The following is a 230,686-nucleotide window of genomic DNA, read 5'->3' as shown; positions in this document are numbered from 1 at the left end:
TAAAGCTGACTAATCGTCAACCATTGACTCATCAAGTGCTTTGTAAAAGCCAACCCCTTTGCCAGGAACTGCCATATCCCAAAATCCGGGTTCGGAACATCCGAGACAGCCATGACCGGCTTCCATGGGAAAGCCCGTGCGTTGATTCCACTTCAACTTTGAGCAAGCATTGTGCGTGACAGGGCCTTTACAACCCATTTTTAGTAAGCAATAGCCTTTGCGCGCGCCTTCATCGTCGAAACTGTTGACAAACAACCCATCTTCAAAAAACTCTTCCCGATAACATTCACCGTGTACTGTTTCGCTGTAAAACATTTTCGGCCGGAAATTCGAATCCAGTTCCGGCGCTTTTTTATTTAAAACCCAATACATCAGGGTGCCTGCAATCACCTCGGCAATCGGTGGGCATCCAGAGACATTGATCACTTTTTTGTTTGAGTAGGTGCTACCAAAGCTTTTTAGCGCCGCTTTGATAGATATTGCGCGAGTGGGACTAAGCCCGTTGATACCCTTGGCGGCAGGTAATCCTCCAAAACTGGCGCAAGTGCCTACCGAAACCACCAAGGCAGCATTTGTGGCGGCTTCTTTGAGCAACTGTAGGCCGGTTTTGCCTGACTGGATGAAGAAACCTGCGCCGGCTTTGTCATCGGGAATCGAGCCATCGACTACCAGGATGTAATTTTTCTTGGCAATGGCATCCGCTTTGGATTTTTCCGCCTGAGCACCGGATGGAGCCATCAGCGTTTCTGAATAATCCAGGGAAAGTGCGGTTAAAATGATGTTTTCGATGGAATCGGTTTTGTACTGGGTGTTTGGAAAAACATTTACCAGCGATTCAAGGCATCCGGTGCATTCCTGAAAAGACAAATACACCACAGACGTCACGGGAGCCAGCAGAGCGGCTTCGGCCAGTTTCGGCATCATCGATGCCGGTATCGCCATCATTGCTGACATGCCCATACAATACTTCATGAACGTTCGTCGGCTGACGCCATGGTTTGCCAATCGATCTCCCAGTGTTTCCAACACTGAACCCATATCAACAGGTGTGAGTTCCGATGACTCAGCCAACCGATTTTCTATTCGACTCCTGAGAGCCTTTTTAGATGCTTCTGACATGTTAATCCTCCTATCCGGGATTAATGTGCTGGAAAGGCCTACAACTTATTCAAGCCTTTCGCCGGTATATCATTTCAGTTGCACTTGAACCTGCCATGCCTCTGAAACATTGATTTTTGCTATTGTTCTGCCAATGTTTTTAAAAGATTGCCCAATGTGGATCGGCTTAATACAACATCGTCTTTATGACTTTTCAGGATTTCCGGGAAGAAACTGATTTCTATCTGTTCCGTATAAATGTCGTCGTCCTGATTGAAATGACTAACCCACCAGATCCCGCTAAAGGCTGTTTCCTGTATCTCAGAATGTCCAAAGCTTTGTATGCGGGCGCTGACTTCGCCGGTACCCAATTGGTTTTTGAGAAATTGATAACCCTCTTCACCCAGGCTTGGTAGCGCCCGCAGATCCAGCACGCCCGTTTCTCCTGTATCAAGCAAATTGCTCAGCATGTTGTGGATTTCATTGAGCAAGGTTTTGGCAAGTACCAAGTTGTCGACTGGCGTGCTATCAACAACCAAGATCGGGATGTTGGCGAAAGTGTTTACGCGTTCCATTTCTCAAGTAGCTCCACGGTAATACGGCAGGCTTTAGGGATAGCCATTTCGATAGCCGGTGTTGGCTCGGTACCCAACTCTAGCGATGCGGGTTGAATACCGATCAATGCCCGCTTGGCGGGTAATCGATCGGATAACAGAGCAATCGAGAGTAGATCGATAAGCGTCACATCATGCACGCTCGAATTTTTTTGTTGTCCCAAGAACTGATCCATCTCCTCATTGAGGAAGGTCCTGATAGCCCCTGGCTCGCCATCCAGTTGGGCGGCATCAATGACAATCAAATGATCCGCACTCTCGATTTCACCTATCAAAGAAAAACTGAGCGTGCCACCATCCAGAAAATCAACAAGGGGCAATTCGGGCTGGTCTGCTTTCAATCGTTGCACGACATAAACACCCACACCATCGTCCTGCATGATGGGATTACCTATGCCGAGCACCAGTGTTTTAGTGACCATTGTCCTATTTGCTCCCGTGGTTAAACTCATTATTGCAATCAAATATAAATTTAACCTTAAAAATAAATACCCAGTAATATACTAAGAATAAATATTTTTTCATCAACAATTTCTTTGGCTAAACATACTCGCCTTAAATTAATTTTTGATGAGGATATAATTAAATTTTATTAAATACCGAGTGGCGCTTCATATTTTTTCACATCATGAATTCCGCTAAAACCTTTAGACATAAACGCCTAAGCCATTGAATTAATATAATTTTTATTAGCAAGGATAATCCAGGAATTTAAACACGGAAAAAATATTCGTATTGAAATTGATCCAAATCAATAAAATGTAAATAATATATGTTGTGTATTTTTTTTATCCTACGGAAAGAGTTACTAAAATAGTCATTCCAAAATTCTGCAAGCATGACAGTCGTTAGAATTTTTGTCTCTATTGGTTTCGCAACTTACGCTAGAATCAGAGTTATAAATAATCCCCGAATTGACAACTCGGGAATGACTAAATCCATCTAATTAACAACATGAATTTATCTCGCCGCCTGACTGATACGCACATTGCTCTCGCCCACGGCAACGGTGGCCGTTTAATGCGTGAGTTGATCGAGTCCCTGTTTGCTCATCATCTTGGCAACGAGCTTTTAGACACCCATGTTGACGCAGCGCGCCTGCCGGTAAGGCTGGATGACGATGAGTTGATGGTTACCACCGATGGCTTTACTGTCGATCCCTTGGAATTTCCAGGAGGCAATATCGGTAGCCTGGCTGTGCATGGCACGGTGAACGATTTAGCCGTTTCCGGAGCCACTCCGCTCTACCTGACCTTAAGTGCGCTGATTGAGGAAGGCCTGGAGATTGCAGTATTGGATCGAGTCCTGGAGAGCATGGCCCAAGCTTGTAAAGACAGTCATGTCAGTGTTGTCGCCGGCGACACCAAGGTATTGAAACGCGGCCAGGGTGGCGGCATCTATTTTGCCGTCACCGGCATAGGACGACGTACATCGAGTCTCAAGCTAGGCATGGACATGATTTGTCCGGGTGACGCCATCTTGTTGAGCGGTTCGGTGGGCGATCATGGCACAGCCGTGTTGCTGGCAAGGGAACAATTTGGACTGTCCGGCGACCTGAAATCCGATTCTGCTAGTGTGCTGCCGATTACCCAAACATTAATGGACATACCCGGACTGCGATTCATGCGCGATCCTACTCGCGGCGGATTGGCGACAGTTGCCTATGAAATTGCCCATGCGACCGACACCACGGTGCGCTTAAAAGAAGCCCATATCCCTATTCTCGATCCAGTCCGGACGGTCTGCGACATGCTGGGTTACGACCCACTGTATCTGGCATCCGAAGGCAGAGTCGTCGCGGTGATAGATACGGCCAGCGCTGAATTGGCGCTAAGTAAACTTCACGCGCTCGGCTATGCTGATGCAAACATTGTTGGCACTATTGCTAGCGGTAGAAGCCAAGTTGTTCTTGAAACCGATATTGGCGGAGAGCGAATTCTGGAAGAATTGGAAGACGATCCTCTGCCTCGGATTTGTTAGTGACTTCGACTTAGGATGCTAAGCTGCCCATTTCCCACACCGTGGCAGCCTACAACTCATTTCACGGACTAAGGACCCTGGTTGAAGCCAATGGTGGTTACAAGCAATCGAACCAAATTGGATCACAGTCTTAAAGGCAGTGGCTTCTTGAATGCCTCATATGATCCTGCTAGTCTTTTACGAGTAACCATTGCGTCATTGCATGGCCCGGGTGAATCCGGCACGAACGATTCCTTGAAAAGGAGATTTACACGATGGCGTTACAGCGCAGGGAATCCAGCTTACGCAGTAAATTGCTCAAGGCGTATTTCTTTAGTGCAACTACTATCGTTGCCGTCGGCGCATTCAGCTTCCTAAGTCTAAATACCGCTCTCACAAGTTATCGACAGGATGTCGACGACATGCAGGTTAAGGCGATAGCAGTACTACATATTCAGAGCCAATTTAAGGTTCAAGTTCAAGAATGGAAAAATGTCCTGTTGCGGGGCAAGGACAGCCAAAAGCGGGATAAATATTGGCAAAGCTTTCAGGAAAAAGAAACCGCTGTCCGCCAAGATGCGGTTCAATTGGCATCAAGCCTTCCCGTTGGCAAAGCCAAAACTAAGCTGGATGAATTTATCACAGCACATCAAAAAATGGCTCAGGGCTATCGGCAAGGTCTGGCCGCATATTTGGAGGCAGGTGCCATCCTTATATCGGCGACAAAGCCGTGACGGGAATCGACAGAGCGGCCACCAATTTGCTGGATGAAGTCGAGAGTGAGGTTAATTTACTGGCTCAGCAAGTAAGTTTTAAAGCTGATAGGGAAGCTGATCTCGGCGCTCGGTACGGCATCATCGCGCTACTAATTACATTTGGTGTTGGCATTCTCTCGGCATACTGGATCGTTAGGATGCTGACGCGGCAACTCGGCGGGGAACCAGCCTACGCGGTAGAAGCGGTTGCTAGGATTGCTCATGGCGATTTAAATTTTCAGATTAAGCTGAAGGATGGCGATCAATCCAGTCTATTGCATGAACTCAATGTGATGCGTCTGCAATTGTGTGAAGTGGTCAATGACGTTCGTCATAATGCTCATTCCGTGGCCGACATAGCCAAACAAATCAGTGCCAGCGCCCAAACGCTGAGCCAAGCAGCCATTGAACAAGCATCGGGCATCGAAAAAACATCATCATCTGTTGAGCAGCTCAACGCATCGGTAAAACAAAACGTAGAAAATGCCAAAAACACCAACTTCGTCGCCAATACTGCCGCAACGGATGCGGGTAATAGTAGTGAGGCCGTTAAGCGCACAGCTAAGGCTATGAAAGACATCAATAGCAAAATCAGTTTGATTGAAGTGATTTCCTATAAAACCAACTTGTTGTCTCTCAATGCCAGTATTGAGGCGGCTCGCTCAGGCGAGCAAGGAAAAGGTTTCGCCGTGGTCGCTGCTGAAGTGCGTAAATTGGCAGATAGTAGCCATGCTGCTGCGCTTGATATTAGCGAACTCACACAGAACGGCTTAGAAATTGCCGAACGAGCCAGAAATCTGTTGACGCAAGCCGTTCCCAATATTCAAAAGACGGCCGATTTGATAGCCAAAATTAGCGACTCTTCCGCAGAGCAAGCCATAGGGATTAATCAAATTAATCAAGCAATGACACAGTTGGACAGAACCACTCAGCAAAACGCATCTCTATCAGAACAACTAGCTAGCACGGCTGACGAAATGAGTAGGCAAGCTGACCAATTGCAACGGGCCGTGGCATTTTTCAACTGAGCCTGATAGCCGTCCACCAGGAATGTTTTAGCGAACATAGTGGCGCCCCGCTCACCAAAATCAGCGACCAAGCAAGGGCAGACTTGCTCCGTTTCATAGTGGATCAAACCGGTCCAAACCACCCAAATACCTAGCCGGCTCCAGCATTCTCAGCTCAATCGGAATGGCTAAACGCAAAAATGTGTAAGCTCTATTGACTCTTGCCTTGAAATTTTACTGGACAAGGTTTACACCCCATGACCTGCCTGCAATGTTTCTATCCGACTTCACAAACGCAGAAAAACCAATCAATAGGTAGTAATCGACAGAGGTGAAGGGATTTCGCCCGTCACCCATGGGGCTTGGCATATGATATGTGGTTTTCCGCATTCGGCGCTTGAATCCAACTGCGTTCACCGTTCAGAGTTTCTCTCTGTCACAATTGGCCGGTTTTTAGCCTACATCTATGACTATTTCCACACAAAAATCACACCGGTTCCAACTCTATTTTTACCTTTTTACCGAGCGCGGTGGCCGCGCTCACTAAGGTGGTCAAAGTTAAACTGGTATCTTCTTCATCCAACAATCGATTAAGCGAAGCTCTGCTGGTGTGCATTTTTTTTGCCATCGCAGTTTTACTGAGTTTTAGCGCTGACATGCCTTCTGATATTTGCCAAGCAATGACCCGCTTGGTCGCTACCGCCGTGACTTCCTCAAGGATAGCTTCCTCGCTCAGGAAGTCATCGAAGTCACTGCCAATATGAGGATTTTCTTCGTGTTGACTATTCATTGCTTACCTCGTAATGCTTTTAATCTTTGTTTTGCCAAATCGATTTCTGGCTTCGGTGTTTTTTGGCTTTTCTTGATAAAGCCATGCAGCAATATCATCGTATGCTTGTCCATTACAAACAGGACGCGAGCGATCCGGTTATCCAGCTTAATCCTGACTTCCCAAATATCGCCTTCGAGATGAGCGACTAACGGCATACCCAAAGGCCAACCGAATTGCACCGTTTTAATATCTTCGCCAACCGTTTTTCTATCTTGGGCGGACAACCCTTTCAACCATTCTCTGACAGGCTCGCTACCAGCTTCAGTTGCAAAAAATCTAACAGAAAGGATTGGATTCATTTTTATAGCGTATCAAAATAGATACACAGCAACAAGCACTCATTATTTCGATAAAACGATCATTTTGTCTTACACCGGCAGCAATGTCATTTTCCGCAGTGTCTGGAGCCGATCAAGACCATGGCGTGACAATAAATCTCCCTAAACAACCGTTAGGAGTTTGTCATGAACCCAGAAAATCAAAACAATCAACACACACCCTGGAACAAAGGCAAGTTGATTGGACAAAAATCGCCGCTAAAATTGAAGGAAATCTGGGCCATACGCATGCGTTTGCAGATGGCCAAAAATACACGCGAACTAGCCTTATTCAATCTTGCCATTGATAGCAAGCTCCGAGGCTGTGATTTGGTCAAGCTTAAAGTCTGCGATGTGGCTCAAGGTTGCCGGGTGTTATCACGTGCAATGGTCATGCAGCAGAAAACGCATCGACCGGTTCAATTTGAGATAACGGAACAAACTAGAGAGTCTTTAGCAAACTGGATTAAACAAGCGCAATTAAAATCTGATGAGTATCTTTTTAACAGTCGAATTCATCGGTCACCTCACCTTTCCACACGACAATATGCGCGAATAGTTGAACATTGGGTAACATCCATTGGTCTTGATCCGGCTGCTTATGGGACTCATACCACGCGCCGCACAAAGGCGACCTTGATTTATCGTCGGACGAAAAATTTAAGGGCCGTTCAGTTATTGCTGGGCCATACTTAAGCTGGAAAGCACTGTTAGGTATCTCGGCATTGAGGTTGACGATGCGCTTGAGATTTCAGAACAGACTGAAATTTAGCGCTCATTAAGGCGTAGCAGTCATTAGTTTTTGGCTGCTACGAATCAACACATTTATTTGGCTTGGGTAAAGCGGGTGGATTTTGGCCTGGGTGGGGCAGTAATAATATCAATTTGCTCGCCTAGATCCGGACACTCAATTGGGTGTCGGAGGCTCTTAATAGTTGAAATTAGATCGTGACCTCGACCGGCAGGAATTGGCCGTTTTTTGCCTTACGTCTCTCAAATACACCTCCCATACTGGGGCGTTTGCTCAGATTGACTGAGGGTTATGAGTAATCAGGAAAACGTTAGAGGTTAATGCCAAACTTTAACTCTTTAATGACTTACCTGCACCTTCGCAGTAAGTTAAATTCACTGATTGCGACAAGGGCAAAGTGGTCGGATGTTAACGTTAAGGTAACAAACCGGGCCACGGCCCAGCCCGGCCGTTTCGTCACCCAGCTGATGACAAGCTCCCAAGATTTCGACATACTGACTCCGAATCAAACAATCCGCAGCACCAAATCGAATCACGATGAGCAAAAACCTCTATCAAAAGCCGTCCCAGCAAACGCAGGAAGAAGCCGGCAAAATCGCCAGAGCCCACCAGCGTCCGGCCCAAACCAAAGAGCAAACCAAGTCAATTGCCCAAGGCATTCAAGAAGGTATCGAGCGCTACAAAAAGCAGCAAAAAGCCAAGGCGCGGGAACTGGACAAAAAACGCAAAAAGTTTGCACGCGAAAAACAGCAAACGATTGAGCCCGATGGTCAGGAAATAGAGACAATCATTGTCTACCAGCAACATTGGCTGCCTTGGACATTATTAATATTGACGTGGTTAGTGGGCGGCCTTTATCTCTATATGGGAAGATAACCCGGGTAGACCAAGCTAGAAACACTCGGGCGCCGTCATCCCCGCGAATTCGGGCTTCCAGAGCGATTAACGGACGTCGCCGGCACGGCGACGACGTTAAATTTAGGCCCCGATTCGATAGGAAGGCATTCCGCTCACGCAAGCAAAGTGGCGCGCTTACACCGATTTAGCCAAGCAGCGGAATCGTAAAGTGGCTTATTCAGCCATCAAGCCCGCGATTGGGGCTTTCGCGTTACATTGACTGATGGCCTCGGCAATTTGCGACGCCGAGAGTTTGTGTTTGACGGCCAACGCGCCGTGCCAATTGAATGCTTGGTATTCTTTTTGCGCAAATGTGGCAATCTGGCATTTTTTAGCGGGCGAGTTTGCAAACGGCATTTGGCTATCGGCCGTTAATGGCTCCATGCCTTCGGAGCTAGGCGCGTAAATTAAAAAATCTCCGTTCATCGCCAAGACCGCACGGTATTGCTGGGCGGTGGTGAAGTACAAATCTCCCACCTCAATTTCAGCTTCTTTTAGCCACAGATTTTTGTTTTTCTTGCTCTTTTTCATGAGTGTTTCATTTTGAAAGGTGTTGATACGCCGATATTCAGGGATTGGGATTCGCGCGCAGTTTGGCCAGAATAAAATCGCTATGCGCGACGCCGAGAAGGTCGGCAATCTTCCGCACCATATACTCCTCTTGCGGATCGATGTTGCCGTCGGCATAGGCGATCTGCCAGAGGGATTTAACAAACTTTATCTTCTCCTCAGGGCTTAGGCATCGGTTGATTGTTGATGTAAATTCGTAATAATCAACCGCCTGCCGACGCTTGTGTTCCGCATTGGTCATCAAGGTCTCAGCCTGTTCGGTGGAGAGCGAAAAACACTTTTTCACCAATGACAGAATCTTGACCCGTCCGACATCCTGACAGACATCGTCCATGGTCATCATTTCTGTCATTAAGGCAGTCAGCGCCTCCTGAAGCCTTGCTTCCGCTACAACCTCGGGTGACGCTAAAGAGAGGTGTTTTTCAAAAAACAGTTTAATTTGTTCGAGCATGTCGGGTTTCAGGTATACGTTGCAGACAATTCAATAACGCGTTAATCCATTCTAATTTGTCATATTATACGGCGCATATTTTCCAAGATTGTCATTCCGCCAGGGATTGCCGGAATCCGAGTGCCATGGCGTGGTTAAGGCAGCAATAAGAAACCGGCAATAAAGTGAAGTCTCCCAACATTCACCAGCCTGACCGCAATGAACACCAAAACCGCCAAAATCGACAATCAGAGAGTCAAGTTACCGAAAAAACTCTATATCGCAACCGATGGTTCGTTGAAGTCATGCGTTACCGGGCCACTGCTCGAGCTACCTATCGATTTTCAGGCGTGGCCGCAAATGGACACCAGCAACATCGTTTTGTTTGTCAGCAAAGCCGCTTAGCAGGCTGGTGAAAAACTCACGAATATTTCCCCTTACCCACGGTAACCTTGATTCTTTTGCGCTGAAATTGACCGTGAAGTCGATTTTCAGCGGTTATGCCCCCTGTTTGGAGAGCTTTTTATTCGCCTGAAGCGGTCTTTGAACGGTTTTCAGACGTACTCCACGCCGGTTTCGGCGTGAACACCAAAATGAGTTTGCCGCGCCTCCGATAACCGGCAAAGCCGGCGCTAAGCTTGGGCGACGGCATGCGCCGATATTTCAAACGTCGCTTAACAGCGGCCGGCTTAATGTTTGGTACCACCAATTGGCCGCTTCACCTTTATTTGCAGTGCGCATTGCCAGCCACACCGGTTCCGACGGACGCGCTTCCTCAACCTGCAATTCCATCAGCGATCCGATTTCCAGGTCGTGGGCAACTAATCGTCGCGGTAAAAAGCCAAAGCCCAATCCGGCCCTTTGAAATTGGATTTTGGTGTCGATATTCGGCACCGTAATGCGTTTCTGCCCGGACAATAAACCTACTGTTTTTGCCGGCAGCGACCGGGCGCTATCGGCGACGGCGATAACCGTATGTCTATGCAGCATGTCGGCTTTAATTGGCTGATCTGCTGCGGCCAACGGGTGGACGGGCGCGACGCAAAATGCAAAATCCACGGTATCGATCTGCCTGACTTGATAGCCGCTCCAATTCGGACAATCGCCGACGGCTATGACGATATCCGCTCGTTCCTCACGTAATGCCTCCCATACCCCGCTCATCACTTCCGTGGTGAAGCGAATGCGGGTTCCGCATTCCAGAGTATTAAACTCATGCAAATCGTTAATAAACACCCTGCTGGGTATCAGCGAATCAAACACCACGGTCAGCTCGGCTTCATATCCGGAAGCGATTTTATATAGTCGAGATTCGAGGTCGCCAAAGGCGTGCAATAACAAACGCCCTTCGTTTAACAAGGCATTTCCGGCCGGAGTTAGCGAAAGCTTAGGGCCATTGCGTTCGAATAACTTCAGATCCAATTGTTCTTCCAATTTGGCGACGGCATAGGAAATGGTGGAGGGTACGCGATGCAGCAGTTCCGCCGCGCCCGACATCGATCCGGTGCGGTCGATCGCATCGATAATTTGAATAGCTTCCAGCGATAACTTCATTAGAACTCCAAAACCACTTTCGAAAAAATCGAATATTAAAAGCAAAATAACTCGTTTTAAATAATAAAAACTCAGGAGTATTCTAATTTCACTCGCTTAAAACCCCAATATTCCATACAAAAGCTGAGTTAATGTTAATTCGAAATTTTTGAAAGGAGCTAGATCATGCTGGAAATTCGTCCCGCCCACCGCCGAGGTAGCGCTCAGTTCGACTGGCTATTCTCAAGACACACTTTTTCCTTCGGCAATTACTACGATCCGCAGCAAAGCGGATTTTCCGATTTGTTGGTGATCAACGAAGATATTGTGCAGCCGGGTAAAGGCTTTGGTACGCATCCGCATCGGGACATGGAAATTTTTACCTATGTCATCGACGGTGCGTTGGCGCACAAAGACTCGATGGACAACGGCTCGGTGATCGAAGCCGGCGACGTTCAGTTAATGACTGCCGGAACAGGCGTGACTCATAGCGAGTTCAATCATTCGCAGAGCGAGTTAGTGCATTTTCTGCAAATTTGGCTAGTGCCGAATAGCAAAGGCGTCGAGCCGCGCTATCAGCAAAGTCATTTTAGCCCCGCGCAAAAACAAGGCCGGCTGGCGCTGATTATTTCGCCGGACGGTGCGGAAGGATCATTGTCGGTTTACCAGGATGTGCGGGTTTACGCCGGCTGTTTCGATGTCGGGGAACAGGCGCAGTTAACGCTCGCGGATAACCGTTATGCTTACGTGCATCTGTTAAGCGGCACCTTGTCCGTGAACGGCACCGTATTGCACGCGGGCGATGGCGCCCGCATCCGCGGCGAGCGCCTAATCGACATACAACAGGGTCACAATGCCGAAGTGTTGGTGTTTGATTTACGCCCGCATGAGAAACCCAGCCGGTAGTGCGCCATGAACGAAATCAGCCAAACGTCGCCCAACAACGAACAAGTTTTTTTCGCCATCCGCCATCGGCTGAAAAAAGGTAAGCGCAACCTTCAGCAATACGAGCGTTGGTTAAGCAAAATCATGCCGATCGCGGCGAGCTTTCCGGGGCATTTGGGCGTACAAGTCGTCCGGCCGCCGGACGGCCACAACGAGTATCTGATCGTGGTGCGCTTTGCCGGAATCCAGGCCTTGGAATTCTGGCAGCTGTCTGCGGAACGCCAGCAGTTGCTTCAGGAAATTACCGGGATTCTGGACAGCGAAGAAGCGATCGACATCAAAACCGGCATCGATTACTGGTTTACCCCGCCGGCGGTGGGTAAGCATCCGCGGCGTTGGAAACAATGGCTGGTGACAACGTCGGTGATCTGGCCGTTGACGATGTATGTGCCGCCGGCTATGGAACCCGTATTTGTTAAGTATCCGCAGCTGGGGGAGTTCGGCATTCGCCAGGGTGTATTGGCTTTGGTTATCGTCGGTTTGGTGGTGTATTTGATTATGCCGCTCTATGTCCGGCTAATCGCGAAATGGTTTTTTAAAAGTTAGTGTCCGGATTATGTCTTGGGCGCAAGTCAACGGCAGCGGACTGTGGCGATCGTTACCGCAGTCCTGGTGCAGCCTATTAAAACCACTTTAATAACGGGACAGACTGAATTATGGTACACACTACTTCCAGCAAAATACTGAACTGGCAGATTGAAGGATGCCATTTTTCTCGCTTCGATATAACGCCCGCGCAGTCGATTTCACTGGAAAAAATCTTTCACGATGAAATTGCCATTATCGGTTTTTCCGGTGCGGTTTGGAAAAGCCGGCAAAATGGTCAGAACTATCTTGAAACGCCAAATTGTCTAGTGATGCGCGATGCGGGGCAGATATTCTCCCTGAAATCGGCTTTTATAAATAAGGACGGTGCAATTTGTCGCGAAATCAAAATCAGCCCTCGGCAACTGATCAATTATTGCGAAAAACACGAGTTAAGCAAGTTTGTATTGGATTTCAAAAATCCGATCATTGATAACCTGTATTTACGGAATTACTTTGCCGATACGCATAGAGTTTTAGAAGCCAGCCAATGTGCCCTGGAACAATCGACTTGTCTGGCTCTATTCGTAAATCGGTTTTTGCAGCAAGTGACAGGCAATCATTACGGTTACCCGCAACTATTAAAGCCTTCGAAAGTGAAAATATCCATTGAATATTTGCGGACTTTTTATAATCGAAACATTTCGCTGAACGAGCTTTCGGAAGTCACTAAATCGAATCCGTTTGTGCTATTAAGAAATTTTAAAAAATGCTTGGGAATTACGCCCCACGAATATCTGCAAGCGTATCGAATTATCCAAGCCAAAAAGTATATTTCTACCGGAGTCGCATTAACCGATGTTGCGATATTGTGCGGTTTTGCCGATCAAAGCCATCTAAACCGCGTGTTTAAAAGAAAGGTCGGGGTAACGCCGGGCCAATTTCGAAACGCTTAATCGAGATTGTTTACCTGCCGAATTACTGTCATTTGTACGGTAAAACTGTCATAGGTTTTGTAGCGCTTTTCCTACAGGCACCGCCATTTTTCACTTTGCATTTTGTTTACAGGAGAGATATTAAACCATTTTATTTATACGTTAATTTTTAAGAAAAAAGTCAATATTGTTCAATACTCAAGTCTCAGAGCTTGGTCAAATACAAGTCCGTGAATTCTGACTTAATCAATTTAGTTTAAAGGAGCAATCAATGAGCGCAGCCACCGAAAAACTTATTACCCCCGATAATTGTGCGTTTATATTTATCGACCATCAACCGCAAATGGCTTTTGGCGTGACCAATATCGACCGTCAATTACTCAAGAACAACACCGTTGCGATGGCCAAGACGGCCAAGTTGTTTAATATTCCTACCGTTCTTACCGCCGTCGAAACCGAATCATTCAGCGGTTATATTTGGCCCGAGTTGATGGATGTGTTGCAGCAGGACCCAATCGAACGTTCCAGCATGAATAGCTGGGAAGACGAGGCCTTCGTCGCCGCCGTTAAAAAAACCGGACGTAAAAAATTGGTGATGGCCGCGTTATGGACGGAAGCTTGTCTGATCTTCCCGACCATCTGCGCGTTGGCGGAAGGCTATGAAGTCATCATGAATACCGATGCCTCGGGCGGTACTTCGGTAGAAGCGCACAATGCCGCCATCAGGCGCGCCGAACAACATGGCGCGGAGTCGATTACATCGCTGCAGGTGCTTTTGGAACTGCAACGCGATTGGAGTCGTAAAGAAACCTATGTCGGCACAACGGATATTGCCCGCGAACATTTTGGCGCGTACGGCATGGGTATCGACTACGCGGCCAGCCTGGTGCACGACTATGGGCAACGCGCCAAATATCCGCACAAAGTTAATCCATAAGCGGCGGCGGATTGAATGCGTTTTCCTTATAAATACAGTCGATGAGGTGCTTGGCTTATGAATCCTTCTAGCCCGGAGACCATTTTATTTAATGGCAAAATCACGACATTGGATCCTGCTCAGCCGGAGGTCAGCGCGATCGCCATCGCCGCCGGTAAAGTCCTTGCGCTGGGCTCGGATGCACAGATCCAGGCGCTGGCGACCCCCGATGCCGTCGCCATCGATTTGCACGGTAAACGGGTCCTGCCGGGCTTGAACGACTCGCACCTGCATTTGATTCGCGGCGGCCTGAATTACAACATGGAACTGCGCTGGGAAGGCGTCGGCAGCATCGCCGATGCCTTGGCGATGCTGCAGCTGCAAGCGGCCAGAACGCCGGCACCGCAATGGGTGCGGGTGGTTGGCGGCTGGAGCGAGTTTCAATTTAAGGAAAGGCGGATGCCGACCCTGGCGGAAATCAACGCGGTTTCGCCGGATACGCCGGTGTTTATCCTGCATCTCTATGATCGGGCGTTATTGAACGGCGCCGCGCTGCGCGCCGCTGGCATCGGTAAAGACACACTCGATCCGCCCGGCGGCAAAATTCAGCGCGACGCCAACGGCAATCCGACCGGGATGTTGATTGCCGAACCCAATGCGATGATTTTGTATTCGACCTTGGCCAAGGGTCCGAAATTGCCGCTAGACGATCAGATCAACTCCACCCGGCATTTCATGCGCGAGTTGAATCGTTTGGGCGTGACCAGTTGCATCGATGCCGGCGGCGGTTTTCAAAATTACCCGGAAGACTATCAGGTGATTGAAAAACTGCATGCAGACGGACAGATGACCGTGCGCATCGCCTACAACTTGTTTACCCAAAATAAAGGCGGCGAGTTGGCGGATTTTCAGAAATGGGCCGGCGTTGTCAAACCTTACAGCGGCGACAGTTACTTTCGCCAGAATGGCGCGGGCGAGATGCTGGTGTTTTCCGCCGCCGATTTCGAAGATTTTCTGCAACCCCGCCCGGACATGGCGGCCAGTATGGAAAAAGAGCTGGGCGACGTGGTTCGGTTTTTGGTCGAGAATCGCTGGCCGTTCCGGCTGCATGCTACTTACGATGAAACCATAGACCGGGCGCTGGACGTGTTCGAGGCGATTGATCGCGACACACGTTTCGACGATCTGCGCTGGTTTTTCGACCATGCGGAAACTGTTAGCGATAAAAATTTGGCGCGCATCAAGAAGTTGGGCGGCGGCATTGCGGTACAGCACCGCATGGCCTTTCAAGGCGAATATTTTGTAGACCGCTACGGTAAAAAGGCAGCCGAGCATACGCCGCCGCTGCGAAAAATGTTGGAAATGGGCATCCCGGTAGGCGGCGGCACCGATGCCACGCGGGTTGCCAGCTTTAATCCCTGGGTATCTTTGTATTGGCTAGTGACAGGCAGAACGGTCGGCGGGTTGCCGCTCTACGGCGAGAGTAATTGCCTGGAACGCGAAGAGGCCTTGCGTCTGTGGAGCGCCGGTAGCGCCTATAAATCGAACGAAGAGACGGTAAAAGGCGCGTTGTCGCCTGGCATGTATGCCGACCTGATCGTGACATCGCACGATTTTATGACCGTCGCCGACGAGGCCATCAAGGCCATTACCTCGCTGCTGACCATGGTAGGCGGGCGGATTGTTTACGCTGCGGATGATTTCAGCCGGTTCGATACGCCTTTGCCGCCAGCCAGTCCCGATTGGTCACCAGTGCGCTATTTTGGCGGCCATCAAACACCGCAAACGCATTATGCGTTATCGGCCGCTTCATGCGCAGCGCACACCTGTGCGATTCACGGTCATCATTCAGGTCACGACGGCAAGCTGTCGCGCTGGTTGGGGCTGGATAATGCTGGAAAACAAGCGCAGTTTGACAATCCGTGGGCACTGGGCTGCGGCTGTTTTGCCTACTGATAGCGGCTAGCCTTCATGCGATAACGCAAAAGAGGACATTGCCAATGAAATCCGGACTCATGCCATTGGCCTTTTCGCTGATTAGCACCGCAGGGATCGCGCAAGCGTCCGAGCCGGGTTTTAACAGCAACCGCTGGCAGGAAAATTACCAATACCTTGCCAAGCACACTCGGCGGAGCAGCTATGAATCGCTCAAATACCTGCCGCTGACCGCCGACCGCGAGGACGTGTATTTATCCTTGGGCGGAAATTTTCGGGAGCGTTTCAATAGCTACGACAACGATTTGTTCGGACTGAAAACACACGCCGACGGCCAGCAATTTTTACATCGCTTTTTGCTGCACGCCGATCTGCATGCCACCGAACATGTCAGGGCCTTTGTGCAATTGGCCAGCTATCTGTCTAATAACCTGGGGTTGCGGAAAGGGCCATTGGATAACGATAGCGCGGATTTACAGCAGGGTTTTATCGATTTGCAGTATCAAACTTTGACTGCGCGTGTCGGTCGGCAAGAGTTTGCGCTGGGTTCGTCCCGTTTGATCAGCGTACGTGAAGGCCAAAATGCGCGACGGGCATTTGATGGCGTGCGGCTTTCGCTAAAGAACGACTATCTGGACCTGGATGCGTTCGGTTTTGAAGAAGTGGCAATAACACCGAGGAGTTTCGACGACCGGGGAAATACGCAAGAAAAACTCTGGGGGCTGAACAGCAAATGGTCGTTCAAGCCAGCCGATGTCGAGATCTATTACATCGGCCTGCAGCGCAAAGATGCCCATTATCAAAACACCATCGCCGACGAATCTCGCCATTCGTTCGGCAGCCGCGTGTTTGGCAAGCGGTTCGGTTGGGATTGGAATTTTGAAGGCATTTATCAACTCGGCAGCTTTGGACCTTTGACTATCAATGCCTGGACCGCAGCATCCAACACCGGCTATACCTTTGCCACCCCAAGCTGGCGACCGCGCTTGGGCTTAAACGCCAATATTGCCAGTGGTGACGAGAATGCCAATGACGGACAGTTGAATACCTTTAATCCCTTATATCCCAATCTGTCGTATTTTGAGGAAGCGGCAATATTGGCGCCGCAGAATTTTTTTAATGTGATGCCGAATCTCTCCTTGCAGCCGCTGCCGGGCATCCGGCTATCTGTCGATTGGAATTTTTACTGGCGATTATCAAAAAACGATGCGGTATATACGCGAGGACTCAACCCATTGGAGCAGACGCTAGGGACTAACGGTCGATTTGTCACTCAAGCCCTTTCTACCAATATAGAGTGGGAAATCGATAAGCATTTTTCGCTTGGCCTGAGTTACAGCCATTTTTTTGCGGAACAGGTGATTACCGAAGCAGGAGGACGGGATACCGACTACGTTCGTACCCAATTCAACGCGGTATTCTAAAAACGGGTTCCGTTGCAGTTGATTGATGCAATTGCCGGCGAGTTTGCCCCATAATCGGAGAAATTTCTCCGGCTTTTACGACTACGTTAATTTATGGCTATCGATTCATCCGCCTTGCTGTCCCAACCTTTCCTATTCTTTGAAACGCCAATATTTACGCTGGGTACGCAATCGGTCAATGTCATTTGGTTGACTAAATTCACGCTGAGTTTGGGGCTGATGCTGTTGGTCGTCCGCTGGATACGCCATATCCTGAATACGCGCTTATTGGTCGGCCTGGTTGTCAACGAAGGCGATCGCAAACTGATCGCCAATCTCGCCGGCTTTACGCTGTTGGCGGTTGGTATCGTAGTGATCATGCAAGTCATGGGCATCAAATTCGAGACACTGGCGCTCATTTTCGGCGGCCTGGGAGTCGCGGTCGGCTTTGGCTTGCAAGACATCACCAAGAACATCGCCAGCGGCATTACCCTGATGAGCGAACGCAAACTAAAAGTGGGCGATCTTATTTATTTTGCCGGTGGCGAGGGACGCATCCGGGATATTTTTTTGCGCTCGACCGTGATTACGTCGTTCCAAGGTTCGGAACTGATCATTCCCAATGTTCAGCTCACCAACAATATCGTGGAAAAATGGGGGTATCAAGCCAAGCGTGGGCGGGTTGAAGTTCCGATTGTCGTCGAACAGCACAGCAATCTGGTATTGGTGACCGAGTTGTTATTGAAAGCCGCCGGCCAGGAACCCAACGTATTAAGCGATCCGGCACCCAAAGCCTTGCTTCAGGGGTTTGGCGATATCGGGTTGAATTTCGAACTTTGGGTTTGGACCGATCATATCGATCAACGTAGCCTGATCAGAAGCGCGTTAAACTTTCGGATTGAATACTTCTTTCGACTGCATGCTATTAAAATTCCCTATCATCCGACGAATAACCGGAACCTTTACCCGGCCACGGATGCGGCCGCCAACCTGATCGACGGTTCGCCGGAAGCGGCAAGCATGCCGTCCATACACAATGCTCTCATTGAGCTGCCTTATTTTCAGTATTTCGATGAACTGGAAATACGCGAACTGATAGAACAGGGCTCGCCGCGTTATTTCAATCCTGGCGACATTTTGGTTAAACAGGACGAATACTTTCCATTTTTCTGCGTCATGCTCAAAGGCGAGGTCGATGCGATATTCGAGAACGAGAAAGTCAGTCAACGCTTGTTTAGCCTGCAACATCGCGATTTTTTCGGCGAGCTGCCCTTGCTTTTGAAGATTCCCTATCCGACATCGATGCGCGCCGTCGGCGAAGTTGTTTTGTTTACAATACCTGAGGATTGCTTTGCGGACCTGTTAAGCCGTTATCCGCAAATCAAGGCTGCGGTTAGCGAAGAAATGCTGAAGCGGCAGGAATACATTCGACTCTGTCAATCGTCATTGAAAAAAATGGGTTTGCTCCCTGAAGAATTCGACATTAATCCGGTCACATGGCTAAAAAGCCGGCTCATGAAGCTGTGGGGGAATTGATTTTCTCTATTTTTTGCAGACAAGCCGTAATCTCGGTTGTTGCGGGGGCTCGGATCATGCAATATGCCTAATCCCCGCGCCGGATAGAAGAAGCGTTTTTTCAAGTCCGGGCCGATGCGGTTTTCGCCGAGCGCTTCGCGCGTAAAAATGAAGGCGATGCCGCGATTGCCTAATTGCTCCGCCACGTAGCCGAAAGTGTGCAGCGGATCGGCGTCACCCATGGTATGCGCGTCTCCTGGGGGCAAAATGCACGCCGACTCGACCGGCACCCCATACCGAAATCACGGCATCGGTCACTTCCAGTAGTCAGCGGGGGCAATTTTCTATTGGGTCACCATAGGCATCGTTTCTTTTATTGGTGTTGTCCGGTAAAAACGGGTCTAACAGATAGCCATTGGCACCGTGAGTTTCCACGCCGTCAAAACCGGCACGTTTGGCGTTTTCCGCGCCCTTACGGTAAGTCTGGACGATACCTGGAATTTGCCATTGAGATAATCCGGATGCGAAACCCGGCCTAGATGCCAAAGCTGTAGAAAAATTCGGCCGCCGGCGGCGTGAACGGCTTGGGTTTGGTCCAGCCGTCGATTTGTTCTTCCGACCAAATGCCGGGTGTGTCGGGATAGCCCAAGCCTTGCGCGGAGACGCTGGTGGCCTCGCTTATCATCAGTCCGGTTTTCACTAATTATGTCACCCGACACTTGGCAATAATCTTAGTCCCAATCGTCAATGGTTTATGGAAAACCAAACCGACCCGAGTATCGTTAAAAATAAGACGCCTCTATAATCCGCTCTGGCATCCATCGCCCATCCAGCGCCAGCAGCCCTTCACTGCCTTGATTCATCGCGGATGTCCAGCATCAGGTGGGCAAGACGATTGCCGGCTTCAATCAAAGGATGGATCACAAAATTGGCGCCCGCTTTTAATAATTGCTGCTCTTCCACGCCGTGATAACAAATACTGCTGATTTGCCCAGTGAAACCGCGTTTTCTAAGCTGAGCCACCGCGGTCAAACGCACATCGAATGCCGGTACCGTCAGGATGATGCCTTTAACTTTATGCAGGGGTAAACCGCTCCATAATTCGGTGTCCTCGGCGTCGCCGTAGACCACCCGCCGGCCGGCGGCAAGATGATATTCCAATACCGTGGGATCGGAATCCAAACCAACTACGCGCTGATCCTGTTTGCACAAGGTTTTGTAGACAACCCCGCCAGTCCGGCCCATACCGATCACCAGCCATCCGGCAGCACCGAACGAGTCGGGCAAGCGGTCGGGATGCTCGGATTTTCGTTCCAAACGTACCAGTACCGGCTCCATCCAAGAGAATAACCGATGAGAATAACGATTCAACGGCGCGGCAATAGCCAGTGAGCCGGCTACCGCCAAACTGATAATGGCGTTCCATTCAGCCGGCAACAGCTGGGCTTTTACAACCGCGCTGGTGGTAATCAGTGCAAACTCGCTGTAGGTCATCAGCGCTAAGGAGGAGACGAAGGCGGTGCGCGCCCTGAGTCCGGCCACCACAAATAAACCAAAGAACAGCGCACCTTGCAGCGGCAACAAAACCAGTAATTGCAAGGCGTCTATGATCTGCTCGCGGTTCGGTAAGTCGCTGACGCCAATCTGCAAGAAAAACGCGACCAAAAACAGCTCTTTCAAGCCCCACAGCCTATCGCTTAACTCCTTGATCATGGGATGATTCGCCAACATGATGCCGGTCAACAAGGCACCGATGTCGGCGGCTATACCCACGCTTTCCGCCGCCACGCCGCCGGCCAATGCCAACGTCACGCCCAGCAACAGCTTCAGTTCAGAGGAGCGGCTGACCGACAGTACGCGATGCGCAATGGGCCGCAACAGCGGTAATAACAATAAAGCCAGCGCCCAAGGCGTCGGCTGTTTGCCTTCGGCCAGCGCCAGCAGCCCTATCGCCACGATGTCTTGCAAGATCAGGATACTCATCACATCCCGGCCGTGCAGCGACGACAACTCGCCGTTATCTTCCAGCACCTTAAGAGCCAACACGGTGCTGGAGAACGCCAAACTGATACCCAGCACCAAGCCGCCGGTCATATGCTCGTCCAGCCAAAAAAATACCAAAGCGGAAGTCATCGCCATTAACAACAAATGCGAGCCGCCGACGCTAAGCACCTCGCGGCGAATCAGCGAACTGGGCTTGAGCTTCAAACCGACCGAAAACAACAGTAATTCGATACCGATATCGGCCAGATGATGAAGATCGGGCAACACCGCGATGCCTAAGGCATGCAACACATAACCGGCTACCAAGTAACCGACCAGCGGCGGAAAAGTCAGGCGGCTGGCTACCAAACCAGCCATATATGCCGTGCTAATCCAGATTAATTCCATCATATCCATCAACCAAAATAATAACGCCGTTTAAACTATTGGGATCGTAACCTGTTTTAAAAGCTTTCCGGTCATTTTTTCCGGCTGCGGCGGATAAACGATGCCCTTTGGGTATATTTCCCTAGCCGAATAGCTTAAACCAGCGCCGCGCTCTAAATTGAGATGCCAAATTGCAGGGGCTATAAAATACCCGGTAAATGTAACTTGCAGCCACAAACCAGCTATCGGAGCATCGGCTTGCGCCAAATAGTGGATAGCCTTGGTTAAATCATTCCCAGCAATGAACGGTAAAAACATGGAATCAGCAGCAATCTACCGACAACAAGGGCATCTGATCGTCAAAGCGCTTTTCAGCCCCTCGGAAGTCGATGCCTTGAGCAAAATCGTCGATCGAATTCATGGGCAATGGCTAAACGAAAACCGTAGCAGTTATATCGAACAACGGCTGGTCAACATGCATTCGCTGACCCATCCGCGTTATTTCGAACAACAGCCCGCGGAAAGGCTGCGATTCTTTCAACTCCTTAGTGCCAAGCAGCTGACGACACTGTTAACCGATCTATTTGGAGAGGACCTTTATTTTCACAATACCCAGCTTTTCTTCAATCCTTACCAAAACAGTCGCCTACCCTATTGGCACCGGGATATGCAATACAGCCCGATTGACGATGCCGATTTGCAAGCCGAGCAGCCCAATATGCTGGCTTTGCATATTCGGATACCGCTGTTGCCGGAAACCGGCATCGAGCTGATACCCGGCTCCCACCATCGCTGGGATACCGAACTGGAAAGAAATGTCAGACTGGAACTTAATGGCCACACAAACAGCGAGTCACTGCCAAACTCAGTGCTAATCGGCCTGGAACCCGGCGATATTTTGATTTTTGACGCGCAAATGTTGCACCGGGGAAATTACCAGCTAAATCCTTGCAGAAAAGCCCTGGATCTTTGCGTCGGCAGGCCGCATCGACTTACCTTGCCATACCTTGATGGCGACAATCTGCCGACTTCTGCCGAACTGGAAGCAATCGAGAACCGGCAATGGTACAAACTGGCTCGCACTATGCTGATAGAACCCCGACAAAAACAGGCAGATTGACTCCGATATGAACCTGGCAGCAAACAATTACGATTTTTTTGCCCGAGTCGGTTTGATATTCCAAGAACTGGGCATTCCAGACGACTTGCCCGCAACCAAAAACTTGGTCATCTGGCCGGAACCAAGCACCTTGGTCACAGCCGAGGTATCGGCCAACGGCCGGGTATTTCAGTTGACGCCCCAGGCTAGCGAAGTCTGGCGGGCGCTGAAAACCGCAGCAGCCAACGATGGTGTCGCGCTACAAATGGTATCGGCATTCCGCAGTGTGGAGTATCAAGCGACCATCATACGCCGCAAACTTGAACGAGGACTGACCTTGCAGCAGATTCTCACCGTCAACGCCCCGCCCGGTTACAGCGAGCATCACAGCGGTTGCGCAATCGACATCGGCAGCCCGGATTGTCCCGATCTCGGCGAAGCATTTGAAAACACCGAAGCCTACCGCTGGTTGTCAAGCAATGCAGAACGGTTCGACCTGTATTTGTCTTTTCCAAGGAATAACGAATACGGCTACGTTTACGAGCCCTGGCATTGGCGTTATCACGGTGATGACAAGGCCTAAAAAGGACCTGCCGGGGAACGACCTATAAATTATACTGCTTGCATTGCAAATTTCGGCGCCGCCAATAGACCCATGAAACATCCGGAATTCCCCCTAATCGACGACTTGATCTACCTCAATCACGCCGCCGTGGCCCCCTGGCCGAAACGCACCAGCGCGGCGGTGATTCAATTTGCCGAACAAAACAGCCGGTTCGGCTCGCACTACTATTTGGACTGGTTGAAAAAGGAAAACGAAATCCGCCGCCAATTGCAGGCCCTACTCAATGCGCCCTCAGCCAACGATATTGCGTTGGTGAAAAACACCTCGGAAGCCTTGTCCTTCGTAGCCTTTGGCTTACCCTGGCAGGCCGGCGACAACATCGTCTCCAGCAACCAGGAATTTCCCTCCAACCGCCTGCCTTGGCAAGCCTTGGCCGAACGTGGCGTGGCATTTCGAGAAGCCGATTTGCATAGCGCCCAAACACCGGAAGATGCCTTGTTTGCGCTGGTGGACGGTAATACCCGTTTGCTGACCATCAGCTCCATCCAGTTCGCCTCCGGTTTACGTATGGATTTGGAACGTATCGGCGAGTTTTGCCGGCAACGTGGCATCTTGTTTTGTATCGACGCGATTCAAAGCTTGGGCGCGGTGCAATTTGATGTGCAGGCCTATCACGCCGACTTCGTGATGGCCGATGGGCATAAATGGCTGTTCGGCCCGGAAGGCCTGGGGGTGTTTTATACCCACCCGGCGGCCCGGGACCGGCTCAAGCTCAGCCAATACGGCTGGCATATGATGAAAGACACGCATAACTACGAAAACCTTCCATGGGAGATACACCCCGGCGCGCGCCGTTTCGAATGCGGCAGTCCGAATATGTTGGGGATTCACGCCTTGTCAGCCAGCTTATCTTTATTGTTGGAAACCGGCATGCCAACCGTCGAGGCCCTGGTTCTGGAACGCAGTGACTACCTGCGCGAGGCCATTAGCGCCAACGCCGAGCTGATTTTACTCTCGGAACGGCACAGCCGTTTGCAGTCCGGCATCGTCAACTTCAAACACCGGCACATAGACAACGACGTGCTCTATAAACATTTGCAAAAAAATGGCGTAGTTTGCGCCTTACGCGGCGGCGGGATTCGCTTTTCAGCGCATTTTTATAATACGCTGGCGGAATTGGACCGGGCGCTGGAGCTGGCCACAGCCGTTTCCGAATAGGCATTTGCAGCAACGATCTTATTGATAGCCTTTGGGAATAAGACGGGCCGAAAGTCACAGCCCATCGCGTTGCAGAGACTTCCGCAGCATCGGTGCGCGCTACCAGCCACCGCGAGGGCATCCTAAATCGTTCCTGCTGTATATGAAAATCCCTGGAACGCTTATTGCCATATGGCGAGCGCACCTTAGCAAATCGGGAAGGCAAGGCCAGCAGGTTCTGCTGTGCAGCTAAAAGAATCGGCAGTACCGCCAGAGGCGCCGGGAATACCTTCCGGATAGTTATATACACCAACGGCTTCGGTGACTGCCCGGTCGCGGCCATTAGACCGGTAGTCGGCGTTATTTGATAGGCTAATATTCAGGAGTACAACCGCACAAAGCTATGGCGATACAAACGGCTTTTAGGCGCAAGGCTTTTTTAATTTAGCGGTAAGGCCGGGCCAATGGGCCTAGCCGTATTGCCCGCACGTTGGCTATCAAACATTCTACAAAACCGGTGGTCGGTAAATTGGGTACAGGAGTGAAAGGCATATGCAAAATCATGTGGTTACACTCATCATCTTGGTGATTGCTTTGGCGTTTTATTTTGCTGGATACTCCGGTATCGGCAATATCGCGTTCATTGTGGGTGGCCTCTTCGAATTGTGGTTTTGGATTCGCTTGCTCAGTGAAAAAACGCCGAAATCTGCGGAGCCGCCCGACAAGTACTGAGCCCTCCATTATCGTTGTATCCCACTTGATAATTATTGCGCCCGTTGCTCACATCAGGCGGCAAGTCGTGGGAATATCTAAAAATCAAAAAATCTCCTTCTCCCTACCCCTTTGTGCAGTGTCTACAAAAAATCGGTTTCGTTAGACTGAAGCCTTTATGAAGTCCTCACGTCAATTAATTAGGAGAGACGAGCGGATTTACATGAGTCAATTGCGGCAAAAGCTGGAAAGCGATCCGACTCAGCCCAAATACCTGCTGACCGAGTCGGGCGTGGGGTATCGATTTAAAGTGGGCTGAGCCTGATGATCGAGGTGCGGAGAACCGAATCAATATCCAACTTCTACCCGGTTTCTACCGTGCTGTTTAGCTTGATACATCGCGGCGTCGGCACGTTTGATTAAGGATTCGGGGCTATCGCTACCTTTTAAGGCAGCAATGCCCAAACTTGCCGTCAGATTCAACACGTCCATGCCATAGGCCAAGGTATGCGATTCAATGTCGGCACGGATGCGTTCAGCTATCACCATGGCCCCGTCGATGTCGGTATCGCTCAGCAAGATCACAAACTCTTCGCCGCCGTAACGAAACACCGCGTCACTGCCGCGCACGCTGTCTTTCAACCAGCCGGCCAATGAAGACAGCGCCAAATCGCCGCAACCGTGCCCGTAATCGTCGTTGATATGCTTGAAGTGATCGACATCCACAAAAATCACCGACAAATGCTGCGAATTACGATGTGCACGTTTGATCTCGCGCAGCAAACAGTCGTTAAACGCCGTGCGGTTATTGGTTTTGGTCAACGGATCGGTAAACGCCATTTTCAATGCTTGTTGAAACAAGGTGGCATTTCTCAATGGGTAAATCAGGCAACACAACAGACTTTCCAGCATTTTCAACTCGTCTTTGTTGAAACGATTGCTGCGGGTCAATTTCAACTCGCCCAACTGTTGCTCTTCGACTTTCAAGGCGTAGGAGCAGGAGTGACGGGCCATTACGCCGCGTTTGAACTCTAGATCGAACTCTTCGTTGATATATTCAACGCCGTTGTGCGGAATGGTATTTTGAATTTTATTGCAGAAAATGCTGATCAGCTCGCTGAATTCCAATGAAGTCTGCAAGGCACTACTGATATCGTAGTGATGCAAATTGACAGCGGTTGAGGCTTCAAAGGTTTTATTACTGACTATCGCTAAATCGGCTGCTTTATCTTTCATGACGGTTCCCCGAGTCTTGAATCAAACTTCAAGGGGAATAAAGCCAATAGCGTGCCAATTAATTTTTAACTTGTAAATACAAATACTTAACAATAAACAACCGCAAAATTTTTCAGCAAGCGGCAATTTTCCGCCGCTTACCTGCCACCGTCTGGCTTTGCCGGCTTTTAAAACAAACCCAACTGCACCTGCGCCACTTCCGACATCATTTCCCGCGACCAGGGCGGATCTAAAACCACCTCGACATCAACCGAACTGACGCCGGGCAAGGCGCGGATGCATTTCTCGACATCGCTTTGGATAACCGGCCCCATGCCGCACCCGGGCGCGGTCAAGGTCATTTGCACGTGCACATCGTTGCCGCCATCGGCATTGGGCTTGGCGCTGCAATGGTAAACCAGACCCAAATCGACGATATTGACCGGAATTTCCGGGTCATAGACGGTTTTCATCACTTCCCAGCAATTCTTTTCGACGGCTTTGCTGTCGGTATCCGAGACCAAGGTATGCAAATGCTGGGTTTCCTTACCCAAAGCGTCTGCATCGATACCGGCGATGCGCACCATGTGACCGTAATCGGTCACCACGGTGTAATTGCTGCCCAAAGCCTGATGTATCGTGACTTCCTGGCCTTTATTCAAAGTGCCGTGGTTGCCGTCCGGAATGGTGACGATGTTGACGTCGCGGGTTAAAAATACAACTTCTCTGTCTGCCATAAGTGTCTTAAGGTTTAAAAGTTTGGGCGTCAATAATTTGACCGGTCTTGCCAATACTGGCATCGCTAAATAGGTAAACATACAGCGGATCGAGGCTGCTCATGCTAGGCAGCGCGGTTTTATCTTCGGCCGGGTAAGCTCTCTTCCGCAGCGGCGAATTCACCGGCCCCGGCACCAGAGTATTAACACGGATTTTTTGTCCTGCTTCCAGTTCGGCAGCCAGAATGCCGGCGAAGCCTTCCAGCGCGATTTTCGCTACACCGTATGCACCGGAATAAGCCTGAACTTTGCGCGCGGACGAATCGGAGATGAACACGATGGAAGCGTGCTCGCTACGTTGCAGCAAAGGCAACAACACCCGGCATAACAAGAAAGGCGCGCTAAGATTGACGTTTAAGGCATGCCCCCAATCCTTGGTTTTGTAATTGGCGATAGGGCTGTAAGCACTAAATTCCACAGCCGCATGCAATACGCCATGCAAAGCGCCGTAACGCTGCGCTATCGCCTCGGCCATTTCTTCGTATTGCGCTTCGCTGGCGCCGGCTAAATCGAAGGGATACATCACCGGTTCCGGACCACCGGCAGCTGCAATCGCATCGTAGATTTTTTCCAGCTTGGGAATGCTTTTATCCAGCAGAATGATTTGCGCGCCCTGCCCGGCTAAAGCCAGCGCCGCAGTACCGCCCAGACCACCACCGGCACCGGTGATGAGTAAAACCTTATTGCTTAATGACATAAATTAGCGTGTATCCATTCCATCAATTGTGGCGGTTGTTCTATTAAGGCGTCTGCGCCCCAGGTATGGGGTTGGTCGTCGCTTTGCAAATAGCCGTACAAGGCCGCCAGGGTTTTCATATTCGCTCGCTTACCGGCCGTGATGTCATGTATGGCATCGCCGATATACACGCAATTTTCCGGCGCCACGCCGGCTTGGCGGCAGGCGGCCAGCATCGGTTCAGGATGCGGCTTGCTGTTGGCTGTGGTGTCGCCGCTAATAATGCAGGCGGCCCGCTCACTGAGTTGCATAGCATCCATCAAAGGCACAGTAAAACGGGATTTTTTATTGGTGACTACGCCCCACTTCAAACCCAGTTGTTCTATCGCTTCCAAACTATCGGCAATACCCTGAAAAAAGCGACTGTGTTCGGCAATATTCTGTTCGTAGCTGTCCAGCATAAAAGCCAGCATCCGTTGCGCCAAGCTGTCGTCCACGCTCACGCAGTGCTTGATCATTGGCATGGCGCCATGGGAAATGAAGGGGCGCACGGACTCTGTCGGCGCTTCCGAAAAGCCATGGGCAAGCAGCGTCTTGTTCAAGCAGGCAATCAAATCCGGTGCGGTATCGACCAAGGTACCGTCGAGATCAAACAATACGCAATCCAGTTTAAATCCGGTCATGCTTGTTTTACTCAGGACGCTGAAACGCAGCGATGTAATTGACGCCGATGTCGTTACCCAAACTAAAACGCTTGCTGAATGGGCTGTATTCGATACCGACCATCCCTTGTAACTCAAGCCCCACGCTTCTGGCCATCTGCCCCAACTCGGAAGGTTTGATAAAGGTTTTATAGTCGTGCGTGCCTTTGGGTACCATTTTCAGCACATGCTCGGCCGCGACGATTGCCAGCAACCAGGCTTTTGGCACCCGGTTCAATGTCGAGAAAAACACCATGCCACCAGGCTTAACCAGCGTCGCACAGGCAGCAATGATGGAAGCGGGATCGGGTACGTGCTCCAGCATTTCCATACAGGTGACATGGTCGAAACCGGCCGGCTGTTCCTCGGCAAGCTGTTCGGCGCTGATTTTCCGGTAACTGGCGTTGACGCCGGTTTCCAGGCCATGCAAATCGGCAATATCCAGCAAGTCTTCGCTTAAATCGACACCCAAGGCATCCGCGCCGGCCTTTGCCAAACCTTCAGTCAGAATCCCGCCGCCACAGCCCACATCCACTACCCGCTTGCCTTGCAAATCGGCGTATTGCTGAATGAACTGCAAGCGCAAAGGATTGACGTCGTGCAAGGTTTTAAACTCGCCGTTCGGGTCCCACCAACGCTCGGCCTGCGAGCCGAACTTATGAATTTCATGGGGATGTACGTTTTCTTTCGCTGTCATAATGCCAACCTGTTCATGAGGCTATAGTTTACTGTATTACTAGGTTATTCGTCATGCGCCAACTTCCAGCCCTGTTTTTGAACTCAGTGCAACGGCTTAAATGGCCTATAGCACGGCTTCTGGGCGGCAAATAAAATAGCGGCTAATTCGATGGACGTTCTTGTAAGCGTTCTTGCCAAAGCGTGACTTTTTGTCGTAGCGCCGGGACATCAAACGAGGTCAATTCGCGCTTGCGCAGTAATTGTTTACCGTTAACCCAGACATCGGTGACTTGGTGCCGACCGGCGGCATAGACGATCTGCGCCAGCGGATTGAACAAGGGTTGAGTTTCCAGTTCGCTTAAATCTATAGCCACCACGTCGGCAGCTTTGCCGATAACCAGTGAACCGATTTCAGCGTCTAATCCCAAGGCCTTGGCGCCGTTAATAGTCGCCATTTCCAACGCAGTCGTCGCCGATACCGCGCTGGCATCGCCTGCTACTCCCTTCGCCAGCAAAGCTGCGGTACGCATTTCCGACAGCATATCCAGATCATTATTGCTGGCGGCGCCGTCGGTGCCCAAGGCCACGTTGATCCCTGCCGCCAGACACTCTGCCACCGGACAAAAACCGCTGGCCAATTTCAAATTCGATTCTGGGCAATGCACAATGTGACCACCGGTTTCCGCGTAAAACCGGATGTCTTCGCTAGACAATTGCGTCATATGCACCGCGATAAAGGATGGCGTCAGCAAACCCAGCTCATGTAGACGCTGTAATGGCGATTGGCCGGTTTTAGCTTTTTGCTCGTCGACTTCATGCGCGGTTTCGTGCAGATGCATGTGCACGGTCAGATTCATCTCGTCGGCATAGGTAATCACGTTACGTAAAGGCCCGTCCGACACGGTATACGGCGCGTGCGGTGCGAACGAGGTGCTGATCAAGGTTTCATGCCGGAGTTGCTCGTGCAGCGCCAAGCCCTTGGTCAAGTACGCGTCCGCGTTTTCCGCCCATACGGTCGGAAAATCAAACACGATCAAACCGATATTGGCGCGTATGCCATGTTGTAAGGCTTGCTGCGCGACGATTTCCGGAAAAAAATACATGTCATTGAAACAGGTCGTGCCGCAGCGTAGCATTTCGGCAATCGCCAGATCGGTGCCATCTCTGACAAACGCTTCGCTGACCCATTTTTGCTCGGCCGGCCAGATATGATTTTGCAGCCAGTCCATCAGATGCAAATCATCGGCAATCCCACGCAGCAAGGACATCGCGGCGTGCGTATGGCAGTTAATCAAACCCGGAATCAGCGCATGCCGTTCCAGCACTTCGACCTGTCGCGCTTGGTACTTTGCAATTGCCTGCTCGGTCGGTAACAAATCGACAATTCTGCCGTCGTCTATCACAAGACTGGCATGCTCATGGATTGCGGACGCCGGCTCAACCGGTATAATCCAACGGGCTTGAATGAGAAGGTCGACCAGCATAGGTTCTCCCGATATGCAAAGCGGCGATTATACCTCGTTAGCGGGCTTGCTCGCCTGCGGAGAAACTTGTTGTGGCCCAGGCTATTTCACCTGCACCCTATGGACGGCCAGATCTTTATGAGCAGCAACCAAACTGTCGCGACTGCGACTATCCTGATTGTGGACGACACGCCGGAAAACATCGCGACCCTTGGCGATCTCCTTAAGCCCTACTACAACTTGCGTGTCGCTATCAACGGCCCGCGCGCGCTGGCCTCCGCCCACTCCGATCCTCGCCCCGATTTAATTTTGCTGGACGTCATGATGCCGGAAATGGACGGTTATACGGTGCTCAGTCGCCTACGCGAAAACCCGCATACCGCCGAAATACCGGTCATTTTTGTCACTGCTTTGGACGCCACGGACGATGAAACTCTGGGCCTGGCACTCGGTGCAGCCGACTACATCACCAAACCCCTGCGGCCCGCCATCGTGTTGGCACGCGTGCGCAGCCAACTGGAATTAAAGCAGGCCCGCGACCGGATGCGCGATCAAAACCTCTGGCTGGAAGCCGAAGTTGCCCGGCGTATGAAACAAAATCAACTGATTCAAGATGCCAGCATGCGAGCCCTGGCCAGCCTGGCGGAAACCCGCGACAACGAAACCGGCAATCACATTCTGCGGACGCAAGGCTACGTTGAGGTATTGTGCCAAGAATTGGCGCGCATGCATCACCCGGAAATTCGCGACGCACACTGCATCGAACTGATCACCAAAGCCGCGCCGTTGCACGATATAGGCAAAGTCGGCATCCCCGATCAGATTCTATTAAAGCCCGGTAAATTGACCGAAGACGAATGGACCATCATGCGCACCCACTCGGCTTTGGGTGCCGAAGCAATCAGCCGCGCCATTCAAGATGAGGCGGATCAATCGGTGTTCGATTTTCTGCACGTAGCGATGAAAATCGCCCACTATCATCACGAGAAATGGGACGGCAGCGGTTATCCGGACGGATTGGCCGGCGAGAACATCCCATTGCCGGCAAGACTGATGGCACTGGCGGATGTGTTCGATGCCCTGATCAATCGCCGTTGTTACAAGAAAGCCATGCCGCTGGAACTGGCGGTTTCCGTCATTCAAGAAGGCAAAGGCAAGCACTTCGATCCGATGATCGTGGATGCATTCAGCAACTGTCTGGAGCAATTCATTTCAATTGCGCTGCGCTACGCCGATACGGAATTTGAGAGTGCATATTGATGAAAGACGCACACTGAAAACCGCCTAAACCGATGACATGTCAAACACCTGCAACGCATCGAGAGCAAACGTTCTTTGCAAATTCAAACGGGTTTTATGCCTAAACTGTCCGCACTGACCTACCTAAAGCTCATCGCAGTTGCCAGTGTTTACGCGTTCACGGGCCAAATTTCTCTGCTTTACTTCACCCCGGACGGTAGTGCCAGCATTTTTTTCGTTGCCAGCGGCGTGGCGCTGGCCGCTACTTTACTGGGCGGTAAAAACTATCTCTGGGCCGTTTTGCTGGGCGCACTGACGCTCAACTTGTTGCAAGGTAAACCGCTGCCTACGGCAACGATCATGTCCTTGGGAAGCGTTGCCGGCGTAGGGTTTGGCGCTTGGTTAGTCCGGCGACATCAGCGGTTTGATGCCACGCTGCCAACTTTACGCGACTATTTAATACTGATTTGCCTCGGTGGTTTTATTGCCTGTGCGCTGCCCGCGCTGGTTGCTTCTCTGGCCTTGGTCAAAGCCGACCTTATCCAGCAAAGCGCTTTCACCAGTAGCCTTATGAACTGGTGGATGGGCGATAGTTTAGGAATCATTTTAATTACGCCGCTAATCCTGGTCTGGTGCGACACACCACACCGACTAAATGCCAAATGCATCGGCGAAGCGCTAGTGATGCTGGCCTTGAACGGTTTACTCGGGCAAATCGTGTTTCTCGACTGGTTACATGCCAGTATCGGCGGCTACGCCAAAAGCCATTTACTATTTTTATCGATCAGCTGGATAGCAGTAAGACTTGGCAAGCGCGCCACCACGCTAGCTCTAACCATCACCGCCGCGCAAGCGATGCTCGGTAGCAGCCAACATCGCTGGGGCTTTTTCGAGCATGATCTGGGCAATCAACACGAACTGAATTACTGGATATTCATATCGGTATTGTCGATAGTCGGTATGGCGTTGGCGAGCTATTTTTCCGAGCGGCAGCAGACCCTGGATACCCTCATTGAAAAGGAAGAACTGTTCCGCACCCTGATAAAAGCCATGCCCGACATGGTCTGGCTTAAAGATCCCAACGGGGTTTATTTGCTCTGCAACCCAAGTTTCGAGCCCTTATGCGGCACAACCGAGGAGCAGGTAGTTGGCAAGACCGATTACGACTTCGTCAACCAAGAGTTAGCCGATTTTTTCCGCGAACGCGATTTGGTGGCGGTTGCCGCCGGCAAGCCTTGTGTGAATAAAGAGTGGCTCACCTTTGCCGATGGCAAACGTACGGGCCTTTACGAAACCATCAAAACCCCGGTGACCACTACAGACGGCAAACTGCTCGGCATATTGGGCGTCGCGCGCGAAATCACCGAAACACACCACATCCAAAGGCAATTGCAGGAGCGAATCAAGGAACGCGAATGCCTTTTTACCATTTTTAAAAAAACCGAAGACAAGGACCAGGGTCCGGTTGCCATGCTCCAGTCGGTAGCCGACATTCTAGCAAGCGGCTGGCAATACCCGGAAATCACCGCGGCCCTTATCGAATGGGAAGGCCTTTTAGTCAGCAGCGCCAATTTCCGCGAAACCCCTTACCAACTCAGCGCTCGGCTCAACACTCAAACCGGCGCGCCCGGCCGTATCAGTATTTTTTACCTGGAATCACGGCCAACGGAACAGGAAGGTCCGTTTCTGCGGGAGGAGCGTGCGTTACTCGACACAGTAGCCGAACGGCTGGCCACGGTTCTGGATCAACACTTGGTGCATTTGCAATTTAAGGAACGCGAAGAAATTCATCGTACTATCGTTGCTCAGGCACTTGATTCCATCGCGCTGATTGCCGCCGGCAGTTTAGCTTTTGTCGAATTCAACGACACGGCCTGCAATAGCCTGGGCTATAGCCGTGAAGAATTTGCGCAACTATCGGTGCGAGACATTCTCGCTGACCAAAACCACACCAAGATTCGCCAACATTTGCGGGCTTTATTCAAACAAGGCAACGCCTGCTTCGATACCTTGCACCGCCACAAAGACGGTAGCTTGCGGGACGTTAACGTCCGTATCAAACGGGTCACATTCCGGGAACGCAATTATTTTGCCGCTATCTGGACCGATACCACGGAGCAAAAACAGCTGCTAAAAGAGTTATCGGAGAAAGCCGAACTGCATCGCGTGCTGGTGGATAACAGCTCGGACGGCATCGTCATCATCGACCAAAACCACCGGGTGATAGAGGCCAACAAACGCTTCTGCGACATGCTGGGTTACAAACTCGAAGAAGTCTTGCAACTTTATACCTGGGACTTCGAAGCTGACTTAACTGAACAACAAATCCGCGAAAAATTTGCCGATCTGCCGCATACCGACAAGGTCATCGAAACCCGCCATCGCCGGAAGGACGGCAATTGCTTCGACGTAGAAGTCAGCATGAGCGGCGTCACTTGGGGCAGTAACAATCTGGTATTTTGTGTGTGCCGCGACATTACCGCCCGCAAGCAAATCACCCATCAACTGGCTGACGAACGCCGCAGACTAGCCGATATCATCGAAGCCACCCACGCCGGCACCTGGGAGTGGAATATGCAAACCGGCCAAGCCGTTTTCAACGAACGCTGGGCTGAAATGTTCGGTTACCAACTCAGTGGACTTGAGCCTTTTACCTCGCATAGCTGGGAACAATTCGTGCATCCGGACGACCTGAAACTTGCTAACAAGTTACTGGAACAACACCTGGCCGGACTGAGCGATTACTACCAGTGCGATTTGCGCATGCGGCATAAGGATGGTCACTGGGTATGGATCGCTGATCGCGGCAGAATTACTCAGCGCACGGCAAATGGTGAGCCCTTAATCATCAGCGGCACGCATATGGACATCACCGAGCGCCGCGAAGCCGATCAACGGATACGCGAGAGCGAAGAGCAATTCCGTAGGCTATTCGAGGACACCAAGGAAGCGGTCAGCATTCTTGAGGACGGCCGCTTCGTTAACGCCAACCGCGCCTGTCTGGACATGCTGGGCCTGGATAACTTCGACGCGCTGAAAAACCTCAGACCCGAACAGCTATCGCCCCAATATCAGCCTGATGGGCAGTTATCCTCGGGCAAAGCAAACGAGATGATGCATATTGCGCTGAAAAACGGCAGCCATCAATTCGAATGGCTGCATGCGCGCGCCAACGGCGATTGCTTCCCTACGGAAGTGTTGCTTACCGCTATCCGTCGCAATGAGAGGGCTTTGTTGCACGCTGTCTGGCGAGACATCACCGAAAAGAAAAAGGCGGAAACAGAATTAGCCAATTATCGCCAGCATCTGGAAGTACTGGTCGCCGAGCGTACCGGCGAGTTGAAAACTGCGAACGAGCAATTGAAAATCAGCGAAGAGCGTTTGGGCTTTGCGCTCGCGGCCAGTAACGACGGTATCTGGGACTGGAATCTTCGGGACAACTCCACGTATTGCAATAATGCTTATTTTCAAATGCTCGGTTATGAACTAGGCGAACTCCCACAAGATGCAAACAGCCATTGGATACAACTGCTGCATCCGGAGCATAGGGCACACATTGTTAGACAAGCGCAGCAAGAGTTACAAAATAAAGGATTTTACGAGATGGAGTTTCAAATGCGCGCCAAGGACGGCAGCTACAAATGGATATTAAGCCGCGCCAAAGTAGTTGAGCGAGACGCGAGCGGTCAGCCTGTTCGCGCGGTGGGCACCCATACCGACCTAACGGCCCGCAAGGAATTGGAACTTGCCCTGTTGGCGGCCAAGGAACAAGCCGAAGCCGCTAATTTGTCAAAAAGTACCTTTCTAGCCAATATGAGCCATGAAATACGCACGCCGATGAATGCGATTTTGGGTATGTCTCATCTGTTGCAGCGCGAGCTGAATCAACCCGACCAACTGGATAAACTCGATAAAATCACCTACGCCAGCAAGCATTTATTGAGTCTGATCAACGATATTCTTGATCTGTCGAAAATCGAAGCCGAGCGCTTGCAGATAGAAGAAACGCCTATTAACGTGGCGGCCTTATTGGACCATGCCTACAGCATGATGGCGGAGCGGGCGCGCGGCAAGGGTCTTAGATTTTCAAAAGAACTCGATGATGCGCTAGCTGCTATGCCCTTGCTCGGCGACCCTTTGCGTATCGGCCAGATTTTGATCAATTATCTGGGCAACGCCATCAAATTCACCGATGCCGGCGAAATCTCGCTCAAAGCCTGCTTGCTGACACAATCGGCTGAACACATTGAAGTCCGTTTCGAAGTGCGAGACACCGGCATAGGTCTGGACGACGAACAACAAGCCCGCGTGTTCGAAGCCTTCGAACAAGGCCAAAGTTCGACCACCCGCAAATACGGCGGCACCGGTCTGGGCCTGACGATTAGCCGCCACCTTGCCAACATGATGGGCGGCACGGTGGGCGTCACTAGCATCAAGGGCTCGGGCAGCACCTTTTGGTTTACCGTCAAACTAAAATTCGACCGCAATCCGCGCAGCGTCTTGCTGGCTACCGATACCGCTGACTTTCGCCGCGAAGCAACCATCTTGCTGGTCGAAGACAACGAAATCAATCAAGAGGTCGCAAAAGAACTATTGGAAACCACCGGCTTGACGGTCGAACTCGCCAATCACGGTGCCGAAGCGTTAAACATGGTAAAAAACCGACGCTACGATCTAATCTTGATGGACATGCATATGCCAATTATGGACGGATTGGAAGCCACCCGGCTAGTTCGGCAATTGCCCAATTGTCAGACTTTACCGATTATTGCGATGACCGCCAATGCCTTTCAGGAAGATCGCCAGGAATGCCTGAATGCCGGTATGAACGATTTTCTGGCTAAGCCGGTCGATCCCGACATGTTATTCGCCATGTTGAGCCGCTGGCTGCCGGACAATCGCGACATTCCCAATCCTCCACCCCTAGAAAAAGTAAATCCGGACAAGTCATTGGTTCTGGATACTGCCATCGGGCTGCGCAGCTTTGCCGGCAAGCACCACAGCTATGAAAAGATGTTGCGGCGTTTTGTTGATTCACATCTCGACGATGCGCGGAAAATAGTCGAAGCAGTTGAAGCTGACGACATGGAGACCGCCCGGCGTCTAGCCCACACATTGAAGGGTGTGGCGGCGACGCTGGGACTGGAGCAAGTACGAGCCATGGCGGCGATTTTGGAGCAAAGTATAAAATCGGCCGGGGAGCGTTCGGCTATTGCCGCCAGCTGCGACCCACTACGCTTGGCCTTGGCGAGGGCTGCGACGGAAGTTCGTAAGTTATTGGTTAATCCGACTACTGGCGAGGAAATAGCTGCTACGCTCGACACCGACCAGCTCAAGGCGCTTATACCCAAGCTTCTGACCATGTTGGCGAGCGACAATATTGACGCTGTCGATAGTTGGCAGAAGATAGCACCCACATTGACCAGTCTGCTGGAGGACGCGCAACAGGTCGAGATAATTAGCAGGCAAATTGAAAATTACGATCTGCCGGGCGCTCTGGCAAGCTTGCGGCAGTTGCTCGAACAAAACACGGAATTCGCGGCATTTACCAAAGCTTAAACACTATTAACCCGACCAATATCGACAAGCACAGCAGTAAGCATAAAAACACCTTAAAATAATGCTTATATGCCTGACTATGGCCGCGACTAGCTAGTGTTTTCAACGCCAATTGACCGCTCTTGTGCCCTCTGAGAGCATCGGGGAAGTACCAGTTGCAGGGACTCAGAGCCACTTCAATCATTTATCCTTTAGATTCAAACGGAACCACCATGAATACAACCCAAAAACTTTCCGTACAAGCCTTGCAATGGAGCGGACACAGCCTGAAAGTGCTGGACCAGCGCTTGCTGCCGGAAACCATCACCTACGACGAATACAACGATGCCGCCGGCGTCACCGAAGCCATCGCCTCGATGCGGGTACGCGGCGCACCGGCGATAGGCATCGCCGCCGCCTACGGGGTGGTGCTATCGGCGATACAACATTATCCGAACGGCGATTGGCAACGCGCTGTAGCACAAGACATTCAACAGTTGGCCGCCTCCCGGCCGACGGCCGTAAACCTGTTCTGGGCGCTGGATAAGATGCGCGGTTTGTTAGAGCAAAATCCGGCGGAACCAATAGCAGCGCTAACCGAGTTAGCCGAGCAAATTCACGCGGAAGACATCGCCGCCAACCACACCATGGGCGAGCGCGGCGCCGATGTGATAGGCAACGCCAAAGCGGTGCTAACGCATTGCAATGCCGGCGCCTTAGCCACCGGCGGATACGGTACCGCGCTGGGCGTAATTCGTAGCTTGCACAAACGAGGTCAATTGCAAAACGTCTACGCCGACGAAACCCGGCCCTGGCTACAAGGCGCGCGCTTGACCGTCTGGGAACTGGCCCAGGACGGCATCCCCGCCACCTTGATCGCCGATTCGGCCGCCGCTTGGCTGATGAAATCCGGCAAGGTAGACTGGATCATCGTCGGCGCCGACCGCATCGCCGCCAACGGCGACGTGGCCAATAAAATCGGCACTTATTCGCTGGCGGTGTTGGCGAAACAACATGGCGTAAAAGTCATGGTCGCCGCGCCCTCTTCCACCTTTGACTTCAGTATGGAAAACGGCGACAGCATTGAAATTGAGGAGCGCAATCCCAAAGAACTGTTGGCGGATTGTTACTTAAACGCAGGCTCACTGGTAAACGCCTGGAACCCGGTGTTCGATGTCACCCCGGCCGCCTTAATTAGCACCATTGTCACCGAACGCGGCGTGGTTATCGATCCCGGTCTACACGGGGTAAGGAGCTTGGCATCATGTTAAATTTACCGCGCGGCAACAACCCATTGTTCGCACTTGGCTGTTTGTGGCAGGGCGTGAAAATGCTCACCCATCCCGAGTTGCGCAAATATCTGTTAATCCCCTTATTCATCAATATGGTGTTGTATACCGGCGCGTTCGTGCTGGGCTACCATTCGGTGTCGGCTTTGATTCATTCCTTTATCCCGGACTGGCTGTCCTGGTTGAACTGGATTTTATGGCCGCTGTTTTTTATCAGCTTTTTGATAATCGGCTTCTTCACCTTTACCCTGTTCGCCAATTTGATCGCCGCGCCCTATTACAGCCAGTTAGCCGCCAAAACTCTGCAACTAATCAGCGGCGGCAGCGTGGTCAAAGCCGATCTGCCCTGGGATAAGGTATTTTTTGGCGAACTGCGGCGAGTCGGTTATCTGTTGATACGAGTCTTGCCCTTGCTTCTACTGTTTCTAATTCCGGTGGTCAATCTGATCGCACCCTTGCTGTGGGCGGTATTTGCTGCGTGGGGTATCGCGATGGAGTTTTTGGCGTACCCGCTGGAAGAACGCGGAATGCCGTTTCCCGAGCAGAAACAATTCATGAAGCAGACACGTTGGGGGGTGATAAGCTTCGGCGGCCTGACCGGCCTGGGCCTGACCTTGCCGATCGTCAATTTATTGATGGGCCAAGCAGCAGTGATAGGCGCGACGATTTATGTGTACCGTTTAGCCGAAGCTCAATCTGCCGACCAACAGCAGCCCTAATCACCAGCAACAAAAACCCCGGCCTAAACCGGGGTAGTTGATAGGTTTGGTGGAATTAGAATTTGATCGTCAAACCCACAAACGCCGAACGTCCCATGCCGGCGATGTTTCTGCCCCATGGCACCGTGACGTTGGCCGGCGCGGTCGGATTCATCCCATAGCGATCGCCCAAATAAGCACCGGCCAAAGGATGGTAATACTGCTTGTCCAGCACGTTATCCAATCCCACATCAAAACGTACCTTGCCCCACTCGTAGCCCGTTCTGGCGTTTAACAGGATATAAGCCGCAGTCTCGGTTTCGTTGCGGATGGCTTGCACATCATCCTTGCCGTCGACAAACTGCATTTCGATGGCGCTTTGCCAGTCGTGCAAACGGTGGTCCAGGCTCAGTTTCATGTTGAACGGCATGATGTGATACAGATTGCCACCATCCATGCGCTCGCCGCGCACATAACTCATGGTGGTATGCGTCGCAAATTCACCAACGGTTGGGTCTTTATACAACCGTGCCCGACCTGACACATCCATACCCCACAGCCTGGCATCGTGATTGGCGTATTGCAAATAGACGAAGCTGTTAGTGGCGGTTTGCGGCGTCGCTTTGCAACCGCTGGCTGCCGCATTTGAGGCGCTGACGCAGCGGTCGGCATCGATAAAGTTATTCACGTAGGTGAAATACGGCGTGACGTTGAACTCCCACAGATTATTTTTCGGCTCGTGGAATGCGGCGGTTAAACTCACAGTGTGTGCAGTTTCCTCGGTCAAATCCACATTGCCGACGTAGCCGTTGCCGTCACCATGCCAGCCTATCATCGCCATATCCATATTGCGCGCGCCCCAGACATAGCGCTCATATAAATTGGGCGCTCGATTTTTCCGCGCGTAACCCAATTCGTATTGGCTCATGTCGTTGGGAGTAAATTGCACCAACGCCGTCACATCAAAGGTATCGGTGCTGCGCTCGCGGTCGCGGGCGTTGAAGGCATTCGCGGCATTTAACGCGGTAATCGCCCCGGCTCTATCCACCGTACGCGCCGCGCCGGTGTTGATTAAATCGGGATTGTAGGGTTGAACATCACCAGTGTTGGTGGTGGTGTGGTCGTAGCGTAGACCTAACAAACTACGCCATTTCGCATCCCAATTCGCTTCCCATTCGCCAAAAAATCCCACCCGGTCGCGTTCGCCATTGTTGATGTTCAGATACGCTTCCGGCGCCATCATCCAGTAAGCGCTACGGGCGTCGGTATTGTTGGCGGCGATGCTGGTATTGCTGTGTACCGCTGGCCAATAATCGTTGATTTTATTGCTGTGATATTCGTTGCCGACGCGGAAGGTGTCGCGCTTGTTGAACGGAATTTCTGCTTGGATTTTATAACCCAGGTTGCGGCCGCGGGTTTCCATCGGCATGCGATCGTTGGGCGGCGCGAATGTGCCGCCGCTAGCCGTGCCGTCGAGAAACTGACTGTGTTTGTCTTCACCAATATCCATACTGTGCTGCGTACTTTCGAAATAGAATTTGCTCTCCAGCGAACCCCACTCGAAACTACCCTTGTGCATGATATTGCCGAAGATGCTGTCGTTGTTGGTCAAGTCCATCCGTTGATTCGGAAAGCCCTGGAACGGAATATGCTGCTGACCGCCGCGGATCACCACCAAATGCTTATCCGTTTTGAACGACAAAGCCGCCGAGTGGTTTTGATTCTCGTAAGCGGTAGATTTGACGATCTGGCCGTTACCGTCGTTGTAGTTCATACTTTCGGTGTGCGAACCGGTATAGTCCAGCCGCACGTTTTGTGTCGCCACGCCGGCGGCGATACTGCCGCCGAAGGCGTCGCCGTTACTGCGGTAAAACGACGAGACGCTGCCGTCTAGCAAAATATCCTTGCCCGGCTCCGCAAAAACCGGTTCCGGCGTTTGTACCGAAATCGTGCCGCCGATACTGTCGCCGCCCAAGCTCACCGGCGTCACCCCGGTCAAAATGGTGATCTTACCGATATTGCTGCGGTCGATATAGGAAAGCGGCGGATTCATGTGGTTGGCGCAAGCCGAAGTCAACGTCATGCCATTGATGTCGATTTTCACCCGGTCATCGTTCAAGCCGTGGATCACCGGCAAACTGGACACGCCGCCAGCACCGTATAAACTTACCCCCGGCGTATCTTCCAGTAGTTTGGCGGTATCACTAATTGCCGCGCGTTTGCTAGTCAGAATATCCGCTTCCATGTCCGAAGCATTTAGGGCCTTTACCCCCGGAAACTTGTCGGTGACGATGACTTTTTCCAAAACCACGTCGTCACCCAAAGTATCAGGGATCTCTTCATCGGCGTTAACCACCGTCGTAAAGCCGAAAAGCACGCCAGTGCACAACAAGCAAAGCAGTGCAAGTTCTGTTTTTGCTGAAGTGAGAGCATGCCGGTCCGTTTGCTTATGGTCTGCGCAGATTGTTTTCATAATTCGCCTTTCGAAAGTCAAAAATATCTTTAATTTGCTATAGCTCCGAGCAACGATCATTAAGACTTTTCCGCCCTTGAAACGGTCAAAAAAGCTGGAATTCTCGGAAGTCATGAAACAGTTTTAAGATCGACCAGGCCGTAGGCCTCAGCTGGTCAATTGGCTATAACAAATTAAAGCGAACTATATTGTAATATTAGAATTATTTAATTCAAGTTATTGAACTATGTTATTTAACTGAATAGTTGATGAATTTCAATCTGTTACCTTGTAATGACGAAAATTATCAAAGCAGCGTCAGCAGCAATTTGCCAAACGTCAGAATCGAAAGACCCGAAGTAGGTGTTAAGTTTTGCGGTAACTCGCTGCCGCAACTTACAATAATCATCATTTAGCAATTAACCTTCGAGAACACTCTATGAAATATCAACCTTGTATCGACCAATGCACATCCGAAGGCACCCACTGCGAAGGTTGCGGCAGATCGCACCAGGAAATCACGGACACCAAAAAATTGGTGACATCGGTCGTGGAGTTTATCCGGGAGCATGACTACGAAAATCCCGAAGACTTTGTGGAGCGAATCAGCAAAAGCATTTTGAAAAAGCTGCAAAAACCCGCCTGACAGTTGCGAATTAATCGCGACCCACTTCGGCAAGAGCCGGTCAATAACTAAAAAAACGCCCTTAGCGGGCGTTTTTGCTATCCAGGCTTATCGCAACTTACAATCAAGCTTTACGCTTCTTCATACCGACAAACCCCGCCAGCACCGATCCAAACAACCAGACCGCACCAGGTACCGGCACGGCGGCCGGCGTGACCGACACCAATTCGTAGCTGTAAGAGGTCGCATTGGCAGCTTTATCGAATACCGCGCCGCCGAAACCACCAAAGCCCATACCACTGTAATAATCAAAACCGGTGGTACCGAAGTAATTCGTAGCGATCAGTTCCTGTTGAGCACCATAAATCTCGTCGCCGAGATACGGGCTGCCTAGGTTGTAGACCATCGCCGACAAATCGGCCAAGTTGTGAGTAAACGCTGCGACGATAGAGTTACCCGAGAACGACAAAGAAAACGCCGAGATTTCATTGAAATTCATACCGAAATTGGCGCTTCCTACGTTAATCTGCCCGGAGTTATTGACGTCATTAACAGTAAAACTACCGGAAATAGTCGCCCCATCGTCGAAACCGGTTTGCACAAAATTGTAAACCGCCGCGTTAGCGCCGGGCGCCAATAGAGCGGTAGTAACCGCCAAGGCCAGCTTTAAAGATTTAGTTATCATAATAAGCAGGCCTTATTGCGCTGGTGTGGAGGGAAGGAACGGCGAGAAACGGGTACCGGCGGAAGTGCCCAGTAAGCCGAAATTATTGGTCCATTGCCCGATAAACGATTGTTTGTCCGGGGTAAATTGCAAATCAAAGAATGATTGCACGGTGACATTCGGCGCAGGCGAAAAATCTAATTGCGCCACGGCCGAGCAATCGGTGTTCATGGTGGCGGTGCCGCTGACCGGGCCGGCGAAACCTGGCGTGATCACCCCGCTTTGCGTGGTAGTGAACGCGCAGGAACCGCCAACTACGCCGTTCAGAACAGTAATTTCACAACGTCCGGTATGCAGATTAGCCAGAGCCACGCTGTTTTGATATAGAACATAGCTGCCGTTCAAATTAGCGGCGCTACAACCTGGCGCGGCTTGAACTTGGCTAGACAGCCCCAGCGTGGCGGCGAGCAATAGATATTTAACGTTTTTCATCGTGTCCTCTCGAAGATCTTGATAGTTATTTTGTGATTGGCGAATTACCCCTAACTATTCCTGCTGATTGCGATTCCGCGCAATCTGAGGCTTAAGTAGTTAAGCAACCCAAAAACCAACTATCAATCCTTATGCCACCGATTTAATAAAACCTATAAAACAACAAGATAGGAAAAACACGCATCCAATTCGCCCGGTAAAGCAGACCGTTTCAAACTGATTTATGATAAAAGTTAGTGTTATGTCACAAATTATTGTAAAAGTAAGTCGTATGCCCAACCGAGGCGGGCAAATCCTCTAGGCAAGGAAACTTCAGGACATGACAGACGCAAAAAAGGCGGGATACAAAAGGCTGAACACCGACGAGTTGCCCATGCAGCGTGTTCCGCAACAGCATTGCTGGCATCAGTCCTTGCCCTCTCAGCTTGGCGAAGGTAAATCGCTGATTTTCCAGCTCGATCCCTCACTTAGCTACATAGAAACTACTTATAAACCACTGCACGATCTGGCTATCGCCAGCAAAATCGATTTCGGCGAACCACGCCTGGTAGTAACTCTTGGAATAACCGGCCACACCCGCTTCATCGACAGCAAGAAGCATGAGCTGACATTTAGCGAAGGCAATACCACGATCACCAGTTTCGACAGCAGTAGCGGCGAACGCCAGTACCAAGCGCATAAACCCATAAAGCAACTACGTTTTTCAATCGGCAAGCGCTGGATGGACCGCTATTTGGGCGAAGATGAATCGGCGTTTTTTTTCCAGAAAAATGCGCTGCAGTTGTTGAGCAGCCGGCCAACCTCGCATCAAAGCGTAATTGCTGCCCGGCAATTGCTCGGCTGCGACCTCAGCGCCCCTTTAGCACCGCTAACGTTAAACGGCCAGGTCATGACGATACTGGCTAACGAACTTAGCGGACTCTGCCAACCTGAAAAATACGGCTATTCCAGATTCGATCAAGCCAGCCGGCACATGGCCGAGCAAGCCCGCGAGATCCTCGAACTGCATTACCAAGATCCGCCCTCACTGGAAAACCTGGCAAAAACTCTGGGCATCACCCCATTCAAGTTAAAAAATCTGTTCCAGCATTACTTTAATAACACCCCGCATGGCATCGTGACCGAGATCAGAATGCAGCATGCTTATCGCGCACTGGCGTCAACTCTGCAACCTATCAGCCTAGTAGCGGAGCTGGTGGGTTACCGACATGCCAGCAACTTCAGCCTGGCTTTTAGTAAATATTTCGGCGTCTCACCCAAACAAATTTCCAAGAAACGTTGAAAAAGCACTGCCGTCCCAATTCGATAACCCACCAGTAATAATCGCTAGGTTATCAACTCTGCGTGCTCAAATCTTACTAAGCCGCGTCGTAACCGCCGGAATGACGGCTTTAACGGTAATCTGACAAACTGGAATCAAGCGGATTTGCCAAAACCGAGCAAATTTGCGCAAATGGCGGCTTTTCTATTGCGGCTTACGTTTTTAAAACCATGAACAATACCGACTTGCAATCTCTACCTCGCCACAGTGTCCCCACATTTCCCGGCTGGTGGGCTGCGCTTGGCCCTGGTGTGGTGTGGATGGCATTGGCGCAAGGTAGCGGCGAGTTAATCTGGTGGCCGTACATGATCGCCAAATACGGTCTGACTTTTTTGTGGTTGCTGGTGCCGGCCTGTTTACTGCAATATCCCCTGAACCTGGAAATCGGTCGCTACACGATGTTGACTGGCGAAAGCATCTTCCACGGTTTTATTCGCTTGCATCGCGGCTTCGGCATTTTTCTGTGGTTGCTGATGACGGTGTCGTTTTTATGGTTTGGCGCCTTTGCCTCCGCCGGCGGCACAGCGATGGCGGAACTGACGCATTGGCCGACCGGTTGGACGCAGCGCGGGCAAAGCCTGTTTTGGGGCTACGCCTCGATTGCGGTGTTCGTCACCGCGATCCTGGCCAGCGGCGTGGTTTACACGCTGATAGAACGCTTCATGAAGCTGGTCGCGGTCGTGACAGTGATCGGTTTGTTGTCGGCCTGCCTGCAAAGCGATGTGCTTAAGGCGCTGCCGGCGTTTAGCCTCGGCCTGCTCGGCCCGGTCGGCGAGATGCCGCGTCCCTGGGAAAGCGGCGATGCCAGCAAGTTATTGACTGCGATCACTTTCGCCGGTCTGGGCGGTTTCTGGATTTTGTTTTATTCCTACTGGCTACGCGACAAGGGCGCGGGGATGGCCGGCCTAGTCGGCCGCATCACCGGTTTGGGCGGCGCCGAAGAAGCGGTGCTCAGCGACGGTTTTCTACCGCAAGACGAAGCTGAAAGCGCGAAAAACTGGTCAACTTGGCGGCGATTTTTGAGCGCTGACATTCTCGTCGGCATTATCGGCAATCTACTCACCACATTGATGACCTGCTTGCTGGCTTATGCTTTGCTGTTTCCGAAAGGCTTGCTGCCGCAGGAGTACGAACTTGCGGTAGTGCAGAGCCAATTTTTCGCGGTGAGTTGGGGCGAGATCGGCCGTCTGCTGTTTTTAGTGGTGGCGGCGGCGTTTTTGACCGACACCTGGCTGGCCACGGCCGACGCGGTCAGCCGCATCCAGGCCGACATCGTGCTGACGCTGTTTCCGAAAAGCCGCCGCCTGCCGGCCCGCCGCTGGTATTACATCTTCCTGGGTTTGTTGACCGTCATCACTTCGCTGACCATGCAACTCGACGCCCCCGGCCCGCTGATCCTGACCAGCGCCATCATCGGCTTTGGCGGCACTATCATGTTTCCGGTGGCGTTGTATTTGATCAACCACAAAATGCTGCCGCCGCATCTGCCGGCGTGGGCTAGGCCTAAAGGCAAGCCCTGGCTGTTGGGTTTGAGCTTTGTGGTGTATTTGCTGTTGGCTGTGTTGTATTTAAAAGCCAGTCTTAAACTTTGATGGCAATTCGGTTAGGGTCTAACATCCGTAGCAGAGTAAATTCGTAAGAAGCCCAAAGGGAATTTGCTAAAACGCGATCTATTAAGGGCTTGGACTATTCGCACCATCCAAACTTGCGAGGAATCAGCGTATGGATCTAGCCAACAGAGCGTAGGTTGCCGACCGGAACCCAAAATCGGTAGGTGCTCAAGAATGATTTGCGGATAGTGTGAAACATTACTACCAACATCCCTAGAGGTAATAAACATGACCAACCTCGAAAAAACATCTATCGCTCTAACACCCGAAATGGCTGCTATTGTGCGGCAATGTGTTGAAAGTGGTGTATACGCCAGTTCCAGCGAACTCATCCGTGAAGCATTGCGTGACTGGAAAACTAATCGGTCATTGCAGCAAAGTGAACTTCAAGTTCTGAAAAGTCTTTGGCAGGCAGGTATTGATAGTGGCTCTGGAAAATTTACCGATATGGATGCCATTAAAATGGAAGCCAGAAAACGCCTTGCATCATCCGCTAAATAGTACGGCAAACTATCCATGGGTATCGTTCAGCGTACGGCTCAATCAGAAGAGGATTTAATTGAAATATGGCTCTACATTGCCCAAGACAATCCCCCTGCGGCTGATAGAGTATTGGATGACATGGAACATCGTTTCATCATGCTGGCGGACAATCCGCAGAAGGGTCGCTAACGCCCGGATATTGCACCAGAGCTACGGTATTTTATATCGGGCAAATACCTTATCCTTTACAGAACCCTAACCGATGGCGTGCAGAGGGAGTGTCCCAAATTTTGTGTAAACGGTAGTTTGGTTTAATGGCTAGGGAAGCGATCTTCGAACTGAATACTAAACCGATTCAAAGCGGCTTTCCAATCGTAGACGGGCATGGTCCAATTTTGGCTGATATTGCGCAACGCCAAATAGAGCAGTTTGGACAAGGCGTCATCACTGGGGAAGACCGCGCGGTTTTTCATGATTTTTCTCAGACTTCGATTCACCGATTCGATGGTATTGGTGGTGTAGATCACCTTGCGAATCTCGGGCGGATAGTCAAAAAAAGGGATGATGTGCCCCCAGTTTCGTCGCCAGATGGGGGCGATCGTGGGATAGGTCTCCAGCCAGTTGGCCTCGAATTCGGTCAGCTTTTGCTCGGCTTCCCTCGCCGTTGCGGCTCGATAAATCTGCTTGAGGTCGTCGGCAACCGACTGGCGCCTTTTGTAGCTGACATAGTTGAGGCTATGACGGACCAAGTGGACAATACACAGTTGAACGGCCGCTTTGGGAAACACGGTTTCGATAGCCTCCGGAAATCCCTTCAGACCATCGACACAGGCGATAAAGATGTCGTTGACGCCACGGTTCTTGAGCTCGGTGACCACTTGCAACCAAAATTTGGCGCCTTCGCTTTGGGCAATCCACAGCCCCAGCACTTCTTTGTGGCCGTCCAGATTGACACCGATGGCCAGATAGACGGCCTTGACCCGCACGCTGCCACTATCGCGCACTTTGGTATGCAGACAGTCGAGGTACACAATCGGGTAAATCGGATCCAGCGGGCGGCTTTGCCAGACGCCCACCTCTTCGAGTACCGCGTCGGTCACCGAGGAAATCAAGGTGGGGGATACCTCGGTGCCGTAAAGCTCGAATAAATGGGCTTGGATTTCCCGTACCGTCAGTCCTCGGGCATATAACGAAATGATCTTATCGTCGAAACCGGTCCAGCGCCGTTGATGCTTAGGAATGATCTGCGGTTCGAATTCGCCATGACGGTCGCGGGGAATCTCGATAGGCAAGTCGCCGAAGTCACCTTTCAGCGTTTTCCGGCTTTTGCCGTTTCGGGCATTGCTGCTGGCGTTGGTCACCGCCTCATGCTTACACTTGGCCCAAGTGCGCGGTCATTTCCGCTTCCAGGGCCCGTTCGACTATCGCTTTGGTCAACTGCTTCAGCAGACCATTGGCACCGATCAGGTCCTCGGGTTTTTGATAGTGCGACATCAAGGCGTCGAGTAGGTCATCCGGTATGGCTTTTGATGATACGGTCATGGTTTCCTCCTTGTCAGGATCGGTAGTTTCCTACCTCAGGGCCGTTTACACAAAAATTCTTACACCCTCGTTTCCTACCTCAGGGCCGTTTACACAAAAATTCTTACACCCTCGCATTTTAGCTTGGGAGCGAACCACCACAGCCTTGCGAATCAGGCTAAAAGCCTTGCAGCCAAGGCATTTTGGTATACACCCAAGCTAACGAAGCTTTCGTGAATCGCAAAACACCATTCACTCCAGGCTACAAGGCATGAAGTCCATGTCTTCCAGCGAAAATCAGGCCCGACACAGCCTAACGTCCCGAAATTGGACGCCATGGATTGCTATAAACAGGGTTGGGCTTGGGTGCATGGACAGACATTTGCTCCTGCAATATCTGCATTCCTCATATCCCTCTGAGTCATGCAGCAGGCAGGGCATGCAGGGAGCGATTGCCGAGACGACAGGAACCCCCAAAACGACAGCCATAAAACCACCAGCACACCATCGGCAACGAGAAAATAAAGCCATTGGTCATTTGAATGCCATCAATGTTGGGGTTCGTGCCTCACCCCAACCTACGCAAACCCAACTTACCGAGTTGATATTGTTGAATCTATGGTAAATATTAATATTCAATTTTAATAGAACCAACGAATGTTCTTGGCGCGCCGTAAACTGCTGTTCCAAAGGTGTAGAGCCCACCCAGATAGGTTTTATCGAGCAGGTTATCGGCATTTATTTGGGCTGTGACACGAGTATCGCAGACTTTCCAAAGTTTACTAGCCATCAGATTCAGTGTTGCATAGCCAGGTGCTTTGATGGATTCAGTGAAACCAATCTCGCGACGGCTGACAGCTTGCAAGCCAGCTCCTAGTTTTAACCCATGCAGGCTAGCATCTTGAAATTCATAGGTAGTCCATAAATTACCGTTATGTTCAGGAGCATTATGTAGGCGTTTTCCGATTGTGCCGGCTGTCTCGGAGTCCTTCAATGTCTTGGCAAACGGCATATAGGAATAAGCGCCTATCACCCGCCACCCAGGCAGAATTTCTCCGCTAAAATCTAGCTCGATACCGCGACTTTCTGCTTCGCCGACAGCTCGAAAAGAGTTGCCTGCTTGTGTTACCTGCATGGGTAAATTTTGTTTCTTCAAATCATAGTACGCTAGAGTCCCTGTGAAACGGCCATCGAATAATTCAGTTTTTACCCCGGTCTCCCATTGTTGTGCCGTTTGAGGCGATAAGCGTTCTCCATTTTGAGTAACATAAGCGGCGTTAGAGGCGCCAAAGTTTTCGGTATAGCTGCCGTAGAGCGATAGCTCAGGTAATGCTTGCCAAAGTATGCCGCCTCGGGGCGAAACGCGATCATCGGTAATAGTCGGATTAATGATTTTGGTGTTGTCTCCAAAAGCACCGAAAGCCGAATCGCCACCGGTTTCGGCATTGTCATAGCGCAACCCGGCCAATAAATGTAGATGATAGGGCAGTTCAATTTGGTCTTGGCCATATACTCCAAACCAAGGTTGTGTATAACCGAATGTATTAAACTGAGTGATGGCGGGTGCTTCTGTAAAATGAAAAGGGTTATTGATGTTGGTGCCTGAAGGCGAAAAGCCAAACACAGGCCCCATTGTTGCTCTGGAATCCGTACGCATGTAGTCTCCGCCGATTAATAGCGTATGCTTGAAATCTCCAGTAGTAAATTTACCGCTTAACTCCAGCGAGTTATAAAAATTATTAAAATAATCATCACCATTGGCATTTTGCTGAAAGAAAAACCTACTGACATCACCATTTGCGGCGACCGGCCCTGTCGCATTGATCTGGCGCAATGTTTGCTCACTGAAACTGGCGTTAAAACGGTGATGCAACGTCCAGTTTTCGTTAAATCGATGATCGGTATTCATGGCGAACATGATGTATTCCTCTTCACTAAAATCCCATGGGTCGCTGAGATTTTGGCGACGATTGCCTCCTCCAATCTGTGATCCATCCGAATTTAGCAGTAATAGATTTCGTCCGAATGTTTTGATGTTGCTGTATTCCAATTTAAACGTTGAAACAGTTTTATCGGAAATATTCCATCGCAACATTGGCGCGACAAATGTTCTCTCACCACCTGCAAATTCGGTGATGGAGTCATTAGCCTGATAAGCAAAGTTTATCCGATAGGCCAAGTCCTTATTCTCAGTCAATGGCCCTGTAGCATCAATATCTGTCCGATAATGATTATAAGAGCCGAATTGCTGACGAAGGCTGTAGTACGGCGTATCCAATGGCTGTTTGGTAACAAAATTAATTATCCCGCCAGGCTCGGCCCGTCCATAAAGAATTGAGCCAGGCCCTTTTAAAACTTCAACTCGATCAATATTGGCAAGCTCTTCGGTGTGGTGCCAATTATTGATAAAAGGAAAACCGTCTCGGTAGTAATTGAAAGTCTCGAATCCCCGAATGAAGAACTGTTTATTGATTTCCGCACCGTTTGTAACACTGCTAACATTACGTAGTGCCTGGTCGATAGAAACAACCTGTTGATCTTTTAATACCTGTTGGGGTATGACTTTTATTGACATCGGCGTTTCCATAATCGGCGTATCCGTCTTAGTCGCCGTCATTGCGTTGGGCAAACGGTAATCCGGATTATAAGGATCGGTGGCATCATAAACTGCCTTCCCCACCACTTGCACCGCCGGCATAGTCTGCGGCCCCAGATTGTTGTGCAGTTCCGCCGCTCGCGGCTGCAAGGTGATAGCCCCTTCGCCGGTCGTCACGGCTTGTAACGGCGCATCGCCCAATAAAATCCTGATCGCTTCGTCAGCGGTATAGTCGCCTTGCAAGTTACGGCTGCGCAGGTTGTCGGCGATGTCGGTGCCGTACATCAGTTGTTGCTGGCTTTGCCTGCCGAACATCAGCAAGGCCTGATTCAACGACTGGGCAGGGATGTCGAAATGCTGTTTGCCGGCGGTATCGCTGTGGGCGGTTTGGGACATTAGCGCCGCAAGCAACGCAGCTTTGGCGGCATGGTGCCGGCTTTTGTTGCCTGAGACGGTTTTGCAATACTTTGCGTTGAGCATGGATTCTCCTGGTTTCGGTCTGGTTACGCGGCAGCATTCGGGCTGGTGTTAGTTAAGACGGAAACTATTTAAAAACCCACATCAGGCGGTTAGGGAATTTTTTTATCGGGGAAATTGGCAATAGAAATTTGAGATGGCGTTGTTAATTCTGGACGGCATTTGCTTGACTAGTTTTGGATAAATCCCCCTGGCTCCCCTTTATGCTCCCATGGGTAGTTTTTCAATGGGGGAAGTAACAGCGCCTAACGCAGAACGACCAAATACGGCGTGACGCTGACAATCTGCAACTCCGGCACGGCGGCGTTTAAACTGGCGATGGCTTGATCCAGCGCGTCCAACCGAAACAAACCGCTGATCCGCTTGTCGGCCAGGGCCGGATTCAGCAACACCACTCGTCCGGGCCGGTATTGATTGATTTGCGCGACGGCTTGGTGCAGCGGCAAACCATCAAACTCTAGATAGCCGTCGCGCCACAGCGCCATATTCTCGGGCCGTTTTGCGGCTTGTAAGGCGATAGCGTGGCCGCTTATCAAAGCCGATTGTCCGGCTGTCAGCCGTTCGCGGTGCTGTTGGGCATCCTGGATTTCGACGATGCCCTCGACCAGTTCGACCTGGGTTTGCGCAGACTGGCGCTGGACGCTGAAAGCAGTGCCAACCGCCCGGACTTCGCTGCCGGCGCTGCTGACCACAAACGGCCGTTGCGGATTTTTAGCCACTTCGAAAAAAGCTTCGCCCGTCAACAGCTCCACCCGGCGCACGTTATCGTCGAAATGAATCGCCAGCGCCGTGGCCGTGTTGAGCATTACTCGCGAGCCGTCGGCCAAGGTTACGGTGCGTTGCTCGCCCTTGCCGGTAAGATAATCGGCCCGCCAGAATGCCGGTGGATACAGCGCGGTCAGCGTCACCGCCAGCAATGCACAGCAAGCTACCGCCAAAGTGAGAGAACGGCGGCTGCGGGTTCTGGTATTGACGCGACCTTTAAGACTCCTAAGGCCGTCATTCCCGCGCAGGCGGGAATCCAATTTGGCAACCGGGCGGCTTACCCGTACACCCTCATCGTGCGCTTGCCAACCACCCTCCCCCGATAAGGGTTGCGCACCGGGAATGACGCGGCGGCCACGCAGTTGTCCCAAGCCCGCCCACAGTTTTTCGGCGCGTTGCCAGGCTTGTTCGTGCGTGCTATCGGCGGCCCGCCAGGCATTCAGTTCTTGCTGCGCGGAGGTGGAAAACTCACCGGAATGCAGTTGGCTCAGCCAAGCGCAAGCCTGTTCCAGCAAGCGCTCGGCATCGTCCGGCATCGGTTCGGTGGACATCATCAAATCCTGAGTGAGCGAAAGGGGAGATATATCATAGACGAGGCCGGCAGCCTAAACCACAGTGGCTATGTGGATTGGCCCAACGTTTTAGCGCAATGCACCAAGGCTTTTTTGATGTTTTCTTCCACGGTGCGAAGAGAGATGTTCAGCATTTCGGCGATTTCGCGCTGCCTCAAGCCCTCGAAGCGGTTAAGGTAAAAAATCCGCTGACACAGCGGGGACAAGTTGCTCATGCCCTCGATCAGGCGATCTAAATCCTGCTCACCCAGCGCCACGGTTTCCGCGCAGCGCAGGTCTTCGACTTCCGGCGGCGTATCCTCCGGCCATTCCACAATCGCGGCACTGCGCACGGTCTGACTGCGATAGTAATCAATCAACAGGTTTTGCGCGGTACGGAACAGATAGGCTTTCAGATTGCCGACACCACTCAAGTCCTCGCTGCGGCATAAGCGCACGAAGGCTTCTTGGCAAATGTCGGCGGCGGTTTCCCGGCAGCGTAGTCGCGAATACAGCACAGTCTCCAACTCGCCGTGGCAACTGACGTATAGCTCTTGAAGGGATTGATGGGCTGGGAAAGACATTTGCCGGCTTAATGGTTTCGGTATCAGGGCGTAAACCGAAAGTTGTCAGCAAATTTAAAGCCGGACCAGGAATATTTTGCTCAATCAAACAGCTAGAAAATTGGCAAGACTCCAAATCCGATAGTTTTTTATTAATCTATGTTAAATAAAACTGGTGAAGTACCCGATTTCACACACATTGCTAACCCGGCCCTTTTATCACTGGTATGCTGTTCGGGCTGAGATTCTATGGTTTTCGTCAAGCTGCATTGTTGAGGCAAGCAATTTTCTGAGCGTCAAATCGGGCATCGGCTTGTTGCCAAAGCGAGAATGCGATGCGTAATAATTTTCTGGCGATAATCACTAGCGCCTGAGTTGCCGAGAACTCTCTGGCTCTTAACTCTTGGTAATAGGGTTTCCACACAGCCGTTTTGGCGGCTGCCTGGGCGCAGTTGTATAACAGCCGTCTCAGTTCACCCGGTCCCCGTTTGGATACGCGTCGGCGGCCCCGCTTTTGGCCTGAGTCACAGGCTCGGGGATCCAGCCCGACAAAGGCTACTACGGCATCGCTGCGGCTTAACGGGACCCGATCAAACAAGACAGCCAGCTGTGTTGAGGTTTGCCGGCCAATACCCGGTATGCTCTCAAGACGTCGGGCCTCGGCTTTCAGTGCAGGCTGCAAAGTTAATAAGTCATCCAGTTGCTGATCGATATGCTTGAGCAATCCGTCCAAGGCGACCACGGTATCAATGAGTGGCGCTTCAAGTTCCTTCACGCTTCGCAAGGCTTTTTGCAGAGCTTGACGATGCTTGACGACCGTCGCACGGCGCCGTTGCAGTAAAGTCACTTGGTGCTGCATCGCCGAAGCAGGTTGATAGGGACGTAAATGACCCCGTTCAGCGGTGATAAATCGCCGGATCATTTGGGCGTCCACTCGATCCGTCTTGCCCCGTCTGCCCAAACCCAGGGCATAATGGCGCATATCCCGTGGGTTCAGCACATAGACGACCATGCCCATCAATACCGCTTGCTCTGCCATGAGTTGATGATAATCGCTGGTGGCTTCCAGGCCAATATAACTCCCGGTCGGTAACGTCTTCAGCCAGGCATTGATGGCCTCTGCCGTATTGGCAAGCGTCAACAAACCCTGCTCTGAATCTATCACCAGTTCATCTTTTGCTACATCGATACCGATCAACATTTCGCTTGTCATACGTCCTCCACCTGTTGAAAAATAAGAGAGTCGGGGTGGTGCGTCTGCCGAGTAAGCTTGTGCACAAATCGGCGGTCTAACCGCTAGATTCTTCATCGACTCTGGAAGACGCGATGGGATGATTTCTCAGTGAGGTCTGTCTTAGCAGATGCTTGTCGATGTCCCTCCATCCCGACAACCAAAGTCTCCCCGATTCTCTTAACCTTTACCATACAAGCTCGTCGAAGCCCAGGCCGCTTGCGCCCTTCGATAGACCCAGTACCCTCAAGGGCATTAAGGCGAACGGTATGCAAGGACCGGGTAATAGCAAAACCCACCCGGCAGACACTTACTACCCGAATCCATTGTCCGACAGATTAACAATCGTCAAATCCCTCGCCCCTTTCCCGACTTTTCCGCGCGGCTTCCGCCAACAATTCATCGATAAAATAACGACAGTAGTTGGGCACATAAAGTTGTTTCAGATAAGCAATCTTAGTCGTGGAACTGGGTATTAAGCCGGACAGATCTATGGCAACCAAATCGGCATCCTTGCCTGCTTCGTATGCCGTACCGGCGATAATTCCCACTCCCATTCCCAGGCGCACATAGGTTTTAATCACGTCGGAATCGGCGGCCGCCAAGGTAATATCCAATGGTAAATGGGCGCTATAAAAGGATTTTTCTATGGTGGTACGACCGGTAAAGCCAGGGGTGTAGGTCAGAATCGGCTCGGCTGATAGCCGTTGCAGGCTTATTTTGCCTTCCGCCAGCGGATGACCGAGTGGCACCACGGCGACGTGATGCCAGTGATAACAGGGCTTAACCACTAATTTATCGTCTTCATCCAGTTTTTCGGTGCAGATGGCGATGTCGGCTTGATGCCGATGCAACAAATTAATCAGATTATCCGGCGACGATTGCACCATATAGATTTTAATGCCCGGATATTTGCGCCTAAACCGGCCTATCGGTTCCGGCAGTAAATATTTGGCCTGCGTATGAGTGGTCGCTATCCTCAACGTGCCGTTACTATTTTCCAGAAAATCGTCGGCAATCAGTTGGATATTTTTTTTAGCCTGATTGATTAAATCAACTTCTTCCATGATCTTTTCGCCCAAGGGCGTCAAGCCAGTCAGCTTTTTGCCCTGTCTGACGAACAGCGGCGAGCCCACTTCTATTTCAAACAACTGGAGTTGCCGGCTGACCGCCGATTGCACGACGTGCATTTTTTCCGCGGCTTTGCTCAAATTGCAATCGGTTTCCTGCAAAACTCGCAGCAATTCCAATTGATTAAGATTCATAGGCTTGCTCCTAAAAAAATTCCGGGATTCAAAGCAAAATTTTATTACTAACCTATACTGTAATTCGACGTTGCGATGAGAATCTATTCTTTCGATATAAAAATCACATTATATCGTTTTATTTTAGAGGTTCCGTTCATTAACATGACAAATCAACCAGGTGATTTCGTCGGCTTTTGTTAGTGAGAGGCAGACCTCCTCCTAGCGACAGGGATGTTTTGATGGCGGGTTGCATAAACCCGCCATTTTTTTCGCCCCCCGTCCCGAGCACATGAGTTCAATTAAGCGTTGATTGAGTCATTCCCTAGGCGGCGGACGAACACTTAATCCACGCGGTTTTGACCCGCCCCAATGAATATCGCTGCTGCCGCGAAAACGGCAGCCCAGAGACTATGACGAATTGGCTGATGGCAAAAACAGTTTCGGAGTTGCCCTAACCATTGACAGCCCGTTTACTATGCAACTCCGCCAGAATAGTTTCCAGCGTATTGGCCAAATTCTCGGCTAGTTCAATCGCGTCATCGGCTTGATCCTTAGCGGCCACTTCGGCTTGCTGCGCCAAACTCTGTATTTGCTGAATCTCGAAAATGCCAGCAAAACCTTTCAAGTTATGCGCCACAAATTTAATTGCGGCATAGTCGCGCTGCTGAGAGGCTAGTCTTAATTTATCGACATTAGCGTGCTGCGCGCCATCCAGCGCGTTGTCTATCAATTTGTCTATAAAGGCCTGACGACCGTCAAAACGCTGCTGTAAGGCCTCCCAATCGATCAGGCTTTCGGTCACTACCGCCGCCATAGCCTCATTTGCCGTTTCCGGACTGTCGATTACCGCTGCGAGCTCGCCCTTTCCACTGGCTTCACCAGATACTTTGATGATCGACACATGCTGCCGCAATGCGCCCACCAGGGCGTTGGCATCAATCGGTTTGGTAACGCGATCACGCATCCCCATTTCCAGGCAACGCTGCCGCTCCTCGGGCATGGCGTGAGCGGTCAAACCGATGATAGGTAAATCCGGCGCGATTTCCAGTATACGCCGCGCCGCTTGATAACCGTCCATCACCGGCATCTGAATATCCATCAGCACCGCGTCGAAACCGGCATAGCCGACTTCTTCCAAGCGATCCAGCGCCTGTTGACCGTTTTCCGCAAAAGTTACCTGCGCACCTTCGTGGCTCAGCAAATCCTCCAACACCAATCGATTTAAAGCCACGTCTTCCGCAGCCAATATTTTAAAGCCGCGCAAGCGTCCGCCGTTGTCCTGGTGATAATCGGCCGAATGCTCGACACCGGCATCCGTCGCCGGTAGCGGCACACTCAAAGTGAATTTGCTGCCCGCCCCCAGCGTACTTTTGACGACAATATCGCCCCCCATCAAGTTGGCAAGATCCCGACTAATCGCCAACCCTAAACCGCTGCCGCCAAATTTACGGGTGGTAGAGTTATCCGCTTGCTCGAAAGCGGTAAATAGACGACCAATCTGCTCGGCGGTCATGCCGATACCGCTGTCCGTCACGCTGATGTCCGTCATATCTTTCTGCCGAGAAATTTCCAGGCTGACATAGCCTTGATCGGTAAACTTCACGGCATTTGACAATAAATTGACCAAAATCTGCCTTAGTCGCAACGGGTCGCCGTTCACCCATTCCGGCAAGTCTTGGGGACGATGCACTATTAAATCGAGTTGCTTTTCCTTGGCACGCATATCCACCAGGCTGATGGCATCTTGAATCAACGCATCCAGGCGAAACGGATGCTCGTCCAAGGTCATTTTGCCGGCCTCGATTTTGGAAAAATCCAGGATGTCGTTAACTACGCTAAGCAAGTGCATGCCGGCATCGTAAATACGGGCGCTGTTTTCCTTAATGTTCCGCCCGGCATTGTCGCGCAGGCTAATTTTGGCCAGACCAATAATGGCATTGAGTGGCGTGCGGATTTCATGACTCATATTGGCAAGAAATTCGCTTTTCATGTGCACCAGGTGTTCGGCCTCCAAACGCGCGGCTTCGTGCGCCTGTTCTACCGCCTTGCGATGACTGATGTCGCGCATGACGCCGATGTAAGTACTGCCGAAATCATCCATCAATTCGTTGACGCTCAACTCTATCGGCACCAGCAGTCCATCTTTACGTTTGCCTTCCACCTCGATCCGCCGGCCTATAATCACGCGTTCCTTGGTGTTGTCCAGATGCCGGCTCAAATAACCGTCATGCTCGGAATAGTAAGGCTCCGGCATCAACATCTTCACATTCTGCCCCAATAATTCGTCTTCCTCGTAGCCGAACAAATCGCCGATGGCATCGTTAACCAGCAGCATGATGCCTTTGCTATCAATCAATACAACGGCATCGGACATAGTCCGCAGCACCGCTCTGGTTCTGGCTTCGCTGGTGACTAATGCCGCCTTGGCACGTTTGTTTTCGCTAATATCGCGCACTGTAGCCTGCACTACAATTTCACTGTCGATCTCCACCCTGCTGAGTTGCACTTCGGCGTAAAAAGTTTCGCCGTTTAAACGTTTGTGCAGCCATTCGAAGATAACCGAGCCATTGGCGATAGCCAGCTCAAGCTTTTCACTCGCCAACTCGTTGGATGTTCGGCCATCAGGCTGGTATTCCGGCGACAATGAAGCCGGAGTTTGCGCTAAAAACTCTTGTTCATCCCGGCAAGCAAACAGATTGAGTGCCGCTGGGTTAACCGAGATAAAGCCACGGCTGGCACTGAGGGTCATGAGTGCATCCCGCGAAGATTCGAACAGCGCCCGATGGCGCTGCTCGCTGGCTTGCAAAGTGTGTATCGCCTGTTTTTGCGCGGAAATGTCTCTGATAAAAGCACTGAATTCGATGGCCTTTCCCAAGTTATTGGGCGTGATAGCCAATTCAATCGGAAACTCATGCCCGTCGCGGTGCAGCGCCACCACTTCAATTCGCTGGTTCAAGACCGTTCCTCGCCCCATGTCCAAATAGCGCCGCATACCTTGCTGATGGGCTTGCCGATAGCGCTCCGGAATGATCACGTCGTGCAACAGGCGGCCCAAGACTTCGGCGGCCGGCCAACCGAATATCTGTTCGGCCTGGCGATTCCAGCCGTTGATAAAACCATCGGCATCCATCTGCACTAAGGCATCCAAAGCAGTATCGACAATACTACGGATGCGGATCTCGTCCTCGCGCCTCGCGGTTAACAGCGCAGCAAAGCCATCGGCCATTTCGTTAAAACTCTCCGCAACCTGTCCGATTTCATCACGCATGGTTAACGGCATTCTTTGCTGAAAATCGCCGCCGGAAAACGCTTTTGCGGTTTTCGCCAGCCTCTCTACGTATTGGCTAACCGCAAGATGGGCGCCAATCGCAAAATAAATTATCAGCATAAATATAAAACCGGGGATGCCTATGCTCAGCGCTAGCGTCGTTTTCGCCGCACCAATTCTAGCCTCGATCAGTTGTTCGGCTGCCGGAATAAAGCTGTCGTAAATTTCGGAATAAGCGGCATCCAGCGCTATCGTAACGGTCGAATAAAAGTATTCCGGATTGATGGAGAATTTTTCCTGAACAATATCGGCAATTACATGCTGAGTAATCAGACTGGCTGCATTGACAATATTTTCCCTGGTGTTGGCTAGTATCGGGTGCAGTTCCGGTTTATAGCGTTTAAAGTCATGAGTCGTTTCTTCAATGACCCTGATGCCGGATTCGATTCTGTCCTTAATCAGGTAAATTTCGATTTTTTCCTGATCGTTAATCTGCTTTTTGGTCAGTACCCCAATGCCATAAGCGCGCAACTGCGCAACCCCTTCCAAAGCCTTTGGCATTTGTTCGGTTACCAGCATGATCAGATGGTAGGAATCCAGATTGGAGTCGGTGAACAACAAGGATTCCTCGCCAATCAGTTCCTCTAAATCCAATAACTTCTCTACCAAACGGCTGTGTAAGCGGTAGCTTTCTTGAATGCTTAGATTGGCAGCGTTTTGCCGGAGTTGTTCCCAATCGTTTTTTATATCCGCGTATGCAGCAGCCGTCAACGAATCCGCTACCAGCGTTTGCCCCAAAGCCGATAAGGCCGCAGCGACTTTGGTTTCCGATATGTCACGTTTATCGCGCAAACTCTCTATGCCGCCGAGCACCGCTACGGTAATGCCCCTATGCTGCTGCACAAATTGCATGGTCTGCGTAATATGCTTGATTTGTAACAGTCCTTGCAGCTCGCGCTCCGAATCCAGAATCACCCGATTCAGACTTTGATACAGGCCGTAAAACACCACGGCAACCGCCAGCAGCGACAGAAAACCTATCACCACAAACTTCTTGCTGAAACTCAATCGATTCATCAGCGCCACGGCGGGCGAAAACAAAGCTTGCATAGGCAATCCTCGGTGCGAATATTAGATCGGTAGCGATTCAGGCGGGTACTTAGCGGCTATCCTCGGCCGATAACAGCAAGGCTTTTTGCTTTTCGACAATTTTGTTCAAACGTAAGGCCAGCCGGTTATCGTTCTCGAACAGGTTGTCCATTTGCGAAGTGAGTTCGTCCACGTAACCATGTAGCAAAAACTCCTGGCTATCGGTCAACCCTAGATGAATAAAGGCGCTTTCCATATTCATTTTGTGCTGTTCGGCCAAATTCACCATCTGCGAGTGATTGCTTTGTTGATTGGCCTCGATCTCGATCAATAAATCGGTCAATTCTTTCACACCTTCCAGGCGGGCATTCGCTTCCTGTAGCCGTTGTTGTTCGCTAATCATGGCTTCGACGCGGGCACCGGCACCTTCGGCAAGTATCGCCAGATGATCGCGCAATCGGCCAATCGCATCCGGATCATCGGTATCCAAGCCGGTCACCAATAGCGTCACATGCGGAAAATTAAACACCAAGCGATCACCGGCCTGATAAATTCGGCCCAGCTTGGCCACGTAGGTAAGGATGGAGGCTTCGAGCGGAGTACAGATTGTTTCCGGACTAAAGTCGTATTCGTTGGCGGTATCGGTCAATTTCACCAAACCGTTTAGATCGTATTGCTGCAAGGTCTCGATTAACAAACTACCCAATTGCTGAAACGTATTGCATTGAAACGATGAGCGTAAGAACTGCAACACCGTGCCGGTTTCGCCCAAACTGGACATAGCGGTGAATGCGGTTTTTTGCGCATAAGACAGTTGCGATTGCAATTGCCGTTTTTGCTGCTCGGCTTCGATAGCCAAATCGACCTTACGCAGCAACACGTCTTTTTTGGCATTTTTCGGAATAAAATCGTTACCGCCGGCATCGAACGCGGTCAGCAAAATCTCCAGATCGTCGTGGGCGGAAACAAACATGACCTGCACATCGTCATTGCCGTCGGCGCGAATCTGCCGACAAACCTCGATACCGCTGAGGCCCGGCATTTCGATATCCAGCAAAATCAGATTGGGGGCCAAATCCATCGCCGCCAAACATTCCTCGCCATTGGCAAACTCGTGGAGTTGATAGTCATGCCCCTGCAATTGGTCGGTTATGACCAAACGCAACAGAGCATCGTCATCCACTACAAAAATACAGAATGGTTTTTCGGGCATGATATTTCCTGGGTTGCTGGAATTGCGGGTGAGGCGATAGAGTGTGCCAAATAAGCATAGCGGTCCGGGCCAAAATTGCCTGACCGCTTACTTAAACCATCTTAACAGCCGCAGCGAACATTCATGCCGGCGGCCGGGCAGAACTGTGACGGCCGCATCGGTTGTGAGAATAACCTTGTGATAAGGAGCCACAAATACCTGATCACCAGCCAGGCATTGGCTTATACCAGCGCGAATCAGGCGCCGTGCGCATTGGTAATAGCCAACGCCGCCCAATCGAAGGCTGGGCCTATATCCCATTTATCGCTACGAAAATTCACATGACTGGCGATGCCGGAATAGCTCTGAAAAAAATCCAGATCGCGTTCGAATTGCTTGGCTTTGGGAGGCAAGGTTTTCGGTATGGAAAATCGCCCGCATAAATCGTTCAGCAGCAAGCGAATCGCTTCTACCTGCTGCGCTGGAAAGGTAGCGAAATACTGCTCGCCCCGATAGCTGGTTTGCATATATTTATCGGTTTGGATTTTGTCGCAGTATTTAGTACCGAATAACTCGGTTTGGCCTCGCCGCGGCGGCCACCAATTCAAGACCTCCGGATTATCCGCCGCCGGCCGCAATGGCCCCACATTGGCAATTTCTATCGCTATTGAGCGTTGATCCAGTCGGCGGTTAAATCCCTTCACCCCCAGATGATAAGCCCACTGCGTCGGATCGAACACTTCATAGACCGTGCCGTCGACATCGACCAGATAGGCTGCGGCAATATGTTGCGTATCGCCGATCCAGGTATCGAACGCCGACTTGGCTGACGAACCCGCCGTGAAGTGCAAAACAATCAGATCTTTTTTCGGCCTCTCGGTAAAAAACTGCCCGGCCGGCAAGCGGAACCGGGAGCGATTGATCTTCAAACCGGCGACCGCAGCGGCGGGTTGGTCATCGAGCACCATAGTATCGGTACTCGCCTCGCCTTCGTTCGGCGTTACCAACACTTGCGGATTCGGCCGATCTGTGGCCCCTGCCCAGAAAAAACAAGCATCCTTATCCTGATACCAGTAGCCGTTGCCGGATACCATATCCCCTGCCGTAAAGCTGACGACCTCGACTTTACTGCCGGCATCCAAGACCCGCAGCACCGGTGCGCTGACAGACGCGCGACTGCGGAGATTTACTTTACTCAGCAAGCCGATTTGCTTGCCGGCCACCAAATCGGCTGCCGGATCGGGCAACGCAGTGGCAATCAGCTTGGCAATATCGACACGGGCACCGGGGCAGTTTACCGAGGCACGAATCGCGCTATGCGACATCACATGATCCCCATCGACGGTGATATGCCAGCGGTCGGCAATCTCACGGAGCAATTTCGAGCATGCCGCTAATTGCGTGGCCGTAGGCGGGCCAAGCACCGACACTTCTAAGGCAACACCAATCGAGAAAAAATTGGGATTGGTGTTGGGCCGCTGCTTGATAAATTCGGCGGCCGGATTGACCACCAAACCGGCATGAAATGCCGTGTCGGCTTCCTGGACGTATTGATGAATCTCGCCGTTGTAGCCGATGGCGTAATGCATGGACTGTAAAGCCCCCGGCTTGTTGTAGCGCATACTGGCATCTGCCAGACTGCCATCCGCAGAATGCAGAACAATGACTTCCGGTTTGAAGCCAGCCGGGCGACCAACCCGAAAATTACCCTGTGCGCAGCCTATCCATTGCTTTTCCATAAGCCCTCCTCAACCCTGCGCCTTCAGATCGCCGCGCTCGCCCTGCAATGGATTGGAGGCTGGCGGAGTATCCGGGTTTTGCGGATCGCCACCACCCACGGCCTGCGTGGTTTGACGGATAGCTTTCTGCTCGTCATCCTTACGTGCGAGGCCGGAACGCAATTGCACCAGCTTACTCAAGGCGTTATACCAAAACGGCCCACCCAAGCTGAGCAGAAAAATCGACAAGATCAAACCGGGAATACTCACCAATTTCCAATGTTTGCACCAGTTTTCCCGGTCGACGGGCAGGCTGATCAAACCCTGCGTCGCTAGAAAATTGAGATAATAATTTTGCTTTTCCAGATCGATGCCTACTTTGGCTTTATTAGCGTCTTCCGTCGGCGCCTCGGCACCCTGCCCTTCGGTAACTTTGGCATCGGCTGTTTGAACCGCATCCTTTATTTGCGGATCTTCCGTCAGTTTGGGCGCCAATTCCACGAAGGCCGACCGCATTTGCTCGTCCATGGACAGACGGTTGATCAGATACACCGTGTCCAACTGCAACGCAATGGCTACCAGGGCAGCGCTGACCACGCTAACCACACGAGTGGTGGCGGTAAACCTGACGCTGACGCGATCGATCAAATGGTCGAAATTCAAACAAATTATCGCTACAAATTCGCTGGTAGCCTCTTGCAACAAAGCGTTCGAAGCGCGCACATCATGAGCAAGTTCAGGATTGGATTTTTCAAATTCCAGAGCCAGCATCCGGGTGTTTTTCAAGGTAGCGGCCGGATCTTCGATGCCGTTGTCGTGTAAAACGGATTTCAATTTATCCAGTAGATAGATTTGCTCGGCGACGACTTTCTCCAGTTTGTGATACTGCTGTTTCTTGGATTCGGCCTTGGCTTTTTTGATCTTGGCAAGCAAGCTTTCAATACCCAATCGCTTAAAAAACAGCGGACATTCCAGCAGTTTGGTTTCCAGCGCTTCCGTGGCTTGCCCGACATTGATGGTTTTGTTTGCTAGCCTGGCTTTGATCTGTTCGAATTCCGTTTTGATCGACACGTCATAGCCAGCCGCCAAATCCAGCAGAATCTTGATGAATTCTTCGCGATAGATCACTTCGCCAAACTGAAAAAACTGCAACCAATCCGGCAAACGGCATCTACAGCGGCCGCCGATAGTTCGTTGCATCAGGGTTAACGCGGCAATGGCCTCTGCCTCGGTTCGGGAAAAACGGGCATCCAGCAATTCCAGTAAGTCCGCCAAACCAGTGCGCAGATTGCGACCGCGGCTGGCCATTAAATTCAGGATTCCCTGGCTGATCAAGGTCACCGCCATGCTGACGATCAACATCACCACCGACAAACCCAATAACACATCCAGTGACTTCAACATCGCTATTCTCCTTTGGAAAACCGTTGCGGCTGACCGAATCTACCATTCCCGACAAGGCGGCGTCCAGGCTTTTGCTTTTGGTTTTTACCGCTTCCCGCCGCAGCGAAAACTCAAATGCCAGTCTCCAGAGCCAAGCGCTCCATCAAATAACACAAACAATCCTGGCGGATCACCCGTTCGTCCAGCGTTAACATCGACGGCATCGTCGGCCGTGTGATTTGCACTTGGCCATCGGTAACCGTCAGGAATTGTTCGGTAACCGGCTTGCCGTCATTGTCCTTGGCGATCAACGGCATCAGCGCGGAATCGGTGGTACCTAATACTGTACCGGCCGGAATCTCAGTGAAATTTAGACTTTCCAGTTCCGGATCAAGGCGCAGATCGACCGTAGCTTCGCTAAAGCTATAACTGACATCTTCGGCGACGGTGACTTGCGCGACGGTGTGGTAAATATCCACATCCTGCTTCGCAATCGGCTGCACCGGAAACTCATGCAAATGTAAACAACTGTCCAGAAACTGAAAGGCGTGTTCGGTGCCGTGCGGCTGACCGGGCCGGCCGCATTCTAAAGTCACCGCCGGACAAAACCCGGCGAACGCGCTGGACTGGGTACCCTTGGGATGGGTGAAATACACCAGCAAACGGCCGAACAGCGCACCCAGATGCAGAAAGTCCTTGTCCAGTTTGTTGATGCAGGCGTAATGCGGGTTCAGGCCGGTATTGTTATGCACATCAACGCTGGCAAACACGCCGCGCTGGCGCATGATCTGGCAAATCTGCGCCGCCCAAACAGTCTCCGGCGACTGCGGCAATGCAGTGCCGGGCCAAATGCGATTGAAATCCGGCTGGCAGTCAAGGCGTCTCAGGTTAAAACGCGCAGCCTGGGTATTGCCGAAAAACAAGGTCAAGCCGCGCGGCAAGCTTTGGCCGTGATATTTTTGCAACAGCTTTTGCACAGCCAGGAAGCCGGTGGATTCGTTACCGTGCAGCAGGACGGAGACAAAAAGGGTTTCGGGGCGTTTGCCGGGGAGATGGAATAGGGTTGGTTCGGGGATTAGTTTGTGCAGGGCTTCGACGGCAATGTCTAGAAGGCCGTCGGGGAGGCTTTTGAATTGTTTTAGTGTGTGGGCAGCAGGTAGTAGCGGTTGCATAGGTAATTGTTTGCGCTCAACTTTCAAGTTTGCATTACAGCACCAACATGCCCAAATATTCGGCTACTATCAATTGCCAGGCAAATTTACGACTAATAAGTGCTGGGATGAAGTTAGCATTTCCACTAATACTCATAATTGCAGGGCAAACGCTATGTTGTCGATTCCGTTCGTGGTGAGTTTATCGAACCATGAGCTTAATCAGCTTGTTCGGAGTTACCCTAGAATCGTTGCAACCGTTACCCGCGATTCACTATTTGCAACCGATTTTCCCGTGTCATTTGCTTCGATCATGACATCGTCTATGTCCACAGCTTGTTCAGCAACCAAACAGACTTTGACATACTCTTCTTTGGACTACAAACGGAATAATTGACACACTTTCGGACCTGGAGTAGTTTCTAGCTTAGTAATACAAAGGTTATTTGCTTAAAGCAAAGCAACATACATCACGCATAGGGCAAAACCATGATCAGACAATATTTCACCACCTTTCTATTTATAGCAATTTTCGCTTCAAACAGTGTTTTGGCAAGCACGATTTTAAGTGGCACGATGACGGTAGACGACGCTTTTTCTGTTTACGTTAGCACGTCTGAATCCAGTCAAGGCGAGTTTTTGATCTCAGGAGATTACTGGCCAATAACCCGTTCTTTCAATTTCGCATTGGAACCAAGTCAGACTTACTATCTTCATGTTGTAGCACAAGATGTTTACGGCTCCCCAAGTGGTTTTCTAGGGAGCTTCAACTTATCTGACTCGACCCACACGTTCTCGAACGGGACACAATCACTATCGACGAACTCGAATAACTGGTTTGTGAATACAACGGGCTTTGGCGCCCCATACTTTTCACCCACCGCTTTTGACAGCCAGACCGCACTTTCGACCTGGGGGACTTTACCGGGCATCGATCAATCGGCGGATTGGATATGGTCAGGATCATACGGAACAACTGGTATCGCTTACTTTTCGACAGTGATTGCCCCAGTGCCCATCCCTTCCGCATTCTGGTTATTCTTTACTGGAACACTTTGTTTGAACCGCATTTATCGACGCGCTTTCCTTAACTAATTTTCATCACCTCGTTTGGCGGGACACGCTAACGGTTCCGCCAAACGATGATCGACCAATCTGCGGATCGCCTGACGGCAGTCGCCTACAATCGCCAAACCGCTACAGCCTCCTCGCTCCGCTGCCGCTGCAAATAAACCCGCGTCAGCTCCACAAATTCGCCCGGATTATTCTTGATAAACCGCCGCTGCCACTGGCTACCGGTTTGCTGGCTGGCGAGGCGCAGGCGAACCACATCCAAATAATTATCTCGGTCGGCGCTACTGATACCCAAAGCCTGCAATCCCAGAGCGGCACGCGGCAATAGCTCCTGCTCGATCAGCACCGCCAACCGTAGTTTATGTTCACCAAACCAGACGACATGGCTATCCAAACCGTGCCGCGCGGCTTGATAAAAATTATCCTTGGCTTGGGCGAAGGATAACTCCGCCCCGCCCACCTGGCGTTCGTCGGCTAGATTTTTAACCAACCCGTAATAAAACGCGGCATTGGCGATCATGTCCAACACGGTCGGCCCGGCGGCCGGGGTGCGATGTTCGATGCGGATATGTGGAGTGCCGTCTGCATCGAAACCCACCAGCGGCCGATTCCAGCGCCAGATCGTGCCGTTATGTAAGCGTAAGTGCTGAAACGCTTCCGGTGCGTCATCAAAATATTCAGGCAATAGTATCGGGAAATGCTGCTGGTTTTCGACAAAGCATTCCAGTATCGACTGCCGGGCAAAATCGGAACCAAAACTAACCCGGTGCAACGGCCCATCGGCGGCGCCGGCATAGCCGCCGGTGGCAATAGCCTGCTCGAACAACGGGATGCGGGTTTCGGCCCACAGATCCTTGCCAAATAAAAATGGCGCATTCGCGTCCAAAGCCACCATCGCCGCCGAGGCAATAATTGAGGCGTTGTAAATGTGGTGGGCGATACTGAGTGGAGTTTGGATGTGCAATTGAAAGGAGGTCGTGGCCGCTTCCAGCATGACGTCGTGGTGCTCAACTTTCAAATGCTCATGGCCGCAAATATCCAGCACGATAGGCCGTCCCCGGCAGCGCAAAATTTGTTGGTTCAAGGCCCGGTAGCGGTTCATATCGGACATATTGCCCAAGTGCAGATCGCTTTGTTGCAGAGTCGGCAGGGTACCTATCGTCAACAGATTCAAATCCATTTGCCGGGCATGCTGTTCGGCTTGGCGCCAGGTGCTTTGCAAATCGCTGTGCATGCGACTGAACGCATCGCCGGTCAAAGGCAATGGCGGCGTGTTGAGTTCGATATTGAATTTGGCCAGTTCCGGCCCGGCCATGGGATGGGCAAAGGATTGCAGAAAAGTCTGATTCAATGGCGCTGGCCGCATCTGGTCGTCCAACAACCAGGCTTCGACTTCAAAACCGGCCACCGGCTCGGCTTCCGAACAGGCGCGATTTTTGATCAGTCTAACGAGTAGTTCAGTTTCCGTGGATAAGCGTTGCCGGAAGCGCTGAAAGTCGACATCTTGATAGGCTGCGGCATGAATTTCTTGACCCATGACATTTGCGCTCGTGATCCGGAGAACAGGTTGAGATTGTAAGATCGTTAACGGTAAAGCGCGAATTTAGTCTAACCAAGCAGAGTGCTGATCTGCCAATGTTAGGAAATAAATTTAATTAGCGGCAACTGCAATCCTTAACCACCGCTCTAGCACCGCACAGACGTAAGCTTGTTCCTCGACACTCAACTCCCTGCCCTGCGGAATTTTATGCCATTTTTCCAGACAACCCCGGCAACAGCAGGCGGTGGCGTGTTGCGCGACAAACACCGGATGGCCGCGAAACGGGGTTTGTTTGCCGTCGTTGCGCGGCTCGGCTGCGGCCAGGCGTTTGCCGATAAAGTCTTGGGCATGGCTTAATACCGTTTCCAGGCCCTTTATGCCCAAATAATCCAAATCCTTGCCGTGCAGATGAAACTGGCTGCGAAACTTGGACTTAGCCAAGCCGGCAAACAGTTCGTCCAAATCCCGCACGGCTTTAACGCTATCTCAACACGCCGGCAGAGGGCGTGTAACTGTCCAACACATGAATGTAATTGGCGCGCTCATATGCACTGGGGTCGATGGCGTGCTGTTGGCTGACGCTGCCTTTCAATTGGCTAATGGACTCGTATTCATGTTCGATTAGCCATTGCTCCAGTTCAGCACGAATTTCGCTGAGTTTGCCGACGCCTTGCTCCAGCAATACGCTACAGAAATGCACGACGTCGGCACCCGCCAACAAGGCTTTGATCACATCCGCACTCTGATGAAAACCGCCGGTTACCGCAAGCGACATTTTAACCCGACCATACAGCAAGGCGGTCCAGCGAATGCGCAACAAGGCTTCCGATTGGGTAGACAATTGCAACTTCGGCACCACTTCCAAAGTCTCCAGATCGATATCCGGCTGATAAAACCGGTTGAATATCGCAATACCGTCGGCACCGGCTGCTTCCAGGCGTTGGGCAAAATGAATCGGCGAACTGAATTGCGGCCCGAGTTTTAAGGTCAGCGGCAGACTGACCCGGCTTTTCAATTCCCGCAGAATATCCAGATAGCGGTTTTCCACGGTTTCGCTGCTTTCGTCGGCATTAGCCGCCAGATGGTAGATATTCAACTCCAGCGCATCGGCCCCGGCTTGTTGCAGAGCTTGACCGTATTCGATCCAGCCTCCTTGAGAAATGCCGTTCAGGCTGGCGATCACCGGAATACTCAAGCTGCTTTTCAGGCGTTGCAGATGTTCCAGATATTGCTCTTGATAAGTCAGAATCTGATCGGGAACCGGATGAAAGGATTCGGCTTCGCCGTAACCAATGCCCTGTCCGTAAAAAAACCGTTCCATCTGTTGCTGTTCGGCTTCGATTTTTTCTTCAAATAACGAGGACATCACGATGGCCGCCGCCCCCGCATCTTCCAACCGACGGGCGCTATCCAAATCCTTGCTCAGCGGTGACGCAGACGGTACCAGGGGATGCGCCAGTTTCAGGCCCAAATAATTTGTCGTTAAATCAACCATGTTGGCTCTCCTGGGCAAGATCGGCTTTCAGTGCGGCTTTGGCGGCCGCGACGCTGGTGGCATCGCTCCATTCCAGCGCGGCCAGTTGTTGATAGTAGCGGTAGCGGTTTTTCACGTCCTGCTGCGCCTGTTTCAAGAACGCTTCGGCGTGATCGGGATGACTTTGCCAGAGCATGCTGAAGCGGGTTTCGCTCATCACAAACTCCCGCAGTGGCACCGACGGTTCCGCGGAATCCAGTTGCATAGGGTTCTTGCCTTGCTGGATGCGGCCGGGATTGAATCTAAACAAAGGCCAATGCCCGCTTTTCACCGCCAGATTTTGCTGTCTATGATTATTGGACAAATCCACACCATGGGCAATGCAAGGCGCGTAGGCGATGATGATGGACGGACCATTGTGGGCTTCGGCTTCCAGGAAGGCATTCAAGGTTTGCGTGTCCTTGCCGGCGTAGGCCACATGGGCGACATACACATTACCGTAATCCATCGCCAGCAAAGCCAGGTCTTTTTTCGCGGTAGCCTTACCACCGGCTGCAAATTTAGCCACCGCACCCAGCGGTGTAGATTTGGAGGTTTGGCCGCCGGTGTTGGAATAAACTTCAGTATCCAACACCAGGATATTCACGTTGCGACCGCTAGCCAATACGTGATCCAGACCGCCGTAACCAATATCGTAAGCCCAGCCGTCACCGCCGATGATCCAGACGCTTTTCTTGCAGAGATAATCGGCTAACGGTAACAATGCCTGGGCAGCCGGTTGCTTCAGCGAGGGTAAATGCTGCTTCAACTCGGCCACACGTTGGCGTTGTTCGTAAAGACCGGCTTCATCGGCTTGGTCGGCGTGTAAAATCGCATCGACCAATTCGCCGCCCAAGGTTTCTCGTAGCGACACCAGTAATTCGGCCGCATGCTCGGCTTGTTTATCGATTGCCACCCGCATGCCCAAACCGAACTCGGCGTTGTCCTCAAATAGAGAATTATTCCAGGCCGGCCCCCTGCCCTCGGGATTTTTGGTCCAGGGCGTGGTCGGCAAGTTGCCGCCATATATCGACGAGCAACCGGTGGCATTGGCTACCACCATGCGATCGCCGAACAACTGCGATGCCAATTTCACATACGGGGTTTCGCCGCAACCGACACAGGCGCCGGAGAATTCGAACAAAGGCTGTAACACCATCGAGCCTTTGATGGTGTTGGTTTTTAGCAAGCGGCGGTCATATTCCGGCAAGGACAAGAAGTAATCCCAGTTTTGGCTTTCCGGTTCGCGCAGCGGCGCTTGCGGCCGCATGTTCAGGGCCTTACGGCTGGCGTTGGATTTATCGCGGATCGGGCAAATATCCACGCACAAACCGCAGCCGGTGCAGTCTTCCGGCGCCACCTGATAACTGATTGACAGGCCGGCCGGAAAATCTTTACCCAGCATGGCCGCGTGTTTGAAGGTCTCGGGCGCATCGCTCAAGGCTTCGTTGGGCACGATTTTGCTGCGGATCGCCGCGTGCGGGCACACCATTGGGCATTTGCCGCACTGGGTACACAGATCGGTTTCCCAGACCGGAATCTCCAGCGCCAGATTGCGTTTCTCGTAAGCGGCGGTGCCGGTCGGAAAGGTCCCATCTACCGGCATAGCGCTGACCGGCAAGGCGTCACCTCGGCCGGCGATGATTTCGCCGGTAACGCGACGGATAAATTCCGGTGCGCTGTCGGCAATCAACGCGGCAATATCGAAACCGCTGTCGGCCTGTTTCGGTAACGGCACATGGCGCAGGCCGGCCAGGGTTTCGTCGATGGCTTTGAAGTTTAAATCGACGATACGCTGGCCTTTTTTGCCATAGGTTTTTTCGACGGCATGTTTAATCGCGGCAATCGCCTGCTCTTGCGGCAACACCCCGGAAATCGCGAAAAAACAAGTCTGCATGATGGTGTTGATACGTTTGCCCATCCCGGATTTTTCCGCGACCGCGTTGCCGTCGATCAGATAAAAGCGGATTTTTTTATCCAGCATTTGCTGCTGCATCTTGCGCGGCAAGGTTTCCCAGACTTCATCGACCGACGCCGGGCTATTCAACAGAAACACCGCTTTGTCGGCAGCGTTGACCAGCATGTCATAGCGCTCCAGGAACACGGTTTGATGACAGCCGATGAATTGCGCGTCGTTCTCACCGATCAAATACGTAGAGCGAATCGGCTTTGGCCCAAAGCGCAGATGCGAAACGGTAATCGCGCCGGACTTTTTCGAGTCGTAAACGAAATAACCCTGGGCATATAAATCGGTTTCTTCGCCGATGATTTTGATGGTGTTTTTATTTGCACCCACCGTGCCGTCGCTACCCAAACCGTAAAACATGGCCTGAAAGGTTTGATCGTGGGTGTCGGTGCGGTAAGCCGCGTCCCAATCTAAACTGGTATGACTAACGTCGTCGTGAATCCCGACCGTGAAGTGATTCTTCGGTTTAGCGTTTTTCAGTTCGTCGTAAACCGCCTTGATCATACCCGGCGTGAATTCCTTGGAGGACAAGCCATAACGGCCGCCCACCACTTTGGGCAGGCTGGTAAATTTTTCGCCGTCGCTGAAGGCTTGCGCGACCGCGCCCAACACGTCTTTATATAAAGGTTCGCCGTCGGCGCCCGGTTCCTTGGTGCGATCCAGTACCGCGATTTTTCGGCAACTGGCCGGCAAGGCTTCGATCAAACGCTCCGGCGCGAACGGCCGGAACAAGCGTACTTTCAACAAACCGACCGCTTCGCCCTGGCGATTCAAATAATCCAGGGTTTCTTCCACCGCCTCGGCGCCGGACCCCATAATCACGATCACCCGCTCGGCTTGCGGCGAGCCGACATATTCGAACAGCCGGTATTGACGACCAGTCAAACCGGCCAGACGGTCCATGGTTTGTTGCGCAATGTCCGGCAACGCGGCGTAGTAAGGGTTGACCGATTCCCGGCCCTGGAAATACACATCCGGATTTTGCGCAGTACCGCGCAGCACCGGATTATCCGGGGTCAAGGCTCGGCCGCGATGCTCGCTGACCCAGTTGTCGTCTATCATCGCCCGGATCACGCCGTCGTCGATCTCGACGATTTTGGCGACCTCGTGCGAGGTGCGGAAACCGTCGAAAAAATGCATGAACGGGATGCGGCTTTGCAAGGAGACGGCATGAGCCACCAGCGCCAAATCCTGCACCTCTTGCGGTGAGTTGGAGCACAACATGGCGTAGCCGGTCATCCGCGCCGACATCACATCGCTGTGATCGCCGAAGATAGACAGGCCCTGACAAGCCAGCGAGCGGGCGGCAATATGAAACACGGTCGGACTGAGTTCGCCGGCGATTTTGTACATATTCGGCAGCATCAACAGCAAGCCTTGCGAGGCTGTGAAGGTGGTAGCCAAAGTGCCGGCTTGCAGCGCGCCATGAATGGTGCCAGCCGCGCCGGCCTCGCTTTGCAGTTCGACTACGCGGGGCACAGTACCCCAAAGATTGGGTTGATCGCGAGACGCCCATTCGTCAGCCCATTCGCCCATCGCCGAGGAAGGGGTAATCGGGTAAATCGCAATCACTTCATTGAGTTTGTAGGCAATACTGGCCGCAGCCTGATTGCCGTCGATGGTGAGGGTTTGCTTTTGCATGGAATAACCTTTTCAGGAAATAAAACGGGGGAGCCGCCGGGCAAGTGCCGGCGGCTGTTTTTCTAAGATGCTCTAAGCATAGTCAAAAAATGCCTGACTAATTTTTAGTCAATTTAAAGATGTCCCAAACAGGACGGGCGATTGGCTGGTTTGCTCACGATTTGATCACAAGTTTATCCACAACTTCTGTGTATAACTGTACTTTTGGACAATGGCTGCCTGCGAAAACAATAGCCCCTAACCCATAAATTCAAGCTTGTTAATCCTCCCCCGGCAGCTTATCGGCCACCTAAAACTCGCAGTTCCTTAGTTTATTCAGACCAGTCGTCGCGCAGTACGATAGGCATCACTTTATCTTCGACTTCAATCACTGCCTTATTTAACACCACCAATTGTTTGTCCTCGACGAACTGCACACCCAACATATAAAAAATCGGCCCCCAAAACGGGTTGATCATCAAGCCACCAAGTATGCTTTTCCCGGTGCGTTGCAAATTTTTTAATGGGTTAAAAGCGACAGCCAGCGTTTGCTGGGGATGCTCGGCAAATACGTCCGTTATCGGCTTAAACGTGTGTTTATCCCGGCTTTCCAGCTCCGCCAAGGAAACCGAAAGCTTACGAGCCATTTTGTAAAAATGCAGACGCGCCGCGGTGGCCGATACCGCAAAGGCAATCGCCATCAGCGGTAACAGAATACTGGGCGGCAACAAGGGGGCGAAAGCCGGCGCCAGCAACACCAAACCATAACCCAACATCACCGTATCTTCACCGCGTTCGACATCGCGGTCCAGATTTTTAACGATAGCAACCACTTGATTGCCGGACTGATCCAAATAACCTTTGTCTTGAGCCATATTCGTCTCCTTCAGGTTGAATGTGCAGGTCTATGATTAGATGCCTGCGGATAAAAAATGTCAACTGTCTGACCGATACCGGTGCAATCGGTCACGGCTCGGCAACACCCCATTTTGCTTGCAGATAATCGCGGCGTGTATCGAAAATACGCTGCAACTTATCGCCGATAAACCCTTGCAGCAATTGCCCCAGCCAGCCCCAGGGCATCGTATAAAACACGATGTCTTCCAATACGACGCCCGCCTCGCAATGACTTAGGCAAACTTCATGGTTCCAGAACCCAAATGGACCGACCGCCTGCTGATAGACAAACCGATTCGGCTTATCACAGTGACTGACTTCCGATAACCAGGACATGGGCACGCCAAGCACTGCCTTCATCCGATAACGGATCAGCAAGCCGGGGTAAATGTCCTCGGGCACCGGCGAAGTAATATCGACATGAAAAAACTCGGGAGTGATTTGGTTTAGATGGTGCGGAGACGAGAAGAAATCCCACGCCTGCTGCTGACTAAGCGCCAAGCGTTGCTGCCGGTGGATGTGATAAATTTTCATATTAATTGCGCACGACGATGCAGGACTGCTGCGATGATAAGCAATCTACCGTAAAAAAAATTTTGCGGTAGTACTACTGCTTATGCCCATCAGTGACGCGGATGCGCCAGTCCGAAAATCAGAGCGCCCGGCGGTGAAACAATATGTCGAATTAGCCCGAACGAGCTAATAATTACTTAGTCTTGCCGCTTTCTTCCTTGATTTCCGCGATTAGATCGCCGAGGTTTTCGCGCTGTCTCAGCACGAAATTCCGGCTTTCCTCGGCGGTGCGACCACCCAGCACGATGATATCCTTGCGATGTTTATGCGCCAGATACCCCGCCAGCAATCCACCTGAGAACAAGGCGAGCGGATGCCGGATTAGCGCGCGCGTGATGCTTTGGCTGGCGTGCGTCAACCCGGAAATAACGATGCCCATGACCACACCTTTGACCAGGATCTCGCCATTGGTTGGCGGCGCCATTCTGCCTTTCTTGACTTTGCGCGTCGGCGACTTCTTAACTTTCTCGGCCACAGCTCGGTTTACTATTTTCGCTTGCGTCATATCCCTGTCTCCTGAAAATCAACACGCCAACTAACAGCATAATCCAAAACTGGCAAAACTGAATCCTGTTAACCGCCGCCGGCACTATTCACAGTTTTACTGACTAACTGCTGTTTAGCGCCCGGATCGGCTGCTTTGCTCAAAGCAGTCTGCAACAATTCATCTTGACCATAAATGTCCGGGTAAAAGCGCGGTTTATCATCAAGACCCACAAAAACAGTGGTATAAAAAAATAACACCGGTATCGATTTTTTCAGAGTGACTCGCTGGGTTTTAGGCCCGGCCATGGCCTGTTGTATGGTTTGCTGATCCCACTCGCTTTGGTCGCCGAGCACAAATTCCGCCAGCTTTCCAGCTTCCGCCACTCTAACGCAGCCGTGGCTGAGATCACGGCGATCCCGGTTAAACGCCGCTTTGCCCGGCGTATCATGCAAATACACATCGGCCTTGTTCGGAAAAATAAATTTCACCCGCCCCAAGGGATTGTTACTGCCGGGGCGTTGTCTGGCGCGCACCCGACCACTCTTGATTTCGTCGACAATGCTGTCTTGATTTTCGTCGTCGTCTTCATCGTCGGCATAGCGTCCTACCAATTCAATATCCTGACTGGTCAGAAACTCTTCATCGCTCAATAGTTTCGGCAGCATTTCCTTATCCATGATGCTTTTCGGAATGTTCCAATACGGCATGAACTCCAGATATTTCATTTCTTCCCAGAGCACCGGGGTCTGGTTCTTTTCAGCCTTGCCGACTATCACTTTCATGGTCAAGGGCTGTTGATCGTCGCGAGAATTGAAGGCCCATAACTGAAACGCCGGGATGTTTACAAAAATCCTCGGCCCTTCCGGCAACTCCGGCATCCAACGCCAACGCTCCATGGCCAATTCAAGCATGGCGATTTTATCGGCCGGCGTTTGATTCAATAAGGCCAGGGTCTGTTTGCCAATCACCCCGTCGGCTTTTAAGCCTTGCTGTTGTTGCAAACGTTTCACCGCTTCCGTCGCCGCCGCATCGTACAGCGTCTCTGTGCTGCCGGCACCAATGACGTCTTCCGCTTTCAGCTCACCCAATTCCAGCAGACGCCGATGCAACTCGGGCAATTGCGCGTCTTGCTCGCCGGGGCGCAGCGATTTTGCCAAAAGCAGTTTTGGCTTCTGCGCGACGGTATTTTGTTGACGATAAGCAGCCAACAAAGTCTTTAATTGCTGATATTGCTTGAATTTGGGTGCCAGCGCCGCCGGCAGTTCGGCAAGCGTTTGTTGTTGAATATGTTGATTCAGCAACACAGCGACATCGCTTGCCGATTTGGCGGCAAACTGCGCGGGATAATCGAAGTCGCGCGGATCGACCCGGCCGACATGCAGATCACGCGCGTAATGTACCAGCGCGATCGACAAGGCCACGTCGTAAGAGACCAACTCCGTCGTCGCATTTTTCGATAATGTAACGGCCTGTTGTAAGTAGCCGCGCAAACGCTCGACTTCGTATGTATCCGGATTCAAACCATCGGCCTTGGCATTGCTTAGCAGACTCAAAGCGTCTTCGCGATTTTTCGCAGCACGACCTTCGCCCAGCCAAATCAGCTGATTGGCATTCATCTGATACAACTGTTTCAACGCGTCGCTATACTGCGAAAAATCCGCTTGCGACAGTAAAGGCTGCTGTTTGCTGGCCAGTAATGACTGTATGGCTTGCCCAACAGCAGGCTCTGGGCTTTGGCTGCTGGCGGATTGCGAGAAAAAATACAACAGCATCAGTACCGTCAGCAGGTACGGTGGAGAGTTGCGCCATGTTGTTTGATTACTGCTTGATACGGCTTGCTGCGTCATGATTTTTGCAAGTTCAAATTCGGACAAAGGTTGCCATATTGACAAAATACGCGCTCAAGTTCTAGCTGCGCCGGATAAAAAGGGCTTAATTCCATTGAATGCACCGATCATTGCTGCGCCCTATAAAAATTCGCAGCGATTTCGGTAAACGTGATACCACGGTCATAAAAATACCGTGCGGTGCCTGGTTTCACAAGTTTGGATCCAGCTGTTCAGAAAACTCCCATCAGCATATCGACTAGCTGACAACACACAACCTTAACCGCCTGTTTGTAAATTGTTTTTGCCACTTCTGTAGGCATCCGTATAAGAATTTACAGATTTGTGGGCGAGCGTATCGCGCTAGAATAGCGGGCGTAAATCCTGTTTGACCATTAATCCACGCCTATCGTTTTTCATGCATCCCCATCCAGAACCCGAGCAAACACCTAACGCCAAACAGCTAAATAGCGATTGTCGCTGCTCGTCGCTAAATCGCAAAGCGCTGCGCAGCGAACTGAATAGGCTGGAGGGAAACGAGGATTTGTATCGGCTGATCGCAGAGGAGCGGCCGAATTTGTTCGCGGAGTCGGCGGTGTTCATCGATCAAGCTTGCCTGGACCAACAACTGGCGATCATCGCCGCGCTGGAACGGGTGATTGCGCTGCCGGCGTATCAACAACAGGTACTTCAATACGCACCGGATGCCGCACAGTTTTTAGCAAAAGCTCACGGTGTATTTCTAGGCTACGACTTTCATCTGAGCGCTGACGGCCCGAAACTGATCGAAATCAATTCTAATGCCGGCGGTGCGATGATTAATGCGCTATTGATTCGCGCACAAAACAGCTGTTGCGAAATCGTCGGCAACCAACAGCCCGGCAAACTCAACTTGCCCAGGCAAGATACTCAGCAGGCCGAAACCCTGTTCATGGAGATGTTTTACTTGGAATGGCGAGCGGAGCGCGATGTGGCGCCCCTGCGCAGTATTGCCATCGTCGACGACGACCCGCAAAACCAATACATGTGGCCGGAGTTTCTGTTGTTTAAACACTTGTTCGAACAACATAAAATCCAAACTGTAATCTGCGATCCTGGGGCCTTAAACTATCGAGACGACCGACTCTGGCACGATGATCTGCCAATCGATCTGGTTTATAACCGCTTGACCGACTTTGGCTTGGAATCGCTGGAAACCCAGACTTTGCGGGAAGCCTATCTGGCCGGTGCGGTAGTGCTGACGCCGCACCCCAGAAATCATGCGCTATATGCCGACAAAAGGAATCTGGTCTGGCTGGGCAACACTGATTTTCTAAAAGCAATCGGCGTCGATGAGCATGCCCGGACGATATTGCGAGAAGGTATCGCCCACACTACGCAGGTCGATGCGCAGAATGCCGAACGGTTCTGGTCCGAACGTAAGCAGCTGTTTTTCAAACCAGCCAGAGGCTACGGCAGCAAAGCGGCGTATCGGGGCGACAAACTGACCCGGCGCGTTTTCGAGGATATTCTGCAACACGATTATGTGGCGCAGACCCTGGTAAAACCCAGCGAACGCCATCTTGATGCCGGCGAGTTAAAATTGGATCTACGCCACTATGTCTATCAAGGCCAAACCCAATTGGTCTGCGCCCGCCTTTACCAAGGCCAAACCACTAACTTTCGGACACCCGGCGGCGGTTTCGCGCAAGTGGTGGTGATCCCGTAACGCACAGGAAAAGAGATGGAACCCGGAAAAGCATTAATTCTTATCGGCTCGGCCATCCTGGTGCTCGGCTTGGTTTTGAACTACGCCCCGTGGTTGGTGAATTGGTTCGGCAAACTGCCGGGGGATATTCGGATTCAGGGTAGAAATAGCTTAGTGTTTATTCCGATTACGTCGATGATTGTAATCAGCGTGCTGATCACGTTATTGGCCAATTTATTTTTCAGAAAATAAGCTTTCGAACAGCGAGAAAAGATCATGAGCAAACTGGTCATATACAGCCACGGTAAGGATAGTATTCCCTGGGGCGAAAAACCCCTGGCATTGGCAGAAGTCGCCAAACGCCAAGGGTTTGAATTTATCAGCCCGGATTATCAAGCCAGCAACGACCCGGACTGGCGGGTACAGCAGCTATTGGCGCTTGATGTGTCGGGATATGAAACGATAGTGCTGGTGGGCTCCAGCATGGGTGCTTATGTTTCGACCGTCGCGGCGGAAATCATCAAGCCGAAGGGCTTGTTTTTGATCGCGCCGGCATTCTATTTGCCAGGCTATGCGCGTACCGAGTTTAAGCCAGGCACTGCCAACATCGAAGTGTTTCATGGCTGGCAAGACGATGTAGTAGCCCCGGAAAACGCCTGGCGCTTCTGCCACGAACATCACGCGCGCCTGCATATGTTGGATGCCGACCACCGCTTATTAAGCATATTGCCAGTAATGGCGACGGCTTTCGAAAGATTTCTCGGCGATTGTGCCGCTTAACACCCAGAGTGAATCCGATGAGCGATTACCAGAAATACCACTGCATGGAATGCGAGCACATTTACGACGAAGCCAAGGGCGACCCGGATAGCGGCATCGCACCCGGCACCCGCTGGGAGGATATCCCCGACGACTGGGACTGTCCGATTTGCGGCGCGCCGAAAAGTTTTTTCAAGTTACTGGCATATTGACCGCTCCGTCCACGCAGCCTCAATACATACCGTTACCGAGCAAAGCCCCGGCGGCGGCACCGATACCGGCGGCTATCGGATCGCCGCCCCCCAAATGATAACCCATCGCACTACCCACCATACCGCCCAGTAAACCTTGCGGCGACCGTTGGTCGTAGCCGTAATAAGCTGGCGGCGGAGGTGGAGCGTAATACTGAGGAGCCGGCACATACTCGACGACCGGCGCGGGTTGATAATAAATCACTTCTTCCCTATACATCGGCTGATAATGCCCGTGATGATGGTGGCCATGATGATGTCCCCAATGCTCATGGTCGGCCAACGCAGCCGACGACACCAATAAACCCAAAACGATGACTGTTGTTGTTTTTAACATCGCAAACCTCCTGTTAGTCAATTATTTGCTTGCGATAAAGTTTGCCGTCACCAGCTTAATTTTTGCTTATTGGCGTTATAAACCGCATCGCCGCTTTGCTGGGTATTAACGATTCTTTTGCTCCACCCGCTTCAATAGGCCAAATAAATCGCTATTAGTGGACAACACAATGGTAGCGTCGCCGTCTATCACTTTGCGATAGGTTTCCATGCTCTTCAAGAACTTGTAAAACTCGGCGGACTCGGGTTTTTGCCCGTAGGCCTTGGCGTAAATTTCGGTGGCCTTGGCATCCGCTTCGCCTTGAATTTCTTGCACACGTTTATATGCGGTGGATTCGATTTCATTGAGATCCCGATCCCGATTACCGTTAATCCTGGCCGCCTCGCCCTCGCCTTCCGAGCGGAAACGCTGGGCAATTTGCAAGCGTTCGCTGATCATCCGCTGATGGATTCGTTCAAGTACCTGATGGTTGTAATTGATGCGTTTGAAGCGCACATCCAACAATTCGACACCAAATTCGGCCAATTTCGGCGCTGCGGCATCGAACACGTCTTTTTCGATCGCCGCCCGGCCCACCCGGATTGGCCGCAATACGCCTATCGTGCCCTCACCGGTCAACGGCCCCAAGCTTTCGTCTTGCAGGGGTTTACGATCCTTGTCCGAACGCACCACTTCGATCAATTCGTGACGGGCAATCGCAGTGCGGGTCTCGCTGCCTAAAATGTCCTCTAAACGCGATTGCGCGCTACGTTCGTCACGCAAGCGTAAGTAATATTGCATGGGCTGGGTGATGCGCCAGCGGGCGAAGGTATCGACTTGTACATAGGTCTTATCCTTGGTAGACATCTCCACCATCGGTCCATCCCAGGCCAGGTAACGCTTATCGAAGCTATTGATCTGCTGGGTAAACGGGATCTTGAAATGCAAACCAGGGCTGGTAATCGGCTCGCCGACCGGTTTACCGAATTGGGTGATGATAACCTGCTCGGTTTGGTCGACGGTAAACACCGATTGCCATAGCAAAAACCCCGAAACAACGATTAACAGCCAGTTTCTTGTCGATAGATTCATTTGACTACTCCCGCTGCCTGACCGGGAAACGGCAACATCGGCAATATTTGCTGCACCGAGTCATCGACAATAATTTGCTGGCTGGCTTGCGGTAACACCTCGCCCATCGTTTCCAGATAAATCCGGGTGCGCGTCACTTCCGGGGCTTTTAGATATTGTTCCAACACTTGATTGAAAGCGGTGACATCCCCTTCCGCTTCGTTAATTCGTTTAAAACGATAACCTTCTGCGGCGCGAATTTTCTGATCCGCTTCACCACGCGCGCGCGGCACTGCTTTGTTATATTCGCCATTCGCCAGATTGATGACGTTCTCTCGGTCTTGCTGAGCACGATTCACTTCATTGAACGAGGGCTGTACCGGTTCGGGCGGATTGACGTTTTTCAGTTGCACTTGATTGATCGACACTCCTAACTGGTAGCGTTCCGCGAGTAAGCGGGCACGCGCCAAAACGGTGTCCTCAATCTCCTGCCGACCGATGGTAATAATTTCATCGACGGTGCGATCACCCACCACCTCTCGCATCACCGCTTCGGAAATGTCCCGCAAAGTCAGACCAGGATCGCGGACATCAAACAGATATTTTTCCGGGTCGGTGATCCGGTATTGCACGATCCACTCCACCAGCGCCGAATTCAGATCGCCGGTTACCATCGACTTTTCCAAGGCCGGTTCATCGCCAATTTGATCCGGGTTGGTGAAGCCTGGCGTAGCAAAGCCAAACTCCAGCTTCTGCTGACGCTGAGTGGGCACGGTAATGACGCTATCCACGCCAAACGGGAGTTTGGCATGCAAGCCGGACGGGACTTTTTCGATGAATTCGCCAAAGCGCAACACAATACCCTCTGACTCGGCGGGGATGGTGTAAAACGACATGGTCGCGCCGACCAGCACCGTGACGATAATCAGGATCGCCAACGGCGAAATCGGCAGCGAATCGGGCAGATTTTTAAAAATGGGATTGACGTCGTTCAAGAACTGGCTCCGTTAAGTCGGCGAAAAATCAAATTGCGTAGCGTTATCAAACCGGCCCAGCAACTCCCTGGAGTCGTCATTCCGGCGAAGGCGGGAGCCGTAAGACCACACAGAAAATCCAAACTAGCCGCTGGGCTAACGCCTTCGCGGGAGCGACGATATTTATGGGCCGGGATAATAGAGAAGTCACCAGCACCGCCGAACTCAGTAAACAAGCATGGACCCGCTCCACCCTTTCGTCAATTTGTAAGCTGCGCAAGCTCGACCGCACGCCACCGAAATATCCTTCAAGACGTTCTAGTCGAATCGATGACGCTTTGCCGCAAAAACAGCTCAAATTGGTCGCTAGGCATTGGCTTGCTGAATAAATAGCCTTGAATCTCCTGACAGCCCTGTTCGCGCAAGAACTCCCGCTGTTCGACCGTTTCCACACCTTCGGCTATGGTTCGCAAACCCAGGCTGCCGGCCAGGCTGATCACCGCGCTGACGATGGCTTTATCTTCCGAATCGGTACTGATGTCACGGACAAAAGATTGGTCGATCTTCAACTTGTATACTTTAAATTTCTTCAGATAACTCAATGACGAATAACCGGTGCCGAAGTCGTCGATAGACATGCGTACGCCACGCTCATGCAGATTATTCATCACCGCCACCGCAGCTTCGGGGTTTTGCATCGACACCCCTTCGGTCAACTCCAGCTCCAAATACTCGGGCGGCAAGCCTTCCTTTTCCAAAATACGCGAAACCATCTCCGGCAAGGCCGGATGACTAAATTGAGCAGCCGATAGATTGACCGCCATGATCAAAGGCCCCAGCCCCTGATCAAGGCAGGTTTTCGCTTGCCGCACCGCCGTTTGCAACACCCACTCACCGATAGGCAGAATCAGTCCGCTGTCTTCTGCCACCGGAATGAATTCGGCCGGCGAAACCATGCCAAACTCGGGATGCCGCCAGCGCAACAAGGCTTCCACACCGATCACGCGCCCACTATGAATATCCGCCTGCGGTTGATAATAAACATGCAGTTGTTGGCGATCCAAGGCATGGCATAAGGCATTAACCAGTTGCAGATTGCGCTGGGCACGGGCTTGCATTTCCGGCGTAAAAAAGCGGTAACCGTGTCGACCATCGGTTTTGACCCGGTACATCGCAACATCCGCACTTTTGGACAGGCTTTCCAGGTCCTCGCCATCGTCCGGATACAAGGCTATGCCGATCGATGCGCTCATCGTCAAATCCAATTCCTCAATTCGGTAAGGCTCCGCTATCGCATCCAGTAATTTTTGCGCGACATTCGCCGCCCCACCGGCATCGGTGCCCGGTAACAGGAAAATAAATTCGTCGCCGCCCAAACGCGTCACGGTATCTTCTTCGCGCAGCACGGCACAAAGCCGATCGGCTAATTCCACCAACAGCGCATCGCCGACGCTATGCCCCAGGGTATCGTTAACATTTTTGAAATGATCGAGATCAAGAAACATTAGCGCTAAGTGGCCGTTACTCCGTTTAGCCAAACTCAATGCATATTTCAAATGATCGTCCAATTGACTGCGATTCGGTAAGCCGGTGAGCGAGTCGTAATTGGCCAAATAATAAATGTGCTCTTCTGCCTGCTTGCGTTCGATAGCCAGGGCGATAAAATGCGCGACCATTTCCAGCAAGCGCAATTCATGTTTGTTAGGAACGGCAGGGTGACGATGATAAATCGCAAAGGTGCCCAGCACTTTTTTCCCGGCAGAAAGCACCGGTTCCGACCAGCATGCCGCCAAGCCTGCCCGTTCCGCCAACGCCAGAAAAGGCTGCCAATACGGATGCTCGGCAAGATTTTCAGCGATAGTCCTTTCCCCGGTGTATGCGGTATTGCCGCACGATCCAAGCCCGGCACCTATCTTTAGGCCGTCAATCGCCTGATTGTAAAAATCCGGGAGACTTGGCGCCGCGCCTATTCGTAAACGCTGATCCTCATCCACCAGCAAAATCGAACACAGACTATCTGTCAGGAATATTTCAAGTTCGGTGACAACATCCCGCAAAACATCCATCAGCTGTAAGTTACCGTTGAGTCGCTCCAGCATAAACACCCGCAAACTTTCCATCTGCTGCGCTTGCTGACGTTCGGTCTCGCGCTCGAAGCCGCCGATGGCATGATCGATGTCCATGGCCATTTCCAACAACAAACTGCGCGCGGCATCGTCAAACACATTTATTTCATCGCCGTACAACATAAATGCGCCAGCCGGCTTGCCATTGCGATGCAAGGGTAAGGCAGCGGAAGCCTGCCAATCGAATTTTGCCCCACGCGCATGCCAGGCAATGGTAGCAGGGTCATGTTGAAAATCCTGGCACCAGTATGGCCTGTCCTCTCTAACCGCGATACCGGTTGGTCCACGCCCGGTCGGCAGGTTCTCGTCTATCGATATTGCAATGCCATCCAGGTATTCGATGCCGATGCCGTAACAAGCAACCGGTTTGATCGATTGGCTGGCTTGGTCAAGCATTCCGATCCAGGCCATTTTCATGCCGCCAAAGACCACCGCATCGCGGCAGATTTGCGGGAATAATTCGGCCTCGCTGGTACAGCGAACAATGGCTTGATTACATTGACTTAATGCGGCATACAATTGGGTCAAGCGCAGATTTTTCGCTTCGGCACTCCGACGCGCGGCTTCGACAGTTGCCAAACTTGACTGAGTTTCCGCCAGCCAGCCCAACACGCTGTTGCGCATGCCCTCGCCAACCGAAATAGTTTCGGAAAAATCGCCGCTACCCAAACGAACGATCTGATCGTGCAATTCATCGACCGACGCGCCCAATATCGCGTGTAAAGTCCGATACGCCCGCCAAAGCGTCAAAATCAACATTACCCCAAACAGCACGAATACCATCCGCAACCAGAAGGCAATACGCGCTCTGGCAATCACGCTCTGTTGCGTGCGCAGGTCCATCAATTCGAAGGCTTCGATGATCGACTGCATGACTTTCGCTTTTGCTTGGTGGTAAGCCGCATCGTGTAGCATCAGATTGGCCTGACGCCAGGTAGCGTTGGGCATTTCCTGATTCGAATCAACCATGTCCATCGCCGTGCGCTCTATTTGAATGAGAGCCGCGGAATCGGCAGTGGCTTCGGCCATTTTCGCCATTTCCTGCTCGGAAAACCCGGCTTGCCGCATCAACTCCAGCAAGGCAAGCGCTTGACTGCCTGATTGCGGTGCGAGATGACCATTGGCAATCGCCAAATCCCAATACATGTCGTGATAATTTTCGGGCCGGGGCAGTTTGCCGTCGCGAATGTCGATAATGTCTTGATAATATCGTTTGAAGATTGAATCGCCGGTGGCTACATAGCTGCGCGCCACATGGGAGAGATCGTTGGAAGATTGCCGAAACTCGTCGGCCAGTAAATGTGACTCTAAGCGGATTTCGTTGGCGCGATCAATTTGCTTCTCTGCGCGCACGTAAATCGCGAATGCGATGGCGAAAATCACAAACATGGCCAGATTCAGCCACAAAATTCGAGAAAACCGGGAAAAGTAATACGGACGCGTCATTTTGCTTATTCCGTTATTCGACTCCAAAATAGACACTGGCCTGTAAAAAAACTTAGATGCAACCGGCCAAAAACCACGAATAATATAAGTGAAATTTTAGGTGAACCATACCACTATAGTTTTCCGGCTTTCGGCCCGGACATCCAGACCATTGGGATTATCTGTTCAAAATGGGGATCGGGCAAATCCAACCGAATGACTGCGAGTGCCTGTATCACCATTGTGTAACCGGCTTTTTGCGGAATACTGGCCATGCTAATAAACTCAAAAACATTCGGCACTTCATCATCGCATACCGCTTAAGGGAGATTATGTATGCAAAAATTCACTCTTACGTTCAGACTCTTGGTCTTCATGCTGTTCGCCTTGCTAACGTTTTCGCAGACGGCAAACGCGGCCCCTTTACAAGTCGGTCAATCTGCACCGTTATTTCAATTGCCAGCGCACGATGGCGATCCGATAAGTTTAGCCGCTCGGCGCGGGAAAGGTTGGACAGTATTATATTTTTATCCCAAAGCCGGTACACCCGGCTGTACCACGCAAGCCTGCGCCTTTCGCGATGCCATCAATCTGATCCGCGAGCAAAATGCCGAGGTTTACGGAATTAGCACCGATGACGTCAAGGATCTGTTGGCGTTTCATCAGCAACATAAACTGACCTTCACCTTGTTATCCGACGCGGATGCCAAAGTCAGCGAAGCCTACGGCGTGAAAATGCCGATATTGAATATGGCCAAACGCTGGACATTTATAGTCGATCCCAATTTAACCATACGCCGTATCGATGACGATGTAGACCCCGCATTGGATGCCAAACGCGTCGCGGAAATGCTGAAGCAATTACAGGCGAGCGGCAACTGATGCAATGTTAAGCGTATTATCAACCCAGCCGTTAACTACGTCGCTCCTGCGCAGGTGGGATGAGCCCAGTAACTATTCTCGATTCCCGCTTTTGCGGGAATGACGGCCACAGGTAATTTAAGGACTGGGTTAACAAGAGAGCGCTCACAACCACCCGGCCCGCTTCAAACGCAAATACAAGGCCAAGCTGCACAGCGCCACGCTGCCAACGACTAAGGGGTAACTGTACACCCAATCCAACTCCGGCATGTGCCGGAAGTTCATACCGTACAAACTGAATACCATGGTCGGTATCGCCAAAATCGCCCCCCAACCGGCCAAACGTTTGACTACTTCGTTTTGTCGCACCGTTTCAAAAGTAAGGTGCACCTGCATCGCCGCCAGCAACATCTCGCGCATGCCTTGTATAGCCTGATCGACGCGTTTGATGTGATCGGCGATGTCGCGGAAATACACTCTGACATCCTTGTGTATCAGACCGCCATGAAAACGCATCAACTCGTTGCAAATATCTATCACCGGATTTATAGCGCCTTCCAGCAACAATAACTCGCGCTTTAATTCGTAGAGATCTTCCATGGTTTGCCGGCTGGGCCGATATTGAAATATCGCCGACTCCAATACATCAAAGCGGTCTTGCAATCCGGCAATCGCTACCATGTAATTATCGACGATAAAATCCATAATCGAGTACAAGGCAAAGCCCGGTCCCTTGCTGAGTTGGTGCGGCATGGCCTGACAACGCTCACGCACCTTGCTCAAACTCTGCGACGCGCCATGGCGTACGGTGACCACAAAACGCGGCCCCATAAAAATGTGCGTCTCGCCGAATTCCACTTTTTTCTCGATCAATTCCGCCGTATGCAGCACGATAAACAGCGAATCGCCATATTCCTCGATCTTCGGCCGCTGGTGCGCGGCGCAAGCATCTTCAATCGCCAGCTCGTGTAAACCAAATTCCTGCTGAATTTTTCTCAATATCTCGGCATTCGCTTCGCGCAAACCCAACCAGATAAAGGTATCGTCTTTCAGCAATACTTCGCTGATGTCTTCGATGGTGACGTCGCCGATGCCCACGCCTTTTTGATAGGCCACGCAGCGCATCACCATGTTTTTGTCGATAGTTTCGCTCAAAATATCTCCCGCTTATTTGGAAATAGTAATTTCCGGCGCACCCTTCCGCGCCAGGTCGGTCATGGTCATTTGAAAAATCTGACATAACAATCTAAAACCTTCCCGATTCCATTGATAGCCGGTTTCCGGCTGCAAGGCATAATAATTGTCGCCGAAACGCACGCTAATCTCGGTTGAAGAAGGCTCGTCTTCGCTGACCAGTAAGGCCATGGTTTGCACTGGGTTCTCGCTCACCGAAGGCGTCCTAGGGTGCTTATCGACAGCGTATTCCGGATCATCATTGATCGTTTGACCGATAAAATTCAACACATTGTGAAAGCTGCGCAAGCGAAACACACCGTGCAACGGCCATTCGCCACCCGGATAGCCGGCGCGAATATCCACACTGACATCATTTTCGGCGCCTTGATCGGCTTCTTCATGCAAACGCAAACGCTCTTCGTTGCTCAATGTTGCGGGATCGTAATTGGTCAACAAGATTCGTCCTGTCACCCGCTTAGTTAAGGTCAGTTGCTTTTGGTCGGCGCTGAACTCAACTTTATAGTCTTTTTGCAAGGCCGCCAATTGCTCGACGTTTATCGCCTCGGCAGACAGACTCCAACTGCGATTGAATATCAACGGTTCCACAAACAGCTTATGGTTGTCCTGGATGGCGGACAAATGCAACACAGCTTGCCGGAACAATCGATAACCGTCGCCATCCGCCGGTTGATTCAAATACACGCCGGCCTGCTCGCCGCCGTTTAGCCTTAGCTCGCCGGCGAGTAGACGCAACAGCAAATCCACGTCCACACCTTGCCGCAACAACATGGTCAGTTTGTTTTCCTGAAACGGTGTCAACAAGCGCCGGGTAAATTCCTCCCCTTCGATGGGCACAATGCTGATTGTCGGATTTTCAGACATCGTCCCGCCAAATACAGGCGTCATCACCGAACCGACTTCACCGGTAAAGGCCGGCGTGGCACCGGCATTGAATTGAAAATTAAACGTAGCGGCGATGTTCGAGACACCGGTGAAATGCATGGGTTGGTGCTGATGGGCACGGCCGATGTTCAGCAACAACTGTTTCGACAAAATATCGGTGGTGACCTTATCGTATTCGATCACCGCCCTATCCAGCGCCAGCGGCGAAAAGCAGCCCTGCAAACCGCATAAAATCAGCATAGCCAAACACCTGGTGGCGAAAGATACGAGAGAATATGGGCTATTAAGACTCATCTGCTTACCGTGTACACATAAAAAATGGGTGAAGTTTGCCTGCTATGCGCACCAAAAAACAAGCACGATGAAGAATTGCCCGTCGTGCATATCGGAAATAATCCGATTCGTTCTAAACTCTTGCTTATTGGATTACGCTCATGAAAATCCAGCATCTGACACCCGCAGAAGCCCTGTACAGTTTAGACTCCAGCATGGAAGGCCTGGCCGATACCTCCTTTGAAGGTCGCCTGCATGCATTCGGTTTTAACCGTATCGAAGAAAGCCGGAAAAAATCGGTTTTATTGGCAGTCGCATAAGCATTCCTGCACTTTTTTGCCTTAATTTTGTGGCTGGCGGCCGGATTGGCGTTTTTCGCCGAGTTTCAGCAACCCGGGGAAGGCATGGCGACCTTGGGTTATGCCATGCTCGGTGTAATAGCAATCAATGGCTGTTTCTCGTTCTTGCGGCGGCATCAAGCCGAACAAGCGATTGCGGCCTTGCAAAAGCTGCTGCCGCTGAGGAATCTCAACCGGCAAGCTAAAACGCTAGACTCCGCGCGATGTTAGGTGCGACAGCGTACAGATAAAGCCGAAGAAGCCGGCTAAGATCCCATCTAAAACGGCAGGCCGACCTGCAAATACTCCTTATCACCGAATCAAAAAAAGAAGACACATTCATGACTTACTGCATAGGCGTCATGCTCGACACCGGGATGGTGTTTGCATCGGACTCGCGCACCAACGCCGGGGTCGACAACATTGCCAGCTTCTGCAAGATGACGGTATTTGAAAAAGCCGGCGACCGCGTTATCGTGCTGCTGAGTTCCGGCAACCTGGCCGGCACACAAGCAGTGATCAGCATTTTGAAACAAAGGAGCGCCAAGCCCGGTTCGCCGAATCTGTGGAATGCGGAATCGATGTTCGATGCCGCGCTGCTGGTTTCGGACGCCATGCGTGAGGTCGATCAGCGCGACAGCCCGCATCTGGCGGCCAGCAAAATCAGCTTCAACGCCTCCTTTATTTTGGGCGGCCAAATCGCCGGCGAAGCGCCGCGTCTGTTTCGGATTTATGCCGAGGGCACTTTTATAGAGGCCAGCATTGAGACGCCGTATTTTCAGACCGGTGAAACCAAATACGGCAAACCTATCATAGATCGGGTAATTACCCGTTCCACCTCGCTGAACAATGCCGCCAAATGCGTGCTGGTCTCGTTCGACTCGACCATGTGCAGCAACTTATCGGTGGGCATGCCTATCGATCTACTCTGCTATCAACGTGACAGTCTGGTTGTCAAGATGCGACGGCGCTTTGGCGAAGGCGATGCGTATTTCGTGGAATTGGGTAAACAGTGGACTGATGGCACGCGGCTGGTATTCGATCAATTGTCCAATCTGGATTGGTGAGGCGCGCGGATGCGCCCCGAACCGACGATTGCCGATGAACCAGGCGAATATGGCCTGGTGATCACTTGCGAACACGGCGGCAACCGAATCCCCGAACCGTATCAAGCATATTTTCAAGGCTATCAGGCTTTGCTGGACTCGCATCGCGGCTTTGATCCCGGCGCTTTACTGATGGCCAAAGCCTTGGCTAAGGCATTTTCCGCGCCGATTGTGACGTCAACCGTCAGCCGTTTGCTGGTGGATCTGAATCGATCCCTAGGCCATCCAAATCTGCACTTTATCAGCATACAAAATGCCCCGGCCAAGGTGCGAGAACAAATCGTACGGCACTATTACCGGCCCTATCGGACGCAGGTGGATCGTCTGATCCGGCAATCGCTTGTCGAGCATAGCCAAGTGATTCACCTTGCCTCTCACAGCTTCACGCCCGAACTGGACGGTAAGCTGCGAAACGCCGATATAGGCTTGCTTTATGATCCGGCGCGAGCTGGCGAGGCTGCCTTCTGCAAGTGCTGGAAAGCAAGCCTAAAAGCGTGTGCGCCCGAACTGCGAGTCCGCCGAAATTATCCCTATGCCGGCAAAGCCGATGGGCAAACTCGCTGGTTTCGTCAACGCCTGGACGCCGATGCCTATCTGGGTATCGAACTGGAAATAAACCAAAAGCATATCTTGGCCGCGGGCCGGCATTGGTCTGACCTGCGCCAGAAGATCGTCGTATCACTTCAACAAACCCTAGCACGTTATTTCGCCCACCCAGGAGTAATCCAATGAAAATCCGCATAGGCTACGAAATTATTTACGACTGCCCGCAGCCGACCCCGATGCTGCTGACCTTAGGCGTGCACTACACTCGCGTCTCCGACGTCATCATTCCGGACTACCTGATGACAGAGCCGAGCATTCCTATCAATGCGTATCGCGACACCTTCGGCAATTGGTGTAGCCGTATCGTCGCGCCTAAGGGCAGACTCAGACTTTTTGCAGACGGTTTAGTCAGGGATAGCGGTGTGCCGGACCGGCTCATTTCTCAGGCAAAGCAAACGCCGGTAGAATATCTGCCCGACGAAACGCTGCTGTTTCTGTTAGGCAGTCGATATTGTGAAACCGATCATATGACTGAGATAGCCTGGCAGCTGTTTGAGAATGCGCCGACCGGCTGGGCACGGGTGCAGGCGATCTGCGACTATGTTAACCGGCATATCGAGTTTGGCTATCAACATGCTCGCCGCACCAAAACCGCCTGGGAAGCTTATCAAGATCGAACCGGCGTGTGCCGGGACTTTGCCCATCTCGCCATCACCTTTTGTCGTTGCATGAACATCCCGGCACGCTATTGCACCGGCTATCTGGGCGACATGGGCATGCCGCCACCCTATGGTCCAATGGATTTTGCCGGCTGGTTTGAGGCGTATCTTGACGGCCAGTGGTATACCTTCGACGCGCGGAACAATATCCCGCGCATTGGCCGGGTGCTGATCGCTCGCGGGCGCGATGCGGCCGACGTACCGATTAGCTGTAGCTTCGGTCCGAATACGCTACTGAGCTTTATGGTCCGGACCGAAGAGGTGACTGAATAGCGGTGGCGCGATTCATCGCAAATCAAAACCTTTTTAACCCGGCCCTTAAATATCGTCTCTCCCGCGAAGGCGGGAGCCCAGCGGCTTAAATAGATCCGCTACGCGTTGTAACGGCTGCCGCCTGCACGGGAATGACGAATAAAGGGAGTGTAAGAGTCAGGTTAATAAACAGTCTGATGAGCATTAGGCTTTATTTAGAGACCCGTTAACAGCGCCGATGCCGCTTTTTGATTGTCTTGATATAGCTTGAGCGCATAGTTTGCCACTTGGTTTTGCACTTTACCCTTGTTCAAGTCGGCAGCCGTTTGCGCATAGTCGGTATCTTGAATACGACTGCGCGTTTCGGCTAGATTCTGATAGCTGCTGTTCAAATTGGCTAGGTTAGAACTCAAGCCCGCAGCAGTGCTGGCCAAGTTACTCTGCTCATTCCCGACATTGTTAATCGCGCTGTCTATCGTATCCAGCGCATTGGCCGCATTCGTAGCGCTGGATACATCCAATCCCGAAACACCCAAGGCGGCGCTGGATACATTCCCCAAGCTTAAGCCTAGCGTATCGCCGGGATTGGGGCCCATTTGCAATTGGCCGGAGAAACTGCCGTCCAATAGTTTTTGATCGTTGAACTGGGTGTTGCCGGCAATCCCATCGATGCTTTTGCCCAATCCGTTGATCTCGTCCTGAATACTTTGCCGATCAGAAGCCGACAAAGAGCTGTTACCGGCTTGCACCGTCAATTCGCGGATGCGTTGCAGATTGTCGGTTACCTGGGTTAACGCGCTACCGGCGGTTTCCGCGAGCGAAAGGCCCTTGCCGATATTGCCGATTGCTTGGTTTTGTCCTCCCAAGCGACTGCTTATCGCATCGGCAATTGCCACCCCAGCCGGGTTTTCGGCCGCCGAATTGATCCGCTTTGCGGAACTAAGGCGCTGGACGCTGGTTTGGATCAGACTTTGGGATTTATCCAGGTTGGTGGTGGTGTTGATTGACGACAACATGATGTCACCTCGCTTACTATTTTTTGACTATTGACTCGGCTCTTAGATACCGTTTGCCTTAATGCCCCTGAAGCTACTGGGCCTGGGCTCACCAGACTGGGCTTCGACGAGCTTGTATGGTAAAGGTTAAGAGAATCGGGGAGACTTTGGTTGTCGGGATGGAGGGACATCGACAAGCATCTGCTAAGACAGACCTCACTGAGAAATCATCCCATCGCGTCTTCCAGAGTCGATGAAGAATCTAGCGGTTAGACCGCCGATTTGTGCACAAGCTTACTCGGCAGACGCACCACCCCGACTCTCTTATTTTTCAACAGGTGGAGGACGTATGGCAAGCGAAATGTTGATCGGTATCGATGTAGCAAAAGATGAACTGGTGATAGATTCAGAGCAGGGTTTGTTGACGCTTGCCAATACGGCAGAGGCCATCGATGCCTGGCTGAAGACGTTACCGACCGGGAGTTATATTGGCCTGGAAGCCACCAGCGATTATCATCAACTCATGGCAGAGCAAGCGGTATTGATGGGCATGGTCGTCTATGTGCTGAACCCACGGGATATGCGCCATTATGCCCTGGGTTTGGGCAGACGGGGCAAGACGGATCGAGTGGACGCCCAAATGATCCGGCGATTTATCACCGCTGAACGGGGTCATTTACGTCCCTATCAACCTGCTTCGGCGATGCAGCACCAAGTGGCTTTACTGCAACGGCGCCGTGCGACGGTCGTCAAGCATCGTCAAGCCCTGCAAAAAGCCTTGCGAAGCGTGAAGGAACTTGAAGCGCCACTCATTGATACCGTGGCCGCCTTGGACGGATTGCTCAAGCATATCGATCAGCAACTGGATGACTTATTAACTTTGCAGCCTGCACTGAAAGCCGAGGCCCGACGTCTTGAGAGCATACCGGGTATTGGCCGGCAAACCTCAACACAGCTGGCTGTCTTGTTTGATCGGGTCCCGTTAAGCCGCAGCGATGCCGTAGTAGCCTTTGTCGGGCTGGATCCCCGAGCCTGTGACTCAGGCCAAAAGCGGGGCCGCCGACGCGTATCCAAACGGGGACCGGGTGAACTGAGACGGCTGTTATACAACTGCGCCCAGGCAGCCGCCAAAACGGCTGTGTGGAAACCCTATTACCAAGAGTTAAGAGCCAGAGAGTTCTCGGCAACTCAGGCGCTAGTGATTATCGCCAGAAAATTATTACGCATCGCATTCTCGCTTTGGCAACAAGCCGATGCCCGATTTGACGCTCAGAAAATTGCTTGCCTCAACAATGCAGCTTGACGAAAACCATAGAATCTCAGCCCGAACGGCATACCGGTCATCAATAGGGCCGGGTTAATAACTCTACTGCTTATCTGCCTAAACGATAATCAGGCTAAGCAACAATGTCTATAGTGCTCCCCACGGCCTTGTTGTCATCGGTCGCGGACGATGTGCTTATACCCGTCACTACTTGCGAATAGGTAGACGGTCTTACCTCAGCGTTCTGAATGGTGTTAGTTAACTGGGTGCCCGCTTCTTGAAAAGCGTTGGACAGATTCAATCTCAAGTGTGCAGCGTCGGAGTTCGACTTAGCCTTACTGGCTTGAGAATCGAGATCCTGAGCTTTGGCTGCGTATTGGTCGGCTTGGGCTTGGACGGCATCCGCCTGTTTTCTCAACGCTTGCGCCATTTGCTCGGCCTGATCCGCATTTCTCTTGGCCGTCAGCGCGCTCAACTGTTGAAAGCCGGATTGATTAACACTGGAAACAGTTAGGGAAGACATAGCGATCTAAACTCCCTTAATACACCGCAGGCCAGCGGCAGGTTTCGGAATGAACATGCGGGTTTCACTCCCATAGAACACCGTATTACTCCAGATTCAAAAGAATGTCAAACACCAATTTGGAGTCTTGAAAGCACTCAGCACAGCAAGGAAACCTCAGTCCGATAACGCCAACGATTGCAGATAATTTTCACCAGCATTCGCTACCCACACCCACTGACAAGCACCTAGAAACTGACTAAAATACAGGCGAGTTTTCTGATGAGCTGCCGGGAAAACCCGGTTGCGACTAGTCCACGATAATACGCCCGCAATCCACATGAATCACGAAGTCATTGCCGCTAGGGTGGAACATATCGCCATGGCGACCGGTATCATCGCCGGTCTATCGGCTGTCGCGGCGACGATAGCCACGCCGACCGGACTAACCGCTTTTGGCGTGTGGTTGGGGCTGGTCGATGAGCCTTTGATAGTAACCGTCGCGCCTATTCTGGATAAATTAGCCACGGTATGCGGCACCATTTCCGGCATGACCTACTTCTATGCCGTCAGGAAAAAGCGGCAAACCGCAAAACAATCTGTATCCGATAATTCTGCACCATCGGATTAAACCGAGGTATAAAAAGTCAAATTCGCGGAAACAACAAACTGCTGATTACACCGGTGCGGCTTTGTTGCATACATCGTTGAGGAAAAAATGCCCTCCCTAACAGGTTAAGAAACAGTCAAAAGGGGTTTACCTGGAGAGGGCCTCAACCAGGGCTTTACCTCATTTTCTACGTCTGTGTTTACTTAGTTGATCCAGCTTGTTTGAGGCTTCCTCAAACGATTGCAGCATATTGTTAAAGGCATCGGTATCAGCAGTAGCGCCGACAGCAGGCTGAGCGGATGGTGACACACTCTGTTCAATCTTGTTGGCGGTGTCTAGCGATGGCTTGAGAGCTTCAGAGCTTTTGGGCTTAGGTTCAGCCGCAACGTCAGCGGTGGGATCAATATCCAGATCATAGTTCGCACTTTCGTTTTTACCGTCATTCACCAAATTACGCCGGTATTGCAGGAAGGATTCCCGGGTGAACACATAGGGATCTAACGCGGCCTCGTTGATAAAGTTCAATGCCCCTTCGGCATTTGCACGATCATTAATCCCCTCGAGAATACCGGTGCCCGGCACGTAGGTACCTGGGTTGGCAGCTCTATCGAGGATGCCCGCGCCGCCATCGCGAATAGTGGTGGGACCAAAAACCGGCAACACCAAATACGCACCCTGCCCGACTCCCCACACAGCCAAAGTTTGCCCAAAATCTTCAACGTTGTTTTTTAAACCGACTTCGCTGGCGACGTCTATTAAGCCACCCACGCCAATGGTGGTATTGGTTAAAAAGCGTCCGGCGTCCGAAGCGCTCTGTTGGAATTTACCCTGAAGGACATCGTTCAACACTACGTTAATACCCTTCAAGTTGGTGAAGAAATTATTAACACCGGTTTCCATGAAATCGGGCGTAATAAATTTATAACCATCGGAAACAGGCTTAAAAAAATATTTGTCCAGTGTCATGTTAAACCCGTACATAGACCGGTTAAATCCCTCGTACGGATCGGCGTGGCCTGCCTCATAAACCGAAAGCTCGTCACGCTTTTCGGTACTCGCGCATCCGGACAGCAGCAGTGCACTGGTCAATAAACACACTTCGATCAAAAGTGCACGGTTCTTGCCTGGATGCAATTGGGTAAACATCGCTTAAAAATCCTGAAAGTATATTGTTTCTGGAAGCTTTAATTATAGGGTTAAGGCTTAAGCTACCCCGGAATTAAAGAATCGATTCGCTATTATAGCCTTTGTCATCGTCTCACTATGCTTTTTTCGCAGTGTTCCATGCTCTGCATAAAAATTCCACCACCAAGCTTCAAATCTACACAGCGTCCGGCATATTTGGCTAGACTAAACCTATATATCATAGCAAACCAAGCGCATGCGGGAAGAACACAAATCCGAAGACAGAAAGCTGGACATCAACCAGATCGTGAAGTGGCTGGAAGAGGACGGCATGTTGTCCACCAAGGATGTCGAAAAATGCCGGCAGTACGCGGTCGCCAAAATCAATGTAAACAAGCATCCGTTAAAGGTGTTGGCCGAGTGCGAACTCGCCGACCAAAGCCAGCTCGGCACCCTGTTGACTCAGGAAGACTTGACCCAATGGCTGGCGAAAAAACTGGCTATGCCTTACTACTATTTCGACCCGCTGAAAATAGACGTACCTACGGTCACTGCCTTGTTCAGTAAAGCTTACGCCGGCAATTACAATATTCTGCCAATCAAGATCGACGCCGATGAAATCGTGGTAGCCACCGCCGAACCCTTCATCCGTGCCTGGCAACTCGACTTGGCGAAGATGCACCACGGCAAAATTCGCTGCGTGTTTGCCAATCCGGACGAAATCAAGCGCTATCTTGACGAGTTTTATAACTTTTCCAAATCGCTGAAAGGCGCGCAAACCCATAACGATGGCCGCGCCGCAGAAGGCCAAAACTTCGAACAATTGGTCGAGCTGAGTAAAAGCGCCGATCTGGACGCGAACAATCAGCATGTGGTCAATCTGGTCAACTGGTTGCTGCAATATGCCTTCGACCAGCGTGCCAGCGATATTCATATCGAGCCACGCCGTCAACAAGGCAATGTGCGGTTCAGGATAGACGGTATTCTGCACAAGGTTTATCAACTCCCGATGCCGATTATGAATGCGGTACTTAGCCGCTTGAAGATACTGGGCAGGATGAATATTGCCGAAAAGCGCCTACCGCAGGACGGCCGGATCAAAACTCAGAATAGCAACGGCAAGGAAATCGAGTTGCGACTCTCGACCATGCCAACGGCCTTTGGCGAAAAATTGGTAATGCGGATTTTCGACCCGGAAGTTCTGCTGCGCGATTACGAGCAGTTGGGCTTCAATAAACAGGAGCTGGCGATTTGGAACCGGATGACCGAACAGACCCACGGCATTATTCTCGTGACCGGCCCGACCGGTTCCGGTAAAACCACCACCTTGTATTCCACGCTAAAGCGCCTGGCCACATCGGAAATCAATCTGTGCACCGTGGAAGACCCGATCGAGCAAATCGAACCGGCTTTCAATCAAATGCAGACTCAGGCCAATATCGGTTTGGACTTCGCCAGCGGTATTCGCACCCTACTGCGGCAAGATCCGGACATTATTATGGTGGGGGAGATTCGCGACCTGGAGACGGCGGAAATGGCGGTGCAAGCCTCGCTGACCGGGCATTTGGTGATTTCCACCCTCCACACCAATAGCGCGCCGGCTGCGGTGACGCGCTTGTTAAATCTTGGCCTGCCGGGCTATCTGATTCAACAAACCATTTTGGGGGTAATGGCGCAACGCTTGATAAGGGTGTTGTGCGGGCAATGCAAAACCGCGACAACCTTAGACCAAGCGCAGTGGCAGGCATTGGTCGCGCCTTTTAAAGTCGCTACACCTAAGCACATTTATAAAGCTGTTGGTTGCAAGAGCTGCCGCAATACCGGCTTTGCCGGCCGTATCGGCATCTACGAAATTTTCGAAAACCATCCGACTCTGCAAAAATTGATCGTGGAAGGCTGCGACACACTTTTGTTGCAACGCCAGGCCATCAGAGAAGGCATGCGCCCTTTAAGGCTAAGTGGCGCAGAAAAAGTTGCCGCCGGCATTACTACCATCGAGGAAGTTTTACGGGTGGCACCGGAGCGGATAGATTTTTAAACCCGTCGATCAAATGCAAAGTTATTGATTGCTCAGATAGGACAAAGCCGAATAAGGTACAGCAGGTTCGGGAAAACACCCGGCCTCAGCCGATGCGTTGTTTCCCTGTAAAACCCTATTGCAAGCTTGCTTAATCGCGGTTTTTCTTCCGATTTACGCTGATATTGCTGGCGACAGTCGTTGAAGCAAATAATGCCGATGAAAGAATAAATTCGCCTGACATAAAACCGATCACGCCGGTGATAAAGGCCAAACCGTTCAAAATATCTTTTTGTAAGTCATTCATTTTTTCTACTCCGTAATAAACACGCTTACACTATAAGATAGATCTAATTTATTAACAATACCATTGAATATGCATTATTTGTTTTACAAAAGGAAACAATAGCCGCATCATCACGCTAAAACATGCAATGGCAACGCGTTTTAATAGCTCAGGAACGCTAAGGTTCCTGAATTTAATATCCCAAGTTACTGAGCGGTTTTGCCCTTAATACTCGGCATCATGAAAAACGTTTTGCACGTCATCCAGATCGTTCAACATATCTAGAAATTTTTCGAACATCGCCACATCATCCCCACCGATAGGGGTAACACTTCTAGGGATAAATTGAATTTCATCCACTTCAAAATCGATCTCGCCCAACAAATCCGTCAAGGCCTGCTTGGCTTTGGCGTAATCGGCGTGGGGTGTAAACACGGTCAATTTACCGTCTTCGTTTTCGATGTCCGACACATCCACGTCAGCGCTCAGCAAAGCTTCCAGCACCGCATCTTCGTCGCCGTGTTTAAACGCCAGGATTGCCGAATGATCGAACATATGGCTGACCGCACCCTGCGTACCTATCTTGCATTTGGTTTTGGTAAAACACAGACGTACGTCACCGAAGGTGCGATTGGGATTGTCGGTCAAGCAATCGACTATCACCATGCAACCGCCAGGCCCAAAGCCTTCGTAACGGGCAGGCGCGAAATCCTCCCCACCGCCACCCTTGGCCTTATCGATAGCTTTTTCGATGACGTGGGTAGGCACCTGGTCTTTTTTGGCTCTATCGATCAACCCCCGCAAGGTCAAATTGCCCGATGGATCGATACCGCCGGACTTGGCGGCCATATAGATTTCCCGGCCATATTTGCTGTAAACCTTGGCCTTGGCATCAGCCGTTTTGGCCATGGACACTTTACGGTTTTGATACGCTCTACCCATTCGACTTTTGCTCCCCGGATCGCTTGGCAAAAAAACCGCGATTCTACAGCTAAGTAATTGTCGTGGGAATTTTTTGACCGGTATATACCAGGTCAGATGCCGCCCATGATGATTGGACTCACCTCAGAATAAAACAAGTGCAGCCCGCTTTAGGAAGCTCGAATCAGACCCTTCGGCGAACATATGGGGCCGGTAGTCGGTAATTCCGTTCGGCGAGTTTGTAGCGCAGTGAGCGGAATCAGCTCGTTCAATGCTCCCTTAAGGCTAATAAGCGTTCAAAACCATCTAACGGCAAAGGTTTACTGTAGAGATAGCCTTGAAATGTATGGCAGCCATGGTTTTCCAGAAACCGACGTTGTTCTTCGGTTTCCACCCCTTCGGCTATGACGTCCAGACCCAGATTATTCGCCATGGCGATAATCGTTTGCACAATCACCGTATCGTCCGGATCGACAGAAATATCCCGCACAAAGCTTTGATCAATCTTCAATTGATCGATAGGCAGTTTTCTGAGATTGGATAGCGAGGAATTCCCGGTACCGAAATCGTCCATTGAAAAACCTACGCCAATTTCCCGTAGCGCATGCATTTTGCGGATGGTCTCATCAATGTCGTCCAGCACCAGACTTTCAGTTAACTCCAACTTCAACCGATTGGGATTGATATCGCTCTCTCGAATGATTTGCCGCACCACGTCGACGAAATCAGTTTGCCTAAACTGCCGGGCACTGACATTCGCAGCCAGTTGCAAATGCTGGGTATGCGCGCGGCTTTCCCAACTCTTAAGCTGCCGGCAAACGGTTTCCAGTACCCAACGCCCTATCGGCACTATCAAACCGATATCCTCGGCCAAGGGTATAAACTCCGCCGGTGAAACCAAGCCGCGTTCGGGGTGTTGAAAACGGATTAAGACTTCAGCACCGATAATATCCAAACCCTGTGAGACTTGCGGCTGATAATACAGTTGGAATTGCTTATTCGCTAAAGCGCAATGTAAATCCGCCTCCAGTTTGACCCGCGCATTGATACTGGCCTGCATTGCCGGGTCGAAGAAACGTATGGTATTCCGCCCGGCTTTTTTTGCCTGGTACATGGCAATATCGGCTTGTTTCAGTAAACTTTCCATGTCCGATTCGTGGTCGTTGAATAACACCGCGCCGATACTGGGTGAATTGCGATATTCGTGGTCGGCAAGCCGGTAGGTTTGCGTCAAGGCACTGAGGATTTTATTGGCTATAATTTCGGTCTGTGCACCGGCGTCAAGCACTTCGTCGCTCAGATCGGTCAACATCACGACAAACTCGTCCCCACCCAATCGAGACACAGTATCGCCTTCGCGTACGCAAGCCACCAAACGTTGCGCCACCAATTGCAACAACAAATCTCCCATGTCATGCCCAAGGGTGTCATTCAGAGTTTTGAAATTATCCAGATCGATAAACAGTATGGCGCCCTCCCGTCCGCTACGTGCACTGGCAATCAGGGCTCGTTTCAAGCGATCTTGCAGTAGGCGGCGATTGGGCAAACCGGTCAGCGGATCGTAAAACGCCAAGCGCTCGATTTCCTCGGCAGCCGCTTTAATGGAGGTAATATCAACAAACGTGGCCACATAATTTTTGACACAACCCTCCTGATCCTTCACCGTGCTGATGGCCAAATGAATGGGAAACACCTTACCGTCCTTGCGTTTACTACAAATCTCGCCTTCCCAGACCCCTGAATTATCGACCCTTTCCCACATTTCCGCGTAATAGCCTACGCCCTGCAAATCCAATTCCAGTACCCGCGGATTCTTGCCTACTACTTCCTCGCTGAGGTAACCGGTAATGCGGGTAAACGCCTGGTTTACCCGTAATATCAAGCGATTCTCATCCAAGACTACGATGCCTTCCTGCGACTCAAAAGCGGTAGCGGCAATCCGCAGCTCCGCGTCCAATAACTGTTGTTTCCTCAGCGCCTGCTCCAACCGACTTTTTTGCGCCAAGCCCTCGGGCAAGGTCATCGCCAACATCCGGGCAATGTCGATTTGTACATGCGACCAAGGTTCGCTGCGACCGCGCCACAATTCCGTCCACATTTCGAATGACTGGCGCGGGGTAAGTTGGTAGTTCCCGTTCTGATCCATCACCAAGCCTTTCTCAGCCTTGCCCGCCCAATTGACAGTGCGCGGCTTTTCCTGCCTGAACCACACGATGACATTGCGCATATCGGCGGGCAGCGGAGTGGTTAATATCCCCGAGGCGATATCCTGGTATTTTTCGGCAGGGACAAAATCATTGGCAAGATGATCAGAACTAAATATCTGGCCACTGGCTTGTTTGCCCAGCCAGAGCAATAACGCCCTTAGGTCCCCAGGCTTCAGCATCTCCCCGTAAACATGCCGCTTACCTTCCACCACAGCTAGTATGCCGTTAGCATCCAGCAACGACATCAATTGCGGTAGTAATCTTTTGAGGACCATTTGCTCGTGATCGGTAAAAATATAATTCAGCAACTCACCGATCACATGATTGGCGCTGGCAACGCAGTTGTACTGCTCTAGTGCCTCAATCGACGACAATTTCGACGACACCATCCGGCTTATAAACGTCACGGCTTCACGTTGGGCAATCGACACGCGTTTTACCGTGAAGTGATGACAAGCTATCAACCCCCACAATCGGCCGTTTTGCAGCAAGGAAATCACCATCGAACCCTGCACACCGATATTGCGCAAATACTGGATATGTATCGGCGACAGACAGCGCAACGCCGAGTAACTCATATCCAAGGGCCTTTCGGTAACGGGATTGACGCCAGGTAAAATCGGCACAGGCTCGGCATCAATATCGGCAACCAAGCGCACCAGATTACACGTATAAAGCCGCCGTGCTTGGGCCGGAATATCGCTGGCCGGAAAGTGCAACCCCAGATAGGACGGTGCATGATCCACGCTATTTTGGCTGATCACTTGACCGTTCCAATGGGAGTCAAACCGATAGATCATCACGCTATCGTAGCCGCTCATCCGCCGCACCAACAGCGCGACATCATCGAAATAGCGTGAGAAATCGCTATTCGCGTCGTATCGCAGCAATGATTCCTGCATCTGCATCAGCAATTCGGACAGTCTGCCTTCTTGGTCGGCATCGAGATCAGGCACGAGTTCCAGCACATATAGCCCGTCACTGACATAAGCGTGGGCCTGTAGATCAAGAGAGCCGTGGCGTTGAGGAATGCTGAGTTTCCCGGCGGCAGTATTCTTACTCTGCGCCGATTGAAACATTTGCTCGATTTGCCCGGCAACTTTTTCGCCGACCAGTTCTTGAAGCGGTTTGCCGCAGACATCGCCGGTCAATTCGCTGAAAAATTCGCTAAAGTTGGCGCTGGCCTGTAATACCGGGTAAGGGTGATCCGCACTCAGCACCAGTAAGACACCATGCGGCTGAATCTGCCCGATCTGGTGAATGGGCTCTGCCGCGCACTTTTCCAGGGCCTGTTGCAACACCTGCTGATCAATATCACCCATTAGACAAGGCGCAGAACATGTGACTTACGAATAGGCATAGTCATCCAACACCTGAATAAAAAATTGAAACGTTTGGCAGGCCGCGTGCTCGGCAGCCAAACGCTGGTGATCGTCATCGGCAAGGTTTTCCGCAAACCGCAGAAAATCTTGCCACATAAGCCCGGTGTCCTGACCATAGCCGCGGTAAAAGCAAGCACCGGCTTCGCCGCTCAACCCATGGTATGCCTCTAGGCTACGCGAAATAAGCTGTCCGCCCAACATCGACCCCTCGATCACGTATAAAACCCCGGTATATTCACCCATGCTGGCTACCTGCGGCGCCAGTGCGTTTTGCGCTATGCCATATCCCGCTGCAAGCGGGTTTACTCCCAAAAAATCCAGGTCGCGGCAAATCCAGGGCAGCTTGACACGTTGAGAATAGTCGAATTGACAGTGTTGAGAAGACTGAAAGGCAATTAACCGATCTTCCAAAGCCTGATAGAGATGGTAGTAAGCGGATAAAAGTTTTCGGTATTTATCCAGTGAATAGCCTGTCTGGGTTATTCCAACCAGCAAACTGTGTTGATTTAAGCGGTTATGATAGTCATCGGTTGCGCCTTTCAACGCCTTGCGGACTGCCTGCCAGGAATTGTACGGATGTGTATCGGACGATTTCATTCAGAGCCCCGGCAAACCCTATTTAGTAAAAACAGCAGTAAACGGGAATATACCAACAATTCCGCTGAAGGCCAGGTGCATGGCCTGATAGCCGGAGCGGCTACATTGACAGGCTGGGTTAACACTTGGGCAAACGCCGGCTCCAGGCCATAAACTCGTCTATCGGCACCGGCTTGCTGAACAAAAATCCCTGACAGGCGTGGCAGCCGTGCTGTTCCAGAAACAAACGTTGCGCATCGGTTTCGACCCCTTCGGCAATCACCTCTATCCCCAAGTTATGGGCCATGCCGATGATGGTTTGCACGATCACCGCATCGCTGGTCTTGACACCGATGTTATGCACAAAGGAGCGGTCAATTTTTAACTGGTCGAACGGCAACTGCGTCAGATAGGAAAACGACGAGTATCCGGTACCGAAGTCGTCCAACGAAAAGCGCACCCCTATCTCTCTGAGTGCATGCATCTTCAGGATAGTGTCGTTGATATTCTCCAGTACCAGACTTTCAGTCAGTTCTAGTTCCAGCAAGTCCGGGTTAACGCCATTGTTATCCAGCGCCCGCCGCACCTGCTCGACAAAATCCGCCGATCTAAACTGGCGCGCACTGACATTGACGGCTAACCGAAACTGCTGCGAATAGGCATGTTCCTCCCACTGCTTCAGTTGCGTGCAGGCGGCTTCCAACACGCACTGGCCAATCGGCAGAATCAAACTGGTTTTTTCCGCCAGGGAAATAAACTCCAACGGCGATACCAATCCGCGTTGCGGATGCTGCCAACGCAACAGCGCCTCGGCGCCCACCACTTGATGGTTTCGATACATCTGCGGTTGAAAATACAGCTTGAACTGATTATGAGCCAGAGCAAGGCGCAAATCTTTTTCTAAATCGGCGCGAGCCGTGGCCAACGCCTGCATGCTCGGATCGAAGAAGCGCACGGTATTGCGCCCGGCAATTTTGGCTTGATACATGGCAAGATCGGCGTGCCGGAGTAATTCTTCCGCACCCTCATGATCGCGGTACAAGCGAATGCCGATACTGGCCGAACAATGGAACTCATAGCCGTTTAAATCGTAAGGATGAGCCAACGCGTCCAACAGTTTTTCGCCGACTTGCTTGGTTTGCATCGCGGCAAGCTCGACATCGGCGCTCAAATCCGCCAGCAACACCAAAAACTCATCGCCACCCAGGCGTCCGACGATGTCACATTCGCGCACGCTAGTGCGTAAACGCCGCGCCACTTCGACCAATAACTGGTCACCGGCATCGTGCCCGCGCGTGTCGTTAAGCGTCTTGAAATTATCCAGATCCAAGAACAGAATCGCACCATATAGGCCGTTGCGGGCGCCGGCAACCAACTCCTGGCCCAAACGATCTTGCAGTAAACGCCGGTTAGGCAAATGGGTTAAAGGATCGTAATAAGCCAAACGGTGGATTTCCGCCACCGCCTCCTTGTTCTCGGTAATATCCGAAAATGTACCGACATAATGGGTAACGCGGCCATCGGGTGCGACTACGGCTGCTATCGTCAGCCATTCGGCGACGATCAAGCCGTTTTTGCGGCGATTCCAGATTTCGCCTTGCCAATGGCCGGTCTCCTGCAATACGGTCCACATAGCCGCAAAGAAGCCCTTGTCGTGGCGCCCGGAGTTGAGCATTTGCGGCGTTTGGCCCAGCACTTCTTCCGAGCTGTAGCCGGTCAGCGCGATAAAGGCCCGATTCACCCGCAGGATCACTCCGTCCGGGGAGGTGACGATCATCGCCGCCTGCGATTCGAAGGCGATGGCGCTGATACGCAGCATTTCTTCCGCCTGCTTACGCTCGCTGATGTCCCGAATAATAGCAATCCCGCCAACAATTTTGCCGGCACCGTCGCGCGACGGCGCGCAGATCATGTCTATCACTATGCCGGCGGCATCCAGCGCCGGCCGGAATTCGCCTTCATAACTCACCTTTTCACCGTTCAATGCCTGATGCAAGGCGGCGAGTATTGAACCGTCTTTAAACCCCTTAATATCCAATCCGACAATGTTATCGACGGTATTCTGCAAAATAGCGGCGAACGGTTCGTTACAGTAAGTAACGATCAGATCGGTGTCGTAATGAAAAATACCGATGGGCGAGTGTTTCAGCAACAAGCGATAGCGCTGCTCACTGATACGCATGGCCTCCTCTCTTTCCGCGGCATCCAGATGCAGCACAATATTCTCGGTGATACTTCGATTGATACGACGCAAGCTGATCACCATGAAGCACAGGTATAAAGACCCTGCCACGCTCATCGCCACAAACAATCCATTGCCTGACATGAACAAGCGAACAATGATGGGCAGCAGCGAGCTCAAAGAAAATAGCACCGCGCTGAGCAGATCGGCGGAAAATGCCACCACGCCGCCGGCCGACAAACCCGCCAGCATAAAAACCAAGAAGAGTTGATGTTGCGAATTGTTGGCCGGAAACATCAGAAAACCGGCCGCTCCCCACACCAAGCCCACAGCCAGCACCCCAATCCGAAATCTTTTCATCCAGAACCGAGTGCTTTCCCCGACTTCCGGCGCGGCGGATCGATATGCCTTGACCAGCAAAGTGCGGGAAACCGCCACCAACACAATCAGCGTCAACCAACTGAGCACCACGGGGGCCGCAATCATGTCGCGCTGCATATAGGCCAGAATCGCCGCCAATAGCGTACTGCTAATCAATGACACATTGCTTGCCGCAAACAGTTGCCGCAGCTGTGCCGCTTGAATTGCTGCTTGTTTGTTCGGGTTACTGCTCACGTATGATTTAGCGGCCGGCTGCTGACTAACGATTGAAGTGGGTTTGAAACGACTATCGATAAGCACTCTGGATTGTACGCTAACCGGATTAACAGGCAATGCTGTTTTTCGGCTAGTCGCTACGAAGGTGCTGCCCATTTGAAGCGATAACTGCAATCGTCCCTCTCGCTCTGGCAAATAGACCTTCCAGCGGATCAAACAGGAGTGGCGGCGATAGAATCGCTTACCGGCTACAGCTTAAAAGAATTGTAATCACAGGTAATTATTTCGATCCGGCTATTGAAACTTCTGTAGCTTCACCCAACTGTGAAGGAAACTTTGCAGCCATTTTGAAGTCTTTGCCCATGCCGGCAGTTAGCCGGGTTATATCTTCACGATAGGAGTTATTGAATGAATTCACAGGAACGCAACCAGCTCAGCCAGTTTCTGAATCAACTGAACGAAGTAAGGCTCACGCAAAAAGACGCCGAGGCCGAAGCGTTGATTAGAGATGCGGTGGCCAAACAACCCGATGCCGCGTATCTGCTGGTCCAACGCGCCTTGTTGCAGGATCAAGCTTTGACTGCGGCTAAAGCACAAATCGCCGAGTTGCAAAATCAATTGCAAGCCGGTACAGGCTCACAACGTAGCGGGTTTCTGGGCAACGATCCTTGGGCTCAACCCACTAACAATAGCGGTGCGGTGCCCGGTGTCGGCAATTATCAAGTGCCGAGAGCTGCTGCTCCCGCGCAATCGCCTGGCTTTTTCGGTGGTGGTGGCGCTGGCGGCAGTTTTCTGGGCAATGTCGCGACCACAGCAGCCGGTGTCGTAGCCGGTTCGTTTTTATTCCAGGGCATCGAAAGTCTGATGGGGCATCACGGTTCCAACGCCTTGGGCCAGCAAGCACTTGGCGAGCACAGCGGCGTTCAGGAACAAACCGTGGTCAATAACTATTACGGCGACGACGCCATCCAGCAAAGCAACTTGGATAATAGTGACGATTTTTCGCTTAGCGACGCAGACTATAGCGTGCCGGACGAAAGCGACGACTCCGACTGGATTTGATTCACCTTGAGTTCTCCCTCACAGGGCAATCTTTGGATTGCCCTTTTTTTACTTTTTCTCTATGACGGACGATGGTGACACTTGGCACAAGCGACAGGGGTTGAAGCTAGTCTGTTAAGTTGACGATGAAAGGTCTTTTTGCGCAAGGCACCCGACTTGACCCAATCTCGGCCAAATTTGGTGCCTTGCAAGCCAAGCTCAGCGTTTATCAAATCGATCCAATTCCATCACTTTAGCCCAGGCATTCGCAAAATCCTGCACGAACTTTTCCTTGCCATCTGCCGAGGCATAGACTTCCGCCACCGCCCGTAACTCGGAGTGGGAACCGAAGATCAAATCCACGGGTGTGGCGGTCCATTTAACTTGATCGTTGGTCCGGTCCCGTCCTTCATAAATGCCTTCGGTAGCTGACTTGCTCCATTTCGTGGACATATCGAGCAGATTAACGAAGAAGTCGTTGCTGAGTGTACCCGGACGACTGGTGAACACCCCGTGTTTAACATGGCCGGCATTAGCATCCAAGGCCCGCATGCCTCCCACTAGCACCGTCATCTCCGGCACGCTCAAGGTCAGAAAATTAGCGCGTTCGACCAGCATTTCGGCAGGCGAATGCGCATTGTCTTTGCCAAAGTAATTTCGGAAACCGTCGGCTTTAGGCTCCAGCACCGCAACGGAATTGACATCGGTTTGCTCTTGCGCCGCATCCATCCGCCCCGGTTTGAACGGCACTTGCACCTTGTAACCGGCTTTTTTGGCCGCCTCTTCCACCGCTGCCGAACCACCCAAGACAATCACATCGGCCAGAGACACTTTTTTGCCGCCTTTTAAGGAGCGGTTGAATTCGGTTTGGACGGCTTCCAGTTTTGCCAGCACTTTGGCCAGTTCGGTGGGATCATTGGCCTCCCAATCTTTCTGCGGTGCTAACCGAATCCGCGCGCCGTTGGCCCCGCCGCGCATGTCGGTTCCGCGGAAGGTCACTGCGGACGCCCAGGCCGTTTTCACCAACTCGGGAATCGTCAAATCCGAGGCCAAGATAGTAGACTTCAATTTGGCAACATCCTTGCTGTCGATCAGCTTATGATCAGCTTTCGGAATCGGATCCTGCCAAATGAAATCCTCGGCCGGCACTTCGGCACCAACATAGCGAGCTTTGGGCCCCATGTCGCGGTGGGTCAGCTTGAACCAGGCCTTGGCGAAGGCCGCCTCGAATTCTTTAGGGTTATCCAAAAAGCGCTTGGAAATTTTTTGGTAATCCGGGTCCATTTTCAAAGCAATATCGGTGGTAAACATGATCGGCGGGTGGCGTTTGGTCTGGTCGTGCGCATCCGGTACAAAGTTGTCGCCTTTGCCGTCTTTAGGTATCCACTGCGTGGCACCGGCCGGACTTTTGGTTTGTTGCCAGTCGAAGGTGTATAGCCAGGTCAGATAGTCGTGGGTCCACCGGGTTGGGTTGGTCGACCAAGCACCTTCCAGACCGCTACTGACGGTATCGACGCCGTTGCCGGCACCGCATTTATTCGCCCAGCCTAAGCCTTGCTCTTCAATGCCGGCAGCGGCCGGCTCTTTGCCGACGCAATCGTCAGGTTTATGGGCACCGTGCGCCTTGCCGAAGGTATGGCCGCCGGCGATCAGCGCCACGGTTTCCTCGTCGTTCATCGCCATCCGGCCGAACGCTTCGCGGATATGCTTGGCAGCGGCCAAGGGATCGGGATTACCTCCCGGCCCTTCCGGGTTGACGTAAATCAAGCCCATTTGCACAGCAGCCAGCGGTTTCGCCAGCTCACCTTTGCCGTCGTGGCGTTCGTCGGCCAGAAATTTCTTTTCCGTGCCCCAGTTGACCACTTCGGCCTCCCAATCATCGGCGCGGCCACCTGCAAAACCCAGGGTTTTGAAGCCCATATCTTCCAGGGCAACATTACCCGCCAGCACCATCAGGTCAGCCCAGGAAAGTTTGGCGCCGTAATTTTGTTTGACCGGCCACAACAGGCGGCGGGCTTTGTCCAAATTGACGTTGTCCGGCCAGCTGTTTAGCGGCTCAAAACGTTGCTGACCGCCGGACGCACCGCCGCGACCGTCGAAGATGCGATAGACCCCGGCACTGTGCCAAGCCATGCGAATGAAAAACGGCCCGTAGTTACCATAATCTGCCGGCCACCAGGGTTGGGAGGTATGCAGCACGTTGGCGATGTCTGCTTTCACCGCTTTCAAGTCCAGGGTTTTGAATTGCTCCGCATAATTAAAGGCTTTGCCCAAGGGGTTGGATTCGGCGGCGTTCTGGCGTAACGGTTGCAGATTCAGTTGCTCCGGCCACCAGAAGCTGTTCATGGTCGGTTCCGGCACGGCCAGGACAGGCGTGGCCGCCAACGCCGTAGATATGGCCAACGCCAATGTGGAAGCCAGGAAAATTTGTTTGGTTGTCATGGTGCACCTCTGTTCCTTGTTGTGATTTAAGATAAAAATCCGCCGTTGTTTTTTCAGTTTAAACACCGCTTGGGATTAACTGTAGCGGCATTTAGTTGCATCGGCACCATATCCCTCCAATAAAAGGGTTCGGTGGACATATTCAACGGGAGATTACCCGCAAACTGAAATTGATTTCTTCGATAGACCGATAGGCCAAGTCAATAATAAGCGCTTCCGAGCTGATATGATTCCAGCCGGGTGCGCTTTCGGAACACTTAACTCAACAGCGGATATATAGTCGATGAACTTGCGAGATTTAAGCTATCTAGTGGCAGTAGCGGAGTTGAAAAATTTCAGTCAAGCGGCTGAGCATTGTTCGATTAGTCAGCCTACGTTGAGCACGCAGATTAAGAAACTCGAGGATTATTTGGGCGTGGATTTGTTCCTGCGCGAAAAAAATGCGGTGGAAACCACCGAAATTTGCCGGGAAATTTTACCGATCGCCCGCCGCATACTTGACGATGCTCGCTCCATTCGCCAAATCGCCGCACACGCCAGTGATCGGCATCGCAACATGCTGTCCTTGGGAGCGTTTCCATCGCTGGCAAGTTACGTGTTGCCGGAATACGTTTTTCGCATCAAGCAGCATTACCCTGATCTGAAAATCCAACTGGTCGAGGAAAAAACCAACGCTCTCGTCGCCTTACTGCTCGACAAAAAGCTGGATGCGGCCTTGCTGGCTTTACCCGTCGAACAGGCGAATTTGGAATCTCGAACCCTATTCGAAGACCCTTTCACCCTGGCGGTGTGCGCCGACCATCCACTTGCCGAGCAGGAAGAAATTGACCTGAACACAGTGGCCAAAGAAAATCTGCTGTTGCTGGATGAGGGACATTGTTTACGCGATCAGGCGCTAAAATTGTGTCATCCGTCCCGCTTCGTGGAACACGACTTTCGGGCATCCAGCCTGGAAACCTTGCGTTTCATGGTCAAAAACGGCGTCGGCGTGACGCTGATGCCTTCGGTCGCCGTGCAGCCTGATGATCCGGACATTCGTTATATCAACATCCGCCAACGGCCCAGCCGGCAAATCGCGCTGGTCTGGATCAAGAATCATCCACGTGGCGAACTACTGGAAACGCTGGCGGGACTGCTGGCTTATAAACCACTACCCTAAAGCTAAATATTAACCCGGCCCTTAAATACCGTTCGCCTTGTCGAAGGGCACACCAGCTTGGACTTCGAGGAGCATAGCCCGAACGGCATACCCGTGATAAATAGGGCCGGGTTAATAAAAGCGGAATCCACGCTATCAGCCGGACGTACGGTGGCGACTTGCGCTGCTATGGGCATAGCCCTATTTTCAGCTGGTTTACCGCACACAAAGCACTTCTATCGCATTCCGAATAGCATCGGCCCTGCCAACCGCTTCCTAAAAATCCCCAAACCACTAACAGCAAAATACTTTTGCTTGACAAGAAGATGATAATCATTATCATTTGTATCCGACAGCCATCTCTCGTGCTGTCATTGCCGCACCTGCACAGCCTCCTAAGTTATCCAGTGTGCGGCAGTTTATTTTCTAACTTATGCAACCCGAGGTCATCATGTTCGAAGACAACTCTATCGGCGCGCCGAAAAGCCGCGATGTGGCGCAAATTCATGCCGCGACCTGTGTGTTAATGACCCAATTCATCAACGGCCATCACAACCCGAAGCTTGCACATCTGATCGTGCAGCAACTGGGGCGCCTGCTAAGCCACCCGGAACTGGCACATAGTGCTTCCAGCCGCGATATGTACCTGCAACTTCTGGAACACTGGCAAACAGTCACCAATCTGCTGTTAGAGCGCAAATCGGCTCACCAGCAGCCGGTAGCAGCGCATTGAGCGGGTTTGGCATTTATTCGTCACCATTTTTAGTCCTATGAAAAACCCGTCTAACCCAGTGCGACTTGGCCCATCAACCGCCGAAACGCCGCCGGAAATACTGCAAGGCAGGCAGCGGCTGAATAGCCGTTTATTGTTCGGCACCCAAAACGAAATAGTGATCGAACATCAAGGCGACGAATATCGCCTGCGCATTACTAGTAACGGCAAATTAATTTTGACCAAATAAACCGCTAGACCCGACAACACCAGCCAGCCAACCTTAGGGTAGCCAGCCAATCGTTTTCAGATCAGTTAATCGAGAGGCCTGTATGTTACCGACTGCCAGTTTTCGCCAGCTTGCCTGCCTGGCCCCCATGCGCTTCGTAGCCAACGAAGGGCCTTCTAAATCGATAACCGTTACTCCAAAAGCCGAATATAACGAACGCGGCCTGGGATTTGTCATCGCCCTCGGCTTGCATTTGGCCTGGTTCGGTCTCATGCCGAACAGCGAAAAGCAAGAGCCTGTCACGCCACCGCAACCGATCATGGTGCAGTGGATAGGCGATACGCAAACTCAGCAAGCACCGGCCAAACCACCGGTGCAGCAGCCTCAGCAGCCGATTGAAAAAGCCGTCAGCAAACCCAAAACGCCGCCGAAGCCCATTAAAAAACCAAACCTGCTGACAACTGCCAGCAATGCTCCGACAGCAATCGCGGCACCCGAACCGACACCAGAGCCGCCGCGTGCCGAACCCGCACCTGCGGCTACTACTGCTACCTCTGCCTCGGCACCCAGTTCAGCCAGCACCAGCGAGGCCGCATCGGCACCGATGACCTTGCCCAATCTCAACGCCGACTATTTGAACAACCCGGCCCCGGCCTACCCCAGCGCATCGCGGCAACTCGGCGAACAAGGCAAGGTATTGCTGCGCGTATTGGTCAATAGCGACGGTCAGGTCGAACAAGTCTTGCTACGTAAATCCAGCGGCCACGAACGCCTCGACCAAGCCGCCCAAGAAACCGTTCAAAAATGGCGTTTCGTCCCCGCCCGCCGCGGCGAACAGGTGGTTTCCGCCTGGGTCGTGGTTCCCATTTCATTCTCTCTCGAAGGATAAATCATGGCACTCAATCAAAGTCTCGACCATTTCCTGGCGCAAACCGACAGTGTCGGCGCCTTCCTATTCAGCTTGCTGCTGATCATGTCGGTCGCCAGCTGGTATTTCGTCGTGGTCAAAGCCTGGAATGGCATCCAAGTCCGCCGCCGCGCCGAACTGTTTTTACAGAAATTCTGGGCCAGCGACACGCTTGCCGATGTCGCCGGACATCTGGCGGGCGGCGCCCAGGCAGACCCATTTTCGAACCTGACCCGCCACGCGCTGGCCGCCTCGCAACATCATGCCCGCCACGGCAGCCATGGTTTACAACAGTCCGGCTCGACCGCCGAGTTCCTGACCCGCTCGATGCGCCGCGTCATCGACGACGAAACCGCGCAACTGGAATGGGGCCTGACCGCGCTGGCCTCCATCGCCAGCACCGCGCCTTTTATTGGTTTGTTCGGCACGGTCTGGGGTGTCTATCACGCTTTGGTCAACATCGGCCAAGGTGGCTTAGGTGGACTCGATCAAATCGCCGGCCCGGTCGGCGAAGCGCTGATCATGACCGGCTTAGGTCTGGCGGTCGCGATTCCGGCGGTACTGGCTTATAACGATTGCGTGCGCAGCAATCGCTTGTTGTTAGCCCGTTTGGACGGCTTTGCCCACGACCTGTTTGCCTTTTTAACCACCGGCGCCACCATCGCCAGCGCGCCAGCCGCCGCCGTTGCCGGCGTCGAACTGGCCTTTGCGAACGGAGAACACTAATGGCATTCGGCGGCTTCGATCAAAACAAGGGCGGCGGCCACACCGTCGCCGAAATCAATATGATCCCGTTAATCGACGTGATGCTGGTACTGCTGGTGATTTTCATGATCACCGCGCCACTGATGACGCATGCGGTGAAAATCGATCTGCCCAAAGCCAGCAGCGCTCCGCAACAACCCAGCGACGATCCGGTTGCATTATCGGTGGATGGCGACGGCCAATTGTTCTGGAATCAGGAAGCAATCGACCGCACCGTTTTGAATCAACGCCTGGCTGAAATCGCGCAATCGCCGCAGCAACCGGAATTGCATATCCGTGCCGATCAAAACGTGCCGTACCACTTCGTCGCCGAAACGCTGGCGGATGCGGCCAAAGCCGGGGTCAGTAAAATCGGTTTCGTTTCCGAACCGGACAAAAAGTAAAACAAGCCCTGGCTTCCCCGCTGCTAAAGGGGAGCCAAGGTCACACGAAGAAAAATTACGGCTGGTTTCGGGATGTCTGACCTAGACAAGGCAAGGACTGCCGACTTGCAATGGCAAACAAGCCAGGATGTCTAAGCGTCAGACATCCCGAAACCGGCCGCACATAGCCCGTTAAACTCAAGGGCCAAAACCGTAAGCGCGACGTTAGCCGCGATTACAAAACCAGACACAACAGCCACCTAGCCATTCGCGCCAGGCAGCCAGCATTTGAGACTGCACTGCCTGTTGGAATCGCTATGCTTTTATCTTTAAGCGTTCGACCTTGGTTGACTATGCCCCGCGCGGACTACTGTCTTCGCGCGCGGCGTAGCCAGACCGGTCGACGTCCCGTTGTTAACGCTTCGAAATTCAGCCGTTTCTGTCCGCTTGCCGGCCAGACAATCTGCGCCCTATTGCTGCTAAGCGCGATAACCGCCAAGGCTGCCGACGATGCTGCAATAGACAATGTCGATGAATCCCCGGATGCGGAACTAGCCCCCGTCACGGTAAAGGCCAAAGCCGAAAAGCCGACGGCTAAGCTAGCTCCCGGCACCGAATCGACCATAGACGCCGCAACCATGGAACAGCGCATGGTGCGTAATATCAAGGACCTGATTCGCTACGAACCCGGCGTCAACGTCGGCAACGACCCACAGCGCTTCGGGGCCAGCGGCTTTACCATACGCGGCCTGGGCGGCAACCGGGTGTTGATGCAGATCGACGGCGTACGCCTGCCGGAAGCCTTCCGCATCGGCTCGTTTGCCAGCGCCAACCGCAACGCGGTGGACATGGACGCCTTAAAAGCCGTGGAAATCGTGCGCGGCTCCGGCTCGGCCTATTACGGCGGCGACGCCATGGGCGGCACCGTAAACTTTGTCACCAAAGACCCGCGCGATTATTTAAGCGTATTTGGTAAAGATCATTACACCGGTGTGAAGCTGAATTACAACACCTCGGACAACGGTTTCGTGCAAACCGGCACCGTGGCCGGCGCGCTGGGCGGCTGGGAAAGCATGGTGCTATTCACCCACAATCAAAGTAACGAGACCGATAACAAGGGCACGGCGGATTTTGCCGACGGCCGTCGCACCACGCCCAGCCCGCAAGAAAACCTCGGCTATAACCTGCTAGCCAAGCTGCTGTACCGATTTAACGACGACAACGTGTTGCGCCTGACCGGCGAATGGCTGGACAGTCGATCCGATATCGACGCTTTGTATCTGCGCGGTGCCGACATCAGCCTGCGCAACGTCAACAGCATGCTCACTACCGATACCCAATCGCGTTGGCGGCTGACGCTGGATCACACCCTAAAGCATCTGGATACGCCGCTGTTCAACGATGTGCTGTGGAAGTTTTACACGCAAAAATCCGCTACCGGGCAAGTCACTCTGCAAGATCGCACCGCCAACGTGGACGGCAACACGCTCACCGAGCGGATTTTCGATTATGCCAACGACGACTTCGGCGGCGAGCTAAAACTGGGGAAAAACTTTGCTTTAGGCGAGACCACGCATGCGCTGCAATACGGCGGCCAAATCAGCAAAAACAGCATAGCGCAACAACGCGACGGTAGCTTTACTTGCGTCAGCGGCTCGGTTAACCCGCGCACCGGACGTCCGAATAGCATTTGTCCCAAAGGCCGGATCAGCAAGACCGTAACGCCGGACGAGTTTCCGGTACGGGATTTTCCCTTATCTACGGTGACCAAGGCCGGCGCTTACCTTGAGGATAATATTGGTCTGTTCGATAAGCGAGTGGAGTTGGTCCCCGGCGGCCGCTGGGAATATTTCCGCTTGTTGCCCAAATCCGATTATTTATTCGAAAAAGCTTCGGCGAGCGCGGTAGCAGAAGGTGCAGACCCAATAGTACCGAGCATTATCGACGCCAACGCCTTTCTACCCAAATTCGGCACCTTGCTACATCTCAACGAGATATTCACGGTGCACGGCCAGTATACGCATGGCTTTCGCGGTCCCAACTTCAGCGAGAGCAATCTCGGCTTTACCAATATCACCGGCGGATACACCAATCTTCCCAATTACAACATTCAGCCGGAGACCAGCGTCGGTGCCGAAGTGGGTTTGCGCGGACAGGGCGCTGCCGGGACTTTCGACATAAGCCTGTTTCGTAACGATTACGACAACTTCATCTACAACGCGGTGATTTGTAACCCGGCGACCGCGGCCTGTCCGCCGTTGGGTTTTACCACCTATCAAAACATCAATAGCCCTGACTCGATCCGCATTCAGGGTATCGAAATCAAAAGCCGGTTTTATCTGGACTGGCTAAATCCGTCGCTAATCGGCGCCAGCCTGCTGTTCAGCGGTTCCTTTACTGAAGGCATGAATCTCAAGACCCAACGCAACGACGACGAGGCCCTCAGACAAATTAGCCCGATGAAAGCCGTCGTCGGCCTACGCTACGACCAACCCAGCGGCGACTGGGGCACGGAAGTGAACCTGACCTTGGTCGGCGCCAAACAAGCCAATACCGCGCCGGCTGACGCCCTATTTCTGCCCAGCGGTTACGGCGTCATCGATTTCAATGCCTACTACAACGCCAGCAAGCATCTCTCATTCAATTTCGGGGTATTCAACCTGCTCGACAAGAAATATATCGATTGGGAAGACATCAACACCCGCGCCGGCGATCCGCATACCACGTTGGGCAATTTCGCCGGCGCGGAGCACTGGGCCGACCGCTATTCGCGGCCCGGCCGCAATCTTGGCGTCACGGTAAAACTGGCCTTTTGATGGAGAAAAATCTTATGACCAAGGGATACAGGGCCAAGAAAGAGGCCCAAAAAAAATTGGAAACACTGTTCGAAGAATTGCTGGAGCACGAAGGCTTTGGCGAATTGCGGATAGAGATGCGCTTGTTAAAACGCGGGCAAAAGGAAGTGATCATCTATTGCGGCAAACAGTACCGCTATGTCCTGGACTTTCAGGTGCAAGACGCGCCGAACGGCAATCGCGACACCAACCCGCTGCTCGGATGCCGAGAGCCGCACTGAGTTTTAAATTTCCGCCACCGCAAAGGCCATTGGCCAGCGCGGATAGCCGGCACGGGGCCGAAGCGGCGGAAGCTATTTTTGACGACAGCAACGGATCGTCTTCGCGGTGAAGAGATGCGTCAATTTACTCACATAGGAAACCAACCATGAAAACTGCACAAAAACTGACCTTAATCGCCGGCCTGTTGGCCGTTTCCGGTAGCGCTTCGGCTGACTTGACCAATGGTCCCGACCCTTACGCCGCCGGCTACGGCTTCGACACCCCAAGCGAAGCCAGCTGGGGCAACTGGAACCGTGGCGATGCCGGCACGCTGTATGCGGAATGGGACAGCTTCGTGGATAACTCTTATCCCGGCATCCGCACCGCAGCGGCGGACGTGGGCAGCGCCGGCACCACCGACGCCAATATCGGCTGGAACGCCGGCACATTCGCGGCCGGATCGGGCAATTTGTACAGCTTCAGCGTCACCGAGAATTTCACGGCTTCGCTAAGCGGCTCTACCAACAACGAGCCATTAAGAGCGGCATTGCAATTCGAAACCTGGGGCATACAGATGGACTACAACAGCCTGTTACTTAATGGTGTAGCGCCTACCTTTACGACGCAAACTTTCTACGATGACGACTACGAAAGTTCGTTCGGCCCTGTCGAACTGGTGCAATACCTGGCCTATTGGGACTTATCCGGACCGGCAAGCAATTATCTGTTCTCGTTTAACAGTGCCGGACATAGCTTGAGTTTGGGTCAAGTGGCTATCGACATCGGCCCCAGCACCGATCCCGTAACCAGTGTGCCGCTGCCCGCGGCAGTATGGCTATTCGGCGCCGGCTTCATGGGCTTGCTGGGTTTAAATCGTAAAAAAGGCCTGGCGGCGTAAACGTCGACCTGTAAACGCTTTGCAGCCGGGCCGCGCGGCCCGGCTGCAAAGTCCCTAACCTGCGCTGACTTGGAAACATACAGCGCATTCGCTTAACGGAGCTCAGCGTAATGGCAAAATCCATGATTAAACATCCCGAATCCAGCGCGGACACTTTGAAACAAGCTTGGCAAGACCTGCGCGCCGATCACCCGCATATGCGGATTCGCGACGCCGCGGCGACTTTGGGCGTCAGCGAAGCCGAACTGCTGGCAACCGACTGCGGCAACCGGGTCACCCGTTTGCGGGAACACTGGCCCGCGCTGCTGAGCGCGGTTGGCACGCTGGGTCCGGTGATGGCTTTGACCCGCAACGCTTTTGCGGTGCACGAAAAAACCGGGCTCTACGAGGACATATGCCCATGCGGCGACTTTATCCTGATTACCGGACACCATATCGAACTGTGCCTATCGACCGGCGTTTGGCATTCGGGTTTCGCAGTGATGGAAGAAACGCATCTCGGCCCGCGCCACAGCCTGCAATTTTTCGACTCAGGCGGCGAAGCCGTGCACAAGATTTATCTCACCGAGCATTCCGATGCCGGCCTTTACCGGCGCTTGATCGACATCTTTCGTGCCGACGATCAGTCGCCCAATCTGGCACTACCCACCGATGGCGCCAAGCCGGCGCTTGGCGCCATCGCCCCATCCAAGGATTTACCGGAGCACTGGCGGCGCTTGCTGCTAGCCGACACGACCGAGGCTGTCGTCACCGGCCGGATTGCCGTACCGGCACTACGCGAGCTCATGCTCCAACTGGCGGAACTGCTGTTGCCGATACAAGTTCTAGTCGGCAATCCCGGCGCGATGCAATTGCACGACGGCCCGATTCAAAACCTGAAAATTACCGGACCCTGGTTCAATGTTCTGGACCGGGATTTCAATCTGCATCTTAACGAAATGGCCGTGGCCGGCGCGGACATCGTCCAACTCACTTGCGGGCAACAGGCTTTGACCGGTCTGCTGATTCGCGGCCAAAACCAACAGACCATCGCCTCCGTCTTCGGCGGTTACGACGAAACCGACGGCGAAAGCGTTTTCTGGCGCGACTTGCTACTGGCCTTGGCGGTTACGGGAGGTTCCTAGCATTTTGCATCGCTACCTAAACCCGTAAACCGATACGTTTTATTGATACCCCCACACCAGGAACCCCGCATGAACCACAAGACCATCGATCTCGAACAAGTCAGAGCAGCCTATACCGCACTGCCGCAAACATTTTCCTCCGCGCTAATGGCCACGGTCAGCGCCTCCGGCGAACCCGAAGCCAGTTACGCCGCCTATGTGCGGCACGACGGCCAATATTACGTGTATGTCAGCGAACTATCGGCTCACACCCAAAACCTGTTGCACAACGGCCGGGTTTGTCTGTTGTTCGTCGAGGACGAGGACAAAGCCGCGCATTTGTTCGCCCGGCAGCGGGTTACCTATCACTGCTTGGCCGGCGAGATCGACCGCGATACCGACGCTTTCGCCTACATCATGGGCTTATTCGAGGAAAAATTCGGCGCGTTCATAAAACAGTTACAAAACATGCAGGACTTTCATCTGTTCTTTATCCGTCCGCAACGCGGCAGTTTCGTGCAAGGCTTTGCCAAGGCATTTTCGATTCAAGGCGACGATCTGGCTCAAATCCGCCACGTCAACGATGTCGGCCATAAACAGCGGAAAGCCGAAGCGGAAGCCGATGCCCCGGCTTAATTGCAAAACCACGTAATGCGCGGAGGCTAGGCATTCGGTAGGAAGGACTTGGTCGCGACTCGCGCCGACTTTTGATTTGTAGAGAGCATCTAAAACCCCAACATGAAACAGACCACATCCCTAAGCCATAAACTTGCGCAAGCGGCATGCGCGGCCGTCCTCTGGCTATCGGCCGTCGTGCCGGCCGCCGCCGGGCCGGGCCGCATCGTCTCGGTCGGCGGCGCGTTGACCGAAATCGTCTACGCCCTGGACGGCGCCGAGCACCTGGTCGGCGTCGATAGCACCAGCCTGATGCCGGCCACCGCCCAGGCGCTGCCGCAAGTCGGCTACATGCGCACGCTGTCGGCCGAAGGCGTTCTGTCGCTGCGTCCCGACCTGCTGCTGGCCAGCGCCCACGCCGGGCCGCCGGCGGTGCTGGAACAATTGCGCGCGGCCGGCGTGCGTATCGAAACGCTGGCCGAAGATTATTCCGCCGCCGGCATTGCCGCCAAAATCGGCGCGATTGCCGGCTTGCTGGATAAACCAGAGCAAGGCCGGGAACTGGCCGGCCAAGTGCAAGCCGACTTCGACAGGTTAGCGCAGTGGCGCGCGCAAAGCCGTGAACAACCCAAGGTGCTGTTTTTGATGGCGGCGGCTCACGGCGCACCGCTGGCATCCGGCCGCGGCACCGCCGCCGACGCGGTGTTGGCGCTGGCCGGCGCCCGCAATGCTGCCGGCGAACTGCAAGGCAACAAACCCATCGGCACGGAAGCGATGATCGCCGCCGCGCCGGACGTGATTTTGTTAACCGACGTGGTCGCCAACGCCATCGGCGGTCTGGAGGCGTTCTACCGACAACCCGGCATCGCCCAAACCCCAGCCGGCCGGCAGCGTAAAGTCTTCGTGGTCGATACCCTGGCCTTGCTCGGCTTTGGCTTGCACAGCGGTCAGGCGGTGCTGGAACTGGCCAAACGACTGCACGACGAACCGGCAGTAGCCGCCGACGCGGGTGCCGGCCGATGACCGTTCATGCCGTGATGGCGACGGCCGGACCGCGTCTTCGGCTGAAGCCGGCATTGAGCCGCGCCGGCCTGTGCTGGCTGCTGGCATTGCTGCTGGTTATCGCCGCTTTGGCCGCACTCGGCAGCGGCGCGGTCGTCATCTCGGCCGGCCAGGCCGTCGCCATCGTCGCCGACCGCTTGGGTATCGCCCTGCCCTGGCCGTTCGGCGCCGACCAGCAAGCGGTGCTGTTGGCGATTCGCGCGCCGCGCCTGGTGTTGGGATTGCTGGTCGGGGGAGCCTTGGCCGCGTCCGGCGCGGCGATGCAGGGTTTATTCCGCAATCCGCTGGCCGATCCGGCCTTGATCGGCGTTTCCAGCGGCGCGGCGCTGGCCGCGGCGGCTGTCATCGTTTTGCGCGACAGTCTGTTTGGCGCTGTAGCCGGCGCATTCGGCGCCTATTTATTGCCGGTCGCGGCCATAGTTGGCGGCTTTGCGGTCAGTTGGCTGGTGTACCGGCTGGCCGACAGCGGCGAGCGGCTGGACGTAGCCTCGCTGTTACTGTCCGGCATTGCTATCAACGCGCTGGCCGGCTCGGCCACCGGCTTACTGGTCTATCTGGCCGACGACGACCAATTGCGCAGCTTGACCTTCTGGAGCCTGGGCAGCCTGAACGGCGCCGGCTGGGACGGCGTCGCCATCGGCGCGCCGTTTTTACTGGCCAGTTTGCTGCTGTTGCCGTGGCTGGCCGATGCCTTGAACGCCTTGCTGCTCGGCGAGGCCGAAGCTGGCCATTTGGGATTTCCGGTCGAACGCATCAAAACCGGCGTGGTGGCCTTGGTCGCGCTTGGCGTCGGCGCGGCGGTGGCCTTGTCCGGCGTGATCGGATTCATAGGCCTGGTGGTGCCGCATCTATTGCGGCTGGCACTGGGGCCGGACCACCGCGGGCTATTACCCGCGTCGGCGCTACTCGGCGCTTTGCTGCTGATCTGCGCCGACTATCTGGCCCGCACGTTGGCGGCGCCGGCCGAGATTCCAATTGGCATCGTCACCGGCCTGCTCGGCAGCCCGTTTTTTCTGTGGCTGCTGTTCCGGCAAAAATTGATGGGCCATTGACATGCTGCAAGCCATAGACCTGAGCTTACGCGTCGGCGCGAAAACCTTGCTGGACGGCGTGACGCTGGAGCTGCGCCCCGGCGAAGTACTGGCCGTGGCCGGCCCGAACGGCGCCGGCAAATCCAGCCTGCTACGGGCCATCAGCGGCGAGTTGGCGCCGTTCGCCGGCCAAGTGACGATGAACGGCCGGCCGCTGGCCGCATGGCCGCCGCAGCGAGCGGCGTTGCTGCGCGGCGTGTTGCCGCAAAGCTCCGGGCTGGCATTCCGCTTCACGGTGCGCGAAGTGGCCCTAATGGGCCGCAGCCCGCAACGCAAAAGCCACAGCGCCGCGCAAAATCGGGCCATCGCCGAACATGCACTGGCGATGACCGATACCGGCCATCTGGCCGAACGCATCTACACCACGCTGTCCGGCGGCGAACGCCAGCGGGTGCAACTGGCGCGGGTGCTGGCGCAAATCTGGGAGCCACAAGACCCGCTGCACCGCTATTTGTTGCTGGACGAACCGACCTCGGCGCTGGACCTGGCCCACCAGCACGCGGTGTTGGCCATCGCCCGCCGCTTCGCGGATGAACAACAGGCTGGCGTGCTGGCGGTCTTGCACGACCTGAACCTGGCCGCGCTATACGCCGACCGTATCGCGCTATTGCATCAAGGCCGGCTGGCCGCCATCGGCACGCCCGCGCAAACCCTGAACAGCAAGCTGATCCGGCAAGTGTTCGCTTACCCGGTCAGCATCAGTAGTCATCCGCAAATCCCGGACGCGCCGTTGGTGATTCCGCAACGGCAAACCGCGCCGGGTATTCCGGCGCAATGAGAAAGTCGGCGATACGGCTGTAGCTCGATTAAGCCGGAATATCCGTTTTAGCGTGTTCGGACGAATGCGTTAACAACAGCCGCCAGGGATGGCGGCACCTTACGATTCGATGCCACAGATTTTCCGGCAGGGCGATGGTGTTGTTGGGAGAAAAATCGAATAAACTGGCAGCGAACACAAGCCCTGTTGCAGTCGGTCGATCCAGTGATTCAATGACGCAAATTGCTCCGTTAACGGTCATTGGTTTTGGTTGCCCAGTGGTATACAGACAGGAAAATTGCATGCTAACCAATCAGTTATTGAAAAAGTGCGTATTTGCTTGGTGATATACGGAAACCGCTTAACAACTAGTTAGACCTTATGACTAAACATCATCGCGAGTTTGCGACCGAAGAGCTCATACATAGCGCCGAGGCAGAGCTTGGCGTTGTGTTTCCTGCGGAGCTAAAAGCCATTTGGAGCATCAATAACTGCAATGAATTGCCCGGTGGATGGAGATTCTTTCCCGTGTTCGATCCCTCCAACCCGAGGAAGACGGCCGGTGCGATTACGTATGAGAATTTGCGTGGCGCTTGAGGAAAGCGCATTCGCGAGCTTGGGATGATTGCCCTCGCCTCAAACGGAACGGGAAATCACTTAGTAGCGCGTGTTGTGGATGGGAGTGTTGAGCCACACGTGTTTCACTGGCACCACGAGACTGAACGATTGACGCATTGGAAGCCTGGCTTAGAATCCGTATTGAGAGCTGCCACGAAGTCTGCTGACGCGATTGAGCGGCTCAGGACGCGGTTTGCGCGTGATAAGGCTTAACTCCAGTGTTGGGCGTCACCACAAAGAGGCCATAAATGCACGTAAATATTGTCACGTTCCCAGAAACAACCGCGCAAGGCCGGTTACCTTGAACACTAGGCCTCATGGCATCTTCTTTCATCTGCCCGAACTACGCACAACATCATGCCAAGATCACCGTCAGTCATAGACCAAGCACGACTACCACGGAAGTGGCCCACGGACCTTTTCCCGGCGGAGTTTTGGGAGCAACTTGGGCGCACGATCGCGGCGTTCGGGCTCCTTGAGGAAGTGCTCGGCAAAGCCATCTTCGCATTCACCGCCACAACAATATTCGACGAAAAAGATGCAATCGAGCATTTGGCGAAGTGGGACAAGCAGTTGCACCAAGCTCTAACAGACACTCTTTGGCCGCTCGCAGAGGTCTATGGCAAGGTCATGCGAGATCATCAGGAATCAGACTTCAAGAACCTCGAAGGACTCGTTGAAGACATCAAGAAGGCCTCCAAGATTCGCAATGCGCTGTGCCATGGATCATGGCACGCTCCCGATTCATCAGGAGCTACGGACCTGTACTACTTCGACAAGAAGGATGGCAAGTTCGATACTCGAATCGACATCGAATGGCTAAGGCGGGTCCATGATCACGTCGTTGTTCTCATCTGCACCGTCATTGATTCCGTGACCGTGATGGGATGGGAGTTCCCTGGCGGTGCCGGTCCAGGCGAGCCGATCTGGCAGAAGTGAATGTCAAAGTCCTGTAAGGTGGGCACGGGGTTTTGTGCCCACGCGGATTTGAATGGTAGGCAATTTTGCCCAGTCTACCTCTGCTCGCAACAGGCGCTGGCTTAGGCTGCCGGTGAGCTTGCGAACCGCACCGTTCGCGAAACGGTACAATATATTCCTTGCGTTCGTTACCTCACCGCTAGCCGCGAACCTCCTATTTTTACTCAGCCGGCCCGGCGCATAGGCCGCCGAAACCGACAGCGACAAGACGCTGCCAACCGTCGAAGTTAAAGCGGAAGCCGCAGGCGATCAGCGTGATCGACCATGACTAATTTACGGCCCACCCGCGCAGAACGTTAATCGGGTGGCCGCGTAATCCCAGGCTTGCTAGCCGACATTGTCGATTAAGTGCCGGCGACGATTGTTTAAATCTGCTCGGCTTCGATAGACAGTTCAAGACGGGCAAATACAAGATTGGTTATTCAGTCGAAGCCTTGGCTGCTGCAAAACTAAACAAACAAGACCTACCGCATAATATGAGTTGACAGCGAGAGAGAACTTCCTTAAAGTCAACTCAGCCTTCGCGCAGAAGGCGTATTGCCAGCCATGTCTCCTGACTAGCCAGCCCTCACGGTGCTAATCAATTCATCCAGGGGACTTTATGACCATATCATTTTTCGCTAGCCGCCATTTTGTTTGCGGCGTTATCACTACAGCCGCAAATTCCATCGAACAGCTGATTTTTAGCTCTACGTTATTAACCCAGCCCTTAAACACCGTTAGCCTCCATGCCCTTGAGGGTACTGAAGGGCCAACCCGCTCAGGCCTCGACGCGCTCAGCCCGGACGGGGCACATAGGATTAATAAGGCCGGATTTATCGCTTAAGCGGCCCAACGACACGCTTCGCTGTCAAACATCGAAATCCGATAGGCAGGACGCATGTTCTCGACGAATCTTTATCGCGCGGAAGCCATGGCAGCGCAGACCGGACGCTTGGAAGGCGACATCCTGCTGGCAAGGTCTTGGTCGTCGTGGCTGGTATTCGCGATTGTGTTGACGCTGGTCGCTGCAACCGTTTTATTTATCAGCTTTGCGTCTTATACCAAACGAACCAACGCTATCGGCATGTTGGTCCCAAATGGCGGTGCGATTATTATTGCCACGCCGGCGCCAGGGCTTATTTCGGCCGTTCATGTTGAAGAAGGTCAAACGGTTCATGCCGGAGACACCTTATTTTACATTGAGAGACGAACGCCATCTTTCATCATTTAACAAACCTCGACTTATCCAACCATGGACAGGAATCTTACCCATGAATCGTACCCGCTCGACCTCAATAGCGTTTTTAATACTATCTTTCGTCAATGTTGTTACCGGGCACGCCACGGAAAATAAAACAAACAGCGCCGCCACCGAGAAATACGGCGCGATCGAACGGCAATTCGAGAACGGTTTCCGGGCCTTGTTGGTTCCCGATAGTAAGGCCGAGCGGACGGCGGTGACACTGGTGTACTTCAGCGGTTCGCTCGCCGATCCCGAAGGAAAGGCCGGCCTCGCGCATTTGCTGGAGCATTTGCTGTTTAGCGCGCCCACGACGCCGGGCAATCATGCGCTGGTTAGCGAGATGGCGCGCCGCAACATTGCCTATAACGGCAATACCAATTTCGACCGCACTATCTACCACACGGCCTTTTCAAGCGACCAGCCCACTTTGAACTGGCTGCTGGAACAAGAGGCCTTGCGCATGCAAAAACTGAAGATTACGGAAGCGGATATTGCCAGAGAATTACCAGTGGTATTGCGAGAAAAGGAGCTTGGCGATAGCAATCATCAGCAAAAATTAGCGCAACAAATACTGCCGGTTGTCACTCGCTTTGCCCCCTATGTACGCCCGCCGATAGGTAACGAAGCTGAATTGCGCAGTATCGCCATCGACGACGTCCGGGCTTTTTATCGGTCACACTATCGCCCCGACAATGCGCTGTTGGTCATTACCGGTCGATTTGACGTTGCCGAAACCTGGAAGCAATTGGAAACTCATTTTGGTGAGATTGAATCGCCCAAAATCGGGCAAGTAACGCCATTCCAAGCGGCGTCCGGGCAGGAGAGTAGCGATTCGCAACCGAGTTTTCGCGGCGACGGCGATGTCGCTTCCGTCTCATTATTTTATCCGTTACGGCATTCGTTCGATGCCAAGCATGTTGCGGCAATCGGCCTACTGAGCGGGTTGCTGGCCGGTTCGCCGGCCAGTCGTTTACATGAGTCGCTGGTTAGCGCCGGACAGGCGGCCTCTGTCTCGGCAATGCCATTGCTATTACGCAATGGGGGTGCATTCGAAGTCACTGCGCTCCCGCTGACAGCCGACAGTGAAACGTTGGAACAACTCCAAAACACCTTAGCAGTCCAAGTGCAGTCGCTGGGCGATAACGCGTTCACGGAAAAAGAACTGGAACGTGCCAAAAACTTGATACGCAACGAAGCGTTACACGTGCAATCTCAAGCCGCCGCCTTTGGCTACCGATTGGCTGAATTTGCATCCATCGGCGACTGGCGGCTGTGGTTCGAGAGCATCGACGCGGCCCAAGAAGTGTCTTTGCCGGAGATTCAGCAAACGGCCAAAACGATTTTCCAGCAGAGTATCCCGGTTGCCCAGTTGATGAGCAAAAGGCATGCGGCAAGTATCGCGGCGGAAAAGGAATCCGTGGTACCGCACGCAACAACCGGCGAACCATCCGCCGCGTCTGTGCCGGCGCACCTGCCGGAAACCGCGATACCAACGGCTAACGATGCGACGGCGGCAGCCCTTGATGCGCAAATCGAGCGCTTTAGCATTAACGAGTCGCTGGCGATTGCCCTCTGGCCCAAACCTATACCGACCGGTAGGGTGCAGGGTCTGTGGAATCTGCGTATGGGCACGGCGGACAGTATGCTTGGCAAACGTATTTTAGCGGACGTAACCGGTAGCCTGCTGGCGCACGGTTCGGCCAATTTAGATCGGCAACAACTGTTTGATCGCTTGGTGGGTTTGGATACCCACTTGTCGATGACGCCAGTTGATGACCGCTTGGCGATTCGCTTCGATCTGCCCGCCAACTCGTTACCGGAGTTTCTTGGCGTTCTGGTCGATATTCTTCATCATCCGGCGCTGCCGGAGCAGGGATTCAAGGAAGTCGGCAATCAGTTGCGTATCGCCTACCAAAGCCAGGGCGCAAAACCGCAAGTCGTTGCGGAACAAGCCGTGACCGCATTCACCAGCCAATACCCTATCGGCGACATCCGTCGCGAGCCCGGCATGGCAGAAGCGCTCGCTGCGTTGGAAGGTATCGAATTGAACGATGTAAAAGCCTTCCATGCCGATTATTACGGCGCGAATGGGGAGTTGGTGCTGTCCGGGGAGTTTGATGCAAAGGCGACACACCAGCAGTTGGAGAGCCTGCTAGGCCCATGGCGCAGCAAGCAGGCCTACCAACGGCCACCCGTGCCTTACGCCGCATTGGCTCCCGGCCAGCATGTCATTGCTTTACCCGAGGGCGCGCACGGTATTTACACGGCGCAGCTCAGACAGCCATTGCAAGCGAACGAGACTGACGCCCTGGCGTTAACGCTGGTTAATTTCGCACTGGGCGAGGATGCGCTGCAATCCCGCCTCGGTCGCCGCCTGCGTCAACAAGAGGGTATTTCGTACGGCGTGGCTAGCAAGATCAGCGCGTCTGCCTTTGAACCGCGCTCCACCCTGACTATCAGCGCGACCTATGCGCCGGCCCTGCGGCAACAGCTCTCCAAAGCCGTGCACGAGGAACTGGCCCTGCTGGTGAAAAATGGCCTCACAGATACGGAGTTCAGCAACGCAAAAGATAACTGGCGACATCGCAACGACCTGAGCACGCTGGATCACGACAAGTTGTTTGCTAAGCTGAATCTGCTATTGCGCTTGCGCCGCGATATGCAGTACTACGCCGAACTCAATACCCATGTGGAAGCCTTGACGCTGGCTCAGGTGAATGCGGCGATTGCGCGCCACATCAATCCCGATCAGTTGCTGGAAGTGTTTGTCGATTCCGCACAATGAAACACGTTAGCAACTCGTATCATTCGTCATACTTGCAAACCACCGCGGCCGAATGCGGCTTGGCCTGTTTGGGCTATGTCGCCGCTTGCCACGGCACCGAACACCCCATGAGCGAATTGCGCGCAAAGTATGCGGTGTCGCTACGCGGATCCACTATGATGGATTTGGTCGGCATTGGAGCGGCTCTCGGGTTTTCGTGCAGGCCGCTACGCCTGGAATTGGCGGAATTCGACCAACTCAGTCCCCCCTGTATTTTACATTGGCAAATGAGCCTTTTTGCGGTGTTAAAGAAACGCGAGTATGCCATCGGTATTTCGCAATTTGCATCGGTCCATCCAACCCGGCGAACACATCGCCATCGTCGGTACTGGTCCTGGACGAAGCAACCAGCCACTTGGATGTCGAAAAAGAGCGGAAGGTGAATTTGGCAATCAATTCGTTAAACATCACTCGATTAACCATCGCCCATAGAGCGGAAACCATAGGCATGGCGGACAGAGCAGTCTCTCTGGATGCGAGCATATACAGCGAAAGCAGGATTGGTAGTTTCTGAAGGCTATTACGCCATCCGACTATTAAGTTGACCCTGAATAAATTCTAACCAATTGATTTATTCAGGGGCGACTATTTTAGGAAAACCGCCGGGGATTTTCCGGCAAGTGGCGTTTCGCTAATTCAGTCTGGTGCTGGATTTAACAACAGTAAATCCGGCGCGTTTGCTTTTGTCTTTTTGACCGGCTCTGGCCTGGTGCGCGGCTTCGGACATGGTGTCGGCAAAGCTCAGGAAGTCGGCAACTTCCAGGCGCAAGGACATGTTCTGCAAATGCAGGTGGACGACGCCGCATTCGCGGCAAATCAATACCTTACTTAACTCCGTCGCCGCCAAACATTCGTGGGTACAGGGTTTCTTGCTCATACGTTTACTCCTTCAAAAATCGTCTGGGATTGGGTAAAAACTTTTAAGCGCATTAAAAACTATTGCCGCTCCGGATTCGCTAAACCACGACTGAGCTTGGCTTTTGTCTGAGACAAGAACATTTTCCAAACGATTTGTTTCGACCCTAGATCAAGACATCGGAAATCCGTGGCATGGATTTCGCCTTTTTCGACCAACGCCGCCAAAACTTCCGGAGCGATTGCCAAGCGCACAGCCTCGGGTTCTCTAAATAAGGGGAATAATCTTTTCACGTCACGGCAGCTGATTTTTAATCTGACTCAAATGATAATTATTCTCATTTGAAAAGTAAAGTATTTCTTCGCCCTTGAAAATTTCAGCCGTTAATTCGCCATTTTTTTTGCAGGCGTAAGGCTGCTTTCCGCAAACCTTTAGGCTACCGAGCTCCCGAAACGGCTCGAATGCTTTCAAAGATGTAAGCCTACCCAAACTTTGATTTCGAATGGGGAAACGGTCTGCACACAAATTCCGGAGTTGACATTAGCCTCAAAAAAAATAAAATGAGAATCGTTATTATTTGAGAATGATCTTATTTCTTGGCTTTTTGGAGCCGCATAGCTCGAATAGCGATCAATAACCGATGGACAATAACTGTCGGTTCGTAAAATCTTAGCCACCCAGCATTCCCAGCCAGGCAGCCAGCAACATTTATTTAGTCACGGGAATACTATGTCTGCAAACCATTCGACCACTAAAAAAAACACCCCTGCCAAGTGGCGCTTAGGGGCGCTCTTGCCGCTGGGCGCGGCTCTGAGCGGGGCGGCATTCGCCGCCGACTCGACCGCCGATGTAGCGGCCAACAATGATCAAGAAGTGGTTTTGGAAGACGTCAAAGTCAAAGCCAACCGCGAAAAGCAAGCCATTCGTTTCAAAGCCGAAACCTCGACCACCGGCAGTAAAACCGAGATGGCACTGCGCGACATTCCGCAGTCTGTCAGCGTGGTTAAAAAAGAACTGATCGAGTCGCAAAACGCCTTCAACCTGCGCGACGCTTTACGCAACGTCAGCGGCCTGACGATTGCCGCCGGCGAAGGCGGCCGTACCGGCGATTCGATTACCTTGCGCGGTTTCGCCGCCAGCTCGGATCAATACCTGGACGGCGTCAAGGACAACGGCCAGTACAATCGCGACACATTTTTCATTGAAAAAGCCGAAGTGTTGAAAGGCGCTTCCTCGATATTATTCGGCCGCGGCGCCACCGGCGGCGTGATCAATCAAGTCGCGAAGAAACCCACCGGTAAAACCGGGATTAACGGCAGTTTTACCTATGGCTTGTACGATTTCAAACGCACCGCCATCGACGCCGAAACCAAATATCAAGATTTATCGGCCCGGCTGAATGTCATGTACCAGGATGCCGATTCCTATCGCGACTACAACTACAGCAATCGCTGGGGTATCGCGCCTTCGTTCAAATGGGACATTAGCGCCGATACCGATTTAACTCTAAATCTACTGCATCAACAGGAAGAAGGCGTATTCGATTACGGCGTGCCTATGTATCGAGGCCGGCCGGCCGGCGTGCCTATCAACACCTTTTATGGCTTTACCGATAACCGGATGATGGACACCGATGTCAATGTGGCCACGGTGGCATTAACCCACCGTTTCAACCAGGATTTTTCGGTGAAAAACTCGATCCGCTACGGCGACTACGAACGCAAATACCTGACGCATCTGTATTCCGGCGCAGCGGCCTATAGCGGCGCCGATGCCGGTACTATCGCCCGCTCGCAAGCCTTACGCCTGAACACCCAGGAAAACGTCTACAACCAGACCGATTTTGTCTACAAAAAGCCCTTGTTCGGCTTTAACAATACCTTGATGTTCGGCAGCGAATTCGGCTGGGAAGACTACGATTTCAAATCGAAAAACTCGACCGGCGTCAGCCGCGTTTCGATATTCAATCCGCGTCTTACCGCCAGCGTCACCGGCTTGGCGTACCACTTCAGCGGTACACTGGCCACGGATCGCCTGACGCAAGCCCAAACCTACGCCGGCTATGTGTTGGATCAATTCGAGATCAACCCGGAATGGAAACTGTTAGCCGGCACCCGTTACGACGTGTTCGACGCGCAACAGACAGACAGGATAGGTACCGCCGACTTCAATAGTAGTGTCGATCAATGGAGCCCGCGCGGCGGTATCGTTTGGCAACCCAGCAAGGCCCAGTCCTATTATTTCAGTTACGGCAAATCCTTCAATCCGTCCGCCGAGAGTCTCAGTCTCTCGGCCAATAATGCCAACCTGCCGCCCGAGCAAAACCACAACTACGAAATCGGTGGCAAATGGGAGTTATTCGACGGCAAACTGTCCGCTACCGCAGCCTTGTTCCGACTGGAAAAAACCAATGCCCGCACCACCTCGCCGCTCGATTCCAACCTGCAAATCCTGGCGGGAGAGCAAAGTACCGACGGCTTCGAGGCCGGATTAGCCGGCGAAATATTGCCGAAGTGGGACGTATCGCTGACCTATGCCTATCTTGATTCGAAAATCAGCAAATCTACGACCACGGCCACCGGCTCGGTCAGCGGCTTAGTGAAATCGTTTGAGGGGATGACGGCCGTCAACGTGCCGGAGCACAGCGGCGTAGCCTGGAGCACCTACCACTTGACCGACAACTGGGAAGTCGGCGGCGGTGTGTACTACGCCAGCCACCGCTATGCCGACAGCGTCAACGAAGCGGTATTGCCGGGTTACGCCCGCCTGGATGCGGTGGTGGCCTATCACCAAAAACATTACGACGTGCAACTCAATGTGTTTAACCTGACCGATACCGTCTATTACGAATCCGGACAAACCAACTCGGCCTTGCCGGGTATGCCGGTGTCCGGGCAATTGACGGTGAGCTTTAAATACTAAACGCTGCGTGTTCGAACGGTTAAGCAACATCCGCCAGTAGCGAGATTGTTTAACCGTTCCACCCGATCCGCAAAACCCTTATTTGCAATTGCCATAGTCAGATTTTGGAACCCGACCCATGAACACCGCAACCGATTCATTATTGACGCCAGCCGCCCGCCCGCCCAAGAAAACCAACGGCGGCTATCTGTTTTTACCGAAAAACCTGTCGCGAGGCGCCTTCCTGAAATGGCTGCGCCGCACCCATGCCTGGTTCGGGCTATGGGGCGCGGCGCTGGGCTTATTATTCGGTTTTACCGGCATTTTAATGAACCACCGCGACGTACTGAAAATCCCCGTCGGCCGCATGGAACAAAAAGAAATCCAACTGGCATTGCCGGAACCTCATCCCACGGACCCGAAAGCGCTGGCCGCCTGGCTAGGCCAAACTTTAAGTGTAGATACATCTCACGCCAAAATCCGCAAGGAACCCGGTAAAACCGTGACCTGGAACAATCAAGCCGTTCAGCAACCGGCATCCTGGCAAATCAATATCCGCAATCCGCAAAAGATGTTGTCCGCCGACTACTGGGAAGGCAACGCCTTTGTCACGGTCAAGCAAGGCGAGGCAAACTTGTTGACTACTCTGAATAATCTGCATAAGGGCACCGGCATGGGCGTCGGCTGGGTCTTATTGGTGGATACCTTGGCGGGCGGCCTGATCCTGCTGGCCTTGACCGGCACTTTGCTGTGGACCAGGCTGCACGGCAACCGTTTAGCCGCCGCCGGATTAGGGCTGGGCTCCATGAGTTTGGCGGTGTTTTTTGCCATGCAAGCCATCTCGGGCTAGACCATGTTGATCCAAATTCCGGAAGTTCTTTCCCCTACCGAACTGCAACAGCTTGGCGACATTCTGGCCGACGCGCCTTGGGCGGATGGCCGCATCACTGCCGGCAGTCAGTCGGCACAGGTCAAAAACAACTGGCAACTGCCGGAGCAAACCGAGCAAAGTCACGCCGCCCGCGCCATTTTGCTGGGCGCCTTGAATCGCAACCCACTGTTTCTGTCGGCGGCACTGCCGAAAAAGATTTTCCCGCCTTTGTTCAATCGCTATGCCGGTGAACACAACACCTTCGGCAACCACATCGATAACGCCATCCGCCACTGCCCGATCAGCGGCGAACGGGTACGCACCGATTTGTCGGCGACGATTTTCCTCGCCGACCCGGACAGTTACGAAGGCGGCGAACTGGTCATCGAAGACACCTACGGCGAGCATGCCGTGAAGCTGGCGGCTGGAGATATGGTGCTATACCCCGGCTCCAGCCTGCACCGGGTGGCGCCGGTGACGCGCGGCGCGCGGCTGGCCTCGTTCTTCTGGCTGGAAAGCATGGTACGGGAAACCGAGCGTCGCCGCCTTTTATTTGAAATGGATATGGCTATCCTCGAATTGCGCAACACGCAGGGCGACAGCGCCCCGACCGTCAACCTGACCGGTTGTTACCACAACCTGCTAAGGATGTGGGCGGAGGTGTGAAACACGCCTGATGGTAATCCCGGCTCTTATAGGCCCAGTATCGTCATTCCCGCGAAAACGGGAGCGACAATATGTAGGGGCCTGGTAACAACAAACCGCGTCAACTTCAGTCCTCTTGCCACTTCAGTTGGCATGCCGATGAAAACTTTAACCTCATCCCTCCAACGGCCAACGGGATTCGCCCTCCGCCATTTGCTTAGCCCTCAACGCCCCACGCTTCACCGAATCTTTACAATCAGCAACACTGTCAGCCATTAGATTGACCCATTTACCCAGCGTTTAATATCTTGCATTCGTCATTTCCGCTAAGGCGGGAACCACGATAGTTAACGGCGCAAGAGCGGACCTCCAATGCCATGGATGGCAAGCTTCGCCCCAGCCATGGGGCCTGGATTACGCCAATCGCTGCCGGAATGGCCAGCACCTTTGCGCATCTAACAAAGTAGAATGAATAAATGTTACAAAAACTTTGTGATAAACCGATGCTGCGCTACATTTGCAACTGAAGAATTAACCCGAGAGACACTCTGTCTCTCGCCATGCCCCATTTGCTACAGAATGAAAAATACCTTTTACACCGTTTGGATAGGTGCGCTATGTTTGGCTGTCCATGCGGAAATTGCTTCGGCCGATACCGATTTAACCGAGTTGAATATAGAAGAACTGCTATCGGTAAAAATCACATCCGTTTCAAAAAAAGCCCAAGCGCTGGGCGATGCGGCGGCTGCGGTATTTGTCATCAGCAACGACGACATCAAACGCGCCGGCGCCACCAACATTCCGGACGCACTGCGTCTGGCGCCCGGCATTGACGTCGGCCGCATAGACGCCAACAAATGGGCCGTCAGCTCACGCGGTTTTAATGGCCGGTTTTCCAATAAATTACTGGTGCTGATCGACGGTAGAAATATCTACACGCCGGCTTTCTCGGGTGTGTATTGGGAAATGCAAGATGTGATGCTGGAAGACGTGGAGCGCATCGAGGTAATTCGCGGCTCCGGGGCAGCGCTATGGGGAGCCAACGCTGTAAATGGCTTGATCAACATCATTACCAAACATGCCGCAGATACCCAAGGCGGCTTGCTCAGCGCCGGCGGCGGCAGCGAGGAACGCGGCTTCGGTTCATTCCGTTACGGCGGCAAACTCAACGAATCCACCAGCGGCCGGGCGTATATCAAAGGTTTTGAGCGCGACGCCCTCAGCAGACCTGCCGGCCAGCCCGCCGGCGATGCCTGGAGCAAAATGCAAGGCGGCTTTCGCATAGACTCAGACTGGTCCGCCGCCGACTCCGCCACCGTGCAAGGCGATGTTTATCATAGCGATTTAAACCAACAAATCGGTTTAGCCGCGCTCACGACTCCCTATCGAGAAACCATTTCCGACCAGGTCCAAGCCACCGGCGGCAACTTGCTTAGTCGTCTGCAACATCGCATTTCCGATACGTCAAATTACGCCCTGCAACTGTACTTTGACAGTTACGACCGCAGAGAAAGTTATATTGAAGAGGAACGCTATACCGGAGATGTGGATTTTCAACACCGCTTTGCTTTAAACGACTGGAACGACATAGTCTGGGGGGCTGGCTACCGGTATACCTACACCAAAGAAAACCAAGTTAAGCAAATTATTGTTAATTTTACGCCACCTCAACGCGGTGAGAGTTATTTTAGTACGTTCCTGCAGGACCAATTGACGTTAGTTGACGAACAACTGTGGCTCACGCTGGGTTCCAAACTGGAGCATAACGACTACACCGGCATAGAAGTGCAACCTACAGCCCGCCTACTCTGGGGACCGGACCCCAATCACCGGCTGTGGGCGGCGGTCTCCCGCGGCGTGCGAATTCCTTCTCGGGTGGATGCCCACATGGAACTGATCGGTCAGGTCGTGCCGCCGCTGACCAACCCCAACAGCACGCCTTTACCGCTCGCCCTCGCGGTAACCGGTTCCAACGCTTACCAAGCCGAAGAGGTGCTGGCCTATGAAACCGGCTATCGATACACGCCCAGCAATAGTTTTTCCATAGATTTATCGCTGTTTTATAACGATTATGAAAATCTGCGCTCTTACCATCCAGGGGCGACAGACCCGGCAAATGTGCCGTTTTTTATCAAACAGCCGTTGATCATCGACAACACCGGCAAGGGCAAAACCTATGGCGTGGAAACCGCAGTGGTTTGGAAGATGCTGGATTGGTGGCGCTGGGACCTGAGTTATAGCGTGCTTAAAACCGAGCTTTCCAGCAATCCGTATTACCAGGAAGCGGTATCGCCGCAGCACAAAACCTCGTTGCGCGCGATGCTCAATCCCACCGAGGACATTACCCTGGATGCCTGGCTGCGGTATGTGGACAATGCCAGCGCCTTTACCCTCAGCGGGCCAGCCTATATTAGAGCCTACACCACCCTGGATTTGCGCCTGGCCTGGAAGCTGAATCAAGCTGTCGAGCTATCGCTGGTCGGCCAAAATCTATTGGATAACCAGCATTTGGAATATGTCCAGGAAACCTTCACCCAAGCCACCGAAGTGCAACGCGGCGTTTACGGCAAAGTGGTTTGGGAGTTTTGAGTTTGTAGTAAAACGACTGCGCCGAGCCGGTTTTGACACAGCCACTTAAATTCCTTGGAGCCCAAGGGCCGCGTAGCAAACCTAGTCAGGCATCCGGGCTCCCGTCTGTGTGGAGCGACGCTATTTAAGTTCGAATCACTGATCGCTAGTTTTTAGGCAATGTGCTTCCTCGTGCGGCAGGCCATCGACAAGTTCGCCGGCCAGATAGGCGGCCACCGCTTTCAATGGCGATGTCTCGCTGGTGGTATGCAGTTCGGTATTTCTCTCCAGCAGGTTACGCTTTACCCCGTCTCCCGCCGATCCGGCAATCGCTATATCCACATAATGCAGTGGGTGCCGATTGCCGTCGCCGCGCACATGCCATTCGTGCAGGCTGCCAATCTCGGTTAGATCAAGCGTCCAGGCCAGACTCGCCTCCGCTGCTTGTCCAGCAACATAGACCAGCCAGCGCGATGCCCTGCCGGCATGCGGCGCAATATTCCCACCGTTTTCAACAGCTACGGCAATCAGTGTTTCGTTCATCGATTCAGCACCTTTGACAAAGAAAATTTGTTACGGAGTAAATCCCTTCTATTCGAAATAGTCAACGTTATCTGTCAGCAAATATCTTTTTGCGGGTTAACTCCAACGCCTATTTAACAGCACTGAGCGCCGCTCCAGGCTTTATAAACCGCAAGGTCATTCGATCACTTTCGCCAATCGCGGCATATTTGTCTCTATCCTTGCTGCCGTTGCTGAATGCTGGCGGCAAACTCCATACCCCGCCCTCGTGATCTTTGCTGTCCAACGGGTTGGCATTGATCTCGCTGGCAGCCTGTAACACAAAGCCGGCCGCACTGGCCCAGGCAATCAGTTGATTTTGCCCGATATAGCCTGAAAAATCGTCGTCCGCCACGTCGCCATTTGCCCGGTGCTCCACCAGACCCAGCGTGCCGCCGGGTTTAAGCACGTCGAAAAAACCCTTGAACATCAATGCCACGCTATCCGCTTCCCGCCAGTTGTGAACATTGCGAAACGTCAATACCACATCCGCTGACGCGGGTGCGCCGAAGGTTGGCTTAGCTTCATCAAAAAGCCGGATCTCCGGACTACCGTATAGGTTTGGCAAGGCTAGAAATTGACGCTCAAGCGCGTTAAGTTGCTTCGCGTAGTAATTCCTGGCGCTTTGCTTGACAGCGCTATCAGGGTTTATCACGGCGGCGACGTAATGGCCATTTACTCTGAGCAGAGGCGCCAGAATCTCGGCATACCAGCCATAACCCGGCGTAATTTCGATCACTGTCTGCCCAGGATTTACGCCGAAAAACGCCAGCGTTTGCAAAGGATGCCGCCACTTGTCGCGAGCGACATTAGCGGGATCACGCCACTTACCGGCAACAGCCGCTTCCAGTGTCAATGGCGTCTTCGGATTTTCATCCGGCGCTGCACAAGCACTAAGGATGGCAATAGCGGCTACAAGTATGGAAATTCGAATCACGGCAACGTCATTCCAGGTAGTTGAGATTATTGACCCGGTCCTTAAATATCGTCGCTCCCGCCTTCGCGGGAATGACGACTCCAGGGAATTTACAGTAAAAACCAACAACGCCATGATGCGCATTGAGAACGAGCAGCAAAGCTTCCAATTCAAGCCCGCGCACTGTGCTCCAACCAATACAACAGTCGAGCACAAAGGCTGGCGGGATCAAACGGTTTGGAGAGAAAATCATTCATACCCGCTTGCAAACACAATTCACGGTCTTCAGCAAAAGCATTTGCGGTCATCGCAATAATCGGTACATTTTGCCAGCCGTCCAGCAAGCGGATCTGCCGGGTAGCCTCAAGCCCATCCATCACCGGCATCTGCATGTCCATAATCACTAAAGCAAACCGCTGTTGTTTGGCCAGCGCCAGTGCGTCGGCACCATTATCCGCTACCGTGACCTCAAAACCGGCCGCTTCCAGCAGAATGACGCCAACCGCTTGATTGATCGGTTCGTCTTCTACCAGCAACAAACGGGTACCGGCATATTGGCTAAGCAAAATCTGCTCCGCTGTATCGTCGCTGCCATCCAACAATTGCCTGCTGCCGCTAATATGGCTGCCCTTGGTTAACCAAGCGGTAAACCAAAATGTACTGCCGTGTCCTACCGCGCTCGTGGCGTCGGCCTGACCGCCCATTAGCTCAGCGAGCCGTTTGGTAATTGCCAAGCCCAAGCCGGTACCGCCGTGCTTGCGGGTGATGGAAGTATCGATTTGCTCGAACGCGGAGAACAACTTTGGAATCATATCCGACGGGATGCCGCGACCGCTGTCACGCACTTCCACCCTCAACAGCACTTTATCGCCCTGTTCGCTGACCGGGAAAATCCGAACCTGCACAAAACCTTTGTCAGTAAACTTGATCGCGTTGCTGATGTAGTTTATTAACGCCTGACTAAAGCGGATCGGATCTCCACACAATAGATAGTTTAAAGTTGCGCAATCCACGCTTAAGCTCAGGCCTTTGTTTTCAGCCAGTTCGTGCATAATCGTCCGGACCTTGGCCGCCGCTTCACCTAAATCAAACTCCACGGATTCCAACACCAACTTTTCTGCCTCGATCTTGGACAAATCGAGAATATCGCTGATCACGCCAAGCAAATGTTGGGCCGAGTCGCCAATCTGCTTCAAGAAATTGGTTTGCTCAGGGTCCGTCACTTTGCGAGACAAAATATGGGTGAGACCGACAATGGCATTGAGCGGGGTGCGAATTTCGTGACTCATATTGGCCAAAAATGCCGTTTTTGCCTGGTTGGCGGTATCGGCACGCAGATTCGCTTCAACCAGTTCGTCCAAGCGCTGGTGCATCTGCGTAATATCGATATGACACCCCACCATTCGAAGCGGCTCGCCGGTTTCCGCCCACTGTACCACCCGGCCTGCGCAAATCACCCACACCGTGGAGCCGTTTTTGTGTCGATACCTTACTTCGTTGTAATAAGGTTCTGCACCATGACTGGCCACATGGCGCTCGAACTTCTCAAGGACACTGGGTAAATCCTCGCTAAAAATGAGTTTTTGCCAGGTTTCAGGGACATTAGGAAGTTCGTCGCTCAGGTAGCCCAACATGCGACTAAACGTATCACTAAAATATTCAGTGCCTTTAGAAATATTCCAGTCCCAATACCCCGCAAAAGTGGACTCCAAAAGACCCTGCAAGTGGTTTAGTTCTTCTTCCAACTGGATATTTTTGCGCAATTGCTCTTCGGATTTCTTCCGTGCGGAAATATCGATCACCACACCGATGTATTTGAGCACGCTGCCATCCTCATTCAGGATGGGCCGACCACGAGCCATGAGCCAGCGCGACTCCTGGCCTGCCGGGAGCAGTACCCGCCATTCCGATTCAAATGCCACGGCACGCGCGACCGCTTCTGAGTTAATGGCCTCTACCTGTGCGATATCGTCCGGATGCACCGTTTTGCGCCATGCCGCATAACTGGGTTCCACCGAGCCGTAGGGGATATTGTATAAATCCCATATCTCGTCAGACCAATAGTTCCGATTAGTCGCCAATTCCCATTCCCACGAACCGCCCCTGGCTGCGTCCATGGCCAAACGCACGCGTTGCTCGCTGTCGCGTAGCGCTCTCTCTGCTTGCCTCTGAGACGTCACTTCTGTCGCCACCCCGGCGACATAACACCGGCCCTCCACGTCGCAGAAGCTAAACTTGCTGCTGTGCCAAATTTGTTCGCACCCATCTTTTTCGATGATCGTTTCATCTATTTCTAAAGCCTGACCCGTCTGCACGACTAACAGGTCATTGGCGCGCAATTCTTCGGCAACGCTTTTCGGCCACATATCAAAGTCGGTTTTGCCCTGCCAGTCTTGGAGCTTGGTATGAAAGCGCTGCTCGAATACTCTATTCAAATACACGTAACGACCGTCTTTGTCTTTAATCCAAGCCGCAGCGGAACTGTTATCCATAAACAGCCGGAAGCGGGCTTCGATATTTCTTTGGGCTTCTTCGGCGGAATACAATTCAGATATATCGGAAAAGCTCAACACGGCGCCGGCAATATCGCCCAATTCGTTTTCGAACGGATCAATTTGCATCAAAAAATGAAAATCACCGTGGTGAATCTGTTCCACCACCGACTCGCCACTAGCTACGACGTTGCTTACGTAATCTCGTAACCTGGGTATGGGGATATGACAGGGAATCCCGTACAAAAATTGCCCAATATCGTCGGGGACCAAGCCGAACACGCGGGTAGCGAAGGCGTTGTAGCGCGTGATATGCCCTTCTTTGTCGACAAGAACCAGACTGCTGCGCAGGGAATTTTGGATACTCGTCAGCGTGGCATTGAGTTGGGCAGACTCCACTGACTTGACCCGCAACTCATCGTTTAGCGTGGTTAATTCTTCATTCGAGGCTTGCAATTCCTCATTGGAGGCCTGTAATTCTTCGCTGGAGCATTGCACTTCCTCCCGCAGTATTTGCAATTCGGTATTGGCAGATTCGAGTTGGTTAATCACGCTGTGCAACAGTTCGCGACTATCCGCCAATTCTCGGCGAATTTGTTCTATTTCGGCGTTGGGTTGTTCGGCTGTTACCAACGTATTTTCGGCTAGCAAAACCGGTGCTACCTCGATAAACGTAATCAAGATGCCAAACTCATGGCTGCCCGGCGTCTGCTCAACGCGTGTGACTTTCGGCCTAACCCGGCATGCTGCGCCATCAATACTTATGTCGAGCGTTACACCCTCGGCAACGTTCAGGTTTTCTTGCATCAACCTGAAACAGAGCGCTTTCAGCTCATTTCGCAACTCGGGCAAACACAGCGAAAACACTGAAAAATCGGTACTTTCTTCAGGCAAACCGAAAAAGCGGCGACCATTGCCGAAAAAGCGTAAGGGTTCAAAATTATCATTGATCAGCACGCCGGCCGGCGCGAAATCCCGCATCAAAGCATTAATAGCTAGCTCGGTTAACGCTTGCCGATAGTGCGCGTTGCCCATAGTCAACTTGGCTCCGTTGGTTTCGATGGCAGTATTAAACGGCGAATAGCGAAGTACATGCCGCGTTTCCACAGCCCGCCGGCGATAGAGTTTGTTACTGCCATCCAATATCTCAAACAAAGGCGAATTTAGCCCTACTGATTCTGATTTTCCCAAAAACAACAAGCCGTCAGGTTTCAGGGCGTAATGAAAAGCGTTGATCAAATCCGATTGCTGCGCCGGTTTGAAATAAATCAGCAAATTCCGGCAACTCACCAAATCCATATTAATGAAGGGTGGGTGATGGATAATGTTGTGCGTGGAAAATATGCATAATTCACGGATGACCGGCTGAATCCGCCAACCGCTCCCCTCATTTTTAAACCAGCGTTTCTGCCGCTCCGCGCCCAAATTGGTCATTTCTCTGGATGTGTATATCCCGGCCCGGGCAAACTCGATGGCTTCATCGCGAATGTCGGTCGCAAACACCCGCACCTCGAAAAGGCTTAACCTGTCTCCCAAGATCTCGGCCAAAACCATCGCGATGGAATAAGGTTCTTCACCGGTTGCACAGCCCGGCACCCAAACCCTGATCGAATCGCCGGCGGCTTTACCAACGACTAAAATCCGCAATGCGGCCTCCAATGCCGCAAAGGCGGTTTCATCCCGAAAGAACGATGAGACCGATACCATAAAGCGCTGTTGCAATAGGCTAAGCTCTTCCGGATGTTCTCTGACATAATCGACATAATGTTCCAAGGAGTCGATTTCCAGGCTGCGAAACCGGCGAAATGCCTGGCGACGCAAGGTGCCTTCCTTGTAACTGTTTACATCCAGCCCAGTGGTGTGGTGGACCAAACGGATTAGTTCGGAAAATGCGTTCGCGGAACCCATCACTTCATCGTTGATGACGCCATCGATGTCATCGGTGTGATTCAACCACTCGGCAATCTGTTGCGAGCTACCCACCAAATCCGCAAAACCTAATTTGATGACCGACTCGGGCATTGCGCTATGCACGGCGTCTGCCGGGTTTTGCAAGATAACCAAGCCTTCGGCCGCGGCCACTGCTTCAGCGCCCAAGGTACCATCATGTCCCGAGCCGGATAGAACGACAACAATGGCTTTTTCCTGGCGGCTGTCAGCGATGGAACGAAATAATCGATCTATCGACGGCGCGATGGGTTGCGCTTCTTCGGCATGAAACACTAGCAATTTGTCATCCACCACCTCGATATTGTGTCCCGGTGGACAGGCATACAGGTGATCGGGCACTAGTTCAGTACCATCCTGAGCCCAGGAGACCTTGAGCGCACATTTATTCTGCAACAGTTCTATCAGTGAACAGGGCTTATCGGGCGATAGATGGTGAGCCAAAACATAGGCAAATTTCCCTCGCGGCTTTAATGCGGAAATAGCCGGGATTAAGGCCTGCAGCCCACCCGCCGAAGCGCCAATACCGACGACTTCGCACTTTTTTTGTTTTCCCTCGCTGCCCACCAACAACCCCTTAGCTTATTATTTTTATAATGATTATTTACAGCTCAACCACTGGTTGTTGCCGTTTTACCTGGGTAACTTAATCTAATCGCATGCCAGCGACAACAGGTTCAAAATTGCGTTTCAAGGCTATCTCTTCGAAGCGGCAACAACACCTGAGCCACTCCAAGTTTGCCAGCCTACGCTTTTGATGTCTTGGGAATCGGCGCTTGAAAACAAAGTAAGCAGCATAGACACATAGACTATACCGCCAAGCCTCAGCCTTTGTGCAGGCAGAAGATGGGCAAGTCATCCACCTCTAACTTTCTTTAGCCCGTAAACCGAGCTGCACCGAATAATCGCATTGGGCTTCAAAATCAGCCAAGGGTACCGGCCTACCGAACAAGTAGCCCTGATATAAATGACACCCTTGCTGTTCCAAGAATCTCAACTGCTCTTCGGTTTCAACGCCTTCGGCGATACTTTCGATACCCAAGTTGTCGGCCATGCCGATGATGGTTTGCACAATCACCGCATCACTTTGGGACAAGGTAATATTGCGCACGAAGGACTGGTCGATCTTCAACTGATCAATCGGTAACTTGGTCAGATAGTACAGGGACGAATAACCGGTGCCAAAGTCGTCCATTGAGAAACGCACGCCAAAATCTCGCAGTCGCTGCATTTTCACAATCGCATCGTCAATGTCATCCAGCACCAAACTCTCGGTGAGCTCAAGTTTCAGCCGATTAGGACTCAAATCGTAGCGCGCCAAGGTTCGCTGCACTTGCTCCGCGAAATCCTCTTGATGAAACTGCATGGCACTGACGTTAACCGCAAGCTGTAATTTAGACTTAACCGGATCGCTTTCCCAAGCTTTGAGCTGGGCGCAAGCCGAGTCCATAACCCATTTGCCTATCGGCAAGATCAAACCGGTGTCCTCGGCCAGTGGAATAAATTCCAAAGGCGAAACCAAACCGCGTTGCGGGTGCTGCCAACGTATCAATACCTCCGCGCCGAGAATCTGACCGGCGTGGTTAACTTGCATCTGGTAATACAGCACCAATTGCCGCTCGCTCAGTGCCACGCGCAAATTGCTTTCCAATACCGCGCGTGTTTCCAAGGCGGCCTGCATGACCGGATCGTAAAACAACAGCTTGTTACGGCCGCCGCGCTTGGCTTGGTATAGGGCGGTATCGGTGTATTTCAGTAATTCTTCCGCCGTAATAGGTTGATTGCGGAACATGCAGATCCCCATGCTGGCCGAACAATGGTGATCGTATCCCTGCAACGAATAGGGTTGATCAATAGCAGAAAGGATTTTGCCGGCCAGCTTTTTGGTATGAGCAGACGCCAGCGTTTCATCCGGGCTCAGACCGTTGAGGATCATCACAAATTCGTCTCCGCCCAGCCTGGCGACAGTATCGCCTTCGCGCACACAATCTCGGAGACGTTGGGCGACTTCGATCAGTAGCAAGTCGCCAATCGTATGGCCTTTGGTGTCGTTAAGCGCTTTGAAGTTATCCAGGTCGATAAACAAGGCCGCGCCGTGTTTATCATGCCGGGCATTAGTCACTATTGCTTGTTGCAGGCGATCGTAAAGCAGACGGCGATTCGGTAGATTGGTTAGCGGATCGTAAAACGCTAGGCGCTCGATCTCCGCTTCCGCTTGTTTTTGGGCCAACGCGCGGCTGAAATTTTCCAAGGCAAAGTTAATATCCATCGACATTTCGACCAACAGGTCGCGCGCAGCATCGTCGAAGGCGTTAACCTCGTCAGCGTATAGTACGAATGCACCGACCACCCTGTCGTTTCTGAGTAACGGCAACGAAGCCGACGCGGCCCAGCCGGCACGCAAACCTTGTTTTCGCCATGGCACGGTAATCGGATCGTTAATAAAATCCTGGCACCAGTAAGGGCGTTGTTCGCGGATCGCGATGCTGGTAGGGCTGTGGCCGAAAGCGCTGTCGGCAGCCATGGACATGTCTATCGTGGCCAACTCTTCCGCACCTTTGCCGAAACTGGCGACCGGGCGTATGCAGCACCGATCAGCGGCAAATAAACCAACCCATGCCATTTTCATACCACCAAACTCCACGGCGGCGCGGCAGATTTCCAGGAACAATTCGGTTTCGTCGGCGCTGTGTACGATGGCTTTATTGCACTGACTCAAGGCCGCATACAGCTGCATGTGGCGTTGGACTTTCGCTTCTGCCGCCTTACGCTCGGTCACGTCGCGGGCAATTCCGAGCACGCCTATCGGTTTGCCGTCCTGATTCAACACCGGTGTCTTCAGGGTTTCGAACAAGCCGTAGTAACCGTTATCAGCGAAAGTCAGCCATTCTTCGTTGGCGCAAACCTGGCCGGCGGCCAGGGCTTTGCGATCATTCTCCCGGAAAAAGTCGGCCAGTTCCCTGGAGGTAAACTCGTAATCGGTCTTGCCGACAATGTCGGCTTCCTTGGCGCCGTATAAGCGTTCGAATTGCAGATTGCAGGTGATATACACGCCCTGTGGGTCCTTTAACCAGACCAGATCGGGAATAGTGTGCAGCAAGGTGTGCATTAGGCTATGAGCCGCCACCAGGTCGTTCAGACTGGTCCTGAGCTTTTTCTCGCTTTCCAGTAGTTGGTGGCTGCGCTGTTCCACCAGTTCTTCCAAATGATTGCGCAAGCGGTCGATTTCCAGATGCGTGCGCACGCGCGCCAGCAACTCCTCACGTTGATAAGGCTTGGTGACGAAATCCACCGCGCCTAGCTTGAAGCCTTGGACTTTTTCATCCGGCTCGGACAGCGCACTGATGAAAATAATCGGCACATTGCGGGTATCGGGATGCGCTTTGAGCAAACGGCAAACCTCAAAGCCCCCCATACCGGGCATCAGAATATCCAGCAACACCAAATCAGGCGGATTGGCGATGGCAAAATTAACCGCCAGCTCGCCGTTTATCGCCGAGCGCACCTCATACCCTTCGGCCTTGAGAAGGTCCGACAGCAACTTCAAAGACGCCGAAGTGTCGTCAACGACCAGAATTTTGCCTGTATTTATCATGATGTTTTAGTTCGTCCCCAGTACCTTGAGTATCGTCGGATACTCATAACTTTCGGCAAGCCGAGTCAATGCGGCGGTCACCCGCAGATCGTACGCCGCAATCTGCTGAATAATGCCACCTATACGCTCACTATCCAGATTTTTCACCGCCAACTCCAAATCCTCGCGTAAATTCTGCGGCACTACTGCGAACATCTCCGGGGTCAAAATCAGGTCCTCGGGCAGCATTGCCGGCGGGTCGGCATAAACATAGCGCACGCCCAATAGCCGGGTCAGACAGTCGTAGATTTCGTTGGCTCGGTAAGGCTTACAGATTAAGTCGTCCATGCCGGCCGCCATGATATCCGTCCGTTGCTCGGTGAAAGCCGACGCCGTGACCGCCACTATTTTCACCTGTTTGCCGCCCGGCAAGGTTCGAATGATTCTAGTCGCTTCCAAACCATCCATGACCGGCATCTGCCTATCCATCCAGATTAAGTGCGGCTGCCAGCTTTGGAATAATGCCACGCCCAACTCGCCATTTTCGGCTACCTTAACCTGAAAGCCCACCGCTTCCATCAGATTCACCAGCAATAATTGATTCTCCAGCTGATCTTCGATTATCAGAATCCGATAATTATCCTGCCCCGGCATCAGCCCCAGAACCATGCGTTCTTCCAATCGGTACAAATCGGTAATATCGGCTGCCTGCGCCTGCTTCAGCGGCACATCGATCCGAAACAGCGAACCCTTTCCCGGTGTACTTTCCAGACTGATAGAGCCCTTCATCAATTGCACAAATTGCCGGGTGATGCTTAAACCCAACCCCGTGCCTTTGTTGTCGGCAAGCGGCCCGATCTGCACAAAGGGTTCGAAAATGTGCTTTTGATCTTCAGCCGTAATACCAGGACCGGAATCCTCCACTTCAATCAACAGATGGGCAATAGCGTTGTTCTTGGTGGACAGGCGTATTACGACCCCACCTTGCTGGGTAAATTTCAACGCGTTGCCCACCAGATTGATCAATACCTGGCGCAAGCGGGCCTGGTCCCCGATGATATAGCGCGGAAATGCCGAAGACTGATCGACGACTAATTGCAGGTTTTTCTCGGCAGCGCGTACCTGCATCATCTTTATCACATCCAGCACCATTTCCCCCAAATCGAACGGCGCCTCTTCCAGTTGGACGCGGCCAGCTTCTATCTTGGCCATTTCCAACACTTCATTGATCAAGTTCAGCAAGTGTTCGCCGCTACGATTGATAATTTCGACGTTGGCGCGATCACTGTCCTGAAGCCGGGAGTTTTTCAGCAGAATGCCGGAAAAGCCGAGAATAGCGTTCATCGGTGTGCGCAGTTCGTGGCTCATATTGGCCAGAAACACACTCTTGGCTTTATTAGCCGCTTCGGCGGCATCGCGAGCCAGCAGCAGTTCGGCCGTGCGTTGCTGTACCGTATTTTCCAACTCATTTCGATAGCGTATCAGTTCGTTTTCCGCGCGTTTGCGATCAGTGATATCGCGGGCAATTTTGGAAGCCCCGACAATTTGGCCTTGCGAATTTCGCAGCGGCGACACCGTTACCGAGACATCAATCAATTGCCCATGCTTACAGCGGCGGACCGTCTCATAATGTCTGATCGATTCTCCGCGTCGCACTCTATCCAGGATTTCCCTCTCTTCATTCCGGCACTCGTCGGGTATCAGGATAGCAATCGAATCGCCGACAATCTCGTCGGCGCTGTAGCCGAACATGCGCTCCGCACCCTTGTTCCAGCTGGTGATGATGCTGTCGAGGGTTTTACCGATGATGGCATCTTCAGTGGATTCAACAATCGCGGCGTATTCAGACAACAATTTCTCGGCGTTTTTGCGCTCGCTAATATCCCGGCAAATTGCCAGGTTGTATATCTTCCCGTCGAACTCAAAGTAGTTACCGGTCACTTCTACCGGGAACACGCGGCCATCACGCGTCCGGTGATGGGTTTCGAATTGCATTTGGCGGCGCACAGACAACTCTGGCCAGAATGTCTCCCACACTTCCGGCGACCAGCCGGGATCAATGTCAAACACGCCCATACCGCTGGTGAGCTCATCACGGCTGTATCCTAGCTTGGTGGCGGCACCCCGACTGGCATAGAGAAACTTCGGATCGTTCTCCGGCATCAGAAATATGGATTCCTTCACCTGATCCAGGGCAAAAGTCAGCAATTGCAGTTGGTGCTGGGCCTGTTTACGCTCGGTAAGATCGTAGATCAAGCCGACGAATCCGCTGATGCCGCCGCCCTCATTCTGCAAGGCCGTTATGGAAAGATTCACCGGCACGCGTATGCCGTTCTTGCGGATAAAAGTCCACTCGTTTTCTTCGGGTAGATGGCGTTGGGGACGCGCGGTAAAGACTTCGAATCCCGGACGAATCAAGACACCCAGTTCTTCAGTCAATTTCTGAGCATACCGCTCGACCTCGGCTTTATCATGCCAAAGCGCCGGCATTTGTTTGCCTATCAACTCATCCGCCGTATAACCCAACAAGCGCTCCGCCGCTAAATTGAAGCTGGTGATAGTGCCGTCCGTGGAGGTAGAGACAATAGCGTAGGCCGCATTGTCCAAAATCGTGCGATGAAAGACGTTAAGCCGGGACAATTCGATTTCGCGTTCCTCCACCGCAGCCATCATCGCGTTGAAACTTTGCGCCAAACGCGCTACCTCATCGGTACCGACGGCGGGCACTCGATGCCGGTAGTCGGCGGATTGCCGAACACGCTCGGTAGCGACTGTTAAGGAAGCAATCGGCCGGATGATAGTGCGTCGCAGCACCGCCAGTTGCCCTAAGGTAGCCGCCAACAGCACCAGCATGCCGGCACCGAATAACCAGAATAACTGGTGCGTTTGCTGACTCAATTGCTCCAAACCCATCACAATGCGCAGACGCCCGCCTTTGCTTAGCCCCTGCAGCAACTCTGCGGTATCGTGGTTTAGATAAATACCATCGGGCAAGGCCGGCATATTCCGCGGCGGCTCGGAGGCGGTGTGGTTGAGGCTGGCCAGCATCCTTCCTATATCCAAAAAAATATCCGCCTCTTGAATTTGCGGATTGGCGCGCAAGGTATCCAGAACTTCCTGAGCCCGCACGGGGTCTTCGAAAGCCACCGCCGCCTCTGTACCCACGGCGACCAACTGCGCGTAAGGTTCCATGATCTGCCGGACGCGTTGTTCCAAGGTCATGCGGTGAAACAGTGCCAGCCCAGCCACAGCCAACACAAACGCCAACAGCGCCGCCCCCCAAAGCACGGCCGCAAGTCTGTTGTAAATAGTGGCATGGATGGACATGGCTTATCTCATTCGGCGCAGCTCGCCGTTTTCCAAAATCTCGCTGGAAACTTCCAACATTTTGGTCTGAATCGTCAAGGAAACCGCTCGGGCTTGGTCGAGGTTGATGCTCATCCGTACCCTATCCGTCACTTGAAACCCTATGACTCCACCATCCGGCAAGAATTCCGGCTCGTCACTGACCGTCAGAACCGGTTGCTGTTTTAATACAGCAAGCGCCGTGCGCCGTTTTGCGGGATCCGCATAAGTCATGAACACAATCTGACACGGCGGCAACTCTGCCAGGGTAGCGGCGCGAACAATGACAAAAGTACGACCCTGCTCCATCCGTCCCCGCAAGGTCGTTTCCAAAATATCGCCAAACGGATCGGGTCCGAGAATACCGATACACCAAGGCGCATTGCCGGCTGGAAGCGCCTGTTCCGGCCAAACGACGTAATGGGCAAAATTGCGCAGAAAAGCCGCTTTTACTTTGTAGGGGTTATCTACTACCACCTCCTGGCCGACTGCCAACCCGGGCAACAGCAGTAGCGCAACCAGCCAAAGAACTGCCTTGGCATTGCGCCTCGAACATACCCTATTGCCGGCGCAGTGTTCGCAACACAGCTCCCCATTCGCGCTCAAACCCCTACTCCTTGCGTAACACATCCAGCATAAATCCCAATATCGGCAACGTCCAAGGCGCACCGGCTTACCGCAGCGAACCGATACCAATAGTCGGCTAGTTTCATAGTCTTAGCCCCTGGTCAGAACTTCACCAAAAAGTTGATCATCAACTCGCGGGGCCTGCTACGGCTGCTTTGCGAAGGCCGGTATTGTTCGTCAAGCAGATTTTTGCCCATCAGATCCACGCTCATACTATGCCCGCCCACTTCCCAGGTATAACCAATCAAGGCGTTCAACAAGGCATAAGTTTGCCGCGAGCTAGCCGGGCTATCGGGTAACAAAGTCTGATCGAAGACCAGATTGACACCGCCGCCCAGATGCAGGCCGCGCAGCGCCTCCACACTAAAGTCATAACGCGTCCACAGGTTGGCCAGATGCGGTGCGCTCATTTGCAGCGGAGCGTTGTGGAAACGATTGACGTTCTTGTAGTTAGCCCGCCCAGCCGCGTCGAGCGTGCTGGGATCTTGGGCGAGGATGGCATGGTCCCGACCGCTGAATTCGGTGATCCTGGCGTCCATGTAGCTGTAGGATAGATAGAGTTGCCAGTCGTCTGTCAGTTTAGCGGTGGCGTCCCATTCAATACCCCTGGAACGCTGTTCGCCGCTTTGCAGACCGTAGATGGTGATGCCGCCGGCGGAGTTGGTCAACGCCATATCGTTGACGATGTTTTTATTTAAGATCTCGAAGTAAGTCAGCGTGCTGGACAACCGACCGCCCAACCAGTCGGCCTTAATGCCGACATCGTAGCCCCAGCCCTCGGTCGGCTTAGGAATCGACGAGGTGCCATCGAGATTGTTGACCGGAAAAGTGCCAGGCACAAAGGATTCGGCGTAGCTGGCGAACAACGACCATTCGGGTGTCAGTTTGTAGAGTAAGCCATATTGGGGTGTGACCGTGCTCGCGGTGGAAGCTTGGGTCTGGCCGGTCTGGCGGTTTGTGTATTGGCTTTCTGTCGAAGTCCAGCGCCAACCGGTCAACAACAACAATCGGTCATCGAAAAAACCGAAGGTAGAGCTGCCGTAGACCGATTTGTCCACCGCATTCAAATTCTCGTCGGAGCCGCTGGTCGTCAGCCGGGATAAGGGTATCGCCGTATTGCGGTTCCAGGTGCTGGGATTGCCAAGATCCCACAAAGGCAAGGGCGAAGCGGTGGGAATGCTGCCCAAGGCCGGATCGTTAGGCGCCTGGCCGGCAGTGCGATGGAAGTTGCGATCGATGTATTGACCGCCCAGCAGCAAGCGCAAACTGGCGAAGCCTAGGTCATACTTGCCGACGCCTTGCAGTTCTATCGTGTCGTCACGGTTGCTATAGGCTTGCTGCCTGACCCGGCGACCCTGCATCAACGTGGTGTTATTACTCATGCCCAAGTTACCGGTAAACAACGCATCGACATCGTATTCCAGATGCGAATAGCCGGTACGCAGATTCCAGTGTTCGTCGGCCTTGAAATCTATCCAGGTGCTGAGATTATGGGTGTTGCTATGCCGATAGTCGCTGTAGGCCATGCTGTTCCAATTATTGGGCAAGCCTGGAACATCGACGCCGGAGAGGTTGGGGTCCGCGGCAGAAGGCAACACGCCGGCCTGGGTGCTGTAGCCGGGCTTTTGCATCAATTGCGGCTCTTCAATTTTTTCGAAGTTTTCGTATTTCACCGAGACGCTGAGGCGGTCGCTGGGTTGCCAAAGCAAAGAAGGCGAGATATTCCAGGAATGCGCATCGTAGGGCTCCCAGTAATGCATATCCTGGTCGTAGGACGCCGCCAACCGGTAGGACAAGGTTTTTGTAGCCGGTCCAGTGACGTCGACATCGAAACGGTACTCGCCGTAGGAGCCGTAACGCGCATCCGCATTGGCGGCAAATTGACGTTGCGGATTTTTGGTGATGACGTTGACGATACCACCGGGCGCAACCTGACCGTACAAAAACGATGCCGGCCCCTTGACCACTTCAAGCCGCGAGATATTGGTGAAATCCAGAATGGACGGACCGTGGACGCCGTCGCGCAGCGTGTGGATATTGCCGCCGGCCAAAGATCCAACCGCGAAGCCGCGAATGGCCAAGTTAGCGTTGCCTTCGTTGAAGTCGTTGCTGCGGTAAGTGACTCCTGGCGAATATCGGGCTATGTCGAAAATATCGCGGGGCTTTTGATCCTTGATGAAGGACTCGGTGAAGGCTTGCAGCGCAAACGGCAAGTCGCTGATCGGCGCATCGAAACGGGAGCCGGACACTGAATTCGAGGCGAGGTACCCGCTATCGAGCTGAGAGGAGACATCGAACGGCGATACCTTGACATTTACCAGCTCCACCAAATCCATATCGGCGACATCCCTGCTGGCGTCATCGGCCTGTTCGGCAAGATTGGTGCCGGTAACGGTATCGTCAGCCGCTTTCATATCAGCCGAAAACGTCTGACCAGCCTGGGATTCAGCTTCGAAGTCGCCGCCGAATTCCGCCGCCAGCGTTATGGGCTGACGCAACACACTAAACACAAAAACCAGTCTGATAGCCAAGCCGACGCCAAATTGAGACCAACAGTCTTTCATTTTGCATCCCCCCTCAGTGATTTATTAACCCGGCCCTTAAACATTGCCCACACCGGCCTGGACTTCGACGAACTCAGCCCGAACGGCAGACCCGTGATCAATAGGGCCGGGTAAATAACGAAGATCTAGTTATTCTTTTTTGAAACCGCGGGACAACACCCACCGTTCACTAATCAGCTTAGTTCAGTTGGCAACGGAGGGCAATTTCTACGAACAAGGGGAATGGCGTTTCTCGCAACCACTCGGCGAGAAGGAAGAAACGACGGTTGTAGACAGCTGCCGCTGTCTATTTGGCCTGACTCAACACAGAGGCCAAATTGACGCCCTTAGGACTGGAGATACACAAAATGATAGGCCCGACGCTGAGCATTGCCAGCTTGTTGACGGCACCGACAATGACGATCTGTTCGATCTCGCCCAGACCCAGCGAGCTTTCACCGTGCTGAGCGGCACGAATGGTTTCCTGAATAATCGCCCCGAACGCATCCATATTGGACGCTTCCGCAGATTGGGCCAGAATCAGGCCGTCGTGGTAGGCTGCGCAAGCGCTTACGCCATCGATCTTGACCACTTTATCCACCACAGACTGCACGGCGTCGATAAATGCCGCGCGCTTTAGGCGGGTGGCTTCGCTGACATTGACGATGTCGGCCGCCGGTTGTCGGCGCGCGGCGAGATAGTCGTCGGCGAGCGTATCGAGCTGCGCCAACTGCGATTCAAACCAATGCATATTCAGGCTCTAGGCAGCGGTTAATTGGCCAGATAACTGGTGAACAATTTTTTCAATACCGGAATGGTTTCTTTCAATTCAAACCGCACCCGCCCCAACAAGGCTTCCCGCTGGGTTACCAGAGCCAAAATGAAGCCCCCGTCAATCGGCGTGGATAAAATATAACCATCGTTGTTTTCGCAAATCACCATATTGGTCAAATGATGGCCGACGTGTTGCGCCGCTTTCGCCGCCGCGCCGAATACCACCTGCACGGAGGCGCCGATGGCGTCGGTGTTGATTTCGAAATCGCGGTGGATATGCGTGACAAAGCCGTCGCTGTCGACAATGGCCGCCGCCGATACGCCCTGGATGTTCATCAGATTACGCAAAATGGAATCGATTTCGTTGTTCTGAGATTTTCGCGGGTCGAGAAATTGGACATTACTACTCATGCTGCTCTCCTGATTCTTTTAATAATTATCAACCTACAGTAAATCGACGCGGATTAAACAAGTCTTGTCGCCCAGCGCATTGCACTTGGTTTCGGTCGCCTTCACATTGCGATTGAAAAAGGTTCTGACGATGCCGCCGACCATGCCGGCTTCGAAATGGCAGATAGGCGCGGAAACGTGATGAATGCCGGCGCAGGATACGCATTCGTCCACCCTTAACTCCAACACCCCCGCTGACAAGTCCACTTTATCCGGCACTACCAAGCCAATGCTGAGCTGTCGGCACAGCAATTTGATTTTGCCGACATAGGTTTCCAAATCCTTATCGATATTGGCGGCGGCAATCTGCCCCATGGCCAAGCCCAAACTCTGGCCGGAATGGTAAACCAGCGACGGCGCGCCCTGCCCTAATATGTCTTCCACGTTCGATCCCAGCGCCACCATGCGCAGAGCTTGAAACAAGCGGATTGGAATTAAGGGCCCCAAATCTTTGCGGTTTTCGATATCGAACTCGCCTGAAATAATGCCGTCGAGAATTTGCTGTTGGGCTATCTGATAGTCTGATTTACTGTTTTGTATCATGGCGTCTACCCTCTTCAATTCGGTTAATTATCCACACACTGCAATTCGACCCGACGATTTAAGGCCTGGCCCTCTTTGGTATCGTTCGGCGCCGCCGGTTTTCTCATGCCCTCCGATGCGGTGAAGATGGCTGTTGAGCCGATACCTTTGGCGATCAACAGTTTTTTAACGGCATTGGCCCGCGTCAAGCCCAACTGTAAGTTGGCGGCATCGCTACCCAAATTGCAGGTATGCCCGATCAGCTTTATCCGCTTCTGGCAGCCTTTGGCCGCGCTCAATAGTTCGTTGCCGCTATTAGCTGATTCCGGCGTCAATTTGCTGGAATCGAATTTGAAATACACGGTAAAAGGCGTCGTGACAGAGGTTTGCGCAGCGGTATCCGGTGACGCTTTGGGAATACCCGCCGCTGTCGGTTCGGTGGGTAACTCAGGCAAAGCATCAGGGGTCTGAATGTCAGCATCGCCGGCGGCCGCCTGTTGCGCGTTTTGATTTGCTGCAAGCGCGTGATCCGATTTAGCCTCGGCAACCATTGTTGGAGCCGCTTCGGCTGGGGGCTGCGGCGCTGGGGTATCAGTATTTTCCGCGGCTACAAGCGGCTCTGACGCCGGGCTTTTGACTGCCGTTGCCTGATTATTTAGGGCTGCGGCCTGGGTAACGGCTTCCGGCTTTTGCGTTAAATCCGGCACAAATACCGCAAGCAAGGCCAGTGAACCAATCACACCAAGCAACCATGGCACATTGCTGTGCATAGGCTTTTTTAGGGTTTTGTCTGATTTGCCTTGCGGATTGCCGGATTTAAGCCGCGCTTTGTCCGTAGACGGAATGATGCCATCCAGGCCGTCGTGATCGAGTGATCGAGGTTTTTTCATGGAATTCCCTTAAGTTCCGTTTGCCAAGCCTGCTGAATATTTGCAGGGACAGTGTGAGCAGGCACCGACTTAAATTTGTTGGACTATCATATGCAAGTTTCCACGCATAATCAAAGTTCATGCTGGTTCAAATAATTAAATCTTAGGATTTGACACTTAACTACTTAAGTGAATCCTGAAATCAAGCTGATCCAGTAGCCTCAAAAGCTTGCGAATTAAACATTTATTCCAATGAACTTCGCTACACTTGATAATTATGACCGCAAAGAACGCCCCCGCTTAAGCAAGGATGGCTAACATCCTGATATCGATTTCGAGAATACGCTATGCCAGAAAAAACCGCGCCAAATTCCCCGCAAGCCCACACCAGTAACGACCTACCCGGTTGCAACCGTTGCCGAGACTTGGAGGAACTGGATTTCGACTTTAGTTTTGCCTATCAACCCATCGTCAATTTTTTTGCCCGAACCATTTTTGCTCACGAAGCCCTGGTGCGCGGCGTTAACGGCGAATCGGCCGCATCGATATTAGGCAAAGTGACCGATGCCAACCGCTATCGCTTCGACCAAAACTGCCGGATTAAAGCTGTGGAAGGCGCAGCGAGATTGGGTATCCAAGAATTTGTGTCGATTAATTTCATGCCGAATGCCGTTTACCAACCCGAAGCCTGCATCCGTTCAACTTTTGAGGCTGCGCAACGCTACAATTTTTCCAAAGACCGCATCATCTTCGAAGTGGTCGAGGGCGAGGATGTGTCCGACCGTCCGCATTTAATCGATATATTCACCGAATACCGGCGCTTCGGGTTTAAAACCGCAATCGACGATTTCGGCGCGGGCTACGCCGGCCTGAACCTGCTCGCCGAATTCCAGCCGGATGTACTGAAACTGGACATGGATTTAGTACGCGACATCAATCTCAGTAAGCCCAAGCAGGCGATTGTCGCCGGGGTTGTGCAAATCTGCCGCGAACTCGGCATTGAAGTGCTGGCGGAAGGCATTGAAACCAAGGCCGAGCGCGATTTTCTGTTGGCCTGCGGCGTCACGTTATTTCAAGGTTACTTATTCTGCAAACCGACATTTCAGGCTATCGGCCAAATCAATGCGGATGCCTGGTCTTAGCAGTAAATCAGCCAATTAAAGCCTTACCGCCTGGCGTTTAGCGCCCCAATCGCCCGGTAAGGGATTGAATACGCCCGCGCAGGAACTACCGCAAAACCGGCAATTGCCGGCGGCATCCAAATTCCAATCCGACAACTCATACCAATCGCGACCGATCAAAATTTTGCCGCAACTATGGCAATAAGTGCTCTCTGCCGACTTGTCGTGAACATTGCCGACATAGGCGTAACGCACGCCGTTTTTCAAGGCAATGCTGCGCGCCAGCAATAATGTGGATCGCGGCGTGGGCGGTGTATCCGTCATTTTCCAATCCGGATGGAACGCAGTGAAATGCATGGGTACATCCGATCCCAAATGTTCCACCACCCATTGCGTCATGGCTTCCAATTCCGTCTCGGAATCGTTTGCGCCGGGAATCAGCAACGTAGTCAACTCCAACCAGACCGGGGTTTCATGTTTTAAATATTGCAGCGTTTCCAGTACCGCTTGCAAATGGCCACCGGTGATCTTGTGATAAAAATCTTCGGAAAATGCTTTTAGATCGACATTGGCGGCATCCATGTAGCGATAAAACTCGGCGCGCGGCTCTGCACAGACATAGCCGGCCGTAACCGTCACAGACTTCAATCCCAGCTCCCGGCAGGCTTGAGCCGTGTCGATAGCGTATTCGTGGAAAATCACCGGATCGTTGTAGGTATAGGCGACGCTGCTGCAACCATGTTCCAAAGCGGCCCTGGCTATTGCTTCCGGCGCTGCCCGGCTCATCAAGGTGTCCATTTCCCGCGACTTGCTGATGTCCCAATTCTGGCAAAACTTGCAGGCCAAATTGCAGCCGGCGGTACCGAAGGAAAAAATCGGCGTGCCGGGTAAAAAATGGTTTAGCGGCTTTTTCTCGATAGGATCGATAGCAAAACCGCTGGAACGACCGTAGCTGGTCATCACGATTTGCCCGTCCAAATTCTGGCGCACAAAACACAAGCCACGTTGGCCTTCATGCAATTTGCAAAAGCGCGGACACAAGTCGCACTGCACCTTGCCGTCCGCCAAGACATGCCAATAACGGGTGGCTGCGGTATCCGCGCTGAGTAAAGTAGTCATGGCGATGCTCCTTGAACCCCAAGCATAAAATCGGGTCGTTATCTGCAAGAGTTAGCAGTAGAATAAACCCTGGGCGAGCGTGGTATTCAATTTTTTGATAGGCCACGGTCCGCCCGGCCTCTGATCGTATTAAAACTTTAAAAAAGGATCAGCGCATGAACAGAAAACCCGCCGTGGCAGGACGGTTTTATCCTGCCCACCCCCAACAGCTCCATGACGCGGTGTCCGGCTATTTACAGGACGTCAGCCCAATCGGCAAAGTACCCAAAGCCATGATCGTACCGCATGCCGGCTATATGTATTCCGGACCGATAGCCGCTACCGCTTATGCCCGTTTAAAGCCGGCCGCTGCCAGCATTACCCGCGTGGTATTGATTGGCCCCTCGCATCGCGTGGCGTTTCGCGGTCTGGCTGTCAGTAGAACCCACGCTTACACCACACCGCTCGGCGATGTCGAGGTAGATAAAGCCGCCATCGAAGCCTTATTGAATTTGCCGTTTGTCGAATACATTGAACAAGCCCACACCCTGGAACATAGCCTGGAAGTACATCTGCCGTTTTTACAGGCCGTGTTACAGCAATTCACTTTGGTCCCCATCGTGGCCGGCGACGCCAGTCCCGAGCAAGTCAGTCAGGCGCTGGAGCTGTTGTGGGGCGGCGATGAAACCTTACTGGTCATCAGCTCGGACCTAAGCCATTATCACGACTACGACACCGCCAAACGCCTGGACCAAGCGACCAGCCGAATGATAGAGCATTTGCAATACACCGAAATCTGCGGCGAGGCCGCCTGCGGCAAGGTACCGGTCAACGGCTTGTTGAAACTACTGAAACAAAAAGGCCTGTCTATTAAAACCATAGATCTGCGCAATTCCGGCGACACGGCCGGCGACAAACAGCAAGTCGTGGGGTACGGTGCCTATGTCGTTGACTAAAACCTTGCAAAGTCGGTTGCTGGAACTAGCCCGGCAATCCATAGCCCACGGCCTGCAAACCGGTCGGCCGTTACCGGTCGATTTGGAGAGCTATCCAGCGGAATTACGCGAAATCTGCGCGACTTTCGTCACGCTGGAACGCCGCGGCCAATTGCGCGGTTGTATCGGCATGCTGGAAGCAGTAAGGCCTTTGGTGGAAGATGTAGCGGAAAACGCCTTTGCGGCCGCTTTCCGGGATCGGCGTTTTCCGCCGCTGGCTGCCGAGGAACTGGCCGATCTTGATCTGCATATTTCCGTACTTAGCCCCGCCGTCGCGATGAAATTCGCTTCGGAAGCGGATCTAATCGTGCAACTTCGCCCCGGCATCGACGGCATCATCTTGCAGGAAGGCGGCCGGCGCGGCACTTTCCTGCCCTCGGTATGGGACGATTTACCCGATCCCGCCCAGTTTTTACAACACCTAAAACAAAAGGCCGGCTTACCCGCCGCCTATTGGTCGGACACGATGCAAGCCTATCGTTATACCACCGAGATGTTCGGCTAATAAGCAACCGTTTCGTGCGCCACCAACCCAAGTAAATCCGGCCCTGGCGGCCTTTGATCTTGTTCCGAACCGGCAACGAACATTATAATAGCGGCATTTTCGACTGATCCGGGCCCAGAGTTTCCTGCAACGTGCGTTTATTTTGCGCGCTGAAATCGACATGCCAAAGCCGATCAACCCTCTTCTTCATTCCTGGTATCACTGATGAAAAATCAAAATTACAAACCTTGCGACCTGGTGATTTACGGCGCATTGGGTGATCTATCGAAACGAAAGTTACTGATTTCGTTGTATCGTCTGGAAAAATCCAATTTGCTGGAAGCCGATACCCGCATTATCGGCGTTGATCGACTGGAGGAAACCAGCGAAGGCTTCGTCCAAATTGCTCATAACAGCCTGAAATCGTTCTTACACAAAGAGATAAACCCCGAAATCTGGGGCCGGCTGTCGCAAAGATTATCGTATCTGAAAATCGACCTGACTCAACCGGAACAATATCTACAGTTGAATGCCGCAGTTGATCCGGAAAAGCGGGTGATGGTCAACTATTTCGCCGTGGCGCCGTTTCTATTCAAAAGCATTTGCCAGGGCCTGCAAAGTTGCGGCGTATTGACCGCCGAATCGCGGATGGTCATGGAAAAACCCATCGGCCATGACCTGAAATCGTCCAAGGAAATTAACGATGTCGTCGAAGAAGTATTCCAGGAAGATCAGGTCTACCGTATCGACCATTACCTGGGCAAAGAAACGGTATTGAACCTGCTGGCCCTGCGTTTCGCCAATTCCATTTTTACCACCAACTGGAACCACAACACCATCGACCATATTCAGATCACAGTGGGCGAGGATATTGGCATCGAAGGCCGCTGGGAATATTTTGATAAAACCGGCCAGCTGCGCGACATGCTGCAAAACCATTTGCTGCAGATTCTGACCTTCGTGGCGATGGAGCCGCCGGCCGATCTGGAAGCGGAAAGCATCCATATGGAAAAAATCAAGGTATTAAAAGCCTTACGGCCGATTACTGCGCGCAACGTCGAAGAGAAAACCGTACGCGGCCAATATACCGCCGGTTTCATCAAAGGCTCGGCGGTGCCGGGTTACCTGGAAGAGGAAGGTGCCAACAAAGAAAGCACCACCGAAAGCTTCGTGGCGATTCGGGTGGACATCGACAACTGGCGCTGGGCCGGCGTGCCGTTTTATATGCGTACCGGCAAGCGGATGCCCAATAAGCGTACCGAAATCGTCGTCAACTTCAAGCAGTTGCCGCATAACATCTTCAAGGACAGCTTCCGCGATTTGCCGGCCAACAAACTGGTGATCCATTTACAGCCCAACGAAGGCGTGGACGTGGTGATGCTGAATAAGGTGCCTGGCATAGACGGCAACATCAAATTGCAACAAACCAAGCTGGACTTGAGTTTCTCGGAAACCTTCAAGAAGAACAGCATCTTCGGCGGCTATGAAAAACTGATTCTGGAAGCCCTGCGCGGCAACCCGACGCTGTTTTTAAGCCGCGAGGAAATCGAACAAGCCTGGGCCTGGGTCGATTCGATCCAAGATGCCTGGGAACAAAGCCACAGCGCTCCAAAATCTTACCCGGCGGGCAGCTGGGGGCCGATTGCCTCAGTGGCATTATTGGCCCGCGACGGCCGCTCCTGGGAAGAGTAATCAATCTGTATCCATCACGAGAACAACGAACATGGTTAGAGAATTTTTTTTCGAACAACGTAGTCACCTGTTTACCGCCTTGGTCGCCGAATGCCAGGATGTTTTATCCGAAGCCGTCAGCAAACACGGTCAAGCGACTTTATTAGTATCTGGCGGCACTACCCCTGCCCCGCTTTACGAAGCTTTGTCCAAATCCGATTTGAATTGGAAAAAAATCAAGGTGGCATTGGTGGACGAACGCTGGGTGGATAATCAACACAGCGCCAGCAACGAGGCATTAATCCGCCGCAGTCTGCTGATCAACAACGCCAAAAACGTCGAGTTTATCGGTATGAAAACCCTGGCTAGCACAGCCAAACAAGGCCAAGCCGAAACCGAAGACCGCTACGCCAAACTGCCGCAGCCTTTCACGCTGAGCATCGTCGGCATGGGACCGGACGGTCATACCGCCTCGCTGTTTCCGCACGCCGAAGGTCTGGCCGATGCGTTAAGCGAGGACAATCAAAATCTGACCGCAGCCATCACCGCCATTCAGAGCGAAGTGACCGGCCCCAATACGGAACGCCTGACCTTGACCCGCAGCGCCTTATTAAAGTCAGAACGCATCGTTATTTTGTTCACCGGCGAAGATAAGTTGGCGGTATTCAACAGCGCCCAGAAACCGGGTCCGTTAGAGGACATGCCGATCCGGGCCTTATTGAATCAGGAAGACGTGCCGGTGGAATTGTATTGGGCACCTTAGTCGCTTAATTTTAGGGTGGGTTAGACGCGCATAACCACTTACTCTCGATTCCAAAACGCCGTTCGGCGCGTCGACACCACCCCATCTGCTGCCCTGGAGAGCTTATGCATCCTGTTTTAGAAAAAGTGACCGCCGACGTGGTGGAACGTAGCCGAGAAAGCCGCGCTGCCTATCTGGCCCGCATTGATGCCGCTATTGCCAACGGCCCTCAACGCACCAACCTGCCTTGCGCGAATCTGGCCCACGGTTTTGCCGTGTGTTCAGCGGCTGAAAAAGACGCCCTGTCGCATGCCGTGAAAGCCAACGTCGGCATTATCTCCGCCTACAACGACATGCTGTCGGCGCACGAACCGTATCAACACTATCCGGAATTGATTAAGCAGGCCGTACGCGAAGCCGGCGGTGTCGCCCAATTTGCCGGCGGCGTACCAGCGATGTGCGACGGCGTGACGCAAGGCATGCCGGGCATGGAGTTATCACTGTTCAGCCGCGACGTCATCGCGCTCTCCACCGCTATCGGCTTGAGCCACAACATGTTCGACGCCGCCCTGTATTTGGGCGTGTGCGACAAAATCGTGCCCGGCTTGCTGATCGGCGCCTTGAGCTTCGGCCATCTGCCGGCCGTTTTTGTACCCGCCGGCCCGATGACCACCGGCATCTCCAACAAGGAAAAATCCCGCACTCGGCAAAAGTTCGCCGAAGGCAAAGTCGGCGAAAAAGAACTGCTGGAATCGGAATCCAAGGCTTACCATAGCCCCGGTACCTGCACGTTCTACGGCACCGCCAACAGTAACCAGATGATGGTGGAAATCATGGGCTTGCACTTGCCCGGCAGTTCCTTCGTCAACCCATATACCCCGTTGCGCGACGAACTGACCAAGGCTGCCGCCAAACAAGTGTTGAAATTCACCGCGCTGGGTGACGACTTCCGGCCGATTGCTCACGTCGTCAACGAAAAAGCCATCATCAACGCGATTATCGGCTTGCTGGCCACCGGCGGCTCGACCAATCACACCATCCATTTGATCGCCATCGCCCGCGCGGCGGGCATTATCATCAACTGGGACGATTTCGATAATCTGTCAAAAGCCATCCCGTTATTGACCAAGATTTATCCGAACGGCCCGGCCGACGTCAATCAGTTCCAGGCCGCCGGCGGCATGGGTTTATTGATCCAGGAATTGCTCGAGCATGGTTTATTGCACGGTGACATTCTGACCATCGGCGACCAGCGCGGCATGGCTCAATACAGCCAAGTGCCCACTTTGAACGGCGACAAACTGGTTTGGGAGCGAGGGCCTGCCAGCTCACTGGACCCGGAAGTGATTAGCAGCGTAGAACAACCCTTCGCTACGGGTGGCGGTCTGCATGTGATGCACGGCAACCTGGGCCGCGGCGTATCGAAAATTTCCGCTGTTGCGGAAAAACATCAGGTAGTGACTGCGCCAGCGATGGTCTTCGATGACCAATTGGACGTGGTAGCGGCCTTTAAACGCGGCGAACTGGAAAAAGACGTGATCGTAGTGCTGCGCTTCCAGGGCCCGAAAGCCAACGGCATGCCGGAATTGCATAAACTGACCCCGGTGCTGGGCGTATTGCAAGACCGCGGCTTTCATGTCGCCTTGGTCACGGACGGCAGAATGTCCGGCGCGTCCGGCAAGGTGCCGTCGGCGATCCACATGTGGCCGGAATGCATAGACGGCGGTCCGCTGGCTAAAGTCCGCGACGGCGACATCATTGCCTTAAACACCCAAACCGGCGAAGTCAACGTCCAAGTGGATCAAGCCGAATTCGATGCCCGGGTGCCGACTCCGAACAGCGCTACCGGCCACCATTTCGGCATGGGCCGCGAACTGTTTGGCGCAATGCGAGCAAACGCATCCACCTCGGAAACCGGGGCGACTAATCTGTTTTTCGTGGACTGATATTCATACGTTTTAAGCAATGCCGTCTTAGTTTCACTTTGCCAAATCCGTCCTTCCACGGAAGGACGTCTTTCTTGAAACCAGAATTAAGCAACATTGTGTCATAACCCCACAACGACAACGTTTACAGTAGGCAAGCACATGAAAGCAAATATCGGTTTAATCGGCCTGGCCGTCATGGGACAAAATTTGGTCCTGAACATGAACGACCACGGATTCAAAGTGGCGGTGTATAACCGCACGACCAGCAAAGTCGATGAGTTTCTCGACGGCCCGGCTAAAAACACCCAAGTCATTGGCACGCATTCCCTGGAACAGTTGGTCAATAGCCTGGAATCGCCGCGCAAGGTGATGTTAATGGTCAAGGCCGGTACTGTCGTCGATCAATACATCGACGACTTGCTGCCCTTGCTGTCAGCCGGCGACATCATCATCGACGGCGGCAATTCGCTGTTTACCGACACCAACCGCCGCACTCAATATTTGCAGGAAAAAGGCTTACTCTACGTAGGCACCGGCGTATCCGGCGGGGAAGAAGGCGCCCGGCACGGTCCGTCTATCATGCCCGGCGGTAACCAAGCAGCCTGGCCGGCGGTTAAGCCGATTTTTCAGGCGATCAGCGCCCATGTCGACGGCGACCCCTGCTGCGAATGGGTAGGCGATAACGGCGCCGGCCACTACGTAAAAATGGTGCATAACGGCATCGAGTACGGCGACATGCAGCTGATATGCGAAGCGTATCAATTGTTGGCCGAAGGGCTGAACTTAAGCACCGATGAAATGCAGGCAATTTTCGCCGAGTGGAATCAAGGCGAATTAAGCTCTTATTTGATCGAAATCACCGCCAACATCCTGGCTTACAAAGAAGACAACGGCCAACCCTTGCTGAACAGCATTCTGGATACCGCCGGCCAAAAAGGCACCGGCAAATGGACCGGCATCAATGCGCTGGACCTAGGTATCCCGCTGACACTGATCGGCGAATCTGTCTTTGCCCGCTGTTTGTCCGCGCAAAAAGACGAGCGCATCCGCGCAGCCAAAGCCTTGCCGAAAACCAGCGCCAGCTTTAGCGGCGACAAAGCGGCGATGATTCAGGCTATCCGCCAAGCCTTATACGCTTCGAAAATCATTTCCTACGCACAAGGTTTTCGGCTGATGCGCGAAGCCGCCAAGGAATACAAACTGGCGCTGAATTACGGCGAGATTGCCTTGATGTGGCGCGGCGGCTGTATCATTCGTAGCCAATTTCTGAACGACATCAAACAGGCTTACCAGCAAAACCCCGATCTGGAAAACTTGCTGCTGGCCGATTTCTTCGTCGATGCCATGAAACAAGCCGAAGCGGGCTGGCGCCAAGCCGTGATACTGGGCATACAATTGGGCATTCCAACGCCGGCCTTCTCGTCTGCCTTGGCCTATTTTGACGGCTACCGCACCGAAAGACTGCCAGCCAATCTGCTGCAAGCACAAAGAGACTATTTCGGCGCGCACTCGTATGAACGTACCGACCGACCCAGAGGCGAGTTTTTTCATACCGACTGGACCGGACACGGCGGCAAAACCGCATCGACAACCTATACGGTTTAAGGCTAAGGCATTAGACCGTTACTGTTTTGTCAAACACGCACGCTTAACGGCGTGGGTTTTCCAAGCACCATCACATTAGGAAAATAAGAAATGACCGTATCAATAAAAGAAGTCATGACCACCTCGCCGGTAATGCCGGTGATGGTAATCAATCAACTCGATCAAGCCGTGCCTTTGGCCCGCGCATTGGTGGAAGGCGGATTAAAAGTATTGGAAATCACCTTGCGCACGCCGGTAGCACTGGATGCCATCCGCCGCATCAAAGCCGAAGTACCGGGCGCAATTGTCGGTGCCGGCACCATTATCAATACCCAAACGCTGAAAAACGCCATTGATGCCGGCGCAGAATTCATCGTCAGCCCAGGCGTCACGGACAGTTTGCTGGATGCGGCTCTGGCTTCCGGCGTACCGATTTTGCCCGGCGTCATCACCCCCAGCGAAGTAATGCGTTTGATGGACAGAGGCATTACCGCGATGAAGTTTTTCCCGGCCGAAGCGGCGGGCGGCATCCCGATGCTGAAATCCATCGGCGGCCCCTTGCCGCAAGTGACCTTCTGCCCGACCGGCGGCGTCAATCCGAAAAACGCGGTGGAATATCTGGCGCTAAGCAATGTCGCCTGCGTGGGCGGCTCGTGGATGGCACCATCCGAACTGGTCGATGCCGGCGATTGGGCGGAAATTACCCGCCGCGCCGCGGAAGCCTCCGCTTTGAAAAAATAGACTACAGAGTCGGGTTGCGGCCAGCGCCCAACCCGACTCAAACTTGCTCGGTATCATTCAATAAAATCGTAAACCCTATACTTATCCACTAAGGGCCGCAGCACCTGTTGCGCCACGCGCAGATAGTCCGGATTTTTTAAAAACGCCTCGTAAGCCTGCTGACTTTCGTAAACGCTGGATATCGCCACATCATAGCTTTCATCTAACGCAGCATTCGTTCGTCCACGATTAATCGCCGCCGGTGTACCGACATCGTAAGCCAGCACGCCCGGCAATTTAGCCAAGCCTGCACTGTCTTGAATATATTGTTGCCGCAGTTTTTCATCACCAGCCTGTTTCAACCAGACTATGACCACGTGATGCACTTTGCGATTTTGCGCCTGCTGGTCTGGCTTGGCAGTATAGGCACAGCCGGTTCCGCCGGCTGCCAGTAGCCCCACCAGCGCTAGGACATAAAGACGTTTCATGGTTTTTTGTTCTCCTGATACATATCAATTAATCCGGCTGCCGAGCATGTTACAAGCCGCGCAAGCGCTTGATCCGTTCCTCGGTGTTGGGATGGCTGGATAAATAATCCAGCGCTTCAACCGACTCTACCGGCTGTTTCGGCGCCGCGGTTTGGTGAGCCGCCTCCAGTTTTTCCAATATATCGGCCAGCCGGCTAACCGGAATACCGTTAGCGCGCAACAATTCGGCGGAAAAAGCATCGGCCCGGCGTTCGAAATCGCGCGAATAGCGGGTTTGTAATAATACGGTCGGCGCGACGGCCAGCAGACTACTGACATCGCCAATGTACCAAGCCATCGCCAAACCGACCACGGAAGCCTGTAACATTTGTCGCAAGGCATGTTTTTCATGAACATGACCCATTTCATGGGCCAGAACCGCCAAAATTTCTTGGTCGTTACTTGCCAAATTCACCAAGTCATCAAGTACAAGTACGCTGCCGCCGGGCAAAGCGAAGGCGTTGGCGCCCAATGTCGGGCTAGCGCGAAATTCAATGTGCGCCGGACGGTCCTGACCCGGAGGCAAGACCAGGCGCTGCATGCCATCCTGAACGGTGTGCCGACGTTCCTCGGCTAGTTTACTGGGCATCAACAAGGTTTGATCGAGGCTGGCGAAAAACTGATTATCCATCCGCTCCAGCAGATAAACCGGCACCCGGTCAGCCACGACCCGCGCCGCATAAGGCAGTCCAAACAAATACACAACCGCAAGCAGGCTCAAAGTTAGCAGCAGCGCCGCCAACGCATACCACCAGCTATTCTCCATACCGGCCACCGCACTATTACCTGCATCCTGCAACATCTCGGCAAAGCCTTGCCGATCGGCCACTTCGCAACGGCCGCCGTCTGCGAACAAAATCAGGCGCGGCGTGCTGCCGAGCGGCGGCGGAATTTTCAGACTGGCTAAATCTTCACGACGGACAATGTCCCGGCCCTGCAACAACAGTTTGTCGCCCTCCACACAGAGGGTAACCGGATGCGGCCGGGCTTGCCGCCCGTCGTAGTACACAGCCGTGAGCCACATTTACAAGGCAATATCGAAATCAAACATCTCAGCCATTTCCTCGCCGGCGGCGGAAGTATTGGTTTGCACACCGGCTACACACTCGTCGATGCTCCCGCGCGTTAATAGTGCGACGCACTCGATGCGATACAGCGCCAAGCGAATAGCGGCAAACTGCTTGTACAAGCCCAAAGTCCACAGTACATTACCAAACATAATACCCACCATCTCCCGCGCCCCAAACCGGGCCTAAAAACCAAGCGGTCCAAATTGCATGTTATTTCTGACTAAGTTCTGCGAACGCGCCGCGACGCAGGGATAGGCCAGTAAAAACAAGGCCAGATAAGTACCCCAAAACACTCATCGCATCCACATGATGTGCAGAGTCACATGCTGCAGAGCAAACAAATACAACGCGACAAGCAGACTCAAAGTTAACAACAACACTGCCAACGCATACCACCAGCTATTTTCCATACCGGCCAGTGCTCTATCCGGCAACATCTCGGCAAAACCTTGCCGATCGGCAACTTCGCAACGGCCGCCGTCGGCGAACAAAATCAGGCGCGGCGTGCTGCCGAGCGGCGGCGGAATTTTCAGACTGGTTAAATCTTCACGACGGACAATGTCCCGGCCCTGCAACAACAGTTTGTCGCCCTCCACGCAGAGCGTGACAGGATGTGGCCGGGCTTGCCGCCCGTCGTAGTACACAGCCGTGAGCCACATTTACAAGGCAATATCGAAATCAAACATCTCAGCCATCTCGTCGCCCGCCGCCGAGCTATTGATCTGCAAACCGGCCACAAAATCGTCAATGCTGCCCTGTGGCAACAAGGCCACGTGTTCGATGCGATAACGCGCCAAACGTATGTCGGCAAACGGCTTGTAAAGCCCCAAGGTCAACAAAGTCAACAGTACATTACCAAACATGATGCCTAGCATCTCCCGCGCGCGCAACTGGGCCTGAAAACCATGCGGCCCCAATTGTGTGTTATTCCAGACCAAATTCTGCAAACGCGCCGCGACGTAGGGATAAGCCAGTAAAAACAAGGCCAAATAGGTGCCTATCGAGGCTACCAATACACTCATCGCCACCAATTGTTCTGCCTCTACCGGGATCAACTCCTTGCTGCCAAGCAACATGACGCTGGCCATCAGGCCGGCAAACACCAGCACGCCTATGAATATCGTCATCAGATAGATGCGGTAGTAAGCGCTGGTAGTAGCGAAGAATTTAAAAAATTCGCTGCCATACGTGCTGTTTTCACGGATATAACGGGCCATGCGCTGCTGCGCCAGCGGCCACAGCAAGCCTAAGGTCAACGCCGATAACACCGGCAATAGCAGAAAATTGAAATACGCCGCGCCGGTGCTACCATGAAAGGCAAAACGTAAGCCCCGATAACTGGTGTTATGCATTCTAAAACGGAGCGAACGCATCAACAGCCAGGGCATCACCGATACGATCACCAGCAAAATGGCCAAGCCTGCAACCTGATCGAATTTACCGACCAAGGTATAACAAGCAAACAATAGAAAAGCGACGATGCGTCCTTTCAAGATCGCCTTAGGATCGCCGTGGTAATCAAAACTCGCACCGGCCAGCGTGGTGTGCCGGTAAAAATATTGATTACGTTTGACTTTGGCCCAGGCCGAATAAATGCCCAGGGTGACGATACTCAAGCAGACGTTGACGATCCAAATCCGGAAATACTCGCCACCGCGACCGCTGAATTGCAACTGCCGTGATTGATATTCTGTCATTTCCATCCTCATTTTAGGTTTTTCCGTTGCAAGCATAGTGCATCGCCGGTATCTAACAACAAAAACGAGTGCGGATAACACACGCTAGTCATTGGCCGGCTTTTGCAAACGCGGTAAAGCCCTTTATACTTCGTCAACAATAGCGGTGCAGACAAGTCAGCAAGCGCTTGAGTGGGAACTTACCTTTCTATCTCTGCCGACCCAGTATAAAAATGAGAAAAAACCTACCCGTTACCCAACGTGAAGTGATTTACGCGTCTTCGGCCACCATCACGTCCGGGACAGATCCGGCCGGTAAGATCAATTATGTCAACCAAGATTTTTTGGAGATTAGCGGCTTTAGCGGAGCAGAGCTGTTAAACCAGAGCCATAACATCGTTCGCCATCCCGACATGCCTTCCGCCGCATTCGCCGATTTGTGGCAAACCGTGAAGAGCGGCCGGCCGTGGATGGGAATTGTGAAAAATCGCTGCAAAAATGGCGACCATTACTGGGTGGATGCTTTTGTCACACCCCGCTTCGAAAATAGCAAGATCGTCGGCTACGAATCGGTGCGGGTTAAACCGGACAGCACTAGCGTAGCCCGCGCCAATGCTGTCTACGAAAAGCTGAACAATGGCAAAAATATCGATTCACCTTTGAGCCGCATCGGTTTGTCCGGCAAACTGACCGCCGGGTTGGCGCTGATTCAATTGACGACCGCCATCAGCCTATACCTGACCGAAACGTGCAGTTTTGGCGTAGCGTCAGCAATCTTCGCCGCCCCCTTAGCGGCTGGTTGTGCCTGGATTTGGCTTATATTACGACCTTTAAAAGACGCAGCGGAAGAAGCACGCAGGGTCATCGACAATCCGGTAATGCAGCAAATTTACACCGCTGACGGTGGCGAGGCTGGACAATTACTGTTGGCAGTGAAACTGTTAAAAGCCAAGTCCAGAACCATCATTCGCCGTCTCACCCAAGCGACCGAACCGCTGGCAGGCAAAGCAGATACGAGCTACCAGGCAGTCAACCAAGTTAGCGTGGCAATGGATAGACAGCTGGCGGAAATCGAACAGATTGCATCGGCGATACACGAAATGAGCGCCACAGTCAGCGAAGTCGCCCGTAGCGCAGCCAACGCCGCTCAAGCCGCGAATGACGTCAATCAGCAATCGCAAGAGACGCTATCGCGGGTCAACAATACCATCCAAATGATAGACCGCTTAGTGATCGCAGTCGACCAAGCCGAAACAGTCATCAAAATTGTGGCCGATCACAGCAAGAAAATCGGCGGCGTACTTGATGTGATTCAAGGGATTGCCGAACAAACTAACCTTTTGGCACTCAATGCCGCCATCGAAGCGGCGCGCGCCGGCGAGCAAGGCCGGGGATTTGCCGTCGTGGCCGACGAAGTCAGAACCTTGGCCGGGCGCACGCAAAAATCCACGGAGGAAATCCATAAAATGATCGACGGCCTGCGCTCCGGCGTGAATAACGCCGTACAGGAAATGGCCAAGGTCAGGGAAATGGCGGCAACCGGCGCGGAACACGGAAAAAACTCCACCGAATCGCTGCAACAAACCACACTGTCGGTCAATATCATTAACGACATGATCGTGCAAATCGCCAGCGCCGCTGAACAGCAACATATTGTTTCCGAAGAAATTTCCAGAACGGTAGAAGCTGTCGGTACCTTATCGCGACAAACCACAGAGCATGCGGCTCATGCCAGTGCGGCCAGCGGCGGCGTCTCGGCACTCAGCAAAGAACTTGATATGTTGGTTGAGCAATTCGACGATATACAACGCTAAAAACGCACACAGCAAAGTTACCGTCATTTACTCCGCAAGTTTCCATTTGATGTTACAGCCTATGCTGGGAATTTGTGCCGCATCGATAGGCTTTCCCGCCAGCAAATTATCCAAGGCATTGCGCAAATCCTCGCCGGTTACCGGCACCGCATTCTTCGGGGTGGCACCATCCAGGCGACCCCGATAAACGCACACCAAATCGGCATCGAACAGATAAATATCCGGGGTGCAGGCAGCTTGGTACGCCTTGGCCACCGCCTGCGATTCGTCGTACAAATACGCGGCAAACGGATGCCCCCATTCCGCCATCATCTGCTGCATTTTATCCGGCGCATCCTGCGGGTAGTTTTCGATGTCATTGGCACTGATCGCCACCGTCGCAATGCCTGAGGCGGCGTATTGCCGGGCAATCGCGATCAACTGCTCTTTGATGTGCAACACATACGGGCAATGGTTACAGATAAACAAAATCAAGGTGCCGCGTTCGCCTTTCAAGTCCTGCAAGGCATACGCGCGGCCGGACACGGTATCCGGCAAACAAAAGTCTGGAGCGATACTACCTAAAGGCAGCATATTGGAGGCTGTCGCGGCCATGGCTAATCCTGCTGAGTCAAAACAAGACTAGAATTATAAAACAGCCCGCTCCCGGAACTGCCGCGAAAATCGCCTTAACATTCCCAGTCGCCAGCGCATGATCGATATTAACACCCGAACAGTTCCGCTCGAAAACGCTCCGCAATTGGACAGCTACGTGCTGACCGACAAACTCGGCGAGAGCCTGCAAGCTACGGTTTACAAGGGCTATCATAAACATGTGCCCGAATACCCGCTGGTGGTTAAATGCCTGAAACTGTTATCCAGTTGGGACGACCAATCCCGGCACCTGCGGCAAAAAATCGAACGCCTGAAAGTATTGCACGACCCGCGCGTCTGCACGCCTTTGGCTTTGGAATCCAACGACGGCGATCAATTCATCGTGCAACCTTGGTTCAACGGCCAGTCATTAAACGCTTGGATCACCCAACAGCAGGCGGTGAATTTAGCCGATTTTTTTACGATCGCCTGCTCGTTAGCCGACACCTTGCAATCGGTGCATGATGCCGGCATCACTCATGGCGGCATTAAACCGCACAATATTTTGGTGCAATCCGGCAGTTTGAATCTGCGTTTAACCGACTTCATCACACCGCTGGACATCCGTGATGTCAGTCATTTCATTTACGACCCGGAATTTGTTCGGAACACCCTGGCCTATACCTCGCCGGAACAAACCGGACGCATCAATTACCGGGTCGATTTTTCCACCGACTTATATTCTCTGGGTATCGTGTTTTACGAACTGCTGACCGGCCGCTTGCCGTTTTTTTCCGCAGATCCCTTGGAACTGATTCACTCGCATCTGGCCGAGGAAGCGGTCAAAGTCCATGACATCAGTCCCGGCATTCCCAACACGCTGAGCGAAATCATCGCCAAACTGATTTTGAAACAACCGGAAAAGCGCTACCAAAGTGCCTCCGGCCTGCTCGCGGATTTGCTGCGCTGCCAGAAAGAACACGAAATCACCGGAACCGTATCGGACTTTGGCATAGGCCAGCATGACCGCAGCCGCCGGGTGATTTTCATTTCGAAAATGGTCGGCCGGCAAAGCGAAACCGAGCTAATCCGCCAAGAATATAGCCAGGTAACCCAAGGCCGGTTTCGTTCGGTGTTTATATCCGGCCTATCCGGCATCGGCAAAACTCGGCTGATTCAAGAACTGCAAAAGCCGCTGGTAAAAAATCGCGGCTATTTCAGCTCCGGCAAATTCGATCAGTATCAAAAAAATATTCCCTACAGTTCGCTGATCCAGGCTTTGCGCAATCTGATACGCACCTTTCTGACCGAAAGCGATGCACAAGTACATGATTGGTCCGCCAAAATCCTCGAAGCGCTGGACCATGCCGGCGGCGTGATTGTAGACGTGGTGCCGGAGCTGGAATTCATCATCGGCCCACAACCTGAGGCCCAGCCCTTGCCGCCGGTAGAGGCCCGTAACCGTTTCAATAATCTGTTCGGCCGTTTCCTAGCCTGTCTAGCCAGCGAAGAAAATCCCTTGGTGTTATTCATCGACGATCTGCAATGGTGCGACAGCGCCACTTTCGATTTCTTGCAAAATCTGTTCGCCAATCATCGCGAACACCCCTACCTGTTTTTTATGGGCGCTTATCGTCACAACGAAGTCGATAGTGGTCATCCATTGACCAAACTGATCCGTAGCGTGCGAGAAAACACCGGTCCGCTGACCGAGATTCATTTGACCGAACTCAGCGACGCCGATAGCCACGAAATGGTCGCCTACATTCTGGATTCGTCGTTAACCGCCACGGCAAATTTAGCCGACTTTATCGCGCATCTGACCGAAGGCAATCCCTTGTTTGTCAGCGAAAGTCTGGCCTGGTTGTACAACGAAGGTTTACTCGGTATCGACGCCAAACAACACTGGCAATGGGATATGAACCGCATCCGCGACACGCAAATGCCGGCCAGCGTGGTGGAGCTGTTCAGTGCCAAAGTGCGTAAACTGCCAACCCGGACTTTACACATCCTTTACCATTGCGCCTGCATGGGCAACCGCTTCACCGCCGAGGATGTCGCGCTGGTGCTGGATACGCGTATCGAGCAACTGTTCGAAGATTTAAAGCCGGTATTAAGCATGGGGCTATTGCTGGAAAATAAAGCCGACTTGCAGTTTGTCCACGACCGGGTGCAGGAAGCGGTATTACAGCAAGTGGACGCCGCGACCCGCCCCGGCATCCATTGGCGCATAGGCAATCGCTTGCTGTCGGTGGTCCCGCCCGGAGCCGAGCTTATCAGCCTTGACAATTTATTCACCATCGCCGCCCATCTCAACCAGGGTTGCCCGGCTATAGTCGACGAGGAAACGGCCTATTGGCTGGTGAATATCAACTTCAACGCCGGCAATAAAGCCCTGGACGCCCTGGCCGGCGATGCCGCCAACGAATTTTTTCTGAAAGCCCACGATTATCTACCGACCGATTGTTGGGAAACGGCCTATGCGCTAACGTTTCGGATTTATCAACGCCTGGCGAAGACCGATCTGATGTGCGGCCGCTACGATAGCTCTGAAGCCTTATTGAACCGGCTGATCGAGCATGCGGTCAGCGATCTGGACAAAGCCGAGGCACTGGCCGATCAAACGACTTCGCTATCCTCCTTCGGCAACTTCAAGCAAGCTATCGCCACCGCCAATCGCGGTTTAGCCTATTTCAACAAGTCCATTCCCGACGATCCCGAGCAAGCCCGGCAACGCATGGAAAATCTGATGCTGATCATCGACCAGCAAGACGATGTCTGGCAAAAAATCCTGAATATGCCGTTTACCGAGCAGCGGCAGAGCAAAATCGAACTGGCTTTTTATAGCGAGTTGATTCCGGATTTATACATGTGCGGCTTGGTGCCGCAGCTGTATTTGTCCGCCGCCCAATCCACCTTGCATTGTCTGGAAGGCGGTATGGACGAATCGGTGATTTATTCGTTTTCCATCATGGGCCTCAATCTGGGCGAACAGGGCAAATTCGCGCAGGCGTTTCGCTATCAGGATTTGGCTCACGATTTATGCGCAAAGTATCCCAACACCTTTGGCGCGACCAGAGGCATGAACGGCATTGTCTGGTGCAATATGCACTCGCGTAGCCACCCGGCCGATATTGTCGATTACGCGCACAAAGCCATTCAATCCGGGAAAAACTGCGGCGATTTATACAACGCCGGCTTGTCTTATGGCCCACTGATGTGGAATCTAATAGCGCAGGGTAAGAACCTGCGCTGGGTCGAAGAAGCTGCCGAAGAATGTTTGCAATTTTCCCGCAAAAACCAGCTGTCGTTTTCGATAGGTCTGGCTCAAGCGGTAATGGCCGGTTGGGTATTGCCGATGAAGCCCGACTATGGGCAGGTCGATATGCAAGCAACCCTGGCTGACTGGCAAGCCAATAATTATGTTGCCGCTACCGGCAGTTACTTCGCATTGCTGGGTTTTGCCCAATATTACCTGGGTGACTATAGTGCGGCGGCACTATCGTTGCAAACCGTGGAAAACTATTTGCATGGTTTAACCGACAATGTTTTGAAACGTCTTTGGTATGTATTTCGGATCTTGAACCTGCTGCGGTCGGAAACGGATGCTGCTCTTATCGATGCCGAAATGACGTCCTTGCTTGCGCAACTGGAAGTGTGGGGGCAACTCGGTCCCTTGCTAAAGCCCTACCTGATGTTTATCCATGCGGAATTAGCCAATCGGCAAGGCCAATACCGTGACGCGCGCAATCTGTATATGGATGCTATCGCCCTAGCGCTGGCACAGAACTATGGCCTGCTGACCGGCCATCTATACGAAGCGCTGGCTGATCTATTGCTGAAGCACGGCTTGGGCGACGCAGAACTTTATTACGGCGAAGCCCGCCGCCATTACCGCTTATGCCGTGCCGATGCAAAAAACAACCAGCTGCAGGAGCGCCATCAATACGTCAGCCCGGAAACCGGTGCCAGAATAACCAAACCTCAGCCCGCTCCCACTACCTTACCTAGTCTGGATATCAGCTATTTGATGAAATCGGCGCTAGCGTTATCGGCGGAAATCGATCTGACTCAACTCATGCAAAAAATCATGGCCGTGGTGTTGGAAAGCTCCGCCGCCCAACACGGTTATTTGCTGATCAAACAAAATGACGAATTATTGGTGGCTGCCGAGCAGCACGTCGGCAAAAAACGCACGATACACAAACACTATTACCGCCTGAACAAGGTACGCGGCATCTGCCACGCCATCGTCAATTACGTGCAACGCACCCACGAAAAAGTCGTGCTGAGCGACGCCTGTAGCGAAGGCGAATTTCAAAACGCCCCCGAGGTGTTGGCGTTTGGCTTACGCTCGGTATTGTGTTTGCCGGTCATCAAGCAAAGCGAATTAATCGGTTTGCTGTATCTGGAAAACCGGCTATCCGAAGGCGTATTCACCCCGGAAAAAATCAGCATGACCGAGCTGTTGACCGCGCAGGCCGCTATCTCGCTGGAAAATGCCCGCTTGCTGGAACAAACCCGCCAAGCTTATAAACAATTACAGGAAAATCAGGATCATATGCTGCAAATGGAAAAGCTGTCGGCGCTGGGTACGCTGGTCGGCGGCGTGGCCCACGAAATCAATAACCCGCTGATGGGCGTGATGAACTTCGTCGAATTTGTCTCGGACCGCACCGAAGACGCCAAATCTAAACAAGTCCTTGCGCAAGCGTTGCAGCAAATTCAACGTATCAAAAACATTGTTTCGAATATGCTGGTGTTCATGCATCAGAAAACCACGCAAACCGGCAGTTGCTCGCTAGAGGAGGTTTTAGGCCAAACCCTGTTGTTACTGGAAGGCGAATTGCGCAAAACCGCTATCCAAGTCCGCACCGAGATACCGGAAAACTTGCCCAAACTCGCCTGCACAGCGGAAAGCATGCAACAGATACTGATCAATCTATTAATCAACGCCCGCGATGCGCTGCGCGGGATTGCGCAACCCGAAATTGAAATCAGCGTCCGCTGTGCGGAAAAAATGCTAGAGTTGATTGTAAAAGACAACGGCCCCGGCATCCCCGACGAGGTACAAAGCCGCATGTTCGATCCTTTCTTTACCACCAAACCGCCCGGCCAGGGCACCGGGCTGGGTTTATCGGTCACCCGCCGCTTGATTCAGGATGCCAATGGCTCGATAGCAGTGGAAAGCCGCATTGGCGAAGGTTGCCGCATACGGTTAAAATTTCCCCACTTTTAGTATTTTTAACGAATAGAGACAGAGGCGATGGTAAACAACATTCTGGTGATTGACGACGACCCGGCGGTACGTGGTGCCTTCAAGCTTATCCTGGAAGAAGAAGGCTACCATGTGCGCGAAGCCGAGAACGGTCTGCAAGGTATCGCCATGGTGGAAGCTGATCGTCCCGACTTGATATTTCTGGACTTACGCATGCCCGGCATAGATGGTGTGGAGACCTTACGCCGCCTAAAGGCGTTGGACACCAGCCTGAATGTCTATATCGTCACGGCCTTTGCCGCCGAATTCATGGATCAGCTGAAAGACGCCCATGAAGAAGGCTTGCAATTCGAGCTGGCCAGCAAACCCTTGTCGGCGTCGCAAATCCGCAATATCGCCCAAGTGGTACACATCGCCAAAGTTCATGAAGAACGCAGAGCCAACCACCATAAGCTGGTTTTGACCTTGTACGTGGTGTCGCTGAATCCTGAAACCCGCAGGCTGGTCGAGCAAATCAGCGCGGTGCTGGCCGGCATTTACGAGCCGGGCCATTGGGTATTCGATGTGGTGGAAGTATTGGGCATGCCGGAAAAAGCCCTGGAAAAAGAAATCTTTGCCACGCCGATGCTGGTGCGCGATCTACCGGAACCAGTGCTAAAACTGCTAGGCGATCTTTCCCGAATGTCGTCGGTGATGGCGGCCATCACTACTCAAAATGTTGGTACAGGTGTGCAGACAGTAATCGTTTGATGCCCGGTCGTAACCCCTAAATGCCACAAACACTCAAACAACTCAATCTGATCCTTGACACCATTACCGACGGTGTCATGGTGGTCGACCCGCAAGGCGTCGTTCTTTATGCCAATCAAGCAGCAGAACAATTACTAGAACGCGGCAGCCTGATCGGTCATTCATTGGCAATTCCGATTTCGGCCGACAAAATTCAATTTCAAGACATCAATCTGATTCGTCCCAGCGGCATAGCCTGGGCGGAACTGCGTTCCACGCCGCTGGAATGGGAAGGCGCGCCGGCCTATGTCATCGGACTGCGTGACATCACGGCTCGTAAGCAAGCGGAAATCGCTTTGCAGGAAAGCGAACTACTCTTCCATACGCTGTCCAAAATTGCCCCGGTCGGCATTTTTCGCACCAACGAAAAAGGCGAATGCGACTACGTCAATCACCGCTGGTGCGAAATCACCGGCTTGCATTTTATCGATTCGCACGGTGACGGCTGGATAGCCGGGCTGCTCGCCGACGACCGCGAATCAGTGATTGCCGAATGGCAGCGTTGCATATCCGCCTTGCAACCCTTCAATATGCAATACCGTTTTCAATTGGCGGACGGCAGTGTGCGTTGGGTGGTGGGACGCGCCGAGCCGGAACTGGATGAAACCGGCGGATTGCGCGGTTACGTCGGCACCATCACCGATATTTCCGACATCAAAGCCAACGAGGAGCGCTTGGGACAAGCCGCCGCCGTATTCGAAAGCACGCGTGAAGGCGTGATGATCACCGATGCCCGGCGCCGCATTACGATGGTCAACAAGGCGTTTACCGATATTACCGGCTACACCAATCAGGATGTGATCGGCAATAGTCCCGGCATCATGAGTTCCGGCCGCCATAACACCGATTTTTACCGGGAAATGTGGGCCAATATTGCCACGACGGATCATTGGCAAGGCGAAATTTGGAATCGCCGTAAATGCGGAGAAGTGTATCCGGAATTATTAAGCATCAGCACGGTGCGCGACGGGAACGGCGAGATTAGCCACTATGTGGGCGTATTTGCCGACATATCCAAATTAAAGGCTTCGGAAATGGAACTGGAATTCCTGGCCCATCACGACCCGCTGACGAAACTGCCTAATCGCATGCTGTTCCTGTCGCGCCTGCAACATAATATCGAGAAAGCCCGCCGCCAAGCCAATAAGATGGCGGTGTTGATGCTGGACCTGGACCGCTTCAAGGACGTCAACGATAGCTTCGGCCATTTGGCCGGCGACGATTTACTGCAAATGGTGGCCGAGCGCCTGACTACCCGGCTGCGTACCAGCGACACCATTTGCCGCCTCGGCGGCGACGAGTTCGTGGTGTTGCTGGAAGAAGTCAACCAACCCGAAACCGTCGCTCACGTAGCCACGCAAATCATCAATGCCTTGAACCAAACCTGGCAGCTACCCAGCGGTCATGAGGTACGCATCGGCGTCAGCGTCGGCATCGCGATGTTTCCCGAACACGGCGCTTCGCCGGACGAGTTGATCCAACAAGCCGATACGGCCTTGTATCAGGCCAAAAACGAGGGCCGTAATCGTTTCAAATATTTCTCGGAAGATTTGACGCGCGCCGCGCGCGAACGTATCGATATAGAAATCCGCCTGCGGCAAGCTATAGAGCAAGGCGAATTGCGGGTATTTTTCCAACCGCAAATTTGCATCGAGACTGGCGCGATTATCGGTGCCGAAGCCCTGGTCCGCTGGCAGACTGCCAGCGGCGAACTGATACCGCCGCTACGCTTCATACCGATTGCCGAGGAAACCGGTCTGATTACCAGTATCGGCAATTGGGTGTTGAGAGAAACCTGCCGCACCGGCCAACGCTGGCGAAAAGCCGGTTTTCCGCCCTTGCGTCTGGCAGTTAACCTGTCGCCGCAACAGTTTTTGCATAGCGACATTAGCGACGTCGTCTCCAAGGTCTTGGCAGAAACCGGTTTTCCAGCCAAGTGCCTGGAACTCGAACTCACTGAAAGCGCCTTGATGAAGCGGGAAAAAGAAGCCATCGAAATTTTGCATAAACTGCACGGGTTAGGTGTGCATCTGGCTATCGATGATTTTGGCACCGGCTATTCATCGCTGGCTTATTTGAAACTATTTCCGCTGGATGTCTTAAAAATCGATAAAAGCTTTATTGAAGACATCCCTAAACACACCGACGATATGGAAATCACCGCTACGATCATCGCCATGGCAAAGACGCTACGTATGCGAGTGGTTGCGGAAGGCGTGGAAACCGCCGAGCAACTGGCTTTTCTGAAAAGCCGGCAGTGTGATCTTTACCAAGGTTATTTGGTCAGCAAGCCGCTACCGATAGCGGAATTCGAAAAATTTCTGACCGACCACTTCCCTAACAACAATCATATGCCGGCACTCGGCTGACAGTTACGGCTTGGAACACGCCTCGGTCGCCCTGAAATGTGCAATCAATCCACTGTTTTAGCCAAACGCCGGAAAAAAGTTATAATGCCGGTTTTTAACCTCACCAAAAGGATCAAAAGATGGCTGACAATCTGATTGCACCTTCCATACTCTCCGCAGACTTCGCACGCTTGGGCGAAGAAGTTGTTAATGTCTTAAATGCGGGCGCAGACATTGTGCATTTCGATGTGATGGACAACCATTTTGTGCCCAATCTGACTATCGGTCCGCTGGTTTGCGAAGCGCTGCGTAAGCATGGCGTAACCGCCCCAATCGACGTACATTTGATGGTGGAACCGGTAGACCGCATCATTCCCGATTTCGCTAAAGCCGGTGCTAGCTACATTACCTTCCACCCAGAAGCCTCCAGACATATTGATCGCTCACTGCAAATGATCAGAGACTTGGGTTGCAAATCCGGTCTGGTATTCAACCCAGGCACCCCGCTACATTATCTGGAACACGTGCTGGACAAAGTCGATATGATTTTGCTGATGTCGGTTAACCCCGGATTCGGTGGCCAATCTTTCATTCCATCCGCGTTGGATAAATTGCGCCAAGCCAGAAAAATTATCGACGACAGCGGTTTTGATATCCGCCTGGAAATCGACGGCGGCGTAAACGTCGGCAATATTCGGGAAATTAAAGAAGCAGGTGCGGACACTTTCGTTGCGGGCTCGGCAATTTTCGGCAAGCCGGATTACAAAAAAGTCATCGACGACATGCGCGCGGAATTAGCCGCCGCCAAATAAGTCTGAATGAAAGACAGCCGCTGCGGGATATCCCGCAGCGGCCCCTTCCCCAAAGCAATCGCTGCTAGTTCCTTAAAACGGGATTCTCGCCCCCAACTCGATAGTGTGATCGGTAATATACGCCTGCCCCAAGCGGTATTCGTAGCGTAAAAAGCCCGCCCGACCTTCCGGCAAACTCAACGCCAAGGACGTACCGATATTGAAATAATCGCGATCCGGTGTATCGGTTTTGACGCTGAATGTGCCGGCGCCGGCAGCCGCCTGACTAAAGCGCGCCTGGATCAAACGGCTTTCGTCCAGATATTGATGCACCCATTCGAAGCGCACGCCGGGTGACAACACACCCCAAGAAGTACTGATCGCGTTACTGGCTTGGCCGCCGATAGTCGATGTCGCCGAATCGATAGATTGGCCGGCAAACTCCATTGCCAAACCGCCACCGCCGCTTTCCTGATAACTATCCACTTCGGTTTTGCTGTAATCCAGCCTTACATAGGGATTAATCACAAAACTTTGCAGCGCAAAATCTTTACCAAACCCCAAACTAAAGCCGTATTGGTCGCCATTGGCGGCACTGGTGGCCGTGTTGTCGAATCCGGTATATTGGATGCGCCGATTGATATCAAACGAATGCAGCGCATAACTCATAATCCAGTCGATATAAAATGACTGCGGCAGGAAATAACTGCCGTAAGACGAAAACTCGAAAGCATCCGCCGACATGCTGCCGCTGTTTAAATTGTAATTGGTGTCGGTAGAGCCGTAGCCGAAAGCCGCACCCAACACCAATTCATCCGTGAGGCTGTAATCCAAACCAAAAGTAACGGCTTTTCTGTCGGCTTTGAATCCTCGTTCGCTAGTGGTGTTGGCCTTCTCGCCGACATTGAATTGACCTTTTAAAAAGAAACCCAAGGGGCTATCGCGAAACGGTTGGTCGTTTGGATCGTCGCCTGCCGCACCGCCGCGCGCCGGGCCCAGAGCTGTCATCAAAGCTTTGCCCACCGGTATGGTTTCGCCGTTGATATTGATGGTGGAATAACCCAGCAAGGAAGAGCCTTGCTGCTGGGAATTACGCAGATTAACGATGCGGCCATGCACCACGGAAAATTGCTTGTAACCAAAATCTACAGCCGCCGCACCTTGCGCGGCAACCGCGTCGGGAATCACCGCATTCAGGTCGGCGTTGCTTATTTCATTGCAGCGGTTCAATAAATCGCCGCTCGCTCCAGAGCAAGCACTGGTTAAACCTTCGTAAATTGATTGTTGGTTGGGGGTAAAGCCGGGATCGGGGCTTAAATTAGGGGTTGGAGTTGTTGGTGTTGTCGGCGTCGTCGGGGGCGTAGGCGTAGGCGGCGCCGTATCGTTATCAGCAATACTGAGCACGGCAGTACTGCTGGTGTTGGGCGGGCCCGAACAATCTTCGATTGCGTTTTGAATAGCCAAATTCACGGTTTCAGTGCTTTCTACAACGGTGTCGTCCACAATACTGATAAACACTGTTGCGCTATCGGTATGCGGCCCGCCGGTAAATGGCACGTTGAAAGAAAAGGTGCCGCCGGATATGTTGTAGTCGCTACCTGAAGTCGCACTGCCGCCAGTGGCAACCACTTCGCCACTGATAGTGCAACCGCCATACGCCGCCGTATTCATGTTGACAGTGACAGGCACGCTGCCGCCCGCTTCAGTCGCGCTATAAGAACTGGTGGAGAAGGACAAAGTCGACGCTTGCAGCGTAAACGGTGTCATCGATAAAGCAGCGGCAGCCGCCAATAACACCTGTTTAGAGCTATGAACATGTGGACGAATAGTGCCGCGCAGTCGGCGGCATAAACGCACAGGCGGCATTTCGCTTAAACTAGGTAATTTTTCGGGATTTTGTATTGGTAAGCTCATGAGAAATTCAGTGAGTTAATACTGCGTAAATTAAAATGAAATCCAATTTCGGTAATTAGGTTTGCGCGCAATGGTTAATGACGATATAGCGTAATTTCGCTTGATTAGCAAATGCCGGAGGATGATTTAGGCCGGTAAAAATAATTCAGGTAGCAAATACTTTATATATTACCCACTCAATCACCTCAAAATCCGTAACCATGAGTAGAGTACTTTATTGCTGGGAATTGGGTGCCGGCTACGGTCATACCGCCGCATTCCTTCCGGTAGCCCGACAACTTAAATCACTCGGACACGAAGTAATATTCGTGCTGAAAGATTTGGAATACGCCGAAACTTTGTTAGCTGAAGATCACTTTTGTTATCTACAGGCCCCGATACGCTGGCCCGACGGTCGAGTGCAACCACCCGCCTCCAGTTACCCGGGAGTTTTACAGAATGTCGGATTTACCGATGAAACCGGCCTGTTTACCCGAGCAAAAGCTTGGCAATCCTTATATCGGCATCTAGCCCCCAACCTGATCATATTCGACCATGCGCCGACTGCATTGCTCGCGGCGCGCGAATTAAACATCCCAAGAGCTGGGTTCGGCACCGGCTTTTTCTCGCCGCCGCGCTTAAGTCCCATGCCCAATATCCGTCCCTGGTTGCGAGTTGGCGATAAGGTCTTAAGCACTATCGAAAGCCAGGTGTTAAGCACGACAAACTCGGTTTTAGCGCGTCTGAATACGCCACCATTAAGGATTTTGGCGGACTTATTCGAGTTTGCTGAAGACTTTATCTGCACGTTTCCAGAGCTGGACCATTATCGGCAATACCGCAGCGCAAACTATTGGGGACCAACCCTTTTGCAAACCACCGGTATTGAGCCGATCTGGCCGAGCGTCGGAACCGAAAAAATATTCGCCTATTTGCGCCCCGAATATCCCGGCCTGGAGATATTGCTAAAACAATTACGCGCGTCGCCTTGGTCAATATTGGTGCATATCCCCGGCACAACGCCCGCATTTATAGAGAAAAACAGCAGCGCCAATCTACACATCACTCCGCAGCCGGTAATAATCTCGGCGGCTGCCAAACAATGCGATTTGGCTATTTGCCATGGCGGTGTGGCGACATTGTCGGCATTTTTACTGTCTGGCAAACCCTTGCTGGCATTGCCATTTCAGCTCGAACAACTGATCAGCGCTCAAAACCTCGCTGCTCTCGGCGCGGGCAATTACATCACCGCAGAAAGCAAAAACCCCAACTACAAGGCAACGTTGACTGAGCTATTGCGTAATTCGAAACACACACAGGCCGCCCGACAGTTTGCGGAAAAATACGCCAGCTTTTCTTCCTCACAACAAGCTATCGATATTGCCAAACGTTGTGAGATGTTGATGAAAAACGCTTACATCAAAGGCAATAACTGATCGAGAATCTTGCCGTTTGTGGCAAAGACCTGCTTTGGAAATACACCGGGATTGCCTTTAAAGTCGGTGATCGTTGCGCCGGCTTCTTTGGCTATCAACACACCCGCGGCAATGTCATAAAGATTCAGTTCCTGTTCCCAAAAAGCATCGACCTGGCCATCCGCAACCGTACATAAATCCAGCGCAGCCGAACCCAAACGGCGTTGACCGGTTGTGGCCTGAGCGATACGAGCGAATCGCGGCAGGTTGTTGTCTTCCAAATACTGGCGCAGGCAGGCAAACCCGGTGGACACCATGCTGCTGGCCAGATTGGTTTCATCAGAAACCCTGATAGGCTTGCCGTTTTTCCAGGCGCCCTTGCCTTTTTCCGCGCAGTAATAATCGTCCAACGCCGGGCCGTAAACAGCCCCCATCATCAATTCACCGTCGATTTCCAACGCAACGCTGATACCCCAAAAATATTGGCCTTTCGAGAAAGAATGGGTGCCGTCAATCGGATCGACGATCCAACGACTGGTTTGATTAGCGGTTTGGCCGCTTTCCTCGCCCCAAAAACCGTACTCGGGACACTGCGCGCCGAGCGCTTGTTTCAGGTAATTTTCCACCGCGACATCGGCATCGGTCACCAAATCGCGAGCGCTTTTTTTGTTAATCGCCAGAGAATCTAAATCGTTGAAATAGCGCATCGCCACTTCGCCGGCCGCGCGTACGATGGTTTCTAAAACTTCCAGAGTGATGGGCATGATTTTCCTGATTTTGTTAGGGATGCGGGCAATACGGCTACCCGCCCTGCCCGCTATGAAAAGCCTGGATTTTAACCGCTAATGGTTACAGATTGTGGTAGCCGGTTTCTTCGTGCAGCACGATGTCCAAACCTTGCTGCTCCTCATCTTCGCTGACGCGCAAACCGATGAACACGTCGATGAATTTCAACAAAACATAGCTGAATAAAGCACTCCAGGCCGCCGTCACCAAAACCGCTAGCGCTTGTACGCCGACTTGCTCGGCGATTGTCACACCGTTTAATCCCAAGCCGCCGAAACTTTCAGCAGCGAATACGCCGGTTAAAATCGAGCCGACGCAACCGCCAACCCCATGTACCGGAAATACATCCAAGGAATCGTCGATTTTTAACCGGCGTTTGACGAATTGCGTGGCATAAAAACACACTATGCCTGCCACTATACCAATAATCAGCCCGCCAATCGGCCCGACAAATCCAGAGGCCGGGGTGATGGTACCCAAGCCGGCTACCATACCGGTGACGATACCCAGCACACTCGGCTTGCTGAAACGCAACCATTCAATCGTCATCCAGGTCAACGCGCCAGCGGCGGCGGCGATATGCGTGACGGCAATCGCCATCCCGGCACTGCCGTCGGCTTTTAACGCGCTACCACCGTTGAAGCCGAACCAGCCGAACCAGAGCATACCGGCGCCCGTGACCACCATGGTCATATTGTGCGGAGGCATCGCCACGGTGGGAAAGCCTTTACGACGCCCCAAGACTAAGGCCGCCACCAGAGAAGCCACTCCGGCATTGACGTGAATCACAATCCCACCGGCAAAATCCTTGGCACCCAAGGCCGCCAGCCAGCCGTTGCCCCAAATCCAGTGACAAATCGGCATGTACACCACGATTAACCACAGCCCGCTAAACCAAAGCATCGCCGAAAACTTCATCCGCTCGGCAAAAGCGCCAACGATCAACGCCGGAGTAATAATCGCGAAAGTCATTTGAAACATGAAAAACACGGTTTCCGGAATATCGCCGATCAAGTTTTGCGTGTTCATTTCCGGCAAAAAAATCTTGCTGCCGCCACCCAAAAACTGCTGCCAGTTGCCGCCATCGGTAAACACAAAGCTGTAAACGCCGGCCAGCCACAATATCGATACCAGACAGGTAATCGCAAAACATTGCATAAGCACCGACAGCACATTCTTGCTTCTGACCAAACCGCCGTAAAACAGCGATAGGCCCGGAATGGTCATGAATAAAACCAGTGCGGTGGAGGTTAAAACCCAAGCGGTATTGGCTTGGTTAATGCCTTCAGCCCAAGCCTGCTCGGGCAACATCAAGCTGTATGCCATCAGCATCAGCGTTCTTTTTATTGTTGTCATTGTCTTTCACTAGATGATGGTGTGTTGTTATTTTTAAGCAGTCTATAAACAACAAAATCGCCCTGGTCTGCGGATAACGCGCAGACCAGGGCGATTTTTGATGTTTCGCTGTTTTTTATATTTGTCTTGAAGACTTAAATAGCATCTTCTCCGGTCTCGCCGGTTCTAATACGAATGATCTGTTCCAGGTTGGTCACAAAAATTTTACCGTCGCCAATTTTGCCGGTGTTGGCGGCCTTGACGATAGTTTCCACGGCTTGGTCGACAACGTGTTCGGCCACTGCGATTTCCAGCTTGACCTTAGGCAGAAAATCCACCACGTACTCGGCGCCGCGATACAACTCGGTGTGGCCCTTTTGCCTGCCAAAACCTTTAACTTCGGTTGCCGTTACACCAGCCACCCCGATCTCGGACAAGGCTTCCCTGACGTCGTCCAGCTTGAATGGTTTGATAATCGCTGTAATTAATTTCATGCTATCCCCAAATTCGAATGATTAAAAAGCTGTTTCGTCACTGTTGCCACCATAATAAATAATTCCGGTAGAACCTACAATTTACCCGAGCACAAGCACCAAAGTAGTGCCTCATGATAACAAAAACGGGCAGCCATCGCCGACCACCCGTTTCTTTTCGCGTTAACCGCAGCTTTCAACCCTAAACATGATAAGCGGTTTCGCCGTGTTCGGTGACATCCAGACCTTCACGCTCAGTCGCTTCGCTAACCCGCAGACCCAGAGCCACATCGGCAATTTTGAAGGCAATGAAGGACACCACACCCGACCAAACGATGGCGATACCTACACCCCAAGCTTGGCTGGCAAGCTGGGTAAGCACGCTGTAGTCAGGCAAGGTCGCGTTGGTGACGTAATCCCATACTCCGGTACCGCCCAAGGCAGGGCTGGCAACCACAGCAGTACCCAAGGCGCCGATGATACCGCCTACCCCGTGCACACCAAACGCATCCAGCGAATCGTCATAGTTCATCGCGTGTTTCAAAAAGGTTACTGACCAGAAGCATACTGCGCCGACCACCAAGCCTAAACCGATAGCGCCCATCGGGCCTGACCAGCCGCAAGCAGGAGTTATCGCGACTAAACCGGCAACCGCGCCTGACGTGGCGCCCAACATGCTGGGTTTACCACGCACAGCCCATTCTGCGCCCATCCAGGCCAAGGTTGCCGCCGCTGCCGCCAACAATGTGTTGAGGAAAACCAATGCCGCCAGACCGTTGGCTTCCAGGTTGGAGCCTGCATTAAAACCGAACCAACCTATCCACAACAAGGACGCGCCTATCATGTTCATCGTCACGCTGTGCGGCGCGATAAACTCTTTACCATAACCAATGCGCTTACCTATCATTAAGCAACCGACCAAACCAGCGATACCGGCATTGATATGTACCACGGTGCCGCCGGCAAAATCCAACGCGCCTTTTTGGAATAAAAAGCCCGCCGTCGCACCGGCTGTTTCCGCTGCGGCAGCATCGGTATACGCATCAGGGCCTGCCCAGTACCAAACCATATGCGCCATCGGTAAGTAGCAGAAGCTAAACCAGATCACGGTAAACAACAGCACCGCTGAAAATTTAACCCGCTCGGCAAATGCGCCGATGATCAAGGCCGGCGTGATAGCCGAGAATGTCAGCTGGAACGCTACATAAATGAACTCCGGTACATAAGCCCCCTTGCTGAAAGTGGCCGCCATCGAATCCGGGGTAATACCCTTCAAAAATGCCTTGCTGAAACCGCCGAAGAAGGCGTTACCCTCGGTAAACGCGACGCTGTAGCCGAACGTCGCCCACATAATCGCCGTCAACGAAAAGATAACAAAGACCTGCATCAAGATAGACAGCATGTTTTTGGCTCGCACCATACCGCCGTAGAACAAGGCCAAGCCAGGTATTACCATTAACGCAACCAGTACGGTGGCAACTATCATCCAGGCGGTATCGCCTTTGTTAACGGTGGCTTGTACGGCCGGTGCCGCCACTTCTTCCGCAAACGCCATGCCCGAGAGTCCAAACAGCGCGAACAGCGCCATGCCTGTTAAATATTTCATTGTTGGTTTCCCCATCTTGATATTAAAGAGCTTCTTCGCCGGATTCGCCGGTTCTGATCCGAACCACCTGCTCCAGATCGGTTACAAAAATTTTGCCATCGCCGATCTTCCCGGTATTGGCTACTTTCACAATCGCTTCGACGGCTTGCTCAAGCAAAGCATCCGCAACCGCTACCTCGATTTTTGCTTTGGGTAAAAAATCCACCACATATTCGGCACCACGATACAGTTCCGTATGGCCCTTTTGCCGACCAAAGCCTTTTACTTCAGTAACCGTCACGCCAGATACACCGATATCCGACAACGCCTCACGCACGTCGTCTAGCTTAAACGGCTTAACCACCGCTGTTATCAGTTTCATAGTTCAACACCTCTTTGCTTGAGTTAATAAATTCCCGAAACAAGCAAAGCATGATGCATGCCACTATTTATTCCCATGATTTTTAAAGATTTATTAAACACATCAATTAAAAGGACAACAGAATCGCACCAAAGAAGTGCAACGCTTTTTGGATTGCACCATTGCAACTCAATACCACCCTACAGGCCTTGATCTGCCAGTTTCAGTGGTTTGCTTTAAGAATAAATGGGGCGTTGTCGCAACATAGCAACACCGCATTACTTTGGTGCAACAAAAAGAATTTGCACCATTGCGAATCATGAACTAGTCTACATATGCCGCCTATCTTGTTGATTTTTAATAAATCGAATATGGCCTAAAAACTGCTATACAATCTTCAGTAGTCACTGAACCAAGGGGATAACCACCATGAGAAACAACACAACGTTAACAAAATCACACAGCCGCGCTTGCTTAGCCGGGTTAATGGTGATTTGCAGTGCCTCCGCAATGGCGGACAGCTGGACAGAAGCATCCGGACTACTGGGTGCAGCAGGCATTGATCCGAACGAAGCCAAGTTCATGAAGGATCACAATCTTAAAATTGGTGGCTGGCTGGAAGGAAGTGTCGGCGCGAATCTCAACGCCACACATGACGCTTACAATGGCCCAGTAACCTTTAACGATAGAACAGCTGAAGTACAAATGAACCAGCTGTACTTTTACTTGCAAAAAGCAATTACGGTTGGTGGTGATGCATTCGACCTTGGCGGCCGAGCCGACTTTATGTATGGTACCGACGCTATTTTTACTCAAGCTTACGGCAATCCTTCATTTGACCCTACGACAACCTTAGCAACAGGCGGCCGCGGCGATTGGGACCTCTATCTTTCGGACGACCGCTTCTACAACCTTGCTTTACCGCAAGTCTATGCCGAACTTAACTTGCCGGTCGGTAATGGTATTGATGTCAAATTAGGCCACTTTTACACGCCTATCGGCTACGAAGTAGTTACTTCACCGGACAACTTTTTTGTCACAAAACCCTACACCATGCAGTATGGCGAACCGTTTACCCATACAGGTATGCTGGCTAGCTACACAGTTAACCCAAACTGGGCAATCTCCGCTGGCGCCGTCACGGGTAGCGGCACAGGTGGCTGGGATGGCAACTTTAATAAAAATGTTGGCAATTGGTCATTCTTGGGCGGTGTAACCTGGACTAGCGATGACGCTGGAACCTCGCTGGCACTGACCTCAACCGCCGGCGAACAGTCAGAAGTCAATAGTTCGAAATGGGCGATGTACAGCTTGGTTGGTAAACACAACTTCACCGACAAATTGCATTACATTATTCAACATGACCACGGCTATGCAGACAACGTAGCAACCGGCAATGCTTCCGCAGCCGCCACTTTGGCAGCAGGAACAGCCACGGTTGGAACACAAAATGCTGAATGGTACGGCATCAACCAATACTTGATTTACGATGTAACAGACAAACTTTCAGCCGGCCTACGCGCTGAATGGTTCAGGGACAACAACGGTTTCCGCGTGAACGGTCCAGGCCGTTGCGTTGCCGGCGCACAACCCGACGGTAGCAACTCGGCATGTGGTGCTGCCTGGGGCGGCTACTATGGTGACAACGCCGCTTTCTTGTCACAAGGTAGCGGCTACTATGCTCTTACAGCAGGTTTGACATACAAACCTGCCAAATGGATTAACCTGCGGCCTAATGTTCGTTGGGATCATAGTGATCAAACCAAGGCATTCGCCGGCGGCAACAGTCATGACCAAGTACTGTTCACTGCAGACGCTGTAATCACTTTCTAATCTTGAAGTTATAGCCACGAAAATTGATATTAACGCGCCTCCGACGCTTTGTTGGAGGCTTGGTTTGTTATAGCTCTTTACTACGTTTGATGATATTGTTAAAACGTTTAGCTTCTCAACCAAAACAACTACAACCCACGGAGACCCTCACTAATGTCTGTTGATCACGTTCTGAAATTAATCCAAGAAAACGACGTAAAATTTGTCGACTTCCGTTTCTGTGACACGCGCGGCAAAGAACAACACGTTACTTTCCCAGCGCACACTATCGACGAAGACACCTTTGAAGAAGGTAACATGTTCGACGGTTCATCCATCGCCGGCTGGAAACACATCAACGAATCGGACATGATTCTGATGCCCGACCCCAGCACAGCGGTTATCGATCCATTTTTCGACGACAAAACTCTGATCTTGCGTTGCGATATTATCGAACCGAAAGATATGCAAGGTTACGCTCGCGACCCACGCTCTATCGCCAAACGTGCTGAAGCCTATTTGCAATCTACCGGCATCGCCGACACCGCGTTCTTCGGTCCTGAAAACGAATTCTTCATTTTCGACGACGTCCGCTGGAACACCAGCATGGGCGGTTGCTCCTACCAAATCGACTCAGAAGAAGCCGGCTGGAACTCTGAAAAAGTGTACGAAAACGGTAACATCGGTCACCGTCCGGGCGTTAAAGGCGGTTATTTTCCCGTTCCACCAGTCGATTCTTTCCAAGACATGCGCTCTGCAATGTGTCTAGTTCTGGAAGAAATCGGCCAAACCGTTGAAGTACATCACCACGAAGTGGCAACTGCCGGTCAGTGCGAAATCGGCGTTAAATTCAACACGCTGGTTAAAAAAGCCGACGAAGTATTGGGCTTGAAATATGTGATTGCCAACATCGCTCACGCTTACGGCAAAACCGCAACCTTCATGCCTAAACCACTGGTTGGCGACAACGGCAGCGGCATGCACGTTCACCAATCCCTGGCTAAAGGCGGCGTAAACCTGTTCACCGGCAACCTGTACGGCGGCCTGTCAGAAACCGCGTTGTATTACATCGGCGGCATTATCAAACATGCTAAAGCATTAAACGCTATCACCAACCCATCAACCAACAGCTACAAACGTCTGGTTCCTGGTTTTGAAGCGCCTGTGATGCTGGCTTACTCAGCGCGTAACCGCTCTGCCTCTATCCGTATTCCTTACGTCACCAACCCTAAAGGTCGCCGTATCGAAGTACGTTTCCCGGACTCAACTGCTAACCCATACTTGGCATTCTCTGCCATGTTGATGGCCGGTCTTGACGGTATCCAAAACAAAATTCACCCAGGTGAAGCAATGGATAAAGACTTGTACGACTTGCCGCCAGAAGAAGAAAAAGCGATTCCACAAGTTGCTTTCTCTCTGGACGAAGCATTAGCCGCTCTGGATGCAGACCGTGAGTTCTTGACTCGTGGCGGCGTATTCACCGACGACGTAATCGATGGCTACATTGCACTGAAACAAGAAGATGTGACTCGTCTGCGCATGAGCACTCACCCAGTTGAACTGGATATGTACTACAGCCTATAGGTTTTAAGACTGTCTCAGGCAGTCCCAAGCCAACCCAAAACCCCGCAAGCCGCTTGGCTTAGCGGGGTTTTTTTGCCCCAAACATTCCCAACGAAACCCGTTGAAGCCCAAGTTTTTGCCCACTATTCCGAAATAGGCTAGGGGTGATGCCGATGCTAACCGCGAGCGACTTCATTGCGCCAATGGCTACCTGTCGCCCGTTGACTAAGAATTACAGCTTAAAGCTGCTTAGCTGTATGTCCGGAAAAGTGTCGACATATCAAACCGCTAGCAACAACGAGCTGGTGGTATTCGCGGGTCATCGGCTTTTATTTTGGGGCATTCCCGCCCTAATTGGTGCATAATCAGAATTCGGTTGATATAGAAAACAACCGGAAACACACCAGAAATGGTTTTTTAAAAGTTAAGAGTAATTTATGGCAGCATTAGTACAAGGCAAAGTTAAGTGGTTCAACGATGACAAAGGCTTCGGCTTCATTGAACAAGATGGTGGCAAAGATGTGTTTGTACACTTTAGCGTTATTCAAGGTAGCGGTCGCAAAACCTTGAGTGAAGGCCAAAGCGTCACCATGGAAGTAACCAGCGGAGCTAAAGGCCCACAAGCGGAAAACGTCACCCCTTTATAGTGGTCATTTGATTGCTATCGTAGCAAAGCATTGAAGCCGGGTAATACCGGCTTTTTTTGTGCCAAAATAAACCCGAACCAAAGCCCCCTATTTTATTTTTCACCCTCTCGAGGCATTGATTTTACTAGGCCCTTGTACTACAGCCTACGCGACGGGGCATATTAATTGCTTCGCTATCGAGGAGGGGATGCAGCCCCTTTACTCCAGACACTCTTTCCTCAGCACTATTTAGGTAACTATTATGGCTATCAGCGTCTTCGATATTTTTAAAATCGGTATCGGACCTTCCAGCTCTCATACTGTAGGACCCATGCGAGCGGCGATGACGTTTGTCAATAATCTGGAACAGCGAGGTTTTATTGGCGAGGTACAGCGCTTGCGCATCGAATTATTCGGTTCGCTTGGCGCGACAGGCAAAGGCCATGGCACCGATAAAGCGGTATTGCTTGGTCTGGAAGGCGAAGCACCCGACTTGATTGACCCTGCCATCATTCCGCAACGACTAGCGACTATCCGCGAGACCGGGGCAGTTAAGCTATTGCACCGCTACCCGGTGCCGTTCAACGAGAAGGCCGATTTGCTGTTTCAACGCAAAGTACTGCCCTATCACTCCAACGGCATGCGCTTTACAGTATTTGATGCAAACGGCGCCGAACTGCTACAAAGCGATTACTATTCGGTAGGTGGCGGATTTGTCGTGACCGACGCAGCTGCGGCCGCTGATCGGCTGAGCAATGACGATACCTGCCTGCCCTACCCTTTCAAAACTGGTGCAGCGATACTAAAACTGTGCGCGACGCATAACAAATCAATCAGCGACTTGATGCTGAGCAATGAAAAAGCCTGGCTGGGTGAAGAGGAAATCCGCCAGAAATTATTGAACATTTGGCAGGTGATGCAGGCTTGCGTCGAACGAGGCTTACATGAAGAAGGGGTTATGCCGGGCGGAATGAAAGTCAGGCGCAGAGCGGCCAATCTCTATCGGCAGCTGAGCGGCGAAATACCCCGGCAAACGCCAAGTATGCCGGTCGGAACGATGGAGTGGGTGAATTTGTTCGCACTTGCCGTCAGCGAGGAAAATGCTTCCGGCGGACGCGTGGTGACCGCACCCACCAACGGCGCTGCCGGCATCATCCCGGCGGTATTGCATTACTACTGGCGCTTTTGCGACGGCGCGAATGAGGAAGGTGTGATTCGCTTTTTACTGACGGCAGCTGCGATAGCGATCTTGTACAAAGAGAACGCCTCGCTATCCGGAGCCGAGGTCGGGTGTCAGGGCGAAGTCGGCGTTGCGTGCTCTATGGCGGCCGGTGCACTGGCCGAAGTATTGGGCGGCACGCCCGAGCAGGTCGAGAACGCCGCCGAAATTGGGATGGAGCATAACTTGGGTTTGACCTGCGACCCAGTCGGCGGTTTGGTGCAAGTACCCTGCATCGAGCGTAACGCGATGGGATCGGTAAAGGCTATCAACGCCGCGCGCATTGCCCTGCGCGGCGACGGCAAGCATTTCGTATCCCTGGACAAGGTAATCAAAACCATGCGCGAAACCGGCGCCGATATGAAAACCAAATACAAGGAGACCTCACGCGGCGGTTTGGCGGTAAATTTGATTGAATGCTGACAACTCAGGTGTATTCAAGCCCAAGATTTGTAGATTCGTTAAGACTCGCGCGTCTAACAAAAAGCCTGCCCAAACGAAACAGCAACGATCAGCAATTTCCGAACTTTAGACGATAGTAAAGTTAACCATGTGTTCGGAAATCGGTCGCTATATCCCCGTCGTCATAGATGGCCTGGCCTCTGCCAAGAATACCGTCCCGGCCTGACGCCGCGAATGCCATGATCTGGTCAGCCGTTTCCTGCGGAACTTGCAATTGATTGAGGCTGTTTTGCAACAGTTCCAATACCACATCGTAGTTATCGTCAATAGGCTGTAATCTTAAAAAATGGGAATGGCCGGGACAGAGCAGGGTCAAATGAGGTTTTTCGTCGCTACCGACAAGATCGCCGGTGACAAACATCTCCAAAAACGCAAAGTCTCGATTATTCACCAAACTGGGCTTGGCGTTCCCTCTGGCAAAAGCCGCAGCAAAATAATCATCAGCCAATTCGGACAGTTTTTTAGGCTCGACAGGTTCTGTGCTGAGCAACGCATTTACAAGTTGCTTTAACGGCTTGGCTTGTTCTTGGATAGGCCTAGAGTAAAAATATCGGTTGATTCGATAGTCATCAAGCATACTGGCGTAAAAAATATCCACAATCTTGGACACCAGGTTCTCGTCAATTTTTGGCAATAGTTTATTGTTCATCGTTTTATCCCCCGCTTTATAGTTAACCAGCTTATTTGCTTAAGTCAAATGCCGCATGAGTACGTCCCTTTCGCGTCTATTAAACGCAGCACTAGAGTATAAGTCCGATCCGGCAATATCCGCTTAAACGTTTTTCAAAAATCAGCAGCTGGCAGGCAGAGACATAGCATTTGAAAAAAAAATTTTAGCAAACAACATTAACGTCGAATGTTAAGTCCCTGAAGATGAATAACATTGAAAAACCGCGCGACAGATGTAGTTTAAAAACCACTTGAAATCCTCGTTTAACGTAGGAAAATCGCGCCCGAAGCGGCATTTTTATGACGCTGTTCACACTTTATTCGATAAAAAGAGGAGGCATTATGAAAATCGCACTTGTCGCTATGGCCGGAGTCACTATCGGCGCACTGATAGCTATTTCAGCTTTTCAATTATTGAAAGTCATTTTTCAAGAAATGTACAAAATGGCGGCTGAGGCTTGGTATAGCCCTGAGCAACATTAAAACTGCCTGAGCATTGTTGCGGGCCGGTTAAATGACAGACGAAAGCCGGCCAATTGCAGAACTGAACAAGCTGTAATGCCCATATAAAAAATGCCCCGCCGGTTTCCCGACGGGGCATTTTTGTTTTAATCGCGTTACTTTATCAATCCGCCTTGTTTAACACTCGTAGCGGATAGCTTATTTGACCGAATTATCAGTCGTTACCACCGAATACGCCCAACAATTGCAGCAAGCTGGTGAACAGGTTGTAGATGGACACATACAATGACACGGTGGCTAAAATATAGTTGGTTTCGCCGCCGTGGATGATTTCACTAGTTTGATACAAAATCATACCGGACATCAGCAACACGAACATCGCGGAAACCGCCAACGACAACGCAGGTACCGAAAATAAGATCGCCGCCAAACCCGCGAAGAATGCTACCAGCACGCCCACCATCAGGAAGCCGGCCATAAAACTAAAATCCTTGCGGGTGGTCAGCGCGTAGCCTGACAAGCCCAGGAAAATCACGCCGGTACCGCCCAGCGCGGTTAAAATCAGTTCATGGCCGTTGCTGAACGCGTGTATATACATGTTTAAAATCGGCCCCAGGGTCATACCCATGAAACCGGTCAACGCAAACACGAACACCAAGCCCAGTGCACTATTACTAAAACGGGTGGTTAAAAACAGCAGACCGAAGTAGCCTACCATGGTGATAATCAAACCCGGATGCGGCAAATCCAGCGTCATCGCTACCGCAGCCATAGCCGCGCTGAACAGCAGAGTCATCGATAGCAATAAATAAGTATTCTTTAAAACCTTATTGGTCGCCAGTATGCCGGCTTCCGAACGAGCAGTTGCAGTATTTAAACGCATGATCAGTTATCCTCTCAAAGTTACAAGTAATGCTATGACCGCGCAACGGCCCTAGAGTTTCAGGGCATTGTCGGTACCGTCTGCTAGTATACCTAAAGAAATTGCACATACGAGGTTAAATAGGACATGAGCCCCACCCCCTACGAGTTAATCGGCGGCGAGAATGCGTTGCGTAGCCTGGTCGACAGATTCTACTTTTATATGGATATACTGCCGGAAGCCCAGGGCATACGTGCTATGCACGCTCCCAGTCTAGCAGGCGCCAAAGACAAATTATTTAAGTTCTTCTCCGGCTGGCTGGGTGGCCCCAACCTGTTTATCGAAGAATTCGGCCACCCGATGCTGCGTGCCAGGCATTTTCCGTTTCCGATTGGCGAATCGGAGCGCGATCAGTGGATGCTCTGTATGAACAAGGCCTTGGATGAAATTGAGACGGACCCACGCCTGCGCGAAAACATCCGCACCGCCCTGCAACAACTCGCGACGCATATGATCAATCAAGAAGCCACGGGAAGCTGAAGCTCATGTCATTATCCAAACAATTGTTAATCCTGATTTCAGCGCTGTTTTTGATGATTTTCAGCGTCAATTTCGCGTTGAGCGTCAACAACATCAAGGACTACCTGGAAGGCGAATCGAAGAATCATGCCCAAGATACCGCCACCTCGCTGGGTCTATCCCTCAGTCCTTACATGGTCGATAACCACGATCCGGTGATTAAAACCATGATGAGCGCAATTTTTGATATGGGTTATTACAAGGAAATCAGGCTGGTCGATGCGGATAACAAAGAACTGGTGGCTCTAAGCAGCGACAAGCGCATAGAAGGCGTGCCGGACTGGTTTACCGAACTGCTGCCCATGACATCGGCGACCGCCGAAAGCGAAATCAGCTCGGGCTGGAACATGAGCGGGGTGATCTACGTCACGGTCAACTCCGGCTACGCCTATCTAAAACTGTATGAACAAGCCAAATCCGGGTTTTATTATTCGCTGGCAGCATTTTTATTGTCCATTGCCCTGCTGGCACTGCTTTTACGCGTCACATTAGCCTCGCTAAGAAAAATCGATCTATTGGCTCAGCAGATCAGCGACGGCCATTTTGAAAGCATCGAAGAATTGCCCTGGACCCGCGAAGTACGCAATGTCGCGGCATCCATGAACACCATGTCGCACAAAATAAAAACCACGATAGCGGCGTTGCATGGCAAGCTTGACCAAATGGGCGCCAGCCTGTTACGCGACGATTTGACGGGTCTGTATAAAAAAGCCGTGTTCGAAACCGACATGAAAAATTTGGCATTGGAAGGCGCGGATGCCTATGTGGTTTTGATAAAAATCGATAGCTTGGTCGATCTGGTCAAAGAGCGCGACAGCGACGTGATCGATCAATTCTTACAAGCGTTTGCCGCCATTCTGGAAAAAATCGCCGATCTTGCTGGAGCACAAGCCGGCAAAGCTTATCGATTCTACGGCGCCGAATTTGCACTGGTGCTGAAGATTGGGAATTCGGAACAATTGGAAGGGTTGGTAAAAACCCTGAGCAACGAAGTAACCGAATTGGGCGAACGTTACCAAAAAACCGATTTGGCCCACATCGGCGTGGTTGCTTTCAATCCGCTACTGACCACCGAAATTCTGTTGGAAGCCGCGCACGAAGCTTATGAACAAGCGCATCTGATCGGCACCAACAGTTATTTCATCCGCACCGGCGATAATTTAGCCCGCGATATTGCCACCTGGCGGGATTTGGTCTTCGACTGCGTCGACCACAACGGTTACTCAGTTTGGTATATAGGGCAGATCGCCGCATTCAGTAGCGGCGAACTGTTGATGGAAGAGGCTTTCATTCAGGTGCACGATAAACAGGGCGGCCTGGTGGCAATCGGTCCATTCATCTCGATTGCCGAAAAATTCGCCAAAATCGTCGATCTGGATAAAGGCGTCATTCGCATCGCGTTGGAGCATATTCGACATAATCATATCGAACATGCCATCGCCGTCAACGTATCGACCCGCACCATCAAAAACAGCGATTTCCGGCTCTGGTTGGAAAAACTAATCAAACAAAATCCGGCGGAAGCCAAAAAGCTGGTATTCAGCTTATCCGCTTATGCCGTCGTCAAGGATATAGACGCCTATCAGGCCTTCATAGAAACCGTGCATCACTGGGGCGCGCGGGTGATGATCAAACGCTTCGAAACCCAATCCATGTCGGCGGAATTGGTCAAACGCCTGAAACCAGACTTTATCCGTCTGGCCCGCGACATCGGCAACGGTATCGACAGTTCCTCGCAAAAGCACGCGTTCGTGCAAACCATGCAAGAAATTTCCACATTGCTGGATATTTCGATCTTGGCCGAAAACGTGCAGTCGGATAAGGATTATCGCCGCTTAAAGGCGATAGGAATCGTCGGTGCCAGCCGTTAATAAGGGCGCACTTAACGCTGCCGGATTAGCCGTTCTCTTCTTCAGCCTATGTTGCGGTGTTGCGCTGGCAGCCGGCCTATTAATCGATCAGGGCCTGCTGGATAAAGTCGAAAAAAAATACGGCTCGACAGCCAAGCAACGTTTCTTAGACTGGCAAAGCTTGATCGAGAACGGCAAAGGCTGGCCGGAAGCGACGAAACTGGAACGGGTCAACGACTTTTTCAACGGTAACGTCGAGTTTATTGACGATATTATCCTGTGGCAAAAAACCGATTACTGGGCAGCACCCACGGAGTTTCTGGCCAAAGGTGCCGGCGATTGCGAAGATTACTCCATAGCCAAATATTTTACCTTGGTGGAAATGGGCGTCGATGAAAGCAAACTGCGGATTACCTACGTAAAGGCTTTGGAACTGAATCAGGCACATATGGTACTGACCTACTTCGACTCGCCGCGCGCGGTACCCTTGGTGCTGGACAACCTAAAACCGAGCATCGTCCCGGCTACACAGCGCAGCGACTTACAGCCCGTGTACAGCTTTAACGGTACCGGCTTATGGCTTGCCAAAAGCAAAGGTTCCGGGCAACATGTCGGCGGTTCGGACCGCTTAAGCATGTGGACCGAGCTTAAATTAAGAATGCTGGAATCGCCTTTTTGAACAGCCAAACCGCCCCCTTACTTTACAGCCTGCGCCGCAGCGGCCGCGCCAAAATCACCCGCATCGTAGTCACCGCCGACAAAATAGAAGTGGTGGCACCGCTCAAAGTGTCCGAACGGCGCATTCAGGATTTTGTGCATGCCCAAAAAGACTGGATAGAAGCCGCGCTAAAACGCGTTGCTGGCAGAGTGCAAACCGCCGCGCCACGGCTAGCGCCGAGCGAGTACAGGGATGGCGCGCATGTGCCCTACCAAGGCCGCCGCTTACCGCTAAAAACCACCACCGGTAAAGCAAAAACAGTCCGCATCGAGTTGCTGAACGACGAAATGTTTTGGGTGAAATTACCGGCTGGAATTACCGATGAGCAACACTCCGCCCTGATTCAACAAGCTTTGACGCGCTGGATGAAAAACCAGGCCAAGCAGCAGGTAAAGCAATGGGTCGATCTACACGCGCCGCGCTTTGCCCTGTTTCCGCGCAGCATCCGCATCAAAACCCAAAAAAGCCGTTGGGGCAGCTGCGGTCCGAAAAACGACATCAATATGAATTGGCTGCTGCTGCTGGCTCCAGCCGCAGTTTTGGAATACGTGGTAGTCCATGAACTTTGCCACATCAAACACAAAAATCATTCTCCGGCTTTTTGGCAATTGGTTGGCGAACATCTACCCGATTTTAAGCAACGCCGGCTCTGGCTTAAACAACACGGCGCCAGCGTGATGCAAGGCTTGTAATGCTGAAAAAGCTGGGGTTTTATATTTTTGCGGCGTTATTTATCTTTGCCGGGCAATTTCTGGTCAATCAGGATTTAGTCAGCGGTACACCGCCGCTCATCGTGCAAACCACGCTGACCGGCGAAAACCCTATGCCACGCATAAGTAAAGGGCCGGCTGTGTTGTACTTCTGGGCGGAATGGTGCGGGATATGCCGAAGCATGCAGGGCAGCATCAGCAACATAATGCGGGATTATCCGGGCTTGACGGTAGCGGTGCGCTCCGGCGACGACAGCGCATTACAGAACTATCTAAACAACAAACAACTTAACTGGCCGGTTGTGAACGACAACAGCGGCAGTATCGGTCAACGTTACGGGATTAAAGGTGTACCAGCTGTGTTCTTCATTAACGCCACCGGCGATATTGTCTTTACGACGGTAGGCTATACGTCAGAATGGGGTATGCGTTTTAGACTTTGGCTGGCGGGATTGAGCTGACTTTATCGAAGCAACAATCTCGATCAATGATCGGCGTGTTCAGCCAAATCACCCAAGGCCGCCAACTCCCGCTCCAGCAGCTCGCTATCGCCCAGGTTGAGTTCCACCAATCGGCGTAAGTTGGAAATGCTGTCTATATCGATATGCACACACTTAAAACCCACCCTGTTGGCATCGGCATGGGTTGCCGCCACTTCCATACTAATACTGATTTCTTCGGATAAATCGAATTTCAAGGAATATAAAGCATCGGCCTGACCGGCTAAGGGCTGCTCTAAATCCAACAGACAACCGCGCAAGGACAGATCGATAATTTTGCAAGGATAGGTTTGACCCGAACCGGTTAAAACAGCCCCTGTATGGTAAAAAATCCTGTGAAAACGGCGTTTATCATCGTTTTTTTCAAATGTCATACGCTTAATCCAAGAAAAATTGCATTGAGGTACTGTCAACGACAATCACATCGTTGCGTTGCAACTGCACGGTGCGGTCGCCCAAGGGCTCGTCGTTAATCGCCAGGCCCTCATGCCCTTGCAGGGCGGAAAGGAAATAACCGTCCTTACGCCTAGCTATCACAATAACCCCTGCACCTTCGTGGCCCAGGCGCGTCATGGCTTTCTTCAAGCGCAGAATTCGACCGATATGCATGCCGTTTAATACTTGCAAATTGGCTTCGGGCGATTTTACGGCTTCTTCCAGCTTCTCATTTAACGCCCGCACATCCGCATCGCCAAAGTCGGCAGGCGTGGATACCAGGACTTTTTCCGAAAATTCATCGGTAGTGTTGTAGACGATATAGTGTTTGCCGATGTTGATGATGTCGTTGTTTTGCAGGCTCCATTCTTTGGTGTGCTGATCGTTTACCAACAGCGGAAATTTTTCGTTCAATTGCTTGAGTACGCAAGTGCCGTCTTTAATCACGGCAACGGCATGCGCGGGCGCGACGGCAAGACTATCAACCACTAGGTCATTGGTTTCATCACGACCAATATGCACTACACCAGAATCAAAAACACCTGTATGGATTGCATTGTCTTTAAAATAAACGGTAAATTTCGCCATCTCTGTTGTTCAAGTAATCCCTGCGCCCGGCTAGTAGTATAGCCATTAAAGCCGAGCTTGCAGATTAATCAATAATTATTTTGATATTACATTATTTTATAAATCCAAACCTATGATAGCCAAAGACTATTTGCATGCGCCTAACCTCTGCGCGGTGCCCGAATAAATTAAATATACAGTCGCCAAGCGGCGCGCCATGTGGCAACATCCTCGGTTAGACTTTCCCATTAATACATAAGTCATCGATCATGAATCCGACTCAGTCCCATCCGCAAAGCGAACCCGTTATTTCGCAAGACATCTATATTGCCGGCGTCGACGAGGGTAACGGTAAATCCTTGATCATGCTGGCGATCATCGAAATGTTATCCGGCTACGCGGACAATATCGGTTTTTTTCGGCCGATTATTCAAGGCGATACCGACAAAGACGATTTGATTCAATTCATTAGCCACCGCTATCAACTCCCCACCCCATACGAAGCCATGTATGGCTGCACCAGCGCGGAAGCCCGGCAATTTTTGGCCGCCGAACAATACGACGAACTGTTGAAAACGATTCTGGCCAAATACCGGGCCTTGAAGGCCCGTTGCGATCATGTGCTCTGCGTCGGCAGCGACTATCGACACGGCAATGCCATTTTCGAATTCGATTTCAACGCCGATGTAGCCAACAATCTGGGCTGCCTGATGATGCCGGTTATGCAGGGCGAAGATCTTAGCGACGAACAAATTTTAAACGGCTTGGCCAGCCTGAAACATTCCGTACACGAACACGACTGCGAATTGCTGGCCACGGTCATCATCGGTGTCGCGCAAAATCAAATTGCCAGCCTGCGCCACAGCTTAAATCATTCCAGCGAATTCCCGGTGTACGTGGTGCCCGCCGAATCGTCCCTGGAAAAACCCACCATCGGCAACATCGCCAAAGTCATCGGCGCCAAAGTATTTTGCGGTGAAAACGCGACGATGAGCCGCGAGGTGTATCACTACAAAGTCGCGGCGATGTTGGTGCCGGACTTTCTGGATTATGTGGAAACCGGCGATTTGGTGATTACGCCGGGCGACCGCTCGGATATCATCATGGCCAGCCTGATGGCCTACAACTCCAGCAACTATCCGCAGATTGCCGGCTTATTATTAACCGGCCATCAACAACCGGCCCCGCAAGTGCAAAAATTGATCGACGGCCTGGGCGATACGCCGTTCGCAGTGCTCGGTGTCGATTCCGACACCTTCACCACGGCGTTACAAGTCAGTCAGGTCACCGCCCGCCTGCATTCTCAAGATGATCGCAAAATCGCCACTGCACTGGGATTAATCGAAAGCAACATCAATATGGTGGAACTGCGGCTGCGTCTGTGCAGTAAGGTTTCGCATAAAATTACGCCGCTGATGTTCGAGTACGATTTATTGCAGCGCGCTAAAGCCAGGAAGCAACATATCGTGCTACCGGAAGGTAACGAAGAACGCATCCTGCGCGCGGCGGAGATTTTGCTGCTGCGCGATGTGGTGAAAATCACCCTACTGGGTAACGAAGCCGAGATCCGCCAGAAAATTCAGGCCATGGCCTTGAAGATGGACAATGTCAACATCATCGACCCGATTAAATCGGATCTGCGGCCGTTGTTCGCGGAAACCTATTACCAAGCCCGTAAACACCGGTGCATCGTTTACGATACCGCCTTCGACCTAATGGCCGATCCCAGTTATTTCGGGACATTGATGATACATCTCGATTACGCTGACGGCATGGTCTCCGGTGCGGTGCATTCGACGCAACATACCATTCGTCCAGCCTTCGAAATCATCAAAACCAGGCCCGGCGCGTCAATTGTTTCCAGCGTGTTTTTTATGTGCCTGGAAGATCGCGTATTGGTTTACGGCGATTGCGCAGTGATCCCCAATCCCAACGCCGCGCAATTGGCCGACATCGCCATTAACGCCGCCGAAACCGCACGAATGTTCAACATTGAGCCGCGGGTTGCGATGCTGTCCTACTCCACCGGCGAATCCGGCAAAGGCGAGGCGGTGGATAAAGTCAGAGACGCCGTCAAAATCGCCCAAAGTCTGCGTCCGGACCTCCTGCTGGAAGGCCCGATGCAATACGATGCCGCCGTGGACGCCAGCGTCGCTAAAACCAAACTACCCGACAGCCAAGTCGCCGGCCGCGCCACCGTATTAATTTTTCCGGACCTCAATACCGGCAACAACACTTATAAAGCGGTGCAGCGTTCCTCCGGCGCAATCGCCGTCGGCCCTATCCTGCAAGGCTTGAACAAACCAGTCAATGATTTAAGCCGCGGCTGCACAGTAACAGACATCGTCAACACAGTCGTCATCACCGCGATTCAAGCCCAGGAAGCCGACAAAACATGATGCAAAAAACCCTATTAAGCAGTTTGCTGTTCTGCATGCTGAGCTTTAACTCACTGGCGCAAACCCGCATCGCCGTGCTGGATTTTGAATTGAAAGACCTAACTCTGGCGCCCGGCGTCCCCGCTGAATTGCAAAGAACCGCGTCAATCAAACCGCTGCTGGAGCAAGAGTTAAAGCGCGCCGGCTATGTAATCGTAGCCATACCGGACCAGGTACAGCAAGCCGCCAACAGTGGCGTCGGCTATTTATTCGACCATGCCGATGCCGCCGCGCAACTGGGCAAGCAATTTCAAGCCGATTACATTTTGGTTGGACGGCTACACAAACCCAGCTTTTTATTCGCTTATCTGATGGGGCGCTTGGTCAAGGTAGCCGATGGCAAGTTGATCGGCGACTACATTTCCGAATCCAAGGGCCCCAACGCCAGTCTGACCATCAAAGCCGTGGAAAGCCTGACCACTAAAATCGACCATGATCTGGATCGCCAATATACCCCGCCGCCACCGGCGAAACTTGCCCATTAATCGCCTCACACTTTCGAGATATTCATGAAAATTCTGGTGCTTAACGCCGGCAGCTCATCGGTCAAATACAGCTTATTCGAGATGTCTGATCGCTCGGTATTGATCGCAGGTATCATCGAACGCATCGGCGAAGATGCCGCTAGCCATAGTTATGCGCTGGCGAATAATGACCGGACACACGACGAAATCAGCTGCCGCAACCATCAACAAGCCTTGCAGTTGCTGTTCGAAACGCTGGCAGCTTGCGGCGTGTTGAAGGACCGTCGGGAGTTGGCCTGCATTGGTCATCGAGTCGTGCATGGCGGCGAACATTTTCGCGAACCGGCGTTAATCGATACGCAAGTCATGCAGCACATTGCCGAGGTGATTCCGCTGGCACCGTTGCATAACCCCGCCAATCTGTTGGGAATCGAAGAAGCCATCCGGCAAATGGGCGAGACGCCACAAGTCGCGGTATTCGATACGGCATTTCATCAAACCCTACCGGATTATGCCTACCGCTATCCCCTTCCCGACCATCTTTATGCGGAACATGGGATAAGACGCTACGGTTTCCACGGCACTTCGCACCGTTATGTTGCCGAGCAAGCTGCGCAGTATCTCGGCAAATCGGTGTCGGCGACCAATCTAATCACGCTGCATCTCGGCAACGGCGCCAGCGTCACAGCGATCCAAAACGGCCGGAGCATCGATACATCGATGGGCATGACACCGCTGGAGGGTTTGATGATGGGCAGCCGCTGCGGCGACATCGATCCGGCAATCCATTTTTATCTGAGCCGCACGCTGAATATGTCCAAAGACGCCATTGAAACCTTGTTAAATAAAGAAAGCGGCTGCAAGGGTATTTGCGGCGAAAACGATATGCGGGCGATACACCGGATGGCCGAAGCCGGCGACGAACAGGCAAAGCTGGCTTTAGCGATGTACGCCTATCGCATTAAAAAATACGTCGGCGCTTATTTTGCGGTGCTGGGCCGAGTCGATGCCTTGGTATTTACCGGCGGCATCGGCGAGAACGATGCCTGGCTGCGCGAACAAGTCTGCCTTGATATGACCCTCTTTGGGATTGCGATAGACCAGGAAAAAAACCGAAAACCGGTGAGACCATGCGACAGCATCAATCCAGCCAACTCCGGAGTGGCGATATTGGTGATTGCCACGAACGAGGAATTGGAAATTGCAATCCAGGCCCAGCAATGTCTGGAACAGCCGCACACCCTAAATTAGCAGGGCGCAGGCGCAAATTGCTCTGCGTTATCAACACCGCCTGGAATAAGTATTTCCTTTCGAGGCGCACAGAAACATTTCCGTAACATTTCAACCATATGATTCGAGAGCGATCCATATCGCCCTTCGGGATTATTGCTGTCAGGTTTGTTGTTTTCACAACGAATCAAACTTAAATCACCCAATAAGCCACAAGAAGACGATGTAAAAACTAACGAGATAATATTGCATCCACGGCTGTTATAATATAACATCTTTGCACATCATTCCTGACTGCGTTACTTCTCATGAAAAAAACCGCTGCCCTGATTTTAATGCTGCCATCGCCGGTTTTGATGGCCGAAGAACCTGCGATACAAGCAATGGACGAAATAATTGTCACAGCACCGCTACAAGACAAAAAGTCGGACAGCGCGGTACCGGTCACCGTGCTGAGCGATGACGATTTACGGATGAAAACCGGCCACAGCATCGGCGATACTTTAAAAAACGAACTGGGCATCAGCAGCCAATCCTTTGGCCCCGGCGTCGGTACCCCGGTTATCCGAGGTCAAGCCGGCCCCAGAGTGCGGGTCTTGAGCAACGGTATCGGCAGCAATGATGTCTCGGCAATCAGCCCGGACCACGCCACCAGCGTGGAACCGCTATTGGCCGAACGAATAGAAGTCCTGCGCGGCCCGGCTACACTACTGTATGGCAGCGGTGCGATGGGCGGCGTGGTTAACGTCATCGACAACCGCATCCCCGGCCGCCAGTTCGACAAACTGGTAGGTGCCGCGCTCGAGCAACGTTTCGATTCCACCTCCGACGAAACCAGTACCACCATGAAAGTCGAAGGCGGCAAGGACAACATCGCGTATCACCTGGACGGCTTTTATCGGCATCGCAACAATCTGGACATCGGCGGCAGCGGCATAGACACCGCCAAAGTGGCCATCACCGATCCCAGCTTGGAGATTGTCGATAACCCCAAAGGCTATCTGAACAACACCGGCGCCGAAGCGATCAGCGGTTCGGCCGGCTTGTCCTGGATCGGCGCGCCTGGCTTCGCCGGGGTATCCATCAATAACCTAAACAACAATTACGCCATCGCTCCTGACGGTACCGGCGACGAAACCGTGCGCATCGCGATGCGGCAAACCAAGTACGATTTTAAGAGCGAACTGAACAATCCATTCCGCTTCGCGAAAAGCCTGCGGACCCGGCTTGGATACACCGATTACCAACACACCGAAATCGCCAACGGCGAACCCGGTGCTTATTACACCAACCAGTCCTACGAAGGCCGCATGGAATTGGCTCACCAGGATCTGGGACCGCTGCGCGGCGTGGTGGGTTTTCAAGCCCAGGCCAGCGACTTTAATGCGATCGAAAAACTCACCGGCGACAGCATCGTGCCACGCTCGGACATTGTCAGTTACGGTGTCTTCGCTGTGGAATCTTTCGACCTTGGCGCGGTGACTTATCAGCTGGGCACCCGCGTCGAACAAACCGATATTCGCCCGGACGGTTTTGCCAATCTCAGCTATACCCCGGTCAGCGCCTCGGCTTCCGCTGTATGGAAACTGGATAATCGCAACAGTTTGAATCTGGCAGTGACTCGCTCCTCGCGTGCCCCGCAGGTCCAGGAACTGTTGTCCGACGGTTACCACGACGCCACCCGCAGTTACGACAGAGGCGACCTGGGTTTGCGAGAAGAAACCTCCTACAACCTGGACTTGGGCTACCGCTTCAAAACCGACTGGTTACGCGCCGAATTCGACTTATTCCACAACTGGGCTAGCGATTATATTTTCCAGCAACGCAGCGGCGAATTCGTCGATCAAGACGGCAATCCTTGCGTAGCGGATTGTGTGCCTTTGGTCACCAGCGGACAACACGACGCTATCTTCAAGGGTTATGAAGCCAAACTGATCGTGCCTATGATGGAAAACCATGTCGGCTTGTTGGAGATGACCCTATTCAGCGATTACACCCGCGGCGAATTTCTCAACGGTAGCGACGTACCGCGCATGCCACCGTTACGCTACGGCCTGCAACTGGATTTCAACCGGGAGAAATTGTCCACTTATCTGCGCTTCACCCGAGCAGAATCTCAGCCCCATGCCGGCGATTTCGAAACCTCCACTGCCGGCTATTTCTTGCTGAATGTAGGCGCCAACTATCAAATCAAGGCCTATAAAGACGCCAAGCTCATGATATTCGCCAAAGGTAATAACCTGCTGGATCAAAACATCCGCAACTCGACATCGTACTTGCGAAATTTTGCCCCGGAAGCAGGACGCGGCGCGGAAGTAGGTTTTAGAGTCAGTTATTAGAACCGCTGAAATCGGCGCTGTCCTTACCAACAGCGCCTTTTTTTGACCGCCATAACGCTACAATATAACATCAGAATCACCATGACTCTTAGACACGCCCCAGCTAATCAACTCCCTGTCACCGTGCTATCCGGCTTCCTCGGTGCGGGTAAAACCACCTTGTTGAACCACATCCTCAACAATCGGGAGAATTTAAGGATAGCCGTGATTGTTAACGACATGAGCGAGGTGAATATCGATGCGGCGATGGTCAAAAACCAAGTACAACTGAATCGTGGCCAGGAAAAACTGGTCGAAATGAGCAATGGGTGCATTTGCTGCACGCTACGCGAGGACTTGCTGATCGAGGTCGGCAATTTGGCCAAGGAAGGCCGTTTCGATTACTTGGTAATCGAATCCACCGGCATTGCCGAGCCGCTGCCGATTGCGGAGACCTTCACGTTTCGCGATGAAGCCGGGACGAGCTTATCCGACCATGCCCGCCTGGATACGCTGGTCACCGTAGTGGACGCGGTCAACTTTATGCGCAATTACCTGGAAGCCTTGAGCTTAAAAGAAACCGGCGAGTCACTGGGCGAAGATGACGAACGTAACGTCGCCGATTTACTGGTCGATCAAATCGAATTTGCCAATATCATTCTGATTTCCAAAATCGATCTGATCGCCAGCGACGAGATCGGCAATCTAAAAGCCTTGTTGCACAGTCTTAACCCCGACGCGGAAATCGTGCCTATGGTGATGGGACAGGTGGATTTGCATAAAGTCCTCGACACCGGATTGTTCGATTTCGAAAAGGCCGAGCAAGCCCCGGGCTGGCTAAAGGAATTACGGGGCGAACATACACCGGAAACCGAAGAATACGGCATAGGCAGCTTCGTTTACGCCGCCCGTCGCCCCTTCCATCCGCAGCGGTTCTATGATCATCTGCACGCCGGCGAATGGGATAACGGCACATTGCTCCGTTCCAAAGGCTTCTTCTGGCTGGCGTCGCGCCCGGATCACGCCGGCAGCTGGTCACAGGCCGGCGGCGTGATGCACCATGGTTTGGCCGGTCGCTGGTGGGCGGCAGTGCCGCGCCAGGGATGGCCGCAAGACTATCTGCCGGATATCCAGTCGCAATGGGCCGAACCCTACGGCGACTGCCGCCAAGAACTGGTATTCATCGGTCAAAATGTCGACATCGACAAAGTGCGCCGCGAGTTGGACGAATGCCTGTTAACTGACGCCGAACTTGCAGCCGGTCCGGCGGTTTGGCGACACTATCATGATGAATTTCCACAATGGTTTGCCGATGGCTAGTATCGACGGCTATCTGCATATCATCGGTATTGAATGGTTGCTTATTCTGGCAATTGTCTTGCCCTTGATTGACAGACCGCCCGCAAAACGCGTGCTATCAAAACTCTTTTTAAGTGTGTTGGGCTTCATGCTGACGCATTTCGCCACCCATGCTTTGCCGGACAAATTAGCCCGATTTATTTACAGCTCTCAGCACGAATACCACTCGCTCAAATCTAAGGCACCCTATCGCACATGACTATCGCTATCAGTACTATTGCCGGCGCCATTGCGGCCTGTCTCGCCGTCAGCATTTGCTCGTTGTCCAGCGTATTTGCATTATGGCTGAAACCCGACGTCTTGAATCGGGTAGTGCCCTATCTGGTCGCACTAGCAGTCGGAGTACTCTTAGGTGATGCTTTCATTCATTTGATACCCGATGCCATAGACCGCCACGGCAGCGTCAGCGACGTCTGCCTGACGGTGTTGATTGGTGTATTCGGCTTCTTTGTGTTGGAAAAACTGGTGCGCTGGCGGCACGATCATAACGTCGACACCACGCCAACGGGCGGAGAGGTTATGCCATTGGCTAAAATGAATCTGATCGGCGATGCCATGCACAACTTCGTCGACGGCATCTTGATCGCCGGCAGCTTTCTGGCCGATCCGGCCCTGGGATTGACCACCACCTTGGCCATTATTGCCCACGAAATCCCGCAGGAACTCGGGGATGTCGGCGCCCTGCTGCGCGGCGGCTATTCACCCAAACAAGCCGTACTCTACAACTTTTATTGCTCGCTGACCGTTTTGCCGGGAGCGATCTTTACCTTATTACTCAGCCAGTTGGCAGAATCGTCCTTGTCGCTGTTATTACCCATCGCTGCCGGCGGTTTTATTTATATCGCCACCTCCGATCTGATTCCGGCATTACACGAACCTTGCAATTTTCCCTGCCTGAGCGGACAAACCGCCGCTTTTGGTTTCGGAATTGTGTTCATGCAATTCATTGTATTTTTCGAACAGTTCCTGATCGCTAGTTAAGGAGTTTTTTGTGTTTGCTCGCATACCCTTTCGTCAATCATCCCTGTCACCGCTCACAAGACCAACTTCCTTCCAGCCCTTGTCGTATCGGCCATCGACCCGAACCGTCGTCTCAACAAACTTTGTGGATTTGACGCGCATCTACGAGGACGGCGTGAACTTTTGCTTAATAGAACGACCGTTGCCAGCCAGGATTGAACAGTTTATCTATCAAGCCTTGAAGCAATTCGGCGCCTTGGGACTCAGTCAGCCGGTCAATCCGACACACTTCAACTTTACAAACCTGTGGCCACAAGCCAGCCAGCTCGATGGCTATAACACATGGCTGGAAGATATCGAACTATTAACGTCGGCGTTCTGCGAACTGTTCGGACTCAAACAAGCCGGCTTGCGCCTGCGAACTTTGCAAACTGCCATGTGTCCCCGCTTTCATGTGGATAGAGTGCCTGCCCGGATGATTTGCAGTTACGGCGGCATCGGCACCGAATGGCTGCCGGAATATGCGCTGGATCGAAGAAAATTGGGAATGGGCAGTTGCGGCCTGGATGATGCGCAGTCCGGCTTGATCACCGACCAAACTGCGATTCGGCAGATGCCCGCCTACGCCGTCGGCTTGATGAAAGGCGAAGCCTGGGAAGGTAACGAAGGCCAGGGTTTTGTGCATCGTTCCCCTACGCCAACGGCGGTGCAGCCGCGGCGCTTGGTACTGACACTGGACATGCTGTGAGGGCCGGGCATTGCTGATCAAATTTATCTAAAATTTCGACCCACTCCATAATCACTCGGCTTACACGCAAATACAGCGTGTTAAAGCCCCAGCCTGACGGAGATTTCATGAACGCCAACCTCAAACGCAACGCCGCCGTGCCGGTGACCATTCTCACCGGCTTTCTCGGCGCCGGCAAAACCACTTTATTGAACCGAATTCTCAGTGAAAACCACGGCAAACGGATTGCAGTGATCGAAAACGAATTCGGCGAAGCCGGTATCGATAACGAGTTGTTAGTGCAAGCCGACGAACAAATTGTGACCATGAATAATGGCTGTATTTGTTGTACCGTGCGTGGCGACTTGGTGCGTATCCTCGGGGAACTCAGCGACGGTCGAGAATCGGGAGAGCTCCAATTTGAACGGGTCATCATTGAAACCACTGGTTTGGCCGACCCGGCTCCGGTTGCACAAACCTTTTTCATCGACGAAAACATTGCCGACAACTACCAGTTGGACGCCATCATCACCGTGGTTGACGCCGTGCATGCCCATCAACAACTGGAAGAACACCACGAAGCGCAAGAGCAAGTCGGCTTTGCTGATCGCATCCTGCTGTCCAAAACCGACCTTCAGAAACCGGAAATTGTTTTAGACCTGGAAACTCGCCTCCGGGCTATGAACCCCAGAGCACCGATCAAACATGTGCATTTCGGCCAAACCGAACTGCACGATATTCTGGATATTGATGGTTTTAATCTGGATGACATTTTGAAAATCGAACCGGACTTTCTGGAAGACCTCAGCCACGAGCACGAAGACGACATCAGCTCAATGATCTACCAAACCGACCAACCCCTTGATGCTGCGCGGATTCTGGCATTCCTGAACATCCTGATCCGCGACTACGGCAACGACTTACTCCGCTACAAAGGCATTCTTAACATTGCTGGTTGCGAGCAAAAAGTGATTTATCAAGGCGTACATATGCTGATGACCGAGACGTTCGGCAACCCTTGGCAAGCGGATGAAACGCGGGAGTCGAGCATGGTCTTTATCGGTCGCAACTTACCTAAGGAGGATATGTTAGAGGCCTTGACTTCATGTCGGGTAGGCCTTTAGACAAAGTCGCTGAATCGGTTTCTGAGCAATGAGGCAAGCCAGTTGCTGATTGACGTTGGCGTTCCGGCTTATAAAACAGGCATAATTCGTCATTCCAGGTATGCCCCATCCGAATGGGTAAAACACACTTACATTCGATTGGGCCCAATAAGCATGGCCTTTCATTGAGGAAACGGCTACCACTTGAAAAAGAACGATCCGCGCAAAATCCCCGTTATCGTCCTCACCGGCTTCCTCGGCAGTGGCAAGACCACGCTGCTGAATCGTCTGCTCGAGGAACATCCCAAAACCGCAGTAATCATCAACGAATTCGGCGCCACCCCCGTCGATCAGGATTTGCTGCAACCAACCGGTATGCCGTTGACGACTCTGGCCGGCGGCTGTTTGTGCTGCCAGATTAAAGGCACGCTGGCACCCACTTTAAAAAACCTGTGGATGGCGTGGGATCAGGCCCAGACCAAACCCTTCGAACGAATGATTATCGAGGCCAGCGGCATCGCCAGCCCGGAACCGATTCTGGATACTCTGTTGCGCGAGCGCTGGCTGGCAAGCCGCTATCATTTGCAGAACGTCATCACTACCCTGGCCATACCGTCGGCTACTGCACAACTGGATAGTTTTGCCGAAGCCCGCGCGCAGGTGGCTTGGGCCGATACCTTATTGCTGACCCATGCCGACTTGAGCAATGCCGACCAGCAAGCCGTGTTGGCAAAACGCTTGCGAGTTCTGGCACCGGCCACGCCCATACTCATGACAGGAGACGTTCGCGCGGCTAGTAGCCTGCTGACTAATGCAGGCCCGACGTTGCGCCGCTTGCCTGATGACGGCTCGTTACCTGCACATAACTTTCGCAGTATATCGCTGCATCTCGAACAAATTCTGCCCTGGCAACAACTGCAAGCCATCCTGCAAGAACTACTGACTCGCCATCCGCAACATTTACTCCGCATCAAAGGCGTGGTTTATCTTGCTGAACAAACCGAACCCATGGTCATTCAAGCGGCCAGCAATCGACTGTACCCGCCTGCCCCGTTACCCCCGAGAGCAGCCGACGACCACCGCGGCCGCTTGGTCTTCATCGTAAATGGCGAGCCAACGGCACTTGCCACCGATCTAAACAAGGCTTTTGCTCCGCTGCTCAGCGGGAACGCCATCAAACTGCATTGATTTATTAACCCGGCCCTTAAATACCGTGCATCCTGAGCTGTCGAACAAGGCGTTGTTTGTCATCAACGACTCGGTTAATCGCATCAGCGACATGGACAAACACATTACCCAAGCGGTTAAGGAACAAAGCCATGTCACGTAAAATCCGGATAAAAACTTAACTACCATAGGCGAAGTAATCGTCGAGCGGGTAGATAGCGGCGCTACGGCGTATACCGCCAGCAATAAGCTGAACCAACAGACGACTGACTTGCATGGCCAGGTGGGGCAATTTCGGCGTTAAGCCGTATCGTTATTAGCCGGGCGCTATTGCATGACAAAATCATTTAAAGGCACAGCGGGCATCCACGCAAACCAAGAACCGGGCGGCATTTTGTATTACCATAGCCAAGGGCGTTATCAAATTTATCCGGGAGGCGGCATATGCAAGGCGACAAACAAGTCATAGCTCACTTAAACGAATTGCTGGCAGGCGAACTGACCGCTATAGACCAGTATTTTATTCATTCCCGGATGTATGAAAACTGGGGCTTCAACAAATTATACGAACGCATCAATCACGAGGTTCAAGACGAAACCAACCATGCCGATGCCTTGATCAAGCGGATTTTGTTTCTGGAAGGCACACCGGATTTATCCAAACGCGAACCGCTAGCGGTCGGGACCAACGTCCCGGAGATGCTGAAAAACGATCTGGCGGTCGAATATAAAGTGGTTGCGCATTTGCGCAAAGTCATTGCCTATTGCGAAACCGTACGCGATTACCAAACCCGGGAAATTCTGGAAGTGATGTTGGACGACACCGAGGAAGATCATGCTCACTGGCTGGAAAAACAATTGGGCTTGATAGATATGATTGGTTTGCCGAATTATCTGCAATCGCAAATGTCCTAAATCGGCTTGGCCTTATGCTTACCGATAGCCGCAGTGTCTCCTGACGCCGCGGCTTTTTTGTATCCGCCGCTACCGGTTCAAAACCGAAAGGCGCTAATCATCGCCCATCGTTCAGCGTTTACTAACCGCATCATTGGCTAATCCACGGCCTGTAAAGTTAATAATGCCGCTTGATAGTCGAAAGCCTCGATCTGCCTGGCAAAATCCGGATACGCAACCCCCAATTTCGCCCGCAACAACACCGCATATTCGCGCGCCAGGCGGCTGGCTTGCGCATCGCCAATTGCCAGCAAGCTTGCGATCGCGGCAACGACTTGACGCGTATTTTCCGCATCGATAATCGCCTCGCCCACTTCACTAGTCGCCGATTGCGCAGGTAAAGCCAGGATAGCGCGGACCAGATTCGTCAATTCGCTATCGCACAAAGCCGCTAACTCCATGCAGACCGCCAAATCCCTGCTCTCGGCAATCGCCCGTTCCAACTTAGCCGCCAAATCGGCGACCTGTTTGGCACCCAGCGTACCGGCAACACCTTTTAAGCAGTGACTGATGCGTTTTGCTTCATCAGATTTGCCATCGACCAAGTAGGTCTGGACTTGTTTCAAGTCTTTATTATGGGCATCGGCAAACATGCTCAACAGACGTTGATACTTATCCACGTCGCCCTTCACCACTGCAAGCCCTTGCCTGGTGTCCAGGCCGCCGATGGACATTAAGGCAGATGGCACAGTATCGTCAGTTACCACTGTTTTCGGCGAAAACCGCCGTGCTTCTGCTTTATCGGATCTGACCGGACGCGAAGAGGGACGCGGCGACAACCAGCGCAACAAGGCCGCGTAAAGGTCTTCCGGAATTACCGGTTTCGCCACAAAATCGTTCATACCGGCAGCGAGCGAAATATGCCGGTCTTCCTCAAACGCAGCGGCTGTCATCGCCAAAATCGGCAACCGGCTAAAACCCGGCTGTGCGCGTATCGCCCGCGTAGCTTCCAGACCGTCCATTTCCGGCATCTGCACATCCATCAACACCAGATCGTAAGCGTTCTTACCGATTTTTTCGAGAGCGATTCGCCCGTTCTCGGCGGTGTCCACTGCCAAACCGACACCATGCAACAACTCGAGCGCGACTTCCCGATTAATCGGATTGTCTTCGACTAAAAGCAGACGCGCGCCGGCATAATCTCGGCGTAATGTCATTTCCGCGTCCGCGGGTTTTTCACTGGGCTGTAAAGGCATGACGCCATGCCCGCGCTGCACCAGAGCGGTAAACCAAAAGCAACTACCTTGACCCAATACGCTATCGACGCCCGCATCGCCGCCCATCATATTCGCCAGACGACGGGTAATCGCCAAGCCGAGGCCGGTCCCGCCATATTTGCGAGTGGTAGACACATCGGCCTGGGTGAAAGCCTGAAATAAACTGGCTTGTTGTTTCGCTTCAATCCCGATTCCAGAATCGCTCACCTCGAAGCGCAGCAGCAAACCCGCAGCGGTTTCCTCCTGTACCATCGCCCGCAACCGAATCGAACCGCGTTCGGTAAACTTCACGGCATTAGTGGCGTAGTTGAGCATGGCCTGCCGCAGACGCATCGGGTCCCCGCGCAGCCATGGCGGGACGCCCTCCCCCTCCACCTCTATGCTCAACGCCTTGGCCCGCGCCTGCTCGGCAATAATGGAGCGAATGTGGTCCAGCACCGTCGCCAGGGAAAAATCGGTTTGCTCCAGTTCCAGCCGCCCGGCTTCGATCTTCGATAAATCCAGCACATCGTTAATGATGGACAGCAGATGCTGAGCGGCGCCGTCGATTTTGTCCAGACGCTCGCTTTGTTCCGGATTGGGACTGCTTTGCCGCAGCAAATACGTCAAGCCGATGATGGCATTCATGGGCGTACGAATCTCGTGGCTCATATTGGCCAAAAAGGCGCTCTTGGCTTGATTGGCGGCATCCGCCAACACTTTCGCCGCTTCCAGTTCGGCCGTGCGGCTGGCAACCAAATCTTCGAGGTGATGCCGATACTGATCCAGCTCCAGCGCCACGCGTTTCTTCTCGGTGATGTCTTCCTGTACCGCTACAAAATGGGTAACGCTGCCATCGGCTTGGCGGATGGGCACGATAATGGCAAATTCCACATATTCGCTGCCGTCCTTACGTCTATTGATGAATTCGCCTTTCCAAGTCTGACCTTGACCGAGCGCGGTCCACAACGCCCTATAACTTTCCGGTGGGGTTTTTTTCGATTGCAACAGGCGTGGATTGCGGCCGATGACCTCGTCGCGCTGGTAGCCGCTGACCTGCAAAAACGCCTCGTTAACGTATTCAATTTCGCCGATCAGATTGGTAATGATAATACTGGCCGGGCTTTGCTCCACCGCCTGCGCCAGTTTGCGCAATTGCTGTTCGGCTCGTTTGCGCTCGCTAATATCCAGATTAATGCCAAACAGCCTTAACGGTTTGCCGTCGGCGTCGTATTGCGCGCGGCCTTTGCTGCTCAGCCAGCGGATGTCGCCTGATTGCAGGATAAAGCGAAACTCGACCTCGAACGGCTCGCCGCGCAAAATGCGGCTTTCCCACTGATCGTCTATCAAATGCAGATCGTCCGGATGCACACGTGCTCGCCAATCGGCGTTAGAACGCAAACCGCCGGGCTCTACATCGTACAAACGCTCGCATTCCGGCGACCAGTAACAGTGATCCTTAACAATATCCCAATCCCAAATCCCGACATGCGCGCCTTCCTGCGCCATCATTAAACGCCGTTCGCTTTCGCGCAAGGCTTCCGCAGCCGCTTCCGCGCGTTGGCGGGCGGCGATGGCATCTTCCATCAAATTCAAGGCCGCCAGCTGCGCCTGATGTTGCTCTAACAGCGCCTGCTCCTGACTTTGCCGCAACGCCTCTTCCGCCGCGCGCCTTATCCCCCGCTGTTCACGTTCCTCGACAGCCCGGCGTATGGATGGCAGCAAGCGAAGCAGATTATCCTTGAATACGAAATCGACCATACCCAGCCGCAACAACTCCATCGCAGTTTCCTCTCCCACGCTGCCGGACACCAGGATAACCGGTAAATCCTTACTGTGGGCTTGAATGAATTGCAAGGTACCGCGAATCTCCATCCCAGGCACGTTGTAATCCGACAGCACCAAATCCCAATCTTCCTGTAAGGCAAGCGCCAGCGCCGCGTTGCTATCTATTCGCCGGCAATCCGCCGCCAAGCCGTGCCGGCGCAAGTGACGTTCCAGCAACAGGAAATCTTCCTGCACGTCTTCAATGATCAGTAACTTCAATACGGGATTCATGCACAAATCAAATTCATCTCGGAGGTTCATTGGTGGCTAACCAATACACGCCCAAGCGTGCCACGGTCTCGGCAAACTCGCCAAAATCCACCGGTTTACGCACAAAGCTGTTGGCACCGATCTGATAGCATTGAATCCGATCACGCTCTTCATCCGACGAGGTCAAAATCACTACCGGCAATAAAGCCGTACGACTATCGGCACGTATCCTTTCCAAAACCTCAAGGCCCGACAGCCTGGGCAAACCAATATCCAATAGCATCACTGTCGGCAGATCCGCCCCTTCGCGATCGGCAAACTCGCCGGTTTTGAACAAAAAATCCAGAGCCTGCTGGCCATCTCGCACTATATCCACCTGATTTGCCAGATTAACCTTGCGCAGCGCCCGCAAAGTCAGCATTTCGTCTTGAGGATTGTCTTCCACCAACAATATGGTTTTGGCGTTGCTCATGCTATCTCCTGGATATCCGCGGTGGAATCGGCCATCAATTCCGGTAAAGTAAAACAAAAAACCGCGCCCTCACCAGGCGCGCCACTGGCCTCGATAGTACCGCCATGGCGAAACACGATACGCTGCACGGTAGCCAGACCGATACCTATGCCCGGAAACTCTTCCTGACGATGCAGACGCTGGAACGGTTGAAATAAGCGGCCGGCATGGGCCATATCAAATCCCGCGCCATTATCGGCAATGCAAAAACGCGTTGCCCCACCAACCTGTTCGGTATAAAACCGTATACTGGCTTGCGTCGTGTTGGCGGTGTATTTCCAGGCATTCTCCAAGAGGTTGCGAATCAGCGCCTCGATCATACGCCTATCGCCGCTAACTGCCATCCCGGCTTGCACCTGCGTCATAACCCTGCGTTCGGGCTGTTCACGTTGCAGATCAGCCAACACTCTTTCAGCCAACGCACTGAGGTCTATCCGGTCAAGTTCCAAAACACCCCGAGTGGTACGCGAAAGCTGCAACAGCCCGTCGATCAATTCGCTCATCTTGTTGCTGGCGATTTCTATCTGTTTCAGAAAAACTTGCGCTTCGTCCGGTAACTGATCGCCGTAGTCCTCGGCTAGCGCCTGACTAAAACCGCTCATGGCCCGCAACGGGGCGCGCAAATCGTGCGAAACCGCGTAGGCAAAGCTGTCCAATTCCCGGTTCGCGGCGCTCAGTTCGGCGGTTCGGCTAGCAACACGTTGTTCCAAATCGTTGTTAAGCCGGCGAATTTCTTCCTCGGCAAGCTTTCTATCCGCAATGTCTTCAATAACCGAAATAAAATAATTCGGGCTAGCATCTGCGTTGCGCACCAGCGCCACCGTCAGATTAATCCAGAGCAACTCGCCGCCTTTGCGGATGTAACGTTTTTCCATCGAGTACGTTGAAATTTCGCCAGCCAGCAGTTGCCTGAGATAGGCTAAATCGGTATCCAGATCGTCAGGATGCGTGATGTCCTGGAAGCTAAGCTTAGATAGCTCATCATGGCTGTAAGCGACGATTTCGCAGAGTTTACGGTTAACCCGCAACCAGCGGCCGTCCGGTGCAACCAGTGCAATGCCCACCGCCGCCTGTTCAAAAGTAGCTTCGAAGCGTGCCTCGCTTTCGTTCAGGCTGGCGGCGTTACGCTCGCGCACCTTGAGCAAACCATGAATCCGCGCCAGCAATTCCTCCACCATAAACGGTTTGGTCAGATAATCCTGCACGCCTTCGTTGAGCATCCGCACCCGTTGCCCATCGTCGGCTTTAGCGGTCAACATCACAATAGGTACATCCAGCAGAATCGATTGCCGACGCAGCTCGATAACCATCTGGTCCCCGCTCATTAACGGCATCATCAAATCGCACAAGATCAAGTCCGGCTGCAAACTTCTTGCCGCAGCCAAGCCTTCACGGCCGTCGTAAGCGCTGGCAACCCGGTAGTACGGCTTTAACGCATCGACAATAAACGCGTTCATGTCGACATTGTCTTCAACGACCAGCACTAACGCTGTGTTAGCTGCGCCTACAGGCGCGTCGGCGCTTGCTTGCATGGAAGGCCGAGGATTTTCAACAGCGCCTTGCAAATTGAAATTTGGGTCCAGCGGGGTGGCTGCGGCTCTGACCAATGAGCCTGGCGGCGCTTGTAATGGTAAGCTGACACAGAATAATGCTCCCCCGCCCGGTGCCTGGTTTAACGTGACCGAGCCGCGATGCAATTCGGTGAATTCCTTAACGATGGCCAATCCCAAACCCGTGCCGCCAAAGCGCCGTTGTGCGCCGCCCTCGACTTGCCGAAAACGTTCGAACACCACTTCACGCATTTCTAAAGGTATACCTGGACCATTATCTTGTACTTCAATAACGGCGATGTCCGCATCATTGCGCAAAGTTACCCGGATATTTCCGCCATCGGGCGTGAACTTGAAGGCATTCGCCAGCAGATTAAGTAAAACGCGCTGTACCTTTTCGCCGTCCGCTTCGGCTGGTAACGGTGTCGACGCATCTATGTCGAAGCTTATGTTTTTTTCCTTGGCAAGCGAATCGAACTGCGACACCACCGTACGCGTTAGCTCGGCAATATCGATGTGCGCATAATCGACCGACATGTGACCCGCTTCCAGCTTGGCAACATCCAGTAAGTCGCTGACTTGGCGATACAATAAACGGGCATTGCGCAGGATTAATTCATCTTCGCTGCGTTCCGCCGCAGACAGGCTATCCAAAGCCAATCTCCGGGTTAATGGGCTGATAATCAAGGTCAACGGCGTACGCAGCTCATGACTGATATTGGCAAAAAACTCAGTCTTGAGACGATCCAGCTCCAGGGATTTTTGATATAGCTGAGTAATTTCTTCCTTCGCGGCACTGGTTTCCACCAAGGCGGCTTCGGTATTTTGTTGTGCGCGGCGCAGACGTTCCTGGGTATCGCTGAATAAATAACCCATTATCAGAAACATACCAACCGAATAGAAATTCGCCGGCTTGTCCATTTCCCAACTCAACTGCGGCGGGATAAAGAAATACCAGACAAAACCGGTGCTTAAAAAGGTGCTGACCAACCCGCCTTTGAAGCCGCCAAGCCGGGCGCTGAAAAATACCGTGGGGAAAAACAGGAACCAAACGAACGGACTAATCCAGGGCCACAATAACCATTGCACAGCCAAGGCCAGAAAAGGCAGTAATACAGACAGAATCAAACAGGCACGTTTCATGGCAGAGCACCCGGTTGCAGCGCTTTCAGAGGGTGATCGAGAAATTCCAAAGGATAAGGTTGTTCTTGCCCAAGCTGCCGTGACAACGCGTTGATCTGTTGCTTTAGCGCGATCATATCCATTTCGCGGCCGACCATGGCCCGATTGAAGCGCTGTAGCGCATCCGTTTGCTCGCGCAAAGCTAGCTCGGAGGCCTTGCGCTCGCTAATGTCCAAGGCGTAGGCCACTCGTCTCAACGGCTTGCCGTCGCCGGATTTAATGATGGTTACGTCTATCATTACCGGAAAACGGCTGCCGTCCTTACGTTGATGTTCGGTCTCGAACACGCCATGACAGGAGGTGTCCAGGCTAGAGATACGGTGTTGTACCTGATCGATTAAATCAGCCGGATAAACCATCGCTACCGGTTTGCCGATCAGTTCTTCCGCAGTGTAGCCGCGCTCCCCGGCAAAGACCGGATTCACCGCCAAAAACAAATTAGTCTGCGCGTCCGCAATCGCCAAGCCGAATTCGGCATTTTCGAACGCTTGCGCCCAGAGTTTAAGTTCGCTTTCGGTATTTTTACGCTCGGTAATATCGATGCAAATACCAAACACGCGTTGCGGCCGGCCCCTATCGTCATAATTAGCGCCACCCTTACAGTTGAGCCATCTGATCTGCCCCGGCTCCGGTTGAACCCGAAAATCAAAATCAAAAGACTGATGAGCCACGAGGGCCGCATCTCGCCGACGCTCCAATTCAGGCAGGTCCCCTGGATACACAACTTGGCTGAAGGCCTGATAATTACCCGGAAAAGTCCCTGGTGCATAGCCAAACATGGCCTCAAGTTCGACAGTCCATTGCACTTTGCCGCTCGCAATGTGCCAATCCCAGATACCAATGCTGGCACTACTTTGGGCCAGACGTAAGCGCTCCTCACTTTCAACCAAGGCCATTTCCGCCAATTTGCGCTCGGTGATATTGGTGTGAGAAACCACCGCTCCGCCTTCCGCAGTTTCCAAAGGCGTGACGACCATGGCAAACCAGCGCTGCTTCTGCGCGGAATGGCAGGCATATTCATACCTAAAACGAGGAAGCCGGCCTTCCAAAACAGCCGACAATCCGGTGAATACCGCCAACGATCCCTGCCTATACGGGCCCGACGCCTGCTGGCAAATCCGCAAATAATTAGTGCCTATGCCGCATACATCAGCGGATTGGCCGCACGCCAGGGCATCATCCTCAGCAAACTGCTGCCAGGGTCGATTCACAGAGACTATGATGCCATCGCGGTTTAATACCGCGATGTTGGCACTCACCGAATCCAAAATAGCCCGCTTGAATTCTTCGCTTTCGCGTAGCGACGCATTAGCCACTTCAAGCGCTTTGCGGGCCGTAAGCGCATCCTCCATCAAATTGAGCGCGGCGAGCCTGGCCTCGCCTTGCTTTTCCAGCGCCACCCGCTGCGCGTCTTGCAGCGCAAGCTCGGCCTGTTTACGCGGGGTAATATCCTGCACGGTGCCATGCAAAGCCACGATGTTAGCCTGCTCATCGCTGACCGGCTCGCCGCGGGCCACAACCCAGCGATGCAACTCGCCACCGTTCTGCAATTCCGCTTCGCATTCGTAAGGTACTCCGTCGTTACAGGCCTGAGCTACGGCAGCCTGCAAGCGCTGCCAGCTCTCGGGCTTAAAATACCGGGCAACCTCTTCATAATCGGCGGGCGGTAAATGAGGATCCCGACAGAATAGACTGTAAATCTGCTCCGACCACTTCAATTCGCCGGTGCGCAAGTCCCAGGCCCAGCTGCCCAAGGCGGCTAAACGCTGGGCAATTTTCAAGGCCGTCTCGCTTTCGTGTAACGCTAGCAATGCTTGTTCACGCTGCTCAATGTCTTCCATGATCAAGATATAGCACTCAGGGCTACCATCCGGTTTGCGCGTAGCGGAAGCGTTTAATTTAACCCAGACGATACTGCCGTTCTTGCGAATAACGCGCTTGTCTCCGGAAAAACCATCCACTTCGTCCGTCGGCAGCCGCAACAGAGCGTCACAATCCTCCCGATAGGCAATGTCCGAAAAATTGCTGGTTAGCAACTCGTCCTGGCTATATCCGACTAATTCGCAAAACTGGCGGTTAACCTTCAGCCAGCGCCCGTCCGGCGCCAATAGACAAATGCCTATCGCCGCCTGTTCGAATGTGGTCTGGAATAAGGTTTGGCTAAACCGCAGCTGGTCCCGCGTTTCCAGCAATTGTTGCCAGTGCGCGTTTTCGCGTTGCCGAATCCGAAGCAAGAATTCGCTAAGCAGGCTGATTAAAATCCCATTTGCGATCAATAACGTCCATTGCACAACATCGTAAAGGCCGGCAATCGCTAAGCTGCGATAGGGAGGCAACAGTTGGAAATTACTAACACTGGCCGACAGCAATGTAGCCAATAATCCAGGCCACAAACCGCCTAAAAAGGCGCTCACGATCACCGGAAATAAAAACAACAGCAACAGCGGACGCTGGCCAAAGGATGCCGGCAAATACAGGCGAATTGCCAGCGCAACCAATACCAGAATCACCGCCGACACATAGGCGAGTCTAAGGCTGTTCCGGTAACGGGAGCGCACCAAATCGGAAAAATCGCCGAATGGCGGCTCGGGGGTACTCATAAACGGTCTTCTTCCGCAGCCGATGTATCGCCGCCAATCAACCCGGCGCCATTGTTTACTGATATTGCGTTCGGTTTGAGAGGGTCCAAGCCAGATTCGGCGTGAGCTTCAGCAGAATCATGACCAACAGTATTTTCAGGTTGGGCTGATAGAAACGCTAATGCATAAGGGGGCTGGCGGCCCAGCTCCGCAGCCAGCTGATTGACCTGCTGCTTTAAATTAACCATATCCAGCTCGCGGCCGACCATGGCCCGATTAAACCGCTCCAATTCATCATTACGCGCCTTTAATTCCGCGGCTTGGAGATTGAGCTGGTCTTCGGCGGCTTTACGGGCGCTGACATCAAGAATAAAACCAATCACCGCCGGCCGGTTTTTGTAATCGAAACTGCGGCCATGTACTTCAACGTCAATGCAGTGGCCGTTGCGATGTAAGCCTTCGAAGCGGTAGTTAATGTCTTCAATCTCGCCATCAATGCGTCGGCGCAAATTTTCCAACACCATCTGCCTGTCCTGCGGACAGACCAGATCAGCCACTGTTTTGCCGTCGATAATATCCTCAGCCCGCTGATAGCCGAAGATCGCGGCAAAACCCGGATTGACGTAAACGAAACGCCCGTCTTGAATAATATAAATGCCCGCCAACGACTGTTCCACCAAACCGCGAAAGCGCGCCTCGCTCTCGCGTAATTCAAGCTCGGCCCGCTTGCGTTCGGTAATGTCCCGTGAGATACCGAACATCCCTATTACTTTACCGTGTTCATCGCACAGTGGCCCTTTGGTAGCCAGGAAAATCCGCTGTCCGAATTGCGTATCCAGGGCTTCTTCTTCCGTCAGAGTTATATTTTCCGCCATCACCCGGCGGCCAAACTCTTTTAAGTGCTCGGCTTGTTGCTGTGGAAATATGGCGCTATCGTCCTGACCAAGTACTTCCTCTACCGGCTTGCCGACAAAATTGGCGGCGGCGGTATTAAACAGGATGTAACGACCCTGTAGATCCTTGGCGTATATCGCGTCCACGGACAAATCGGATATGGCGCCTAATAAATCGAGGGCCCGCAAACGCTCCGCTTGCGCCTTCTGCACCGCCGTGGCCAAAGCCAGACTCTGACTCTGCCGCAACAGATAAAAACCGGCGCAGACTATAAAAATGGTCAAACTACCTACGCACACGATCCACACTACTTCGCTACTGGCCTTGGTATAGATTTCGGCCTTATCCAGCTTGGTCAGTAACAACCAGTCCGTGCCGCTTATGGCCTGTACCAGGCCTATGACGGAGACATTGCGGTAGTCCTTGGCTTCCAGGATGTTATCGAGGCTAGCCTGACTGCGCAGCGCCTTGCCGGCCAATAAATTTGCAGTGTTGATTGGCAGCCGAAACGACGCCGCAGCGTCCGGACGAAAGCGCAGCGGATTCAGATAGAGAATTTCATCGCCCTCACGCCGAAACAACAAGGTTTCGCCGGTACCGCTAGCGACCGGCCAACTCTCCAGAACCGGAAACAGCCACTCGCTAAGATCAAGATGTAAAACAATCAGCGGCGGCGCTACCTGATGCTGGGCTGTCAGCGGCACAACCAAATCCAGCAGGACACGTCCGCCGTCATCTTTGTAAGGATTAACTAATTGGATTTGCCGAGTTTTTGTCGACAGCTCTGCAACCTTTAGCTGCCCAGGCAAGAGCGTGGCGGGGGCTTTCGCGGAACGCCATAAACGCTCGCCTTCAGGTTTAAGCAGGCTGATGGCCGAGATTCCCCTGCTTTTGCGAAATTGTTCCAAACGGTTTTGCAGGCGTTCGGCGCTTTGCATATCGCCATCCATCTGCCAGCGTTGATACAGGTCGATGATAAATTCGCTGGTTTGGATAAAATCCGCGTCGCCGCGCCGTTCATTCAGCCAGTCGCTGATTTGCCTGGACTTGAGGCCGGCGACCGCCTGCAGCCTGCCGAACTCTTCTTGGGTGTGTTGCTCGATGGTCAGAGTCACGCTCGCCGCCATCAAAGCCAGGATGACGGCTATCAATAAGCCTAGCGACAACAAATGACTTCGCGGAGCGGGGGGAACGGTTTGCGGTTCGCGGCTTCGGCCAAACCAGCGCCGCATCAAACCGTAAAGCAATAAAGAAGTCACCAGTACATAAACCCAGCCTTTCAGCATGCTGGCTAGCGTCAGCTGGTCCGGATCTTTGAAAAAGTGGTGTACCAATTGATCCGATACCAAAATCCAGCTGGCGGCGAAAATGGCATATACCAGCACGACGGCTAAGACGCTTTTGCGGCTGACCTGCGCTGAGTTTGACTGATCGTTATTCGACAGCATGGGCTTGCAAAGTCGAATTAATTGTCTAAGCCGTACAAAGAAGATACGCCGTTAACCACAGCCGTTACCGTATTGCCGTTACCTTGATATTCCAGACGATCAAAGCTCATCAATCTGGCCATCGCGATGCCGCGGCCATGCAAATCGAACACCCGTTCCGGGGAAAAGTCCAGGAAGTCCTGCCAATCAAAACCATCACCCTGGTCTTGAATAGTAAACACCAGCTTATCCGGCAGACGCTGGAAATGAACGGATACAAAGCGTCGGCTAAATTCCGGGAGTGTCAAACGTCGTTGAATTTCCTCCAGCCAGACTCCCGCCAGCATCAGCTCGCCTTTTTCCGCATAGGAAACGCCCAAGTTACCATGTTCAACCGCATTGACCATCAACTCCTGCAAACCCTGGATTACGCGCTCGGGCTCCGGGCAGGATTGGGCCAAACAATGACTCAACATCTTTGCTTCATCGAGATCGCGAAAACGAAACACGGCGGAATGGACTAGCGTCAACGGACGTCCGGCGCGATTGACTGTTTCGGACATCTCCTGCAACTCACGACGTTGTTGCAGTGCGGCATTGATCACGGCGATCAATATTTCCGGTTGAATCGGTTTGGTCAGATAGTAATAAGCCCCCTGACTAAGCCCTTCCTGGATGCTTTTCTTGTCGCTGCGGGCGGTCTGTATAATCACCGGAATGGCAGCCAGGGCCCGGTCACCCTTGATCAATCGCAGCAGTTCCATGCCGTTCATCCCCGGCAATCCCCTATCCAACAGCACCAAATCGTAGCCGGTCCGGTCGTGCTGTAAGGTTTCCCAGGCAATGCAGCCATTGGCACAGACCGTCACCAGAAAACCTTCGGCGACCAATAAATCCCGAATAATGATGGCGATAATTTCCTCGTCTTCAACCAACAATATGCGAGCGTTTTGGGTCATAAATCATTTACTCCGCGATGGAATCGAGATGGCGTTGGGCAATATCACAGAAGGCATCGAAATCGGCTAAAAAGGCATCGGCCATATCCGGATCAAAGTGGCGACCACGTCCTTCAGCAATAATAGTCTTGACTTCAGCGAAAGCCATAGGCTCTTTGTAAACACGTCGGGAAATCAAGGCATCGAATACATCGGCCAGCGCCATAATCCTCGCGGAAACCGGAATGGCATCGCCGGCCAACGCCTCCGGATAGCCGCTACCGTCCCACTTTTCATGGTGCCAATGTGCAATTTCCTTAGCCAAAATCAAAAACTCCACCGAGCGCGTGGCATCACGTTCCGCCATTTCTATCGCGTCGCTGCCCAATTTGGCGTGGGTCTTCATCACCGCCCATTCCTCGCCGGTTAATTTGCCAGGTTTTTGCAGGATTGCGTCCGGTATGCCGACTTTGCCAATATCATGTAAGGGCGCGGAGCGCGTCAGCAATTCGATGTAATGATCGGTCAATGTCGCGAAAAAGCGCGGATGGCTCTGCAAGGCCAGGGCCAAATGCTGAACGTAGCCTTGGGTGCGCAGGATGTGGTTGCCGGTTTCTGGATCGCGAATTTCCGCCAGATGCGCTAAGGCGCGAATGCTGACTTTTTGAATCAGCTCGTTTTCGCTCATCCGTTTAGCTATTTCCATTTCCAGGTAGGTGTTTTCATCGCGCAGCCAATCTCTGGCCTGCTTTAACTCCAGCTGGGTGCGGATGCGCGCTAAAACGATGGGCGGCAGAACGGGTTTGGTGATGTAGTCGACCGCGCCGACATCCAATCCATGCAACTCGGACTCCATACTGTCCATCGCTGTGACGAATATCACCGGAATCGTACGCGTAATGGGATCGGCGCGCAGATGCTCGAATACTTGGTAACCGTCCATGCCCGGCATCATCACGTCAAGCAGAATCAAATCGGGGTAAGGCGGGTTGGCGACCATCTGCAACGCTCTTTGCCCGGAGGTAGCGACGCGCACGCGGTATTGCGGTTGCAGTAATTCGCTGATGACGGTGAGATTTTCCGGAGAATCATCGACTACCAAAATGGTTTTGCTTTTAGTATCCAACATAGCTCTCCCGAGAATGGCCGATTATTGTTTTTATGGCCTGAAGAAAATTCATCAATTTTGCTAGCTTATATAATGAAATGAACAATATCCCGATAATAAACGGAATTACCGAACATTAGGTATTTCGATAGAAAAGCTGCGGCAAGTGCCTCAAACTTATAACACAATCCGGCACCAACAAGTTTTCTCAGGGGACAAAAGCCGCCACTCTCGCTTATTGAACTCAAAACGACAACTTCTCTGGCTTGCGGAACGAAAAGGACCGATAATTCCGCCTTTTTTCATTTGCCGGATTTGCATGGAATTCAAACTCAAAGCCACCGACGGTCACGCCCGCCGCGGCCAGCTGACTTTTGCCCGCGGCGTGGTGGAAACGCCGATCTTTATGCCGGTCGGCACCTACGGCACGGTAAAGTCTTTAACCCCGGAAGATTTAAACGAGTTGGGCGCGCAAATCATACTGGGCAACACCTTTCATTTGTTGCTGCGGCCCGGCATGGAAGTGATGAAAGCCCACGGCGATCTGCACGATTTCATGCGTTGGCAAAAGCCTATTCTGACCGACTCCGGCGGTTTTCAAGTATTTAGTTTAGGCGCATTGCGCAAAATCAGCGAACAAGGCGTCACATTTAAATCGCCGGTCAATGGCAGCAAAATATTCATGGGCCCGGAAGAGTCGATGCAGGTGCAACGCGATCTAGGGTCGGATATCGTGATGATTTTTGACGAATGTACCCCATACCCGGCCACCTATCAAGAAGCCGCTGACTCCATGCGCTTGTCCCTGCGTTGGGCGGAACGCAGCAAGCGCGCACACGAAGGTAACTCCTCCGCCCTGTTCGGCATTGTGCAAGGCGGTATGTATCCGCAATTGCGCGAAGAATCCATCGCCGGCTTGACCGACATCGGCTTTGACGGCTATGCCATCGGCGGCCTGTCGGTAGGCGAACCCAAACACGAAATGCTGGCGACGCTGGATGCGATTCATCTGAAAATGCCGGTGGATAAACCCCGCTATCTGATGGGCGTCGGCACCCCGGAAGATCTCGTGGAAGGCGTGAGGCGCGGCATCGATATGTTCGATTGCGTGATGCCGACCCGCAACGCCCGCAACGGCCATTTATTCACCCGCCACGGCGTGATCAAAATAAGAAACCAGCAATACCAATTCGATACCCGGCCACTGGACGAGGATTGCAATTGTTACACCTGCCGAAACTACTCGCGTTCGTATCTAAAGCACTTGGACAAATGCAAGGAAATGTTGGGCTCCAGGCTCAACACCATCCACAATTTGCACTACTACCTGGAATTGATGCAAGGTTTGCGAGACGCTATAGAAAATCAAACCTTCGATGCCTTTGTCGCCGCATTTTACGACCAACGCGACAGTCGGAGCCCGGTTTAATAAGGTCTGTCAATTTTCAAGATCCGGCTGCTTGCCAGCAGAGCAGCCCGGATGATTTACCGGCCTTGAGCGGTTATTGGCCCGCTCAACATCTCCAAAGCCAGTTCGGCCATGTTTTTTGAGCCGCCACCATCGCCAAGCTGGTGTTTGACGGCCTGCAACTCAGAGAGACAGCGCAGGCGATAATCCCCGTCGCCCAACAGTTGCAGAATCTCCGCCGCCAAATTCTCTGCGGTCAGTTCTTCTTGGATCAATTCCTTGACGATGGCCTTGCCGGCGATGATATTCGGCAGCCCGATAAACGGAATTTTCACCAAGCGTTTGCCCAGCCAATAACTGAAGGCAGCCAGCCGGTATACGATGACCATCGGCACGCCGAGTAAGGCAATTTCCAACGAGGCGGTGCCGGAGGTGGTCATCACCGCCTCACAACATTGGATGACATCATAGGGCTGATGTTTGATCACCTTAACCGGTAGCGAAGTGTTTCCCAGATGCTCAGCCAATTCCGCATCGCTGATCGAATCGGCCTGCGGCAAGACAAACTGCAATTCCGGCCGCTGTGCCGACAATATGGCCGTCGCAGCCAGCATCACCGGCAAGATGCGCTTGATTTCGTTGCCGCGGCTGCCCGGTAGTATGCCGACGACAGGCCGATTGGGATCCAGGCCGAACAACTCGAAATCTTCTGATCGACTGCGTTGCGGATGGACTTTATCGACGGAAGGATGGCCCACATAACGCACCGGTACGTTTTCGGCTTCGTAATATTGAGTTTCGAATGGAAAGATCACCGCCATCATGTCGATGGCCTTGCCGTAAGTCACTACCCTGCCCGGCCGCCACGCCCAAACTTGCGGGCTGACGTAAAACAGCACTTTCACGCCTTGGCTTTTCGCAAAGCGCGCCAGCTTCAAGTTGAACTCTTTGTAATCGACGCACACCAGTAAATCCGGCTTTTCATCGCGAATAATTTGTTTCAGTAAATTCAATGCGCGGCGGATCTCGCCGTAGTGCTTCAGAATCTCCACCAAGCCGATTACGCCAATACCCGCCGAATCGTAACGCACGTCGATACCGGCCTGGCGCATTTTGCTGGAGCCCATGCCAAGGCCGCGAAGCGCCGGACAACGCTGTTTTAGCTCCAGAAACATATTGGCGGCGTGTTGGTCGCCGGAGGATTCGCCGGCGCTAAACAGTACCGTGTAAGACTTGAGGAAATGGGTCATTTGCAATTATCGTGGGGCGGATTAGCAACAGCGGAATCCGCCAGCAACCGTTGACCTAGCGGTGGGTTACGCTGCCGCTAACCCACCCTACATTTTTAGATGTTAAGCTTGGAAAACGCCGCGTATCACACCGACAATTTGCTTGACGGTATCGTCGCTCAGATTGGAACAAATCGGCAAAGAAAAACAGCGCGCGGCTACCGACTCAGTGACCGGCAAAGCCAAGCCGGCACATTCCTCCTTGAAGACATTTTGTTGATGCAGCGGCACCGGATAATACACCGCGCAGCCAATTTTATGCTCTTGCAAGGCCTTCATCACCTCGTCTCGGCGGTCAGACAACAAGGTGTATTGATGATAGACATGCATACCAATGCCGTCTTCGTAGGGCGTCGTCAGCGGCAAATCCGCCATCAGTTCGGAATACAAATGCGCGGCATGGCGACGAGCGGCGTTATAGCGGTCGATGCGTTTTAATTTGGCGCGCAAGACCACAGCCTGTAGCTCGTCCAGCCGGCTGTTGTAACCTATCACGTCGTGGTAATAGCGCACGTCGGAGCCGTGATTGCGGTATTGCTTGATCTTGGCGGCCGTCGCGTCGGAATCGGTGGTCACCAAACCGCCGTCGCCGAAACAGCCCAGGTTTTTACTGGGAAAGAAACTAAAACCGGCCGCGTTGCCGAAACTGCCGGTTTGCTTGTTGTAAACCGTCGCGCCGAAGGATTGCGCGCAGTCTTCTATCAGTTTCAAACCATGTTTGTCGCAAATGGCTTTGATGGCCGGCAAATCGGCGGGCTGGCCGAATAAATGCACCGGCATCACAGCCTTAGTTTTGGCGGTAATGGCTTTTTCGATATTGGCCGGGGTGATATTGAAAGTACCGGGATCGATATCGACGAACACCGGTTTGGCACCAACATATTTGATTGCTTCGGCGGTGGCGATAAAGGTAAATGCGCTGGTAATGACTTCGTCGCCGGCGCCTATGCCTTCCGCCAATAAGGCTAAATGCAAAGCATCGGTACCCGAGGCGCAGCCGATGGCATGTTTAACACCCAGATAGGCAGCGGCTTCTTT

At 52.5% G+C, this 230,686-nt stretch carries 192 protein-coding genes and 3 pseudogenes (1 of these 195 running past the window's edge); 101 read left to right on the top strand and 94 right to left on the bottom strand.

Annotated features, from left to right (window positions below; genetic code table 11):
- Positions 1-9 precede the first annotated feature (9 nt).
- The 3 genes from METH11B_RS0123960 to METH11B_RS0123950 all read right to left on the bottom strand — a co-directional run bounded on the left by METH11B_RS0123960 (position 10) and on the right by METH11B_RS0123950 (position 2,134).
- On the bottom strand, positions 10-1,119 hold the full coding sequence (locus METH11B_RS0123960; protein WP_197026991.1) for a hydrogenase small subunit: 1,110 nt from the start codon (positions 1,117-1,119) through the stop codon (positions 10-12).
- A gap of 119 nt (positions 1,120-1,238) precedes the next feature.
- Positions 1,239-1,673 (bottom strand): hydrogenase expression/formation C-terminal domain-containing protein, encoded by a 435-nt coding sequence (locus METH11B_RS0123955; RefSeq protein WP_026604211.1) that lies wholly within the window; start codon positions 1,671-1,673, stop codon positions 1,239-1,241.
- Positions 1,661-2,134, bottom strand: a complete 474-nt coding sequence (locus METH11B_RS0123950) for a HyaD/HybD family hydrogenase maturation endopeptidase (protein ID WP_026604210.1) — start codon at positions 2,132-2,134, stop codon at positions 1,661-1,663. The genes METH11B_RS0123955 and METH11B_RS0123950 overlap by 13 nt, the downstream gene beginning before the upstream one ends.
- A 532-nt stretch (positions 2,135-2,666) precedes the next feature.
- Here METH11B_RS0123950 and hypE point away from each other — a divergent pair.
- From hypE to METH11B_RS0123935, 3 genes are all read left to right on the top strand, one after another.
- Complete coding sequence (gene hypE, locus METH11B_RS0123945; RefSeq protein WP_026604209.1) at positions 2,667-3,692, top strand: hydrogenase expression/formation protein HypE; 1,026 nt, start codon at positions 2,667-2,669, stop codon at positions 3,690-3,692.
- A gap of 254 nt (positions 3,693-3,946) precedes the next feature.
- A complete protein-coding gene (locus METH11B_RS0123940; RefSeq protein WP_026604208.1) occupies positions 3,947-4,405 on the top strand; it encodes a hypothetical protein in 459 nt (152 codons plus the stop codon).
- Between the two features lie 26 nt (positions 4,406-4,431).
- The gene (locus METH11B_RS0123935) at positions 4,432-5,454 is read left to right on the top strand and encodes a methyl-accepting chemotaxis protein (protein WP_231499665.1); all 1,023 of its coding nucleotides are present in this window, start codon (positions 4,432-4,434) and stop codon (positions 5,452-5,454) included.
- A gap of 466 nt (positions 5,455-5,920) precedes the next feature.
- Here the strand turns inward: METH11B_RS0123935 and METH11B_RS0123930 are convergent, their stop codons facing one another.
- Both METH11B_RS0123930 and METH11B_RS0123925 read right to left on the bottom strand, forming a co-directional pair.
- A complete protein-coding gene (locus METH11B_RS0123930) occupies positions 5,921-6,223 on the bottom strand; it encodes an XRE family transcriptional regulator (protein WP_026604206.1) in 303 nt (100 codons plus the stop codon).
- On the bottom strand, positions 6,220-6,564 hold the full coding sequence (locus METH11B_RS0123925) for a type II toxin-antitoxin system RelE/ParE family toxin (protein WP_036276406.1): 345 nt from the start codon (positions 6,562-6,564) through the stop codon (positions 6,220-6,222). Before METH11B_RS0123925 ends, METH11B_RS0123930 begins: the two co-directional genes overlap by 4 nt.
- Before the next feature lie 165 nt (positions 6,565-6,729).
- Between METH11B_RS0123925 and METH11B_RS0123920 the strand changes: the two genes are divergently transcribed.
- A complete protein-coding gene (locus tag METH11B_RS0123920) occupies positions 6,730-7,278 on the top strand; it encodes a tyrosine-type recombinase/integrase (protein ID WP_026604204.1) in 549 nt (182 codons plus the stop codon).
- A 592-nt stretch (positions 7,279-7,870) separates the two neighbouring features.
- Positions 7,871-8,209, top strand: a complete 339-nt coding sequence (locus tag METH11B_RS0123915) for a DUF2956 domain-containing protein (RefSeq protein ID WP_026604203.1) — start codon at positions 7,871-7,873, stop codon at positions 8,207-8,209.
- Positions 8,210-8,404: 195 nt separating this feature from the next.
- On the opposite strand, the gene METH11B_RS0123910 is transcribed toward METH11B_RS0123915, so the two are convergent.
- Together METH11B_RS0123910 and METH11B_RS0123905 are read right to left on the bottom strand one after the other, a co-directional pair.
- Complete coding sequence (locus METH11B_RS0123910) at positions 8,405-8,761, bottom strand: hypothetical protein (protein ID WP_026604202.1); 357 nt, start codon at positions 8,759-8,761, stop codon at positions 8,405-8,407.
- A gap of 37 nt (positions 8,762-8,798) precedes the next feature.
- Positions 8,799-9,251, bottom strand: a complete 453-nt coding sequence (locus tag METH11B_RS0123905) for a tellurite resistance TerB family protein (protein ID WP_026604201.1) — start codon at positions 9,249-9,251, stop codon at positions 8,799-8,801.
- A 198-nt stretch (positions 9,252-9,449) separates the two neighbouring features.
- Between METH11B_RS0123905 and METH11B_RS0123900 the strand changes: the two genes are divergently transcribed.
- Positions 9,450-9,635 carry a hypothetical protein gene (locus tag METH11B_RS0123900; protein WP_026604200.1) on the top strand — a complete coding sequence of 62 codons (186 nt, stop codon included), beginning with the start codon at positions 9,450-9,452 and terminating at the stop codon, positions 9,633-9,635.
- A 258-nt stretch (positions 9,636-9,893) separates the two neighbouring features.
- Here METH11B_RS0123900 and METH11B_RS0123895 read toward each other — a convergent pair whose 3' ends face one another.
- Positions 9,894-10,784: a LysR family transcriptional regulator gene (locus tag METH11B_RS0123895; protein WP_026604199.1), complete on the bottom strand. Its 891-nt coding sequence runs from the start codon at positions 10,782-10,784 to the stop codon at positions 9,894-9,896.
- A 165-nt stretch (positions 10,785-10,949) separates the two neighbouring features.
- Between METH11B_RS0123895 and METH11B_RS0123890 the strand changes: the two genes are divergently transcribed.
- The 7 genes from METH11B_RS0123890 (at position 10,950) to METH11B_RS0123860 (ending at position 18,958) form a co-directional block, all read left to right on the top strand.
- A complete protein-coding gene (locus METH11B_RS0123890; RefSeq protein ID WP_026604198.1) occupies positions 10,950-11,669 on the top strand; it encodes a pirin family protein in 720 nt (239 codons plus the stop codon).
- A gap of 6 nt (positions 11,670-11,675) precedes the next feature.
- Positions 11,676-12,254, top strand: coding sequence for an antibiotic biosynthesis monooxygenase (locus METH11B_RS0123885; protein ID WP_026604197.1), 579 nt, complete (start codon positions 11,676-11,678; stop codon positions 12,252-12,254).
- A 110-nt stretch (positions 12,255-12,364) separates the two neighbouring features.
- Complete coding sequence (locus METH11B_RS0123880) at positions 12,365-13,189, top strand: helix-turn-helix transcriptional regulator (protein WP_026604196.1); 825 nt, start codon at positions 12,365-12,367, stop codon at positions 13,187-13,189.
- A gap of 250 nt (positions 13,190-13,439) precedes the next feature.
- The gene (locus tag METH11B_RS0123875) at positions 13,440-14,105 is read left to right on the top strand and encodes a hydrolase (RefSeq protein ID WP_026604195.1); all 666 of its coding nucleotides are present in this window, start codon (positions 13,440-13,442) and stop codon (positions 14,103-14,105) included.
- A gap of 57 nt (positions 14,106-14,162) precedes the next feature.
- Entirely contained in the window at positions 14,163-16,040 is a 1,878-nt protein-coding gene (locus METH11B_RS0123870) for an amidohydrolase (RefSeq protein WP_026604194.1), read from the top strand.
- Positions 16,041-16,084: 44 nt separating this feature from the next.
- On the top strand, positions 16,085-17,443 hold the full coding sequence (locus tag METH11B_RS0123865) for an alginate export family protein (RefSeq protein ID WP_081733871.1): 1,359 nt from the start codon (positions 16,085-16,087) through the stop codon (positions 17,441-17,443).
- Positions 17,444-17,536: 93 nt separating this feature from the next.
- Entirely contained in the window at positions 17,537-18,958 is a 1,422-nt protein-coding gene (locus tag METH11B_RS0123860) for a mechanosensitive ion channel domain-containing protein (protein ID WP_026604192.1), read from the top strand.
- Here METH11B_RS0123860 and METH11B_RS29885 read toward each other — a convergent pair.
- The 5 genes from METH11B_RS29885 to METH11B_RS0123840 form a co-directional block, all read right to left on the bottom strand.
- On the bottom strand, positions 18,859-19,179 hold the full coding sequence (locus tag METH11B_RS29885; RefSeq protein ID WP_231499664.1) for a hypothetical protein: 321 nt from the start codon (positions 19,177-19,179) through the stop codon (positions 18,859-18,861). The two genes, METH11B_RS0123860 and METH11B_RS29885, sit on opposite strands and share 100 nt — an antisense overlap.
- Positions 19,180-19,264: 85 nt before the next feature.
- On the bottom strand, positions 19,265-19,483 hold the full coding sequence (locus METH11B_RS29880; RefSeq protein WP_026604191.1) for an oxidoreductase: 219 nt from the start codon (positions 19,481-19,483) through the stop codon (positions 19,265-19,267).
- Positions 19,473-19,637, bottom strand: a complete 165-nt coding sequence (locus METH11B_RS29875; RefSeq protein WP_231499663.1) for an oxidoreductase — start codon at positions 19,635-19,637, stop codon at positions 19,473-19,475. Before METH11B_RS29875 ends, METH11B_RS29880 begins: the two co-directional genes overlap by 11 nt.
- 146 nt (positions 19,638-19,783) lie before the next feature.
- On the bottom strand, positions 19,784-21,331 hold the full coding sequence (locus METH11B_RS0123845) for a cation:proton antiporter family protein (RefSeq protein WP_036278241.1): 1,548 nt from the start codon (positions 21,329-21,331) through the stop codon (positions 19,784-19,786).
- A 27-nt stretch (positions 21,332-21,358) separates the two neighbouring features.
- The gene (locus METH11B_RS0123840; RefSeq protein ID WP_026604189.1) at positions 21,359-21,625 is read right to left on the bottom strand and encodes a hypothetical protein; all 267 of its coding nucleotides are present in this window, start codon (positions 21,623-21,625) and stop codon (positions 21,359-21,361) included.
- Here METH11B_RS0123840 and METH11B_RS0123835 point away from each other — a divergent pair.
- The 5 genes and pseudogenes from METH11B_RS0123835 to METH11B_RS28880 form a co-directional block, all read left to right on the top strand.
- Positions 21,624-22,427, top strand: coding sequence for a phytanoyl-CoA dioxygenase family protein (locus METH11B_RS0123835; RefSeq protein ID WP_036278238.1), 804 nt, complete (start codon positions 21,624-21,626; stop codon positions 22,425-22,427). The genes METH11B_RS0123840 and METH11B_RS0123835 overlap by 2 nt on opposite strands.
- A gap of 7 nt (positions 22,428-22,434) precedes the next feature.
- The gene (locus METH11B_RS0123830; protein WP_026604187.1) at positions 22,435-22,989 is read left to right on the top strand and encodes a M15 family metallopeptidase; all 555 of its coding nucleotides are present in this window, start codon (positions 22,435-22,437) and stop codon (positions 22,987-22,989) included.
- 72 nt (positions 22,990-23,061) lie between these two features.
- Entirely contained in the window at positions 23,062-24,189 is a 1,128-nt protein-coding gene (locus METH11B_RS0123825; RefSeq protein ID WP_026604186.1) for an aminotransferase class V-fold PLP-dependent enzyme, read from the top strand.
- Positions 24,190-24,720: 531 nt separating this feature from the next.
- The gene (locus METH11B_RS0123820) at positions 24,721-24,900 is read left to right on the top strand and encodes a hypothetical protein (protein WP_026604185.1); all 180 of its coding nucleotides are present in this window, start codon (positions 24,721-24,723) and stop codon (positions 24,898-24,900) included.
- Between the two features lie 193 nt (positions 24,901-25,093).
- Positions 25,094-25,198 (top strand): annotated as a pseudogene (locus METH11B_RS28880) (winged helix-turn-helix domain-containing protein); the annotation flags it as partial.
- A gap of 29 nt (positions 25,199-25,227) precedes the next feature.
- Here METH11B_RS28880 and METH11B_RS0123810 read toward each other — a convergent pair.
- From METH11B_RS0123810 to METH11B_RS0123785, 6 genes are all read right to left on the bottom strand, one after another.
- Complete coding sequence (locus METH11B_RS0123810; RefSeq protein WP_026604184.1) at positions 25,228-26,115, bottom strand: GGDEF domain-containing protein; 888 nt, start codon at positions 26,113-26,115, stop codon at positions 25,228-25,230.
- A gap of 167 nt (positions 26,116-26,282) precedes the next feature.
- Entirely contained in the window at positions 26,283-26,831 is a 549-nt protein-coding gene (gene sufT / locus METH11B_RS0123805; RefSeq protein ID WP_026604183.1) for a putative Fe-S cluster assembly protein SufT, read from the bottom strand.
- A 7-nt stretch (positions 26,832-26,838) separates the two neighbouring features.
- Positions 26,839-27,567: an SDR family NAD(P)-dependent oxidoreductase gene (locus tag METH11B_RS0123800; protein ID WP_026604182.1), complete on the bottom strand. Its 729-nt coding sequence runs from the start codon at positions 27,565-27,567 to the stop codon at positions 26,839-26,841.
- Positions 27,558-28,229: an HAD family hydrolase gene (locus METH11B_RS0123795; protein WP_026604181.1), complete on the bottom strand. Its 672-nt coding sequence runs from the start codon at positions 28,227-28,229 to the stop codon at positions 27,558-27,560. The genes METH11B_RS0123800 and METH11B_RS0123795 overlap by 10 nt, the downstream gene beginning before the upstream one ends.
- A 7-nt stretch (positions 28,230-28,236) precedes the next feature.
- Positions 28,237-28,944, bottom strand: a complete 708-nt coding sequence (ubiG, locus tag METH11B_RS0123790) for a bifunctional 2-polyprenyl-6-hydroxyphenol methylase/3-demethylubiquinol 3-O-methyltransferase UbiG (RefSeq protein ID WP_026604180.1) — start codon at positions 28,942-28,944, stop codon at positions 28,237-28,239.
- Positions 28,945-29,086: 142 nt separating this feature from the next.
- The gene (locus tag METH11B_RS0123785; RefSeq protein ID WP_026604179.1) at positions 29,087-30,409 is read right to left on the bottom strand and encodes a TRZ/ATZ family hydrolase; all 1,323 of its coding nucleotides are present in this window, start codon (positions 30,407-30,409) and stop codon (positions 29,087-29,089) included.
- 117 nt (positions 30,410-30,526) lie between these two features.
- On the opposite strand from METH11B_RS0123785, the gene METH11B_RS0123780 reads away from it, so the two are divergent.
- The 4 genes from METH11B_RS0123780 to cysZ all read left to right on the top strand — a co-directional run bounded on the left by METH11B_RS0123780 (position 30,527) and on the right by cysZ (position 39,173).
- Positions 30,527-31,648, top strand: a complete 1,122-nt coding sequence (locus METH11B_RS0123780) for an HD-GYP domain-containing protein (protein WP_036278235.1) — start codon at positions 30,527-30,529, stop codon at positions 31,646-31,648.
- A gap of 75 nt (positions 31,649-31,723) precedes the next feature.
- A complete protein-coding gene (locus METH11B_RS28125; RefSeq protein WP_026604177.1) occupies positions 31,724-37,186 on the top strand; it encodes a PAS domain S-box protein in 5,463 nt (1,820 codons plus the stop codon).
- Positions 37,187-37,398: 212 nt separating this feature from the next.
- On the top strand, positions 37,399-38,436 hold the full coding sequence (gene mtnA / locus METH11B_RS0123770; protein WP_026604176.1) for an S-methyl-5-thioribose-1-phosphate isomerase: 1,038 nt from the start codon (positions 37,399-37,401) through the stop codon (positions 38,434-38,436).
- Complete coding sequence (gene cysZ, locus METH11B_RS0123765; protein ID WP_026604175.1) at positions 38,430-39,173, top strand: sulfate transporter CysZ; 744 nt, start codon at positions 38,430-38,432, stop codon at positions 39,171-39,173. The genes mtnA and cysZ overlap by 7 nt, the downstream gene beginning before the upstream one ends.
- 55 nt (positions 39,174-39,228) lie before the next feature.
- On the opposite strand, the gene METH11B_RS0123760 is transcribed toward cysZ, so the two are convergent.
- Entirely contained in the window at positions 39,229-41,625 is a 2,397-nt protein-coding gene (locus METH11B_RS0123760) for a TonB-dependent receptor plug domain-containing protein (protein WP_231499662.1), read from the bottom strand.
- Between the two features lie 418 nt (positions 41,626-42,043).
- Between METH11B_RS0123760 and METH11B_RS0123750 the strand changes: the two genes are divergently transcribed.
- Positions 42,044-42,250, top strand: a complete 207-nt coding sequence (locus METH11B_RS0123750) for a DUF1289 domain-containing protein (protein ID WP_026604173.1) — start codon at positions 42,044-42,046, stop codon at positions 42,248-42,250.
- A gap of 103 nt (positions 42,251-42,353) precedes the next feature.
- Here METH11B_RS0123750 and METH11B_RS0123745 read toward each other — a convergent pair whose 3' ends face one another.
- Together METH11B_RS0123745 and METH11B_RS0123740 are read right to left on the bottom strand one after the other, a co-directional pair.
- On the bottom strand, positions 42,354-42,914 hold the full coding sequence (locus tag METH11B_RS0123745) for a PEP-CTERM sorting domain-containing protein (RefSeq protein WP_026604172.1): 561 nt from the start codon (positions 42,912-42,914) through the stop codon (positions 42,354-42,356).
- Between the two features lie 12 nt (positions 42,915-42,926).
- Positions 42,927-43,385: a hypothetical protein gene (locus tag METH11B_RS0123740; protein ID WP_026604171.1), complete on the bottom strand. Its 459-nt coding sequence runs from the start codon at positions 43,383-43,385 to the stop codon at positions 42,927-42,929.
- A gap of 319 nt (positions 43,386-43,704) precedes the next feature.
- Between METH11B_RS0123740 and METH11B_RS0123735 the strand changes: the two genes are divergently transcribed.
- From METH11B_RS0123735 to METH11B_RS28875, 4 genes are all read left to right on the top strand, one after another.
- Positions 43,705-44,667 carry a helix-turn-helix transcriptional regulator gene (locus METH11B_RS0123735; RefSeq protein ID WP_026604170.1) on the top strand — a complete coding sequence of 321 codons (963 nt, stop codon included), beginning with the start codon at positions 43,705-43,707 and terminating at the stop codon, positions 44,665-44,667.
- 209 nt (positions 44,668-44,876) lie between these two features.
- Complete coding sequence (locus tag METH11B_RS0123730) at positions 44,877-46,298, top strand: Nramp family divalent metal transporter (RefSeq protein WP_026604169.1); 1,422 nt, start codon at positions 44,877-44,879, stop codon at positions 46,296-46,298.
- A gap of 246 nt (positions 46,299-46,544) precedes the next feature.
- Positions 46,545-46,817, top strand: coding sequence for a type II toxin-antitoxin system ParD family antitoxin (locus METH11B_RS0123725; protein WP_026604168.1), 273 nt, complete (start codon positions 46,545-46,547; stop codon positions 46,815-46,817).
- Positions 46,818-46,832: 15 nt separating this feature from the next.
- Complete coding sequence (locus METH11B_RS28875; protein ID WP_081733870.1) at positions 46,833-46,988, top strand: type II toxin-antitoxin system RelE/ParE family toxin; 156 nt, start codon at positions 46,833-46,835, stop codon at positions 46,986-46,988.
- Positions 46,989-47,110: 122 nt separating this feature from the next.
- Here METH11B_RS28875 and METH11B_RS0123715 read toward each other — a convergent pair.
- The 11 genes and pseudogenes from METH11B_RS0123715 to METH11B_RS0123660 all read right to left on the bottom strand — a co-directional run bounded on the left by METH11B_RS0123715 (position 47,111) and on the right by METH11B_RS0123660 (position 65,572).
- A pseudogene (locus METH11B_RS0123715) lies at positions 47,111-48,341 on the bottom strand (IS256 family transposase).
- 607 nt (positions 48,342-48,948) lie between these two features.
- On the bottom strand, positions 48,949-51,396 hold the full coding sequence (locus tag METH11B_RS0123705; protein ID WP_026604167.1) for a TonB-dependent siderophore receptor: 2,448 nt from the start codon (positions 51,394-51,396) through the stop codon (positions 48,949-48,951).
- 242 nt (positions 51,397-51,638) lie between these two features.
- The gene (locus METH11B_RS0123700; protein ID WP_036278227.1) at positions 51,639-52,709 is read right to left on the bottom strand and encodes a FecR family protein; all 1,071 of its coding nucleotides are present in this window, start codon (positions 52,707-52,709) and stop codon (positions 51,639-51,641) included.
- Positions 52,710-52,777: 68 nt separating this feature from the next.
- Positions 52,778-53,293 carry an RNA polymerase sigma factor gene (locus tag METH11B_RS0123695; protein ID WP_026604165.1) on the bottom strand — a complete coding sequence of 172 codons (516 nt, stop codon included), beginning with the start codon at positions 53,291-53,293 and terminating at the stop codon, positions 52,778-52,780.
- A gap of 238 nt (positions 53,294-53,531) precedes the next feature.
- Positions 53,532-54,485, bottom strand: coding sequence for an IS110 family transposase (locus tag METH11B_RS0123690; RefSeq protein ID WP_026604164.1), 954 nt, complete (start codon positions 54,483-54,485; stop codon positions 53,532-53,534).
- Positions 54,486-54,841: 356 nt separating this feature from the next.
- Positions 54,842-55,768, bottom strand: coding sequence for a LysR substrate-binding domain-containing protein (locus tag METH11B_RS0123685; protein WP_026604163.1), 927 nt, complete (start codon positions 55,766-55,768; stop codon positions 54,842-54,844).
- A gap of 433 nt (positions 55,769-56,201) precedes the next feature.
- Positions 56,202-60,128, bottom strand: coding sequence for a PAS domain S-box protein (locus METH11B_RS28120; RefSeq protein WP_026604162.1), 3,927 nt, complete (start codon positions 60,126-60,128; stop codon positions 56,202-56,204).
- Between the two features lie 49 nt (positions 60,129-60,177).
- Entirely contained in the window at positions 60,178-61,320 is a 1,143-nt protein-coding gene (locus tag METH11B_RS0123675) for a response regulator (protein ID WP_026604161.1), read from the bottom strand.
- A 236-nt stretch (positions 61,321-61,556) separates the two neighbouring features.
- On the bottom strand, positions 61,557-63,038 hold the full coding sequence (locus tag METH11B_RS0123670) for an N-acetylmuramoyl-L-alanine amidase (RefSeq protein WP_026604160.1): 1,482 nt from the start codon (positions 63,036-63,038) through the stop codon (positions 61,557-61,559).
- Between the two features lie 9 nt (positions 63,039-63,047).
- Complete coding sequence (locus METH11B_RS28115) at positions 63,048-64,421, bottom strand: hypothetical protein (protein ID WP_026604159.1); 1,374 nt, start codon at positions 64,419-64,421, stop codon at positions 63,048-63,050.
- Between the two features lie 110 nt (positions 64,422-64,531).
- Positions 64,532-65,572: a M14 family metallopeptidase gene (locus tag METH11B_RS0123660; protein WP_036276399.1), complete on the bottom strand. Its 1,041-nt coding sequence runs from the start codon at positions 65,570-65,572 to the stop codon at positions 64,532-64,534.
- Positions 65,573-66,040: 468 nt separating this feature from the next.
- Between METH11B_RS0123660 and METH11B_RS29310 the strand changes: the two genes are divergently transcribed.
- Entirely contained in the window at positions 66,041-66,646 is a 606-nt protein-coding gene (locus METH11B_RS29310) for a hypothetical protein (RefSeq protein WP_155931186.1), read from the top strand.
- 85 nt (positions 66,647-66,731) lie between these two features.
- On the opposite strand, the gene METH11B_RS0123650 is transcribed toward METH11B_RS29310, so the two are convergent.
- The 8 genes from METH11B_RS0123650 to METH11B_RS0123615 all read right to left on the bottom strand — a co-directional run bounded on the left by METH11B_RS0123650 (position 66,732) and on the right by METH11B_RS0123615 (position 77,068).
- The gene (locus METH11B_RS0123650; protein ID WP_026604156.1) at positions 66,732-68,162 is read right to left on the bottom strand and encodes a glutamate-cysteine ligase family protein; all 1,431 of its coding nucleotides are present in this window, start codon (positions 68,160-68,162) and stop codon (positions 66,732-66,734) included.
- Between the two features lie 114 nt (positions 68,163-68,276).
- Entirely contained in the window at positions 68,277-68,636 is a 360-nt protein-coding gene (locus METH11B_RS0123645; RefSeq protein ID WP_026604155.1) for a DUF4186 domain-containing protein, read from the bottom strand.
- Between the two features lie 10 nt (positions 68,637-68,646).
- On the bottom strand, positions 68,647-69,660 hold the full coding sequence (locus tag METH11B_RS0123640) for a dihydroorotate dehydrogenase-like protein (RefSeq protein WP_026604154.1): 1,014 nt from the start codon (positions 69,658-69,660) through the stop codon (positions 68,647-68,649).
- Positions 69,653-73,285 (bottom strand): pyruvate:ferredoxin (flavodoxin) oxidoreductase, encoded by a 3,633-nt coding sequence (nifJ, locus tag METH11B_RS0123635; protein ID WP_026604153.1) that lies wholly within the window; start codon positions 73,283-73,285, stop codon positions 69,653-69,655. Before nifJ ends, METH11B_RS0123640 begins: the two co-directional genes overlap by 8 nt.
- A 311-nt stretch (positions 73,286-73,596) precedes the next feature.
- Positions 73,597-74,139 carry a hypothetical protein gene (locus tag METH11B_RS0123630; protein WP_026604152.1) on the bottom strand — a complete coding sequence of 181 codons (543 nt, stop codon included), beginning with the start codon at positions 74,137-74,139 and terminating at the stop codon, positions 73,597-73,599.
- Positions 74,140-74,230: 91 nt separating this feature from the next.
- On the bottom strand, positions 74,231-74,695 hold the full coding sequence (locus METH11B_RS0123625) for an SRPBCC family protein (protein ID WP_026604151.1): 465 nt from the start codon (positions 74,693-74,695) through the stop codon (positions 74,231-74,233).
- 172 nt (positions 74,696-74,867) lie between these two features.
- Entirely contained in the window at positions 74,868-75,239 is a 372-nt protein-coding gene (locus METH11B_RS28110; RefSeq protein WP_026604150.1) for a hypothetical protein, read from the bottom strand.
- Positions 75,240-75,307: 68 nt separating this feature from the next.
- Entirely contained in the window at positions 75,308-77,068 is a 1,761-nt protein-coding gene (locus METH11B_RS0123615) for a L,D-transpeptidase family protein (protein ID WP_026604149.1), read from the bottom strand.
- A gap of 367 nt (positions 77,069-77,435) precedes the next feature.
- Between METH11B_RS0123615 and METH11B_RS0123605 the strand changes: the two genes are divergently transcribed.
- Genes METH11B_RS0123605 through METH11B_RS0123590 form a run of 4 tightly spaced genes read left to right on the top strand, consistent with a single transcriptional unit; the run spans position 77,436 to position 79,705 of the window.
- Entirely contained in the window at positions 77,436-78,755 is a 1,320-nt protein-coding gene (locus METH11B_RS0123605) for a hypothetical protein (protein ID WP_231499661.1), read from the top strand.
- A gap of 15 nt (positions 78,756-78,770) precedes the next feature.
- Positions 78,771-78,986, top strand: a complete 216-nt coding sequence (locus METH11B_RS0123600; protein ID WP_026604147.1) for a DUF2905 domain-containing protein — start codon at positions 78,771-78,773, stop codon at positions 78,984-78,986.
- A 24-nt stretch (positions 78,987-79,010) separates the two neighbouring features.
- Positions 79,011-79,514, top strand: a complete 504-nt coding sequence (locus METH11B_RS0123595) for a YqiA/YcfP family alpha/beta fold hydrolase (RefSeq protein ID WP_026604146.1) — start codon at positions 79,011-79,013, stop codon at positions 79,512-79,514.
- 17 nt (positions 79,515-79,531) lie between these two features.
- On the top strand, positions 79,532-79,705 hold the full coding sequence (locus METH11B_RS0123590) for a rubredoxin (protein ID WP_020485579.1): 174 nt from the start codon (positions 79,532-79,534) through the stop codon (positions 79,703-79,705).
- A gap of 19 nt (positions 79,706-79,724) precedes the next feature.
- On the opposite strand, the gene METH11B_RS0123585 is transcribed toward METH11B_RS0123590, so the two are convergent.
- The 4 genes from METH11B_RS0123585 to METH11B_RS0123570 form a co-directional block, all read right to left on the bottom strand.
- On the bottom strand, positions 79,725-80,081 hold the full coding sequence (locus tag METH11B_RS0123585; RefSeq protein ID WP_026604145.1) for a hypothetical protein: 357 nt from the start codon (positions 80,079-80,081) through the stop codon (positions 79,725-79,727).
- A 105-nt stretch (positions 80,082-80,186) separates the two neighbouring features.
- Complete coding sequence (gene hflC / locus METH11B_RS0123580) at positions 80,187-81,152, bottom strand: protease modulator HflC (RefSeq protein ID WP_020485577.1); 966 nt, start codon at positions 81,150-81,152, stop codon at positions 80,187-80,189.
- Positions 81,149-82,126: an FtsH protease activity modulator HflK gene (gene hflK, locus METH11B_RS0123575; RefSeq protein WP_026604144.1), complete on the bottom strand. Its 978-nt coding sequence runs from the start codon at positions 82,124-82,126 to the stop codon at positions 81,149-81,151. The genes hflC and hflK overlap by 4 nt, the downstream gene beginning before the upstream one ends.
- A 287-nt stretch (positions 82,127-82,413) precedes the next feature.
- Entirely contained in the window at positions 82,414-85,677 is a 3,264-nt protein-coding gene (locus METH11B_RS0123570) for a bifunctional diguanylate cyclase/phosphodiesterase (protein WP_026604143.1), read from the bottom strand.
- 315 nt (positions 85,678-85,992) lie between these two features.
- Here METH11B_RS0123570 and METH11B_RS0123560 point away from each other — a divergent pair, with 315 nt between their 5' ends.
- Positions 85,993-86,538 carry a peroxiredoxin gene (locus tag METH11B_RS0123560; protein WP_026604142.1) on the top strand — a complete coding sequence of 182 codons (546 nt, stop codon included), beginning with the start codon at positions 85,993-85,995 and terminating at the stop codon, positions 86,536-86,538.
- 144 nt (positions 86,539-86,682) lie between these two features.
- On the opposite strand, the gene corA is transcribed toward METH11B_RS0123560, so the two are convergent.
- Positions 86,683-87,648: a magnesium/cobalt transporter CorA gene (gene corA, locus METH11B_RS0123555; protein WP_036278214.1), complete on the bottom strand. Its 966-nt coding sequence runs from the start codon at positions 87,646-87,648 to the stop codon at positions 86,683-86,685.
- Positions 87,649-87,684: 36 nt separating this feature from the next.
- Positions 87,685-88,836, bottom strand: coding sequence for a hypothetical protein (locus tag METH11B_RS0123550; protein WP_026604140.1), 1,152 nt, complete (start codon positions 88,834-88,836; stop codon positions 87,685-87,687).
- Positions 88,837-89,030: 194 nt separating this feature from the next.
- On the opposite strand from METH11B_RS0123550, the gene METH11B_RS28870 reads away from it, so the two are divergent.
- From METH11B_RS28870 to METH11B_RS0123525, 5 genes are all read left to right on the top strand, one after another.
- Entirely contained in the window at positions 89,031-89,189 is a 159-nt protein-coding gene (locus METH11B_RS28870) for a cation-transporting P-type ATPase (protein WP_081733868.1), read from the top strand.
- 45 nt (positions 89,190-89,234) lie between these two features.
- A complete protein-coding gene (locus METH11B_RS0123540; protein WP_197026990.1) occupies positions 89,235-89,438 on the top strand; it encodes a hypothetical protein in 204 nt (67 codons plus the stop codon).
- A 110-nt stretch (positions 89,439-89,548) separates the two neighbouring features.
- Entirely contained in the window at positions 89,549-90,274 is a 726-nt protein-coding gene (locus METH11B_RS0123535; RefSeq protein WP_036276395.1) for a peptidase, read from the top strand.
- A 9-nt stretch (positions 90,275-90,283) separates the two neighbouring features.
- Complete coding sequence (locus tag METH11B_RS0123530; protein ID WP_026604137.1) at positions 90,284-91,045, top strand: N-formylglutamate amidohydrolase; 762 nt, start codon at positions 90,284-90,286, stop codon at positions 91,043-91,045.
- Complete coding sequence (locus tag METH11B_RS0123525; RefSeq protein ID WP_026604136.1) at positions 91,042-91,851, top strand: transglutaminase-like domain-containing protein; 810 nt, start codon at positions 91,042-91,044, stop codon at positions 91,849-91,851. Before METH11B_RS0123530 ends, METH11B_RS0123525 begins: the two co-directional genes overlap by 4 nt.
- A gap of 194 nt (positions 91,852-92,045) precedes the next feature.
- Here the strand turns inward: METH11B_RS0123525 and METH11B_RS0123520 are convergent, their stop codons facing one another.
- Positions 92,046-92,846, bottom strand: a complete 801-nt coding sequence (locus METH11B_RS0123520) for a flagellin (protein ID WP_026604135.1) — start codon at positions 92,844-92,846, stop codon at positions 92,046-92,048.
- Between the two features lie 328 nt (positions 92,847-93,174).
- Between METH11B_RS0123520 and METH11B_RS0123515 the strand changes: the two genes are divergently transcribed.
- Positions 93,175-94,128 (top strand): IS110 family transposase, encoded by a 954-nt coding sequence (locus METH11B_RS0123515; protein WP_026604134.1) that lies wholly within the window; start codon positions 93,175-93,177, stop codon positions 94,126-94,128.
- Between the two features lie 94 nt (positions 94,129-94,222).
- On the opposite strand, the gene METH11B_RS0123510 is transcribed toward METH11B_RS0123515, so the two are convergent.
- Positions 94,223-94,612: a hypothetical protein gene (locus METH11B_RS0123510; RefSeq protein ID WP_026604133.1), complete on the bottom strand. Its 390-nt coding sequence runs from the start codon at positions 94,610-94,612 to the stop codon at positions 94,223-94,225.
- 319 nt (positions 94,613-94,931) lie between these two features.
- Here METH11B_RS0123510 and METH11B_RS0123505 point away from each other — a divergent pair, with 319 nt between their 5' ends.
- A complete protein-coding gene (locus METH11B_RS0123505; RefSeq protein ID WP_026604132.1) occupies positions 94,932-95,222 on the top strand; it encodes a hypothetical protein in 291 nt (96 codons plus the stop codon).
- A 159-nt stretch (positions 95,223-95,381) separates the two neighbouring features.
- On the opposite strand, the gene METH11B_RS0123500 is transcribed toward METH11B_RS0123505, so the two are convergent.
- On the bottom strand, positions 95,382-96,347 hold the full coding sequence (locus METH11B_RS0123500; RefSeq protein WP_026604131.1) for an MlaA family lipoprotein: 966 nt from the start codon (positions 96,345-96,347) through the stop codon (positions 95,382-95,384).
- 235 nt (positions 96,348-96,582) lie between these two features.
- On the opposite strand from METH11B_RS0123500, the gene METH11B_RS0123495 reads away from it, so the two are divergent.
- Positions 96,583-98,364 carry a GspE/PulE family protein gene (locus tag METH11B_RS0123495; RefSeq protein WP_026604130.1) on the top strand — a complete coding sequence of 594 codons (1,782 nt, stop codon included), beginning with the start codon at positions 96,583-96,585 and terminating at the stop codon, positions 98,362-98,364.
- Positions 98,365-98,494: 130 nt separating this feature from the next.
- Here METH11B_RS0123495 and METH11B_RS29610 read toward each other — a convergent pair whose 3' ends face one another.
- From METH11B_RS29610 to METH11B_RS0123470, 5 genes are all read right to left on the bottom strand, one after another.
- A complete protein-coding gene (locus METH11B_RS29610) occupies positions 98,495-98,650 on the bottom strand; it encodes a hypothetical protein (protein ID WP_020485561.1) in 156 nt (51 codons plus the stop codon).
- A gap of 204 nt (positions 98,651-98,854) precedes the next feature.
- Positions 98,855-99,571 carry a YebC/PmpR family DNA-binding transcriptional regulator gene (locus METH11B_RS0123485; protein ID WP_026604129.1) on the bottom strand — a complete coding sequence of 239 codons (717 nt, stop codon included), beginning with the start codon at positions 99,569-99,571 and terminating at the stop codon, positions 98,855-98,857.
- Positions 99,572-99,818: 247 nt separating this feature from the next.
- Complete coding sequence (locus METH11B_RS28105) at positions 99,819-103,079, bottom strand: bifunctional diguanylate cyclase/phosphodiesterase (RefSeq protein ID WP_026604128.1); 3,261 nt, start codon at positions 103,077-103,079, stop codon at positions 99,819-99,821.
- 24 nt (positions 103,080-103,103) lie between these two features.
- Positions 103,104-103,736, bottom strand: a complete 633-nt coding sequence (locus METH11B_RS28100; RefSeq protein ID WP_026604127.1) for a biliverdin-producing heme oxygenase — start codon at positions 103,734-103,736, stop codon at positions 103,104-103,106.
- 118 nt (positions 103,737-103,854) lie between these two features.
- A complete protein-coding gene (locus METH11B_RS0123470) occupies positions 103,855-106,668 on the bottom strand; it encodes a bifunctional diguanylate cyclase/phosphodiesterase (RefSeq protein WP_231499660.1) in 2,814 nt (937 codons plus the stop codon).
- Between the two features lie 234 nt (positions 106,669-106,902).
- Here METH11B_RS0123470 and METH11B_RS0123465 point away from each other — a divergent pair, with 234 nt between their 5' ends.
- A complete protein-coding gene (locus METH11B_RS0123465; protein WP_026604125.1) occupies positions 106,903-107,556 on the top strand; it encodes a DUF2076 domain-containing protein in 654 nt (217 codons plus the stop codon).
- A 198-nt stretch (positions 107,557-107,754) separates the two neighbouring features.
- Here the strand turns inward: METH11B_RS0123465 and katG are convergent, their stop codons facing one another.
- Complete coding sequence (gene katG, locus METH11B_RS0123460) at positions 107,755-109,977, bottom strand: catalase/peroxidase HPI (RefSeq protein ID WP_036278198.1); 2,223 nt, start codon at positions 109,975-109,977, stop codon at positions 107,755-107,757.
- A 283-nt stretch (positions 109,978-110,260) separates the two neighbouring features.
- Here katG and METH11B_RS0123455 point away from each other — a divergent pair, with 283 nt between their 5' ends.
- From METH11B_RS0123455 to METH11B_RS0123360, 19 genes are all read left to right on the top strand, one after another.
- The gene (locus tag METH11B_RS0123455; RefSeq protein WP_026604123.1) at positions 110,261-111,136 is read left to right on the top strand and encodes a LysR substrate-binding domain-containing protein; all 876 of its coding nucleotides are present in this window, start codon (positions 110,261-110,263) and stop codon (positions 111,134-111,136) included.
- Between the two features lie 430 nt (positions 111,137-111,566).
- Positions 111,567-111,848, top strand: coding sequence for a hypothetical protein (locus METH11B_RS0123450; protein WP_033194429.1), 282 nt, complete (start codon positions 111,567-111,569; stop codon positions 111,846-111,848).
- A gap of 37 nt (positions 111,849-111,885) precedes the next feature.
- A complete protein-coding gene (gene hemP, locus METH11B_RS0123445) occupies positions 111,886-112,077 on the top strand; it encodes a hemin uptake protein HemP (RefSeq protein ID WP_020485551.1) in 192 nt (63 codons plus the stop codon).
- Between the two features lie 82 nt (positions 112,078-112,159).
- On the top strand, positions 112,160-112,945 hold the full coding sequence (locus tag METH11B_RS0123440) for an energy transducer TonB (protein WP_026604122.1): 786 nt from the start codon (positions 112,160-112,162) through the stop codon (positions 112,943-112,945).
- Between the two features lie 3 nt (positions 112,946-112,948).
- Positions 112,949-113,689 (top strand): MotA/TolQ/ExbB proton channel family protein, encoded by a 741-nt coding sequence (locus METH11B_RS0123435; RefSeq protein ID WP_026604121.1) that lies wholly within the window; start codon positions 112,949-112,951, stop codon positions 113,687-113,689.
- Positions 113,689-114,111 carry an ExbD/TolR family protein gene (locus METH11B_RS0123430; protein ID WP_026604120.1) on the top strand — a complete coding sequence of 141 codons (423 nt, stop codon included), beginning with the start codon at positions 113,689-113,691 and terminating at the stop codon, positions 114,109-114,111. The genes METH11B_RS0123435 and METH11B_RS0123430 overlap by 1 nt, the downstream gene beginning before the upstream one ends.
- A gap of 296 nt (positions 114,112-114,407) precedes the next feature.
- Positions 114,408-116,906 carry a TonB-dependent hemoglobin/transferrin/lactoferrin family receptor gene (locus METH11B_RS0123425; protein ID WP_231499659.1) on the top strand — a complete coding sequence of 833 codons (2,499 nt, stop codon included), beginning with the start codon at positions 114,408-114,410 and terminating at the stop codon, positions 116,904-116,906.
- Between the two features lie 14 nt (positions 116,907-116,920).
- Entirely contained in the window at positions 116,921-117,166 is a 246-nt protein-coding gene (locus METH11B_RS0123420) for a hypothetical protein (RefSeq protein ID WP_026604118.1), read from the top strand.
- Positions 117,167-117,312: 146 nt separating this feature from the next.
- Positions 117,313-118,044, top strand: a complete 732-nt coding sequence (locus METH11B_RS0123410) for a VPLPA-CTERM sorting domain-containing protein (RefSeq protein ID WP_026604117.1) — start codon at positions 117,313-117,315, stop codon at positions 118,042-118,044.
- A 122-nt stretch (positions 118,045-118,166) separates the two neighbouring features.
- Positions 118,167-119,168, top strand: a complete 1,002-nt coding sequence (locus METH11B_RS0123405; protein ID WP_197026989.1) for a ChuX/HutX family heme-like substrate-binding protein — start codon at positions 118,167-118,169, stop codon at positions 119,166-119,168.
- A gap of 69 nt (positions 119,169-119,237) precedes the next feature.
- Entirely contained in the window at positions 119,238-119,783 is a 546-nt protein-coding gene (locus METH11B_RS0123400) for a HugZ family pyridoxamine 5'-phosphate oxidase (RefSeq protein WP_026604115.1), read from the top strand.
- Positions 119,784-119,885: 102 nt separating this feature from the next.
- Positions 119,886-120,785, top strand: coding sequence for a heme/hemin ABC transporter substrate-binding protein (locus METH11B_RS0123395; protein ID WP_026604114.1), 900 nt, complete (start codon positions 119,886-119,888; stop codon positions 120,783-120,785).
- Positions 120,782-121,876, top strand: a complete 1,095-nt coding sequence (locus METH11B_RS0123390) for a FecCD family ABC transporter permease (RefSeq protein ID WP_026604113.1) — start codon at positions 120,782-120,784, stop codon at positions 121,874-121,876. Before METH11B_RS0123395 ends, METH11B_RS0123390 begins: the two co-directional genes overlap by 4 nt.
- A 1-nt stretch (position 121,877) precedes the next feature.
- Positions 121,878-122,693, top strand: a complete 816-nt coding sequence (locus tag METH11B_RS0123385; protein ID WP_026604112.1) for a heme ABC transporter ATP-binding protein — start codon at positions 121,878-121,880, stop codon at positions 122,691-122,693.
- Between the two features lie 360 nt (positions 122,694-123,053).
- Entirely contained in the window at positions 123,054-123,269 is a 216-nt protein-coding gene (locus METH11B_RS30210; RefSeq protein ID WP_026604111.1) for an SMI1/KNR4 family protein, read from the top strand.
- Positions 123,270-123,647: 378 nt separating this feature from the next.
- Entirely contained in the window at positions 123,648-124,229 is a 582-nt protein-coding gene (locus METH11B_RS0123375) for a hypothetical protein (protein WP_026604110.1), read from the top strand.
- A 919-nt stretch (positions 124,230-125,148) separates the two neighbouring features.
- Positions 125,149-125,481: a biotin/lipoyl-binding protein gene (locus tag METH11B_RS0123370; RefSeq protein ID WP_026604109.1), complete on the top strand. Its 333-nt coding sequence runs from the start codon at positions 125,149-125,151 to the stop codon at positions 125,479-125,481.
- A 40-nt stretch (positions 125,482-125,521) separates the two neighbouring features.
- A complete protein-coding gene (locus METH11B_RS0123365; protein ID WP_026604108.1) occupies positions 125,522-128,278 on the top strand; it encodes a M16 family metallopeptidase in 2,757 nt (918 codons plus the stop codon).
- Positions 128,275-128,700, top strand: a complete 426-nt coding sequence (locus tag METH11B_RS0123360) for a cysteine peptidase family C39 domain-containing protein (RefSeq protein ID WP_026604107.1) — start codon at positions 128,275-128,277, stop codon at positions 128,698-128,700. Before METH11B_RS0123365 ends, METH11B_RS0123360 begins: the two co-directional genes overlap by 4 nt.
- A gap of 248 nt (positions 128,701-128,948) precedes the next feature.
- Here the strand turns inward: METH11B_RS0123360 and METH11B_RS0123355 are convergent, their stop codons facing one another.
- Positions 128,949-129,194 (bottom strand): hypothetical protein, encoded by a 246-nt coding sequence (locus tag METH11B_RS0123355; RefSeq protein ID WP_020485534.1) that lies wholly within the window; start codon positions 129,192-129,194, stop codon positions 128,949-128,951.
- A 708-nt stretch (positions 129,195-129,902) separates the two neighbouring features.
- On the opposite strand from METH11B_RS0123355, the gene METH11B_RS0123340 reads away from it, so the two are divergent.
- The 4 genes from METH11B_RS0123340 (at position 129,903) to METH11B_RS0123325 (ending at position 136,179) form a co-directional block, all read left to right on the top strand.
- Complete coding sequence (locus tag METH11B_RS0123340; protein ID WP_026604106.1) at positions 129,903-132,095, top strand: TonB-dependent receptor; 2,193 nt, start codon at positions 129,903-129,905, stop codon at positions 132,093-132,095.
- A 118-nt stretch (positions 132,096-132,213) separates the two neighbouring features.
- On the top strand, positions 132,214-132,924 hold the full coding sequence (locus METH11B_RS0123335) for a PepSY-associated TM helix domain-containing protein (RefSeq protein WP_026604105.1): 711 nt from the start codon (positions 132,214-132,216) through the stop codon (positions 132,922-132,924).
- Between the two features lie 3 nt (positions 132,925-132,927).
- Positions 132,928-133,611, top strand: a complete 684-nt coding sequence (locus METH11B_RS0123330; RefSeq protein ID WP_026604104.1) for a Fe2+-dependent dioxygenase — start codon at positions 132,928-132,930, stop codon at positions 133,609-133,611.
- A gap of 558 nt (positions 133,612-134,169) precedes the next feature.
- Positions 134,170-136,179, top strand: coding sequence for a TonB-dependent receptor plug domain-containing protein (locus METH11B_RS0123325; protein WP_026604103.1), 2,010 nt, complete (start codon positions 134,170-134,172; stop codon positions 136,177-136,179).
- Between the two features lie 135 nt (positions 136,180-136,314).
- Here the strand turns inward: METH11B_RS0123325 and METH11B_RS0123320 are convergent, their stop codons facing one another.
- The 11 genes from METH11B_RS0123320 to METH11B_RS28090 form a co-directional block, all read right to left on the bottom strand.
- Positions 136,315-136,701: a NifB/NifX family molybdenum-iron cluster-binding protein gene (locus METH11B_RS0123320; protein WP_020485528.1), complete on the bottom strand. Its 387-nt coding sequence runs from the start codon at positions 136,699-136,701 to the stop codon at positions 136,315-136,317.
- Between the two features lie 109 nt (positions 136,702-136,810).
- Positions 136,811-137,656, bottom strand: a complete 846-nt coding sequence (locus tag METH11B_RS0123315; RefSeq protein WP_036276385.1) for a class I SAM-dependent methyltransferase — start codon at positions 137,654-137,656, stop codon at positions 136,811-136,813.
- A gap of 149 nt (positions 137,657-137,805) precedes the next feature.
- The gene (locus METH11B_RS28095; RefSeq protein ID WP_197026988.1) at positions 137,806-142,641 is read right to left on the bottom strand and encodes a CheR family methyltransferase; all 4,836 of its coding nucleotides are present in this window, start codon (positions 142,639-142,641) and stop codon (positions 137,806-137,808) included.
- 298 nt (positions 142,642-142,939) lie between these two features.
- Positions 142,940-145,669, bottom strand: a complete 2,730-nt coding sequence (locus METH11B_RS0123300) for an EAL domain-containing protein (protein WP_026604100.1) — start codon at positions 145,667-145,669, stop codon at positions 142,940-142,942.
- A gap of 6 nt (positions 145,670-145,675) precedes the next feature.
- Positions 145,676-148,975: a PAS domain S-box protein gene (locus METH11B_RS0123295; protein ID WP_026604099.1), complete on the bottom strand. Its 3,300-nt coding sequence runs from the start codon at positions 148,973-148,975 to the stop codon at positions 145,676-145,678.
- 3 nt (positions 148,976-148,978) lie between these two features.
- Positions 148,979-149,599 carry a YfiR family protein gene (locus METH11B_RS0123290; protein ID WP_026604098.1) on the bottom strand — a complete coding sequence of 207 codons (621 nt, stop codon included), beginning with the start codon at positions 149,597-149,599 and terminating at the stop codon, positions 148,979-148,981.
- Between the two features lie 122 nt (positions 149,600-149,721).
- A complete protein-coding gene (locus METH11B_RS0123285; protein WP_026604097.1) occupies positions 149,722-152,184 on the bottom strand; it encodes a TonB-dependent siderophore receptor in 2,463 nt (820 codons plus the stop codon).
- Positions 152,185-152,470: 286 nt separating this feature from the next.
- Positions 152,471-152,914, bottom strand: a complete 444-nt coding sequence (locus tag METH11B_RS0123280) for a roadblock/LC7 domain-containing protein (protein WP_026604096.1) — start codon at positions 152,912-152,914, stop codon at positions 152,471-152,473.
- Between the two features lie 20 nt (positions 152,915-152,934).
- Complete coding sequence (locus tag METH11B_RS0123275; protein ID WP_020485519.1) at positions 152,935-153,348, bottom strand: roadblock/LC7 domain-containing protein; 414 nt, start codon at positions 153,346-153,348, stop codon at positions 152,935-152,937.
- Between the two features lie 33 nt (positions 153,349-153,381).
- Positions 153,382-153,930 carry a V4R domain-containing protein gene (locus METH11B_RS0123270; RefSeq protein ID WP_020485518.1) on the bottom strand — a complete coding sequence of 183 codons (549 nt, stop codon included), beginning with the start codon at positions 153,928-153,930 and terminating at the stop codon, positions 153,382-153,384.
- A 23-nt stretch (positions 153,931-153,953) separates the two neighbouring features.
- On the bottom strand, positions 153,954-154,799 hold the full coding sequence (locus tag METH11B_RS28090; protein WP_026604095.1) for an OmpA family protein: 846 nt from the start codon (positions 154,797-154,799) through the stop codon (positions 153,954-153,956).
- 326 nt (positions 154,800-155,125) lie between these two features.
- Between METH11B_RS28090 and METH11B_RS0123260 the strand changes: the two genes are divergently transcribed.
- Positions 155,126-155,920 (top strand): EAL domain-containing protein, encoded by a 795-nt coding sequence (locus METH11B_RS0123260; protein ID WP_026604094.1) that lies wholly within the window; start codon positions 155,126-155,128, stop codon positions 155,918-155,920.
- 15 nt (positions 155,921-155,935) lie between these two features.
- On the opposite strand, the gene amrS is transcribed toward METH11B_RS0123260, so the two are convergent.
- Positions 155,936-157,018: an AmmeMemoRadiSam system radical SAM enzyme gene (gene amrS, locus METH11B_RS0123255; protein ID WP_026604093.1), complete on the bottom strand. Its 1,083-nt coding sequence runs from the start codon at positions 157,016-157,018 to the stop codon at positions 155,936-155,938.
- A 155-nt stretch (positions 157,019-157,173) separates the two neighbouring features.
- Here amrS and amrB point away from each other — a divergent pair, with 155 nt between their 5' ends.
- The 7 genes from amrB to METH11B_RS0123215 all read left to right on the top strand — a co-directional run bounded on the left by amrB (position 157,174) and on the right by METH11B_RS0123215 (position 165,142).
- Positions 157,174-157,953 carry an AmmeMemoRadiSam system protein B gene (amrB, locus tag METH11B_RS0123250; protein WP_026604092.1) on the top strand — a complete coding sequence of 260 codons (780 nt, stop codon included), beginning with the start codon at positions 157,174-157,176 and terminating at the stop codon, positions 157,951-157,953.
- The gene (amrA, locus tag METH11B_RS0123245; protein ID WP_026604091.1) at positions 157,940-158,497 is read left to right on the top strand and encodes an AmmeMemoRadiSam system protein A; all 558 of its coding nucleotides are present in this window, start codon (positions 157,940-157,942) and stop codon (positions 158,495-158,497) included. Before amrB ends, amrA begins: the two co-directional genes overlap by 14 nt.
- 204 nt (positions 158,498-158,701) lie before the next feature.
- Positions 158,702-160,168, top strand: coding sequence for a glucose-6-phosphate dehydrogenase (gene zwf / locus METH11B_RS0123235; RefSeq protein ID WP_026604090.1), 1,467 nt, complete (start codon positions 158,702-158,704; stop codon positions 160,166-160,168).
- A gap of 31 nt (positions 160,169-160,199) precedes the next feature.
- Positions 160,200-160,910 (top strand): 6-phosphogluconolactonase, encoded by a 711-nt coding sequence (pgl, locus tag METH11B_RS0123230; protein WP_026604089.1) that lies wholly within the window; start codon positions 160,200-160,202, stop codon positions 160,908-160,910.
- A 104-nt stretch (positions 160,911-161,014) separates the two neighbouring features.
- The gene (gene edd / locus METH11B_RS0123225) at positions 161,015-162,835 is read left to right on the top strand and encodes a phosphogluconate dehydratase (RefSeq protein WP_026604088.1); all 1,821 of its coding nucleotides are present in this window, start codon (positions 161,015-161,017) and stop codon (positions 162,833-162,835) included.
- Between the two features lie 141 nt (positions 162,836-162,976).
- Positions 162,977-164,422 carry a decarboxylating NADP(+)-dependent phosphogluconate dehydrogenase gene (gene gnd / locus METH11B_RS0123220; RefSeq protein ID WP_026604087.1) on the top strand — a complete coding sequence of 482 codons (1,446 nt, stop codon included), beginning with the start codon at positions 162,977-162,979 and terminating at the stop codon, positions 164,420-164,422.
- A 90-nt stretch (positions 164,423-164,512) separates the two neighbouring features.
- Positions 164,513-165,142: a bifunctional 4-hydroxy-2-oxoglutarate aldolase/2-dehydro-3-deoxy-phosphogluconate aldolase gene (locus tag METH11B_RS0123215; RefSeq protein WP_020485508.1), complete on the top strand. Its 630-nt coding sequence runs from the start codon at positions 164,513-164,515 to the stop codon at positions 165,140-165,142.
- Between the two features lie 53 nt (positions 165,143-165,195).
- Here METH11B_RS0123215 and METH11B_RS0123210 read toward each other — a convergent pair whose 3' ends face one another.
- The 5 genes and pseudogenes from METH11B_RS0123210 to METH11B_RS0123185 form a co-directional block, all read right to left on the bottom strand.
- Positions 165,196-165,609, bottom strand: a complete 414-nt coding sequence (locus METH11B_RS0123210) for a Dabb family protein (protein ID WP_026604086.1) — start codon at positions 165,607-165,609, stop codon at positions 165,196-165,198.
- Positions 165,610-165,658: 49 nt separating this feature from the next.
- Complete coding sequence (locus METH11B_RS0123205; protein WP_026604085.1) at positions 165,659-166,672, bottom strand: M48 family metallopeptidase; 1,014 nt, start codon at positions 166,670-166,672, stop codon at positions 165,659-165,661.
- A pseudogene (locus METH11B_RS28085) lies at positions 166,673-166,882 on the bottom strand (DUF898 family protein); the annotation flags it as partial.
- Between the two features lie 129 nt (positions 166,883-167,011).
- Positions 167,012-167,377 (bottom strand): DUF7092 domain-containing protein, encoded by a 366-nt coding sequence (locus METH11B_RS0123190; protein WP_026604083.1) that lies wholly within the window; start codon positions 167,375-167,377, stop codon positions 167,012-167,014.
- Positions 167,378-168,415, bottom strand: coding sequence for a YjgN family protein (locus METH11B_RS0123185; RefSeq protein ID WP_197026986.1), 1,038 nt, complete (start codon positions 168,413-168,415; stop codon positions 167,378-167,380).
- Positions 168,416-168,627: 212 nt separating this feature from the next.
- On the opposite strand from METH11B_RS0123185, the gene METH11B_RS0123180 reads away from it, so the two are divergent.
- Positions 168,628-170,208 carry a methyl-accepting chemotaxis protein gene (locus METH11B_RS0123180; protein WP_026604081.1) on the top strand — a complete coding sequence of 527 codons (1,581 nt, stop codon included), beginning with the start codon at positions 168,628-168,630 and terminating at the stop codon, positions 170,206-170,208.
- Between the two features lie 27 nt (positions 170,209-170,235).
- Here METH11B_RS0123180 and METH11B_RS0123175 read toward each other — a convergent pair whose 3' ends face one another.
- Positions 170,236-170,802 (bottom strand): thioredoxin family protein, encoded by a 567-nt coding sequence (locus METH11B_RS0123175; RefSeq protein WP_026604080.1) that lies wholly within the window; start codon positions 170,800-170,802, stop codon positions 170,236-170,238.
- A gap of 97 nt (positions 170,803-170,899) precedes the next feature.
- Here METH11B_RS0123175 and METH11B_RS0123170 point away from each other — a divergent pair, with 97 nt between their 5' ends.
- From METH11B_RS0123170 to rpe, 4 genes are all read left to right on the top strand, one after another.
- Positions 170,900-176,020, top strand: a complete 5,121-nt coding sequence (locus METH11B_RS0123170; protein ID WP_026604079.1) for an AAA family ATPase — start codon at positions 170,900-170,902, stop codon at positions 176,018-176,020.
- A 27-nt stretch (positions 176,021-176,047) separates the two neighbouring features.
- A complete protein-coding gene (locus METH11B_RS0123165) occupies positions 176,048-176,749 on the top strand; it encodes a response regulator (protein ID WP_020485501.1) in 702 nt (233 codons plus the stop codon).
- 20 nt (positions 176,750-176,769) lie between these two features.
- Complete coding sequence (locus METH11B_RS0123160) at positions 176,770-179,157, top strand: sensor domain-containing protein (RefSeq protein WP_026604078.1); 2,388 nt, start codon at positions 176,770-176,772, stop codon at positions 179,155-179,157.
- A 119-nt stretch (positions 179,158-179,276) separates the two neighbouring features.
- Positions 179,277-179,948, top strand: a complete 672-nt coding sequence (rpe, locus tag METH11B_RS0123155; RefSeq protein ID WP_020485499.1) for a ribulose-phosphate 3-epimerase — start codon at positions 179,277-179,279, stop codon at positions 179,946-179,948.
- Between the two features lie 72 nt (positions 179,949-180,020).
- Here the strand turns inward: rpe and METH11B_RS0123150 are convergent, their stop codons facing one another.
- Positions 180,021-181,841, bottom strand: a complete 1,821-nt coding sequence (locus METH11B_RS0123150) for an autotransporter domain-containing protein (protein WP_026604077.1) — start codon at positions 181,839-181,841, stop codon at positions 180,021-180,023.
- A 200-nt stretch (positions 181,842-182,041) separates the two neighbouring features.
- Between METH11B_RS0123150 and METH11B_RS0123145 the strand changes: the two genes are divergently transcribed.
- A complete protein-coding gene (locus tag METH11B_RS0123145; protein ID WP_026604076.1) occupies positions 182,042-183,256 on the top strand; it encodes a glycosyltransferase in 1,215 nt (404 codons plus the stop codon).
- Here the strand turns inward: METH11B_RS0123145 and METH11B_RS0123140 are convergent.
- The 5 genes from METH11B_RS0123140 to METH11B_RS0123120 form a co-directional block, all read right to left on the bottom strand.
- Positions 183,235-183,999 (bottom strand): inositol monophosphatase family protein, encoded by a 765-nt coding sequence (locus METH11B_RS0123140; RefSeq protein ID WP_026604075.1) that lies wholly within the window; start codon positions 183,997-183,999, stop codon positions 183,235-183,237. The genes METH11B_RS0123145 and METH11B_RS0123140 overlap by 22 nt on opposite strands.
- An 85-nt stretch (positions 184,000-184,084) precedes the next feature.
- A complete protein-coding gene (locus METH11B_RS0123135) occupies positions 184,085-185,377 on the bottom strand; it encodes an ammonium transporter (protein ID WP_036276381.1) in 1,293 nt (430 codons plus the stop codon).
- A 134-nt stretch (positions 185,378-185,511) separates the two neighbouring features.
- Positions 185,512-185,850: a P-II family nitrogen regulator gene (locus METH11B_RS0123130; protein ID WP_020485493.1), complete on the bottom strand. Its 339-nt coding sequence runs from the start codon at positions 185,848-185,850 to the stop codon at positions 185,512-185,514.
- A 181-nt stretch (positions 185,851-186,031) separates the two neighbouring features.
- Positions 186,032-187,435 (bottom strand): ammonium transporter, encoded by a 1,404-nt coding sequence (locus METH11B_RS0123125; RefSeq protein WP_020485492.1) that lies wholly within the window; start codon positions 187,433-187,435, stop codon positions 186,032-186,034.
- Between the two features lie 22 nt (positions 187,436-187,457).
- Complete coding sequence (locus tag METH11B_RS0123120) at positions 187,458-187,796, bottom strand: P-II family nitrogen regulator (RefSeq protein ID WP_020485491.1); 339 nt, start codon at positions 187,794-187,796, stop codon at positions 187,458-187,460.
- A 408-nt stretch (positions 187,797-188,204) separates the two neighbouring features.
- On the opposite strand from METH11B_RS0123120, the gene METH11B_RS0123115 reads away from it, so the two are divergent.
- From METH11B_RS0123115 to METH11B_RS0123100, 4 genes are all read left to right on the top strand, one after another.
- Positions 188,205-189,608 carry a porin gene (locus tag METH11B_RS0123115; RefSeq protein WP_036276378.1) on the top strand — a complete coding sequence of 468 codons (1,404 nt, stop codon included), beginning with the start codon at positions 188,205-188,207 and terminating at the stop codon, positions 189,606-189,608.
- 153 nt (positions 189,609-189,761) lie between these two features.
- Entirely contained in the window at positions 189,762-191,171 is a 1,410-nt protein-coding gene (glnA, locus tag METH11B_RS0123110; RefSeq protein ID WP_020485489.1) for a glutamate--ammonia ligase, read from the top strand.
- A 416-nt stretch (positions 191,172-191,587) separates the two neighbouring features.
- Complete coding sequence (locus tag METH11B_RS0123105) at positions 191,588-191,797, top strand: cold-shock protein (RefSeq protein ID WP_020485487.1); 210 nt, start codon at positions 191,588-191,590, stop codon at positions 191,795-191,797.
- Positions 191,798-192,038: 241 nt separating this feature from the next.
- Positions 192,039-193,418 (top strand): L-serine ammonia-lyase, encoded by a 1,380-nt coding sequence (locus METH11B_RS0123100; protein ID WP_026604072.1) that lies wholly within the window; start codon positions 192,039-192,041, stop codon positions 193,416-193,418.
- A gap of 121 nt (positions 193,419-193,539) precedes the next feature.
- Here METH11B_RS0123100 and METH11B_RS0123095 read toward each other — a convergent pair whose 3' ends face one another.
- Complete coding sequence (locus METH11B_RS0123095; RefSeq protein ID WP_026604071.1) at positions 193,540-194,106, bottom strand: hypothetical protein; 567 nt, start codon at positions 194,104-194,106, stop codon at positions 193,540-193,542.
- A 362-nt stretch (positions 194,107-194,468) separates the two neighbouring features.
- Between METH11B_RS0123095 and METH11B_RS0123090 the strand changes: the two genes are divergently transcribed.
- Positions 194,469-194,609, top strand: a complete 141-nt coding sequence (locus METH11B_RS0123090; RefSeq protein ID WP_155931185.1) for a hypothetical protein — start codon at positions 194,469-194,471, stop codon at positions 194,607-194,609.
- A 193-nt stretch (positions 194,610-194,802) separates the two neighbouring features.
- Here the strand turns inward: METH11B_RS0123090 and METH11B_RS0123085 are convergent, their stop codons facing one another.
- Complete coding sequence (locus tag METH11B_RS0123085) at positions 194,803-195,471, bottom strand: Bax inhibitor-1/YccA family protein (protein ID WP_026604070.1); 669 nt, start codon at positions 195,469-195,471, stop codon at positions 194,803-194,805.
- A 126-nt stretch (positions 195,472-195,597) separates the two neighbouring features.
- Between METH11B_RS0123085 and METH11B_RS0123080 the strand changes: the two genes are divergently transcribed.
- From METH11B_RS0123080 to METH11B_RS0123060, 5 genes are read left to right on the top strand one after another with little or no spacing between them, the layout of a single operon-like run.
- Positions 195,598-195,990 (top strand): group II truncated hemoglobin, encoded by a 393-nt coding sequence (locus METH11B_RS0123080; RefSeq protein WP_026604069.1) that lies wholly within the window; start codon positions 195,598-195,600, stop codon positions 195,988-195,990.
- Between the two features lie 5 nt (positions 195,991-195,995).
- Positions 195,996-197,900: a bifunctional diguanylate cyclase/phosphodiesterase gene (locus METH11B_RS0123075; protein WP_026604068.1), complete on the top strand. Its 1,905-nt coding sequence runs from the start codon at positions 195,996-195,998 to the stop codon at positions 197,898-197,900.
- Positions 197,887-198,558, top strand: a complete 672-nt coding sequence (locus METH11B_RS0123070; RefSeq protein ID WP_026604067.1) for a transglutaminase-like cysteine peptidase — start codon at positions 197,887-197,889, stop codon at positions 198,556-198,558. Before METH11B_RS0123075 ends, METH11B_RS0123070 begins: the two co-directional genes overlap by 14 nt.
- On the top strand, positions 198,555-199,289 hold the full coding sequence (locus METH11B_RS0123065; RefSeq protein WP_026604066.1) for a M48 family metallopeptidase: 735 nt from the start codon (positions 198,555-198,557) through the stop codon (positions 199,287-199,289). Before METH11B_RS0123070 ends, METH11B_RS0123065 begins: the two co-directional genes overlap by 4 nt.
- Positions 199,289-199,768, top strand: a complete 480-nt coding sequence (locus METH11B_RS0123060) for a protein disulfide oxidoreductase (RefSeq protein WP_026604065.1) — start codon at positions 199,289-199,291, stop codon at positions 199,766-199,768. Before METH11B_RS0123065 ends, METH11B_RS0123060 begins: the two co-directional genes overlap by 1 nt.
- A gap of 23 nt (positions 199,769-199,791) precedes the next feature.
- On the opposite strand, the gene METH11B_RS0123055 is transcribed toward METH11B_RS0123060, so the two are convergent.
- Both METH11B_RS0123055 and METH11B_RS0123050 read right to left on the bottom strand, forming a co-directional pair.
- Complete coding sequence (locus tag METH11B_RS0123055; RefSeq protein WP_020485476.1) at positions 199,792-200,181, bottom strand: PilZ domain-containing protein; 390 nt, start codon at positions 200,179-200,181, stop codon at positions 199,792-199,794.
- A gap of 4 nt (positions 200,182-200,185) precedes the next feature.
- On the bottom strand, positions 200,186-200,830 hold the full coding sequence (locus METH11B_RS0123050; protein WP_026604064.1) for an FHA domain-containing protein: 645 nt from the start codon (positions 200,828-200,830) through the stop codon (positions 200,186-200,188).
- Positions 200,831-201,078: 248 nt separating this feature from the next.
- Between METH11B_RS0123050 and pta the strand changes: the two genes are divergently transcribed.
- The 11 genes from pta (at position 201,079) to bfr (ending at position 213,490) form a co-directional block, all read left to right on the top strand.
- Entirely contained in the window at positions 201,079-203,208 is a 2,130-nt protein-coding gene (pta, locus tag METH11B_RS0123045) for a phosphate acetyltransferase (protein WP_026604063.1), read from the top strand.
- Positions 203,205-203,732 (top strand): DUF2380 domain-containing protein, encoded by a 528-nt coding sequence (locus METH11B_RS0123040; protein WP_026604062.1) that lies wholly within the window; start codon positions 203,205-203,207, stop codon positions 203,730-203,732. The genes pta and METH11B_RS0123040 overlap by 4 nt, the downstream gene beginning before the upstream one ends.
- A 24-nt stretch (positions 203,733-203,756) precedes the next feature.
- On the top strand, positions 203,757-204,962 hold the full coding sequence (locus tag METH11B_RS0123035) for an acetate/propionate family kinase (protein WP_026604061.1): 1,206 nt from the start codon (positions 203,757-203,759) through the stop codon (positions 204,960-204,962).
- A gap of 287 nt (positions 204,963-205,249) precedes the next feature.
- Positions 205,250-207,280, top strand: a complete 2,031-nt coding sequence (locus METH11B_RS0123030) for a TonB-dependent receptor (RefSeq protein WP_026604060.1) — start codon at positions 205,250-205,252, stop codon at positions 207,278-207,280.
- Between the two features lie 81 nt (positions 207,281-207,361).
- Entirely contained in the window at positions 207,362-208,579 is a 1,218-nt protein-coding gene (zigA, locus tag METH11B_RS0123025) for a zinc metallochaperone GTPase ZigA (RefSeq protein ID WP_036276373.1), read from the top strand.
- Positions 208,545-208,817: a hypothetical protein gene (locus METH11B_RS0123020; protein WP_231499658.1), complete on the top strand. Its 273-nt coding sequence runs from the start codon at positions 208,545-208,547 to the stop codon at positions 208,815-208,817. Before zigA ends, METH11B_RS0123020 begins: the two co-directional genes overlap by 35 nt.
- Positions 208,814-209,599 carry a ZIP family metal transporter gene (locus METH11B_RS0123015; RefSeq protein ID WP_026604057.1) on the top strand — a complete coding sequence of 262 codons (786 nt, stop codon included), beginning with the start codon at positions 208,814-208,816 and terminating at the stop codon, positions 209,597-209,599. Before METH11B_RS0123020 ends, METH11B_RS0123015 begins: the two co-directional genes overlap by 4 nt.
- A gap of 124 nt (positions 209,600-209,723) precedes the next feature.
- On the top strand, positions 209,724-210,326 hold the full coding sequence (locus tag METH11B_RS0123010) for a DUF1826 domain-containing protein (protein WP_026604056.1): 603 nt from the start codon (positions 209,724-209,726) through the stop codon (positions 210,324-210,326).
- Between the two features lie 107 nt (positions 210,327-210,433).
- On the top strand, positions 210,434-211,429 hold the full coding sequence (locus METH11B_RS0123005; RefSeq protein ID WP_026604055.1) for a CobW family GTP-binding protein: 996 nt from the start codon (positions 210,434-210,436) through the stop codon (positions 211,427-211,429).
- 183 nt (positions 211,430-211,612) lie between these two features.
- Positions 211,613-212,596, top strand: coding sequence for a CobW family GTP-binding protein (locus METH11B_RS0123000; protein WP_026604054.1), 984 nt, complete (start codon positions 211,613-211,615; stop codon positions 212,594-212,596).
- Positions 212,597-213,019: 423 nt separating this feature from the next.
- Entirely contained in the window at positions 213,020-213,490 is a 471-nt protein-coding gene (gene bfr / locus METH11B_RS0122995) for a bacterioferritin (RefSeq protein WP_020485463.1), read from the top strand.
- A gap of 137 nt (positions 213,491-213,627) precedes the next feature.
- Here bfr and METH11B_RS0122990 read toward each other — a convergent pair whose 3' ends face one another.
- Genes METH11B_RS0122990 through METH11B_RS0122960 form a run of 7 tightly spaced genes read right to left on the bottom strand, consistent with a single transcriptional unit; the run spans position 213,628 to position 226,972 of the window.
- Positions 213,628-216,783 (bottom strand): response regulator, encoded by a 3,156-nt coding sequence (locus tag METH11B_RS0122990; RefSeq protein WP_026604053.1) that lies wholly within the window; start codon positions 216,781-216,783, stop codon positions 213,628-213,630.
- A 13-nt stretch (positions 216,784-216,796) separates the two neighbouring features.
- A complete protein-coding gene (locus METH11B_RS0122985; RefSeq protein ID WP_026604052.1) occupies positions 216,797-217,234 on the bottom strand; it encodes a response regulator in 438 nt (145 codons plus the stop codon).
- Positions 217,231-219,966 carry an ATP-binding protein gene (locus METH11B_RS28080; RefSeq protein ID WP_026604051.1) on the bottom strand — a complete coding sequence of 912 codons (2,736 nt, stop codon included), beginning with the start codon at positions 219,964-219,966 and terminating at the stop codon, positions 217,231-217,233. The genes METH11B_RS0122985 and METH11B_RS28080 overlap by 4 nt, the downstream gene beginning before the upstream one ends.
- Positions 219,963-222,605 carry a PAS domain S-box protein gene (locus METH11B_RS0122975; RefSeq protein ID WP_026604050.1) on the bottom strand — a complete coding sequence of 881 codons (2,643 nt, stop codon included), beginning with the start codon at positions 222,603-222,605 and terminating at the stop codon, positions 219,963-219,965. Before METH11B_RS0122975 ends, METH11B_RS28080 begins: the two co-directional genes overlap by 4 nt.
- Positions 222,602-224,926, bottom strand: a complete 2,325-nt coding sequence (locus METH11B_RS0122970) for a PAS domain-containing protein (protein WP_026604049.1) — start codon at positions 224,924-224,926, stop codon at positions 222,602-222,604. Before METH11B_RS0122970 ends, METH11B_RS0122975 begins: the two co-directional genes overlap by 4 nt.
- A 17-nt stretch (positions 224,927-224,943) precedes the next feature.
- On the bottom strand, positions 224,944-225,864 hold the full coding sequence (locus METH11B_RS0122965) for a response regulator (protein WP_020485458.1): 921 nt from the start codon (positions 225,862-225,864) through the stop codon (positions 224,944-224,946).
- A gap of 7 nt (positions 225,865-225,871) precedes the next feature.
- Entirely contained in the window at positions 225,872-226,972 is a 1,101-nt protein-coding gene (locus METH11B_RS0122960) for a response regulator (RefSeq protein ID WP_020485457.1), read from the bottom strand.
- A 298-nt stretch (positions 226,973-227,270) separates the two neighbouring features.
- On the opposite strand from METH11B_RS0122960, the gene tgt reads away from it, so the two are divergent.
- Positions 227,271-228,380 (top strand): tRNA guanosine(34) transglycosylase Tgt, encoded by a 1,110-nt coding sequence (gene tgt, locus METH11B_RS0122955; protein WP_026604048.1) that lies wholly within the window; start codon positions 227,271-227,273, stop codon positions 228,378-228,380.
- A gap of 56 nt (positions 228,381-228,436) precedes the next feature.
- On the opposite strand, the gene lpxB is transcribed toward tgt, so the two are convergent.
- Positions 228,437-229,609 (bottom strand): lipid-A-disaccharide synthase, encoded by a 1,173-nt coding sequence (gene lpxB, locus METH11B_RS0122950; RefSeq protein WP_036278177.1) that lies wholly within the window; start codon positions 229,607-229,609, stop codon positions 228,437-228,439.
- Between the two features lie 102 nt (positions 229,610-229,711).
- On the bottom strand, positions 229,712-230,686 hold the 3' portion of the coding sequence (locus METH11B_RS0122945) for a DegT/DnrJ/EryC1/StrS family aminotransferase (RefSeq protein WP_026604046.1). The gene runs 123 nt beyond the window's last position; 975 of the gene's 1,098 nt are visible here — the last part of the coding sequence; its start codon lies beyond the right edge, outside the window; it ends in the stop codon at positions 229,712-229,714.

It is taken from the genome of Methylomonas sp. 11b (assembly GCF_000515215.1).
GTDB lineage: Bacteria > Pseudomonadota > Gammaproteobacteria > Methylococcales > Methylomonadaceae > Methylomonas.
This window is presented reverse-complemented; position numbering and strand designations above follow the sequence as displayed.

Excerpts from the sequence above, each read along its gene's own strand:
- METH11B_RS0123015 (WP_026604057.1), top strand. The coding sequence starts at position 208,814 with ATGACTATCGCTATCAGTACTATTGCCGGCGCCATTGCGGCCTGTCTC.
- cysZ (WP_026604175.1), top strand. The coding sequence starts at position 38,430 with ATGTTAAATTTACCGCGCGGCAACAACCCATTGTTCGCACTTGGCTGT.
- METH11B_RS0123030 (WP_026604060.1), top strand. The coding sequence starts at position 205,250 with ATGAAAAAAACCGCTGCCCTGATTTTAATGCTGCCATCGCCGGTTTTG.
- METH11B_RS0123440 (WP_026604122.1), top strand. The coding sequence starts at position 112,160 with ATGTTACCGACTGCCAGTTTTCGCCAGCTTGCCTGCCTGGCCCCCATG.
- METH11B_RS0123420 (WP_026604118.1), top strand. The coding sequence starts at position 116,921 with ATGACCAAGGGATACAGGGCCAAGAAAGAGGCCCAAAAAAAATTGGAA.
- mtnA (WP_026604176.1), top strand. The coding sequence starts at position 37,399 with ATGAATACAACCCAAAAACTTTCCGTACAAGCCTTGCAATGGAGCGGA.
- METH11B_RS0122960 (WP_020485457.1), bottom strand. The coding sequence starts at position 226,972 with ATGTTGGATACTAAAAGCAAAACCATTTTGGTAGTCGATGATTCTCCG.
- METH11B_RS0123670 (WP_026604160.1), bottom strand. The coding sequence starts at position 63,038 with ATGGAAAAGCAATGGATAGGCTGCGCACAGGGTAATTTTCGGGTTGGT.
- METH11B_RS0123205 (WP_026604085.1), bottom strand. The coding sequence starts at position 166,672 with ATGTGGCTCACGGCTGTGTACTACGACGGGCGGCAAGCCCGGCCGCAT.
- METH11B_RS0123890 (WP_026604198.1), top strand. The coding sequence starts at position 10,950 with ATGCTGGAAATTCGTCCCGCCCACCGCCGAGGTAGCGCTCAGTTCGAC.
- METH11B_RS0123340 (WP_026604106.1), top strand. The coding sequence starts at position 129,903 with ATGTCTGCAAACCATTCGACCACTAAAAAAAACACCCCTGCCAAGTGG.
- METH11B_RS0123450 (WP_033194429.1), top strand. The coding sequence starts at position 111,567 with ATGTTCGAAGACAACTCTATCGGCGCGCCGAAAAGCCGCGATGTGGCG.
- METH11B_RS0123385 (WP_026604112.1), top strand. The coding sequence starts at position 121,878 with ATGCTGCAAGCCATAGACCTGAGCTTACGCGTCGGCGCGAAAACCTTG.
- METH11B_RS0122990 (WP_026604053.1), bottom strand. The coding sequence starts at position 216,783 with ATGAATCCCGTATTGAAGTTACTGATCATTGAAGACGTGCAGGAAGAT.
- METH11B_RS0123780 (WP_036278235.1), top strand. The coding sequence starts at position 30,527 with ATGAGCAGCAACCAAACTGTCGCGACTGCGACTATCCTGATTGTGGAC.
- METH11B_RS0123685 (WP_026604163.1), bottom strand. The coding sequence starts at position 55,768 with ATGAATCTTAATCAATTGGAATTGCTGCGAGTTTTGCAGGAAACCGAT.
- METH11B_RS0123150 (WP_026604077.1), bottom strand. The coding sequence starts at position 181,841 with ATGAGCTTACCAATACAAAATCCCGAAAAATTACCTAGTTTAAGCGAA.
- METH11B_RS0123020 (WP_231499658.1), top strand. The coding sequence starts at position 208,545 with ATGATGAATTTCCACAATGGTTTGCCGATGGCTAGTATCGACGGCTAT.
- METH11B_RS0123465 (WP_026604125.1), top strand. The coding sequence starts at position 106,903 with ATGAATTCACAGGAACGCAACCAGCTCAGCCAGTTTCTGAATCAACTG.
- METH11B_RS0123955 (WP_026604211.1), bottom strand. The coding sequence starts at position 1,673 with ATGGAACGCGTAAACACTTTCGCCAACATCCCGATCTTGGTTGTTGAT.
- sufT (WP_026604183.1), bottom strand. The coding sequence starts at position 26,831 with ATGGCAGACAGAGAAGTTGTATTTTTAACCCGCGACGTCAACATCGTC.
- glnA (WP_020485489.1), top strand. The coding sequence starts at position 189,762 with ATGTCTGTTGATCACGTTCTGAAATTAATCCAAGAAAACGACGTAAAA.
- METH11B_RS0123325 (WP_026604103.1), top strand. The coding sequence starts at position 134,170 with ATGAAAAATACCTTTTACACCGTTTGGATAGGTGCGCTATGTTTGGCT.
- METH11B_RS0123505 (WP_026604132.1), top strand. The coding sequence starts at position 94,932 with ATGAATCACGAAGTCATTGCCGCTAGGGTGGAACATATCGCCATGGCG.
- METH11B_RS29610 (WP_020485561.1), bottom strand. The coding sequence starts at position 98,650 with ATGAATGACTTACAAAAAGATATTTTGAACGGTTTGGCCTTTATCACC.
- METH11B_RS0123400 (WP_026604115.1), top strand. The coding sequence starts at position 119,238 with ATGAACCACAAGACCATCGATCTCGAACAAGTCAGAGCAGCCTATACC.
- METH11B_RS0123125 (WP_020485492.1), bottom strand. The coding sequence starts at position 187,435 with ATGAAATATTTAACAGGCATGGCGCTGTTCGCGCTGTTTGGACTCTCG.
- METH11B_RS0123630 (WP_026604152.1), bottom strand. The coding sequence starts at position 74,139 with ATGGCTCAAGACAAAGGTTATTTGGATCAGTCCGGCAATCAAGTGGTT.
- METH11B_RS0123140 (WP_026604075.1), bottom strand. The coding sequence starts at position 183,999 with ATGCCCATCACTCTGGAAGTTTTAGAAACCATCGTACGCGCGGCCGGC.
- METH11B_RS0123895 (WP_026604199.1), bottom strand. The coding sequence starts at position 10,784 with ATGAAGTTATCGCTGGAAGCTATTCAAATTATCGATGCGATCGACCGC.
- METH11B_RS0123390 (WP_026604113.1), top strand. The coding sequence starts at position 120,782 with ATGACCGTTCATGCCGTGATGGCGACGGCCGGACCGCGTCTTCGGCTG.
- METH11B_RS0123520 (WP_026604135.1), bottom strand. The coding sequence starts at position 92,846 with ATGTTGTCGTCAATCAACACCACCACCAACCTGGATAAATCCCAAAGT.
- METH11B_RS0123840 (WP_026604189.1), bottom strand. The coding sequence starts at position 21,625 with ATGTTTTTACCGTTCATTGCTGGGAATGATTTAACCAAGGCTATCCAC.
- METH11B_RS0123355 (WP_020485534.1), bottom strand. The coding sequence starts at position 129,194 with ATGAGCAAGAAACCCTGTACCCACGAATGTTTGGCGGCGACGGAGTTA.
- METH11B_RS0123625 (WP_026604151.1), bottom strand. The coding sequence starts at position 74,695 with ATGAAAATTTATCACATCCACCGGCAGCAACGCTTGGCGCTTAGTCAG.
- METH11B_RS0123705 (WP_026604167.1), bottom strand. The coding sequence starts at position 51,396 with ATGCTCAACGCAAAGTATTGCAAAACCGTCTCAGGCAACAAAAGCCGG.
- zigA (WP_036276373.1), top strand. The coding sequence starts at position 207,362 with ATGACTCTTAGACACGCCCCAGCTAATCAACTCCCTGTCACCGTGCTA.
- ubiG (WP_026604180.1), bottom strand. The coding sequence starts at position 28,944 with ATGACAGCGAAAGAAAACGTACATCCCCATGAAATTCATAAGTTCGGC.
- METH11B_RS0123175 (WP_026604080.1), bottom strand. The coding sequence starts at position 170,802 with ATGGCCGCGACAGCCTCCAATATGCTGCCTTTAGGTAGTATCGCTCCA.
- METH11B_RS0123280 (WP_026604096.1), bottom strand. The coding sequence starts at position 152,914 with ATGCATTGGTTTGAATCGCAGTTGGCGCAGCTCGATACGCTCGCCGAC.
- METH11B_RS0123295 (WP_026604099.1), bottom strand. The coding sequence starts at position 148,975 with ATGTCCATCCATGCCACTATTTACAACAGACTTGCGGCCGTGCTTTGG.
- METH11B_RS0123050 (WP_026604064.1), bottom strand. The coding sequence starts at position 200,830 with ATGGCGAAATTTACCGTTTATTTTAAAGACAATGCAATCCATACAGGT.
- METH11B_RS28100 (WP_026604127.1), bottom strand. The coding sequence starts at position 103,736 with ATGAAATCGTCCGATACACATCCGTACAATTCCTGGCAGGCAGTCCGC.
- METH11B_RS0123410 (WP_026604117.1), top strand. The coding sequence starts at position 117,313 with ATGAAAACTGCACAAAAACTGACCTTAATCGCCGGCCTGTTGGCCGTT.
- METH11B_RS0123370 (WP_026604109.1), top strand. The coding sequence starts at position 125,149 with ATGTTCTCGACGAATCTTTATCGCGCGGAAGCCATGGCAGCGCAGACC.
- METH11B_RS0123115 (WP_036276378.1), top strand. The coding sequence starts at position 188,205 with ATGAGAAACAACACAACGTTAACAAAATCACACAGCCGCGCTTGCTTA.
- METH11B_RS0123885 (WP_026604197.1), top strand. The coding sequence starts at position 11,676 with ATGAACGAAATCAGCCAAACGTCGCCCAACAACGAACAAGTTTTTTTC.
- METH11B_RS0123750 (WP_026604173.1), top strand. The coding sequence starts at position 42,044 with ATGAAATATCAACCTTGTATCGACCAATGCACATCCGAAGGCACCCAC.
- METH11B_RS0123085 (WP_026604070.1), bottom strand. The coding sequence starts at position 195,471 with ATGCGTTTAAATACTGCAACTGCTCGTTCGGAAGCCGGCATACTGGCG.
- METH11B_RS0122985 (WP_026604052.1), bottom strand. The coding sequence starts at position 217,234 with ATGAGCAACGCCAAAACCATATTGTTGGTGGAAGACAATCCTCAAGAC.
- METH11B_RS0123105 (WP_020485487.1), top strand. The coding sequence starts at position 191,588 with ATGGCAGCATTAGTACAAGGCAAAGTTAAGTGGTTCAACGATGACAAA.
- katG (WP_036278198.1), bottom strand. The coding sequence starts at position 109,977 with ATGACAACCAAACAAATTTTCCTGGCTTCCACATTGGCGTTGGCCATA.
- METH11B_RS0123690 (WP_026604164.1), bottom strand. The coding sequence starts at position 54,485 with ATGACAAGCGAAATGTTGATCGGTATCGATGTAGCAAAAGATGAACTG.
- METH11B_RS0123880 (WP_026604196.1), top strand. The coding sequence starts at position 12,365 with ATGGTACACACTACTTCCAGCAAAATACTGAACTGGCAGATTGAAGGA.
- METH11B_RS0123550 (WP_026604140.1), bottom strand. The coding sequence starts at position 88,836 with ATGCTGATTTTATGCGGTTTGCAGGGCTGCTTTTCGCCGCTGGCGCTG.
- METH11B_RS0123270 (WP_020485518.1), bottom strand. The coding sequence starts at position 153,930 with ATGATACAAAACAGTAAATCAGACTATCAGATAGCCCAACAGCAAATT.
- METH11B_RS0123925 (WP_036276406.1), bottom strand. The coding sequence starts at position 6,564 with ATGAATCCAATCCTTTCTGTTAGATTTTTTGCAACTGAAGCTGGTAGC.
- METH11B_RS0123650 (WP_026604156.1), bottom strand. The coding sequence starts at position 68,162 with ATGGGTCAAGAAATTCATGCCGCAGCCTATCAAGATGTCGACTTTCAG.
- METH11B_RS0123435 (WP_026604121.1), top strand. The coding sequence starts at position 112,949 with ATGGCACTCAATCAAAGTCTCGACCATTTCCTGGCGCAAACCGACAGT.
- METH11B_RS0123160 (WP_026604078.1), top strand. The coding sequence starts at position 176,770 with ATGCCACAAACACTCAAACAACTCAATCTGATCCTTGACACCATTACC.
- METH11B_RS28120 (WP_026604162.1), bottom strand. The coding sequence starts at position 60,128 with ATGCAAGCTTTGTTTTCGCCCGCCGTGGCGCTGATGAATCGATTGAGT.
- METH11B_RS0123570 (WP_026604143.1), bottom strand. The coding sequence starts at position 85,677 with ATGACGCGTCCGTATTACTTTTCCCGGTTTTCTCGAATTTTGTGGCTG.
- METH11B_RS0123760 (WP_231499662.1), bottom strand. The coding sequence starts at position 41,625 with ATGAAAACAATCTGCGCAGACCATAAGCAAACGGACCGGCATGCTCTC.
- METH11B_RS0123510 (WP_026604133.1), bottom strand. The coding sequence starts at position 94,612 with ATGTCTTCCCTAACTGTTTCCAGTGTTAATCAATCCGGCTTTCAACAG.
- METH11B_RS0123870 (WP_026604194.1), top strand. The coding sequence starts at position 14,163 with ATGAATCCTTCTAGCCCGGAGACCATTTTATTTAATGGCAAAATCACG.
- METH11B_RS0123515 (WP_026604134.1), top strand. The coding sequence starts at position 93,175 with ATGGCAAGCGAAATGTTGATCGGTATCGATGTAGCAAAAGATGAACTG.
- pgl (WP_026604089.1), top strand. The coding sequence starts at position 160,200 with ATGGTTAGAGAATTTTTTTTCGAACAACGTAGTCACCTGTTTACCGCC.
- tgt (WP_026604048.1), top strand. The coding sequence starts at position 227,271 with ATGGAATTCAAACTCAAAGCCACCGACGGTCACGCCCGCCGCGGCCAG.
- METH11B_RS0123455 (WP_026604123.1), top strand. The coding sequence starts at position 110,261 with ATGAACTTGCGAGATTTAAGCTATCTAGTGGCAGTAGCGGAGTTGAAA.
- METH11B_RS0123040 (WP_026604062.1), top strand. The coding sequence starts at position 203,205 with ATGATGCAAAAAACCCTATTAAGCAGTTTGCTGTTCTGCATGCTGAGC.
- METH11B_RS0123830 (WP_026604187.1), top strand. The coding sequence starts at position 22,435 with ATGAACCTGGCAGCAAACAATTACGATTTTTTTGCCCGAGTCGGTTTG.
- METH11B_RS0123845 (WP_036278241.1), bottom strand. The coding sequence starts at position 21,331 with ATGATGGAATTAATCTGGATTAGCACGGCATATATGGCTGGTTTGGTA.
- METH11B_RS0123525 (WP_026604136.1), top strand. The coding sequence starts at position 91,042 with ATGAAAATCCGCATAGGCTACGAAATTATTTACGACTGCCCGCAGCCG.
- METH11B_RS0123745 (WP_026604172.1), bottom strand. The coding sequence starts at position 42,914 with ATGATAACTAAATCTTTAAAGCTGGCCTTGGCGGTTACTACCGCTCTA.
- METH11B_RS0123035 (WP_026604061.1), top strand. The coding sequence starts at position 203,757 with ATGAAAATTCTGGTGCTTAACGCCGGCAGCTCATCGGTCAAATACAGC.
- METH11B_RS0123810 (WP_026604184.1), bottom strand. The coding sequence starts at position 26,115 with ATGAAAGATAAAGCAGCCGATTTAGCGATAGTCAGTAATAAAACCTTT.
- METH11B_RS0123835 (WP_036278238.1), top strand. The coding sequence starts at position 21,624 with ATGGAATCAGCAGCAATCTACCGACAACAAGGGCATCTGATCGTCAAA.
- METH11B_RS0123615 (WP_026604149.1), bottom strand. The coding sequence starts at position 77,068 with ATGACGCAGCAAGCCGTATCAAGCAGTAATCAAACAACATGGCGCAAC.
- METH11B_RS0123495 (WP_026604130.1), top strand. The coding sequence starts at position 96,583 with ATGCGGGAAGAACACAAATCCGAAGACAGAAAGCTGGACATCAACCAG.
- METH11B_RS0123090 (WP_155931185.1), top strand. The coding sequence starts at position 194,469 with ATGAAAATCGCACTTGTCGCTATGGCCGGAGTCACTATCGGCGCACTG.
- METH11B_RS0123170 (WP_026604079.1), top strand. The coding sequence starts at position 170,900 with ATGATCGATATTAACACCCGAACAGTTCCGCTCGAAAACGCTCCGCAA.
- METH11B_RS0123095 (WP_026604071.1), bottom strand. The coding sequence starts at position 194,106 with ATGAACAATAAACTATTGCCAAAAATTGACGAGAACCTGGTGTCCAAG.
- METH11B_RS0123940 (WP_026604208.1), top strand. The coding sequence starts at position 3,947 with ATGGCGTTACAGCGCAGGGAATCCAGCTTACGCAGTAAATTGCTCAAG.
- METH11B_RS0123260 (WP_026604094.1), top strand. The coding sequence starts at position 155,126 with ATGCCAGAAAAAACCGCGCCAAATTCCCCGCAAGCCCACACCAGTAAC.
- METH11B_RS0123800 (WP_026604182.1), bottom strand. The coding sequence starts at position 27,567 with ATGTCATTAAGCAATAAGGTTTTACTCATCACCGGTGCCGGTGGTGGT.
- METH11B_RS0123590 (WP_020485579.1), top strand. The coding sequence starts at position 79,532 with ATGAGCGATTACCAGAAATACCACTGCATGGAATGCGAGCACATTTAC.
- METH11B_RS0123640 (WP_026604154.1), bottom strand. The coding sequence starts at position 69,660 with ATGGTTGATTTAACGACAAATTATTTGGGCCTGAAACTGGCGCATCCC.
- METH11B_RS28080 (WP_026604051.1), bottom strand. The coding sequence starts at position 219,966 with ATGAAACGTGCCTGTTTGATTCTGTCTGTATTACTGCCTTTTCTGGCC.
- METH11B_RS0123865 (WP_081733871.1), top strand. The coding sequence starts at position 16,085 with ATGAAATCCGGACTCATGCCATTGGCCTTTTCGCTGATTAGCACCGCA.
- METH11B_RS0123730 (WP_026604169.1), top strand. The coding sequence starts at position 44,877 with ATGAACAATACCGACTTGCAATCTCTACCTCGCCACAGTGTCCCCACA.
- METH11B_RS0123430 (WP_026604120.1), top strand. The coding sequence starts at position 113,689 with ATGGCATTCGGCGGCTTCGATCAAAACAAGGGCGGCGGCCACACCGTC.
- METH11B_RS0123950 (WP_026604210.1), bottom strand. The coding sequence starts at position 2,134 with ATGGTCACTAAAACACTGGTGCTCGGCATAGGTAATCCCATCATGCAG.
- METH11B_RS0123060 (WP_026604065.1), top strand. The coding sequence starts at position 199,289 with ATGCTGAAAAAGCTGGGGTTTTATATTTTTGCGGCGTTATTTATCTTT.
- METH11B_RS28105 (WP_026604128.1), bottom strand. The coding sequence starts at position 103,079 with ATGGGTGATATTGATCAGCAGGTGTTGCAACAGGCCCTGGAAAAGTGC.
- METH11B_RS0123500 (WP_026604131.1), bottom strand. The coding sequence starts at position 96,347 with ATGTTTACCCAATTGCATCCAGGCAAGAACCGTGCACTTTTGATCGAA.
- METH11B_RS0123735 (WP_026604170.1), top strand. The coding sequence starts at position 43,705 with ATGACAGACGCAAAAAAGGCGGGATACAAAAGGCTGAACACCGACGAG.
- METH11B_RS0123320 (WP_020485528.1), bottom strand. The coding sequence starts at position 136,701 with ATGAACGAAACACTGATTGCCGTAGCTGTTGAAAACGGTGGGAATATT.
- amrB (WP_026604092.1), top strand. The coding sequence starts at position 157,174 with ATGAACAGAAAACCCGCCGTGGCAGGACGGTTTTATCCTGCCCACCCC.
- METH11B_RS0123675 (WP_026604161.1), bottom strand. The coding sequence starts at position 61,320 with ATGCCCGAAAAACCATTCTGTATTTTTGTAGTGGATGACGATGCTCTG.
- corA (WP_036278214.1), bottom strand. The coding sequence starts at position 87,648 with ATGGTGATGCGCTGCGTGGCCTATCAAAAAGGCGTGGGCATCGGCGAC.
- METH11B_RS0123080 (WP_026604069.1), top strand. The coding sequence starts at position 195,598 with ATGAGCCCCACCCCCTACGAGTTAATCGGCGGCGAGAATGCGTTGCGT.
- METH11B_RS0123405 (WP_197026989.1), top strand. The coding sequence starts at position 118,167 with ATGATTAAACATCCCGAATCCAGCGCGGACACTTTGAAACAAGCTTGG.
- METH11B_RS0123915 (WP_026604203.1), top strand. The coding sequence starts at position 7,871 with ATGAGCAAAAACCTCTATCAAAAGCCGTCCCAGCAAACGCAGGAAGAA.
- hemP (WP_020485551.1), top strand. The coding sequence starts at position 111,886 with ATGAAAAACCCGTCTAACCCAGTGCGACTTGGCCCATCAACCGCCGAA.
- METH11B_RS0123785 (WP_026604179.1), bottom strand. The coding sequence starts at position 30,409 with ATGCTGGTCGACCTTCTCATTCAAGCCCGTTGGATTATACCGGTTGAG.
- METH11B_RS0123700 (WP_036278227.1), bottom strand. The coding sequence starts at position 52,709 with ATGTCCACCGAACCGATGCCGGACGATGCCGAGCGCTTGCTGGAACAG.
- METH11B_RS0123120 (WP_020485491.1), bottom strand. The coding sequence starts at position 187,796 with ATGAAACTGATAACAGCGGTGGTTAAGCCGTTTAAGCTAGACGACGTG.
- METH11B_RS0122965 (WP_020485458.1), bottom strand. The coding sequence starts at position 225,864 with ATGACCCAAAACGCTCGCATATTGTTGGTTGAAGACGAGGAAATTATC.
- METH11B_RS29885 (WP_231499664.1), bottom strand. The coding sequence starts at position 19,179 with ATGGGTGACGCCGATCCGCTGCACACTTTCGGCTACGTGGCGGAGCAA.
- METH11B_RS0123795 (WP_026604181.1), bottom strand. The coding sequence starts at position 28,229 with ATGACCGGATTTAAACTGGATTGCGTATTGTTTGATCTCGACGGTACC.
- zwf (WP_026604090.1), top strand. The coding sequence starts at position 158,702 with ATGAAAAATCAAAATTACAAACCTTGCGACCTGGTGATTTACGGCGCA.
- METH11B_RS0123900 (WP_026604200.1), top strand. The coding sequence starts at position 9,450 with ATGAACACCAAAACCGCCAAAATCGACAATCAGAGAGTCAAGTTACCG.
- METH11B_RS0123905 (WP_026604201.1), bottom strand. The coding sequence starts at position 9,251 with ATGCTCGAACAAATTAAACTGTTTTTTGAAAAACACCTCTCTTTAGCG.
- METH11B_RS0123180 (WP_026604081.1), top strand. The coding sequence starts at position 168,628 with ATGAGAAAAAACCTACCCGTTACCCAACGTGAAGTGATTTACGCGTCT.
- METH11B_RS0123145 (WP_026604076.1), top strand. The coding sequence starts at position 182,042 with ATGAGTAGAGTACTTTATTGCTGGGAATTGGGTGCCGGCTACGGTCAT.
- amrS (WP_026604093.1), bottom strand. The coding sequence starts at position 157,018 with ATGACTACTTTACTCAGCGCGGATACCGCAGCCACCCGTTATTGGCAT.
- METH11B_RS28870 (WP_081733868.1), top strand. The coding sequence starts at position 89,031 with ATGAAAATCCAGCATCTGACACCCGCAGAAGCCCTGTACAGTTTAGAC.
- METH11B_RS0123820 (WP_026604185.1), top strand. The coding sequence starts at position 24,721 with ATGCAAAATCATGTGGTTACACTCATCATCTTGGTGATTGCTTTGGCG.
- lpxB (WP_036278177.1), bottom strand. The coding sequence starts at position 229,609 with ATGACCCATTTCCTCAAGTCTTACACGGTACTGTTTAGCGCCGGCGAA.
- METH11B_RS0123285 (WP_026604097.1), bottom strand. The coding sequence starts at position 152,184 with ATGAAAGACTGTTGGTCTCAATTTGGCGTCGGCTTGGCTATCAGACTG.
- hypE (WP_026604209.1), top strand. The coding sequence starts at position 2,667 with ATGAATTTATCTCGCCGCCTGACTGATACGCACATTGCTCTCGCCCAC.
- METH11B_RS0123185 (WP_197026986.1), bottom strand. The coding sequence starts at position 168,415 with ATGACAGAATATCAATCACGGCAGTTGCAATTCAGCGGTCGCGGTGGC.
- METH11B_RS0123300 (WP_026604100.1), bottom strand. The coding sequence starts at position 145,669 with ATGATAAATACAGGCAAAATTCTGGTCGTTGACGACACTTCGGCGTCT.
- METH11B_RS0123130 (WP_020485493.1), bottom strand. The coding sequence starts at position 185,850 with ATGAAATTAATTACAGCGATTATCAAACCATTCAAGCTGGACGACGTC.
- METH11B_RS0123100 (WP_026604072.1), top strand. The coding sequence starts at position 192,039 with ATGGCTATCAGCGTCTTCGATATTTTTAAAATCGGTATCGGACCTTCC.
- METH11B_RS0123335 (WP_026604105.1), top strand. The coding sequence starts at position 132,214 with ATGAACACCGCAACCGATTCATTATTGACGCCAGCCGCCCGCCCGCCC.
- gnd (WP_026604087.1), top strand. The coding sequence starts at position 162,977 with ATGAAAGCAAATATCGGTTTAATCGGCCTGGCCGTCATGGGACAAAAT.
- METH11B_RS0123055 (WP_020485476.1), bottom strand. The coding sequence starts at position 200,181 with ATGACATTTGAAAAAAACGATGATAAACGCCGTTTTCACAGGATTTTT.
- METH11B_RS0123860 (WP_026604192.1), top strand. The coding sequence starts at position 17,537 with ATGGCTATCGATTCATCCGCCTTGCTGTCCCAACCTTTCCTATTCTTT.
- METH11B_RS0123740 (WP_026604171.1), bottom strand. The coding sequence starts at position 43,385 with ATGAAAAACGTTAAATATCTATTGCTCGCCGCCACGCTGGGGCTGTCT.
- METH11B_RS0123535 (WP_036276395.1), top strand. The coding sequence starts at position 89,549 with ATGACTTACTGCATAGGCGTCATGCTCGACACCGGGATGGTGTTTGCA.
- METH11B_RS0123660 (WP_036276399.1), bottom strand. The coding sequence starts at position 65,572 with ATGCAACCGCTACTACCTGCTGCCCACACACTAAAACAATTCAAAAGC.
- pta (WP_026604063.1), top strand. The coding sequence starts at position 201,079 with ATGAATCCGACTCAGTCCCATCCGCAAAGCGAACCCGTTATTTCGCAA.
- METH11B_RS0123875 (WP_026604195.1), top strand. The coding sequence starts at position 13,440 with ATGAGCGCAGCCACCGAAAAACTTATTACCCCCGATAATTGTGCGTTT.
- METH11B_RS28875 (WP_081733870.1), top strand. The coding sequence starts at position 46,833 with ATGGGTATCGTTCAGCGTACGGCTCAATCAGAAGAGGATTTAATTGAA.
- METH11B_RS28090 (WP_026604095.1), bottom strand. The coding sequence starts at position 154,799 with ATGAAAAAACCTCGATCACTCGATCACGACGGCCTGGATGGCATCATT.
- METH11B_RS0123530 (WP_026604137.1), top strand. The coding sequence starts at position 90,284 with ATGCGCCCCGAACCGACGATTGCCGATGAACCAGGCGAATATGGCCTG.
- METH11B_RS0123595 (WP_026604146.1), top strand. The coding sequence starts at position 79,011 with ATGAGCAAACTGGTCATATACAGCCACGGTAAGGATAGTATTCCCTGG.
- METH11B_RS0123920 (WP_026604204.1), top strand. The coding sequence starts at position 6,730 with ATGAACCCAGAAAATCAAAACAATCAACACACACCCTGGAACAAAGGC.
- METH11B_RS0123275 (WP_020485519.1), bottom strand. The coding sequence starts at position 153,348 with ATGAGTAGTAATGTCCAATTTCTCGACCCGCGAAAATCTCAGAACAAC.
- METH11B_RS0123395 (WP_026604114.1), top strand. The coding sequence starts at position 119,886 with ATGAAACAGACCACATCCCTAAGCCATAAACTTGCGCAAGCGGCATGC.
- METH11B_RS30210 (WP_026604111.1), top strand. The coding sequence starts at position 123,054 with ATGACTAAACATCATCGCGAGTTTGCGACCGAAGAGCTCATACATAGC.
- METH11B_RS0123695 (WP_026604165.1), bottom strand. The coding sequence starts at position 53,293 with ATGTCTTTCCCAGCCCATCAATCCCTTCAAGAGCTATACGTCAGTTGC.
- METH11B_RS0123075 (WP_026604068.1), top strand. The coding sequence starts at position 195,996 with ATGTCATTATCCAAACAATTGTTAATCCTGATTTCAGCGCTGTTTTTG.
- METH11B_RS0123425 (WP_231499659.1), top strand. The coding sequence starts at position 114,408 with ATGCTTTTATCTTTAAGCGTTCGACCTTGGTTGACTATGCCCCGCGCG.
- METH11B_RS28115 (WP_026604159.1), bottom strand. The coding sequence starts at position 64,421 with ATGTTGAAGTCACTGGATGTGTTATTGGGTTTGTCGGTGGTGATGTTG.
- rpe (WP_020485499.1), top strand. The coding sequence starts at position 179,277 with ATGGCTGACAATCTGATTGCACCTTCCATACTCTCCGCAGACTTCGCA.
- amrA (WP_026604091.1), top strand. The coding sequence starts at position 157,940 with ATGTCGTTGACTAAAACCTTGCAAAGTCGGTTGCTGGAACTAGCCCGG.
- METH11B_RS0123365 (WP_026604108.1), top strand. The coding sequence starts at position 125,522 with ATGAATCGTACCCGCTCGACCTCAATAGCGTTTTTAATACTATCTTTC.
- METH11B_RS0122970 (WP_026604049.1), bottom strand. The coding sequence starts at position 224,926 with ATGCTGTCGAATAACGATCAGTCAAACTCAGCGCAGGTCAGCCGCAAA.
- METH11B_RS0123330 (WP_026604104.1), top strand. The coding sequence starts at position 132,928 with ATGTTGATCCAAATTCCGGAAGTTCTTTCCCCTACCGAACTGCAACAG.
- METH11B_RS0122975 (WP_026604050.1), bottom strand. The coding sequence starts at position 222,605 with ATGAGTACCCCCGAGCCGCCATTCGGCGATTTTTCCGATTTGGTGCGC.
- bfr (WP_020485463.1), top strand. The coding sequence starts at position 213,020 with ATGCAAGGCGACAAACAAGTCATAGCTCACTTAAACGAATTGCTGGCA.
- METH11B_RS0123725 (WP_026604168.1), top strand. The coding sequence starts at position 46,545 with ATGACCAACCTCGAAAAAACATCTATCGCTCTAACACCCGAAATGGCT.
- hflC (WP_020485577.1), bottom strand. The coding sequence starts at position 81,152 with ATGAATCTATCGACAAGAAACTGGCTGTTAATCGTTGTTTCGGGGTTT.
- METH11B_RS0123930 (WP_026604206.1), bottom strand. The coding sequence starts at position 6,223 with ATGAATAGTCAACACGAAGAAAATCCTCATATTGGCAGTGACTTCGAT.
- METH11B_RS0123960 (WP_197026991.1), bottom strand. The coding sequence starts at position 1,119 with ATGTCAGAAGCATCTAAAAAGGCTCTCAGGAGTCGAATAGAAAATCGG.
- METH11B_RS28110 (WP_026604150.1), bottom strand. The coding sequence starts at position 75,239 with ATGACGCAAGCGAAAATAGTAAACCGAGCTGTGGCCGAGAAAGTTAAG.
- METH11B_RS0123215 (WP_020485508.1), top strand. The coding sequence starts at position 164,513 with ATGACCGTATCAATAAAAGAAGTCATGACCACCTCGCCGGTAATGCCG.
- METH11B_RS0123210 (WP_026604086.1), bottom strand. The coding sequence starts at position 165,609 with ATGAAACGTCTTTATGTCCTAGCGCTGGTGGGGCTACTGGCAGCCGGC.
- METH11B_RS0123585 (WP_026604145.1), bottom strand. The coding sequence starts at position 80,081 with ATGTTAAAAACAACAACAGTCATCGTTTTGGGTTTATTGGTGTCGTCG.
- METH11B_RS0123825 (WP_026604186.1), top strand. The coding sequence starts at position 23,062 with ATGAAACATCCGGAATTCCCCCTAATCGACGACTTGATCTACCTCAAT.
- METH11B_RS29310 (WP_155931186.1), top strand. The coding sequence starts at position 66,041 with ATGATCAGACAATATTTCACCACCTTTCTATTTATAGCAATTTTCGCT.
- METH11B_RS0123560 (WP_026604142.1), top strand. The coding sequence starts at position 85,993 with ATGCAAAAATTCACTCTTACGTTCAGACTCTTGGTCTTCATGCTGTTC.
- METH11B_RS0123360 (WP_026604107.1), top strand. The coding sequence starts at position 128,275 with ATGAAACACGTTAGCAACTCGTATCATTCGTCATACTTGCAAACCACC.
- METH11B_RS0123165 (WP_020485501.1), top strand. The coding sequence starts at position 176,048 with ATGGTAAACAACATTCTGGTGATTGACGACGACCCGGCGGTACGTGGT.
- METH11B_RS0123910 (WP_026604202.1), bottom strand. The coding sequence starts at position 8,761 with ATGAAAAAGAGCAAGAAAAACAAAAATCTGTGGCTAAAAGAAGCTGAA.
- METH11B_RS0123600 (WP_026604147.1), top strand. The coding sequence starts at position 78,771 with ATGGAACCCGGAAAAGCATTAATTCTTATCGGCTCGGCCATCCTGGTG.
- METH11B_RS0123005 (WP_026604055.1), top strand. The coding sequence starts at position 210,434 with ATGAACGCCAACCTCAAACGCAACGCCGCCGTGCCGGTGACCATTCTC.
- METH11B_RS0123190 (WP_026604083.1), bottom strand. The coding sequence starts at position 167,377 with ATGTGGCTCACGGCTGTGTACTACGACGGGCGGCAAGCCCGGCCACAT.
- METH11B_RS0123135 (WP_036276381.1), bottom strand. The coding sequence starts at position 185,377 with ATGACAACAATAAAAAGAACGCTGATGCTGATGGCATACAGCTTGATG.
- METH11B_RS0123375 (WP_026604110.1), top strand. The coding sequence starts at position 123,648 with ATGCCAAGATCACCGTCAGTCATAGACCAAGCACGACTACCACGGAAG.
- edd (WP_026604088.1), top strand. The coding sequence starts at position 161,015 with ATGCATCCTGTTTTAGAAAAAGTGACCGCCGACGTGGTGGAACGTAGC.
- nifJ (WP_026604153.1), bottom strand. The coding sequence starts at position 73,285 with ATGCAAAAGCAAACCCTCACCATCGACGGCAATCAGGCTGCGGCCAGT.
- METH11B_RS0123485 (WP_026604129.1), bottom strand. The coding sequence starts at position 99,571 with ATGGGTAGAGCGTATCAAAACCGTAAAGTGTCCATGGCCAAAACGGCT.